Source organism: Colwellia sp. MB02u-6 (assembly GCF_014077095.1).
Taxonomy (GTDB): Bacteria; Pseudomonadota; Gammaproteobacteria; order Enterobacterales; family Alteromonadaceae; genus Cognaticolwellia.
Window position 1 is genome coordinate 173,015 of the sequence record NZ_JACGVG010000036.1, and the last position, 230,686, is coordinate 403,700.

Genomic DNA, 230,686 nt, shown 5'->3' on the forward strand with positions numbered 1-230,686 from the left:
CACCTGGCTGGATACGACGCTTAACCGCTAAATACACTTTAATAATTTTCAACACGCCTGGCGCTAAATCAGCACCTTGAGTGATTTTACGACGCTTAACTTCATACTTTTTATCAAAGTCTGCTTTAATGTTGTCGTACTGTTCAGCAATTTGTTCAAGCTCTGACTGTTGACCTTCATCAGCTAAGTTTTGAACTAACCACTTATCACGAGACATGCTGTTAAGATCAGATTCATTTAAACCTGAGCCTAGCAATAATTTTTTCGCACGTGCATAAATACCATCTTCTAAAATACTAAACTCATCACCCAAGTCTTTCTTAACTTGTTTAAGTTGCATTTCTTCGATTTCAACAGCACGAGCATCTTTATCTACACCGTCACGGGTGAAGATTTGTACATCGATGATGGTACCAGACACTGAGTTAGGTACACGTAAAGAGCTGTCTTTAACGTCAGCTGCTTTTTCACCAAAGATGGCACGTAATAGTTTTTCTTCTGGCGTTAACTGTGTTTCACCTTTAGGAGTAACTTTACCCACTAAGATGTCGCCACCATTAACTTCAGCACCAATATAAACAACACCCGCTTCATCTAGTTTAGATAATGCAGACTCGCCAACATTTGGAATATCAGCCGTTATTTCTTCGCTGCCCAGCTTAGTGTCACGAGCAATACAAGTTAGCTCTTGAATATGAATCGTAGTAAAACGATCTTCAGTAGCTACACGCTCAGATAACAACATGGAATCTTCGAAGTTGTAACCGTTCCAAGGCATGAAAGCGATACGCATGTTCTGACCAAGGGCTAATTCGCCCATGTCCGTTGAAGGACCATCAGCTAGCACATCACCACGCACTACAGGCTCAGCCATACGACAAGTTGGACGTTGGTTGATACAAGTGTTTTGGTTTGAACGGGTGTATTTAGTTAGGTTATAAATATCAATACCCGCTTCACCAGCGTGCATTTCATTTTCATTAACTTTAACAACAATACGTGAAGCGTCAACGTAAGCAACAACACCACCACGTTTAGCAACAACAGTTACACCAGAGTCAACAGCAACAATTTTCTCCATGCCGGTACCCACAAGTGGTTTATCCACTCTTAATGTCGGTACTGCTTGACGTTGCATGTTCGAACCCATCAAGGCTCTGTTCGCATCATCGTGCTCTAGGAATGGAATAAGTGACGCCGCAACAGAAACGATTTGCTGTGGAGAAACATCCATATACTGAACTTGTTCAGCAGACATCAAAGTAAATTCGTTTTTATGGCGACAAGCCACTAAGCCTGCAACTAGTTTACCCTCTGCATCAACTTCAGCAGTGGTTTGTGCAATAACGAAGTTACCTTCTTCAATAGCAGAAAGGTAATCTATGTCGTCAGTAATTAAACCATCAACAATTTTACGGTAAGGTGTTTCCAAGAAGCCAAAATCGTTAGTACGTGCATAACACGATAACGAGTTGATCAAACCAATGTTTGGACCTTCCGGTGTTTCAATTGGACAAACACGACCGTAGTGAGTTGGATGTACATCACGGACTTCAAAACCAGCACGTTCACGTGTCAAACCACCTGGCCCTAAAGCAGAAATACGACGCTTATGCGTCACTTCTGATAACGGGTTGTTTTGATCCATAAATTGTGACAATTGTGATGAACCAAAAAATTCTTTAACGGCAGCAGAAATCGGCTTAGCGTTAATTAGATCTTGTGGCATGATCGCATCTAAGTCGCCAAGACTTAAACGTTCACGAACAGCACGTTCAACACGTACTAAACCAACACGGAATTGGTTTTCTGCCATTTCACCTACAGAGCGAATACGACGGTTACCTAAGTGATCAATATCATCAACTTCACCTTTACCGTCACGTATGCCGATTAAGGTTTTCATCACTGAAATGATATCTTCTTTAGATAGCACACCGGTACCAATATCATCAGCATTGCCAACACGACGGTTGAACTTCATACGACCTACTGTTGACAGATCATAACGCTCTAATGCAAAAAATAGGTTATTAAATAGCGTATCAGCTGCGTCTTTTGTTGGCGGCTCGCCTGGACGCATCATACGATAAATTTCCACTAACGCTTCTAAGCGGTTAGTAGAATTGTCGACACGTAGTGTGTCTGACATATATGAACCAACATCAAATTCGTTCATATATAAAGTAGAAAGTACTTTATGGCCAGCTTGGCTTAACTCAGCTAGCATTTCTAGCGTGATTTCAGCATTCGCTTCAGCAATGACTTCACCCGTAGATTTGTCAATGTAAGCTTTAGACAGCACTTTGCCAACGATGTATTCAGCAGGTACTTCTAATTTTTCAAGCTTAGCTTTTTCTAGAGATTTAATATGACGAGCAGTGATACGTCGGCCTTGCTCAACTAAAATATCACCTTTAGGTAATTTTATGTCGAAAGTAGCCGTTTCACCACGTAAGCGTTCTGGAATTAAATCCATTACTAACTTATCGCCTTTAATAGAAAATTCTGTTGTATCGTAGAAGATATCTAAAATTTCTTCCGTTGAGTACTCTAAAGCACGCAAAATTATCGACGCAGGTAATTTACGACGACGGTCAATACGAACAAATAAGTTATCTTTTGGATCAAATTCGAAATCTAACCATGAACCACGGTAAGGTATAACACGAGCGTTATATAACACTTTACCTGATGAATGCGTTTTTCCTTTATCGTGATCGAAAAACACACCTGGAGAACGGTGTAATTGTGAAACAATAACACGCTCTGTACCATTGATGACAAACGTACCGTTGTCAGTCATTAATGGTATTTCACCCATGTATACTTCTTGTTCTTTGATATCTTTTACTGTGCCTGCCGCCGCTTCTTTATCATAAACGACTAAACGTAATTTAACGCGTAATGGCGCAGAGTAGGTGATACCGCGGATTTGACATTCTTTAACATCAAATAACGGCTCGCCCAAACGATAGCTTACAAATTGTAATTCTGAGCTACCAGAATAAGCTTTAATTGGAAAAATAGAATGAAATGCAGCCTCTAGGCCTGTTTCACCTGTTGGATCAATATCAATAAACTTACGGAAAGATTCGAGTTGGATTGATAACAAGAATGGATAATCCATTACTTGAACACTTTTACCAAAGTCCTTACGAATACGTTTCTTTTCAGAGTAAGAGTAAACCATGGGGTTCCTCAGCTTGCTGGTTATGGCCGAATCTGTCTTAAAAAAGACAGGATATAGCAGTGATACTTTTTTTATCGAGCATCAAATAATGCGCTATTTTGGTTCAAAAAAAAACCACTTTCTTTAGCGCAAAAAGGCCGGTGACGTTTAAATCACCAGCCATTGCCTTTTCAGGCAAATAATCTGTTTAAAAACAGACTATTTGATCTCAACAGAAGCACCTGCTTCTTCAAGAGTTTTCTTAAGCGCTTCAGCTTCAGCTTTATCAACGCCTTCTTTAATTGCTTTTGGAGCTGATTCAACTAAGTCTTTAGCTTCTTTTAAGCCAAGACCTGTAGCGCCACGAACTGCTTTGATTACAGCAACTTTCTTCTCGCCGAAGCTAGTCATAACTACATCAAATTCAGTTTGTTCTTCAACAGCTTCAGCAGGTCCAGCAGCGGCAACAGCAGCTGATGCAGATACGCCAAATTTTTCTTCCATTGCTTCAATAAGTGCAACAACGTCCATTACTGACATTTCAGCAACTGCGTTTAGGATATCGTCTTTAGAAATAGACATTTTAAATTTCCTGTTCAATTAACAACCTGTTGGCTGTTATAAATAACTATAAATACAAAAAGTGCAAATTGTGCTCTTAAATTTAAGAGGTAAACAATTATTAAGCAGCTTCTTGTTCTTTCTGATCGCGTACTGCAGCAATCGTGCGGACCAATTTGCCTGCAGATGCTTCTTTCATTGCGCTCATTAAACGGGCAATTGCTTCGTCGTAAGTTGGTAGCTTAGCTAACATATTTACGTCTACTGCATTGCCTTCAAATGCGGCGGCTTTTAATTCAAACGATGGATTTTTCTTCGCAAAGTCTGTAAATAAACGCGCTGCTGCACCTGGATGCTCGTTTGAGAATGCAATTAACGATGGACCAACCAATGTGTCAGCAACACATTCAAAGTCAGTACCTTGTAAAGCACGACGTGCTAACGTGTTACGGATAACTTTCATCCATACACCGTTTACACGAGCTTCTTTACGTAAAGTCGTTATTGCTTCAACTGAAACACCGCGAGAATCCGCGATTACAGCTGATTGAGCGCCATTAGCAGCTTCTTGAACTTCAGCAACTATTGCTTTTTTGTTATCAAGATTGATAGCCATTGGCTTTACTCCTGGTTCACCGGCAATAAGAAACCGGTATTTACTATCCCTAAGCAAACTAAGATTCGCTTAGGCCGTTACGGCGAGGACCAGAATTAGGAAATACTGGGTAATCACCATCTACGTAGGAAAAATTAAGCTTTCAACGAAGAATCGTCTCGGCTCCTACGGTCTTTGACGGGGTTGTCTAAAGTTAATCAACGCTCATTTACGCTAATTTAAGCAGACAACACCTACCAAAATTTAAGGGGCGAAATTATAGTCTACAATTTAACCCCTGTAAAGCATCGATTATCGACACTTTATTGAAAACTATAGTGTCAAGCTAGCTTGGTTGACGGCAACGCCGGCACCCATAGTAGTTGAAACAGAAATTTTCTTAATGTACTGGCCTTTAGCATTAGCTGGTTTTGCTTTTTTAAGCGCTTCCAGTAATGACTCAAGGTTTTCCTGCAATTTAGCATCGTCGAAATCAGCCTTACCAATGGTAGTATGGATGATACCGTTTTTGTCATTGCGGTAGCGGACTTGACCCGCTTTTGCGTTCTTTATTGCAGTAACAACATCAGGTGTAACTGTGCCAACTTTCGGGTTAGGCATCAGGCCACGTGGACCTAAAATCTGACCTAGTTGACCAACAACACGCATAGCATCTGGTGAAGCAATTACAACGTCAAAGTCCATTACACCGGCTTTAACTTGCTCTGCTAAATCTTCCATACCTACGATGTCAGCACCGGCTTCTCTCGCTTTATCAGCGTTAGCGCCTTGAGTAAATACAGCAACACGAACGTCACGGCCTGTACCATTTGGTAGTACAGTCGCGCCACGTACGTTTTGATCTGATTTACGAGCATCGATGCCAAGGTTTACGGCAACATCTACGCTTTCACGAAATTTAGCAGTAGCTAATTCTTTTAATAAAGAAAGTGCTTCAGCGATGTCATATTCTTTTAATACGTCTACTTTTTCACGGATAAGACGAGTGCGTTTTGATAATTTAGTCATAATTAATCCTCTACCACTAAACCCATTGAACGAGCAGAGCCCGCAATGGTACGCACTGCAGCTTCCAAAGAACCAGCAGTAAGATCGGCTTCTTTCATCTTAACAATTTCTTCAAGTTGTGCTGTAGTAACAGTACCAACTTTATCAGTGTTAGGACGACCTGAACCACTCTTAACACCAGCAGCTTTTAGAAGTAAATAAGCAGCGGGTGGAGTTTTTGTTTCAAATGTAAAAGAACGGTCAGCATAAACAGTAATAACTACTGGTACTGGAGCGCCTTTTTCCAAAGAATCAGTTTTTGCGTTAAACGCTTTACAAAATTCCATGATGTTGACACCGTGTTGACCTAGTGCAGGACCAACTGGCGGTGACGGATTTGCTGCACCAGCAGCAACTTGTAGCTTAATTAAAGCTGTGACTTTTTTAGCCATGGTTTTAATACCTTTAGTATGGGTTCAAACGCTGATGATTAAAAACAGCTCCCCGTTAACAAAAAATCGATTTTTTCTTCATCAGATAAAATCGGCAGCAGATTATATATTATTACAAGGTGGTAGTGCAAGCCAAGATGCTTTATTTGTATAAAAAAAGACCACGGAGCGCTATCAGTAAGGGAATGGCGGGATCTACTCATTCATTTCCATTATTTCCTCCCTGTAACAACATAGTAAAATAATTCACAGGAAGAAAAAAAGAGGACTGCAGGAGAAGCAATAGATCAGAGGATATAAAAAAGCCAGAGTGAGACTCTGGCTTTTTAGGGAATATTTATTGCTAGCCTTTTTCGACTTGCCCAAATTCCAAATCAACAGGTGTTGAACGACCAAAAATAAGCACAGATACTTTAATGCGATTTTTCTCGTAATCAAGTTCTTCAACAACACCATTAAAGTCAGCAAATGGACCGTCAATAACGCGTACCACTTCACCTGGTTCAAACAATGTTTTAGGTTTAGGTTTGTCAGTGTCCTCAAGGCGTTGTAAAATTCGATCAGCCTCTTTTTGTGAAATAGGTGCTGGTCTTTCTTTAGTGCCACCAATAAAACCTAACACACGCGGCACACTTTTAACTAAATGCCATGATTCATCGTCTAATTCCATATGAACTAAGACATAGCCTGGAAAAAATTTACGTGAACTTTTACGCTTTTGCCCGGCGCGCATCTCAATAACTTCTTCAGTTGGCACAAGTATATCGCCAAACTTTTCTTCTAAACCATGAATACCAATATGCTCAAGCAATGTTTTTTGCACACGGCCTTCATAGCCAGAGAAAGCTTGAACTACATACCAACGTAATTTAGGATTGTTATTTTTTTCAGGCGTATCTGTAATTGTAATTTCTTCAGTCATGACGGTACCTTAACCTACTTTTAATCCAGTAATTAATCCAACTACCCAGAACAGAACTGAATCTAGACCCCAAAGCAATAAAGACATAATTAATGTTGCTACTAATACTATACCCGTTGTTTGCACGGCTTCTTGACGTGTTGGCCAAACCACTTTGCGTACTTCAGTACGAGACTCTTTAGCAAATGCTACAGCTGTACTGCCTTTAACTGTTTGCATAGCAATAAGCCCTGCAATAACAATAGCAGCAACTACCGCTATAGCGCGCACGAGAATTGATTGTTCAGCAAAAATGTAATTACCAACAACAGCACCAGCTAAAAGTAAAACAATTACGCCCCACTTTAAAAAATCAAATGAACCACTTGGTTCAGCTTCAGTATTTGCATTCATATCTACTACCCGTAATTACATGTCTAATCTAAGACAAAGCACCCCGATACAATCGAAGTTAAAATCTAAAGCCCCTATTATTTTATTAATAAGCACTTTACTCAAAAATGGCAGGGGTAGAGAGATTCGAACTCCCAACCGTCGGTTTTGGAGACCGCTGTTCTACCAATTGGAACTATACCCCTTCAATCTGTACTTACACTTACCGAGTGATTCTTAGTTGTTTGGGAATTAAGAGAGACTCTAGAAGTGAGGCGCTATTATACTAATCAAAATATTTTACTCAAGGACTATTTTCGAGTTTTAACTAGATGCTGCATCAGCCTTGCTTTTTCACCCTGCTTATTAGCTTTTATAAATAGTATTGGCACTCAACAATGTGCAAAAAAGACGCCTAAGCGTCTTTTTTTATTGTGTTAATGTTTTCTAAAATTAAGCAATAATTCGTTAAGATAAGAGCGATACCACACCAGCAACTACTGACCTATTTCCACTTTACTATAGCTCAGCTGCAAAAAAAAAGACGCCTAAGCGTCTTTTTTTATTGTGTTAATGTCTTCTAAAATTAAGCGATAATTTTAGATACAACACCAGCACCAACTGTACGACCACCTTCACGGATAGCGAAGCGTAAACCTTCGTCCATCGCAACTGGGTTGATAAGCTCTACAACAAACTTCAAGTTGTCGCCTGGCATTACCATTTCAACACCTTCAGGAAGCTCTACTGCACCAGTAATATCCGTTGTACGGAAGTAAAACTGTGGACGGTAGCCTTTAAAGAATGGCGTATGACGACCACCTTCATCTTTGCTTAGTACATAAACTTCTGACTCAAACTTAGTATGAGGTAAGATTGAACCAGGCTTACATAGTACTTGACCACGTTCAACGTCTTCACGCTTAAGACCACGAAGAAGAACACCACAGTTCTCGCCAGCACGACCTTCGTCAAGTAACTTGCGGAACATTTCAACACCAGTACAAGTAGATGTTTGTGTGTCACGAATACCAACAACTTCAACTGCGTCGCCGATTTTAACAATACCGCGTTCAACACGACCTGTTACAACCGTACCACGACCTGAGATTGAGAATACATCTTCGATAGGCATGATGAATGCTCCATCAATTGCACGCTCTGGCTCTGGAATGTAGTTATCTAATGCATCAGCAAGTTCGATTACTTTCGCTTCCCATTTCTCGTCGCCTTGAAGAGCGCCAAGTGCTGAACCTTGAATTACCGGTAAATCATCACCTGGGAAGTCATATTCAGAAAGAAGTTCACGAACTTCCATTTCTACTAATTCTAATAATTCATCATCATCAACAACATCACATTTGTTCATGAATACTATGATGAAAGGTACACCAACTTGACGTGATAACAAGATGTGCTCACGTGTTTGTGGCATAGGACCATCTGTAGCAGCAACTACTAAGATAGCGCCATCCATTTGTGCAGCACCAGTGATCATGTTTTTGATGTAATCGGCGTGACCAGGACAATCTACGTGCGCGTAGTGACGTGCAGCTGTATCATACTCAATGTGAGAAGTATTAATCGTAATACCACGTTCACGTTCTTCAGGAGCGTTATCGATTTGTGCGAAGTCTTTAACTTCACCGCCGTGAACTTTAGTTAATACCGCAGAGATAGCGGCTGTTAAAGTTGTTTTACCGTGATCGACGTGACCGATAGTACCAACGTTAACATGCGGTTTTAAACGTTCAAATTTTGCTTTAGCCATCTTAAAGTACCTCTGGGTAGATTAAATCTATTAATTTCTTAGTCAACATTGATTAATCTATAGAAGGCCTAAAGAAGTGGTGCTGATAGGCAGATTCGAACTGCCGACCTCACCCTTACCAAGGGTGCGCTCTACCAACTGAGCCATATCAGCATTTCTCTATAAAGACTGGAGCGGGTGGCGGGAATCGAACCCGCTTCATCAGCTTGGAAGGCTGAGGTAATAGCCAGTATACGACACCCGCTAAATTCTATCAGATTATCTCTGTTAAAATGGTGGAGGGAGGTGGATTCGAACCACCGAAGGCTGAGCCGTCAGATTTACAGTCTGATCCCTTTGGCCACTCGGGAACCCCTCCAAATTTTAATATCACATTACAAGTAATGTATTAATGGTGCCGACTGCCGGAGTCGAACTGGCGACCTACTGATTACAAGTCAGTTGCTCTACCAACTGAGCTAAGTCGGCACTACATTAAGTGGTGCGAATTCTAGAGTAATGTTTTCGTGCTTGCAACAGCAAAATGCAAATAATAAGCATGTTTTTATGCGTTTGATGGTTTTTTACCCACAATCACAAATTTTCAACTATAAACACTGACCTTAGCGCGCTTGAAAACAACTTAAACCAAGAAAAACTAACTTAGGTTCAAGTTGACAGTACTCAGCCATTAGCTTTGCAATCTGTTCTCCATTGCCACCCGTTATCAGTACCTTGTCGAGTGTCAACAAATTATTTGCTTGAATAATAGCTTCTTTAATCGCCCCTATGGTCATCGCCCAACTACCATGGTTCAAGCAATTTGAGCTGTCCTGACCAAAGGATATACTTGCAGTAACTTTAGGTGTGGCGATAATTTTAGTGGTGCGGATTAATAAACTATCAAATAAGGTTTGTACACCCGGCATGATCCAACCACCAAAATGCTGACCATTCGCCGCTAACAGATCAACAGTTGTTGCAGTGCCGGCATCGATAATAAGTAAGTTTTTTTGTGGATAAAGCTGTTTCGCCCCTATCATAGCCAGCCAACGATCAACGCCTAGGCTTTCTGGCTGCTGATACGACGAGGATATTCCAAACGCGCTTGCTGAACTCTGTACTTGTACAAAAGCGATATTATAGTCTGTTACCCACTTGTCGATCGCATCATGCACTAGGTTACCATGCACGTTAGCAAGAATAACTTCGCTCACCTGTGAAAATTTACCTTGCGATAACTGTGCTTGAAAAGTGTGATAGTTAAGATAAACAATGTCAGAAAGTGGTGCAGAAACACCAGATGCTTGAAAAACATATTTTACTTGGGTATTACCAACATCAATTAACAGCCTCATAACCCAGCCCTTAGACTAACTTCACCACCATACACCGGACTTACTTGGCCATTTACCTCCAACATCAATGCCCCTTGGCCGTTAATACCCCGACAAATACCTCGGGTAACTTTCTCACCAGTAATTAAAGCAACAGGTTTGTTAATGTAGAAATCTTGTGCATGCCACTGAGTCACCATAGTATTGATGCCCGTTTCGCTGTGAACTTTTAAACGCCTATGTAAGGCTGCAATGATGTTGGCCGCTAACATGTTTCGATCAATATCAACACCTATAGCACTCGACAAATCAATCCATGGTTGATCAACTAATACAGCACTCTTGACGGGCATTTTAATATTGAGGCCAATACCAATAACACAATGACATGGCTCCATCGCTTGACCTTCGAGATCAATTAAAATGCCGGCAAGTTTAACGCCATTGAAATAAATATCATTTGGCCACTTCAATTCAACATCCACTTGATAAAGTGCTTTTATTGCATCACTCACCGCCAATGCCGCCACAACACTTAACCCCATGGCTGCTGACATACCTTGCTCTAAATACCAATACATTGACAAGTAAATGTGTGAGCCAAAAGGTGAAATCCATTGTCGCCCCCTTCGTCCTCGACCAGCACTTTGATATTCAGCAATACACACTTGCCCGATAACATTTTGGTTTGGCAAACGGCGCATCAAATAACTATTCGTTGAGTCGATTAAGTTATGAACTTCTACCTTGGCACTAGTATTTTGCTCAGCCAATTTTGCAACGATGAGACTTTCGTTGAGCAGTTCAATGGGTTCAGCTAATCGATAGCCTTTGCCGGTGACACTAAAAATATCAAAGCCCATTTCTTGTAATGCACTAATATGCTTTGAAATAGCCGCGCGACTGACGCCGAGCTCTTCGCCTATAGCTTGCCCCGACAAAAACTCACCTTTAACCAATTTTTTAATCAACTGCTCACGAATTGCTTTCATTGTTGGCACCCTGTATTGATATGACTTAGCTCACCATCAGCGCCGATAAATCTAACTTCTGGTATCAATTGAAGATTAAATTTGGCCATGATTTTTTCCTGAATATAGACTGATAAAGCGACAATATGCTCACCCTGCTTACTGTCATAGTTAATAACCACTAAAGCTTGGTTTTCATGCACACCCACACCCCCATCACGAAAACCTTTAAGACCTGCTTGCTCAATCAGCCAACCTGCGGCTAACTTTATTTCACCACTTTGTTGTCGATAATAAGGCATCTTTGGATACTGCTGCTGTAAAGCATGAAAAAAATCTTCACTGACCAGTGGATTTTTAAAAAAGCTGCCCGCATTAGGTAGTCGTTTAGGCTCAGGTAATTTTGCCTGACGTAACTGGATAACTTTTGCCATAATAGCCTGTGGAGTCACGGGGGCGATAATAGTGTTTAAGCCCTGATAACTGTCGACTGGCTGCCAAGCTTTTGGCAATGAAAAATGCACCTGGGTAATAATACCTTTGCCGTTTAATGCCTGTTTAAAAATACTGTTACGATAGCCAAATTGACACGCGGCGTTACTATAATCTATCAACTTTTTCTGAGCAAAATCAAACCAAGTAACACGTTCAATAAAGTCGCTCACTTCAACACCGTAAGCACCAATATTTTGTACCGGCGCGGCACCGACACTGCCGGGGATAAGGGCCAAATTTTCTAAACCGTATATAGCGCGATTAATGCAAAACAAAACCAAGTTATGCCAATTTTCACCACAAGCGGCACTTACCTGAAAATATTCATCGTGTTCAGTGACATCAATGCCCATTAAGCTGGGTTTGATAATGATTGGTGCTTTCGCTTGGCAGAATAAGGTGTTTGTGCCCTCTCCCAGAATATAAGACCTGAGCGCTTTATCCGTGTTTATTTCAAACAGTTCTTTAACAGTAGACGGGAACAGTATCTCAGCGGTAACGGCTGGTACATTTAAGCTATTTAATGCTTGTAAAGGGAAGTTAGCGCGTGTTTTCATAACAGTGACTATAATAAATTTGCCTTATTGTACGCAAAAATAGCCTTCGCATAAACAGTGCTAACCATAGTTATACTGATAGGGCTAATTTATTCAATCGGTTGCTATAAACTGAAATTGGGATAAGTGCTCGATAAACGGCTGAGAATTTGTTGTCGGCATTGCAGTGCTGGTGACGAAGTGTTAGTAATTAATTGGGTGTTTTACCGCGTTAAATCAGCTATTGCTTGATAAAAACACCCCTGAAGTATTATATGGCTTTAGTAAAGGCTTTAGATTTCCGTTGAATATTATATAGCTGTTGCTTACCTTCCGGTAACTTATCAATCGCCTGTTCGCTATAACCTTGCTCAATAAACCAGTGTGCGCTGACCGTAGTGAGTACGAAAATTGATGCCAGGTTTTGTCTTTTCGCCGCCTGCTCTAGTGCTTGAATAAGACGAATACCTCGATTGCCACCACGATAATCTGGGTGAATAACTAAGCAGGCTATTTCACCTGTTCTTGCTTCTGGGTAAGGATAAAGAGCCGCACAAGCGATGATAACATCTTCCTTTTTAATCACCGTAAAGCGGTCAATTTCAATTTCAAGCAACTCGCGGGAGCGTTTAACCAGCACACCCTCTTCTTCTAGTGGCGCGATTAATTCTACTATGCCACCAACATCATCAATACTGGCAGCTGACAATTGCTCTTGATAGTCTTTGGCAATCAAGGTGCCTGCACCGTCACGGGTAAATAGCTCTTGTAATAACGCGCTATCACTGGTGTAACTGACACTATGACAACGCTCTACCCCTTGTTTGCCACATTGTATAATTGCTTGTAACAGTAATTGCTGAACATGATCTTCTTGCTCTGCAAGTAAACTACTAACGGTCGCTACCCCACAACTTCGAATTAAGGCCCCCTGCTTATCGAGTAACCCTGATTGTTCAGTTAACGTGATAAGTTTGTCAGCTTTTAACGCTATCGCGGTTTTTGAGGCCACATCTTCTAACGCTAAATTAAACACTTCACCCGTTGATGAATAACCCACCGGCGATAACAAAACTATTGAGCCAAAATTTAATTGGGTATTAATACCTTCAGCGTCAATTCGACGCACCAAGCCAGTATACTTAAAGTCAATTCCGTCACGCACACCAATAGGCTTAGCAATAACAAAATTACCGGTACTGACCCGAATTTGCGCACCATGCATAGGTGAGTTAACTAAGCCCATGGTTAACAAGGCTTCAATATGAATACGCAACGAACCGGTGGCGTCTTTTACCGCTGTCAAGGTCTCGGCGTCAGTAACACGTATATTACCTTCAATTTGTTGCACTAGGTCACGAGCAATGAGTCGTTCTTCGATTTGCACGCGCGCACCATGCACCAAAACCAACTTAACGCCCAAACTTCTTAACAAAGCTATATCATGAATGATATTGGCAAAGTTTGGGTGTTGTATCGCCTCACCACCAAACATCAAGACAAAGGTTTTACCACGGTGGGCATTTATATAGGGCGCTGCATTTCTAAACCACTTTACATTATCTTCATTACTATTCATGGCATCTGATCACTAATATCTATCACTTATCTTAATACGTATATATAACTTATGAATAATTTATATATACCCGCTCAACTTGAAGGTATAAATTTGTGCAAGTCGAGAACGGGTATAAACATTAAAGTAGCTAAACTTTTTCAGCACAACGATTAACAATATATTCCATGGCAACTTCATCTTCAGGGTTTTTATGTGGGCTTTGCTCACTGTCTTCTATGATGTTGTCTGCTAAAGAATGTTTATCAATTAAATTAAACCCTAACTGTTCGAAATAGCTTGGAATATAAGTCAGCACAATAATTTTTTGTAGTTGTATTTGATGAGCAAATTCTAATAAATATTGTACCAGTGCTTGCCCTTGACCTTGACCTTGGGCAGTTTTATCAATCACTAAGCTACGAATCTCAGCAAGACCTGTTTGGTAGATATACAGTGATGCACAGCCGACTACCGCGCCGTCAACTTCAACAACAACAAAATTTTGTACCGCATGAATAATATTGTCGCGACTGCGAGGCAGTATTTCACCACGCTCGGCCCAGTAATTAACCAAGGCTGAGATACTGTCAATATCCGACATTCTTGCTCTGCGCACCGCCATAGCTGCTGCACGCTGGGCATTTAAACGTTGTTTTACTTGTTTTAAGGTTAAGTTGATTTGCGTTTTACTTGGCGCACCTAAGACTTGGGTATTTAAGGTATCTTGGTTATCCGCTAAAATATTGCCTGACTGAACTTCTGCTAAGGCTTTGTCGACTTGCTGACGAGAAGTGCCGCCGATAGCGTCGCGCTTATCTAAACAAGATTCAATCGATAAATGTTGGTAGACATCTTGTTCGATCCTGTCGCTAAATTTTTGCAGTTGTGCAATTGAAAAATCTTCTAACGCGTGTCCAGCATCAATAGCGGCCAATACAACTTCACCAACAATGTGATGCGCTTCTCGAAAGGGAATATCTTTGCTAACAAGGTAGTCAGCAAGCTCGGTTGAATTGGCATAACCTTGCTGAGCCGCCGCTAAAGTACGCGCACGATTGACTGTTAAACCTTCAGCAATTAATACGGCCATCTGCATGCATTCTTGCCAAGTATCAAGCGCATCAAATAAGCCCTCTTTATCTTCTTGCATGTCTTTATTGTAAGCCAGTGGTAAAGCTTTCATGGTCATCATCATACCCGTGAGTGAACCCATCACTCGCCCAGCTTTGCCGCGCAGTAATTCACAAGCGTCTGGGTTTTTCTTTTGTGGCATTAATGACGAACCTGAGCTAACTAAATCGCTCATTTCAACAAAGCCGGCTTCACCTGAATTGTAAAAAACCAAGTCTTCTGCAAAACGAGATAAATGCATCATACTAATACTGGCGGTTGATAATAATTCAATCACATGATCACGGTCTGAAACTGCATCTAAGCTATTCAGTGTGGCACTACGAAAGCCAAGATTATGGGCCAGTTTTTCACGATCAATCGGATAAGCGGTACCAGCTAAGGCCCCAGAGCCTAGAGGTGAAGTGTCAGCGCGATACAAGGCGTCTTTTAGGCGACCAATATCACGGTTAAACATTTCAACATAAGCCAAACACCAATGGCCAAAGGTGATCGGTTGTGCGCGTTGCAAATGGGTGTAGCCTGGCAATACTGTATTACGCTCACGTTCAGCCAGGTCTAATACTGCCTGCTGTAAATTCACTAAGGCATAAAGTAGATCATTGCCAGTTTCTTTACACCACAGTTTTAAATCAGTGGCTACTTGGTCATTTCGACTTCGACCCGTATGTAACTTTTTGCCTAAATCACCAGTTTTTTCTATGAGGTTAATTTCCACCCAACTGTGAATATCTTCCGCGTCAGACGCTAAAATTTGTTTTGGATTTTCTTCAACTGAAGCTTTTAATGCTAATAATGCCGCTTTTAATTCTTCAAACTCAGCTTGGCTTAAGACATTAACCGTAGTTAATGCTTCAGCCCAGGCAATAGAACCAACAATGTCTTGCACTGCCAAACGATAATCAACAGGTAAAGAGTCATTAAACTTTTTAAACTGCACACTGGCTTGCTCTTTAAACCGTCCACCCCATAATGCCATTTCTAAATTCCTCTACCTTTATTTTTTTGCAGTAATTACTGAGTCTGCTTGTTTAAGTGCGGTAATTCTACTGGATAAGCTAAACAAACGAATAAAACCTTCCGCATGTTTTTGGTCATAAACATCATCAGCGCCAAAAGTGGCAAACGCTTCTGAATATAAGCTGTTTGGTGAACGACGCTGAGTCACTTGTGCCATACCTTTATAAAGCTTGACGACGACATCACCAGTAACTTTTTCAGCAAAAGAAGCGGCAGAGGCAAGTTGTGCTTTTGCAAGTGGTGTAAACCAACGACCGTCATAAATGACGTGTGAGAACTCATGACCAACAGATTCACGATACTTTAACGACTCTTTGTCTAGTATTAATGATTCCAGCCCTTTATAAGCTGCCATTAAAACGGTACCGCCGGGTGTTTCATAACAACCACGAGACTTCATACCAACTAAACGGTTTTCGACAATGTCGATACGGCCAACACCATGTGCAGCGGCTTTTTCGTTTAAATACATTAATGACTGATAAGCCGACATTGGCTCGCCATCGACGGCAACTAACTCACCTTTATCAAAGCTGAGCATTACCTTGCCGGCTTCGTTCGGTGCGTCCATAGGGTCAACTGTCATGGTCCACACTTCTTTTGAAGGCTCACACCAAGGGTCTTCTAACTCGCCACCTTCATGCGATATATGCCAAGCATTAGCGTCACGACTATAAATTTTAGTTAATGAAGCCGAACAAGGGATATTACGCTCAGCTAAATAATCTAATAAGTCTTCACGTGAAACCATATCCCACTCACGCCAAGGGGCAATGACGGTTAGCTGTGGTGCTAAAGCAGCAAAACAAGCTTCGAAGCGCACTTGGTCGTTACCTTTACCCGTGCAACCATGACAAACCGCATCAGCACCCACTTTTAAGGCAATTTCAATATGTGCTTTGGCGATTACTGGACGCGCCATTGAGGTACCTAATAAATACTGGCCTTCATAAACCGCACCAGTTTTAATAATGGGGTAAATATAGTCTTTAACATATTCTTCTTTTAAGTCAACCACATAGCATTCTGAAGCACCTGATGCGATAGCCTTTTCTTTAATGCCGACAAGCTCTTCTTCACCCTGGCCTACATCAGCACAAAATGCCACCACTTCACAACCTTGATAATTCTCTTTTAACCACGGGATAATAGCTGAGGTATCTAAACCACCTGAATAGGCCAACACTACTTTTTTAATATCTTTTTTTGCTGCTAAAGCCATGATTTATTCCTTAATAATATTTTATCATCAAGCTAGCCAACAACGAGTCATTGGCTAGCTTGAAATGTTTTTAAATTTAATTTACTTCATCTGCTTAGTAGAACAGAGATCAATCTGCTAATAAAGTCACTAACACCGCGTTTTGTGCCCACATGCGATTTTCAGCCGACTGGAAAGCCACTGACATTTCGCTATCAAACAGCTCAGTGGTAATTTCTTCTTCAAGATGCGCGGGTTGGCAATGCATAACAATACTTGCCCCTGCCTTTGCCATCACTTGATGGTTCACTTGATACGGTTTAAAGGTCGCTAAAACATCAGCAACATTGGTATTATCACCCATAGATATCCAGGTGTCAGTGTAAATAGCATCTTGTTGACCTAATTCAGCTATATCATGGGTTAAAGATAATTTAGTCCCTGATGCTGCACTAAAGCTCATGGCTTTATTATACATTTGTCCATCAGGGCCATGCCCTACTGGGCAAACTAACGTAAAATCAACCCCTACGATTGCTGCCATTAGCATTAATGAATTAGACACATTGTTTGCATCACCAATGTAAGCCAGTTTGATTTTACTCAGATCAGAAAAATTTTCTGCTAAAGTAACAAAGTCAGCTAATGCTTGGCATGGATGATACAGGTCACACAGTGCATTAATCACAGGTACACTGCCATGCTGGGCCAGTTGCTCTATTGAGTTGTTGCTAAAAACTCGTGCAACAATAGCATCGGCATAGCAAGAAAGGTTCTTAGCATAGTCGCTAACTCGCTCACGTTCACCTAATTTACCGTTTTGTTGGCCTAAATACAGGGCATGACCCCCTAATTTATTAATGCCAATATCAAAACTAACATGGGTTCTTAGCGAGGGTTTTTCAAAAATCATGGCAACTGACTTACCGTCCAAGGCCTGAGAGTAATTTTCAGGTTGCTGTTTTATATCACGTGCCAAGGTAATTAAGTCGAGTATTTGTGCTTTATTTAACTGATCATCAGCTAAGAAGTGCTGTAAATTCATCAATCTTTAATCCTGTGCGAAACCGGTTAACAACTTGTCTTATGACAATTAAAATGGCTTATATGAAACTAACAACCATTAGGCTGTATACGGGTGCCAATACTGACGCCGTTGAGCAAATCGACAATTTGCTCAGGTGATTGCCAACTAGCAACCGCGATACTTCGTCGTAACTGATTCGCGGCTCGCAATGCTGCGTTTACTTTAGCAGTCATGCCTCCGGCAATAACGCCACTGGTAATAAGTTGTTCTGCTTGCTGAGCATTGAGTGAACTTAAATACTCGCCCGTTGCCCCTTTAACACCGTTAACATCGGTCAACAGCAATAATTCAGCATTAAGCAACTGACATATCACTACCGCGGCATCATCAGCATTAACATTGACTAACTCACCATTCTCTAAAGCACCAATGGATGAAACAATAGGTAAAAATTTTGCTTTTAATAGCGTATCTAATAACGCGCTACTATAAGGTTTAGGTACACCCACTTGGCCTAATGCTAGAGGGCTTAATTGGCACCGCACCATCTGACCGTCGGTAAGTGACAAACCAACAGCGGGTAGTTTTAAACTCGCCGCACTGGCCACAATAGCTTTATTAACATTGCCAGCTAGCGCACCACTAATAATCGGCATTTGCTCTTTGGGTGTCACTCGTAAACCATGTTTTTTTTCAGTAACAAAACCTGCTTGAGCAAGCATTTCATCCACCACACAGCCACCACCGTGAACAATAACTACAGGTTGATCTTTTAAACTGGCAATCACAGTTAACAATGAAGCTAAGGCTGAGATATTGCCTTGATTATAACCATCTAAAATAGCGCCGCCAATTTTGATCACAACAGGCTTCTTCATCAGTAATTCCCTGCAGTTAATAGGCTATATTCACTCGCTAAGCCCAAGCTAATATTGGCACATTGTATGGCTTGTGACGCCGCCCCTTTTAACAAATTGTCAATAGCGCAGCTCACCACCACCACCTGTTTTTCTTCATCAACTAACCAATGAACATCAGCAAATGGGCTATAGGCCACATGGTCTATTTTAGGCCAGGTGTTTACTATTCTCACCAATGGCGTGTCTTGGTAGGCTTTTGTAAAGGCACTGTCAACTTGTTGACTAGTAACCCCAGCTTTTAACTGTAAGGTCACTGTCACTAATAATCCACGTTTGTAAGGGGCTAAATGTGGATTAAAAATCACCTCAACGTTAGCTTCTTGACTAATTTCTGGCTGATGCCTGTGCTGCAAAATATTGTACGGGGTTAAGCTCACTTCACAAAAACTGGTCGCTAATGACGCTTTGCGACCGGCCCCCGTGACGCCACTAATACCATTAACCACAATTAATGAATTCTCTTGATGAAGATCATTGCTGGTGATGGGCTTTAACGCTAATAAACTAGCGGTTGGGTAACACCCTGGCACAGCAATTAAATTGCTGGTAGCAATCTCGGCGGCTTGCCATTCGGCTAAACCATATTGAGCCTGTTGTAGTGCGTTTAACGCTTGATGTTCAAAACCATAATGCACGGGATATTGCTTAGCGTCTTTTAAACGAAAACCACCCGATAAATCGAACACTTTAACATCTTGATCAATAAAGGCTTGGGCCCATTGCGCACTAAACTCATGGGGTGTGGCAAAAAATACCGCATCAACCTTGTGTTTAGAAGCACTAATATGTTGCTCAAACCATTGTGGAGAAAAAGGCTCTAGCGGCAAATCACATATACCTTGCCAACGAGCATGTAATTGTGAAAAATTTTGACCACTAGAGGTACCATTTTCAGACACCAATAAATGTTGAATTGATATTTTATTATGCTGTGTTAACAAGCCAATTAATTCAGCCCCTACATATCCACTTGCACCAATAACTACGACGTTCATTTACTTACCATTTTTTTACCATTAGAAACTAAAACTCACGGTACTATTTACGTGTAAATTTTGCAATTCTATTCAACTTTAAGCAATTATTCTCTCGCTTTATGACCAAAAACATATCATTATCTAGAGAATCAAGACTGACCAAAATTAATATTTGACACTAGTGCCGTGGCTTAGTTGAATACATTATAAACATTTTCATAGTGTGGTTAAATTAGGCTCTTTACATTAAGTTGCTAAAATACCACCATATAAATAGTTATGCAACAAATTGGCATAATTACCCAGCAAATAATTTTAGGTGCTTAAATATCATGAAAAAGCTCAATAAAAAACTCCCCAACTTTACCCAGGCCATTAGCCAATTAATAGCACAACCTAGTATTAGTTCTTCGCAGGCGAGCTGGGATCAAAGTAATGAAGGGGTAATAAATTTACTGTCAGCTTGGTTTGAAACCTTAGGCTTTACTGTCACTATTCAAGCAGTTCCTAACGCTAAGGGTAAGTTTAATATGCTGGCTAAATTAGGCACAGGTACAGGGGGTTTATTACTTGCAGGCCACAGCGATACTGTACCTTTTGATGAAAATAGCTGGTTATCCGATCCGTTAAAAATCACCGATAACGATAATAAACTTTTTGGCCTTGGTAGCTGCGACATGAAAGGTTTTTTTGCCTTTATTTTGCAAGTTTGCCAACATATTGACCTTAAAACATTAAACAAGCCATTATACGTTTTAGCCACTGCCGACGAAGAAACCACTATGGCTGGCGCGCGATTTTTTGCTAACAGTGGAATAATAAAGCCTGACGTTGCCATTATAGGTGAGCCAACAAATTTAGTGCCTGTGGTAATGCACAAAGGCCATATGTCTCATAAGATTAGCATTAAAGGTCAGGCTGGACATTCAAGTAAGCCTGCAAGCGGCGTTAATGCCATTGAAATAATGCATCAAGTGATGAGTGAATTATTCAAACTCAGAGAAAAGCTCAGCCTAAGCTATCAAAATGAAGCTTTTGATGTTCAAACACCTACGATGAATTTAGGGGCTATTAGAGGTGGAGACAATGCGAATCGGATTTGTGGGCATTGTGAGCTTGATATTGATATGCGCTCTTTACCCGGTATGAAAGATGAAGAGCTAGTGGCTTGGTTAGCAAAGGCCTTACAACCCATTGCGGAAAAGTATCCTGGCCGACTCAGCATAGATGAGCTTGATCCTAGTTCACCGAGTTTTCAGCAAACCCCTGAAAGTGAATTAGTACTTACAGCTGAAAAACTTTCTGGTCATCGTTGTTGTGCGGTAAATTACGCAACAGAAGCGCCATTTATTCAACAATTGGGTTGCCAAACTATTGTTATGGGCCCCGGCTCGATTGATCAGGCACATCAACCTAATGAGTATTTAGCCCATAGTGAAATTACAAAAACTGAGCTAGTACTAACTAAACTCATTCATCATTATTGTTTTTAAGTTTTAATGTTTTTAGTACGCCAAAAAGAAATCAGTTGGCCAAATAAAATTAAGCTTACCCACTAATGTAGACCCTATTATGCTTAACGGGCCCGACTCCAGAGCTTTTGGTTACCTATGTTGAAAAAGTATTCTCCTGGTTGCCAACAACGCGGTAATAAATCGAGTTCCTTACGTTCAAGGTAGTTTGATGACAACAAAGGTAGAATTTCATCCAATCTTGCTTTGCTTATATTCGAGCACTTTTGTGCTGTTTCTACAAAGTATAAATTATTGCTTTTTTTTACTACCAAGTCATGACCGTGGCCAATGAAGGTCAATTGTCTTGATGCTATACGGCATTTAGGTTCATTCGATTTTTCAGGGTAGAGCTGAGTGACTATCGCATATTCATAGCGCACGTCCTGGTCAACATCATTCGGGATGTAAATCACCCCAAACCCTTGTGGAAAATCACCAGTAATTTGATATAAGGCATCAACAACCTGGCGACTGCAACGACCTCGAACAGCGTTCTTATATAAGGCTTGGTACACTCTCGGTAATAATTTGTAGTTGTAGTTGTTTTTGGTTGATAAGACAATACCGGTATATATTTGGGGTATTTTTAATATGTTGCCCACACCTAACTTCGGCTGGAAACTACTCATTATCAGCTGCTTAACAAAGCGCAAGATATTAGTTTGTGTACTATCAAAGGCCTCTCTTTCAGCTACAGAGTCTCCTAAATAATTTACCATACCAATACCATGGAGAAGATATTTTATCGTTTCACGATAATTAATCTCCAATAAGGCTTTCCGCTCTTCAAGCTCTAAGATACGAAAACAGTCTAGCTTGCCATCAATACCTTGTATAATCTTCTGTGCATTAGGATGATAATGGCCAATATCTTGTAATATAGCGGCCATTAACACAGGTATTTTCACAAGATCTGTAAATTGACGCAAGGCCTCTGCACTGCCACTGAGTAACTCATTAAAATCAAAAGCTACTAGTGCCACTAATTCTTGCGCTAAAGGGTCTTTGGATGAAAGTTTTTTTAAACAAATTTGATCTAGTAATCTTAAAGCCAATACAGCTTTATACAAAGGTTTACTACGCTCATTTTCAACTGCCACTTTACTGCCTTCGGTTGGCAATAATAATTGTATAGTGCCTAATAGCTCTGCTGATTTTCGCTTAGTTACAGCCAAACTTTCACCTTCACAAAGTTCGAGGATATCTCGACAAATACCCTGCAAATGTTGGGCACGTACATTACGCTCTGCGCTTAACACTTTTAAGCTTTCTTGGTGCTCACGTTCCAGCTTTAAAAGTCTCTTGTTACTCTTATCACTATCAATTTGTAATAACTTAGCCATTTCATTGTTAAGGCTCTTAATTTTGCCTTGTGATAGAAACTCTAGATCGTAAAATGCTATGGCCCTTTCCAAGACAGAATCTTTTAAAGGACTAGTGCCATAAATTTTAGTTAATAAAATTTTGACCTTAGTAGTAAACTTAGTATCGCCTGAGAAATTTTTCAACATGAGTTCCATTCATATAAGTAGTAGCCATTAAAATGATAGTACCGGAGTCCTAGCGCTTAATTAGCTAGCTTAGAGTAAAAAAGTGTATAAGTAACAAGCTATATTTTATGACTTTTATACTGAGGTTATATCGCTATTGTGCTCACTACATAGTCAATATATGCATGCGATTAATGACAGGCTAAAAAAATAAAACTGTTCAACCCAGACTTGTTTCAACCCATGCTTGATCGCTGAATCAGGTTAGTCAACAATCGATAATTATGCTTAACATTGAACAAATTAATTAAAATGTCAATACTAAAGTACGAGCTGAGATGGAGCCTGATAAAATACGCTTATATTAGCAGCACTTGATCGACACTGTGCATTAGAACATACTAACTAAACTTTACACTAATATACAAATTTGCCGCATTGGCAATTAAGGTTAATGATGGCCTCAAGTAACTTCAAAGAAACCCTCAAAAGTGTTGGCGCAGCATTTTTTGGTGTGCAAAGTGATAAAAATAGAGAACGCGATTTTACTCAGGGAAAGTTTAGTCATTTCATTATTGCGGGTTTAATTGCTGTGGTGCTATTTATAGCGGCCTTAGTTACCATTGTAAGTTTCGTTTTACCTAGCTAATATTTTTAGTACAACACCATTAGATTCAACTTAAGCCTTAAGTAACGCCATAAGTCCCACAAAACTCAATGGTGCTAATTCAATATTACAACAAAATGGTATTATCTCATCACTTGCTGACTATGGGTTATCCACTTTTATCAAAATGGTATAAGTTATTGATAGTTGTGTTGACATTATTTAATAAAGCGCAAGTAACTCAAACACTTTATTACGTGTATTACCTTTTTGACTAATCGTTCGTGACACTTCTATTGAGTGATGTTTTTTCGCATGCTGATATATTTTTCGTGTCCAGATAGTATCGTGATTACTGATCAATACTGATATTTTACGATTTTTGGTGACTTCTTCTACCGCATTGGCTAAATCAGCTTGTTCATCTAGCCCAAAACCGTTGCCTGAATAACTGGTAAAGCTCGCTGTTTTACTTAACGGCACGTAAGGAGGATCGCAATAAATAACATCACCTGATTTCGCATGAGCGAAGGTTTGTCGATAACCGTCACAAATAAAGACCGCTTTTGCCGCTTTTTCAGCAAAATAGTGCAACTCAGCTTCGGGAAAGTAAGGGCGTTTATATTGCCCAAAAGGTACATTATAACCACCAGATTTATTGTATCGACATAAGCCATTATAGCCATGTCGATTCATGTAGAGAAACACTAGCGATCTAAAATAAGGATCTGAGCTGGCGTTAAAGTCTTTTCGCAGTTGATAGTAACTTTCTGCCTGATTATTTTCAGGTGAAAAAAATCGACGAGCATCGGCGATAAATTTATCAGGTGTTCGCTGCACAATACGATATAGGTTGATGAGATCTTGATTAATATCATTGAGTAAATATTCATCATAATCACTATTTAGAAACACTGAGCCGGCGCCAACAAAAGGTTCAATCAGACGATTTCCTTTTGGTAACATAGAATTTATGACATCGGTAAGCGCGTATTTACCACCCGCCCATTTTAAAAAAGCTCGATGTTTTTTCTTCATAGCACCTACAAATCCAAAAATTTAGCAACAGATACTTAGCATCTGAAAAGTAAGCGTGGATTGTATCCTGAATTCACCTTTATTGGGAGAGTAGAAATGCATTGATTTCGTTATTAATAACCGTAACTGGCTTTATCCAGGGTTGCCGTGCTAATAACGATTTTGGTAGACTTGCTAAGGCAGATTGTGCTGTTGATTTTTCTGTATAGGCAGCGCTGGTGATAACCACTGACGGTTTATTATTTAATAAACGCTGATAAACTTGATAGTCAATCCTTGTTAAATCCTCAAGTAATGATTTTGGTAATTTTAAACCGCTATAGGCAGCTAATTGAATAACATAGCCAACGTGATTACTGTAATAGGCATTGTTAACGCTGACTTGATTAACTAGCTTGTTCTGCGCAATTACCACTGGTAATTTGCGCCGACTCGCTACCGGTTTAAGTACTACAGCATGGGTTGTTGCACTATTCATACTTTCTGCTGTAATCGCTGACATAACCTCAACAGGTGATGCCGCTAACCTTAGCTCTTTTTTTGGCAATACTGACGATGGATTCATTAACGACGAGTAAATTTCTTTAGGTCTAGCAGCAAGTTTAGTGCTTTCGATTTTAGTTTGAGTTGCTGGCCCAGCAACCTCAGCATTATCCTCACGATTAATCGCTAACACCATGGTTTGTGGTTTCGCTAATACTTCGCTTAGTGATATTTCTGCTTGTTTATTAGCAATAATTAATTTTGCAAAATTAAAGCTATCTAATTGCAATAAATTAATAACCAAGACGGCAAGGCCTAATAAAAAAAATAATGTACTAATTAACCCTTTATTTTGCTTAATGAAATGCCATTTTGGCTGAGTATTTTTAAATATTGCTGATGTGGTTAACAGAAGTTGGCCCGATTGTGCCGATAATAATGTCAGTTTATTGTCAAATAAACTTTTATTATTCGCCACAGTTTTACCCGCTTGTACCGAGCCAAACATTACAATGTTAACCACCAAATTGGCTTTTTTAGCGATAGCGGCCAGTTGTGATAGCTCATGAAATATCTGTAATGATAAATGCTGAGCACTGTCGAGCACAATACTAATGCCCTGCTGTGATTTTTTGGCTAAATTAATCACACTAACTGCTAATGATATTTCTGGATCAAATAACTCACCTGTATATAACTGCTCGATTATACGACAACGAATTTGAATATTATTAAACTGTGCAGCAAGTGAGATATAGGCAGCATTATGCTGCTCGGGTAAACTGGCTAAAAACTGGCTAGCACTAGGCGCGCTTTGTTCGACGCTTTCGTCGATAACTAAAATAGCTTGTTTTGAAAAACGTAGAATATAGTCTATGCGGGCATAGGCACTAATTTTAGTGACACCGGTGTTATCATTAGATAGGCCAATATTTTTCATTAACGCTGACATGCTTCACCTATTCTGAATAAAATTACAGAATTTGTTGAAGGTGTTCCTCACTAACATCGTCATTAATTTCAGATTGGCCAATAGCCGTTGGAAGAATAAAACGTAGCTTTCCAGCTAAGTTCTTTTTATCACGACGCATATGACAAATAAATTCATCAAAACCCATATTTTCTGGCGCAATTAACGGTAAATCAAAAGCAGACAGCAAAGTTTCAATACGACGAAGATCTGACACTTCAAGCAAATTCATTGTTACTGATAACTTAGCAGCAAGTACCATGCCAGTAGCAACAGCTTCACCATGCAACCAATTACCATAACCTTGGTCAGCTTCAATGGCGTGTCCAAAGGTATGTCCTAAGTTTAATAAAGCACGCACACCGGTTTCTGTTTCATCTTCAGCAACAATATTCGCTTTGCATTGACAGCAACGCTCGATCATCTGCATTAAAATCCTATTTTCACCGGCCTTTATTGCATCAGTATGCTGTTCAAGCCAAGTAAAAAAATCACTATCACCTAATATACCGTACTTAATAACTTCAGCCATACCGGCATTAAATTCTCTAATCGGTAAAGTTGTTAGGCTTGCCAGATCAATAAATACCGCTTTAGGTTGATAGAACGCACCTATCATATTTTTACCTAGAGGGTGATTAACGGCAGTTTTTCCACCAACTGAAGAGTCAACTTGAGACAACACCGTGGTAGGGATTTGAATAAAATCAATACCCCGCTGATAACATGCGGCGGCAAAACCTGTGATATCACCGATAACTCCACCACCTAGCGCGATTAAGGTCGTGTCTCTGCCGTGATTACCCGCTAGCAGATGTGACATTATCCGTTCAAAATTCGCTAAGCTTTTCTGAGCTTCACCATCAGGTAATATCACTTCATCAAGGTCAAAATCCCTGAGGCTATGTTTCATTTGCTCAATATAGAGGGGTGCAACGATATTATTACTGACAATGCAAACACGCTTACTGCGGATGTGACTAGACAGCAGTTCACTATTTGCTAATAGTCCGCTGTCTATATAGATTGGATAACTGCGCTTACCGAGTTTAACCTGAAGTGTGGTCATAATTATGTCGTTTAAAAGTCCAAGCGTTCGACTATTTTACTTGCAACAACTTTGGCACTTTGGTCATCCGTCTGCACGATAACATCGGCAATTTCTTCATATAACGGATTACGTTCTATCGCTAAGTTTTCAAGTACTGTTCTAGGTTCTTCATCAGTTTGTAGTAGCGGACGACGTCGGTCTCTTTGAGTGCGAGCGACTTGCTTGTCTATCGTTGTTTCAAGATAAACTACAATGCCGCGTGCTGATAAGTGATTACGTACTTGAGCGCTGATCACAGATCCACCACCCGTAGCCAAAACAATTCCTTGTTTTTCACTTAAGTCTTCAATAACTGACTCTTCTCTTAGTCGAAAACCTTCTTCGCCTTCAAGATCAAAAACCCACGCGATATCTGCACCAGTACGACGTTCGATCTCTTGATCTGAATCAAAAAACTCTAGATGTAGCTTATCCGCTAATTCTCTACCAATGGTGCTTTTGCCTGCGCCCATTGGGCCTACAAGGAAAATATTACGTTTTTCTGCCATTAGATTAATTAATACTCGTTTATTTATTACGTGAACAGGTAAGAGAGAACCTCTCTCGAAAATTTCAAGGGCGCAATTATCGCAATTGTTGGGTACAAATTGCAAGCATGTAAGATGAAAACACCAACTTACATGCAAATTAACTTAAAATCTTTCGGTAACTATCCGTGGTGTAACGAATATTAACAGTTCTTTTTTCTCATTAAAGTTACTGCTATTCCTAAACATCCAACCAAAATAGGGAATATCACCCAAAACAGGTACTTTTGACACTGAACTAATAATTTGTTGTTGATAAATTCCACCCAATACGATGGTTTCACCATTATTAACTAAAACTTGCGTACCTATTCTTTGTGTGTCGATAGCAGGTGCCGTGCCATTTGAAAGATCAGATACCGTATCTTGGGTCACCACCAAGTCCAGAATAATTCTATCATCAGGGGTAATGTGCGGTGTTACAGTTAAACTTAATACCGCTTTTTTAAATTGTGTTGATGTAGCGCCACTCGACGCGGCTTCTTGGTATGGAATTTCCACACCTTGCTCGATATACGCTTCTTTTTGGTTTGCCGTAGTAATGCGCGGACTCGCAATTATTTCGCCTTTATTTTCTTTTTCCATCGCACTTAATTCAAGATCAAGGATGGTACCATCGGCCAAGCGCGCAACCTGAAAGGCGATACTGCCCGCTGGGTTTGCGACAGGCAAGTTGACATTCAATCTGTCATTTAAATTTGGTACAGTGCTACTGCCCGCACCAGCTAAAGAGCCTGAGACTGAAGACTCACCATCAGAGTCTGTTACGCCCCAGCGAATACCCAACTCTTCATTAATATTATCTTTTACCGTCACCATACGAGATTCAATGATAACTTGGCGAACAGGGATATCTAATGCCAAGACCATACGTTTAATATCTTCAATACTTTTAGCCGTATCACGGAGCAATAAAGTATTGGTTCTTTCATCAACACTAACACTGCCGCGCGTAGATAAAATGCTGTTATCTTGATTTTTAATTAATGCCGCAAATTCAGCGGCTTTGGCGTAGTTAACTTGCACGTATTCAGAATATAATGGTGCGAGTTCTTGCACTTGTTGCTGGGCCTGCAAGTCACGTGCTTCTCGAGCAGCTAGTTCATCACTAGGCGCCACCATCAGAATATTGCCTTGCATACGCTTGTCTAAGCCTTTGACCTTTAAAATAATATCAAGCGCTTGATCCCAAGGTACACCGTCTAGTCTTAAGGTAATGTTGCCAACAACAGTGTCACTGGTCACTAAATTAAAGCCATTATAATCAGCAATAATTTGCAAGACAGTGCGTACCGAAATATCTTGGAAATTTAACGAGATTGCCCTACCACTAAAATTTTCTTCTTTACCTAGGTAACCGTCTTCTTTCACTGTAGCCTTTATTGTTAATGAAAAAACATCATTAAACTGTTGATGCTTATATTCAAACGGTCCTTCAATATCGACCACTAAACGGGCATTACGTCCCTCTTTAAAGGTTTCAATCCCGTTTACCAAAGTGCCAAAGTCAGTAACATCTAATTTATAAATATAGTCTTCAAGAATTTCAGTATTATGAAATTCGATATAAAGTTTGCCTAATTTATCGCTGACATCAACAGCGACCTTACTGTCGATAAGCTTAACCAACAGTTGTGCTTCATTTTGCTGACCACGTTTAAAGTCAATATTGTCGATCTGATTTATAAAGCCATGTCCTAGCGGAATTAACTGTGTTACCACTTTATTTACCTGACCGGTATTTAAGGTTAGGGCAAAAGTATTATCTTTTTGGCTAACCTCGAAAATAGATAATTGCTGCAAATTAACATCAGCAACAACTTTACCAGCCAGTTTTCGCACCGTAATATTTTTTACCCCAGCATGTCCAATAAGCGTAGTCGCTATCGCAGGGGTAAATTGCTCTGCATCAAAAGTTATTCTCACCTGTGCTGGTGTCATTGTCGTCGTTACTGTTGGCGGCGCAACAATTTTATCTGATAGTTCAAATATCAATTCAATTTCATTACTTTGAATAGTGTTATAAGTGATCCCTGTTAGTTCGTTTGCCCACGAAGAAGTTGATAACACGCATAAATAGGCGGCCAAAATTAATTTTATTTTTTTACAATGAGTCATAAGATTATCATTTTTTATTTTATTAAATAGCAACATTACTTCCTTTGCCCCTCTGCACTTGCCTGTGTCATGGTAACGACAGTCTCACGCTCCACCCAGCAACCTGCGCCATCTGGGATTAACTCTAATACTTTTACATGATCTTGGCTTACTGTGGTAATTCGCCCATAATATAAGCCAACATAACTACCCACAGCAACCCGGTGTAAGGTGTCGTCAGACGCCTCGAGTAGTGCCCAAGTAACACCTAATTCACCTAAGGTGCCACGCATCACTAAATCACTTAATGAAAACTTCTCCAAAGGCTGTTTTCTTCGACGTGGATCTGGACTTAAACAACCTGAAATTTGTTGGATTTTTTCTTGGATAGCTTCAGGTTTTGGCACGTCAAACGGACTGCGGAGTACATTTGCAGCGTAGTCAAAGTGACCAAAAACTTTCATTTTAGGCATCGGCTCTATTGTACTAGTAGTGCTCGCTTGCACATCGGCAATGTGTTGTTGCAAATCGTCCGTATTGCTATAACAGCCGGTCAATAAAACAGCACTCAATATCATGACTTTTTTCATTATTCGTCTGCCTCCCGATAACGGTAGGTTTTAGCTTGTAACTTTAAGGTTAGATATCCTGAAGCTTGGTTTTGCAAATTAATGTCAAAATTATGCAGGGTAACTATGCGCGGTAAGCCAGCAATTCGACTGACAAATTGACCAAACTCATGATAAGAGCCCAACACTTCAATATCGATGGGTAGTTCGACATAGATTTCTTGTTCTATTTCCGGCTGCCAATTTAATTTAACAAAATCCAGTCCGGTCGTAGTACCGACGAAGGTAATGTCATCTAGCAGGCCTGGGGTTTCATGGCTTTCTGGTAAACTTTTTAGTTGTTTGGCAAACATCGCTTCAGCTTCAATCATTTGTTCTTCAAATATTTCTAAATTAGCTGCTACATGATATTTAGCTTGGTATTTTTGCTTAAGGGTAAGCTCTTGTGCTGTCACACGTTCAAGTTGTTTAATTTGATCGCTGATCATTAACACATAACCCAAACTTAAGACTAAAACCACTAAAAACATTGATAAAACTATTTTGGCGGCTTTTGGCCATTGTCCAATATTATCAAGCTCTAAGCCTTCAAATTGCTCAATAAATTCCGATGAATCAAAATTCATTATGGTGCTCCTTGCTGGCTCGATTCGTTCGAATTAATCAAACCTTTAATTCGAACGCGCATTTTAAAATCACTTAATAATTTACTTTTTGCATCGTTGGAAGTGATAGATTCAAGTATCGCGTCTTCAAATAAATCAGAACGCTCAATTTCCCTGATCATGTTGGCTAGATGATTATTAGACTCACTTTTACCGATAATATTTAAGCTATTATCCTGTTTTTCTAAACCTGTAAGATAAATGCCATTGGGGACTACTTTTGCTATTTCGTCTAACACTTGGGTCACAACATTGCGACTACGTTGCAGTTGTTCAACAACACTGGTGCGTTTTTTAAGCTCTTTTTTCTTTTCATTAAGCGACTTTATTTTTGCAATGCGTAAATCCAGTAGTTGAATTTCATTTTGTAAAAATTGATTACGAGCATTTTGCCCATCAATATGCATTTGATAAAACTGATTCACTGAAAATACGATGAGCAATGCCACTGCGGAAACTAGGGTTAACATCGTAAAATATTCTCGTTGCCGAGCTTTTTCAGTTTCTTCACGCCATGGTAGTAGGTTTATATATGCCACGGGGAAAAACTCCTTAATGCTAATCCAGCTGCCACCATATAGCGCGGTCCTGTTTTAACTAACACTTCTCGATTAATAGTGCTCGAAATTTCCATACCGGCAAATGGGTCAGCTATGACGGTATGAATACCCAATTCTTCTGACAATAGTTGCTTAACGCCTTCCATTAAAGCACTACCACCTGAGATAACCAGGTAATCAATTTTTTCTTTACCACTGGTGGTAAGAAACATTTGAATTGCACGGCGAATTTGCTGCACTAATATGGTGTGAAAAGGCGCTAAAACTTCAAAGGTGTAGTTGGGTGGCAGATCATCACTTAATTTCGCTAACTCTGCTTCTTCAAAGGACTTATTATAATAGGAAACAATCGAACGAGTATATTGTTCACCGCCAAACAGTTGATCACGACTGTAAATATGAGTACCTGATTCAGTGACCGAAAACAGGGTCATTGTCGCGCCCAAATCTACGGTAGCAATAATTTTATCAGCTGCATCGTCAGGTAATTGCCTTAAAATTAAATCATAGGCGCGACTGATAGCGTAAGACTCAACATCAATAACTTTAGTTTCAAAGCCACCGGCTTCTAATGCGGCAACTCTTGCTTCAACAGACTCTGTTCGCGCTGCGCTAAGTAAAACATTCATTTTACTTGGATCTGATTCATTAATATCGAGCGATTCAAAGTCTAGGCTGACTTCATCAAGGGGGTAAGGAATTAAACTATCAGCTTCAATTTCTATTTGGCTAGCCAATTCTTGCTCAGTTAAGGCTACATCCATGTAAATTATTTTTGTGATAACCGTTTGTCCAGATACTGCAGATGCGGCTTGTCGTACAGACGACGAAATTTTTTTTCGTATTTTTGCTATCACTTTTCCAACAGCATCAATGTCTTGAATTTCTCTATCAACAATTGCCCCTCTTGGCATCGGCTCAATAGCGACCGTTTCTAAAACATATCCGTTATCATTTTGGTTCAGTAAAACAGCTTTGACAGAGTGAGAACCAATGTCAATTCCAACCATTAAAGCGGGCTTTTTTTTCCATAAACGACTTAGCATAGAATCCTTCTAGAACATTTAATTTTTATAATATTAGATAAAAAATTAGCATAAACTCATTTATCACATGTCTTTACAGGATATACTAGTACTATATTTCTCATTTTATAAATTTTATCGAGCTTTTTTTTGTGTTTTCTATAAGAAATCTGTTAAAAACCGGTGCTATATTGGTCTTTATTGGCATGCTGGCACTAGCCGGAATTTACTTGTCGATGCGTTCAAATTTACCCAGTGTTGCGTCACTGAAAGATTTGCAATGGCAAACGCCAATGCAAATTTTTAGCGCTGACGGCAAACTTATTTCCCAGTTTGGTGAAAAGAAACGTATTCCCCTTACCTTAGAAGAAATGCCACAACAGTTAATCAATGCAATTTTAGCTACCGAAGACGACCGCTTTTATCTTCATTTTGGCGTTGATCCTATCGGTATGGCTCGAGCTATCCTAGGTCAACTCACCGGACAAAATAAAGGTGGTGCAAGTACCATCACTATGCAGGTTGCACGAAACTTTTTTCTCAGCCGTGAACAAACCTATGTCCGAAAAATTCGCGAAATATTTATTTCTTTCCATATTGAAAGCCTGTTAACAAAAGATGAAATTCTTACACTCTACATGAATAAGATTTCCTTAGGCCATCGCTCTTTCGGCTTTGGTGCCGCCGCACAGGTCTATTATGGTAAAGAAACTAAAGAACTGACTTTAGCGCAGATTGCAGTATTAGCCGGTTTACCAAAAGCGCCCTCAACCATGAACCCTATTAGCCGACCTGATCGAGCAATGCAGCGCCGAACCGTAGTATTACAACGCATGTATAGTACTGGCTATATTAGTGCTGAAGAAATGTCAGACGCCAATAAGGCACCCATTACCGCCATTAAACATGGTGCAGAAATTGAATTAAGCGCGCCTTATATTGCCGAGATGGCCCATCAAGAAATGATCGACCGTTTTGGTAAAGAAACCGCTTACACCGGTGGTTATAAAGTATTTACTACCGTCACCTCAACTTTGCAACATGCCGCCCAACAAGCGGTGGTTAACAATATTTTAGCTTATGACCAACGCCATGGTTATCGCGGCCCTATTAGCACCTTACGCCCCCTTGATAGCAAAGCTCAAGCTATTAGCACAGATGACTCAAAAAAAATTACAAGTGCGCCAATAAGTGATGCAGAAGTTATACAAGCACTTGCCTCGATGTCGAGCTATCACTCACTGGTACCCGCGGTTGTTACGACAACATTTGATCGTGCTGCACAAGTGAAATTACGAGATGGCTCTGAGGTAGACATTGATTGGCATGGTCTATCGTGGGCGCGAGCTTATATCAATGATGATAAGCAAGCACCGCCACCAACCACAGCCAGTGATATATTGACACTAGGTGATATTATTATGGTTTCGGCAACAGAATCTGGCTACCGCTTAAGCCAATTACCCGATGTCAGTTCAGCACTTATCTCGCTAGCAACGGATAATGGTGCGATAAAAGCGGCCGTGGGTGGTTTTAGTTTTGAGCATAGCCAATTCAACCGTGTTACCCAGGCAAAAAGACAAGTGGGCTCTAACATTAAGCCTTTTATATACTCAGCAGCATTAGACAGCGGCTATACTTTGGCATCGATAGTTAATGACGCACCCATTAACCAGTGGGATAGGAGCTCAGGCGTAGTCTGGCGCCCTAAAAACTCACCACCGGTTTATAACGGCGAAATTCGACTTCGTTTAGCATTAGCACAATCTAAAAACGTTATCGCTGTGCGCTTGCTTCGAGATGTTGGCTTAAATAAAATTATTCCCTATTTAGCCTCTTTTGGTTTTGATCCTGACGATTTACCGCGTAACGAGTCTTTAGCACTTGGGTCAGCGTCTTTGACACCCTTGGAAGTGGCTACCGGCTTTGCCACATTTGCCAATGGCGGATTTTTAATTCAACCCTACTTAATTGAACGCATTGAAGACTCCTTTGGTAAGGTATTATTTCAAGCCAACCCAGCTATTGCCTGTGATCGTTGCGAAGAGACTATAGCCGCAGAAATTGAGATTTTTGACAACGACGCTGACATCACTAACATCATTGAAGATGAGCCATTGACTGTTGCTGAAGGTCATAAAATAGCCGCGAAAAATATCAATAAAGCCAAGCGTGTCATTAGTGCTCAAAATGCCTTTTTAATGACCGAAGCACTTCACTCGGCAATTTGGGGTGCTGACTGGAATGTAAAACCTTTTTGGCAAGGCACCGGCTTTCGTGCACGGGTACTGAAACGTAGAGATATTGTGGGCAAAACAGGTACTACCAATCAAGCAAAAGATGCTTGGTTCTCTGGCTACAGTCGCAGATTAGTCACAACATCCTGGATAGGTTTTGACAACCCCAGTAGTAAGCTTGGCCAAACAACCTACAATAGCAACTTAGGTAAAGAGCAAACGACAGGTAAAGAGTTCGGTGCTAAGTCAGCTCAACCCGTTTGGATCGACTTTATGAAAGTGGCACTTGCAGAACTTCCTATTGAGCATTTTGAACAACCCGAAGCGCTAATGTCAGTGCGAATAGACAAAGTGTCAGGAAAGTTAACCACCAAAACAGACAAATCAAGTCGCTTTGAGTATTTTGAATTAGGCACAGCACCGACTGAATATATTAGCAAAGACATTAGCAGTCAGATCCTCGATGGTGGTTCGGATAAAGTCAGTGAAGAAGGAATATTTGATTAAACGTAACTTATGTTGAGCTTTTGAACTGTCTATTACAGCACTATGTTTTCTTACAAAAATATCAATAATCCCCATTAAAAGTTTCGTTAGGAAAGTATGTGGATAAAAATTTTGTTTTTTCAGCCCTTTTTTAGAACAAATTTAAAACATTTTTAAATTTTATATTACTTTTACACCCCCCCTTAAGTGATATATTCCTGACCAATCAGTCAACAAAACTATATTCATAACTAATTGTTTTTATTGAGTACAAATGAAAATTATACGGTATTCATCCATCACTTTTTAATTGATTTTTTTTCATCATAAACATCTTTGCTTAAAAAACAATGAAAGTTACTATGAAAACTTTCACAACGAAAGAAAAAAAACTTTCGTTTTGTTCATTGATCGCCTAAAATTGGTCTCCAAACTCGGAACACCGAAACTAATTATTTAAAATCGTCATACCTTTAGGAGCGAATTCGCAATGGCAGCTTTAGAAAACTCAATCGATTTATCTTCATACGGCATCAGTAATGTTGCTGAGATAGTTTACAATCCATCTTATGAGTTACTCTTTGCTGAGGAAACAAGGTCCGATCTCAGTGGTTTTGATAAAGGTGTGGTTACCGAACTCGGCGCTGTTTCAGTTGATACCGGTATTTTTACGGGTCGCTCACCTAAAGATAAATATATTGTTCGTGATGATACAACCCGTGATACCGTTTGGTGGTCAGATCAAGGTAAAAATGACAACAAACCAATGTCTCAAGAGACTTGGACTAGCCTCAAAAGTCTAGTCACCGAACAGTTATCCGGCAAACGTTTATTTGTTGTTGATACCTTTTGTGGTGCAGATGATGACACCCGTTTAAAAGTTCGTTTTATTACTGAGGTGGCTTGGCAAGCACATTTTGTTAAAAACATGTTCATTCGTCCCACTGATGCAGAGTTAGAATATTACGAACCTGACTTCATTGTTATGAATGGCGCAAAAACCACCAATCCAAATTGGCAAGCACAAGGCTTAAATTCAGAAAATTTTGTTGCCTTTAACTTAACTGAAAAAGTTCAACTTATTGGTGGTACTTGGTACGGCGGTGAAATGAAAAAAGGTATGTTCTCAATGATGAACTACTTTTTACCGCTAAAAGGCATAGCTTCAATGCATTGTAGTGCTAACGTTGGTGAAGATGGTGACACGGCTATTTTCTTCGGCCTTTCTGGTACCGGTAAAACCACATTATCAACTGATCCTAAACGCCAACTGATTGGTGATGACGAACATGGCTGGGATGAAAATGGTGTCTTTAATTTTGAAGGTGGTTGCTATGCAAAAACCATCAACTTAAGCAAAGACAATGAACCTGACATTTATAATGCTATTCGTCGTGACGCTTTGCTAGAAAACGTTACGGTTGACGGAAAAGGTACGATTGATTTTGACGATAATTCAAAAACTGAAAACACCCGTGTTTCTTACCCAATTCATCATATTGATAATATCGTCAAACCTGTCTCTCGGGCGGGTCACGCGAAAAAAGTTATTTTCTTAACTGCTGATGCTTTTGGTGTTTTACCTCCAGTGGCTAAATTAACCCCTGCGCAAACAGAATATTACTTCTTGTCGGGTTTCACAGCAAAACTTGCTGGTACTGAACGTGGTATAACAGAGCCAACACCAACGTTTTCAAGTTGTTTTGGCGCCGCATTTTTAAGTCTACACCCAACACAATACGCTGAAGTACTACGTAATCGTATGCAAGCGGTTGGTGCTGAAGCCTATTTGGTCAACACAGGTTGGAATGGCACGGGCAAACGTATTTCAATTAAAGATACTCGCGCTATTATAGATGCAATTCTTGATGGCTCAATTGATAATGCAGAAACACACGTTTTACCCTTATTTAATTTAGATATTCCAACCAGCATTGACGGGGTTGATGATAGTATTTTAGACCCACGTAATACTTATGCTGAGCCAGCACAATGGCAAGATAAAGCGATAAGTTTAGCGACTCGCTTTGTGAACAATTTTGATAAGTTTACTGATACTGACAACGGTAAATCGTTAGTAGCAGCCGGTCCTAAAGTATAATTAAATCAATACTGCGCTAAGCTAAAAATAAATTAAAAAGCCGTCGTAACTACGACGGCTTTTTAATTCCTGCTGTTGTGCTAATGCAATCAATACCATTAAGCATTACAACATGTGATCAGCCGTGGCTAATAGGTAAGCAAACTTTCGCGGTTAAACCCCCTGTTACTCGATTAGACAATTCCACTCGGCCACCATGGGTATCGACAATACGTTTAATAATAGCTAAACCTAGGCCACTGCCGCCTGTTCCTCTTGCTTCATCACCTTGCGTAAAGGGCTGAAATAAGCGCTCGACATCCACTTCAGCAATACCTGGCCCTTCATCAGAAACACAAAAACAAACCTCCTGTGTAGCTTTATCGAATGAGCTAGTTACTATAGTCTTGCCCTCAGAGTAGCGTAGAGCATTTTGAATTAAGTTTGCCAATACCCGCTTCATAGCAACATAACGCAGTGGAACTTTAGGTAGCGCCTCAGCATTAATAATAATTTCTCGCTCTAGAATACTTTCAGACTCCACCACTTCGTTAATCAAGAGATTAATATCACTCAACTCAACTTTGTCTTTACTATCATGGCGAATATAATCAATGAACTGATCTATGATGGTGTTCATATCTTGAATATCACCTTCAATACCAGCTTTTAGAAATTCATCTTCAGCAATCATTTCAGTGGCTAAACGAATGCGAGTTAAAGGTGTGCGTAAATCATGAGATATACCTGCCATCAATAAGTTTCGGTCATCTTCTAGTTGCTTAATACCCTTAGACATATGATTAAAAGCTCGAGTTACCGCAACAATTTCAGTGGTACCTATTTCAGTTAATGGCTTAGGAAAGTCGCCGCGACCGACATCATGAGCCGCATGTTCTAATGCAGCTAACGGACGATTAAGTTGCCGCACAAATAACCACCCACCCATCACACTCAAAATACCTAACATCATTAACACAAAAGTAAGTGGTGAAAAGTTTTCTTCTCTTAAACCATTAATTGGAATTTTAACCCAGTATTCAGGGGCTTGGGGTGGACGAATCCAAAATAGATATTCATCACCTTGAGAAATTCTTACTTCGGCTCGACCGCCTAATAGGCTAGACATTTCATTAGAACGAAAGGCGTAATATACTGCCTCTTGTAGACCTAATTTCATCGCAGCAGCTTCACGATAAACACCAATACCAGTTTCTCGCTGAAACGCCTCCCCCATAGCGGGACTTATTGCTTCATCAGCAATATCGATAAATACAACACGCACCTGCTTTGCCAGCAGCTGATTAACCAGTTGTGTATTGGGTTGAATAATATATATCGACATCGATATAAATGACACGACTTGATTTATGAACAGCAACACACCAATTAAGAGTACCGTTTGACCAAAGGCACTGCGCAGCAATATTTTCATAGACTTCTACTAGGTTAGTGTTGTTTTCAGTATATTATAACGAATTTATACCACAGATCTTCCTTCGGGAACAAATACATATCCTATACCCCAGACGGTTTGAATATAACGCGGTTTTGCTGGGTCTTCTTCTAACATACGACGCAAGCGGGATACTTGCACATCAATGCTTCGCTCTAAAGCAGAATAGTCTCTACCACGGGCTAAGTTCATTAACTTATCACGTGACAATGGCTCTCTAGGATGGGTGATCAACGCCTTTAATACTGCAAATTCTCCACTGGTTAATGGCATATCAATATCACCTTTAAGCATTTCGCGAGTAGCGAGGTTAAGTTTATAGTCACCAAAGGCAATAACATTTTCTTCTTGTGAAGGTGCACCGGGAACTTCTTGAACTCGGCGGCGTAACACCGCTTTAATGCGGGCTGATAATTCACGTGGATTAAAAGGTTTTGGCATATAATCATCAGCGCCGATCTCCAAGCCAATAATACGGTCTATTTCATCACCTTTGGCTGTTAGCATAACAATAGGGATATCATTACAGTTTTGGCGTAAGCGGCGACAAATAGATAAGCCATCTTCGCCTGGCAGCATTAAGTCGAGTACTAACAGATGAAAATTTTCACGCTCGAGCAATCTATTCATTTGCTCTGAGTTTGCCACACTGCGAACGACAAACCCCTGTTCAACTAAATACCGTTCTAGTAAGGCACGTAAACGCATATCATCATCAACTACCAAAATTTTCGGTGTTTCATATCCCATTATACTGATTCCATTTTTTGTTTTAATAAAGGTTAGCTATAAATCATCTTAGTTGAAATATAAAAACCTGTTCTGTCACAACTTTGTAGCCTCTGTCACAACACATGTTGCAATATAGTTTATTTTAAGTGTTAATAATGTAAATTTACTATTTAAATAAACAATTGACCATAATACTTCCTATTGAGGCAAAGCGAGTAGTGACTTAATGAGTGAGTGAATTGCCCTGTTACTGAGTGACATACTTAAGGCCCAGATATCATTAATTGAATTACTTACTTTAGCTAGTTATTGTGGGAGAATACGCAAATGAAAATTTGGCTCCATTTTCACAAAGTACCGCTTCGTGTTTTACGCATTAGTAAAAGGCGTAATATCGTCCAGCTTAAGCGCAATATGGTTAAAATCAAAATAGCTTTAGCTCAAGAGAAAGTAGAAACAAGAGCAATGCTAAGCACTTATAAGCGCTACAGCAAGCGTGATGCAAGTGCTGAAGAAATGCGCATTGCCAACCAACAATTTATTGATATTTTAAAAGGCCTTGGCGTTGGTGTTGTCGCTATTCTACCCTTTGCCCCTATTACTATACCTCTGATGATAAAAATTGGCCGCTGGGTCGGAGTCGAAATACTACCCAGCTCATTTGTTGATGGTAAAAAACCACCGCGATAAGCCTATTCGCCCCCTCACTAGCGCAAATAGTGAATCGCTTGATCAGTCACACATTGAGTAAAGCTTTTTTGTCGCTCTCTCCTTGAAAGCGTAGCGATAGTTTCAGTGACTACCGCCATTTTCTGCTGCTTTTCTGCTAAAGGTAAGTGACTAAATTGCTCATAAAAACAGGCCTTCAAACCATAATTTAATGCTGTATCTGACTTAGGTGACTCGCCCGCTAAACAAATGATAAGTTGTTCAGCTAAAGTATTTTTATCTAATTGGGTAATTAAGGCTTTAATCGTTAAACTTTCAGCTTTTTTCTTTTGCTGCTGGCAGCTATAAAGCATATCTGCCACCGCAACAATAGGAATAAGTGCCTGATGTTGCGCGCCAAAACGTGCCTTTAACCATTGATTCATCTCAAGTGTTTGGCTCTGCGCTGCTTGCAGCGGTGTACTCACCAGCAAGCTAATAAATAAGAAAGCTTTAATTTTATGATTTAACAGTTTGATTTTCATAAGGTATTCCATAACTTATCGACTTCACTCGACTATTGAAAACGTATCAATGTCGCCATTTCGCAGCCCATTAAATAATAGCGAAACTTTTCTAATCTGGCTTAACGTGGTTAACTAGCTAAAATAAATGCTAATTAGGTGAACTATACCGTGAGACCAAATTTTAAAACATGCTTTTTTTTCATTACATTACTAACGTTTTCTAGCCCACTATGGGCATTTGGTGATGTTAATATCAGTGCTAATTCAAATACTAACCTAAGTACTGACCTAAGTACTACTGAGTTATTAGATCAGCAGCTTAATAACGCGAAAGGCAAGGTTGTTTACGTTGATTTTTGGGCCTCATGGTGCATTCCTTGTCGAAAATCATTCCCGTGGATGAATAACTTAGCCGCACAGTATCAAACACAAGGCTTAATCATTCTCAGCATTAATCTAGATCACAGCCAAGTATTAGCTGATAAGTTTTTAGCGCAAATACCGGCTAATTTCCCAGTTATTTATGACCCTAAAGGCAGTATTGCAAAAAAGTATCAATTAAAGGGTATGCCCAGCAGTTTCATTATTAACCGACAAGGTCAAATAGTCAGCGCACACGTAGGCTTTAGTGAAGAAAAAAAATCAGCATATGAACAAGAAATTAAAGCGCTATTAACTAGCCTAGATTAGTTGAATTTATTATTAACCACTTAACGAAGAGGAATCCGTTTGCTATAGCTCAACAGATCATAAGCCACTATTTGTTTTATTTTCTTAATAGCCTAGCCTAATGCAAACTAAATCTTAGCAATATAACCACAGAAAAAATTAATCTATTCAATAGCTTTTAAGCAATATTAACTGCTTTAACAAAGCAAAAAGCGAGCTCAGTAGCTCGCTTTTAAAACTAGGGTCGCAGTAACTTAAAAGCTGTACTTATAACCTAAGGTTAAACTGCGTGGTTTACCTGCCATAATCGAGCCATGTGTACGTGTCGCGATATATTGTTTATCAAGTAAATTATCAATATTTAAGGTGATCTCTTGGTTATCAGCAAGATTATAATGAGCCACCATATCAACAACAGTGTGGCTGTCAATGGACTGATCGGCAGCAATTGCCCCCTGACCTGCAGTAGTGCGCATTTCATCAACATAACGTACTAAAATATCACTACGCCATTGTTCACCAACCAAGCCAACAGTAAATTGCAGCTGATTTTCAGGTACGTAAGGTAATTCGTCACCCGTTAGGACATTGCCCCAAGTATCTAAACCTGATTGAAAAGCGTTTCGAAACTCTGTTGTCGTAAAGGTATAAGTTAAATCAATCGGAATGCTCAATGTACCTGCAGCAAATTGATAACCAGTTTTAACTTCTAAACCTGAAACTTTTACTGCACCAGCATTATATTGATTGCCAATATTTTCTTCATCACAACCTTGGCTCGCGGTACAGTTACCATGCATATTTTCGTAATCAGAATAAAAGAACAAGGCTTCGCCACTGAATGCTTGCTGGTTGTAACGAAAGCCTAATTCATAGTTAATGCTTTTTTCATTTTCTGTTTTATCATTGCCAGGGGCTGGTGGCGCAAAGCCTTTTTGTATACCACCAATAATAATTAAATCATTATTAACACGGTAAGTTACGGCTAACGAAGGCAACAACACCTGAGTATCGTTGCTAACATCTTTAGTTAAAGGTACATTTCTATCGATAACCCCTTTCGCCCAGTCTTTACGTGAGATGGTCATATCTTCATAACGTAAGCCAGCATTAATAATGAAGTCACCCACGCTATATTCATCATGGACAAATAAGGCTATTGCCTCTGCGGAATCAATACGATTAGAATCTGTACCCTGGATACCGGCATTAATTAAGCTCATTTCATAACTAGTGTCCAGTGTGTAGTTATCAACCCATTGAAAGCGATCCATTTCATCTTCGTGGTAGCGAGCACCAAATTTGACTTGGTGCGCGCCAAAGTCAGCATTTAACACGGTTTGAATGCCTTTTGATTGATAGGCACGGCTGTTGGCTTTGACATCAACACTAATTTTATCACTGCCAAAGGTACCATTATCAAAGGCAGCAGCATCGTCAATAGCACCGTCACTTAAGCTTTTACCGTTGACTTTGCTGGTTTTATACCAGTTACGGCTAAACTCATTATAATAAGCTGAGGTACCTAAGGTTAAGCGATCAGACAACTTAATATGGTGGTTAATTTGCCACTGTTTATGCTCAGTAGCCATATTATCAAGTTGCGATGCAGAATAACGAGAATAAGGATTAGTTTTAAAATCAGCGTCCGTTAAACCCATATAGGTTTCATCTGAATTTTCATCTGAATATTTTAATTTAAATTCTAATTCTTGATAGTACTTCACATCAGTATCACTGTTGATCATCATTTTTGCCATGATGTCATTTTTTAAAAAGCCGGTATCATCGCCCGTATGATTGACTTCTTTGAAGCCATCCGCTTGATAACGAAATATTTCAACCACTGACGAAACATTTTTACCTGCGCCACCTATATAGGCATGGGCTTTAGCAAAACCGTCTTCACCGGCACTTAAATTAACCTGTCCTGCTAGCGCTTCTTTAGGGATAGTGCGAGATAGCATATTAATTACACCACCTGTAGTACGCGGACCATACATAGCGCTTGACGTACCTTTTAGCACTTCAATTTGTTGCATACGACCTGCCGTTGGAAAATAGTACGCTGCAGGTGCTGAATACGGCGCAGGAGCGGCTAAAACACCATCTTCCATGATAGTGACTTTTTCACTACGGTTTTGGCCAGTACCACGCATACCAATATTTGGACGTAAACCATAACCATCTTCTTCTAGAACATAAACACCCGGCACCGTAGTTAAGGTACGCATAATATCGGTAAAGTCGAATTTCTCTAATTCTGCCTGAGAAATCATATGAGCACTGCCAGGTACATCATTCACCGTTTGGCTACTTCCAAAAATAGTTAAATGTTCCATATCATCATCGGCAACGGCTGTATTTGAAATAGCACTAACAACAGATAAAGCGATCAACGCCGGTTGAAAAAGAGAAGAAATTCGCATAGCTAAGCCTATAAAAGAAACAATAATTTTAATTGCCCGCATTTAACCATATAGTTGAATGGGAATCAATATCATTTGTATTATTTATCATTGCTAATTGATATAGAGTACTTACGCTTTAGCTAGAACTTTCTGAGACACCGCACTATAGTAAGCCCCAGATTTTAGTATGATATGGGTAACCGTTTCAGGTAAGCTTATTATAAGCGCTAAAAAAACTAGTATAGTGCGTCGTAGGTCATTATGGCTTGATTAACATTAACCAGGCTTTAGCGTAATCAGGTAAATGCTTGTTGGCTTGATGATAATCTTGCCAACCATAATAACTATCGGTTAATAGGTCGAGTTGAAAAAGGTTATTATCAAAGGCGCCGCCTTGATCAGCCAGTAAACCTAAGCGTGATATTTCTTTATCCGCCTGCGGATAACTGACCATAAATAACTTACCTAAGCCAAGTTCTGCGACATTGCCCGCAAAAGAAACCTGTGCTTTAAGCGCTATTTTACTCTCAAGCGTTTTGCCATAGCCCATAATGCTAGGTACTTCTGCAAAATACCAATAGCGTGCTTGTTCGCGCTTACCTATGGCATAGTCATAAGCAATACCATTATTACGATGAACATTAAAATAACGCCGCATGCCATTAACATCAACCACACCCGTACCTTGTAATAACACGTCATGTAAGGCTTCTTCAGTGAGCCAAATTAACGCTTTAGCTAATTTTTTTCCTGCCAGAGTGCCCGCAATTATGTCTTGACGGGTATATTGATGACGAGTGAGCGTTAGGTCGTTATTAGCCTCGGTGAGTGTCAAACCTAATTCATCATAAGGCAGCGCATAAAGGGCTTGTGTATAGACTGGAGTTCTAACCGCACTCGCCGTTAATAGTTTAGTATAATATTTAGTGAGAAATATTTTGTCACGCGAAATAGCATTTAACATACTGGTTTTTCTAGCATGAGTGCTTTTTAAGGCAATTTTTCTGGCCGTGGCTACATCTGGCGTCCAGCGATAAAAGTCAAAATTTGTGGTTAAAAAACCTTCCTCATGCAATCGACTATCACGCTTTGCCCGTACATCTTCACGATAAGTTTGGCAGATAAATGCTAGCGTTTTTTCGACTCTAACCAGGGTGACACTGTTATCAAATACTTTACCTGCGTGCACGGCAAATTTGTCTGCTGAAAATGTTGTTAAATAGCGCTGAGTTGCCTCAGCCACATCACACAAAGCGCTGGCTTTAAAGTCGGTCATTTTGCCTAATTCAGGCGTGTTGTCGAGATTAAAAAATCTCAATGGTGTTTGAGCCGCACAATGAAAAGTGACCAGTATGAAAAGTAAACAAGATAAACCAAGGCGCATAAATAGCCAGTATTAAAAAATAATAGACCAACATGGTATGACAATCCTAAAAGTGACGCCAGCATGTGAGTTTAATAATGTTCAATAAACTTTTCTGTTGAAATTTTAGCTATTAAAAGCTAGTTTTCTATCTCGGATTTTATTTAATTTTATTAGATAGTTATGATGCATATCGCATTGAATATCGAATTGAATACCTAGTTCGGCAATTCATTAGCCAATTGGATATCTCTTACCAGGAAGATGCAAAGTAGCAGGGATACAAGGAAGATGAACTTTAAGGGGGAAGTTAACAAAATGGCATGCTGATAAAGCTTTTGGCTTTATTGCCCCCAACGATGTTATCAGCCAGGTTTTTATTCATTAAGCTGCCTTTGCTAATAAAACTAAAAGACCACAAATTAGTGACATCATTACTTTTTCAATCACCAAAGATAAAGCCGCTCAATACTGCACTTGTGATGCCACCTTCTCAGCTGAAAGACTCAAGAAAAAGCAACCAAAAAAAATCAATCAATGTTCTATTTACCTCTCGCTCATCTTTTTAGCCGCCATCATGATCACTTTTGCTTTAGGCTATTTACCATAAAAATTAATATCTATGTATATTAGGGTTAAGTTTTTTAACTTTTCTCAGTTATGCCGTCGATAAATCAAAAGCACAACGTGGTGCATCGCGCACTCAAGAAAGCACTTTGCATATGCTTGCTTTAATAGGGGGGTGGCCGGGTGCAGCGCTCGCGCAACAAATTCTTCGGCATAAATTATCAAAAAAAACCTTTAAACGTATTTTTTGGAGCACGGTCATGATTAATTTAGCGCTGTTACTCTGGCTATATTCGTCATCAGGTGTGCAATATCTTCAGTTATTTACTTAGCCAATATTTGCATCAAGAGGGTGACTGTGTTTTCGCAGCAGGTAATAGCCATTAAATTAATGGCTATTACCTGCTAAGCTAGCTTAGCGGTGCAAGCAGTGAGGTTAAAATATCATCAGTTAAACTCAATTTGCTGTCACTGACTTCTTCAGATAATAAGGCTTTTGCAAGCTCGGCTTTGTTTTGCTGTATTTTTTGAATTTTTTCTTCTATTGAATTTTCAATAATCAATTTGTAGACAAAAACGGGTTTGTCTTGGCCAATGCGGTACGCTCTGTCCGTGGCTTGGTTTTCCACCGCGGGGTTCCACCAGGGATCAAAATGAATAACGGTATCAGCTGCGGTTAAGTTTAAGCCCACACCACCCGCGCGCAAGCTAATTAAAAACACAGGCACTTCACCGCGTTGAAACTTATCAACTACCTCTTGTCTTTTAGTGGTTGAACCGGTTAATTTAACGTAGCCAATACCCGCTTCAATAAGCTCTGCCTCTATCAAAGCCAGCATGCTGGTAAACTGTGAAAAAATTAATATTCTACGGCCTTCATCAATTTGCTCTGGCAGCGTTTCCATTAAATAATCAAGCTTAGCCGATTGATTGACCTTTTTAGCACCTTCGAGTGATAATAGCTTAGGGTGGTTACATACCTGTCTTAGTTTTAATAACGCGTCTAAAACTTCTATCTGACTACGTTTTAAACCTTTATCGGCAATAATATCTTTTAAGCGACTGTCCATGGCTAAGCGAACTGATTCATAGAGTTCCGCTTGCTTACCTTCAATACGTAACTTTTGAATTATCTCAGTTTTTGGTGGTAACTCTGTGGCTATTTTATCTTTGGTTCGGCGTAAAATAAACGGTTTAATACGCTGGTTTAACAGCTGCTTACGCTCATGATCACCATGCTTTTCTATCGGGGTTCTAAAGAGCTTAGTAAATTGTCTTTGTCCTCCTAAAAAACCTGGTAGTAAAAAATTAAATTGCGCCCAAAACTCGCCTAAATGATTTTCCATAGGCGTCCCTGTTAAGCATAATTTATGCTGTGCTTTTAGCGTCATAAATGCTTGATACAACTTAGTTTTAGTGTTTTTTATATAATGCGCTTCATCAAGAATAAGGTAATAAAATTGTTGTTCACAGTAATGCTCTAAATCTTTAATAATTAACGCATAGCTGGTAATGATGATATCAACTTGATTTTCACCGCCTTCACTCTGGTCAAAACAATCAAAGTGTTGCTGACGTTTACTACCGTGTAATACTTGATATGAAAGTTGTGGAGTAAATTTTTCTATCTCATTAGCCCAGTTAAAAATAACACTGGTGGGCGCTACAATAAGTACTGGCTTATTAAGTCGACCTTGCTGTTTTTCAACTAGTAAGTGCGCTAAGGCTTGAATGGTTTTACCTAAGCCCATATCATCCGCCAGAATCCCGTTTAATTGATACTCGCGTAAAAACTGTAACCAGTTTAGTCCTTGATGCTGATAAGTTCTTAACGTAGCATTTAAACCAAGGGGCACAGGTACGGTGGTAACTTGTTGAAAGTTTTTCAGTTTATCCGCCAATGATCTTAACTTACTGGTGCCTGTTGCTATCATGCCTTGATCATCTAACATCGATAATGTTTGATGTCCTTGAAAGCGTGATAACTCCATCCTGCCATCTTTGTTTAAGGCGTTCGGCATAAACAGTTCAATAAATTGTTTTAAGATGGGCTGTACGCTTTGATAACGCAAAGCAACAAAGTCACCATTGTCTAGATCAACATAAATCGGTGAGTCGGGTGCAATAAGCTGTGTTTTTTCGCCCGCCACTTTGTCGCCATTGACTTTATCACGATCAAATAATACCGATTTAGGTAGTTGTTCAATTGCCCCCAACAAAATAGGAAACGCTGGCATTTTCTTACCATCAATGGTTAAGTTTAACCCCAAAGAGAAAAAATCATGATCATCAGTTTCAATCACTTCTGCGTCAAATATGCTGTCGGTGGAAAGTGCTTTGTAATAAAAATTATCTGCAAAGCTGATATGCCAGCCCAGATCTTTAAGTACTTGTAATTCTTGATGCAAAAAGTGATGCCAAGCATAGCGCCCTTGCATCAGCATTGAAAACTTAGGCACTTTGTCTTTATTCAAATAGTCTTCATTGGTAAAAGTGTAACGCTTAGGCTTAGGCTGAGCGTTAAATTTTAACGTCGACAGCTTATCAATTACTGTTTGTTCAAAGGATAAATCTCGGTAAAGCTTTACCCTGCTAGCGCCGTCACCGTCAGTCAAGTTAGCAGGTGAAACCGTGACACTGTCATTATGCGGATTAACTAAATTACCTTGATAAGAAAAATTAACCCGTACAAAACCTGACTGTGGATTAGCTTCTGCAGGGGTAGAAAAGTGCAAATACACTTCAGGCTTAGTTAACTCTTGGGAAAATTCTGTTTGTGGTTTTGGCAAGCGTTGTACTGCATCACCTAACGACATTGACAATTTGCTCATGACCCAAGGTAATTTATCTTCTTCGAAAATAGGTGAATTGAGTAAGTCGGCCTCAAAATCACAGCGAGTATTGGTCTTAATTTCCCCAAAACAATTTTGCTCTTCATCGTAATAACACAGCGGTTGTGCTTTGATAATAAGGATACTGCTTGATGGCTGCATAAAAACCAGCTGCAAGGTATGTAAATGGTTACCCAATGCCAACCACTGCCATTGTGCTTCTAAGGGTTCACCTAAAGTAATCGCATCGTTCAGGTCGTAATTTGTCTGCCAAAAACAGCGGTTAGTTTTTATAATACGCGCAAATAAATCAAAATATTTAATGTTATCGCCATATTGATTTGTGCGAATAAGCTCGGTTAGTACCCCAACATCTTCGTTCGTAGCATAGGCACTATTAATTAACGAACTGGCAGAATATTCACTGCCAAGGGTATGACTCCAACTACCACTATTTTTTGGTCGAGCTGATTTAATCCCTAAGGTAAAATAATCATCTTCGTTATAGCTATTAGGCTTTAAAAAGTATAGTAATGACTTTTGTTGGCTATTCGGTTGGTATCTACTGGGTTGAGCTTGAAAGCGGGTCAGCCATTTATCCACTATTTTTTCAGATGAAGCGATACTATTGTGATCGAAATGTTCATCAACAAAATACTGTGCTAGAGCCGCGCCATGTTTACAATCACGACCAATATAACAGTCACAATAACTGGTAATATCGCCCTGTTTTTCTTCAAAAACTAACCGTGTTAAATACCCTACTTGGCGAGAGCGCTCACTAAAAACTACGCCACGAATTGTTTCACCGTCAAGAGCACAGGTTTTAATACCTTTAGCCTGAAAAATTCTCGTGCCTTTTTTCCATTCATTTTTGGTAAAGTGTTGTTCTAGTAACTCAGGTGTAAACGTATTTTTAGCCATAAGGTTTTAATTATTAAGAACTCAAATAGATGGGTAAGTTGAAAAGTTAAATCATTATATCTTCTCAACAGGATAAAAGTATTAAGTATAGTAATAGAACTTTCAGGGTTAGCTGCTGATTGCGGATTACTCATGTTTCATACGAATAATACCACTGAGACTTAAAACCTTCAATGCTCCTGATGATACCAATGTGTAGTACGCCTTATGCTTACTTTGCGTAAGCCTGCATAAGATTACGCCAAGATTTGATCGATTTCACTAACTTAGCTGGGCATAAATACGCTAAAATAGGGAGCAATTATCCTAACTTTGAGCCCTTTATATTAATGACCTCTGTCACAACGCCAGCCAATTTTACAGAACTTGGCCTTATTCCACCTTTGTTAGATCGACTAACTGAACTGGAATATCAACAGCCTACGCCCATTCAAGCGCAAGCTATTCCAAGTATCTTAGCCGGACGTGACTTAATTGCCGGGGCAAATACTGGCTCAGGTAAAACAGCTACCTTTGCACTACCGCTATTACAAAAAATACAGGCGCAGCAACTTACTTTGCCACCACAGGTTGAAAAATCATTAGTTGCTAGCGGTAGAGGTAATTATGTTACTGGGCTCATTTTGGTGCCTACGCGTGAACTCGCCAAGCAAGTAGCGAATAGCATTAAATCTTATGCCGTGCATTTTAATGGCAAAATAAAAACCGTGGCGGTTTTCGGTGGTGTCTCCGTTAACACTCAAATGCTGGCATTACGTGGCGGCAGTGACATTTTGGTGGCAACACCCGGCCGCTTACTCGATTTAATTTCAAGTAATGCGATTAAGCTTGATAAGGTCAACACCTTAGTGCTTGATGAAGCCGATAGAATGTTAAGTCTCGGCTTTACTGAAGAACTTTCTGCGCTGCTAGCCTTATTGCCGAAGAAAAAACAAACCTTATTGTTTTCAGCAACCTTCCCTGAGCAAGTCAAGGCATTAACCCAAGAACTGCTTAACAACCCAATTGAAATACAATTACAAAGTAGCGACGCTAGCACCTTGGTACAGCGGGTTTTTACTGTTAACAAGGGTGAAAAAACAGCGGTATTAGCGCATTTAATTCAGCAACAGCAATGGCGACAAGCGCTAATTTTCGTCAATGCCAAACACCACTGTGAACATTTAGCTGAAAAATTGGCTAAACATGGTATTACTGCTGCGGTGTTTCATGGCGATAAAGGCCAAGGCGAACGTAGTCGAGTGCTTGATGGCTTTAAAGCCGGCGAGATTGCCGTGTTAATTGCCACTGATATTGCTGCCCGTGGCCTAGACATTGAAAAACTGCCTGTGGTGATCAATTTCAACTTACCTAGAAGTCCATCAGACTACATGCATCGTATCGGTAGAAGTGGCCGTGCTGGCGAAATAGGCTTAGCGATATCGCTTATCGATTATGAAGATTATCATCACTTTAAAGTGATCGAGAAAAAGAATAAAATTTGGCTTGAACGTGAGCAAGTCGAAGGTTTTGAGGCCGATGAAATTAGCGATGATTCAATTTTAGTCGCAGAAAAGCCGATGGCCGCACCTGAAGGCAGCGGCAAGAAAAAACGCAAGAAGAAGGCGACCGTCAATGCCGATATTTGGGCCGGATATGCTGAAAATGAATAGCTTAACGAGCATAAAGTGTAGCATCTCCTTCAAACTATTTTTCTAGTGTGCAGGTTTAATAAGGCTAAGTGGTGATAAACCTCCACGTGATTTAGCTGAATTTAAAGGCCGATATTTAACGTATCGGCCTTTTTTATTAGCTATTTATTTAAATTAGTAAAATTTTGAATAATGTTACTGGCTGCTTTTTGTCTTGAAATTAACCGATGCCAGTATCAAAAATAAGGCCTTAGATATTTTTTGCCTTATAATCTGGCTAAAAATCATCGCACATAATAGCGTATACTCTTGCTTTGAATATATTCGATTACCTTACTTATTGATTAGTTAATTAAAGAGAACTCATGTTTGCCAATATCCCCTTACCTGCTACTGACGAAATTATAGATTTAATGGCACGTTCATCTAAAGATGAAAGGCCTTTTAAAGTTGATTTAACCGTAGGCATTTATAAAGATAGCCATGACAAGGTCGTGCTAATGCAAGCAGTAAAGCAAGCCGACCAAATACTCGCCAATGCCGGACGAAATAAAAGCTATGTAGGTTCAAAAGGTGATCTTGAATATGTGCAATTACTACAAGCAATGGTTTTTGCAAACCAAACCGTAAATGGCTACGTTAATGGTATTCAAACAGCCGGTGGCAGTGGCGGCTTACGAGCCATATTAGATTTAATTAAGCTCGCCAACCCTGAGGCCAAAATTTGGGTAAGCGACCCAACCTATGCCAACCATATTCCCACCATTATAGCCGCGGGTTTGGCTTATGCGGAATACGCTTTTATTAACAAAAAAAACATGATGTTTGATGAGATTGGCATGTTCAATACGCTTGAAAAATTAGGCGAAAATGATGTTGTGCTATTGCACGGCTCTTGCCATAACCCTTCAGGATTACGCTTAACATTGCCACATTGGCAGCAAATTGCCCAGCTATCAAAATCTACCGGATTTTTACCCTTAATCGACACAGCATATCAAGGTTTTGCTGACGGATTAAATGAAGATGCTGCCGGTTTACTGACTATCGCCAATACGGTTGAACGCCTAGCACTGTGCGTGAGTTGTTCAAAAAACTTCGGTTTATACAGTGATCGAGTTGGTGCGGCTTATATTTTAAGTCCCACACAAGAAGAAGCAGACAAAGCGCAAGCTCAACTTGCTATTATGAGTAAAACCACTTATTGGGTACCACCGTCTAATGGCGCTGAAATTGTAAAAACCATTGTTAAAACCCCTGAGCTGAGAAAACTGTGGTCGGATGAACTCGCACAGATAAATATTAAAATTAAAGCCATAAGAGCAAAGCTTTGCGCTGCCTTTCGTCAACACTCAGGCGATAATTATTTTGATTATATTTTATCTCAAGAAGGCATGTTTTCTATGTTGCCAGCAACCGCAGAGCAAATGGAAATACTCAGAGAACAATATGCCATATACGGCTTGAATAACGGACGCATTAATCTGGCATCAATTCCAGAGCAACATATTGATTACCTAGTCACCAGCATTTTAGCGGTCACACGAGTTGAGCAATAACCAATAAATTGCCATATTTTACAGCACGCTTGATAGCTTAGAGAGAGTAAGTCTTTTAGCTAAAAGACTTTTACAGATCACAATATAGTTTTGGGCTATTGTCTTGTAGCCTTACTTCATTCCGTCAGCGTTAAACGGAAAATTAACCTGATGGCCACAGTTAATGCTGTCTAAGCCAGCAAAAATTAACGATAACAGGGCCAAATAAATAAGGTCCAAAACATTAACTGTACTTAATGTTTTGTCAATAAACCTTGATGCTGCTGCAAATATAGCGATAATCAGGCAAGGTTTTATATGCTGAGTTAATTAATTGCAATTATTAGAAGTAGAATGTCTAGGAAAAACACTAAGATTAGAAGGGTCAATGGCCGGATGGCAGCAAGTATTTTGGGATCAGCAATGTGTCTCACAGATTAATGCTCATGCCGACAGTGAGTCATTTACACATAAATTTACCCTACAAAATGAGCATGGTGAATTGCCTGTAGAACTCAATGGTTCACTGCAATGGCAGCCTTTTGCATTGCAATTTCAACTGTTAGTCAATAACGAGCTGTTACTCGACAATACCCTCAATGAAAAAGATATAGAGCAACGTCAAATAGTCCAAGGGGAAAAGCAAGCGATTAAATTTAGTTTAGTCGGTATGGCTGGCCTTGGCTTGAAGCTATTGAAAAGTGCCAAGGTGGTTAAAGTGCTATTTGCTGCCGGCAGTTTGGCGGCTTATAGCTGGTTATTCTCTATTGAATTTGCCATCGCACTTATTCTTTGCCTCGTTTTTCATGAATATGGTCATATTAGAGCAATGAAATACTTTGGTTTGAAAACTAAAGGCATATACCTCATCCCCTTTGTCGGCGGTTTAGCGCTGAGCGATGATAAAATTAATACCCGCTGGCAAGATATTGTTATTTCAATTATGGGGCCCTTTTTCGGTTTAATACTTTCTCTCGCCTGCTTAGTGGGTTATTGGCTAACCGATATAGAAATACTAGCCGGCTTGGCTGTATTTAATGCCCTGCTAAATTTATTTAACTTATTACCCATATTGCCGTTAGACGGTGGCCATGTTCTGAAAAGCATCGCTTTTTCAATCAACTCTAAAGTAGGTTTAGTTGCTTGTGCATTAGGCGCAGCGCTGGGTATTTATATCAGTTATTACTTTGGTTTAGCGCTGTTAGGCTTTTTACTGGCTATTGGTAGCATAGAAATATTTTTTGAATATAAACGCCGGCATTTAAGCGAGTTACTGCCCCTTAATCGCTATGCACAAATTGTCTCCGCATTATGGTATGTCGTTACCGTTGGGGGTTTATCTGCCATTATTTGGCTAGTGGGCCAAACAGGCAATGACGCATTGTCACTACCACTTAAAATATTAGGCAGTTAACATAGTCAGTTCACATAGTCTGTTCACATAGTCTGTAGTTAAGCTGAACGTGGGCTAACTTGGCTGGCAATTGATGTTAGCTTAAATCTAAGCTGACGACGCACATACAGCTTGAAAAGGAATAGTTTATGATTTCAAAAAAAGTAAGAGAGTTATTTGTCTCTTTAATGGAAGCAGGCGATGACTCACCCGTGGCTTATGATGAGGAAACTGAACAGTACTGTGGCATATTCAATAACCTAGTTGTTGATAAGTATATTGCTCTCGGCGCGATTGAACTCGTTGAAGATGTAAATGGCCACAGCACCATTTTGCTCAATAACAGAGATGACTTTTTAAGCTCATTCGCTGCTGGCATCAGAGAAGCGAAGAACGGCAGTGATCAAGCTTACGCCGACTACAACGCCAACCCATTTGCCTTTTCAGTCGGCTTTGAACATTTCCATCAAATCGCAAAGAAAAAACGTCCGCAAAGCGATTATATCTGCCATGGTTTTGAACGTGATGATAGCGGATTAGTCCATCTGCAATAATAGTCAAAAGAGTAATCACAAGAATTTAATCAAGTATAAGTGTTACCTAAATTGGCTCCACACAGCGAGTAAATTAATCGTCATTGTCTTTAAGTAGCTCTGTTAAACAAACCGTTTGTCCTGTTAGAGCCGCCACTTGTTGCTCTAACACGTTTACTCACTGAGCTAATTTATCATCACTTGCCAAGGTAATGTTTTCTGTTTTAATGATGCTCAGTTCAGCTAAGTTACCTATAACTAAGTCCCTTTGAGCTAAGTCCCCTGCATCAGATCAGAGAGTAAATCTACATAGCAGAATTATCGCTTTCCTGGCTCTGGTTCGAGTTTTTTGACTAGCCTTTGGTTGTTAAGGTTTTGTAATTGATTTAAGGCCGCTTCAACTTCACAGACACCATGAGATTCAACTAGATAGTTGGTAAGTGTTCTTGATTCTCCTGGTGTCTGTGGCCTTCTTAGGAATAACACGCAAATAACGGCTCTTTGCTGAGCTGAAACTTGTAAATTGCCAAATTCAGTATTACAAAAGCGATAAAAGTATTTATTTACTCAGTTTGAAATTTTTGACTTATCATTAACTGATTCATTTGTACCCGTTCATCAACAGCCTTTTTGCACCTTATTTTCTACCAGTGATACACAGGTTCACGGTTACTTTTTTGATTGTAACCCAGGTAATACGGCTGATAGAAAGAGGACATTGCTCTGCAAATAATGACATCATATTCAAAGCCTCTTTATTAAAACATTTATTTATATCAATTAATTATGCACTTTCACTACATAATGGTGCATAATTACTCATAAAAAAAGCATAGTTAAACTATGTCTTTATCATTTATGCAAGCCGTGTCACTGTCTTATTGATTTGAAAGCGTGATTATTTTGACATTTCTAGTCAAAACTGAGCTTATGTGATTATAATTAAAGAATATATGACGCTAAGGTCTCGCTAACACTATTTATTTTGTTAGACTAGCCGTACAAAAATAATACCAATGATAAAACGGAATTTGTAGATGGATTTGATGGCGAAAAAAAATACTCATGCGATACGCCAACTTCCTAAATTAAAATCGCTACTTAAAAAGTATCGACAGCTTAAAAGTATGCAGTCAGGTTTGTTACAGCTGTCTGAATTATCTAATTCGACAACCGATCTAGATGGGTTTTATCACGGTCTTGAGGCTGTGATTAAGACCTTACTGGCTACTGACAGTTTCAATATAGCCTTGTTAAACCCCGCTAACGAATTACAATTAACTTACTGCCATAATCCTGTAGAAAAGCTTTTATATCAAGATCTAAATTTAGCTAAAGAACGAAAAAATCTAACCGGCTTAGTTTTACAGCGCCAAGCACCCGTGCATTGTTCTGCCAAAGAAAGAATCGCACTTGCCAAAGCGGATAAAATTTTCTTGTCTGGCTCTGTTTGGATAGATTGGCTTGGTGTGCCATTAAAACGTAACGGACAAGTTATCGGTGTTATTTCTCTACAAAGTTACGATAAAAAACGCTATTTTTCTGAGCAAAACTGCCAAATTTTAGAGTTTATTGCTGAACATTTAGTCACAGCTATAGATCGCGTTCAAAGTAGAGAGTTATTAGAGTCTAGTATTCAACAGCGTACCGTTAAATTAACGCAAACCAATCAACAGTTACAGCGTGAAATTGTTGAAAGGCAATTGGCAGTTAAAACACATCAGGTACTACTTAATATTTCTGAGCTAACAACAAAATCACAAGCTATATCAGAATTTTATCAAGTGTTGCATCAAGAAATCAATAAGCTGTTACCCGCAAAAAATTTTTATATCGCATTATTATCTGAAAATAAAAGCCAATTAGAATTTCCTTACTATTGTAATGAGAAATTTGCACAGCCCGCAACAAAAAAGCTCAACGACGGCTTGTCTGAAATGGTTATAAGAAAGGGTAAACCTATTCTGTTAAGCGATAACATAATTTACACCTTAGCGGCAGAGGGTGAAGTAACACAAGATGACTTTAGCTCGCTATGTCCTGATTTCGCCTTAACACAGGCTTGGCTGGCCGCTCCTTTATCTAATCAGGGTGAGATTTTTGGGGTTATTGCTATCCAGCATTATCAAGACAAAAATGCTTATCATAGTAAAGATCTCGAACTGATGCGTTTTGTTAGTCACCATATTGCAATTGAAATTTCACGACAAAAAACCCAACAACAAGCAATAAAAAACCATGAAGTACTTGAAGAAATAGTCAATAAACGCACCCAAGAACTCCAAGTAAGCAATCTCAATTTACGTATGCAAATTGAAGAACGTCGAAAAGCAGAAGCACGTTTATATTATGATGCCCATCATGATGCATTAACACAACTACCGAATAGAACAATGTTTTCAGAACGTTTAACCTATGCTATTCGGCATTTAAAGCGCCATCCTAACCATAAGTTTGCCGTTTTATTTATTGATTTAGATCGCTTTAAAATAATCAATGACACTCTAGGACATCACGCTGGCGATCAATTCTTAATCGAAATTGCGCGCCGCTTAGACCACTGTGTGCGCGACAATGACATTTTAGCCCGGTTAGGTGGTGATGAGTTTGTGGTGTTATTAGACTCATTACGAGCAACTGAATATATTAAAGAAATTGCATCTCGTATCATTACATCAATTGCACAACCCTTTGAATTTGATGGCCATACCTTGTATTCAAATGCCAGTATCGGTATTGCTCAAAGTCGGGCTAACTATAAAGATGCCAGCGAAATATTACGCGATGCTGATGCAGCAATGTATGAAGCAAAAAATTTAGGGCGCGGTCGATACGTTTTCTTTGAGGACAGTATGCGGGAAAAAATCATTGCTAGTATGACGCTTGAACAAGAATTAAGGCGAGCTATTCAAAGTAAACAGTTTGAGTTACATTATCAGAAAATTTCAGATTTAACCTCAACTAAAACTATAGGTTTTGAGGTGTTTTTACGTTGGCAGCATCCAACCAAGGGTTTATTAACCCCAAGTGAGTTTCTTTTTATGGCAGAAGAAACTGGTATGATTTTGGATATAGAAACCTGGGTGATTGAACAAGTTTGTTTGCAATTAAAACGATGGCAACAGTCAAAAGAATATGAGCACACTTATATTGGTGTCAACCTATCAGGCCGTCACTTAATTCAAGCGGACCAATTAGCAAAATTAATAGCTTTAATTAGTGCTAATACGGCTGAGCCCGAACGACTGATTCTCGAGTTTAATGAATCTGCTTTTGCTCGACATACCGAACTAGCACTTAAAGGCTTACACAGATTGAAAGAACTTGGCGTTAAGTTAGCTTTAGATGATTATGGTGTTGGTTTATCGTCGTTTAATTTTTTACATAACTACCCGTTTGAATTTATTAAACTCGATCGCAGTTTTATCCGTACGTTAAATCACAATGATAAAAACTTATCTTTAATTAAAGCCTTGCATGAACTGGGGACAAAATTTGGCTACCAACTAGTGGCTGAAGGCATTGAATCTGAAGCCATGTTCAAGAAACTACAAACCGTAGGTTGTCAATTTGGCCAAGGCTATTATATTAGCCGGCCAGAAAAAATAGTGGACAATAATGCTAATACTAAAAGTTATCTTGATACTAACAGTAATGCGGTAGCAATCATTCAGGCCTAGTTTATCGCTCGAACAAGTTAACACTAACCCTTGTGAAAAAAGCCTTCAATACGTAAGGCAATACCAGGGGTTGTGGTGTAATTTTCTTGCTCGGGAAACTCAACAAAAGGCTCTATTTCAAAAAATAACCAATCGCGCAAGGCATTAAAGCGGTATCGATAACTTAAGGTGTACTTATCAATAAAAAAACCTCGTGCGCCGTTGCGTTCACCTTCAGCTTGGAAACTCAGCACTGATGCCGTGGTGTGATTTATTTGCTCTAGTTTATAAAAACCATGCTTCCAGCGAATACCACTAAAGGCGGCTGAGCCTCGAATACTATAATTTAGCCGAAAAAGTGATTTGCTACTTAATTGATAATCGTACTCCAGCAATAATTTAGCGCCAAAGCCATCATTAAGGTAATAATACATTGACGGTTCAACTAAAAAACCTTGCTTGGGATTGATAGTTAAACGACGTTTATGTTTTGCTCTAGCAAATAGATCTCCACCTGAAATACCCAAACGATAATTCATGAGCCGGTCATTTTTTTTATCATCTGTATAGTTTAGTGCTAAAGAAAATTTTTCTTCTTCAGTGCTCGAATTGGTGTTGACTGACTCTAGCGGTAGATTGTTTAGTTCATCATCTATTTCGTCAGATAACACCACACTAACTCTGTCTTGAAAGTGCGGCAATTTTACACGCAATCGAAAGCGAGGCTTGATTTCACTCCAGTCGCGACTTTTTGGCAACCAAGCAAAACTAATTTTTGCGGTTGTTTTTGGACTTTGTTGTTCACTATCATTTGCAATAAAAAAACTATCAAACCATTGTGCTGATTGAAAAACGGAGTCAGAAACCGTTTCATGCAATCCTTGCATCCAGTGTCCATCTTCTTGTTCAGTGGGCACTGTTACTTCTGCTGAAGCATAAGCTTGTGCTGAATTTGCAAATACAAAGTAGAATAACACTAGGCAAAAATGCCAATAATACTGATTTTTACAATACATTCTTATCAAAATTTGTTTTACCTCATTATTTATCATATCAGTTGGTGATTTTTTTTCTATAAACTTTATAATGAAATCAAATAAATTATAGGAGTTTTTTATGGGCGGTATAAGTATTTGGCAATTATTAATTATTGCGGTCATTGTCGTGTTATTGTTTGGCACAAAAAAAATACGTAATTTGGGCACTGATTTAGGATCAGCAGTGAAAGGCTTTAAAAGTGCAGTAACTGACGATACAGCAAAAAAAGAAGACGCTAGCCAAGAAGATCTAGCTAATAACGAAAGTTTAGGTGATAAAACAGCTAAAAAAAGCACTGTGGCTGAAAAAGAGAAAGACCAAGTCTAATGTTTGATATAGGTTTTTGGGAACTGCTATTAATTGCTATTATTGGTCTGGTCGTACTAGGGCCCGAGCGCTTACCCGTAGCAATTCGTTCTGTGCGTAGCTGGATAACTAGCATGCGTAATTTTAGTGAGGGCGTTAAAAATGAACTCACCGAAGAGCTGCGTATTCATGAACTGCATGCTAATTTAAAGAAAGCTGAACAAGCTGGCATGAAAGACTTATCACCAGAAGTTGCAGCGTCAGTGAAGTCACTAGAAGAAGCGGCCGCAATGGTCAATAATCCTTATCAAACAGCTGAAAAAACAACAGAGTCGTCTGAAAAAGTTGAACAGCTCAATGATAATAAAAATGAAAAGCAGAGTAAATGAGTTCAGCCGCTAAACAAAATCACACATTATTTGATCACTTATTAGAACTGAGAACACGATTATTACATGCCGTGTTAGGTGTGTTAGTTGTTTTCTGTTCGTTGATTTACTTTGCCCAAGATATTTACCAATATGTCGCAAAGCCACTTTTGGCTGTTATGCCAGAGGGGACGCAAATGATCGCGACTGATGTAGCATCTCCCTTCTTTACGCCATTTAAACTTACTATTGTCTTATCGATATTTATTGCCATGCCATACATTTTATATCAATTGTGGTCGTTTATAGCGCCGGGTTTGTATAAGCATGAAAAACGTTTAATGGCCCCCTTAATGCTGGGTAGTACCTTATTGTTTTATGGCGGTATTGCCTTTGCATACTATGTGGTGTTTCCAGTTGCTTTCGCATTCTTTTCTTCGGTAGCACCCGATGGCGTAACCATTGCGACAGACATTAGCAGCTACTTGGATTTTGTTTTAAAACTATTTTTTGCTTTTGGGGCAGCATTTGAAATCCCCATTGCCATTATATTACTGTGTTGGACTGGGGTAACAACTCCTGCTAGCTTGCGCACTAAACGCCCCTATATTGTCGTTGGTGCATTTGTCGTTGGTATGTTGTTAACACCACCAGATATTATTTCTCAAACCATGCTGGCATTACCCATGCTACTGCTATTTGAGTTAGGCATTATTATCGCCTCTGTTTATTATCGAACAGAGGAAGAAACAGAATCAAAGGAAGAACAATAATGAAAAATAATTCTATTATAACGCTTACCATTTTGACCTTGTTATCATTAGTAACAAAAGCAGAAACACTTAATGGCAGTTTAGCCCAATGTCTAAAAATTCAAGAAAATTTAGCGCGTTTAGTTTGTTTTGATGACTTAGCTGAGCAAGCTGTACCGACCGACAATGTGACCACTAAAATAGAAAAAAATGCGCCCAAAGCTAAAGCCGAAAAGGCCATGGTTCTTACATCAACAAAAGTAGCAGACTTTGGTGCTGAACATTTAACCACATACAAAGTAGCTGAAGAAGACCAACAGGTTGTGTTAACTGTTGAGCAGTTAAGTAAAGATCACTATAATAAATGGCGCTTCACCTTTACAAACGGTCAACAATGGCAGCAAACTGATAATGACTTTCTTAGGGTTGAAGTCGGCGATAGTGTCTTACTTAAAAAAGGCTTTATGAGTGCGGTTTACTTGAAGAAAAACCAACCAGATTCCAACAGAAAAATTCGTGTTAAACGCTTGAAATAACGAGTTTATAATACCTTGATTGATATTGGTGTTAACTTAACCAACACACGGTTTGACAAAGACCTTTCAGCTGTTATTGCCCGCGCTAAAGCAAAAAAAATTAATGCCTTACTGGTTACTGGCACTAATATTTTTGCAAGTAAGCAAGCGATTGAGCTTTGCCAGGATTATCCAGACTATTTATATAGTACTGCTGGTATTCATCCGCATGACGCAGACCATGCCGAAATAAATTTCCAACAACAGCTGGCTGATTTAGCGCAAAATAACTGCGTTAGAGCTATTGGTGAGTGTGGGCTAGACTTTAATCGTAATTTCTCAAGTGCCGTCAATCAAAAAAACGTTTTCACTCAGCAAGTGGCGTTAGCAGAGCAACTACAATTACCCTTATTCTTACATCAACGTGATGCCTTCGAGCCTTGGTTTGAAATTTTAAAACCTTATATTGCTCGTATTCCGGCGATGGTTTCCCACTGCTTTACCGGCAATCAAAAACAGTTACAGCAGTGCATAGATGCTGACATGTATATTGGCATTACAGGTTGGCTTTGCGATGAGCGTCGTGGTCAAGAGTTACGCGAAATTGTACCTTTTATTCCACTCGATCGACTGATGATCGAAACAGATGCGCCTTATTTAACGCCAAGAAACATTCGTCCAAAACCCAAGAGTAGCCGTAATGAACCTAGCTACTTACCTTATATTGTCACTGTTTTAGCTGAATTAATGGGTTATAGTGAACAGGAAGTTATCAAACAAACGAGCCTTAATAGTGAAAGCGTTTTCAATTTAAGTACTCGCAATGCCTAATTCAGTACTGATGTTGCTTGTCGCTATGGTGGTGAAGAATTTTACTTGATCCTGCTTGAAACAGATAAAAAGTGGGCTTTAGCTTTGGCAGAAGAAATTTGTCAACGTGTGCGCCAGTAAGATATTTTCAATCATGAAAACGTTATTCATTTAACCGTCAGTTATGGTGTGACAACGTATCAGCAAGAGCGAGGTGTGACACCTAAAATTAGCTTGATAAAGCAGATAAAGCCCTTTATAAAGCTAAGCAAGCTGGTTGAGATCAAGTACAAATAATACCCATTGAAATAATGAATCTGTTAGCTTAGTGCTTCAACAGTCATTTGATAAAAAGCAAAATATGTTAAGTATTGTTATTTATCATATATTTTTGAGCCTTTATTTAATCACTACTGAGCTTCCTATGGGCTAGCTGAAAAATCTTATAGCTAAGTTGTAAATACATTAACTCAATGGGCATAGGTATAAGTAAAATTAAATTATTATAGGAAATAAGTATGAACAACGTCTTTGGCCAATATCCCGCCCGTCGTATGCGTCGCATGCGCTCTGATGACTTTTCACGACGTTTAATGTCAGAACATCAACTGAGTGTAAATGATCTGATTTACCCTGTTTTTGTCTTAGAAGGTGAAAACCAGTGTGAAGCTATTGCCTCTATGCCGGGTGTCGAACGCAAAAGTATCGATCTGTTATTAGAAGAATGTCAGGAACTGGTAGCTCTAGGCATACCTGCGATTGCCATTTTTCCAGTAACCCCAGCTGATAAAAAATCACTATTGGCTGAAGAAGCTTATAACATTGATGGTTTGGCTCAACGCACCGTGCGAGCAGTGAAAGCAAAGTTTCCAAGCTTAGGCGTAATCACTGACGTTGCCTTAGACCCATTCACTACCCATGGGCAAGATGGCATTATCGATGATAACGGTTATGTACTGAATGACGTGACTAAGGATATTTTAGTTAAACAAGCCTTGTCTCATGCACAAGCGGGTGCTGATGTTGTTGCTCCTTCAGACATGATGGATGGTCGTATCGGCGCTATTCGTCAAGAGTTAGAACTGCACCATTTTGTTAATACGAAAATACTGGCTTATTCGGCCAAATTCGCCTCTAGCTATTATGGTCCGTTTCGTGATGCTGTAGGCTCTGCAGGTAATATCAAAGGGGGTAATAAATTTTCTTATCAAATGGATCCCGCCAATAGTAATGAAGCCTTGCATGAGGTTGCACAAGATATTCATGAAGGTGCAGATATGGTGATGGTTAAGCCAGGCATGCCATATTTAGATATTGTGCGCCGAGTAAAAGATAATTTTCAAGTGCCGACTTATGCATATCAAGTCAGTGGTGAATATGCGATGCACATGGCCGCAATTCAAAATGGCTGGTTAGCAGAAAAACCTTGTGTAATGGAAGGTTTGTTGGCATTTAAACGAGCCGGAGCAGACGGTATTCTTACCTATTTTGCTAAGCGAGTAGCGCGTTGGTTAAAAGAAGCACAAAACATGTAAACAGCTGTTGAAATACTCAAAACTGTGCTGAATTTACGTTCATTTAATAGTCGTGCTTCATAGCACGGCTTTTTTATGCTCAGAAGCCAAGCACCATTTTTTCTCCCAGACGCTAATAGTTATAATAACTAACAGTACGAGTTTAATGATTTTTCAGTCTGGCGTGGCCAAGACGCTTAATTCATTTTCAAAGTCAATGTACAAGCGATAACCTAGGCGGGCAATATGGTTATTTTCTTGCTTTAATTCATCATGAATTAGCGCGTGTTGCATTAGCCAAGCTTTCGGTAAGGACAAGAGCAAAGCTTTCTCATTGAGCCTTATGTGGTAGTTTGGTAATTTATCGTCTTTGCGGCGACGGCACAACTTTACTGCTAAGCGCAGAATAATTAATAATTTTGTCGCACTTTCAGCGTCTATCGCTGATTGTTGCTCAATAAGTGCTGGGTTGATATCACCTTTATAAAAAGTGACCAAACTAACGAGTAATTGCCGATCTGATTGACTAAAGCCCGCGAGATCTGCATGAGTAAGAATATAGGCACTGTGCTGTTGATGATATTTGTACTCAAGCAATAAGCCTATTTCATGCAAGTCCCCACTGGCCAATAATAACTCTAATGCATTACCCTCAGGTAGATTCCATGTGCTTTTCAATTGGGTAAACAGCGTGCGAACTTGCCGCTTAACACTATCGGCATGTTGTTGATCAATATGAAAACGTTCGCTTAACGCCTGAATAGTGCGCTGGCGAATATTGGTTGTGTGACTATTGGGTAACATTTCGTATAATAAGCCTTCACGTAAGGCACCACTAGAGAGTGTTAACTGTTGAATAGAAAATTGTTGAAATAAGGCAATGAGAATAGCTAAGCCACTGGCAATCACAGGACTTCTCTCTGTTGATAAACCGGGTAAATTGATATCCTTGATATGCTCAAAGGTTTGTAATTGTTTTTGAACCTGATAAAGAAAGTCTAATGAAAGCACACTGGGCTTATGTTGATAAATCAACATTTCGGCTAATGCTTGCATAGTACCTGAACCCCCTAGTACGCATTGCCAACCGATATCACAAAAACCAGCTTTTACCGTGGCAATAGTCTGTTCAGCGGCGGATATTGCATGAGCGAAGTTTTCAGCCGTAAGCGTACCATCAGGAAAATATTGTTGATTATAAGTGACACAACCCAAGTTGAGGCTATGGGCTTGTTTAACCCTAAAGCCTCGGCCAACAATAATCTCTGTACTAGCACCGCCAATATCTAAAACTAAGCGTTTATCTGCGCTATAACTGGTATGAGCTACACCAAGGTAGATGTGCTTAGCTTCAGCAATGCCACTTAACAAGGTGACTTTATGACCCAAAATCTTCTCAGCTTTGGCAATAAAATCAGCACGATTATGCGCTAACCTTAAGGTGGCGGTAGCAACAATTCGAATATTTTCTTTGGGGATATCTTGCAGGCGCTCGGCAAAAAAACTTAAACATTCTAAGCCTTTTGCCATGGCTTGCTCAGACAATATGTTTTCTGCACTCAGGCCAGCAGCAAGGCGCACTTTACGCTTTACTTTATCAACAACCTGCACACTATCGGCAAGTTGTCTAGTGAGCAACATATGGAAGCTATTAGAGCCTAAATCGACCACGGCATACAGAGGTGATAAAGTCCCCATTGAAGTGGTCGTCATTAATTAGCTGTTCCTTTGAGGCCTAGTACCTGGATTGCGGCTTCGATTTTGGCCACCATTGTGAGGCTTATGACGACGCGGGCGTGGTTTAGGTCTTGGTAAGTCGGTCAATAGCGCATCATGATGATATTTACTGACAGGTAATGAATGCTCAATGTAGCTTTCAATTGCCGGTAAATTAAAAACATATTGCTCACATGCTAAGCTAATGGCATGGCCAGTAGCACCAGCTCGACCTGTACGACCAATACGATGTACATAATCTTCACAGTCATCAGGTAAGTCGAAATTGAATACATGAGTCACGGCTTCAATATGTAAACCACGTGCCGCTACATCGGTAGCGACTAAAACATCGAGTTGCCCCGCAGTAAATTGCTCTAAAATTTTCAGACGTTTCTTTTGAATAACGTCACCGGTAAGCATACCAACACGAATATTATCCGCTTCAAGGTGGGCATATATTTTTTCACAAACATGTTTAGTGTTGGCAAAAATAATCGCTTTATCTGGCCAATCTTCTTCAATCAATGTTTGTAGTAAAGACATTTTATCTTCGTTAGAAGGATAAAATAGCTCTTCAGAAATACGAACATTGGTTTTCTGGTCGGGTTCTACTTCAACACTGTCAGGATCGTTCATGTGTTCAAAAGCTAATTCTTTAACCCGAAAAGATAAGGTAGCAGAAAATAGCATACTTAAACGCTCATTCGCTGCCGGCATTTTTCCAAACATATAACGAATATCTTTAATAAAGCCTAAATCGAACATACGATCAGCTTCATCAAGTACCACAACTTCGATATTACCAAGGTTATAAATACCTTGTTTTAAGTAATCAAGTAAGCGACCACAAGTGCCGATCAAAATATCTACACCTTGTTCAAGTTCTTGGCGTTGACTTTCGTAACCTTCACCACCATATACAATACCAAGACGTAACCCGGTACTTTTTGCCATTTCAATGGCATCGCGATGAATTTGAATAGCAAGCTCACGTGTTGGCGCCATAATTAAGGCACGCGGTTGATTGTGGCTAACATCTTTTTTCTGTAATAAATGATGAAATGTTGCAGCTAAAAAGGCAATAGTTTTACCTTCACCAGTTTGCGCTTGACCGGCAATATCTTTGCCCGTCATGAGTATAGGAAGAGACTTTGCTTGAATTGCAGTACAATATTCAAAGCCCATTGATTCGAGGCCGTTTACCACGGTAGGCTCGAGCTTAAGTTCGGAGAACTTTATTTCTGTTAAGTGTGTTTTTTTCATACCGCTAGCTTAACAGGTTACGCTATTAATAAAAATTAGATTCACATAAAAGCCTTAATAAATTGATAGCATTAGTTGATTTTGAAATAAAACGTCGATAACTGTTATATATCAATGTTGGTAATTGATGGTGATGAAGGTATAATCTTAAACAATTGGCGATAGGCCACCTTTAATGGAGATATAAATGAGCGATAAAATTGTTCAGTTAACAGATGATAGTTTTGACACTGATGTAATCAATGCATCTGGTTTAGTCCTAGTTGATTTTTGGGCTGAATGGTGTGGACCATGTAAAATGATCGCGCCGTTGTTAAATGACGTTGCTGAAGAATATGCTGGTAAATTAACTATCGGTAAATTAAACATTGATCAAAATTCTAACACTCCACCTAAATACGGCATTCGTGGTATTCCTACGCTGTTGCTATTTAAAGATGGCGTTGTCGCTGACACTAAAGTTGGTGCGTTATCAAAAACTCAATTAAAAGAGTTTATTGATAAGAATTTATAAAAAAAGGCCCGAATAATCGGGCCTTTTTGTTTTTTAGCTAAAGATCAACTAAGTGATCCTTTACGGCTTTGCTTTTTAATGCTAAATTTAGATTTCGAACAAAAGAACATCTCAAAACCATACTCAAACATCCTAAATCGCCAAACGGCGCAGCATAACAACCTAAATAGTCTAAGAACCCACCACTATGAATCTTAATGAACTTAAAGAAAAGTCGATCAGCGAACTAATTCAGCTCGCAGAATCAATGAAATTGGAGCATTTGGCTCGTAATCGCAAGCAAGACATTATTTTTGCCATTTTAAAAGCCCATGCTAAAAGTGGTGAAGATATTTTTGGTAGTGGTGTTTTAGAAATTCTACAAGATGGCTTTGGATTTTTGCGATCAGCAGATTCTTCTTATTTAGCCGGTCCTGATGATATATATGTATCACCAAGCCAAATACGCCGATTTAGCATGCGTACCGGTGATACTATTAACGGTAAAATTCGCCCACCAAAAGATGGCGAACGTTATTTTGCGCTATTAAAAGTTAATGAAGTTAACTTTGATCGACCTGAAAATTCTCGTAATAAAATTCTTTTTGAAAACCTAACACCTATTCATCCAACCAATCGTATGACGATGGAACGTGGTAACGGTTCGACTGAAGATATTACCGCACGTGTGTTAGATTTAGCTTCACCAATTGGTAAAGGACAACGTGGTTTGATCGTTGCACCACCGAAAGCGGGTAAAACTTTATTACTACAAAATATTGCCCAAAGCATTGCCCATAATCACCCCGATGCTGAATTAATGGTATTACTTATTGATGAACGGCCGGAAGAAGTAACAGAAATGCAACGCTTAGTTAAAGGTGAAGTTATTGCTTCTACCTTTGATGAGCCAGCGAGTCGTCATGTTCAAGTAGCAGAAATGGTTATTGAAAAGGCAAAACGTTTAGTTGAACATAAAAAAGATGTGGTTATTTTACTCGATTCAATTACTCGATTAGCACGTGCGTACAATACGGTTATTCCATCATCAGGTAAAATATTAACTGGTGGTGTTGATGCCAATGCCTTACATCGTCCAAAACGCTTTTTTGGTGCAGCGCGTAATATTGAAGAAGGTGGTAGCTTAACTATCATAGCAACAGCCCTTGTTGATACTGGCTCTAAAATGGATGAAGTTATCTACGAAGAGTTTAAAGGCACAGGTAATATGGAATTACACTTATCACGCAAAATTGCAGAAAAACGTGTTTTCCCAGCCATTCATTTTAACCGCAGTGGCACACGTCGTGAAGAGTTATTAACTAAGCCTGATGAATTACAAAAAATGTGGATATTACGTAAAATCGTCCATGAAATGGGTGAAATTGACGCGATGGAATTCATGATTGATAAACTGGCGATGACAAAAACTAATAATGAGTTTTTTGATTCGATGAAGCGCCAGTAATACCAAGATAAAAATTGTTTAATAATGCCAGCAAATGCTGGCATTATTATATCAGCAATAAAATTACCTTCTTATAGTAATTGAACAATAATGGCTGCTGCTAAGTGGGTCTAAACATGTGATATCCATTTTACTTTCAATCACCCTCGCACGCTAATCCTCAATAATGTGCTCCTGCTTTCTTTTTTTATTTTACCTCGACATATAAGAATGTATACCTGTAGGAAAGTGATGTGCTTAGATGGATATAAAGCAGCTTTAATATTGCAATGACAATCGAAGTTGAAAAAATCATTAACATCATATTACTATCAATTAGGGGTTTTATCTTTCAACAGTTATAATACTGACAAATTTTTGGTTAAATTCTAATATCGTCTTTTGAAAGATTTCATCAATCAATTGGAGAAAGTAGCCTAACTAAAACCTCTTAGTCAGACAATTTCAAAACAGTATTTAGTTAGTCTAATTGCTGTAACTCATACACTAATAATACTGTAGCAAAACAACAAGCAGGCAGTAACAAGGTACAAGATAAATGAAAGTGATTACATGTCAGGTAGCGTCGTTAACACCATTAACAGAGCATGTTTATAAGGCGCTTTTAAAACCAAGTCAGCCTGTTGATTTTTCTGCCGGACAATATTTAAATTTTGTAATGAGTGACAATGATAAACGCCCTTTTTCAATTGCTAGTGCCCCGGGTGCACAATTAATTGAATTACAAATTGGTGCTTTTGGCTCAGACAGTTATCCAATGCAAGTTATTGAGCACATTAAAGCCAACACTGAAGTTACCATCGAAATGCCGCTGGGTAATGCGCAATTACGCGAAGAAAGTACACGCCCATTATTACTTATTGCCGGTGGTACAGGATTTTCATACATAAAATCTATGTTTGAATATTTAGCATTACAGCATTCTGAACGTGAAGTTATCGTTTACTGGGGCTTACGTGACCCAAGTGCGTGTTATGAGCTAGAGCAAACAGCAGCCATAATTAATAAGTTACCCAATGGTAAATTTACCCCCGTAATTGAAGCGCCAAATGATGATTGGCAAGGTCGCACAGGCATGGTACATAAAGTGGTGATGGCAGAAGTTAACAACTTAGTCGATTATGACATTTACTTAGCTGGCCGTTTTGAAATGGTCGCTGCCGTGCGTGAAGACTTTGTTAAGCAAGGCGCATTAATTGAACATATGTATGCTGATGCCTTTGCATTTATTTAATAACAATTTTATTAAATAATTGGCCACCTTTAGTGGTTAAAATAGCCTAGGGCTATTTTGTTGAACACATGGACGTGAATACTTAGGTTTAATCTAACACAATAAATATTACCCTTAAATTATTGCTATCAATACCCGATAGGTACAGAAATTGAAATCCAATCACTATCCATGGATTCATAGTTAAGCTCCAAAGGGGAGGCTGAACGATTAATGAATAATTGGTTTTATTTATAGTGAGAAAAATAACTAAGAAAGATCTACAGCCAATTTTTTCGAATAATTCAATTTCAGTTGTTACAAATTAAACAAAGCTAAAAATTAATAATAAGCTTCTTTCGCATTGGCTAAGTAAGTATTTGCCAAAACTACAAAGTCTTCCATTGGGCCATTTAAATTGCTTGCGGCAATAAATAAGTGCGCGCCAAGTGCATGATGTAATACTTCACTATGATGCAAAAAAGCGGCTAATGGCCCTTTAATGATGCTACCATCTTTTAAAACGTAAGGTTCAAAATTTAAAATGCCCTGCTCAAAGGTTAGCAATTGATGCTTAATACAATAGTGAATCAAGGGCTTTTGTTCGTGGATCATGCGGTTGGCTAAACGCAGAGAGATATTGTCTGCTATGCTATCTATCGAACTTAATTTTATGCCAACGTAATTTAATTCTTCGCGGTTGATGCCGACTGTATTGCTCACGCAATGTAGGTTGCGGATCTGTTGCCAATTAAGTTGCCAACGACCATGACGATGATGAAAAGTTAAGGTTTCAGCTGTCAGGATCAAACTGTATGTGGGTTCAGCTAACTTTAGTAAACCGATAAATATCGTCACTAAGCAAGCGAGGACCATAAACATTAGAGGAAAGCGAGCTTGCTGCCAATAATAGCTGCATAGCCAAGCCATAATAAATAAAGCTATAAACCCGGTTAAGGTGATAAATAAACCATGATGACGGGCGACAGCTTTAATTTTCATTACATTATTATTTTTTTTCATAGGTTTTATAATGGTAATTAATCTTATTTAAAATTTGTGTATAATTTTTTGATTCGTATATACTCTACGCGTTTTGGCTGTGAAGCAATAATTTTGTAGTAATTTAACTTAATAAACGAAGTAAAAGGTAAACTAATATGACAAAGACTAAAGTAAAAAAACACCAAGGAAATCATGGTGGTTGTGAGTTAGGCCGTGGGGTTATTAAAGATAATTTTTTAGCGGCTATTGTTACGTCAAGATTGTATAAACAGCAAATAGTTAGCGCTAAAAAAGGTAAGGGTGCTTATCAAAGAACACAAAAACATAAAGGACAAGAGTCCTATTTAATAGCGGTTTAGGCCCTTAGGTTGTAACCATTATTAAATAGGGCTTTTAAGCTTTATACATTTACCTACTGCTGATCGGTGCGTGTTAGCCGAGAGTAATTATGTGTGAACTTTTCTCAGGACTTGATTCGCCTTTTCAAGTTGACCTTGGTGCTCAAGAACTTGTGAAAAAGCCAGTAAATCGACTTTATCATAGTGCTTGTCTTCCAAGTTAACTAAGCTGTTAAATGCCTTTTCTGCTAACAACCATTGCTGTGACACCTTGGCAAGGTGGGCAACCAATGACAACCAAAGAGCATTTTTTGGCGCACTGTATAAGTGTTTTTGTGCTACTGCCAATAGCTCATCAGCTTGAGTAATAGGTAATGTTCTGACCGCTTTTAGCAGATTGATTGCCGCCCCTTTCTTTATTATTGGCAATAATAATTTTGCTAAAGGTGTATTCACTTGGTTTTCTGCTAAGACCTGACAATAAGCAATCACGACTGTTTCTGATTGCTTCACTTTCTTCGGCAGTTGCTGATAATAAGCCATCAAAGCATTATGATCATGTTGTTTAATTTGGCTATTAAAAGCGCCGTAAAATGCTTGCTGTTGCCATTGCATTATAGTTTTCAGACTAATCGACTTTTGTTTTTCCGCGGTAGTTAACTGCTTAATAACATAGTCAAAACGCTGTTCAATTAAGCTTAACTCTATTTCTAACGATAACAGCCGTGCGTCATGCCCAATATGCTTATGGTATTGATCAATCACAGTACGTGCTTGTGGGTAATTATGCTGACCGATCAGTAATTTTATTTTAATTAATACCGCTTCTAACCCTGCGTCTTTTAAGCTGCTAGTGGTTTGTTCTAGCAAAGATAAATAGTGGTCGGTGTTTGGTTTTAACGCTTGTTTTTGCGCAGCATCTGCGGCAACAAGGTAAGCGATTTGTTCAAAAGATGATGCCTTAGCTGATGATTTAGCTAATAAGTGCTCTGCTTGTTTATAGTCACCTAACACATAGGCTGCAATGCCTTTATTAAAATCTATCAGCGCACGTCGACGACTAGCAAAAGCAATTTTATTCCAAGCGGCAAAGCTAAAATTTAGCCCACCACGGAAAAATTTAAGGCTAAGCAGTAAGGTCATAAAAATCAGCGTTAGCATGATAACGCCAGCAACCACAGTTGATTCTATCACCGTTCCACCAAAAGATATTTGCATATAACCAGGGTCACTAATGAGTGTTGGAGCAACCGCGACTAATGAGATGATGAAAACGATAAGTATAATTATTTTTATCATGACGCGCCCTCTTGCTGATCAACAGCAACTGGCTCAGTGACGGTTTCTTTTGATGCTTTAGCCGCACTAGGCTTTACTTTCGAAGGTATCACAAGCTGCTTTTTCTTAGCTAATAACTGTCTAACTGCTGCTAGAGAATCTAATCTATTCGGGTATTCAGCGCTAATAACTTCGTTTTGTAACTTTAGAATAATATTTGAGAAGCTCTGGTTACCAATATCGGTCATGTCAAAATAATCTTTCAGCCAATTATTAATTTCATGTAGCGCTTGTTGATAAACTTCTTGATTCATTTTACTGGCCGCCCATATGGCAGTTTGTAACTTCAAGTTTAAATTTTCACGTAAGTTTTGTGTAAATTCGGGAGACATTAATGGCTTCAAATCTGCTGATTTTTTACTAATAGTAAGAAATTTAGCCGTGATACTGTGCCATGTTTTAGCAAGATTTTCCCGCCAATCACTAGCATTGTCGCTTAATTCAACATCGATTTCTTGGTCATTATTTGCTGAAACATGAGTCTTTGCTAATGGTAATTGCTGAGTTTGTTGAGCCAGTGTCATCAGTTTTAAAATAGTGTTATCTGTTGTTAGTGTCGGTAGCAATGCTAGTTTGGCAATATCCTGCTGAATAATTTGACGCAAGGCGAAAAACTGGGGGTCATTTAATTGTTTAATGCGTAAGTCGGCGTCATTAAGTAAACTAATAGCGGCACTGGTTTCTTTTTCTAACCACAAGCTTCTTGACGCTACTCGAATCAGGTATTCCGCTTCTTGTAACAACCAATCACTAGGTTGGTTGTTACCTAAACTTGCCACTTGCTGCTGTAATTGTGCAAGCGTTTCACTGTAACTTTTTGTAAAATCATCAACTTGTTCAAGGTTTTTACGCAGCGTGTTTAGCTCGGTAGTATTGGCTTGTTTACTTTGTGAAAATTGCTGAGCAATACGCTGTTTATTGTCTAACAGTTGTTGGGAAATTTGCTGCTGATTTTCGACTAATTGGCGTTTTACAAGCTTATTAAGTTGCAAGCTATATTGAGCTTTTTGTTGTTCACTCCAATAATAGTGACCCGCACTGGCAGCAATAGCTAATAATGCAATAATTAACGCTACCACTGCTGTTTTTGAAATTTTCTGTGTACTTTGCTGAGTATGGCTGGATGTGCTTTTTTCTGCCAGCGTTGCCGTACCGGCAGTGGTCGACTTGCTTGATGTGCTAGATGTGCTAGATGCGGTTTTTTTCACAGGTGCTGTGCTCTTATCATGGTTTTTATTTAATGATGGCTGAGTCTCGCTGGTGCCTTGTGCAGCAGTGGCCTTTGTTTTAGCTTTAATTATCTTTGGAGCTTTATCTGGAGATTTTTCTGGATTATCGGCCCTTGCCGGTTTATTCAAAGACGCAGATAAGTCGGCTTGATGCTCATCGTGGTTGTCAACCGCTGCAGTATTATTATCGGCTTTGCTTTGCTCGGGTGGTTTTTTATCGCTCATGAACTGATCCCATCTTACATGTTGGCGCTACGCACATTAAATATATTAGGCTAATATGCTGTTATATTACTTGGTATGACTTAATTTCAGCTCATAGGCTAGTGCATTAATAATAGCAGTGGTATTGGCACCATTGGCATTTATTATTCGGCTAATACCCTTTGTTTTGGCTTTGAGCGCAATTCTATTACTTGCCACAATCCATAGACATTGCTCTTGCCAATAATTGTCTGAGTTATCAATTAAGTTTACTATGAATTCTAGCAAAGCGTTACTCGTGATTAAGATACAATTTATCTGCTGCTGATGCCATGTTTTGATGACTTCTGGCGAGCAATTTCGCCAAACACGCCGATAACTTTCAAAATAATGTACCAAGGCGCCACGCTGTCGCAAATCTTCTGCAATAAGTTCTCGACCACCATCGCCACGGACAATGAGCACGTCTTTTGCTTGCACGTTTTGTAATGACTGCAAAACCAACAGACCCTCGCTATCATGCTTTGCAGGGACTAAAGCGCTTATGCCTAAGATTTTTAATGCTTGCTCAGTGGCAGCACCAACCGCAATAACCTCTTTTGTCGACCATAAGGATATTGGCATCAGTTTATTAGCAAACTCTACTGCTGCGACGCTAATAAATATGACCAGTGGCCGAGTTAGTTGACTTTGTAATGCTTGTAATTGCTCAAGGCTGGCACCATCTTGATAATCAAAGCACGGCTGACAATAACTTTGATAACCCTGTTTTTGCAGGCAATCTTGTAGATCGCGCCCAGCTTTTTCAGGGCGCGTGATTAATATTTTAAGCTTATGCTTGGTCATACACCTGACGAAGAATTTTGCCAGCACCTTTAGCCAATAATTGCTCAGCTAGCTGGTTCCCTAATTGCGCGGCTTGGTTAATGTGGCCACGAATTTCACTGGTTAATATTTCACTGCCATCAACCGAGCCGACTAACCCGCGTAAATATATCTCTTGATTTTTAAGCACAGCATAACTGCCAATGGGTACCTGACAACCGCCTTCAAGCGCGCGATTCATCGCACGTTCTGCCACTACGCGCAGGCGCGTTTCTTCACAGCCTAGTGGTGCTAACAGTGCTTTAATGGTGAGATCGTCAATGCGACATTCGATACCCACTGCACCTTGGCCATTCGCCGGTAACATTACTTCTGGCGCAATATATTCTCGAATACGTTCCGGCATTTTCAAACGAATAAGCCCTGCTGCAGCTAAAATAATGGCGTCATACTCACCATTGTCAAGCTTTTTAAGCCGAGTATTGACGTTACCACGTAGGTCACGAATAGTTAAGTCGGGTCGCAGGGCTTTAATTTGACATTGACGACGTAAACTTGATGTACCGACAATCGCACCTTGGGGTAAGTCGCCCAAGCTATCGATAGTGTTAGAAACAAAAGCGTCGCGCGGGTCTTCGCGCGGACAAATAATCTCTAGCCCCAAGCCTTCTGGAAAATCAACCGGTACATCTTTCATTGAATGCACGGCAATATCAGCACGGTCTTCTAATATAGCCACTTCAAGTTCTTTAACAAATAAGCCTTTTCCGCCAACCTTGGCGAGTGGCGTATCAAGAATAATGTCACCTTTGGTGGTCATGGGCACTAATTCAACCTGGATATCCGGATGAAAATACTCAAGTTTTGCCTTAACATATTCTGCTTGCCATAACGCCAGCGCGCTTTTACGGGTTGCAATACGTACGGTTTGTTGGGTCATTTCAGTTACCTTATTCAATATTTATTGCTCAGTAATGACAATAGTTTCTTCTGCTTGTTTGCTGACCGCGTTAGACATAAACTGCCATAGCTCTCCGCCGCCACGCTTATCAAACCACTGATCATTTTCAAAGTGAAAATGATGGCCATTAAATTTCGTTGCTACCCAAATTTCATGTAAGGGTGCTTGCTTGTTGATAATGATTTTACTGGCATTTTTAAAGGTGAGGGTTAACATCCCGCCAACACCTTCATAATCGATATCACAACCACAATTTTCGATGGCTTCTTCTATCGCTAATAAGATGTTTTCTGCGGCTAAGTTATACTGACTATCATTCATTGACTGTTCCTTTTTACCTGGGCTTTCAGATTGTTTAATCTTTGCTTGGTATTTGTTGGTCATGGCATTATAAAACGTCTATCATGGGAAAAAAATCGAATAAATCAATTATGCGTAAAGAAATTGCAATTACTTTCTTCTGTTTGCTTAGTTTAGTCACTATAACAGGCTGCGGCATTAAAGGCCCTTTATACCAAACTCCTGAGCAACAGCAAGAGAACTTACCAAAAACAAGCCCAGAAATTGATAAAAGCAGTAATAAAAGCAATTTAGAACCATAGGAATAACGGCATTGGACTTTTTTAATCGTAAAGAACATTCATTATACGCTGAACACTGTTCGGTTGCTGAGTTAGCAAAGCAATACGGAACACCACTTTATATCTACTCTCGAGCAACTATTGAGCGTCATTGGCATGCTTTTGACCAAGCGGCTGGAGAGCGCCCACATCTGGTTTGTTATGCTGTTAAAGCCAATAGTAATATTGCGGTTTTAAATGTCATGGCGCGGTTAGGGTCCGGCTTTGATATCGTTTCAAAAGGCGAGTTGATGCGAGTGATTAAAGCCGGTGGCGATCCAAAAAAGGTCGTATTTTCAGGTGTTGGTAAAACCTCAGAAGAAATAGCTTACGCGCTAAATTTGGGTATTTACTGTTTTAATGTCGAATCTGCCGCAGAGTTAGACCGTATCCAAGCTGTTGCGCTAGAGTTAAACAAAATGGCGCCCATTTCATTACGGGTTAATCCTGATGTTGATGCTGGCACACACCCTTATATTTCAACTGGTTTAAAAGAGAATAAGTTCGGTATTAGTATTGAGCAAGCACCTAAGTTTTATCAATACGCCACCACCTTGTCTCATATTAATATTCAAGGGGTTGATTGCCATATTGGTTCACAACTGACAGAAATTGCCCCGTTTTTAGACGCACTCGATCGGGTATTAAAGTTAGTTGACGCATTAGCTGAACAAGGTATTACATTGTCTCACATCGATGTCGGTGGTGGTTTAGGTGTTTGTTACGACGATGAGCAGCCGCCTCACCCTAAAGAATATGCCAAAGCAATTGCAGAAAAGTTAGCTGGTCGTGATCTAACGCTTATCTATGAACCGGGCCGAGCCATCATGGCTAATGCCGGTATTTTGGTGACCGAAGTAGAATATATCAAAATCAGTGAAGAGCGTAATTTTGCTATTGTTGATGCGGCAATGAATGATTTGATCAGACCGGCATTATATCAAGCATGGCAGGCGATTATTCCAGTTGAACAACGTGATGATGTGACCAGTGCACAATACGACGTGGTTGGCCCAATATGTGAAACCGGTGATTTTCTGGGTAAGGATCGAGCACTGGCGATAAGTGCGGGCGACTTACTAGCGATACGCAGTGCTGGTGCCTATGGTTTTACCATGAGTTCAAATTACAATAGTCGGCCACGTGCTGCAGAAGTGATGGTGGATGGCAGCGCCAGTTATTTAGTCAGAAAACGCGAAACCTTAAGCCAATTGTGGCTAGGTGAAAGCTTGTTACCTTTATAGTGTGAGATTGGATGTAAATGTTAATCAATTTTTCTAAAATGCACGGTTTAGGTAACGATTTTATCGTCATCGATAATGTCACCCAAAATGTTTTTTTATCGAATGAGCAAATTAAACAACTGGCCGATCGAAATTTTGGTATTGGCTTTGATCAAGTGCTCATTGTTGAACCTCCTTATGATCCAGATTTAGATTTTCATTATCGAATCTTTAATGCCGATGGCAGTGAAGTTGGGCAATGTGGCAATGGCGCACGTTGTTTTGCGAAATTTGTCCGCTTAAAAGGTTTAACGAATAAACATAAAATAAAGGTGTCAACGCAATCAGGTAAAATGACCTTGTTTATTGAGCGTGACGGCAATGTGTCAGTCAATATGCCGGTACCACAATTTGAACCAGCGAAAATTCCCTTTACCGCGCAAAAAGCAGAAGGCACTTATATTCTGCGAAGCGACGACGAAACTGTGCTTTGTGGTGTTGTATCAATGGGTAACCCGCACTGCGTTTTAACGGTAGATAATGTCAAAGAAGCACCAGTAGACCTATTGGGCAGAGCTTTGTCATTGCATGAACGTTTTCCTCAACAAGCGAATATTAGCTTTATGCAAGTGGTGTCAGCTGAATATATTAAACTGCGGGTTTATGAACGTGGCGCTGCTGAAACACTCGCTTGTGGTAGTGGCGCATGTGCTGCTGTTGTTGTTGGTCAAATGCAAAAGAAACTTAATCGACAAGTCTTGGTTGATTTACCTGGGGGGCAACTGAAGATTTTTTGGAAAGGCCCAGGTAATTTGGTCAAAATGACAGGTCCCGCTGTGCATGTCTTCGATGGGCAAATAAATCTATGAATAAAGATAAAAATAAAGTGATACAAGCGAGTGAACAGACCCTAAAATCAGCTGCTGAAATACAGTTAACCGATGAATTAATTGTCAGCTATCTGCAACAACATCCTGAGTTTTTTAATCGTCAAGCCGAGTTTGTGACCAGCTTAAGGTTGCCAGATCATCAACGTGGCGCTATTTCCTTAGTTGAGCGTCAATTATTACAACAACGCGAAAAAATTCATAATTTGGAAGAAGAAATCACCCAACTCATGGTGATCGCAAACCAAAATGAACAATTATTTGCCTTATACAGCGATCTGTATTTACGTTTACTCGATTGCACAACCGCAGCAGAATTACTTGATTGTTTGCATCAGGCGACCACTAAGTTGTTATCGTTTGACGCCTTTAAAGTATGGTTAATAAAGCCAATCTCGGTCAATCACAGTGCTTTAATTACTGATGATTGTGCAGAAATAATGGCTAGCCGATTAAGTAAAGATGAATACTATTTTGGCCGCTTACAACAAAGTGAACAAGAATTGATTTTTGCTCAAGCAAGCACTGGGTCAGTGGTTTTAGTACGACTGACACACCACCAAGAAGATATCGGTTTTTTAGCCATTAGTAGCCGAGATGCTGAGCATTTTGATCCGCGTATGGATACCTTATTGCTAAACCAATTTAAAAAATTGGTGGCAAAACTTTTACATCAGCACCTCTATTAGGTAGAAACATTGTGAGATTTTATCGCCGATTACACCCCTTTCATGCGATTAGCTTTGATTTAGACGACACCTTATATAGCAATAAACCGATTATGGTGGCAACCGATCAAAAGATGGTCACTTATTTAAAAAAAAGCTTGAGTGGTTATGGCATTGATAGCCACTCATATCGTTTTGATTTTAGCTTTTGGTGGCCTTTTCGCCAGCAGGTTATTGCACAATCACCAGAACTACAGCATGACGTGGGCTTATTGCGGGAAAAAATTTATTACCTAGGCGCACTGTCGCTTGGCTTAACAAGTACAGAGGCCAATATTTTTGCTGCTACCGCTTTAGCTTATTTTGTTGAACAACGTAGTAACTTTACTTTACCGCAACAGACCCATGATTTTCTGAGTTTTCTTCAGCGCAAGATGCCGTTAGTGGCGATTTCTAACGGTAATGTTGATACCCAAAAAATAGGTATCGCAAAGTACTTTACTGAACACTTTCATGCATCGATTGACAACAAATTAAAACCTGACCGCGATATGTTTGATAAAACCTGTACGGCTTTGCAACTTCGCCCTAAACAACTACTCCATGTCGGCGATTGTGGTAAAAATGATGTTTTTGGTGCTATTAATGCTGGCTGTCAAACCGCCTGGTTAAACCCATATAAAGTTGGTAAACCACTAAAAATCCTTCCAACTCTTGCGCTTGACAACATTGAGCAGCTCGCCAAAATATTGACATAAATTATTGTATTTATTACTTTTAACTAGTAACTTTCAAGTAATACTGTAAAAAGCTAGCCTGAAGATGAATTAATGCCAAGTAGATCACTTTATTAGTTAGCTTGGCATAAGGATAGCGTTATCAAAATAGTGCTGAACTTGCTATGATAGGGTTATATTTTCGCTTTTTGATTTTACCTCGCTATGGATGTTTCTGAATTACTTGAATCGTTGAACGATAAACAACGAGATGTTGTTGCCGCACCACTACAAAATATGCTGGTGCTTGCCGGTGCCGGTAGCGGTAAAACCCGGGTTTTAGTGCAACGTATTGCTTGGTTAATGAAAGTTGAACACGCATCTCCTCATAGTATTTTAGCGGTGACTTTTACCAATAAAGCGGCGGCTGAAATGCGAGCCCGTGTTGAACAAACCGTTGATGGTAATGTACAAGGCATGTGGGTTGGTACTTTTCATGGCTTAGCGCATCGTTTATTGCGTATGCATTTTCAAGAAGCGAAATTGCCACAAAGTTTTCAAGTGCTTGACTCAGACGATCAGCTACGCATGATTAAACGCATTGTGCGCTCGTTAGAGCTTGATGAAAAACGCTGGCCTCCAAAACAATTTCTTTGGTATATCAATGGTAAAAAAGATGAAGGCTTACGCCCGCAACATATTGATAGCCAACATGACGTAACTGAAGAACTTTTTGTTAAAGTTTATCGGGTTTATCAAGACACTTGTGACCGTGCAGGCTTAGTCGACTTCGCTGAATTATTACTTCGCGCCCATGAGCTTTGGTTAAATAATCCAGAGTTATTACAGCATTATCAACAGCGCTTTGCTCATGTCTTAGTTGATGAGTTTCAAGACACTAACGCAATTCAATATGCTTGGTTAAACTTGTTAGGCCAGAAAAGTGGCAAGGTCATGATTGTTGGTGACGACGACCAATCTATATATGGCTGGCGTGGCGCAAAAATTGAAAATATCCAACGTTTTTTGCAAGACTTTGATGGCGCAAAAACGATTAAACTTGAGCAGAATTATCGCTCATCTGCCAATATTTTAAAGGCCGCTAATCAGCTAATTGACAACAATAATAATCGTCTGGGTAAAGATTTATGGACCGAAGATGATGCCGGTGAAAAAATATCTATTTATACTGCATTCAATGAAATAGATGAAGCACGTTTTATTGCCGGACGCATTGCTGATTGGCAAAAAGATGATGGTTCACTTGATGATGTTGCGATTTTATATCGCAGTAATGCGCAGTCACGTTTAATGGAAGAAGCCTTAATTCAAGCGCAATTACCTTACCGCATATATGGTGGATTACGATTTTTTGAACGTCAAGAGATTAAAGATGCGCTGGCTTACTTAAGGTTATTAAATAATCGTGATGACGATGCCGCCTTTGAACGGGTCATTAATACCCCAACCCGTGGCATTGGTAATCAAACCTTAAGTTTAGTGCGTGATGGCGCAAGAAACTTAGAATGTACCTTGTGGCAAGCATGCCAACATATGGTGCAAAATAAGGAACTCAAAGGCCGAAGTGCTAAGGTTATTCAACAGTTTATCAATGTTATTGATCAGCTAGAAGACGACTCAAACAAGTTAAATCTTGACCAGCAAGCCAACTATGTTATTCAACATTCGGGCTTAAAGGCGATGTATCAAGCCGAAAAAGGTGAGCGTGCTGAAGCTCGTATTGAAAACTTAAATGAGCTAGTTAACGCTTGTCAAACTTTTGAGGTTGACCCTGAGCTTGAAGAAGAACAAAGCCCACTGACCGCTTTTTTAACCCATGCAGCGCTAGAATCTGGTCAGTCACAAGCCGATGATCATGAGCCTGCGGTACAGTTAATGACCATGCACTCAGCTAAAGGCTTAGAGTTTCCACTGGTTTTTATTGCGGGTTTAGAAGAAGGTATGTTTCCTTCGCAGCAGTCTGTTGAAGACCATGGTCGCTTAGAAGAAGAGCGACGTTTGTGCTATGTTGGTATGACCAGGGCGATGAAAAAGTTATATTTATGCCATGCAGAAAGCCGTCGATTGTATGGTCAAGAAAAAAATCACAAGCCGAGTCGCTTTTTGAGAGAACTACCTGACGATTGTACTGAGGCTATTCGTCTACAAAATCAAGTGAAGAAACCCGTCACAACAGGGAAATTTTCATCAGCCCTGACCTTAGAAACATTTGGCAATTCTGGCTTTAAACTTGGCCAAAATGTTCGTCATAAAAAGTTTGGTGATGGTGTGGTATTAAACTACGAAGGTAGTGGTCCGCAAAGCCGTATCCAAGTTAACTTTGCTGACGTGGGTTGTAAGTGGCTTGTTGTTGCTTATGCGAACTTAGAAACACTGTAAATTCACAAGACAGTACACTGTCTAACCGTTGCAACGAGTTTAACATCAGTTGCAACGGCCTAACTCTAGAGCGGCTATTAACCCGGTTTAAAACACAATGGCAGATAAGAATTTCTAATCTATCACTCTCTGCACTATTTTTTTCTCATTATGTTGTGGCTGGTTTTATAGCCTGTCTTCTAGCTTTTACTGAATCAAAACTAAAGATGGCTAATGCGGTCCAGATGCAGGCGAAAGTAATTAATTTAGCAAAATATAATGGCTCTTGGTAATAAAACGTTGCCAAAATAAACATGATGCTTGGGCCGATATATTGAAAAAAGCCTAAAGCAGTTAAGGTCATACGTTTTGTTGCAGCAGAAAAGCATAACAAGGGGGCGGTAGTGACAATGCCAGTACAAACCAAGAGCATATTTAATGACATATCGTTGTCTAACATATTAGTTGTACTTGTTTTTAAAAACACTAACCAATAAATCAAAGCTATTGGTAACATCATCAGTGACTCGATCAGTAAGCCGACAAATGAGTCTAAAGGCATGGTTTTACGTAATAAGCCATAAGTACCAAAGGTGGCAGCCAGTGCTAATGAAATCATCGGTAGTGACCCAACCATAAAGAGTTGAATCATCACACCTATAAAGGCAAGTCCAACGGCAAATAGCTGCCAAGGTCGCAAGCGTTCACCTAGAAATATAACCCCTAACGCGACACTGAAAAGTGGATTAATGTAATAGCCTAGGCTGGCATCAAGTAAATGGCCATTGTTAACCGCCCAAATAAACATAAACCAATTCACGGCAAGCAGTGTCGCTGAAATGGTTAATCGCATGACTATTTTGGGCTGAGTAATGGTGGCAATAAAGTTATGCGATCTTTTGGTCAGTAGCACAACTAAGATTAATAAAACGGTCGACCAAACCACGCGATGTACTAAAATTTCATCCGCGTTAATATGGTCTATTAATTTAAAATATAGTGGGGCGATACCCCACATAGTATAGGCACTAACGGCACTAATAATCCCGCCACGTAAGGCAGTTTTTTCAGATATTGGCATGGAATAAATTATGAATTAAAGTTGCTGAGATAATGACCATAATAGCATTGTTGGGTTAAACAACCCATGTTAATAATAGTGAGGGCTGTTATTACCCTACCAATAAGTGCCAGTGCTGAAGGCAATATGGTCACCTTTCTCGTTATGCATCTCCATGCGGGCGGCTGCCACCTTACTACCACTACGAATAATTTTTGCTGTCGCAATACATTTTCGCCACATCCAAGTCTTAAAAGTCAGTCCGTAAATCAATAGTGCTCAAACGACTTAAGCTTTGTGCAATTATTTCAGGTGATAATTCAGCTAACTGAGTGAGGATATTTGCTGCAGCAACAAGGCCGCTGGCAAGATCAAGCGCTGAAGCCGTAACGCCGCCATGCAGTATTTTTTGTTCTGGATTACCAATTAATTTGTCGCCCCAGACAAGACTAACAACCGAATCTTGACTATTAAGTTGGATGATTTCTAAGCTCAGTAGCTTGTTAAATGCCATGGCTTAGTTCCAATATTGAGCAAGCTGCATAAACGTCTCTTCATGTGTCATAAACTTTACTTTTGGCCCAATCAGATAAAAGAATAACAATAATTATGCAGATATTGAAAATAAATCTCCGCACAAAGCTGTTACTGCGTTAAAATGTCAGTCGATTTTACCCAATGAAGATTGTCTGTTGCAAGCCACTTCCCCTACAACATTAACTGAAGCTCTTAAACATCATTTTGGTTATCAGAGCTTTCGTGCTGGCCAAGAAGACATTATTAATTATGCACTTCAGGGACGTGACAGCTTAGTATTGATGCCCACCGGTGGTGGAAAATCAATGTGCTATCAGCTGCCAGCAACCTTAATGCCGGGTGTCACTATTGTTGTTTCACCCTTAATTGCATTAATGAAAGATCAAGTTGACGGCCTAGTTAACCAAGGAATATCAGCAGCTTATGTCAATTCATCACTCGACACTGAGACCATTAACGATATATTTCGACGTCTAGGTCAAGGTGAAATAAAGCTACTTTATGTTGCTCCTGAACGGCTGAAAAATTATTATTTTATTCAAGGTTTATCGCAACTCAACATCAGTTTATTTGCGATTGATGAAGCTCATTGTATATCGCAATGGGGGCATGATTTTCGCCCCGCGTACACACAATTGCATCTGCTAAAGCAAAATTTTCCGTATGTCCCTGTGATGGCGTTAACCGCAACAGCGGATGTGACAACACGCCGAGATATTTTACAACAATTGGCTTTGCATGAACCCTACATTCACCTTGATAGTTTTGACCGACCTAATATTCGTTTTACCTTGGCAGATAAATATCAAGGTGAGCAACAAGTCATGGGTTATATCAACAAGCGTAAAGACGAATGTGGCATCATTTATTGTAATAGCCGTTGGCAAGTTGAAAAACTAGCAAAAAATTTAGCACAAATGGGCATTAATTGTGCGGCTTATCATGCCGGATTAGAGTCTGAAATTCGTAATATTATTCAAGATAAATTTGCCAAAGATGATATTCAGATAGTAATAGCAACAGTGGCTTTTGGGCTTGGCATTAATAAATCCAACGTCCGTTTTGTTATTCACTATGAGCCGCCAAAAACACTAGAGTCATACTATCAAGAAATAGGCCGTGCTGGGCGTGATGGCTTACCCGCAGAGGCGCTTTTTCTTTATGATGAAAAAGACGTTGAACGTATTAGCAAACGTATTGCCGAAGGTGAAAATGAACAACGCGTTAACGTTGAATTACAACGTTTTCAAGCCATGCGAGGTTTTATTGATGCGCAAACCTGTCGGCGTAGAGTCGTATTAAACTACTTTGCCGAGTTTACTGAAAAAAGTTGCGGTAACTGTGATATTTGTTTGGATCCACCGAGTCAATTTGACGCGACAAAAGCAGCGCAAATGGTGCTTTCTTGTGTCTATAGAATTGAAGGAAAGGGTGATGTTGAGCATGTTGTTGCAATTTTACGGGCTGAACTTAATGATAAAATCATTACCTTGGGTCATGACAAAGTATCAACTTTTGGTATTGGCAGCGACAAAACACCCAGCTATTGGTTTTCAATCGTCCGGCAATTGATTCATTTAGGCTATTTACAACAAGATATCGCTGCTCAGTCGAACTTATGTCTCACACAAGCGTCTGGTGCGGTTTTAAAAGGACAACAGCCGCTGTTGTTGGCCACTCCTCGTTTACAAAAAGCGAGCTATTGGCAAGGCAATAAACGCGATAAAGTCTACGATAGAGCGTTATTTGCTAAGCTAAGATTATTGCGTAAAGAAATAGCTAGTCTTGAAGACATAGCGCCATTTATTGTCTTTAACGATGCCACATTAGCGGAATTGGCCAGAGTAAAACCTTTAACTTCAAGGCAGATGCTTAATGTCAGTGGTATTGGTGACACTAAACTTGCACGCTATGGTGAACCGTTTCTCTCTTTGATTAAACAGCACAAAAACTAAAGCCTAAGCGGGAACAAGTAAACAAAAAAAGCGCCTAATAGCGCTTTTTTAACCTAAAAAATTAAGGTTATTTAAGACTTGAGTAGTATGCTGAAATGTTAGCAATATCGTCGTCAGATAATCCCATCGCCATTGGGCCCATTACTGCGTTTTTACGTTGGCCTGATCTAAAGTTTTTCAATTGCTGAGCTAGATAAGCTTCTTTTTGGCCAGCAAGGTTCGGATACATTGGGATAGCGGAAATACCCGCAGCACCATGACAAGCTGAACACATGGCAGTTTTTGCTTTGCCGGCAGCTGCGTCACCAGCGAATGCAGGTGAAGCCATCATAACAGTAGCAGCAATAGCTAAAGTAAATTTTTTCATAAATATTATCTCTCTTTGGTCAATAATTTTTAAAGGATCCTCAATTGATTATATGTAAAAAGTATACTGTTGTCGTGGCTTTTTTTGCGATCGTATCAGGATGAAAATTTATCTAATATTTTGTGGCGCTAATACAAGTTTTAAGCAACTGATTACGATTAACTTAACTGAACTTAAACTAAGAAGAAAATGGTATGCAGATAAAAAATAATATAGAAATCATCAATGTTGAGGAAATAAATCCAAGCACATTACACCTTAGTTTTAATCTTGAATGGACCATGGATGATAAGACAGCAGTTATTGATCATATTTTACTAAGTGTATCAGCAAAAGTGTTAGAGGTTTTACAAGGTGCAGACCTGTATTGTTTAAGAATAAAGTATAGTGACTATGAGTTTTTACTAAACTTTGAAGAGTACAGTCATGCATGTTGGATCGAGTGTATTACAGCGCAAGACCACACTGGACTGCAGGAAATTAAGCTGCTGTTGTCATCAGGATCTTAGTAGACTTTCAGTTGATATTATTTAATCACAGTATGATATTAATTTAAGAATATAGGGTTGAAAAGTAATGGAAAAAATCCTCATCAGTAGCTGCTTTTTAGGCAATAAAGTCAGATATGATGGTGGTGATAATTTATTAACTCATACCACGCTAATACGTTGGAAAGAAGATCGGCGCTTGGTGGTTATTTGTCCGGAGTTAGCTGGCGGATTAACAACACCAAGAGCGCCAGCAGAAATTCAAATGATTGGCGAAAAAATAATCGTGAAAACTATTATGGGTCATGATGTCAGCCATGCTTTTGAACAAGGCGCTAATCAGGCGCTATTGCTCTGCCAAAAACATAATATTCGTTATGCACTATTAAAAGAATCTAGCCCATCATGTGGCAGTTCCAGTATTTACAATGGCCAATTCAATCAACAGAAGATACCAGGGCAAGGTATCACCACCACTATCTTAAGAGCAAACGGCATAAAAGTATTTTCAGAGAAAAACCTCGCCGAACTCATTAGCAAGTTAACACTGAGTTAACTATTGGCGATACTAATGAAATTAGTTTGGCGATTAGCATGATGTTTAATCAGTGTACGAGTCTGGCCGATGATATTATAAGCACTTGTGGCGACATTATAATCACTGCCCCCCATGCTGAGAGTTATTTGTGGCAAACGAGTACCTGATTTACTACTAATAAATCTTAACTTTTCTATACTTTGTCGAATTTTTCAGCAATTTCGCCAGCCATGCTGCGTTCAACACCTGGCAGTAGAATCAAAAACTCATCCCAGCCGATCTTATCGGAAAGCCAACTTCATCGACGTAACGGCTAATTTTATTCGCTATTTTTGTCAGTAACACGTCACTGATCAGTGGCCCCAAACTTTCATTCATCTGATAGAAGTGATCGATATTAATCACTATCGCCACAACCTGCTGATCTGGATCAGCAGAGAACCAAAGTTCTAAATGCTTCACCATAGCTTTACGATTATATAATTTAGTTAAAGGGTCTAAATAAATTTCTTTTTTTACGTCTGCTAATTCTGAGTGCAATACCTCAGTAAACTGTTTTGATACCAGTAATTGCTCAACAATTTTTCTTGTTCTAGTTTGAACTTTTGAGTTGTTTGGCAGATTTTTTTAATCGCAATAAATATTTCGTCTTTATCAGTCGAGTTTAAACGCGCCATATTTTCATCTAATTGAGTCACTAGTGGTTTTGTGCAAGAGAAAGACTGTTTACTATTGGCTTGTAAATCGATTAATACTTCATCAAGATCGTCAATTAACTCTCCTCGAAAGGCACTTTTCACTAAAAAATATTGGCTATATATCTGTTCTAAAAAGAAGTTATCAAGCTTTTTAACCACAGCTAATTGTTTTTCAATGGCAGTATTAAGTGCTTTTGAATGTTTGTTGAGGTAGCCGTAACTCACCGCGTAATTAATTGGCGTCGCTGCTATATGCCATAACTGTAATTGCTTGATGGCGGCGTGCATTTTTTTCGGCTGTGACTATAGAATCATGGTACTTCATTATTAAAACCTTTGACCTACGGCATTCACTAATAATAACTGGTAAGCTACTCTGTAATAATTTCAGTAAGAATACTACAATAAAAAGTATTAAAAACAACAATGAAGCTAATTATACTGGTTTATTGTTCACTTAACTCTCATGGTAATAAAACCCTAATATGGTCTTTGTTCTATCTTAGCCATCTATCGTGTTTTTTTAATATAATATTTTTTACACACATGTGCTTAATCAGCAACAATAATCTGTGTAACTCAGTCTTTATCAACTGACATAAACAGCTATTTTAAGATCTTGTCGCTAGCAGTGAAAGCTTGTGTATAAGCACAACGAGAAAATCATCATGTCAGAGAAAAATTTTCTTTATAAATACTTATCTTTTGTTATGGTATTTAGTTATTGAGTTTCCTGTGTAAATTAATCTTTGAGATCTTGTCATGAAAGTATTTTCAATCACCCTATTTTTAATTTTTTTTGTTATGGCATGTCAATCGCCAAAGCTTCAAGTGGGCTTAGTGAACCATAATCTTGCAGAGATCATTAAAGACTATCAGCTCTTTAATGATCTGCAAAGCCCATTTAATCAAGATATTGCTGGAAAAACCAACCGCCAATTACCTGATTTATCACCCGACACCCTTAAGCAGCAGCATCAAACGTTACGTGTTATTTATCAACGTTTAACGATGGTTACCGTTCAAGATCTGCAGCAAGATGAGATCATTAATCATGCGGTGTTGTCCTATACCGTGAAAAATCAATTGGATAGTTATACTAACAAAGAGCATTACATGCCGCTAACGGCGGAGTCAGGCTTTCATGTTTGGATCAGCCGTATAAAGAGCCAAGTAAGTTTTAAAACTGAACAAGATTATCGTGACTACCTCACTCGACTAGGCGCTTTAGCAAAATATTTTTCTCAGCAAATGTACTGGATGGATAAAGGCATTGAAGCGGGTATCACCCAGCCTAAAATAGTCTTACAAGGTTTTGAAGAATCGATTCAAGCTTTTATCAAAACAGATGCGACATTAAGCAGCTATTATCAGCCATTTTTAACGCTGCCAGCGTATTTCCCCCCAGCACTTAAATTGGAACTACAAGCACAAGCCGCCAACATTATTTTAACTAGTGTTATGCCAAGCTATCAAAAATACTATGATTATATGGTGAAACGTTACCAACCCAATGCAAGAGAAAATATTGCCGCTAGCTCTTTACCTAACGGCGAAAATTATTATCTAAATAGGTTACAGCATTACACTACTTTGCCGCTTTCAGTTGATGAGGTACATAACACAGGTTTAGCCGAGGTGAAGCGGATCAGAGGCGAGATGGACAATATTATTCAGCAATTAAACTTTACCGGCAGCTTTGCTGATTTTGTCCATTTTTTGCGTACCGATAAACAATTTTATGCCACAAGCCCAGAAGACTTGTTAAAAGAAGCTTCATTTATAGCGAAAAAAATGGATGCTCAATTACCTAAATTATTTAAAACCTTACCGCGCACACCTTACGGCGTTATTGAGGTGCCTGCTAACATTGCCCCTAAATACACCACGGGACGATACTCTGGACCATCACGAGATAATCAGGCCGGTAACTATTGGGTCAACACTTATCGGTTAGATCGTCGACCCTTATATGTTTTAGAGGCGTTAACCTTACATGAAGCGGTGCCAGGTCATCATTTACAAGGTTCCATTGCCCGAGAAATGCAAAATGTACCTAAATTTAGAAATAATACTTATATCTCAGCGTTTGGCGAAGGTTGGGGGCTTTATTCTGAGTATTTAGGCTTAGAAGTGGGCTTTTATAAAAGTCCTTATAGTAACTTTGGCCGATTAACTTATGAAATGTGGCGTGCTTGTCGACTGGTGGTTGATACGGGCATGCATGCGAAAGGTTGGAGTCGCGAGCGAGCGATGAACTATTTAGCTAATAATACGGCATTATCGCTGCACAACGTTCAAACTGAAATTGACCGCTATATCTCTTGGCCGGGACAAGCCTTGTCTTATAAAATGGGCGAATTAACCATTAAAAAACTTCGTAAAATGGCTGAGCAAGCCTTAGGCCAACACTTTGATTTGAGAGAGTTTCATGATCAAGTTTTGAAAAATGGCTCAATGCCATTATCAATGTTAGAAAACGTAATGATGGAGTATATTGCAAACAAAAAGGCTAAGCAGGAAGAGCCATCAAGCGTAAATTAAACCGCAACAAAGGATCACATAGCAGACACAGTTTCTAGAGATTATGATGACGAGGTGATAGCTTAAGCTAAGCTATGCTTGTATTTACAAGTGGCGGTTTCAGCACTTTTATTCGTCATTTTTTGTCTTGGATTTTTACTGGCTTTGTGCTTATTTTGAGCTTTATAACGTCAAGTGCGATTATAGCTAAGGTACTTTATTTATTATTCAGACAAGCTACGTGGATTTTTATATGCGCCAATATTATGCCTATTTCATTAAGTGATTAGCCAAGCAAATAAAGCGACAGGCCGAGTATAAAATTGCTACAAAACTAGTCTTGCATTGGAACTATTACATGGTATAAATTTTATACCTCAAAAGATAAACAGTCTCTCCCCCAGAATAGGAAACCAACGTTCAATGAAACGAATGCTGTTGGGTATTTTAATAAATTTTTGCCTTTTGCTTACGGCTCAAGCGAACTCAATAAGCAGCGATAAAAACTATCGTCAATTGCTTGATGCTTATTATCTTCAAGATAAAGAGTTACTGATGTCTCAAGCTGTTGTTGACGTTGCGCAAGCCGTAGTAAACAATCCTAATAAATACAGTCGTCATCGGCTTGCCAAGGCATTTTCCTTGTTGTCAGATGTTGCCTTTAATCGTGGTAACTTGTCAGTGGCATTGCAATTTGCCCAAGATGGTAGGGCAATAGAGCAGGCTGATGTCGATTTACATTTAGACTTATTATTGAAAATTTCCCGCGGTTATTATGCTCAAGGTCAATATATTCAGTTAAGAGAAACCTCACAAACAGCGGTATGGTTGTCTGATCAAGCCAATAATATGAATTATCATTTGCAGGCACTGGCTTATTCAGTGGTGGCTTATGCTTTAAATGATGACTACGCTTTGGCCGTAAAAGAGTTAACTAAAGTTGAAAGTCTACTGAGCCAAAACCAGCAAAGTGTTGACCAGATCACTCTCTTAGAAATTATTGCTGAAGCGCATTTTTATTTATCAGAATACGACAACGCGGTAGAGTTGCTTAATCACGTATTACAATTACGTACAGATATGTCAAGAACAGCGGGTATTGCCCACAGCTATCATTTAGTCGCGAATGCCTATTACCAATTACAGCAATATGATGACGCTTATAACGCTTTTTGGCAGTCGCTACAATTTGCCAAGCAGTATAAATTGCCTATTCGCGTCGCCTATGCAGAACTTGGTTTAGGACAAGTCTTATATCAACAGCAGCAGTTTACGTTGTCAAAAGTACGCTTGCTTAATGCCCACGCAGTTTTTAATCAGCATAACTTAGTACGGTTTAAGTTATCTGCGAAAATTGCTTTAGTAAGGGTGCTCTACGCTGTAGATAAGCCTACAGAAGCTGATACTATGCTGCTCTCTGCCCAGTCTTTAGCCGAAAATGTCGTGCTGTCGCCACAACAAATAGTTTTGTTTTTATTGCTCACAGACTACTACAGCAAACAAAAGCTATTTGAGCAGGCAATCGAGGCACAAAAGCATTATCTCACCCTGTATCAAGCATTGTATTCCAATGTCAGTGTAAAAAATTCATTAGCGGCTATCACTACATCGGCCAGTCATAAAGCCAAAAAATTGGCCTTGAATTTAGCGGAACAAAGCCAACTGAGTTTAGCGTTTAGTGAGAAGTATAATCGCCAACAATTGTGGATTATATTACTTGCTAGCATGCTAAGTTGTAGCTTACTTTTTATCATTTATTGCTTTTTTCAAGCGCATCATAAACGCCTTAATCATCACTACGATGAAATAGAGTTGCCCCAAAACCATTTAACACAAGCGGTGCAAACTAAACGTTGGTATCAACAGCAATATAAAATGGCAAGAAAGTATCAATATAATATTTCAGTCGCCTATTTAAAGGTTGAAAACTGGCAAGAGCTCAATTTTCGTTTTAACCATAAAGTGTTAGCTGATGTTAGCCAAGTACTGGCCACCATTATTAGCGAAAATCTTGATGCCGAAGACTATGCGGGTGTTATTAGTGATGGGGAGTACTTGTTTTTGTGTCCACATCAAACGCCAGAGCAAGTACTGATTAAATTTACCCGCATAAAGCAGGCAATAAAAACCCGGTTTTTTGCTAACTTAGGCAATTATTCTGTCAACGTTATTTTTTCGATTGCAGCACCTAGTATTCAGGATATTGATCCCTATGTTTTTCTTTCTCGATTGAGTGAGTGTTCTGATATTAAGGAATAGCTGAGTAGGAATCATACTTTCTAGCGATGGAAGTTAATTTAATAAATGGTATGAGCAGATCATTACACATTTATTTTTAATCACCACAAAAAAGCTACTCTTAGGAGCTATTATTTGGATAACTGTTTGAACTAAGCTCTAATGACAATACTGGGCAAGGCCCTAACTTCGCCATCATCAGAAATCGTTGCGGCATTATCATCACATAACAAAATAGCGATATTGCCAGATTTACTATGACGAATAAAAGATAGGTCATATCCAAGTTGTGCCAGCGAAAATTTATCCCACAAGTTTGATTTTCGTGGCGTATATTGACGTCTTTATAGTAATAATTCTCGTTCAAAAACTGTGTGTACAACAGCCTACTTTTTACATTGTTACGATACATTTCACAATATAATATTATAAATATCATGTATCTAGTGATAACAACATAGCCTAGATCTTATCAATATTAATAGTTAAGTTGTTACTACTTGCTAACCATTTTATTCATGGGCTGAGATGATTTATTACTTATATTGTTTCAAAAGATTTAGTACGTTATGTTTAAAGCTATAGCAGGTTATAATGTTCTTAATTGGTCACAATTAATTAGAGTTATATTTTTATGAGTCAGGTATTGAAAGATCTTTCTGCGTTGTTAAAACTAGAAGTAATAGAGCAAGGTATTTATCGTGGTGAAAGCCAAGATTTAGGCTTTAAAGCCTTATTTGGTGGCCAAGTGATGGGGCAAGCATTGTCAGCAGCACAAGAGACTGTGGCAGTAACTCATAATGTGCACTCATTCCATTCCTATTTTTTAAGACCGGGCGATGCCACTAAACCTGTAGTTTACCAAGTAGAAAATATTCGTGATGGCCGCAGCTTTAATACTCGACGTGTCAACGCTATTCAAAATGGTCAGGCTATTTTTTACATGACCGCTTCATTTCAACAGCATGAGCAGGGTTTTGACCACCAAGATGTTATGCCATTGGTGCCTGGTCCTGAAGAGTTAAATTCATATACAGATTTTATTTTCGACCATCAAGCGTCTATTCCAGAAGAAATTCGTGGTAAATTTTTATCTGAAAAACCGATCGAAACAAGACCCGTGGAGCAGTATAACTGGCTAAAACCAGAAAGAACTGACGCTAAGTGTCATATGTGGATAAAGTCTAATGGTAACTTACCTGATGATCTTCGTATCCATACCTATTTATTAGCTTATTCTTCGGACTTTTCTTTTTTGCCAACGGCTTTATTTCCACATGGAGTAAGCTACTGGCAGCCAAATTTTCAACTGGCCACAATAGATCACTCCATGTGGTTTCATCGCCCATTTCGTATAGATGAATGGCTACTTTACTGTATTGATAGCCCGTCAGCGAGCAGTGGCCGTGGCCTAGTAAGAGGACAAATATTTAACCGTGCAGGTTTATTAGTTGCCTCTACTATGCAAGAAGGCGTTATGCGTCAGCGTTAGCCTTGGCATTTTGCCAGTCGTAGCCACTGGGGTGTTGAAACACTCTTAAATGAAAAAGTGGTGCGGCAGCATATAGATGGTCGAATATATCGGCTTGTATCGCTTCATAGTTAACCCAATCTTGGTCACTACTGAAAAAGTATAACTCCAGCGGCAAGCCAACCTCTGTTGCTTGTAGTTGCCTGACCATACAGGTCATCTCATGATGAACCTTTTGATGTTGCTTTAAATAGGCGTTGATATAGGCTCTAAAGGTGCCAATATTGGTTAACTGTCGAGTGTTTATTATGGCTGCAGTATTGGCATTACCTGTGACTTCTTGCGTTGCTTGTTGGCAAATTTCAGTTTGCTTGTCAGTAAGGTAGCCCGCAATTAGTTGTACTGACTTTAACGTTTCAAGCTGTTCTGAGTTATAAAATTTAATACTGCTAAGATCAATAACGATAGCGCGTTTAATTCTTCTACCACCTGAATTTAGCATACCGCGCCAGTTTTTAAATGAGTCGCTAGTTAACGCATAAGTAGGCACTGTTGTTACGGTATTATCAAAGTTCTTCACTTTTACTGTGTTTAACCCTATCTCAATAACATCGCCATCAGCGCCATATTTGGGTAACTCAATCCAATCGCCCGGGGCAACCATTTTGTTAGCCGAAATTTGAATACTCGCCACTAAACCTTTAATCGTATCTTGAAATACTAAAATTAACACCGCAGTTAAGGCACCTAGACCACTGAGTAAGTAGAGTGGTGAACGGTCTAATAGTAGCGAAGTTGCCAGTATTGTTGCCACTAAATACACCACAAGTTTAATCACTTGCAAGGTTGAATTTAATGGTAAGTAGCGTTCGCTAGCTTTTTGTTGATAAAGACTATTGATCACATTGAGTAATGCACTAATGCTGCGCGCAACCTGAAAGCAAATGCCGACTTTTGCAAATACCATGAGAAAAACAGCAAGCAAAGACTCTGCCTCTAAAAAAAATGGCGTAAGTAATAACAATAAGACAAAAGGCACCAGCAGGGAGATACGTGAAAATACTTGATGATCAAATAAGTGGTCATCCCAAGTATTTTTTGATGTGCTAATTAATTTATGAATAAGCACAAGCACATAGTTTTTCGCAATATAAAAACTAATACTACAGAATAATAAAATTAACAAACAACCAATAACAAGGCTACCTAAGGTTATGTATGGCGCATGAACACCTTGTTCAGTTAACCATGAGGTGATTATTACCTGCATTACATATCCTTCTTAGCTTGTGCTTCAAGTTGAAGAATTTTTTTGTCTTTATCAAGCCAAAGTTGGTTAACCCACTGCTGAAATTTAATTTTATAAGCCCGATCATTAACATAATCCCCCTTAAGTGACTCATCGATATCTTGAGTTTCAATGGCGATATTTACCTGTTTAATTTTTCCTGACAAAAAGTCAAAAAATTTAGGTGTGCCATCAGGATAGTAAATAGTGACGTTAACCACTTTACTCAGATTACCCTTCATTGCTTGAAGGACAAAACCAATGCCGCCAGCTTTTGGTTTTAATAGTCGTTGAAAAGGCGAGTTCTGTTGCTGATGTTTTTCTGCTGTAAAGCGCGTACCTTCTATAAAATTCATCACACTAACCGGTTTGTATTTAAATTTTTCACAAGCCTTTTTTGTTGTGTCGATATCCTTACCTATGAGGTGAGGGTTTCTTTTTAAAAAATGTTGGCTATAACGTTTCATAAAAGGAAAATCGAGCGCCCACCAAGCCAAGCCAAGCAAAGGGACATAAATTAACTCTTTCTTTAAAAAAAACTTTAAGAAGGGTATTTTACCGTGTAACACTCGTTGTAATACTAGGATATCAATCCAGCTCTGATGGTTACTAATCACCAGGTACCAGTCTTTCATTTTTAACTTTTCTAAACCCGTGACCTTTATTTTTGTTTTGGTGAATACTTTTTGAATAAAGGTATTGCAGAGCACCCAATTGCTCGCCAACTGATCCAGTAAATAACTAAAGAATTTTTGCCATTGACTCAACGGCACTAGTGCCTTTAGTAGCGAGCATATAAGTATGGGTATAAGCCAAAGAATAGTGTTGGCAATATAAAAAATAACAGAGATACAGCCAATAACTGGGCCAGGTAAAAAATGTAACATATAAAAAACCAAAACTTTCAAGATGATAATTACTGCTTATAATCTTAATGGGTTTTAGTCTTATTTTCAGTAAAAATCGTTAAAAACTTGTCTGATGGGCAATGAAAAACTTAGGCTGACTTTATTTGTAGTACCGCTTAAATGGTAATGAAAGCTAAAAAAATGCTATTTGTCATTAGTTCTGCAAAGTAAGGCTGACGCTAATTTCAATAGACATTGGGGTTAGCATAGAACAAACGAGTTGGCTAAAAACGCATCATAAATTTATTACTACGGGTTTTTGCCGAGTAAATTATGATTTTAACATAGCAAAATAATGGTTTAAGCGAGCTAATGCTATAAAGCACAAGAAAACAGCAGATATAGATATAAATGAATTGCATAACAACTACTTTTCAAGGCAAGCTAAGCAAATAAAAAATAGAGGGATTATCATGAAGTTTAAACGTGTGGTGATAAAAGTTGGCAGTGCTTTGGTGGCTCCAGATGCCAGTGGCTGTAGCGGTAAGTATATCCTTGGTATTGCTCGCTTTATTACCCAATGCCAGCAAGCAGGTAAAGAAGTTATTTTGGTTTCATCTGGCAGTGTTGCCGCGGGCAGAAATTTGATTGTGCACGGCTCTTCCAACCCCTCAATTCCTACTAAACAGGCAATGGCTGCTGTTGGACAAATGAAAATGATGGCGAATTGGCAACGTTTTTTTGATGTGCCATGCAGTCAGCTCTTGATAACTCATGGCGATTTAAAAGATCGCCATCGTTATATTAATATAAAAAATACTTTAAGAGTATTACTAGCCAATGGCGTTATTCCTATTGTTAACGAAAATGATACTGTAGCCACAGAAGAACTAAAAGTGGGTGATAATGATAACTTAGCGGCATTAGTTGCCTTGGTCAGTGAAGCGGACAGTTTATTTATTTTAAGTGATGTTGATGGCGTTTTCGAAGCAGATCCCCGCTTAAATCCACAAGCCAAATTAATTCCTGTTATCGCCAAAATCGATCAGACAGTTTATGCCATGGCTGGCGCCACCAACAATCCTTTGGCTACTGGCGGCATGAAAACAAAAATTCAAGCGGCAGAAAAAGCGGTAGAAAATGGTATTGACACTTATATCTTAAACGGCAGTCGTGGCGAAGTATTTGAACAAATCTTACGTGGTGACAACCCAGGTACGCACTTTATCGCTCAGCAAGGGGCAACACGGGCCCGTAAACATTGGTTGAAGCACACCTTAAAAAGTAATGGCAAGGTGTTATTAGACCCTGGCGCTGTTAGTGCGTTAACCAAGCAAGGAGCGTCTTTGTTACCATCAGGGCTAGCTGAGGTTAGCGGCGATTTTCAAGCCGGCGACTGTATTGATATACATGATGCTAAAAATGGCCAACAGATCGCCAAAGGTATCAGCCAATATAATGCTCGAGATTTACAGCGAATTAAAGGTAGCCAAAGTGAAAAAATTGCCGTTCTGCTTGGTTGTTGTCCAAGTAAGGTAGTTATTCACCGTGACGATATGGTGCTGTTAAGCTCAGAACAATAGGATATTTTAGGTGAGATAAAAATAAGGGTCAAAAGACCCTTATTTAATAGCTATTTTAACGGCTAATGCATATTACTCAGCAATATACGAACAGCAATAGTCGGTTAATTCACTTACTTTAACATCAAAGGATGCATTGGCAGGCACATTAAAGGCTTGATTGGCGCTAATAGTTTGCCAAGTGTTACTGCCTGGCAATAGTACACTAAGCGTACCTTGTTGAATTTCCATTAATTCTTTTTCTGCGGTCGCAAAAGTATATTCACCGGGCATCATAATACCTAAGGTTTTAATCGAGCCATCAGCAAAAGTCACTTTTCTGCTCGTCACTTGGCCATCAAAATAAATACTGGCCACTGATGAAATACTGACGTTATTGAATTGTGTCATTAATCTTCCCTTTTATTCTTACTAAAACAGCACGTTCGCGCTGGATAAAAAAAACGGTATTGCCAAATGTGCCAACACCGCTGGTAATAAACACCTTAACTATTCGCTTCAACTATGCTTTTCATATCAGTCATGTAGCCGCGTAATTCTTTACCAATAGCTTCTACACCATGGCTACGAATAGCTTCATTAACTTCGATTAGACGCGCGTTATCAACACCATTAGAGCTGGATTTTAAGCCTTCACCCAATTCTTCTAAGGTTAATTTACTCGCAAAGCCTTCCAATAAAGGTACAGCAGCGTGCGAGAATAGGTAGTTACCGTACTCTGCTGTATCAGAAATAACCACGTTCATTTCGTATAACATGTTGCGGGCGATAGTGTTGGCAATTAACGGCGTTTCATGTAGCGACTCGTAGTATGCAGAAGCATTGATAATACCTGAGTCAACCATAGCATCAAAGGCTAATTCAACACCCGCTTTTACCATAGCGACCACAAAAATACCTTTGTCGTAATATTCTTGCTCAGAAATTTCAGTATCACATGTTGGTGCTTTTTCGAAAGACGTTTCAGCAGTCTCTTCACGCCATTTTAATAAGTTAGCATCACCGTTGTCCCAGTCTGTCATCATACCGGCAGAAAAACGACCTTCGATGATGTCATCCATATGCTTTTGAAATAAAGGACGTAAAATCTCTTTTAATTCTAACGACATATCAAAGGCTTTAATTTTAGCTGGGTTAGATAGACGGTCCATCATGTTAGTAATGCCGCCATATTTTAAGCCTTCAGTAACCCCTTCGATGCCGTATTGTAATAATTTACGTGCATAACCTGCCTCAACACCTTGCGACAATAATTGCTTGTGACCCAAGATGGCGGCTGTTTGTAACATGCCACAAAGGATAGTTTGTTCGCCCATCAGATCTGATTTAACTTCTGCGATGAATGAAGAGGCTAAAACACCGGCGCGATCGCCACCTGTTGCTGAAGCATAGGCTTTTGCAATAGCCCAACCATTGCCTTGAGGATCGTTCTCAGGATGAACAGCGATAAGTGTTGGCACACCAAAACCACGTTTGTATTCTTCGCGCACTTCAGTACCCGGACATTTAGGGGCAACCATCACCACAGTAATATCAGAGCGAATCTGCATGCCTTCTTCAACAATGTTGAAACCATGAGAGTAAGCTAAAGAAGCACCTTCTTTCATCAGTGGCATAACGGCACTAACCGCTGATGTATGTTGCTTATCTGGCGTAAGATTTAACACTAAATCGGCTTGTGGAATTAATTCTTGATAGGTTCCTACCGTAAAACCATTGTCGCTTGCCCACTGATAAGATTGACGTTTCTCTGCAATGGCAGCATCACGTAAGGCATAAGAGATGTTTAAACCTGAGTCGCGCATATTCAGGCCTTGGTTAAGGCCTTGAGCGCCACAACCAACAATAACAATATTCCAATCTTTAATGAAATTACAACCATCACTAAACTCTTCACGATTCATGAAGCGACATTTGCCTAACTGTGCTAGTTTTTCGCGTAAACTCAATGTATTGAAATAGTTAGCCATTTTGCTCTCCTGTACTTGGTTATTGACCAAGAAAATTAGTTAAGTGGTCAATTTGTTGACCTTAGCGCTATCATAGCGAAAATATATCGTTGCTTAAAATGATATATTTGCATTGCAGTGTTGCAACATTTGCAATAGAGTTTCTCAGTACTATTTACCTTTAAGGATTTTTGTGGAATTAAAGTCATTACCGATGTTTGTTGATTTAGCAAGATCATTACATTTTGGTAAAACCGCTGAACTTCATCACGTCAGCCCTTCAACATTAAGCCGAGTAGTCCAGCGCTTAGAACTAGAACTAGGCAGTGCATTATTACACCGAGATAACCGCACTGTGGTGTTAAGTGAGGCAGGGAAGCAGTTTTTACAATTTGCTGAGCAACAACTTGAGCAGTGGCAGTTACTACAGCTTTCACTGAATCAAAAACAAGCAGAATTACAAGGCAAGTTGCATATTTATTGTTCTGTAACCGCAGCTTATAGTCACTTACCGCCATTACTTGAACGTTTTCGACAACAGCACCCGTTGGTTGAAATCATGTTAACAACGGGTGACGCCGCAGACGCATTAGAGCAGGTTGAAAAGCAAGCGGTTGATTTTGCCATTGCCGCTAAACCTGAGCAGCTGTCACGCATTTTTACTTTTCACCATCTGGCAAAAATACCCTTATCTGTAATTGCGCCCACGATGGTGTGTCAAGTTCAGCAGCAAATTCAGCAAGACTTTGTTTGGTCTGACATACCAATTATTTTGCCAGAGCATGGCCCCGCACGAAAACGTTTTGAATATTGGTTTCGTAAGAAACAACAAGGTAAAGCCTATATTTACGCCACGGTTTCGGGTCATGAAGCCTTGGTCAGTATGGTGGCTTTAGGTTGTGGTGTCGGTATTGTGCCAAGAGTGGTCGTAGAAAATAGCCCGGTTAAAGACCGAGTGCAATATTTAGCCGATGTCGGTGAAATTGAGCCCTTTGACCTGGGTATTTGCTGTTTAAACCAGAGCAAGGAAAAGCCACTGATTCAGGCATTTTTTGAGGCGATAAAGTAAAATCATCACATAAAAGTAAACTCAGTGATTGTATTATTACTTTTGATCTCGTGAGACAAATTTTATAAGGAAATAATAACAATGTTCAAGTTGAGATATTTATGCCTAAGATTTTTATGCTTAAGTTTTTTATGTTTTTTTTCACTTCTGTCTTTCTCTGGGGTCACCGAATGGATCGATTTTAAGTTAGTTGATGGCCATGTCAAAATTCCAGTAATCGTATCCGGTATTGACGGTTACGCCATACTTGACACCGGAGCACAAGTTAATAGTATTAATAGTGCCTTTATGCAAAAAAATGGCCTTGAATTTAGCACAGGAAGAAAAGTTAAGGTCCAGGGCGTTTATGACACTAAAACCAGAAAAACTTATAATAACGTGCCGGTTAATTTACTGGGCGCTGGTTTTTTCAGCAAGTTTGTTGTGCAACTTGATTACCCCAAGAAAAAAATACGGCTAATTAACCATGACGCAATTAACCTGCAAAAACTCGCCAATGTTAAAATGCAATTTGACAAATATTCACGACAACCTATTGTCAATGTGCGACTTAATAATGAGAATACTGTCTGGTTAGTACTAGATACCGGTAATTCTGGAGGGCTAATGTTGAAAAGAACAACAGTCCAGCATTTTGATTGGTTGAGTAAATTTGAGATAAAAGATGGTATCTCTAATGGCGTCAATGCTTCAGGTATTCATCAAGTATTTCGCCTGCCAGTCATCAAAATTGGCCCCTATGAATTAGAAAATGTACTCACTAATGTGCCTGGTAAAAACCAATCAGCTAACCTTTCCTCTCAAGGTCGTCAGCTTGGCAGTCGTATGAAGGGGAAAAATATTAAAGGCTTACTTGGTTATGATGTGCTTAAACATTTCATTGTTACCCTTGATTACCAAGGAGGCCATATGCACATCGTTGCACCTTAAAGATTAAAAGCTCCATTCTTATAGTGCAATAGCGTCGGTTAAATGGCGTAATATTCTATCCATAGCGCGATACGATAAGGCTTCGATTAAGTGTTTGCGTTCGATAAGCTCGAGCGCTTCCATATCGGCCAGTGTTCTAGCAATTTTTAGTATTTTATGATGTGCTCTGGTCGATAGATTGAGCTTTTCAATCGCTAATTCTAAAAATTCATTATCATCAGGGACCAGTTGGCAGAAGCTTCTAACTTCAGCACTACTGAGTTGTGCGTTTGCCTTACCTTGGCGTAAAATTTGTTTTTGGTGGCAAATGCTGACCCGTTTTTGAATAGTGCTGCTCGACTCACCCTTGCCATCATCGTTAGCCCACATGCCTCGTGGTAACCTAGTGACTTCAATTTGAATATCAATACGATCTAAAAATGGTCCAGAAAGGCGATTGAGGTAACGTAAAACCTGCTCTGGTGTACTGCGCTTGTCGTTGTAAAATCCGGTTGGGCTTGGGTTCATAGCAGCAACGAGTTGAAACTGTGCGGGGAAAGTTTGTTTGACCAATACACGTGAAATGGTGACTTCGCCAGATTCCATCGGCTCGCGTAAAACGTCGAGTACTTTGCGCTCAAATTCAGGTAATTCGTCGAGAAAGAGTACGCCGTTATGGGCTAATGAAATTTCACCTGGCTGCGGATAACTGCCGCCACCAACGAGGGCAGCTGAAGATGCTGTATGATGTGGCGCACGAAACGGTCGTGTCAACCACGATTCAGGACTAATATTTTCATGGCAAATCGATTGAATAGCGGCACTGGATAACGCTTCCTGCTCGGTCATAGGAGGTAAAATGCCAGGCAATCGACTGGCGAGCATGGTTTTCCCTGTACCAGGAGGCCCAATAAATAATAGGTTATGACGACCACTGGCGGCAATTTCTAGCGCTCGCTTAGCCAATGGTTGACCAACAACGTCGGCAATATCATGCACACTCTTGGTTATATAGGTTTTTAGCATTCTTGTTTGAACAAGTGGCAAGCTTTGTTGTTTTAGAAAATGTGGAAAGAGTTGCTTTAAATGTGACAGGCTTAATATTTTTACTTGTTGTACCCAACTCGCTTGTTCGGCGTTTACCGTCGGTATTACCAGTGTTCGGCCACTTTTTTTGCAAGCCATTGCCATAGGTATTTCACCAATAATAGCGCGAAGCTCACCCGACAAGGCTAATTCACCAGCAAATTCATATTGGTTTAAATCGGCTTCAGGAAGCTGAGCAGCGGCGGCAAGAATGCCTATGGCAATGGGCAGATCGAAGCGACCGCCCTCTTTGGGCAGATCGGCTGGCGCTAAATTTACCGTAATGCGCTTAGCAGGAAATTCATAACCGCAATTAATAATGGCGCTACGCACACGGTCTTTGGCTTCTCTAACCGATGTTTCAGGTAAGCCAACAATGTTAAATGCTGGTAAGCCATTTGCTAAATGCACTTCTACCGTGACTAAGGGCGACTCAAGTCCAACACGAGCTCGACTGAAAACACAGGCTAAAGCCATAAAAATCCATTTTATTTTAACAATTACTTTTCGCAAGTGTAGCTAAATAATGTCGTTTTCGCGAAAAATAAAGCCACTAATAACGCAGAGACAAAATGACAGTTATAACTAAGAAGATAGTTTTAACTAAAAAGCTATAACAAAAACACTTGCGCTTGTTATTCGAGCTATGGTACTAATTTAAATAGGCTAGACATTACTAGCAGTTAAATTAACTGAAAGAAAATACAGATTAATATGAAACAATATAGTTCAATGATTATTAACGTCCTCATCGTGGTGATTCTTAAATCGCCGCGGGGGTAATTGTTGAGCTAAAGAAAATAAAAAATCTTAAAATAACAAACCCCCCGCTTCGCAAGGACCGGGGGGTTTGTCGTTATTAAAACGCGCGTAGCGCATAAACATTATTAACTTTTGGGAGCATACTTGTACATCACAACATAGTTTCAGGGTATTATGAAAATATACAACCCATGAATAAAATGTGAGTGCATAGTAAAACAAAGACATGACCAATGAAAAGAAATTAACCGGCGCAGGCTTATTATTTAACGTGCTAGAGCAGCATGGCGTTGAGCATGTTTTTGGCTACCCGGGTGGCGCAATAATGCCAATCTACGATGCGCTTTACGATAGTAAAGTGGAGCACTTTTTGTGTCGACATGAGCAAGGTGCGGCATTTTCTGCCGTAGGTTACGCCAGAGCGTCCGGTAAAGTCGGTGTCTGCTTTGCCACATCAGGTCCAGGCGCGACTAACTTGATCACCGGCCTGGCTGATGCCTTAGCAGATTCAATTCCTATTGTTGCCATTACTGGGCAGGTAGCCACGGCTGCTATGGGCTCTGATGCCTTTCAAGAAATTGATATTTTTGGTTTATCACTTGCCTGTACTAAACACTCTTTTCAAGTTACCGATATTAATGATTTAGAAAAAGTGCTACACCAAGCCTTTGCTATTGCGCTAGAAGGCAGACAAGGGCCAGTATTAGTTGATATTCCTAAAGATATTCAAATCACAGAAGTTAACCGCTGTTTAGATAAATTAGTCAACTTAGAAAACAAAGTGAAATTACCGCCCGCCAACGTGGGTAGTGCTATCGCCTTATTAAATCAAGCCAAGCAACCTATTCTCTATGTCGGCGGTGGGGTCGGCATGGCCAATGCTATCGACGAGTTACGAGATTTTGCTACAACAACAGGTTTGCCGAGCGTTTCCACCCTCAAAGGTTTAGGCGCCATTGACCCTGAAGATGAAAATTACCTTGGCATGTTGGGTATGCATGGTACTAAGGCGGCGAATATCGCGGTACAAGAATGTGATTTGTTGATTGCCGTAGGGGCACGTTTTGATGATCGCGTTACGGGTAAATTAAATGAATTTGCGCCACATGCGAAAGTGATTCATTTTGATATTGATACCTCAGAAATTAATAAGCGAAGAATTGCTGATGCATCAATATTAGGCGACTTAAAGGTTAATTTACCTGCGCTAGCTATTCCATTAGCCATCAAACCTTGGCAAGCCGTCTGTCACGAGATGAATAACAACTTTGCTTGGGATTATAACCATCCAGGAGAGTTAATTTTTGCGCCTGCCGTGTTAAAAGAAATTAGTGATAAAATGCCAAAAAATAGCTGTGTAACAACCGATGTTGGACAGCATCAAATGTGGGCAGCACAGCACATGGTGTTTGATGACCCAAGTAACTTTTTAACCAGTGCCGGTATGGGAACCATGGGCTTTGGTATACCCGCAGCAGTGGGCGCACAAGTGAGTCGGCCAACAGACTGTATTATTGCCGTTTCCGGTGACGGCTCTTTTATGATGAATGTGCAGGAGTTGTCAACGATTAAGCGTTTTCAATTGCCTGTTAAAATTGTACTTATTGATAATGCCAAGTTAGGCATGGTGCGCCAATGGCAAGACCTATTTTTCAATGGTCGATTAAGTGAAACCGATTTAGCTGATAACCCTGACTTTATTATGCTAGCCAATGCCTTTGATATTAAAGCAAAAATGATCACCAAAAAGTCACAAGTAAGCGCTGCCATCGAAGAAATGCTTGAGCATGACGGGCCTTACTTGTTACAAGTTAAAATTGATGCACAAGAAAATGTCTGGCCACTGGTACCGCCGAACACTGCTAACGATAAAATGATGGAGAGTACCTAAATGAATAATTATCAATTAATGATAACAGCGGATGATAAGCAGGTGGTACTTGAGCGCATTTTACAAGTGACTCGCTATCGCGGTTTTTTAATCAATGGTATAAACGCAAAAGTTAACACGGGTACTAACATAGGCACCATTGAGTTATTGGTCAGAAGCGAACGTCCGATTGAACTTTTGGTGGATCAAATTAATAAACTGATCGACATCAAAGAAGTCAAGATAGACAATCACGCATCATAGCAGCGCATATCGCTTGCTTAAAACTGATCACCACAGCTAATAAGTATCAAATTTAGGAATAAAAATGGCAAAAGTTAACGCAGAATTAATTTGGTTTAATGGAGAACTTATGCCGTGGCAAAATGCTACGGTGCATGTCATGAGCCATGCTTTACATTACGGCTCATCAGTCTTTGAAGGTATTCGTGCTTATAATACTCACAAAGGTACTTGTATTTTTCGCTTAGAAGAGCATATCGACCGTTTATTTGATTCAGCCAAAATTTATCGCATGAACATCCCCTTCACGAAAGCAGAAATCATTCAAGCGTGCAAAGATGCCGTCGTAAAAAACAATTTGAAATCAGCCTACTTAAGACCCTTAGCCTTTTTAGGTGATATTGGTATGGGTCTTCGCCCACCGATTGACGCCTTAGCTGATGTTATGATTGCCGCCTTTAGCTGGGAAGCCTACTTAGGTGCTGATGCCATTGAAAATGGTGTTGAAGTGGGCGTGTCAAGTTGGAACAGACTTGCTCCTAATACTATGCCAACCGCAGCAAAAGCCGGCGGTAACTATTTGTCTTCACAGCTAATTTCTACTGAAGCCGCTCGTCATGGCTATGCCGAAGGTGTGGCTTTAGATGTTAATAACATGGTCAGTGAAGGCGCAGGTCAAAATTTATTTTTAATTCGCAAAGGGGTTATTTATACCCCGCCAGGTACCGCCTCTATTTTACAAGGTTTGACCCGTGACACCGTATTTGTCCTTGCCAAGCAGTTAGGCTATGAAGTGCGTGAAGAATCAATATCTCGTGAATCTTTATACCTCGCTGATGAATTTTTCATGTGTGGCACCGCAACTGAAGTGGTTCCTGTAAAGTCAGTCGATGGTTTACCTGTGGGTAATGGTGCGCGTGGCCCTATTACTAAAGCACTACAAGAAGCATTTTTTGGTATTTTTGATGGTAGTACCAAAGTGCCTGAAGGTTGGTTAGACAAGGTAGAATAAAGCTTAATTTTCAAAGCTAAATAAACTCAATCTGTATTTAGCACTCGCTGATTTCACCCCCTACCCTCCATGTTAGGCGGGCTTTCGTAGTGTGGCGATATGCCGATATTAACTTGATATAAATCAATTAAGTGTTCAGCGTTTTTCGCTTGATAAACGCTGAACAACTCCAAAAAATAATAGTTATGTTAAAAGCTCATTGTCGAGTGATTTTTTAACATAATTTTTAACATTTATCGCGCTTATTAATAGCCATATATATACAGGAACTAAGGTCATGCCAAAATTAAGATCAGCAACTTCTACTCAAGGCCGAAATATGGCTGGAGCTCTTGCGCTTTGGCGCGCTACAGGGATGACAGATGGTGATTTCGGTAAACCTATTATTGCGGTTGTGAACTCTTTTACCCAATTTGTACCCGGCCATGTGCATTTGAAAGATATGGGTGATAGCGGCATGCTTTATAGCTTGCCATCACGCGATTTAATTGCCGATTCAGTGGACTACATGATCAACGCCCACTGTGCTGATGCCATGATCCAAGGCGCGGTGCGTAATCGTGAATTACTGGATGGGAATTTTAATGGTGACAACAATGAATGATGCTGAACAAGTAGCATTAGTAAAAGCCCAGGCTATACAAGGCCAAGGTTTAAACTATTTACGCAAGATATTACTTGCGCCGGTTTATGATGTGGCGATTGAATCACCGCTAACGCCATTAACTAAGTTATCAGCACGTTTAGGTAATGAAATTTTTCTTAAACGAGAAGATCAACAACCGGTACACTCTTTTAAATTGCGTGGTGCTTATAACAAATTAGTCAACTTGTCTGAGCAGCAATGCTTAGATGGGGTTATTGCTGCATCTGCAGGTAATCACGCACAAGGCTTAGCATTAGCGGCGAATAAATTAGGTGTTAAAGCAACCATTGTCATGCCTATTACCACACCTGATATCAAGGTGGATAATGTACGGCGTTTTGGTGCCGATGTGCGCTTAGTGGGTAAGAACTTTAATGAGGCGCAACAAGCCGCGATAGCCTATGCCCAAGCCGAAAATAAAACTGTAGTACCGCCATTTGATGATGTTGACATTATTGCTGGCCAAGGTACGGTGGCAAAAGAGTTATTACAACAACACCCTCGCATGGATGTGGTGTTTATTCCTGTCGGTGGTGGTGGCTTATTAGCAGGCATGTCAGTTTACCTAAAACAATTACAACCTCATATTAAAATAATTGGTGTTGAAGCCGAAGATTCTGCCTGTTTAAAAGCAGCATTTGCCGCCGGAAAACCGGTTGATTTGGACCAAGTTGGCTTATTTGCTGATGGTGTAGCCGTTAAGCGCATTGGTGAGCATACCTTTGATTTAATTAAGCATTACTGTGACGATGTCATAACAGTGACTACCGATGAAATTTGTGCGTCGATAAAAGATATTTTTGAACAAACGCGAGTCATTGCAGAACCCGCCGGCGCATTATCCTTAGCGGGATTACAAAAATATTGTCACACTAGTCAAGGTAACGAGTCTTTGATCGCGATTCTGTCTGGCGCCAATATGAACTTTCATACCTTGCGATATATCTCAGAACGTTGTGAATTAAGTGAGCAAAAAGAAGCCGTATTTGCGGTCAAAATTCCAGAAGAAAAAGGGAGTTTTAGAAACTTTTGTAAAGCACTTGCTGGACGAGTGATCACTGAATTTAATTACCGTTATGCCGACAACGCTGAGCTAACAAGCCAAACGCAACGTGCCAATATTTTTGTTGGTGTGCGCCTAAGTGGTGAGGCTACTGACCGAAAAAATTTAACCCAAAGCTTGCAGCAACAAGATTATGAATTAGCTGACTTTACGGAAAATGAATTGGCTAAGCTGCATGTGAGATACATGATTGGCGGTAAAAATGAATTGTCAGCACAAGAACGTATTTTTCGCTTTCAATTTCCTGAATATCCGGGCGCGTTAGAGAAGTTTCTCGATACTTTGGGTGAGCATTACAACATTACCTTGTTCCATTATCGTAACCACGGTGCAGCTTTTGGCCAAGTGTTAGCCGGATTTGAAGTACAAAAAACACAGGAAACTGATTTTTTTGCGCACTTAAAAGCGCTAGATTATGAGTGGCAAGAAGAAACGGACAACCAGGCTTATCAAGCCTTTCTCACCTGATTTTTTGTTGGGGTTATTTTTATACAAAAAGCAGCGTAAAGCTGCTTTTTTTTTATAAATTTTTCACACAGATTTAAAGATAAAAATTTTAATAAAAAAGGAAGTTTTATGTCAAGCATTCAAGCCAATGTGCCTGAGTCAATTGTCTCTCCAAGCCCAACAATTAAAAGCTTAGCACCAATTGCCATCAGCGAACGTATTGACGCAATGGACATTCTCAGAGGATTAGCACTGATTGGTATTCTCTTGATGAACATTGAGTGGTTTAACCGTGCCATTAACAGTTTAGGTAGCCAAGACACACGTTTAACCGGTCTAGATCATGCAGTTGGTTGGCTCATTCGTTGTTTTGTTGAAGGTAAGTTTTATATGTTATTTGCTTTATTATTCGGCATGGGATTTGCGGTGATGTTGATTAGAGCAAAAGCAGCTAAGCGACCGATTGGCGCTTGGTTTTCGCGCCGTATGCTAATTTTAATGATCTTTGGTTTTCTACATATGGTGTTTTTATGGGGTGGTGATATTCTTCATGATTACGCTTTTGCCGGTTTGTTACTGTTGGGTTGGCTGACCTTACTTAAAAAGCCACTATTTAAGCCCTATGATAATCCAACATCATTTTTAACATTAGCGCTGGTGTGGCTATCGGTGCCTATTTTACTTGCTGTAATAACTGGCATTGGCTTTGGGTTAAGCCATAGTACTGAAGATTTGACAGCTCAATGGCATGAACAAATAAAAGTAGCTGAACGTGTTGAAGCGATAGATTTAACCCAGGCAACATCAGCTCAACAACACAGTGAAGCACTAACAACAACGAACGCATTAATAGCAGCAAGAACAATACCTGATATCAAGAGAGATATTAATTCATCAAACTTACCTTCAGATCCAAGCTCAAACCTAGGCCTAGCTACAGCCTCAGCGCCAGTAAAACCGACAACCGCTATCACTGACAGCGTTAAAGCCGCACTTGAACTTTCTCCTCAAGCATTAAGAGAACTAAAGGCTCAAGCCATAGTCGCTCAGCAAAGAGAAATGCAGGCAGCTGTGCTAGAAGAAAATAAGGTTTTTACTGAAGGTAACTATTGGCAGGCGACAGAGTTTCGTCTTAATTTTGCCTTCTTTATGCTGACCTTTACCCTACCCTTTGCTTTTACCATGCTACTGCCAATATTTATTTTAGGTTATTGGTTAGTGTCTAGCTCGATAATGAAACATTATCAAGAGCACGCTCTCGCTTTCAAAATTATGGCCTATCTCGGTCTTGGGTTAGGAACCGTATTAGAAGTGGCTGGCTTGTTAGTTGCACAACATCCGGTGGCGAACCAAGTGATGTTATTACAAGTGGTAGGTGAAAAATTATTTTTTATTGGTCAGTTTGTCATGACGGCAGGCTACTTTGGCTTGATCATGGCTTTATTAACTGCTCAGAAATGGCGCAAGCGTTTAGCCATATTCATTCCCATGGGGAGAATGGCATTAACTAATTACATTATGCACTCAGTGATTTTAAGTAGCATATTTTATGGTTACGCAGGCGGCTATTTTGGTGAAATATCCAGGGCACCACAAATGCTAATTGCTTTCGCTATTGTTGTGCTGCAATTGTGGTTTTCACGCTGGTGGTTAAATCAGTACGCCTTTGGGCCATTAGAATGGCTATGGCGCTGTTTATCTTATAAAAAAATACAAACTATGCGCCTATAATAAATGTACTATTTTTTGTCAGGCCTGTTATTAATTTAAGGCGGTAAACACGGTACTATTTTTCAGCCAATTTTATTTCTAATGCAGTAACTTTAGCTTCAAGATCGGTCAATTTAGCGCGGGTTTTAATTAACACTTGGGTTTGCACATCGAATTCTTCACGAGTGACTACGTCAAGTTGTGACAGTTTACGCTGCAAAACCATTTTAGTGCGATCTTCCATGTCATTAGCAAAGTCTTTTAACCCGTCAGGCATTGAATCAGTGACTTGTTTGGCGAGTTCTTCTATTTTTTTAGCACTAATCATGAGAAAGTTCTTTTTTGGTAAATAATGCAGTTATTGTAAGCGCTTTTCATCATAATATCTGCATTAAAGCTGCTAAAAAATTACCTAACTAGAGAGAAAGTTGATGTTGTCTTGTTATAAAAACAGGTAAAATCGACAGCCGACTATCTTATTCATCAATTGAGTTAAAGCCCAGCAATGAAATTAAACCCAGGTCAAAATGAAGCAAAAAAATATGTTGAAGGTCCATGCTTAGTATTAGCGGGCGCAGGCAGTGGTAAAACTGGGGTTATTTGTCAGAAAATTGCGTACTTAATTCAAAATTGTGGTTATAAAGCTAAACATATTGCGGCGGTAACCTTTACCAATAAAGCGGCGCGTGAAATGAAAGAGCGGGTGGTTAAGATGATGGATAAGTCACTAACCCGTGGCTTAACTGTTTCTACCTTCCACTCATTGGGCTTAGACATTGTTCGTAAAGAATTAAAAACCTTAGGTTACAAGCCCGGCTTTACCTTGTTTGATGATCAAGACAGTCTGGCATTATTAAAGGAGCTTACCCAAGAGCAACTTGAGGGCGATAAAGATTTATTAAATAAATTACAGACAATGATTTCCCATTGGAAAAATGAATTGTTACTGCCAGACGCCGCTATGAAACAAGCGAGTGATGCGGATGCACAACTGTTTGCCGAATTTTATGCACTATATCAAAAGCATATGAAAGCCTATAACGCGCTAGACTTTGATGACTTGATCTTAATTCCAACACTGTTAATGAGAAATTACCCAGAAGTACGGTCGCGTTGGCAGACAAAAATTCAATATATGTTAGTGGACGAATATCAAGATACTAATGCCAGTCAATATGAATTAATCAAGCAGATCACTGGTGAGCAAGGCTTGTTGACCGTAGTGGGTGATGATGACCAATCAATATACTCATGGCGTGGCGCTAAACCGCAAAACTTAGTGCTATTAGGTAAAGACTACCCCAATCTTAAGCTAATTAAGCTTGAGCAAAACTACCGTTCCAGTGGCCGTATTTTAAAATGTGCCAATACACTGATTGCTAATAACCCTCATGTTTATGACAAAGCGCTATTTAGTGAGCTCAATTACGGCGTGGCGTTACGGGTGCTACAAACTAAAAATGAAGACCACGAGGTTGAGCGCGTGGTGGGTGAATTAATCGGCCACCGCTTTTTAAATAAGAGTAAATATAAAGATTATGCGATTTTATATCGTGGTAATCATCAGTCGCGCTTACTTGAGAAAGCGCTAATGACTAACCGTATTCCTTATAAAATTAATGGTGGCACCTCGTTTTTCTCTCGTGCTGAAATCAAAGACATGATGGCGTTTTTAAGGCTGTTAGTAAATCCAGATGATGATAATGCCTTTTTACGGATTGTGAATGTTCCACGCCGAGAGATTGGCCCAACCACGCTAGAAAAACTGGGTAGCTACGCTAATATGCGTCAAATTAGCATGTTTGCAGCTAGTTTCGAATTAGGCTTAGAGCAACATCTGGGTGGTCGCGGTCTGATCAGTGTGCAAAGATTTACCCGTTGGTTGGTCGAAACAGCCGATCATGCCGAGCGTGGCGAGAGCTCGGTGGTATTGCGCTCAATGGTGCGTGAAATTAACTATGAAGATTGGTTATACGATAGTTCACCGAGCGCAAAAGCGGCTGAAATGCGTATGAAAAACGTGACCCAGTTGTTTAGTTGGGTAACGCAAATGCTCGAAGGTGTAGAAGATGAAGAGCCTATGACCTTAGCGCAAGTTGTTACGCGCTTAACCTTGCGTGACATGATGGAGCGCAATGAGGATGAAGAAGATACTGACCAAGTTCAGCTAATGACTTTGCATGGTTCAAAAGGTCTAGAATTTCCTTATGTTTTTCTCATTGGCATGGAAGAAGGTTTATTGCCTCATCAAACCAGTATGGATGAGGGCAATGTAGAAGAAGAGCGTCGTTTAGCCTATGTCGGCATTACACGGGCCAAACGAGAGTTAATATTTACTTATGCGCGAGAACGGCGACAATATGGCGATGTTTCTCGTACAGAAGCCAGTCGGTTTTTACATGAGTTACCACAAGATGATTTAAGCTGGGAGTTAACACAAACTAAACAAAGTATAGAAAAAAAGCAATCCACAGCAAAAATGGGTGTAGCGGGCTTACGTGAGATGTTAAAAAATAAAAAATAATATAGACTGCTACTGCTGTAATTTATTTACGTGAATTTTTTATAGTAACGGTTGATAGTTAGGTCAATTTTTCAGGGATATAACGGTGAAAGTAGGATATATAAAATGACAAGTCGTTCAGCAGCAGAGAAGATGCTACTGATATTCAGTGCATTTTCGGCTCTTACCATCTCACCGTTTGTCTACTTGCGTTGGCTTGATGGCGATATGCTCATGGCGTCTATTGATGCCATAATGGTATTTTTAGCGACTGTTTTCTTCGTTTTTATTTATTACTCGAGAAAAGTTAAAACCGCACAACTTATGCTATGCGGCTTCTTGGCGGCCAGTGTAGTGACTACTATCGCGATTCGTGGACAATCAAATATATTTTGGCTATACCCATCAATGATCGCATTTTTCTATATGTTATCCGCACGATCGGCAGGCATAATATGTTTTGTCGCTATTATGCTAATTGCCATCACATTATTTCCCACTAGCAGTACGTTAGAATTTTTAACTATCAATTTTAGCTTACTTTTAACCGCTATTTTCTCTTATGTAAGTTTTGATAACTATAGTAAAATCAATAATAAATTAACCTTATTAGCCAGTATCGATCCCTTAACCTTGTCAGGTAATAGACGGGCTTTAGATATAAAACTTAAAAAAATCCTAATCCATCAAGAGAGAGCTTACTCAAACGTTTCGCTATTATTATTAGATGTAGATTACTTTAAGAAAATTAATGATAATTATGGCCATGCAAGTGGCGATAAAGTCTTGATCGAGTTGGTGGCATTAATTCAAAAACACAGTAGATCACTGGATGATTTATATCGCTATGGCGGCGAAGAGTTTATTCTTTTACCATTAAACGCAAATTTAGCTGAAGCAAAGCGGGTCGCCGAAAAATTATGTGTCTTAATAGCTCAGTCTACTTTTGTAGATGATATCGCAGTAACCATTTCAATTGGTGTCGCGAAATATCGAATGGATGAAACGGCTGAAGCTTGGATCAGTCGAGCAGATGCGGCGTTATATCTAGCAAAAGATAGTGGCCGTAATTGTGTAGTGGTAGAAACAGCACTGGCAGAGAAGGCTAGCTAGACCATAGATAGCCTAGCTAGTGTCATTAATTCGCTATTACTCTTTTATTTCTACAATAGCTTGATGATTTTTTAAGTGTAAGCCATTAAAAAATTTCAATAAGGTATCATTGTTACAGACACGAAAGTGTTTGTGCTCAGGTTTACGGAAAAAAGCACTGAGTTCATGTTTACTTAAGGTTAATTCAGCAGAGTCAAGCAAGGCAATAATATCTTCCGCTTTTAACGCGAGAGCGATTTTTACTTTGTTAAAAACAATATTGTTATTTATTGACTGATCCAACTGCGCTTGCGCACCTTCTTTTGCTCCTCGACATTCTATTATTAAGCCATCAAGAAAGCTCGCTAAGATATTATCAGCGATACGAGCAAATGCTTGTTCACCATTTTTTCGGAAAAAATGATTAATTTCTTCATCACTTTGTGGGCATGCGGCCAATTGAAAAATAGCCACTATTTTTTCATTGTTTAAGCTAAATATATAACGAATATGATGTAAAACTTCGTTGTTAGTCATGTTTTATCCTGTTGAATTAATTAGTTTTTTATTACTTAGACTGAAGACTTAACCTAAAGTACTGGGCTCTGGCCCTGTCTGTAGTCAAGCGCAAATGGTTCTTAAGTAAAGCTAATGGTCAAGCAAATAACCAACGTGGCTATAACGACCAGTTTGGTTATTTGCTTGCTGTGTTGCTGTTGTTGCAACTGTATTTGTTTCAATGTCATTAGTTGCTGACGTTGTGCTGCTCGATTAGTTTTTAAGTAATCGTAGACTAAGTCAGGTATCTCGGGCAGTTTTTCGTTCCAAAAGGGTAAGTTGTCTTTTACTTTTTTAATAACCGCTTTGATGCCCATTTGTTCTTTGACCCATTTTTCTAAAAATGGCTTGGCTGTTTGCCAAAGATCTAAAGCCGGGTAAAGTTGTCGGCCTAAGCCCTCGATATAAAGTAGGGTTTTTTGCAGTAAGACTAGCTGAGGTTGTAATTCCATATTAAAGCGACGTGCGGTATTAAAAAGATTGACTAATACCTGACCAAAAGAAATTTCAGACAAAGGTTTGTTGAAGATGGGCTCACATACTGTCCGTATGGCAAACTCAAATTCATCAACACTAGTGTCACTGGGTACCCAGCCTGAATCGACATGTAATTGTGCCACTTTGCGGTAGTCACGGTTAAAAAAAGCAACAAAGTTTTCCGCTAAATAGCGTTTATCCTCGCGGTTTAAGGTACCAACGATACCGTAATCAATGGCAATCCAAGTCGGGTCATTTGGGTTGGTTGCATCAACAAATACGTTACCTGGGTGCATGTCAGCATGAAAGAAACTGTCTCGAAATACTTGAGTGAAAAATACTTCAACACCACGTTCAGCGAGTAATTTCATGTTGACGTTTTTTGCTAGTAAGGTCTCAACTTCACCAACACCTATGCCATAAATACGTTCCATTACCATGACATTTTTTGAACAATATTCGCTGTAGACTTCAGGTACATAAAGCACCTTGTCGCTATCTCGCCCTTGGCTAAAATTGCGCTTTAATTGCATAGCATTAGCCGCTTCACGGTTTAAATCTAATTCTTCTAAAATAGTTTTTTTATATTCAGCGACAACTTCTAGAGGATGTAAACGTTTGCCATCGGGTAACCAACGAGCAACAATTTTGGCAAACAGTGACATTACGTTCAGGTCAGCTATGATGGTTGCTGTAAGGTTGGGCCGTAATACTTTTAACACTACCTCTTTCTCGCCATCTTGTTGTAACAAGGTAGCGGTGTGCACTTGGGCAATAGAGGCTGATGCTAAAGGCGTTAGATCAAAATCTTTAAATTGTTGTGCAAAAATTTCTGCGCCAATGGCTGCGATAATAATTTTTTCGGCATCTTCACCAGCAAACGCAGCGACTTTATCTTGCAATAAGGTTAATTCATTGGCGAAGTCGTCTGGCAATAAATCTTGCCGGGTTGAGAGCATTTGGCCAAACTTAACAAATACCGGGCCCAATGACTCTATCGCCATTCGAAAGCGCTGCGCCTCAGTTTTATCTTGGTGTTTGTTTTTCAGCCAAAACAATGAGCTGCGCAATATTTTTATATACCATGGCAGATACTTCTCAGGTAGTAGCTCATCAAGCCCAAACTGAAGAAAGGTTTTTACTATTTTGTATAAACGTTTACTGCTCACCACAGACCCTTATGATAATTTGCTTATGTGTTTAGTTAATTTATCAAGTCGTTGGCTTAAAGCACTAACTTGTTGTTCTACATCTTCAACATCATGATTAAAATAAGACATTTCAGCGGCTGTTATTATTAGGCGCTTCTGATGTATTAACCACTCACTGGCATCTGCTTGAATTTTTGTCCCAGCAAAGTTTAAGGTCTTTAATAACTTGCGACCCAGTTGGCCTAATTTGTAGGCAGGAATATCACCAATACGCTTGGCTAACTCACTTTGCCAATCAATATCAAGTGTTTGGGCAATGTCAGCAAAGCGCTGGGCTACTTTTAAATCACCTTGAATATCGAGTTTATCTTTTTTAATTAAATCCGTCAGTTGTTGCTCTTTTTTTAACTCAATTAAGCTGCTGATACTGGTGATTAAACAGCAATCGTTAGGTGCATCATTACTGCTCACATAAATTTTTTCATCAATAACGGTAAAGCTTAAAGGAAACGGTAATTCTGCAAGTTTAATGGTAAGTGTTTTCTCAGACAAAGGCTTTAAGGCCCGAATACCGTGCAAATTATAGCCCAAAAACTGATTGATAACGGTTTCAAGTATCGCACTTAGGGTTTGAGCAAACATGAGTTGCTGACTAATAGTTTGAGGCATAAGGCTAAAACTTATAACCTTTATGCAGTGCCACGACACCACCGGTTAAATTTTTGAAACCGGTTTGTTCAAAGCCAGCAGCATCCATCATGGTTTTTAGGGTGTCTTGATCAGGGTGCATGCGAATGGACTCGGCTAAATATTGGTAACTATCACCGTCTTTTGCCACTAACTCACCTATTTTAGGTAAGATGTTAAAAGAATAAAAATCGTAGGCCTTATTGACTAACTCATGTTCTGGTTTTGAAAACTCTAAGACTAATAAACGGCCACCCGGTTTGAGCACACGATACATAGAGCGCAATGCCATGTCTTTATCAGTAACATTGCGTAAACCAAACGCTATAGTGATAATATCGAAGGTGTTATCTTCAAACGGTAAATATTGCGCGTTGGCTTGCACGTATTCAATATTTTGTACTAAACCAAGGTCACGCAATTTATCACGCCCAACATTGAGCATTGAGCTATTGATATCGGCTAATATGACTTTACCTTCACGGCCAACAAGTTTCGAGAATTTTGCTGTTAAATCGCCGGTACCACCGGCCAAATCTAGTACTTTATTACCCGGGCGTACGCCACTAGCATCGATAGTAAAACGTTTCCATAAGCGATGAATGCCAAATGACATTAAATCATTCATCACGTCATATTGCTGAGCAACAGAATGAAACACGCTGGCAACTTTCGACTCTTTTTCATTTTTTTCGACTGTTTGAAAGCCAAAATGGGTCGTGTTTTCGTCACTAGTGTCATTATTAATCGGATGATTTTGATCGTGTGAAGACATAATGATTTCGCTGTTAACTATAATTAAGCTTAGTTTACCGCATTTTTTTAGATTAATTAACACTTGAGATCACAGTGGCGGTCATTAATATCAAGTTGATTAATTACCTGTTCATTTTTAACGATTAAAATGAAAGACTATGGCGTTATAAACTTTATAAGTCACATGAAGACTGATTAAATTTTATGCCTTAAATTTAGCCCTTTTTTTGCAGAAAAAAGTAGCACACTGAGTTAATCGAATGGCTACAAGATAAAATGGAGCTCAAAAAATCTTATCAAGAAGTGATTTTACCACTATTTTTGCTGTTCAAAGGCCATGGATAAATAGGGTCATTTACTGAAATAATCAACGCTAAGTCTTAGGCATTAGAATATTTTTCACGGTTGGCTAACCAGCGATTAATGAGCGCGTTTGCTTGCTCTGGGTATTTTTTCCATATCAGGTGAGCATCTTGTTGTACTGCTGGTATTAAGTGGGCATCACGTTGCAGGTCAGCAATTTTTAGATCCGCCAAACCGGTTTGTTTGGTGCCAAGTAATTCACCCGGCCCACGAATTTCAAGATCTTTTTGCGCGATAACAAAGCCATCGTTACTTTCTCTGAGTACTTTTAAGCGTTTGGTTGCAGTTTTAGTCAAAGGTGCTTTGTACATTAATACACAGTGAGAAGCCACTAAGCCACGACCAACACGACCGCGTAATTGATGTAGTTGTGCTAAGCCTAGACGTTCGGGATTTTCAATCACCATTAAGCTCGCATTAGGTACATCAACACCTACCTCAATCACGGTTGTTGCTACTAAGACATCAAGTTCGCCGAGCTTAAAACGCTCCATCACGGCTTGTTTTTCATTCGCTTTCATCCGGCCATGCACTAAACCAATTTTTAAGGCAGATAATTGTGCTTGCAAATACACCGCAGTATCTTCCGCGGCTTGGCATTGTAATACCTCGGACTCTTCAATTAGCGTGCACACCCAATAGGCTTGACGGTTATCCTTGGTGCAACCTTGACGAATCCGTTCAACGACATCATCTCGGCGACTGTCCGGCAAGGCTACTGTGGTAATAGGGGTTCGTCCCGGTGGTAATTCGTCAATGACTGAAGTGTCTAAATCTGCATAAGCTGTCATGGCTAAAGTACGCGGAATAGGCGTAGCTGTCATGATTAACTGATGTGGATAATGGCCTTGCCATGCGCCTTTTTCACGTAAAGATAAACGCTGGTGGACACCAAACTTATGTTGTTCATCAATAATAATCAGGGCTAGTTTGTTAAATATCACTTGCTCTTGAAACAAAGCATGAGTGCCAATCACCATTTGCATATTGCCATTTTCGATCTGCTCTAAGGCATGGCGTCTTGCTTTGGCTTTGGTTTTACCCACCAACCAGCCAACTGAAATACTCAGTGGCCCAAACCATTTTTCAAAATTAATCGCATGTTGTTCTGCCAATATTTCTGTTGGCGCCATTAAGGCCACCTGAAAACCTTGGCCAATAGCGGTTAATGCGGCTAAGGCGGCAACAAGTGTTTTGCCTGAACCAACGTCACCTTGTACTAAACGCATCATGGGCATAGGTGTTAACAGGTCAGTGCGTATTTCTGCCGTAACTTTTGCTTGTGCGCCTGTCGGTGAAAAAGGCAATGACGCTAAAAAATTTTTCTCTAGTTGTGTGTCGATAGCCAATACAACGGCGGGGTGATGATCATTGGCGGCACGTAATTTTAACATACTGAGGTTATGGGCTAATAATTCTTCTTTGATCAGCCTAAGCTGTGCTGGGTGTTTGCCGTCTTCCATCAATACCACCGAGGTCTCTGGGGGTGGCCGGTGAATTAAGACGAGTGCTTCAGCTAAGCTGTATTGTTGATGACTAATTTCAGCAGGCAATAATTCTTCTACTTTGCCGCTCTGCAAGTGATTTAATGCTTGTTCGGTTAGATTGCGTAAAGAGATTTGTCGTAAACCGTCGGTGGTTGAATACACCGGTGTTAGGGTTTCTTCAGCGGCGGTTAAGGCTTGATCTTGATCTAGGGCTTTATATTCTGGGTGTACCATTTCAAAGCCACGCATGCCACGATTAATTTCACCATAGCAGCGGATATTGAATCCAACAGCTAGGCTATTTTTTTGACTAGCCGAAAAGTGAAAAAAACGTAGGTTAATACTGCCAGTGCCATCATTGATGCTGACTAACATCATTCGGCGCTTGCCTTGTATTATCTCATTTTGGGTAACTTCGCCAATAATATTGGTGAAGAGACCGGGCATAAGATCACGCACCGCAGTTACACGTGTGCGGTCTTCATAACGCAGCGGTAAATGAAAAAGTAAATCTTGTAATGACACTAGACCAATTTTTTCCAACTTAGTGGCCATACCGGGTCCGACACCTTTTAAGCTAGTGACGGGGATTTGGGCTAAATTAGTTAATGCTTCCATTGCGCGAGGCACCGCTGGCTCCTTTGATATAAGTTTGAAATTTATTCGTTATCAATATTTTGCCAAGCAGCTTGGGTCATTTGCATTTGCTGCCACCATTGCTCTGATGCCACAATTTGTCCAGCTTCATCGATCTCTGGATAGGCTAAGCCTTTACGTTGGCAAGCGGTAGCAAAAATAGGATGGCCACCTTCAAATAATATCTGTTGACGGCGTTGTTGGCTTATTCTGGGTTGTTGATATAACCCCGCCGCTTGGCGCTGGCGTTGAGCTTCATATAATACGACTGAACAAGCAACAGAAACATTTAATGACTGCACCATGCCCACCATAGGAATAACAATGTCTTGGTCAGCCATTTCGAGTGCTTTAGCCGAGGCGCCAAACTTTTCTTGTCCAAGAATAATAGCGGTTGGCTTGGTATAGTCAATTTCACGAAAGTCGACAGCTGTAGCTGACAAGTTAGTTACCAGCACCTGCATACCTTGCTTTTTTAACTCGGTAATTGCGTCTTCGGTGTGGTTATAATTATGCACTTCTATCCAGTTTTGACTACCTGCCGCACTGCCGCCAGAGATACGCATGGTTTCATTTTTCCATACTGCATGTACATCGCTAACACCCACGGCATCTGCCGTGCGAACTACGGCAGCTAGGTTATGAGTTTTGTGCACACCTTCCATACATACGGTTAAATCAGGTTGGCGTTGATCTAACATACTGTTAATTCTTTGTAGTCTATCCGGAGTCATATACTGGTTCTAACGTTAAGTAAAATATTGGCAAGCTTTTATCAGTGTTGCTTGCCGGTAAGTAGTGTTATGGCTTAATGTTAACTGTAATTGGGTAATTCCATAATACCGTCAATTTCAATGGCAACGTCTTTTGGCAAACGCGCTACCTGTACCGCAGCTCTTGCTGGGTAAGGTTGTTGAAAATATTGGCTCATAATTTCGTTAACAGTAGCAAAGTTGGCTAAATCTTGTAAAAATATATTCACTTTTACCATGTCATTGATATTGCCGCCTGCCGCTTCGCATACTGCGACAATATTTTTAAATACCTGTTGTGTTTGCTCAGCAAAATCTTCAGAAATAATTTTCATCGTTTCAGGCACTAAAGGAATTTGACCTGATAGATAGACAGTATTATTGACTTTTACCGCTTGGCTATAAGTACCGATTGCACTGGGGGCATTTTCTGTATTAATAATTGTTTTCATAATTTTCTAAGCTTTCCTATTTGTTACGCACAACGCGTTGAACGTCGCCCATGACTTTAATTTTTCGGATAATTTTGGCAAGGTGAACCCTGTTCCGACAGGTGATTTCTATATCAATCAGGTACAGTCCGGACTCTTTCTCACCAGAATTTAGTGTGTGAACATTTGAGCCACAACGGGCAACAACATTGGTTAAGGCGGCAAGTGCACCTTTATGATTGAGAATATCGATACGTAATTTGGCAATAAAATCGCGGTCAATATCTGTATCCCATCGGACCGGGAACAAACTACCTTGTTCATGACCTTTATTATTTCTACAACCATGTTGGTGTACCATTAGGCCTTTACCAGGGCTTAAATAAGCCAGAATAGAATCACCAGGAATAGGTCTACAGCACTTACCATAACTGACCATCATACCTTCAGTGCCTTTAATCGGCATCTTATTTTTAGTCTTTGGTTGTATATCAGACTCGTCAGTAAATTCGTCTTTTAAACGTTTAGCGATACCTATACTTAATGCATTACCAAGACCTATATTGATCAATAATTCTTCAGTGGTTTTATTGCCGGTGTCTTTAACCACTTGGCACAGTTTTTCTGCGGCAATATCTGCGAGTTTTGTTGTGCCAAGAGCGTGACTTAGTAAGCGTCGACCTAAAGCAAGAGACTCAGTTTTTTCTTGTGAGCGCAAGTAAGTGCGAATTTGTAAGCGTGCTTTTGCGGTAACGACAAAGTTAAGCCAAGTCGCGTTAGGTCGGGCAGCAGAAGAGGTCACCACTTCGATAGTCTGGCCTGAATCTAAGGCTTGGCTTAATGGATAGGGTTTACGTTCGACTTTTACGCCAACGCATGAATTACCAACGTCAGTATGCACTGCATAAGCAAAATCGACCGCTGTTGCCCCCATAGGCAATTCGATAATACGGCCATCGGGAGTAAAAACATAAATTTCTTCTGGAAAAAGATCTGATTTTACATTTTCGATAAACTCAAATGAGCTACCCGCACTTTGTTGTAATTCTAATAAACTTTGCATCCAGCGACGTGCTTTCATTTGCGCTGTAGTGCCGGTGTCTTTGCCGTCTTGTTTATATAACCAGTGTGCGGCAACACCTTTATCGGCCATTTGATCCATATCGTGGGTACGAATTTGAATTTCAACAGGAATACCATGAGGGCCAATTAAAGACGTATGCAGTGATTGATAGCCGTTAGTTTTTGGGATGGCAACATAATCTTTAAAGCGTGATTCAATGGGTTTATACAAATTATGGGCGGCGCCTAAAGCGCGATAGCAGTCATCAATTTTGTCACCAACAATAATTCTAAAGGCATAAATGTCCATGACTTCATTGAACATTAATTCTTTATTTTGCATTTTTTTATAGATGGAATAAAGGTGTTTTTCTCGGCCAATAACTTGAGCTTTAATGCCATTTTCCGCTAGGCGGCTGGTCAACTCTGCTTGAATATTGTTGATAATTTCTTTACGGTTGCCACGTGCTTGTTTTACCGCTGACTTTAATGCTCGTGAGCGCATCGGATAGAGGGCTTCAAAGCCTAAAGCCTCCAGCTCATTTTTAATGTCATGAATACCCAAGCGATTGGCGATTGGCGCATAGATATCTAATGTTTCACGGGCTATTCGTCGACGTTTATCAGGTCGCAATGCCCCTAAAGTTCGCATGTTATGGGTACGATCGGCAAGTTTGATTAAAATAACACGAATATCTTGCACCATGGCCAAAACCATTTTGCGAAAGTTCTCTGCTTGCATTTCTTCTTTATTATCAAATTTGAGCTTGTCGAGTTTACTAACACCTTCAACCAGCTCTGCCACCGTATGGCCAAATAATTCGGCTAACTGGTCTTTAGTAGTCGCGGTATCTTCAATCACGTCATGTAGCAAAGCGGCCATTAAGGTTTCGTGATCTAAATGCATTTTCGCGAGATTAAGTGCAACTGCCACTGGGTGCGTTATATAGGGCTCACCACTTGAGCGCATTTGGCCATCATGTGCTTCACGCGCAACAATATAGGCCTGCTTTAGTAGGTCAATTTGTACCTTGGATAGATAACTTGATACGTGTTTTTTTAGTGGTTCAAAAAGGTACACTCAGTAATTCCTTAATGATGAGAGTGGTTCAGCTTTTAGCGATAAGTTTAGAATACGATTATTTTGCCGCTATGCCAATGTTTAAGCGCACTAGCACGAATTTTTATTATTAATTTACTTAAACCTAACAGATAATAAAAAACGCGTAAATTACTATGAGGTAATTTACGCGTTTTTTATGTCGCAACTAACGTTAAACGTAAGCGAGTATTATTGATTGCCACCAACAATGGCTGCAATCTTGTCTAATTCTTCATCATCTTGTTGTACTTGTTCATGACGATCAGACTTGTCCATTACTGCAGTGGTGACAAGACCGGCTTCGATTTCACGCAAAGCTATTACTGTTGGTTTGTCATTTTCAGGATCAACCAATGGATCTTTTCCGCCCGTAGCAATTTGACGAGCACGACGAGATGCAATTAGCACCAAATCAAAACGATTACCGACTTTTTCTACGGCATCTTCAACAGTTACGCGAGCCATTTGGTCACTCCAGCAATTAAATTTATAAAATAGTCGCGTAGTTTACTTGATCTAAGGGTAAGTAAGCAAGCGCTCTACGCTAATAATTCTGCAAATAAGCCTTGATGCTGACAAACTTGTTGACCACGCTTTAAACGCTGATTGTTCACTACTGTGGCCAGGTCCGTTAAGGCTTGCTGAAAATCATCATTGATAATAATGTAATCAAATTCTTGATAGTGTGAACATTCTGCTTTTGCTTGCGCCATACGTGCTTGAATAACCTCTTCACTGTCTTGGCCACGGCCACGCAAGCGCTCTTCTAATGCTTGTTTTGATGGTGGGCTAATAAAGATGGTGGTTACATCCGGTTTCTTTATTCTAACTTGCTGTGCACCTTGCCAGTCAATATCAAGAAAAACATCAATGCCTTGCGCAAGCTGTTGATCTATCGCTATTTCACTGGTGCCATAGAAGTTACCAAACACGGCGGCGTATTCGTAAAAGTGTTTATCCGCAATGGCACGCTTAAATTGCTCTTGGCTAACAAAGTGATAGTGTTGACCGTCGGTTTCACCGGGACGAGGATCGCGCGTTGTGTGCGAAACAGACACTTGCATGGGTCTTGCTGATGTTTGTTTAAGTAAAGCGGAAATTAAACTCGATTTACCTGCGCCACTAGGGGCAGATAGAATGAAAAGGTTGCCTTTAGTTGTCACAATTTATCCTTGCTAGCTGAGTAAATAACAGCTACTAATAGTAAGGCCAATTACTGTCATGAATTGCGCACTATTTCAATTGGCGTAGTCAGTGTTAATGATGCGCACTATAACTAAAATCTGGCGGGTTTCCCATTAATTTGTCTTGGCGATACCTAATGTTTTTTGATTGAATCAGGCAATGTCGAAAGGTGTTTACTGCTTGCTTTGATCAAGTTCGAGCAGCTTAAAAACATTTTGAGTGTCTTTTTCAACTAAATATAAGCTTTCATCAGCTTACTGTATAATTTGCTCAATGCTGGTATTTTTATAAGGAATGATTTGTATAGCGCCAATATTTACCGAAACATGGCCAACCGTGCTCACCACGCGATGTTCAATAGCCAGCAAGTTTAAGGATGTACCTTTGATGACCACAGGAAAGTAAAAATAAAACGCTTTTCCACCACAGCGAGAAATAGCACCGTTATAATGGTTTGAGCTATTTTACGTAAAACCACATCACCTTATTGGTGACCTTAATGAGCATTATATTTTTTAAAGTGGTCAACATCGATTCAGCAGTGGCTAGTTCCTGAAGCTTAATGTCTCTTGACTCTTTATTTTATATAGCGGCACACAATTCAATGTTATTACCGGCAATATCTTTTAAATAGAGTGAACGGCCCATACCTTGCGCCCCATATCTTTCTTCAAACTCACCCACCTCGACCCCCTTAGCTTGGAGATAAGATTTTAATTCGTTTTCATCAAATTTTTCTATTTGCAGGCAGAAGTGCTCAAGGTTATTGCCGGTGGCTTGTGGCGCATGACCGCCAGCTTTACCTAAGGTGGCATTTACATCAACTATATCGATAAGAGCAGAGCCGGCACGGAGTTGAGTTAAACCGATCTCGTCTGGCAATGTGCGTTCTATAACACAACCTAAGACCTCGCAGTAGAAGTTAATAAGCGCCTGATATTGTACTGTGCGTAATACGATATGATCTATTGCTTTGGGTTTAATCATCAATATATCCTTTGCTAAAACTTGCGGCACTCATTGCCTTAGACTCATGTTAGGTTTTTCATGACGCCATAATTTTTCTGGCTTAACACATTATATACTCATTCTCTTTTTTATTTTTATTTTTTAAATATGCTGATGCTGAAATTAACTTTAGCTTAGTGCCGTTGTTTGTTAAGGAGATGAGATAAATTTGAAAAGTACTTGGCAAGAAATGTTTAAAAATGCAGTTATCTTTGGGCGTTATGCTAGACGTTGGTTGCAAGTAAAATCGAAAATAACTCCACACATTATGTTAATGCATGGAGTTCTTTAATGATAACTTATAGCACTTTCGCGATTGATTGCGCTAAGTAGTCAACGTTGCGATTAGCAATGCCAGCAATACTCATACGGCTTGAACCCACCATATAAATACTGTACTCGTCTTGCAGTTGTTGTACTTGCTCAGGGGTTATGCCTAAAAAAGAAAACATGCCTTTTTGACGTGGAATAAAGCTGAAGTCGCGCGTTACGCCATTTTCAATAAGTTTATCCACTAGTAGCTGGCGATTGCCGTTAATGCGGTCACGCATTTCTTGTAGCTCACTGTGCCATTGGGCGCGTAACTCGTCTGAATGGAGAATAGTTTCTACTAATGCCGCACCATGTGCTGGCGGCATTGAATAAATACAGCGCACAACACTGAGTAATACTGAATTAGCGATATCAACACTGTGTGAGCTTTCACCAATAATAGAACAAGCGCCAATACGTTCACGATACAAACCAAAGTTTTTTGAACATGAGCTACAAACGATCATTTCTTTAACGCTATCAGCCATTAATCTTAGACCGTAAGCGTCTTCGTCTAAGCCTTCACCAAAACCTTGGTAAGCCATATCAATGAGCGGTAAAAAGCCAATATCTTTTGCCACTTCAACAATTTGTTGCCATTGCTCGTTGCTTAAGTCCATACCACTTGGGTTATGACAACAAGCATGTAGTAATACCGTATCATCAGCTTTAACTTCTTTTAATGCCGCTAGCATGCCATCAAAATCAAGGGTTTTGTTTTCATAGTCATAATAGGGATAAGTTTTAACATTTAACCCTGCGGCTTGAAATACACCAGTATGATTCGCCCATGTTGGGTTACTGACCCAAATAGTTGCACCCGCTTTACATGAATTAATAAACTCAGCCGCTACACGTAATGCCCCTGTACCACCCGGAGTAGAAATGGTGCGTGCACGATTTTCTAGCAACACTTTATGATGACCAAAAATTAATTTAGCCATTTCTTCGTTAAAAAGTGCTGAACCTGTTGGACCAATATAAACCTTGGTATCTTCAGTATCGAGGCGATGTTTTTCAGCCACTTTTACACATTTTAAAACTGCCGTGTGACCGGCTTCATTTTTGTAAACGCCAACACCTAAATCGATTTTTTTAGGATTTGAATCTTCACGATATTTAGCCAACAAGCCTAAAATAGGATCGGCAGGCAACGCTGATAAGCGACCAAACATTTTGGGTGTACCTTTTACAAGAGAGGGAGCTGAGCGGTTGAACTCCGAGCTTGGAGTTGTGGCATTAATCCCTGTTATTAAAGCGCTAGCATAACGGCTATCAGGCGAAAATTAAAGCATAAAGATTAAAAAGCTCCACCGTAAATAGCCAAAAAAAATCTTGTTGATAACGGATAGTTATCGCCGATTAATTAATAAACAAATATAGTTAGGGGCTTGAATCAATTGTGCTTACTGCAAAATTTTATTTATCTATTTATCAGCTTAGATTTAAGCGCTAGACGAGAGAAAATTTCATATAATGAAAGTTTTAGTGACTTTTTTAACTTTGTAATTAAGCTAGTTCATTAGCAACATTAACTTGTTGAAAAACTGGTGAATGCGTTTGCAAGCGACCTAAGTGATAAACTAGCAGGCTAGAGTGAAGCAGTCAGTAACAATTATGTGGTTATTGACTGCTGATGAGCAAAGCACATGCTTTAGAACTTAGTTGCCATGGCGGCAATAAAGCCAATAATACCACCAAATACGCCCCCCCAAACCACTAGCCAACCTAAGTGCTCTTGGATCATTTTTTGCACAATTTCTTTGACGAGTTGTGGCGTTAATTCATTAAGGCGCTTTTCAATAATATCGCTTACCTTATCGCGCATGCCGGCCATGATGCTAGGTTGTTCTAGCTCTTCCCGCAAAATGGTATTAAATTCTTCACTTTGGCTAATTTCAATGACCGATGCGCGCATTTTTTCAATAAAGGGCTCTCGCATAGGTTGTAGTGCCTCAGTGCCACCTACCATAGCTAACATGCCACCAAAAGAAGACTGTTCAATAACAATGACTAAATTATCAAAGGCAGGTGATAAGTCGACTTTATTAATAACGGGGGCAAGATTAATTGCCGTCGCTGGGTTGTTGTTGCCGGCTAAAAAACGGTCAATATTTTCTTCAGTAAAAAATTGCTCCATCATTAAAGCGCGAATGGAAATTTTAAAGTCTTCAAAGCGCGCGGGAATAACCCCTGAGCCGTACAAAAAAGGCACACGTTCAAACAACATGTGTATAGCAAGCCAATTGGTTATTGCACCCGACAAGGCAAATAAACCTAGGGTAAAAATAATATGGTTGCTGACAGTATAGCCAATAATAATAGCGATTAAGGCTAAAAAGTTGGTGATAAAACTTTTATTCACAAAAACTCCGTCAATGTTAAGGTCAGTTATAACTATTTGATTAATTAAGTGGGTTACTTTTCATAAGGAAAATAGCTCAATATAAAATATAAATTTTAGTAACTCGTTATGCTACTTATAAATTTTATAACACAGTCATTTTTTATTTTAACCCTTTTAAATGGGGAAATAATGAGTCCTCTGGCTATTGCTATATGATATCAATTGCCTGCTGTTGCGCCAATAATTCATTTATTTGATATTACTTTTGCTAAAGACTGGTGGTAAATTTTATGTTTTGGTTTACAATTCATGGTGAAATATTAAACAATAAATCACATGGTTAGATAACCTTAAATAAAAAATGAAAAAGGGATTTCATGAAATTTTGTAAAATGTTTTTAAGCCCGCTGATAATTTTTTACCACTTAACTTTGTTGTTAAGTCTCATAATATTAAGCACCCTAGCATTAAGTACCTCAGTAAATGCCAAACAAGAGGTTAAAGAACACATAGTAATACCCGTCGCTGGTCAACCGGCTAATAATCAAGATGAATGGCGAACAGTCGCTATTAAAAACATGGTGTTGTTAAACTTACCTTACGGTGAAGTCGTGATTGAGTTAGCGCCGCAGTTTTCGCCAAGGCATGTTGAACAATTTATGCGCTTAACCCAGGCTGGTTATTACGATGGCACCAAGTTTTATCGGGTTATTGATGGGTTTGTTGCTCAGGCTGGCCCTGAGGAAGACAGCAGCCTTGATAGCTCAATACCTTTGTTAGCACTTGAAGGCGAATGGCCAACCGATAAAGACTGGCAGTTTACCTTAGTGCAAAACAAGGATTTATTCGCCGAAAAAACTGGCTTTAAAGACGGTTTTGCACTGGCTCATAACCCTAGCGAAGGTAGTGCTTGGTTAACACATTGTCCCGGCATTATTGCCATGGCACGTGGTAACGAGGCCAATTCAGGCTCTAGTCATTTTTATATTACTAATGGTCAAGCACCAAGATATTTAGATCGTATTATGAGCATATTTGGTCGCGTTATTTATGGCATGAATCATGTGCAAGCAATAACACGCACCGCCACCATTGAAGGTGAAACTGAAGTGGCAAGTGCTGATTATACGCCCATTGTGTCGATGCAAATGATGGCAGATGTCTCACCAGCGAAACAAATTCATTTAGCGGTGAAAAATACCGAAAGTAAATTGTTTGCCACTAAATTAACCGAGCGAGTTAAACGTGACAATACTTTCTTTTTTAAAAAACCACCGGCAGTACTTGATGTCTGTCAAACGCCAGTGTTAACCCGCTTACTCGCTCAATAACGCTACCTTCATTGAATAAGACTGCAAAGTAGCTCAATAGTACGACTAATTATAGTTTTATATTAAGCCTTAGTGTTATCTTGCTTATATTGCTCTTTCGCTTTGCGGCCTTTGCGATAAAGTGCTGGTCGTAATACTCTTCGCAGTGTCGGAAAAAGATAAGACACGGTTGTTAACCAACCACTGGCTCTGGGTAACGATATTTCAGTTGCTTCACCACGAGCAATACTAACAACAGCATCGGCAACTTGTTGGGCACTACTCATAGCTTGTGAGAATACTATGTCTTCTACCTGATCTATTTCTGACATAATAAAACCGGTATCAATAGGCCCCGGTGAAACCACACCAACATAAATCCCTGTCCCTTTTAGTTCATCGGCTAACGAGTAAGTAAATGCTCGCAAGCCTGCTTTTGTTGCCGCATAAGTTGCCGCGCCCTGCAACGGCGTTCTACCGGCAAGCGAACCAACATTAATTATTGCACCGCCACCCGCTTTGCGTAAATACGGCAAGATTAAGCACGACAATTGAATGGGCGCACGTAAGTTAACATCGACCATTTTTGCCAGATCATTTGCGTGGTTTCCTTCTACCTCACCACGTTGATGAAAACCAGCATTGTTGATCAAAACATCAACCGAGCCAAAAGCCTGTGCAGCTTTTATCAACAGACTTTCATTAGCTGTGGGGTCGTTAATATCCATAGCAATATTGATGACCGATGTTATCCTTGCTAGCTCTTCAGTAATTTTATCTAATGCGGTTTGTCCACGAGCCACTAAGACTAAATTGGCCCCTAAGTGGGCAAAAGTTCTTGCCGTTGCAGCACCCACACCAGCAGATGCGCCAGTAATGATAACGGTTTTATCTATAAAATTATTATTCATCATGCTCAGTTCTCTTTTTGTCGCGACGGCATTATTGCTTAATTTTTTTGGTGGCATTGGTGATGTATGTATTTTTTTACAGACTATTGGCTAAATTTAAGCTGAAAATAGTGAAAAAATATCATCAATTTCATAAGATATCAGCATAACAACAAAGGGATTGATAATGAAAATAAAAGATTTAGCAGTGGCCATTGTAGCCAGCTTGACGCTTTCGGCTTGCATAGCCACCCAAACTAACCAAAATTCAACACCACAAAGTGCCGCCGTTGCCACCAATACCAATAAAGTATTCAGTCAAAATTATGTTTTTAAAGAATTAGACAATGGCTTACGCGTGCTGATTGTAAAAACCGATTATCCTGATCTGATTTCTGTACAAATTCCGGTTTCAGTTGGCTCTCGTGATGAAGACGAAGTGGGTAGAACTGGCTTTGCACATTTTTTCGAACACATGATGTTCAAAGGCTCAGAAAAATTCCCACAGGCGATTTATGCTGATTTATTTAAAAATGCTGGTGTTGATAATGGTGCCTACACCACCAACGATTACACCAACTATCATTTAGATTTCTCTAAAAATCACTTAGATAAAGTATTAGAGATTCAAGCAGATCATTTTAAAAACCTGACTTACACAGAAGCACAATTTAAAACCGAAGCATTAACAGTTAAAGGTGAATACTTAAAAAATAATGCCAGTCCTGTGCGTAAATTACTCGCTGCTGTGCGTAAAGAGGCCTTTGACAGCCATACTTATAAACATACTACCATGGGTTTTTTTGAAGACGTGGAAGCTATGCCTGAGCAAATTGCTTATGGCGAAAAATTCTTTAAACAGTTTTATAAGCCCGAATATGTTTCGTTAGTCATTGTTGGCGATGTCGAGCCCACAGCGACTATGGCAATGGTAGAAAAACATTGGGGTAATTGGCAAAGAGGAGATTTTGTTAATGACATTACACCAGAGCCAAAACAACTAGCAGCGAAATATATCCATGAAAAATTTGACGGTTTACCGGGCCATTGGTTATTAGTGTCGTATAAAGGGACTGATTGGCAACCAAAGAAAAAAGATCGTGCGGCATTAGATTTAATCTCTGAATTATACTTTTCCAATAACTCAGCCTTGTATCAAGAACTCGTGGTTGACAAGCAATTGGCAAGCCAAATGTTTAACTACAATCCAGCGACAAAAGATGCCGGTTTACGTCACGTTTTTATTAAAGTGAACGAAGAAAAAGATTTAGCGATTGTGCGTGATGCCATCAATCAAACCTACGCGCAAGCGCGTACTGAATTAGTCTCAATAGAAAAGCTTGATAATTTAAAATCAAACTTAAAATATAGTTTCATCAATAGCTTAGACTCTTCAGAGTCAATTGCTTCAACCCTAGCAAGCTACATGCACTTTGATCGCGACCCTGAAACGATTAATCATCTTTATAACAGCTTCGATAATATCTCTGCTGACGATATTAAGCGTATCGCTAATAAATATTTTATTGATGATAACCGGACAACGGTTACGTTATCGGCATTAGATAAAGTGACGGGATTTGAGCAAGAAGTTGCTTTAAACGCTGCGGTGACAAAACGTGAAGCGAAAAAAACGCCAGCGAGTAAAGCACAATTTGCGCTATTAGATAATACCAATGACTCACCATTGATTGATGTTAACTTTTTGTTTTATACCGGTGCCGCTGCTGATCCCGCCGATAAAAAAGGCGTTGCGGCATTAATGGCAAGCATGTTGACCCGAGGTGGCTCAAAAACACGTAGCTATAAAGCTATACAACAAGGTTTATATCCATTAGCTGGACAGTTTTCGTCTCAGATAGATAAAGAAATGATGTCGTTTACTGGCCGTGTGCATAAGGACAATGCTGAACCCTGGTATCAATTAATCAGTGATCAATTACTTAACCCAGGCTGGCGCAAAGATGACTTTAAACGTCTGAAAAAAGAGTTAATTGACGGGATTAAATCAGGACTTAAATCGTCTAATGATGAAGAGTTGGGTAAAGAAGTGCTTTATAGCGAACTTTATCAAGGTCACGCTTACGAGCATTATAATAGCGGCGACTTATCTGATTTAGCAGCGATTACCCTTGATGATGTGCAGGCTTTTTATCGCGCACAACTTACGCAGGCTAAATTGCATGTGGGTATAACGGGCGCACTGCCAAGTGGTTTAAAAAGCCAATTATTGAGTGATTTTTCGACCTTACCTGTGGGTGATGAAAAACGTTTAAGCATTGCAAAAGCGCCGGTGTTAAGAGGTCATCATGCAACCATAGTTGAAAAAAATGCGCAATCAACCGCGGTTTCATTCGGTTTTCCAATTGATACTATTCGTAATGACCAAGATTGGGTTGCGCTATGGTTAGTGCGTTCATACTTTGGTGAACACAGAAGTTCAAATAGCTACTTGTATCAACAAATACGTCAAGCACGTGGTATGAACTACGGTGATTATTCATATATCGAATATTTCCCACGTGGCATGTACCAAACTAAGCCAGATGCAAACTTAGGCCGTTCTAGTCAAATATTTCAAGTCTGGCTGCGACCATTACGTTCGAATAATGACGCCCATTTTGCGACCCGGGCCGCGTTATACGAATTAGATAAGCTAATTAAAAAGGGTATGAGCGAAAAAGACTTTCAAGCCACGCGTAATTATTTAACTAACTATGCGCCACAACTAGTAGCGAGCCAAGATCAGCAACTAGGTTATGCCCTTGATAGTGAGTTTTATCAAACCGAAGAATTTGTTAACTATGTACGTGGGCAATTTGCTAAATTATCCTTAGCCGATGTCAATCGAGTAATTAAAGAAAACTTACAAACTGATAATATTCACTATGTCTTTATTTCAGGTGACGGTGAAGACATGAAAAAACGCTTGTTGTCGGAGCAAGTTTCATCATTGAAATATAATGCTGAAAAACCAGCTGAGTTATTAGCCAGCGATAAAATTATCGAAAGCTATAAACTGAAGTTAGCCAGTAAAAATGTTGACGTGATCGCTGTTGATACGGTATTTCAATAGGGCTATGTAAGGTATAAAGCTAACTTTATACCTTCATTTTACACGCCTACTTTGCACGTTAACATCATCAGTTATTTAAATAAAACATCACGCTAGCCGTGGTGTTTTTATACTCAGACCGCTCTCAAACCTCCTCTAACTAGCAGTGTTAAGCAATATCTAACCAAGCAAGATATTGTTGCTAGTCTTTTAAAAACCATAGGTTATGGTGAATCTCGCTCCGTGGCTGATAACATGAAGGCTAATGGCCGCGCACTTAATCGCCGGGTTGAAATTCAGATCATTCCACAGCAAACATAGCCGAAACTGTAAGACCAAACCATTAGAACCAAAGTAAGATAAAATACCGCGTAACCTCGCGGTATTTTTCATTTTAAAGCCATAGCAAACTCAATATCTTAGTGCCCTTTTGACTTTATCAACAATACCTTGCTGTTCATACACTCGCTTGTTATCAAGCAGCAATTATACTCAATGGCTTCATAAGTTAGGCTAATTGGCATCACTAGCCTAACAAGGTGTTTCACGATATTATGACGGGTAAATGAGTGTTTGATTTTTTGCAACTAACCACTCTTCATCGCCAATTATTGAAACGATAGTACAAGTTATGAAAACAAAATTAATCACCCGAGCGGGTTATGTTTTATTACAACAAGAGTTAAATAAACTGTGGCGTGAAGACCGTCCTGAAACAACTCGTAAAGTATCGTGGGCGGCAAGTTTAGGTGATCGCAGTGAAAATGCTGACTATCAGTACAACAAAAAACGCCTGCGTGAGATAGACCGCCGTGTGCGCTATCTTCGCAAAATACTTGAAGAGTTAAAGATTGTGGATTACGGACCACAGCAAGAAGGTAAAGTATTTTTTGGCGCTTGGGTGAGTTTAAACAATGACGATAATGAAACGCTAAAGTTTCGTATTGTCGGCCCAGAAGAGATCTATGGCCGCAACGATTTTTCTTCAATCGACTCCCCTATTTCACGCGCTTGCTTAAAAAAAGCCGTTGATGACGAAGTGGTGGTGAAGACGCCAACAGGTGAAAAAATTTGGTACGTTAGTGATATTCAGTATGAGCAATAATAGGTACAAATAATTCACTAGCGTTACACTTACAAACTCAACTTAGGTATTAAGCGTTATTAAAATGAAAGGTTAAGTCATCAGGCTATGACAAACAGCACAAGCTAACAAATAAAAAAATATCATAATAATAGCTGCATGGTCACTCTGTAAGTATTAACGAGCTTTAGTTTTATTTAATGACAAAAAAGCCAGCATCTAGCTGGCTTTTTTTTCTATTGTTTGGCTAAAATTATTGCGCGATTTTCACACGAATTTTATTTTTTGCGATTTTGCTTTCATGTAAATTAGACAAGGCTAGTTTTGCTTCTTTTTCATCAGGCATTACAACAAAAGCAAAACCTTTTGATTTGGCCGTTTCTTGGTCTAAAACTAAGTTACATTCAGTGACAGTACCATGAGCAGAAAATAAAATACGGAGTTCCTGTTCGGTTGTCGTACGAGAAAGGTTGCGAACTAAAAGTTTCATAATTGACCATAGGTATGTGATTGCGACCATAATTATCTCATAGTTTGACCATAGACCAAGCTATTTTCTGCATTTGACTAAAATAACTTAGCCGCATAGCCTTGCTCAACGTGCACAATCTGTCTATTAAAATGCAGTAGATATATGCGCCACGGTGTGGCAAAGTTATTTTTCAGCACCTTAAGTATCTCAATAATAGCGGCTATTTCTCTAGCAAATAGGTTAATGCTCAGCTTATAAAATTAATTGCTGTAGTGACAAATGCTTACTTCTTTCGCTTAACTGCGCTAACAGCAATTCAGCTGTTGCGATAGAGTCATTGAGTGCATTATGCGCATAGTGCTCAGGTAGGTCGTACTTTTCTCGTAAGGCTAATAGTCTTAATTCAGAAGGGTCGTAGGCCAGATCTCTTTTATCGAGTCTCCTTTTAGCGACCACTAAGGTGTCTATGATGGGAAATGGTGGCGCCATACCATAGAGTTCAAGACAGGCTTGTCGCAAAAACTGTCGTTCAATACGGGCAAAGTGTACTAACATCACTTTGCCGGCAAGGCGCTTAAGTAATTGTTCTATCACCTCAGCTAAGGGCTGGCCTTGGTCTTTTTGGTCGTCAGTAATTTGATGAATAGTAACATTATTGGCCTTTAAGCTACCTTTAGCGTTAATAATTTGGTGATAACTGCTGCCCAACTTTATTTGATTATGGTTTAATTCTACGCAACCGACACTGAGTAACTGATCTTGCACGGCATCTAAACCTGTGGTTTCAAAATCTACCGCTAAAATTGGAATACAATTCAACGGAGTGTTAAGCGGTGGAAAGGGTACGCTGAGAAAATCACGTAATGGCCCTTCAGGCGCCTTTTTTAGCATACGTTTACGTTGTGCTTCGTAACCGAATAGCCAGCGAGTTAATGGATGATGGTTTAACATAATAAATGGCTATCGCTAATAGGTTGACTGACGGCTGTCTTGCAGGGTTTTGATCACTTTAAAGGCATCTTTTAAGTGTTCACGCTCGAGTTTAGATATATCTTTAGGTGACAAGTAGTTATTAGGCTGTTGTCCTTTTTGTAATTTGTTGGCTTGGTGCATCATGCGCAGCATACTTAAAAATTCATAGGCGTCAATAAGGTTTGCTGCCGATGCTTTGGTTAATGAAGGTGTTCCTGCTGCTTGCTTTAACCGCTCTATGGTATTGACCGAAGAAATCCCCTCAGATAGTGCATAAATACGGGCCAGATCAACTATTGGGGCAATGCCGTTGTGTTTTAAATCTAGTGTGGCTTTATTTTCGCCATCTTGAATTAAGACAAAATCACGGAAAAAACCTAGTGGTGGCCTTAAATTTAAAGCATTACGCGATAAGTGTGCAATAAATAGTGTGCTACTTTGGGTTTTTTTTAACATTTTCACTCGAACTTGCTCGAGTAAACTACTCTCGCCATAAACCGTGATTAAGTCAAAAAAAGTGCTGCAATGCATTAAGGCTTTTGGGTCTGGTGTGTTAATCCACTGAGCAAAATATTGTGACCATTTTTTTTGTGTTTGGCACCACTGAGGGTTTGTCGCCATGACATTGCCAGGGCAGTAAATAAAACCACAAGCGGCTAAGCCATCAGAAACAAAAGTAGCAAGATCTTTAAACCAATAGCCATGCTGTGGTTGCATCTCGTTTGAAATGATCAAGGCGTTGTCTTGATCTGAGTGAGCAAATTGCTCTTGTCTTCCTTGCGAGCCTGCGGCCAACCAAGCGTAAGGCACAGGTGGTGGGCCTAATAATTTTTCCGCCATTTCAATTAATCGAATAGTAAACGCCATGGTAATGGCACTAATACTTTTACCAACATGGTCAGCGGTAGTGCCTAGTTTTGCCATCCGAATTTGCAGTTTCGGTATCATGCTACTGATTTCGATGAGTTCGTCGACCGATTTTGCTTTATGAGTAATGCTGGTAATGTTAATGGCATTTTGCCCTTCATTATTCATTAAATCAGTGACAGTGACCATGCCTTTGAGTTGGCTATAGGCCGTGACAGGTAAATGATGAATATGCTTTTGTGTCATCATCATTAACGCGTCATAGGCGGTACTTTTAATATCAATTGTCGCCATGTCATCGGTCATGATTGCGCTAACCGGTTGCTCAATACCTAAGCCTTGCGCCACACAGCGCCGACGAATGTCTTTGTCGGTTACTATGCCGAGTAATTGATCATTCTGTACAATAACCAAACATGAAAAACCTTGTTCGGTCATTAAAATAGCCGCTTGTTGAATACTGGTGTCAGGGCTTACGGAAACAACAGGGTCATGACAAAGGTGAGCGATTGAGCTATTAAGTAATGAAGAATTTAAAATAGCGTCTTCATTAACTTGCAACATTTTTTTATTGAGGCGTTGCTCAGATGTTTGCTGAAAAAATGCCAGCACATCGGGATATTCACTGACCAGCTGGTGAAAGTTATGGTAGTTGATGCTGTAAAGCAAGGTATCTTCATCAGAGGTAACTTTAGTCTTGTCATCATTATTTAGGCAAAAAGCGGTACAAATATCACCTTCACTATATTTCCCCAATAACTCATTATTTTCAGTGACATAACTTAATGCACCTTTGCGTAATATGTAGAGGTTCGCGGCTACAATACCCTCTGGAGGTAGCGACTGCCCCCTACGCACATAACAAATACTGATCTCTTTAACGACTTGTTCAATGATATTACTAGGCAATAAATCCATCGGAGGAATCGCTTGTATAAATTCACTGATTTCGGTTAATGCTGAGTCCATGGCAATATTTCCAATAAGTATCCTTAGTGTATTTAGATGAATTGTAACCCTTAAGTCAACTATTTCACCCGTGTTCTAGACTAAAGTTTAATAGGAGAGTCGAAAAAAGATTGTTAGTGTGTAGCCTAGAGTAGGTTAAGTATTCATTTATCCACGTTTGCTTGTGCTAGCTGGTCGAATCAATAGTCAACCTTACTTTAAACAACGGGTATAAAGCGTATAAAAATCATAAAACGCTGTGCCTATTAAGCTAAACAGGTTTAATAGGAATAATCGCTAGGAGAGAATGATGGAAGGTAATGCAACATATTGGTCAGAGAATCTGCGCCTAATATTTATAAGTCTTGTTATTTGGTTCGTAGTTTCATTTGGTTTTGGTTTACTGCTTGTTGAACCATTAAATGAGATACGTCTAGGTGGGTATAAGCTAGGTTTCTGGTTTGCACAACAAGGTTCGATTTACACATTTGTCGGTTTAGTTTTTTGGTATACCAAAAAAATGAACGACCTTGATAAAAAATATAACGTGGAGGAATCATAATGGATGAGTTAAAACTTTATACCTACATTGCTGTGTTCGGTTCTTTCGCCGTTTACTTTGGTATTGCTTGGTGGGCGCGTGCGGCTTCAACCAGTGATTTCTATGTCGCTGGTGGTGGTATTACGCCAATGCAAAATGGTATGGCTATCGGTGCCGATTGGATGAGTGCTGCGTCATTCATTTCAATGGCGGGTATGATCTCATTCTTAGGTTATGGCGGTTCTGTATTCCTAATGGGTTGGACGGGTGGTTATGTATTACTAGCCATGTTGCTTGCACCTTACATGCGTAAACACGGTAAGTTTACTGTACCTGAGTTTATTTTTGATCGTTATTATTCAAAAACTGCACGTATTGTTGCGGTTGCTTGTTTAATCATCGCTTCATTAACTTACATCATCGGTCAAATGAAAGGTGTGGGTGTTGCTTTCTCTCGCTTCTTAGAAGTTGATTATGATTTAGGCCTTTACATCGGTATGTTCGTTGTTTGGGTTTATGCGGTACTCGGTGGTATGAAAGGTATTACTTACACGCAAATTGCTCAGTATTGTGTATTGATTTTTGCTTACACCATTCCAGCAGTATTTATTTCTTTACAGTTAACAGGTAATCCAATTCCACAACTAGGCTTAGGCTCTACCTTGGCAGATGGTAGTGGTGTTTACTTACTTGATAAGCTGGACATGGTAGTCACTGATCTTGGGTTTAAAGAATACACTACTGATAACATGGGTAGCTCAGTAAATATGTTCGCATATACCTTGTCACTGATGATTGGTACCGCAGGTTTACCTCACGTTATCATGCGCTTCTTCACTGTTCCTTCAGTAAAAGCAGCACGTCAATCAGCAGGTTATGCTTTAGTTTTTATCGCTTTGTTATACACAGTTGCTCCAGCAGTTGGCGCTATGGCTCGTTTGAACTTAATGAACACTATCGAACCAGCAGCCGGTCAAAATATGGAATATGCTGAGCGTCCTCAGTGGTTTAAAGACTGGGAAAAAACGGGTTTATTACAATTCGAAGATAAAAACGGCGATGGTAAAATACAATACAACGCTGATAAAACAACGAATGAAATGATTAAAGTTGACCGCGACATTATGGTATTGGCTAACCCTGCAATCGCAAACTTACCAAACTGGGTAATTGCATTAGTTGCCGCTGGTGGTTTGGCTGCCGCTTTGTCTACTGCAGCCGGTTTACTATTAGCAATATCCTCATCTATTTCCCATGATTTAATGAAAGGTATATTAACGCCCGATTTAACTGAGAAAAATGAGTTACTAGCAGGTCGAATTGTTATGACAATAGCGGTTCTGGTCGCTGGCTGGTTGGGTTTAAATCCGCCTGGCTTTGCCGCAGGAACGGTTGCACTAGCCTTTGGTTTAGCTGCATCGTCAATATTCCCAGCGCTAATGATGGGTATATTTTCTAAGAAAATGAGTGGTACCGCAGCAGTATGGGGTATGTGTTCAGGTATCGGTGTAACTATGCTTTATGTGTTCCAACACAAAGGCCTTATGTTTATTCCAGGTACATCTTTCTTAGGTGATATGGGTCCTAACTGGTTCTTTGGTATTTCACCTAATGCCTTTGGTTCAGTCGGCGCATTTGTTAACTTTGCTGTAGCATTTACGGTATTAAGATTTACAGGTCCAGCGCCAGCTCATATCCAACAATTGGTTGAGAACTTCCGTACACCACATGGCGGTGTTTCAGCAGCACATGATCACTAATAGCGTGTGATGGTATTTAATACCAATTAAATACCAATTAAATAAAGGCTCCACTTGTGGAGCCTTTAGCTTTTATTGTTAAGGATGGCTTTAAGCTAGATAACCAGCTGATGTCATAGCAATTTCATTAATTAGGTGGTCTACTTTATACGCAGGAAAAATGGCCAAATATAAGACATTTATTTTAATAACTAGTTATTCTAATTATTAAATAAATAACGCAGTAGTTGGTTATTTTAACCAGTAAAAATGATCAGGTAATTAGTGAGATTGGTATCAGATACACAGTTGTAAAATAACCTTTAAATTTGAATACTAAAGAAAATAAGGATAATCATGAATCGTCATACAAGAACAGCATTAATAGTGGCACCGTTTCTTATCTTGGGTGGCTACATTGCGTCAGATTTTTATATCGAAAATAAAGCAGATCAAGAAAGAGTATTTAATATGGTACCCTTTGGTCTTTGTGATGTGATCAATGAAAAGTGTGTTTTGAAATCAGGCACATTTGAGGTCAATATTTATGATAAAGCGGGCACCACAACATTAAATTCGACTTTTCCACTCGATAGTGCAACATTTTTTTTAGTTGATAATAACAACCAAGTCAGCGCTTACCCTTTAGGTATGATGGATAGTGCCTATTACTGGCAGAGCCCAACACCTTTACGCAATAATATTAGTAACAAGGGTGATAAGCAAAAATTACGCATTATTGCTAATATCAAAGGGGGTCAATATATTGCGGAGTTTTCTACTCAAACATTGAAGTAGCATTAAATTTTAAGTTTAATGACATCTCTGAATAAACCCATATAATCAGATGATTAATATCAGTTATAGAGAAATATTATGTTTCCAAATTGGCAATTAGCAGGCTTAAGTTTTGCTTATATAGGTTTGCTGTTTTTTATTGCCTATATTGGAGATAAATACCGTCATAAATTATTACGCAAAAGCCAGGCGATAATTTATGCATTAACCCTAGGCGTTTATTGTACGTCGTGGAGTTTTTTAGGCACTACTGGACAAGCGTCGAGTAATTTCATTTCACATTTACCGATATATTTAGGGCCTATACTACTCTTTATATTCGCTTGGCCTTTCATTCAACGCATTATTAGCGTTAGTTTAAAATTAAATCTTACTTCGATCGCTGATTTATTAGCCGCTCGCTTTGGTAAATCACATAACTTAGCCATTTTAGTGACCATAGTCGCGTTAGTGGGCACCATGCCTTATATTGCGCTGCAATTAAAAGCCATTGTTTATACTTTTCAACAGCTGCAAGCAGAGCGGAGTTTAGCTAATTGGCATTTTGGTTTAATCGTTAGTTTAGTCTTAGCCGGCTTTACCATAGTATTTGGTGTGCGTAATATCGATGTGACTGAACGTCATCCAGGTGTCATGCTCGCGATAGCCTTTGAATCTTTAGTTAAGCTGTTTGCCTTCGCGGCCGTTGGTATTTTTGTTACCTACGTACTCTTTGATTCGCCAATGGAAATTTGGCGTCGATCGTCAACTATCCTCAATCTTGAACAGCAACTGAACTTTCCCAATATTATGTCAATGTTCGCTATGCTAGTGATCACCATGGCGGCATTTTTATCATTACCACGACAATTTCAAGTCATGGTAGTTGAACTTAAAGATGAAAAAGATACTTGGCTTAGTCGTCGAATTTTTCCACTTTACTTATTAATATTTGCAATTTTTGCGGTGCCGTTAGGGCTAGCAGGACAGTTATTATTAGGTGATAGTGTTCCCTCTGATGCTTACGTATTATTTCTACCTTGGTATCATCAACAACCTTGGTTGACCTTGTTAACCTTTTTGGGTGCAATATCTGCTGCCAGTTCTATGGTAATAATTTCTTCTATTGCTTTGAGTACTATGCTCAGTAATGAAATTGTTTTTCCATGGTTATACCGAACAAATAAACACCATGAAACAGATTATGATAATTTCCGTTTACGATTATTAACTATTCGTAAGATATTAATTTTATTTGTTATTTTATTAGGTTATGGCGTGTTTTTGATGACATCGCCAGATACCTTAAGTTCTTTAGGTGAAATAGCCTTTGGTGCTTTTGCCCAATTAACGCCAGCATTAGTCGCCGCTTTTTATTGGCGTAGAGCCACTTTAACTGCGGTTTATGGCGGAATTGTGATTGGTTTTGGTGCTTGGTTAACACTCAACTTTCTGCCACAATTTGGCCTTTATCCAAATCCCTTTGAAGGCGGCTTTCTACCGGCTAATTCAATGGCGAGTCTGCTGTCATTATCAGCTAACATTATTGCCATGTGGTTACTTTCTCATGTTAGTCGTCAAAGTGTACAAGAGCGCATGCAAGTATCCTTGTTTATGGAATACAAGGCGCCAAAAGTTTTACAGTTACAACGTAATAAACAAATCAATTATCAAGAACTTGAGCTATTACTTTCACGCTTTGTTGGTGAAGAGAAATCCAGTGCTAGTTTTATACAATTTCAGTGTTCAACAGACAAAAAACAAATGAGCAATGTGACATATAACCAAAAATTATTGCAACACACTGAAAATACTTTGGCGAGTGTTATGGGGGCATCGTCTGCCCGTTTAGTATTATCATCGGCGTTGGATGGTCGTGATATTGCTTTAGACGAAGTGGCGGTATTAGTGGAAGAAGCGTCGAGCCAACGCCAACAATATAGCCAAGATTTATTACAAAGTGCGATCGAAAATGCCAGTGAAGGGATTTCCATTGTTGATAGTGAGTTAAACCTTGTTGCCTGGAACAAAAAGTATGTAGATTTATTTAACTACCCCAGCGAGCTGGTTTTTCAAGGTAGCCCTGTCAGTGATTTAATTCGCTTTAACATACGTCGAGGTTTATGTGGTGTGGGTAAGGTTGATGAACAAGTTAGTAAACGCCTAATGCATTTACGCAATGGCAGTCCGCATAGCTCTGAACGAGAAGATAGTGACGGTAGAGTCATACGTATTGAAGGTAATCCGCTACCGGGTGGTGGCTTTGTTATGCTATTTTCTGATATTACCGTCTATCGTCAAGCCGAAAGAGGTTTAATTGAAGCCAATGTGGATTTGGAAACACGGGTGCTTGAGCGAACACAAAAATTAGAGCAAACCAACGATGCTTTAGCTTTAGCCCGTGAAAAAGCCGAGCAGTCGCATATTAAAAAAAGCTTATATTTAAAAGCTTGTAGCCATGACTTAATGCAGCCATTAGAAGCTGCGCGGCTATTTACCTCAGCTTTAGCTAGCCAAGGCAATTTAACGGCAACACAACAACGACAGGTAGACAATATTGACCACTCTTTAAAAGTAGCCAATAATCTAGTGGCAGATTTAGCAGAAATCTCCCGGATTGAAAGTGGTAATATAAAACTTAATATTAGCTCTTTTTCATTGAAATCTTTATTTGATGATATTGCCAAAGAGTTTTCTGCCAGTGCTGTGGAACATCAAGTAGAGTTTCGAGTACGCTGTAACTCCATGTGGTTACGTTCAGATCGAAATTTATTACGCCGAATATTGCAAAATTTAATTGGTAACGCCTTTCGTTATGCCAGTCCAGGTAAGATATTGTTAGGGGCACGAGCGAAAGGAGATATTGTTGATATACAAGTGCTAGATAATGGTCCAGGTATTCCTGAAGAAAAACAAACCATGGTATTTGAGCAATTTACCCAGTTAGATAATCAGCAGAGTTCATCAGCAGGAGGTTTAGGCTTAGGGCTAAACATTACCCAAAGCTTAGCTAAATTATTGGGTCACCCTTTAACGCTGAGTTCACAAGTGAATATGGGTTGTAAATTTACCGTTGGAGTTGAACACACTCGAGCACAACAAGAATCAGTAGCCAAAAAACCTGTGGTTAATTTGGGTTTAAGCAATGTTACGGTAATGTGTATCGATAATGACCCTGATGTCTTAGGTGGTATGGTTGAGCTATTATCAGTATGGGGTTGCAATGTATTGGCTGCGGATTCATATCATCAAGCACTGTCAATTTTTGATGAGCACAAAAACGATATCGAAATACTGTTAGTTGACTATCAACTCGACGCTGACTTTAACGGTATCACGTTAATTAAAGAGTTAAGAAAGTTGAGTCGACACTACGTGCCTGCGGTGTTAATTACTGCAACCACAGATAGTAACCTAGAGGAAAAAGCCCTAGTAGCAGATATTGGTTTTATGCGTAAATTGATTAAACCTGCCACACTTAGAGCGATGATGAGTTCGATGTTAACGAAAAAAATGCAAGAAAAGTATGGGCACTAATAACTCATGATAACCTTACTTATTTTCAACTTGAGTGATTCAAGTTCAGGTAACTACACATTAAAAGTCTTGTAATTGCACGTCAGAAATATCAAGTTGAGCAATAACGATAACCGCTTGTGTGCGGTTACGAACATCAAGTTTACGAAATATTGCCGTGGCATGCGCTTTGATGGTCGCCTCTGAAACATTTAAATCATAGGCAATTTGTTTATTAAGCATGCCTTGGGCGAACATCATTAAAATTCTATATTGTTGTTGAGTCAGGCTAGCAACACGCTCTGCAATATTGTTATTGTCTTGCATCGGTGACGACTCACTGTAAGCATCGGGTGTCCAAACATTACCCAATAAGACTTGTTGAATGGCATTATAAATATCTTCAACGGGGGTAGATTTTGGAATAAAGCCTGAAGCGCCATAACCCATAGATTTATGTATGGTTTCGTGATCTTCATGAGCCGATACCACTACAACCGGTATTTGTGGAAAATGATTACGTACATGTATTAAGGTATTAAAGCCATGGGCACCAGGAATATGTAAATCTAGTAATAGCAGATCACTGTCGTTATTGTCACGCAGTTGCTGTTCTAACTCAGCTATAGTTTGTGCTTCCAGCCAATGTGTTTGAGTTAGTTTTAATTTTAATGTCCCTAATAATGCTTGTCTAAATAATGGATGATCGTCAGCTATTATAATTTTTTCTGGCTGAATCATATCGTTATTTCCTTTATAAAATTTATAGGATGCCAACCCTATTTTAGGTTGTTTACAATGGGTTGTTCATTAGACTTTAGTCTAGCAAAAATTTCGTTGATCTGGTCGGATTTTAGCCAAATCAATCAAATAGTGCTAAAATCGAGTATATAACAGTAGCAAAAAAAAGGAAAAGCGAATTCTAGCGCATTAAAATAAGGCGCTACAGCATCACTTATGACTTTTCTGGAATATTGGCTAATACGGCTAATAATAACTGCCAATATCGCTCAACGGTCGCTATTTGTACTTTTTCATCAGGTGAATGAGGGAATTTGATCGTTGGACCAAATGACACCATATCCCAATGTGGATAAGCGGTTTTGAATAAGCCACATTCAAGACCGGCATGAATGACCATAATTTCAGGGACTTTATTAAACAGTGTTTGATAAGTGTCACGCACAGTTTGCATTAATCCTGAACTGGTATCAGGTTTCCAACCAGGGTAAGCGCCAGAAAATTTAATACTCGCGCCAGCGAGCTCAAATACAGATTGCACCATAGTTTGTGCTGCTAAACGCCCGTCGTCATGTAAGCTACGGATCAAAGTCATCGCAACAAATTTATTACCTTTGCTGCGCATAACACCTAAGTTTAATGAGGTTTCAACAATGCCTTCAATGTCATCGCTCATCCGTAACACACCATTAGGGCAGGCGTTAAGTGCACGTAAGATAGTATTTTGGCTGGCTTGCGTCCAACATTCATCAAAGGTTTCTGGCGAAATCAATAACATCTCGATATGGGTTTCGATAGCACCTAGGGATTTGCGCACTGTTGCTAAATACTCAGCTAGCTTGACTTTTAATGGCTCAATTTTTGTACGGCTAATAACAAAGCTAGCATCGGCTTCGCGCGGAATAGCATTACGTAAACTGCCGCCATTTAATTCTGTTAAACGCAAACCTAAGGTATTGCTAGCGTCGAGTAAAAAACGCACCAATAGTTGGTTAGCGTTGGCTCGACCGGTATGAATGTCGACACCAGAGTGCCCACCTTTAAGACCCGATATTGACAAGTTAAATGATTCAACATCCGCAGGCGCACCTTCATTATTAATAGCGAAAGTGGCTGCACCATCAATGCCACCAGCGCAACCCATGTAAACTTCACCTTCTTGCTCTGAATCAGTATTGATTAACAGGTCACCGTCCAACCAACCGGCTTTAAGACCAAAAGCACCAGTCATGCCAGCTTCTTCATCAATGGTGACTAAAACCTCTAGCGGGCCGTGTACAACATTGTCACTAGCCAAAACCGCTAACGCAGATGATAAGCCAATACCGTTATCTGCACCTAGTGTCGTACCTTCAGCGGTTACCCAGTCACCATCAGCTTCGGTAATAATGTATGGCTTAATAGGGTCGATACGAAAATCATGATCAGTAGCCGCATTTTTCTGTGGCACCATATCCATATGAGCCTGTAAAATAACGCCTTTTTTATTTTCCATACCTGCCGTGGCGGATTTTTTAATAATGAGGTTGCCAATAGCGTCTTCTTTGACACTTAGCCCGAGTTCAGTTGCAAAGCTTTGAATCCACATCGATATTTTTTGCTCATATTTTGATGGGTGTGGAATACTACAAATTTTATCAAAAATTTGCCATAACTTGCTTGGTTCTAGTTGTGCTAACGTGCTCAATAGCCTTCCTTAAATTTTTACTTACTAATGACAAATAATTTCTTCTCACCATAATTTGTTTCGCAGCAATGGCCTATTTATCAGCCATTAAAAATTGCCATTGCTCATTAAAGTCGTTACTAGGTTTCTTGGTAAAGTCAGAACGAACATATTGGTTAATTTTACCTTCGGCGTAAGCCATTAAAATGTTGGCTAATGCCTGATCTGAAATGGTGAAACCTTTACCTTCACGTAGCTTACGCTCTCGCAAAACTTGCTTAAATTGTAACTGAAGTTTTTCAAAAAATTGATTCACACGAGCCCGTAGACGCTCGTTTTCCCCCATTAATGCATCACCAGCAAGAATGCGGCACATACCGGGATTACGCTCAGCAAAAATAAGTAATACATGCAAAATATGATGGCAGCGAATCAAGGCTTGTTTATGGTCAGTTAGTATCAGGTTTACCCGAGAAAAAATAGATTCTTCAATAAACTCTATTAAGCCTTCAAACATCCGTGCTTTGGATGGAAAGTGGCGATAAAGTGCGGCTTCAGATACACCGACTTCAGCTGCAAGCTTTGCCGTTGTGATCCGCTGCCCTGCGCTGGTTTCTAGCATATGAGCAAGACATTCTAAAATTTGTTGTTTACGATTAGGTTTTTGAGTTGCCGACATAAAACTGATTCTCTATTGTTATTATATTTTCAACAGTCAGACCGAACGGATGGATAAATTATGCCGATGGTTTTACTACTAAAAAATTAGCGTGATTGTATAGCGTTATTTAGCTGATGTTCAAGCCTGAAATTAACCACCCGACATTAGTTCTTTAATCGAGAACTTTGCCATGTTTGGTGAATATGTTGGACTAATTGTTTAGCCAGCTCATTTTTGTTCATTAAAGGTAAAACTTTTTTATCACTAGCGGTAAATACCGTTAACGCATTGTTGTCACTGTTAAAACCTTGGCCTGCAGCAGCGACGTTATTGGCGGCAATCATATCAAGATTTTTACGGGCTAATTTATCACGAGCATAATGTTCTACATTTTGCGTTTCAGCGGCGAAACCAATCGTAAAAGGCTTGTGCTCTAATGCAGCAACATCAGCGACAATATCAGGGTTCTTAATCAGGTTAAGCTGCATGGTATTGTGCGATTTTTTAATTTTTTCACTAGCAATATGATCAATACGGTAATCAGCCACAGCAGCACAAGCAACAAAAACATCAGCACCAGGCGCAAGCGCGATAGCCTGTTGATACATCTCTGCGGCACTAGTTACCGCTATTTTTTGGCAACCTTGTGGGGTTACTAAGCTAACAGGTCCTGAGAGGATGGTGACCTCTGCGCCAAGGCTTTGCGCTGCATTGGCAATAGCAAAACCCATTTTTCCTGAGCTGTGGTTGGAAATATAACGCACAGGGTCAATAGCTTCGCGTGTCGGCCCAGCGGTAATTAACCATTTCTGCCCAGTTAAAGGTTTTGGTTGATTTAAGTCAGTATCATGGTTCTTCATTTTTACGATTGCTTGGCAAGTTAGTTCAACTAACTCAGGCACGTCTAACATGCGGCCTAAGCCGACATCACCGCAGGCTTGTTCACCAGCACCTGGACCAAATAACCTGTAGTGCCATGACCTTAAGGTGTTAATATTTTTTTGTGTTGCTGGGTTATGCCACATTTGTTGGTTCATTGCCGGTGCAATAGCAACTGGCGCTGCGGTCGCTAAACAAAGTGTGGTGAGTAAATCATTTGCCAATCCGGCGGCAATCTTAGCAATAAGATCGGCTGTAGCTGGCGCAATTAAAATAAAGTCAGCCCATTTTGCCAGCTCGATATGGCCCATAGCCAACTCAGCTTGCGTATCTAATAAACTACTTGATACCGCATTGGCGGAAACCGCTTGTAAGGTTAATGGCGTGATAAAGGCTTGAGCGCCTTCTGTCATCACCACACGAATATCAGCACCTTGGTCTTTTAATCGACGCACTAGCTCTGGCGTTTTGTAGGCGGCAATGCCACCACTGATACCCAATAGGATTTTTTTACCCTGAAGAATCTGCATAAACTGCTAATCTTAATAACGACAATGGGCAATAAGATAGCATTATCGCACTTTTATTCAAATCACTTTGCAAGGATGCACTTATGTTAAAAGACTGGCCAGACTGTGAAAAACCACGAGAGAAGTTATTACACTTTGGCGCGAAAAGCTTAAGTGATGCCGAACTGCTGGCAATATTCTTGCGCACAGGTGTTAAAGGTTGCCATGTAGTTGACCTTGCAAGAAATTTATTAAAAAGTTTTGGTAGTATTTCGCAAATATATCAAGCGGGATTAGATGACTTTTGCCAGCATCATGGTTTAGGTGTTGCAAAATATGTCCAGTTACAGGCATGTTTAGAAATGTCGACACGCTATTTAGCGGAACAGATGCAAATGGGGCAAGCGTTAACGTCTTCACTGAGCACGCAAAACTTTTTAAAATCTGAGCTGCGCCATGAAACCCGAGAAGTATTCGCTGTGCTATTTTTAAATACTCAGCATCAAGTGATAAAGTTTGAACGCTTATTTCACGGCACTATTAATGCTGCTGCAGTGTACCCACGCATTGTGGTTGAGACCGCGCTAAAATATCAAGCGGGAGCGGTCATTCTTGCACACAATCACCCGTCGGGTATTGCTGAGCCAAGTATGGCCGATAATCAAATTACCAGTCGACTAGAACAAGCACTGGCGTTAATTGATATAAAAGTTCTTGATCATATTATTGTGGCGGGTTGTCATTGTTATTCGTATGCTGAACATGGCCGAATGATTGAATAATATGTGAGTGTTTCACCAAGCTGTGTTGAGCTCCAAAGAATACATTCCGTGACAAGCAACAAGTTGCACAGGAGGGGGTGTTGTTTTCGCCTTGCCAGATTAGCCTTGCGTAAAACAGCCATAGCACAACTACAAGCATTTGCGCTTAATACCCAATTTAATACCCAAGTAGCTATGTCAGCTATTATTGACATTTTAACTCATGCACTGGCTAAAAAAGATCAAAAAGAAAGATCACGTAAATAGTTAGCTGTTAAAATACACTAAAAATGTACCATTAACACTCTATTCGGATAATAATAACTCATAAAACACGAGAGTTATATCAATTATTCAACTTAAACCATTGAATTATATTAACTTTAAAAACTATTCACTTTAAAGTTGATTAGTACTGGCATTCATTTTTCACTTTCACTATAATATGCCACCTTTTTCAGGATCCCGAGGCGACGGTCTTGGGGAAATACAGCACGACCTGAAATTAATTTTGGAGTACTCATATGTCTAAAGTTTGCCAAGTAACAGGCAAAAAGCCAATGGTTGGAAATAACCGTTCGCACGCAAGAAACGCGACTCGTCGTCGTTTTTTACCTAACCTTCAAACTCACCGTTTTTGGGTTGAGAGTGAAAATAGTTTCGTTAAATTACGCTTAACTCCGAAAGGAATGCGTATTATCGATAAAAACGGTATTGATGCAGTATTAACTGATATCCGTGCCCGTGGCGAAAAAGTTTAAGGAATTGCAATGCGCGATAAAATTCGTTTAGTTTCTAGTGCTGGCACTGGCCATTTTTACACTACTGACAAAAACAAAAAAACTATGCCTGAAAAGATGGAGATCAAAAAGTTTGATCCTCGCATCCGTCAGCATGTTATGTACAAAGAAGCTAAAATCAAGTAATTGATACTGCTTATTTAAAAACCCGGTTTATACCGGGTTTTTTATTGCCTATAGAAAATAACTCAGTTAACTGCAGTTAACGAGCATGAACAGTTATCATTAATTTTCACAGCAAACTTACGCCTTAACATTATGCTTATTTTACTATCTGATATGCCGGTTGTTAACGACTAGATTAAGTTACTATACGGCTGACATGAAAATGCGTTAAGTCGATCTTCAGTACAGCCACAGCTAAGTTAACTGAATGATTGGAAGCAATGACAATAGCTAGCAAGCGTTTGTTATTGTCTGCGCTTAATAACTATGATTATGACCATTAAACTTTGAAAAGTAGTTTGTTGAGCAATGTTACTTAAGCTGGGATAAGGAGCAAATAAAAAAGAGCAACTAATTAATCACGTTGCTCTTTTTTTGCATGATATGAATATGTTAGCCGTTATAACTGCTGCGCTATCCAGTCCATGGTTAACTCTTCAAGCAGCGCCATAGGTAAACTACCATTTTTCAGCATTTGGTCATGAAAAGCTCTAACGTCGAACTTATCGCCTAATGCTTGTTCCGCTTTCGCCCGCAATTGACGAATTTTGATTTCACCAATTTTGTATGACAAGGCTTGCGCTGGCCAAGTAATATATCGGTCAATCTGGCCAATAACATCAGCCATACTTAAAGCGGTGTTCTTGGCTAGATAATCGATCGCTTGCTGACGGGTCCAACCTTTGGTGTGAATGCCAGTATCGACCACTAAGCGACAAGCACGCCATGCTTCATAGGTTAAGCGACCAAAGTCACTGTATGGGTTTTGGTAAAAGCCCATTTCCTTGCCTAAACGTTCAGAATATAACCCCCAACCTTCACCATAGGCGGCGTGGTATAAAGTTTTACGAAACTCGGCCATATCAACTTCTTGCGCAATAGCACTTTGAAAGTGATGACCGGGCTCTGCCTCATGAAAGGTTAATGCCTCTAAGGTATATAAAGGTTGGCTTTTTAAATTTTTAGTCTCTAAAAAGTAGGTGCCGGATGTGGTACCACTGCCATCAGAGGCAACATAGTAGGCTCCACCGTTTGGACTGGATTTAATGTCAAAAGTTGAACGGGGTAATACCGAAAACCATTTCGGTAATTGTGCCGCCATTTTACGGGTGATATAGCTGGCTTTTTCCAGCATATCCATCGCACTATCGGTGTAAAATTGCTTATCGTTACGCAAAAACGCAATAAAATCTTTAAATTCACCCTTAAAGTCCACAACTTTAATAATTTGCTGCATTTCTGTACGTATGCGACTGACTTCATCTAGACCTATTTGATGAATTTCATCAGCCGATAAATCCGTGGTAGTGTAATACTCAATTAAGTATTGGTAGTATGCTTCGCCGCCCTCAACACTGCTAATGCCAGCAGTGTTCCGACAGTGGGTCATATATTCTTGGGTGAAAAAGTCATAAAAAGCTTGGTACTCGGGTAAAACAGTCTCTTTAATCAAGGTTTTTACTTGCTGGCGATATTGCGCTTGCTCTGTTGATGAAATGACTGTTGGCATATTCAGCATGGGCGCATAAAAAACACTGTTTTTTACATCAGCGACTAAATGCTTACTGATTGATTTTTCGTAGCCTTTAAAGCTTTCACAGTAATGGGTATGACCTAAGTCAATGGCTTGTTTTAGATCAACTATATGTGCTTGGTTATAACGTGGATAATCCGCGAGACTGATTAAATAATTACTATAGTCTTGTTCGGTTAAAAATGACATGTTGGCTGGAGCGCCGGCAAAGTAACTATGAAAGCCTGAATAATAGGTTAATGGATAAAGGTGATCTTGAAATTGATAACTTTTTGCTTCCGCTTCGCGTTCATATTTAAATAAACGATAGCTGACCTGATCAGCACCTGAGAGTTTATTAACATCAATATCTTCAATACGCGTTAGCAATTCATTATTGTATTTTGACCGACGTTCGCGGCCATTTACTGACATTTCAGGTAACTTACCCTTCATGCGAAAGGCATCAGGATCTTTTCGAAAAAACACTTGTTCTTGATTTGCCCTTTGCCAATGCTCATTGAGTAACTGTCGAAACTGTTCACTGGTTTGGTTGGCAAACGTGCTGGTTGCGCTGAATAAGCCACAAAGTAATAATACTGCAGCACTTAACGGTTTTAGTTTCATACGAAGCCTTAATTTTGGGGTGATATTATTGTTATTAATGTAACGCTATATTCTAATGAGCTCAATTTTTTTGTATGATAAAGACAATTGGCAGTACTGAGGGGCATGATGATCAGATTATCAAAAACTGGCTGGAATAATGTCATTATCATTCTAGTAATGAGCTTTATTTTATTGATTAACACCACGAATAAAAAAATTTACTCGCCAGATGAAAATACTGAGGTCAATAGCGATCAAGAGGTTGCTTTAGTCGGATCGCAAAATATTATTTTAACGATCGATATAAGTAATGTAGTAACTATTGAGCGGATAGGCCGAACTTGGCGGGCAGTTCCGGCCAATATTTCCGGCCAAGCATTAGCACAAATGATGGTGTCTTGGCAGCAAAGTAGCGGTGAGACTATGGCCCAAGCCCCGATAGTTGATCGACAATTTTCGCTAGATGTTAAGCTCGACATTGCCGGCCAACCACTGCCATTACAGTTAATTTTTTATGCCACAGAGCAGCAATTATTGATCTTTAATCAAACATCAGCACAATGGCTTGTTATGCCAATAGCTATGTATGGGCAATTGTTTCCAGCAGAAATTTTTACTAACTAACCTTAGTTTCATTCACCTTAACCTTTAACCAATGTACCAGAGGTAGTAGATTTTATGAGAAAATGTGCAATTTTATCCATGGACAGTTTGGCAAATTTTGAAGCTTATGATTGTTTAATTGATCAGCCAATGCTTGCTTTAGGCTGGCAAACCGAAGTAATTTCCTGGCGTAATAGCAGCGTAAATTGGTCCGACTATGCCGCAGTTATTATTCGTAGCCCATGGGATTACCAGGATGACATGGAAAGTTTTCTCAAGGTACTGTCGGCTATTGATCAATCAAGCGCTCGGTTAGAAAACAGCTTGAATGTAGTGCAGTGGAATATTAATAAAAACTACTTAAAAAGCTTAGCCGCTGAACAAGTAACTATTGTACCGACATTATGGCCACAGGCTTTTGACCCTGACAATATGTTGGGATATTTTAACCATTTTGCTACCGAGCAAATAGTCTTAAAACCGCGAGTCAGTGCCAATGCGGATAATACATTTTGGCTAACAAAAGACACTTATCAAGATCAAGTCGCTGAGTTAAGTCAAGCGTTTGCAAAGCGAGAGTTAATGGTGCAGCCTTTTATGGCTGCTATTTGCCAAGAAGGTGAATTTTCGTTGTTTTATTTTAACGGCCAGTACAGTCACACTATATTAAAAACCCCAGCCCAAGGTGATTTTCGTGTTCAAGAAGAGCATGGTGGTGGCTTGTTATCGGTAATGCCTGAACCATCGTTATTGGTAGCAGCAAACCATACAATGCAAGCTATCAGCAAGCTCCATGGTGAACTACTCTACGCCCGTATTGACTTTGTTCGCTATCAAAACACCTTTGCCCTAATGGAAGCTGAGTTAATTGAGCCTTCACTTTATTTTAATATGGACGATGCCTCAGCACTCCGCTTTGCCAACGCTTTTGATACTCGTATGACAGCGTTCACGGCTACCGCATAAGACATAAATAGCAAAGCAATAAAAAAGAGGCCATAGCCTCTTTTTTATTTACCGGATGAACAGTCAGTTTTTTATATCAAACAAAACTAAGTTACTACATCCATCTCGGCACGGATTAACTTACTTTAAGGTTAGTAAGTGATTTACTAGCTTGACATAATCTTGTTCAAAATTATTTCTATCTAAGCCAGCCGGATCAACACGGTATTTACCATTAACAATCACAGTAGGTACTGCGGTTAAAGCACCTTTATTGGCAAAGTAGTCTTGCTGTTTCTTCATCGCATTGGCTTTGCTGACCACACTAAAGCTTTTCATTAACTTATCGAATTTTTCACCATCAGCACCGTTTAGTACGAAAACATTTCGGATATCTTTTTCTGAAGTAAATACCGCTTTTTGAATATGGATGTAATTAAACAGTGCACCAATAATTTTCTTCTCTAAACCCATTTGGTGGGCAACAACAACTGCTTTACTTAACATTTGTTGTACTTTAGGTGAGGCAGCACGCAAAAAGTCTACATGGTTCATTTCAAAGTCCGCATCTGCTGGTATGGCGGTTTTTAACGTCGCCATAAAGGGTTCAAATTTAAAACAATGTCCGCAATAAAAAGAGAAAAATTCACGTACTTCAGACTTCGCAGAAACGTCTTCATTCACTTTAGTGTAATGCTCACCTTCAGTATAATCTGCTGCGAATGAGAGTACGGGTAATAACATTAAAGCGAATAAGCTCACTAACTTCTTCATAAAATTACAATTCCTAATTATTAATAAATCAAAATCAATAGCACTATGTGTGCTTAATAACCTAGCAAACTTAGCGGTGGTTGCTGTAAGGCTGACATTTGCTCTTTAAGCATCAAAATTTGTTGTTCCCAATATTTTTCAGTATTAAACCACGGAAAGTTACGAGGAAAAGCAGGGTCTTGCCAACGTTTACATAGCCATGCCATATAATTAACTACTCGCATAGTACGCAATGATTCAATTAAAGGCAATTGATTGGTTTCAAAGCGATAAAATTCATTGTAGCCCGTTAATATGGTATCAAGTTGTAATAACTGCTGCTGGCGATCACCACTAAGCATCATCCAAATATCTTGCACTGCCGGCCCCATACGACAATCGTCAAGGTCAACAAAGTGTGGCCCAACATCAGTCCACAAAATGTTACCGGCATGACAATCACCGTGCAAACGGATCTGCGACTTAGGCTGATATTGCTGACTTGCAATGGTAATTACTTGTTCTAAAATAGTGAAAAAAGGCAAGCTTAAGCCAGCAGGAACAAAGTTAGAGCGTTCAATAATAAGCTGTGCTTGCTGGAGCATTTCTTCACTATTAAATGTTGGCCGTTCGCTAAAACTTTTTTGCGCAGCAACAGCGTGAATTCGACCTAAAAATCGGCCCATCCACTCCAGTTGGTCTAAGTTATCAACCTCAAAAATTCGGCCACCACGACAAGGAAATATAGCAAACTGATAGCCTTTGTATGAAAACAAAGACTCGCCATCAATTTTCATTGGTGCCACCAAAGGCAGCTCACTTGCATCTAATTCAAAAGAAAAATCATGCTCTTCCCTAATTTGTGCTTCTGTCCAGCGTTGTGGCCGATAAAACTTAGTCACATATTTAGTGTTAGCCATGTCATGAAATTGATAAACACGATTCTCATAACTATTTAATGCCAACAAACCACTATCAACCGTTAAACCTGTGCTTTCTAAACCGTCTAGAATTAAATCAGGTGACAACGAGGTAAAATCAAATACTGACATTAGCGTTTATTAAAGAAGCGGCTTTCGTGTTCAAGCTTAACCTCATCCGTCTCAGATACTAATTCAAGCACAAAACTTATATCTGTCATATAGTCTTCTAATTCCTTAGGGGCGACCGAAAGGCTGATCGGTAAAGTATAGACTTTAGCCGCTTTAACAAGTACCTCTTGGTCGCCGTTCCATTTAGTATTGTTAATACCCTTTACTGACAGGCGATAACGATTATCTTTTTGTGACTTATTGAGAATCTTTAGGGTGTAAACATTCTCAATATCACCATTAAAGTTCTCTTTGGCTAACTCATTTCTATCGCGAATAATTTCCATTGATACTGGCACTCTGTTAACCATTTCTAACACCAATAAGCTGGTCATCACAAATAATACGATGGCATAACCAATAAGTTTAGCACGGACAAAGTGCACTTTTTTCCCTTCTAACTCATGCTCAGTGGCATGACGAATTAAACCTTTATCGTAGCCCATGCGATCCATAACACCGTCACAGGCATCAACACAAGCACCACAATTGATACATTCATATTGTAAGCCATTACGAATATCAATACCGGTAGGGCAAACCTGAACACATAAATTACAGTCAATACAATCACCTAAACCAATATCTTTTGGTACGTCTTGTCTAGTACGTGGACCTCGGTTTTCACCACGTTTGGCATCGTAAGAAACAGTTAAGGTGTCTTTATCAAACATCGCGGATTGAAAACGGGCATACGGGCACATATGTAAACACATAATTTCTCGCATCCAGCCGGCGTTACCGTAAGTACAAAAAGCAAAAAACCAGACGGTTGCGGCTAAGGCAAACGAGGCCTTGAAAGTGAAAAAATCAACAAAAACCTCACGCATGGGGGCAAAATAACCGGCAAAGGTTAGCGCGGTTAAAACAGAAATTAAGCCCCAACAAAAGTGTTTTAGCGCTTTACGCCAAAACTTATTGATGTCCATTGCTTGGCTGTCGAGTTTTTTACGCTGGTTAGCTGTGCCTTCTATTTTTTCTTCAAACCAGATAAATATAAAGGTCCAAACCGTTTGAGGGCAAAGATAACCACACCAAACTCGCCCTAAAAAGGTGGTAATAAAGAACAACAAAAAAGCACTAAGAATTAAGAGCCAGGCCAATAGTGTGAGATCTTGTGGCCAAAGCGTGACACTCCATAGCGTAAAACGTTGTTCGCTAATATCAAACAAAATCGCTTGGTGGCCGTCATATTGTAACCAAGGTAAACCAGCAAATAGCGCTAAAAAGAAGAAATTCATTTTTTTACGTAGTTTTTGAAATACACCCTTTACTTTGCGAACATAGATTTGGTCACGAGGTTTATAGGTATCGCTTTTGGCGGGCTGATGAATTTGAACATTTTTAATCGGAATATGCTGACTAACGTTAATGTTTTTATCTTTTGATTTCAAAGCGGATCCTTTATGTCGGTAATGCCGAGTAATTATAACGGATTCGCACTCATTACCCATCAAAAAAATAGCATAATATTGCTTTGTTACTACCAAATTGATTACTCTAGCGTTATTAGCATGACATTTAGCCCAAGAAAACAATAATACTATTGGTGATTGGTTAAATAACAGTAGCAAGTTGCTGGTTATTTGTACGCACATATGATTGTAAGGCAAGATATGAAAAGACTATTGATCTTGATCGTGGCCACCGCGTTATATTTTCATTATTATCCTAATGAAAAACTAAACCGCTGGATATTTAAGCAAAAGCAAGTTGTACTGAGTTATTTTTCAGAGGTGACTGACACCAGAGTACGGTTAAAGTCTGATAAAATATATCAAGATTTATCGCGTGACTTTAGTCACTTCACTAGCCAAGAAATAGCTTACGTGGCAGAAATCACCAGTAGCCGTGAACAGGTAAAAAAGTTTAACGAGCAATACTGTAGCAGTAAAAAACAAACGCCAAAACTACAGCACGATAATTTAGCCCGGGTGTGTCGAGCCATCAGCAAATATAGCAATTTATTATAATGAGCTGCTGTAGAGCTTTTATCGACTTGGACAAATTTTCAACTGGAGGTCGAACAGCTAGCTAATATCCGTTTCATTAATTAGTGGGCTACTTTACATGCATAAAAATATATGCAAAAAACAGTCAATTATAAGGCATTTATTTAATCACTCGTTAGGCTAATAATTAAATAAATAACACCATAGTGGCTTGTTTTAACCCGTAGAAATAATCAGAAGATGAGCAATATTGTTATCATAGCCAAGGGATCAAGACGATTGTGAGCCAAGCTAATCGCCTAGTTAACCTTAAGCGAAATAATTAAGCTGAAAGCTTAGCTAATAAGATCGCAAAACTATCTGCACTGGCTTGTTCTAAAGCATGTCCTGCACCTTGGATCACCCAATGACCATTGACCATCACATCTAAAACTGGGTTACTTTGGCTTGCAAAAATAACACTGTCGAGTAAGTGAATATCGTCATGGGCAAATAAACGTAATCGCCTATCATCCAGGACCAATAAATCAGCTTGTTTACCAATAGCCAATGCGCCGGTATTACTGTTGGTGCTTTGTGCACCTCCGGCGGCGGCTTTTTGCCATAAATTAAGCCCAACAGATTTTTGCTCGCTGGTGGCTAACAGGGCACGTTGTTGCTTATTTAAACGTTGGGCATATTCAAGCCAGCGTAATTCTTCGATTGGATTAACCGAGATATGGCTGTCTGAGCCAATAGCAAAGGTGCCATTGTCTATTAAAAATTCACTGGTCGGGAATATACCATCACCTAAGTTAGCCTCTGTGGTTGGGCAAATTCCGGCTATTGCTTGGCTAGCAATAATACCTTTGCGTTCTTGTTCATCGATATGTGTGGCGTGAATTAAACACCAATGCTGGTCTAAATCTGCATTATTGAGTAACCACTGCACCGGCCGTTGACCATAATGAACTAGACAGTCTGCTACTTCTTTTTGCTGTTCTGCAATGTGAATATGAATTGGCGCTTGCGCATCAAGTGCTCTAACATGAGCCACTGCCGCTAAGAGCGAATTTTTATCAACCGCGCGTAAAGAATGTGGCGCAATACCGACATTGCAATTAGCTTGTGATTTGGCGAGCGCAAAACAATCAGTGACTAAATCATTAAACTGCTCAACTGAATTAATAAAGCGCTTTTGTCCGTCAGTCGCAGCTTGTGTGCCAAAGCCGCTGAATCTATACAGCACAGGCAATAATGTTAAGCCAATACCCGATTGCTGAGCCGCGGCAAAAATAGCTTGGGCCATAGTGGCGAGGTTTTGATGATTTTGGCCGTCAATATCATGATGAAGATAATGAAACTCAGCAACACGGGTGTAACCCATTTTCAACATTTCAATATAAAGCTGGCGCGCAATTACCTGAACATCTTCTGAGCTTAATTGCCCCAAAAATTTATACATAATATTACGCCAAGTCCAAAAACTGTCTTGACCTTCGCTGCCTTGTTCACTAAAACCGGCAAAAGCACGTTGAAAAGCATGAGAGTGACAATTGACCATACCAGGTATAACCACACCATTAGCACGTTCCGCACCTGCGATATATCCAGCGGTAATATTAGTAATCACACCTTGATCAATCGTCAACGTTTGTTCGTTAGCCCAACCATCAGCTAATAAGATTTTTTTAGCAAAAAGTTTCATCGATACATTCCCTTACTCAGTGGCGTTTTGGGTTTTAGTGTTAATGGCAGTAAAACTTATCAGCGTATTAACCAATGCAGCAAGTTTAGGTTGCACTTGCAACGCTAAGCTTTCGTTATAAGTCATGGCTTGCTCATTCATATAGGTATGCTGTGAAAGCTCTAATTGAATAGCATGAAAATTATTATTAGGTTGACCGAATGCCCGCGTAATATAACCACCTTTAAAGCGACCATTACAGACCATAGTGTAAGGTGTGTAATCTACATCCGCTAAAGCTACCATGAGTTCAGGAGCACAACTTTTTCCATCAGCATTACCAAAATTAAAATCAGGTAATTGTCCCTGAAAAAACCTTGGTACATGCGAGCGAATAGAATGTGCCTCAAGCAACACGGCTTGACCAAATTCAACTTTTATTGCTTGCATGGTTGAGCTCAAGGCCTGATGGTAAGGTTGCCAATAATCTTTAACGCGAGCCGCTATTTGTTCAGTACTCGGTGCACAGCCTGTTTGATATAAAGGTGATAAATCAAATGCTGTGGTGGGACAAAGTTCAGTATTATTCGCACCCGGGTATAAATCAACACCATCAGGATCACGATTTAAGTCAATCACATAACGGTTGTATTTAGGAATTAATATATAAGCGCCAAGCTCTTTTGCAAATGCATATAAACGCTCCATATACCAGTCAGTATCGGCAACTTTACGTCCTTTGGCGGTCATTATCTTCGCAATATCTGTGGGTATTTTTTCGCCATTGTGTGGCATGCTAATGAGTAAAGGCACAGAGCCTTTAATTAAGGTGTAACTGTTTGACATGCAAACCCCTCAAATTGTATATACAACTTTATTGCGCTTAATTTACCACTTTGCCGATAAAACAGGAAATTATTTCTATTGATAGCATCGAATTTATTTAGGCCATATGTGCTAAGTTGAGCAGTGCAAATTGACCCGTGCCGATAGTGACCGCCGCCTAATTAAATGTATTGATGCAAGCCACTAAAATTGCTTAATATCAGTGGTTACTTTTATCCATCGATTTTATTAATCGATTTTATCAATCATGAAGTGCAATATTAATCACTTTATTTAAAGTCGGACTTATTCGATAATAGCAACATAGTCAGCGACAACATTATTTTAGAAACTATAAACGGAGCCATTATGTTAGAAAACAAAGAGCAACAAAAAGTCCCTAATGTTACTTTCACATTAAGAGCCAATGACGAGTGGACAACGCGCACTAGTGACGAAATTTTTAGTGATAAAACGGTAGTGGTTTTTTCGCTGCCCGGTGCTTTTACACCGACCTGTTCATCTTCACATTTACCACGTTATAACGAATTAGCACCAAAACTGTTTAAGAATGGTGTTGACGAAATTATTTGTATGTCAGTCAATGACACCTTCGTGATGAACGCTTGGGCAGAACACCAAAATGCAGACAGCATTAGCTTTATTCCTGATGGCAACGGCGAATTTACTGATGGCATGGGCATGTTAGTTGATAAAGCCGCTGTAGGTTTTGGTAAGCGTAGCTGGCGTTATGCGATGTTAGTTAAAAATGGCGTCATTGAAAAAATGTTTATTGAGCCTGATTTACCCGGCGACCCATTTGAAGTATCTGACGCCGACACCATGTTAAATCATATTAATCCGTCAGCCTGTCAAACATCAGCGATTGTGGTTTTTAGCAAGCCGGGTTGCCCACATTGCAAAAATGCAAAAGCATTGTTAAATGAAAAAGGCTTAACATTTGAAGAGTTAGCAGTAGGCAAAGATGTTAACTTAACCATGTTTAAAGCGCTAACTCATGCAGACACCGTACCGCAAATTTTTATCGACGGACAACATATTGGTGGCAGTGAAGCATTGGCGGCTCACTTGAATTAATAGTGACGCAAGACTAAAGCTGTTGGATTTAGCTTAACGATTAAAAAACGACGCCTTAGCGTCGTTTTTTATTTTTTACTTTCGTCACCAATAGTGTCATTAATCCAGTAGGCATTAGTCTACGTCATGATAGAATAGTGTTTAAACTGTTAAGGCCAACAATATGGATCACCAACCCTACAACCCATTGCACGGAGTCACGTTAAAAATTATCGTTACTCAATTAGTTGATCATTTTGGTTTTGATTATCTCGGTAAAGAAATAAAAATTCGTTGCTTTACTGATGATCCTAGCATTAACTCAAGCTTGAAGTTTCTCAGAAAAACCCCTTGGGCCAGAGAAAAAGTTGAAGCACTTTATATTCAACATAAAACCAAACTTGATAACGAAGACGACTCGGCTTGAAATAGCATGAGCATATCGCACAAAAGTATTGAACAACATGATAATAAAATGCCAAACTGCTGAGATATAAACACCATAACGTCTAAAACATGAAAAACACCCATCACTATATTCTTACTTGGCAGTGCCCTGATACTTCAGGCGTACTGGCAAAAGTCAGCCAGAGTTTATTCGAACACGGGGCCTTTATTACTGAAACTAGCCAATACAGTGATCCCTATACCGATACATTTTTTTCACGCATTGCTTTTGATGATAGAGAACTGACCGTCAGTTTTTCAGCATTCAGTCAAGCTATTGATTTATTAGCCAAACCGTTAAATATGCATTATCAACTTAGAGAAAAAGAGAATTTTCCTAATGTCGTTATTGCCGTCTCTAAAGATGATCACTGCTTAGTGTCACTATTAACCAAATGGAAAGCGGGTGTCTTACCGGTCAATATTGTCGCTATTACCTCAAACCATCAAGATTGTCAGGCACTTGCCCAATGGCATAATGTTCCCTTTCATTACTTGCCGGTCAATAAAGATAATAAAGCACAGCAAGAGCAGGCATTATTAGCTATTTATCAGCAGTATAATGGTAACTTATTGGTGCTTGCCCGTTATATGCAAATATTATCAGACGAGCTTTGTCGTAGCTTACGTGGCCAAGCGATTAATATTCATCACTCTTTTCTGCCCAGTTTTAAAGGCGCAAAGCCTTATCATCAAGCGCATAAACGTGGCGTTAAAATTATTGGCGCTACGGCACATTATGTCACCGCAGACCTAGACGAAGGGCCGATCATTGTTCAAGAAGTAAAACCGATTAACCATGCTTTTACCATTGAGCAGATGGTGCATCTGGGCCACGACTTAGAAGCCATCGCCTTATGTAATGCCGTAAAAATGCATGCTGAGCAACGTATCTGCATCAATAAAGATAAAACCGTTATTTTAAGTTAATCGCCAGGGCAATAGCTAGTCGCTAAGGCTTACTTTCAAGCTGTTTTATTCAGTTAACTCTGCTACATTGGAGCACAAATATCTTGTTAACATTTGTGCGCCAATATGATCCAATATCAAATTTCCCCCCTTAACCCAAATAGTCATTTATTTGAGGTCTTATTGTCATTTAAAAGTACCCCAGGCCAAAGCTACACTTTATCTTTACCCGCCTGGTTACCCGGTAGTTACATGATCCGCGATTTTGCCAAAAACATTACCGAAATTTGCGCGTTTGACAGCAATGAACAAGCCATTAGCTTAAGTAAAGTTGATAAACAAACTTGGTCATTGCAGGCCAGCAATGAACAGGTGCAAGTGCGCTATCAAGTTTTCGCATTTGACTTATCCGTACGCACAGCTTACCTAGATAGCCAGCGCGGATTTTTCAATGGCAGCTCAACATTTTTGCAAGTACAAGAGCTGAGCGAGCAGGCATGTGAGCTCATCATTCATCCCTCAACGTTAGCTGAACATAGGCAATGGCAAGTGGCGACGGGTTTACCACGAGCGCAAGCCACTACAAAATACCAATTTGGTGAATATATTGCGGATAATTACCAACACTTAATCGACTGCCCAGTCGCTATTGGCGACTTTGACAGCACTGAATTTACGGTAGAAGGGGTAGTGCACCATTTAGTATTTACCAGTAAGCACTACGGCGATACTCAGCGTTTGGCTGCTGATATTAGCAAGTTATGCCAACATCACATTAGCTTATTTGGTGAAGCACCTTTTCAAGAGTATTGGTTTATCACTCATTTACAAGCGAATGGTTTTGGTGGCTTAGAACACAAAAACTCTACTATTTTACAAGCCAGTCGCTTCGACTTACCCAACCCACAACAAGCAGCAACAGTGCTAAATGAGGACTATAAAAGCTTCTTAAGTTTATGTTCACATGAATATTTTCATGCTTGGAATGTTTGTCGCATAAAACCGAAAGAATTTGTCCCTTACAACTTACAAAAAGAAAGTTATACCCAACAGTTATGGGCCTTTGAAGGGATAACATCTTACTACGATGACATTTCACTTTATCGTAGCGGCTTAATTAACTTTGAAGACTATTTAACTATATTAGCAAAAACAGCCACGCGGGTTTATCGCGGTAGTGGTGAATTAAAACAAAGCGTCACCGCTTCAAGTTTTGATGCTTGGACCAAGTTTTATCAACAAGGTCCAGATGCGGTTAATAACATTGTCAGTTATTACACCAAAGGTGCTTTAATTGCTTTATGGTTAGACTTAATTATTCGCCGAAAATCAAACAACCAGCATAGTTTAGACACCTTAATGCGAGAGTTATGGACTCACTTTGGTCGCACCAATATCGGTACCAGTGAAGCTGACTTTATCAACATTGCTAACCTGCTATGTGGTGAAGATATTTCATCAAGCTTTAAGCACTATTTATACAGCAATGAGCGTATTGACTTAACCGCTGAACTGGCAACGTATGGCGTTGAACTGCAAAAACAAAAATTCAAAAAATTAAACAGTCTCGAAACCACACCTGAAATGCATTACCACGGTTATTTAGGTGCACAATATAAAGTACAAGCGTTTGGCTTAACCATTACACAAGTACTGGAAAATTCACCAGCAGCCAAGGCGGGTTTCGCGGTTAACGATACGCTGATCGCGATAGATAAAATAAAAATGACTGAGCAATCAATACAAGCCCTATTTGATCATTTACCAGCAGGCAGAGAGCTAACCTGTGATTTTTTTCGTGATGACCAACTGCTGAGCTCAACATTGAAAGTTACTGACTCACCATTAGTGGGTATCGCCTTTAAAGTGGTTGATGACAACTTAGTAAAACGTTGGCAGCATATTTTACCAAAGGGGTGAATTAGCTTTGTAAACCCCTGTTGTAAACTAAAGCGTACGTAATTACTGACAACATTTGGCGACTAAACTCGCCAGAAAATTAGGGCGCATTATCGAGTTATGGTAAAAAATAACTCATTCGCTTAACTACTCACTTAAGTAATAATATTATGATTAATGTAAAACGTTTGCACCATGTGGCTTATCGATGTAAAGACGCAAAAGAAACCGTTGATTGGTATGAAAAACATTTGAATATGGCACTTACTGTCGCCATTGCCGAAAATGAGGTACCGTCAACAAAAGCACCCGATCCCTACATGCATATATTTTTAGACGCCGGTATGGGCAATGTGTTGGCCTTTTTTGAGATCCCCAATTCTCCTGATATGGGCCGAGATGAAAATACCCCAGAATGGGTACAACATATAGCATTAGAAGTTGAAAATGTTGACGCGTTAATTTCAGCAAAAAGCGATTTACAAGCACACGGCTTAGACGTTTTAGGCCCAGTTAATCATGGTGTATTTAAGTCTATTTATTTCTTTGATCCTAACGGCCACCGCTTAGAATTAGCCGCTAATATCGGTACCATAGAACAATATGCAGAACTTAAACGGGTAGCGGCATTAATGGTTGAAGAATGGTCACAAACTAAACAAGCGCCAACCCATGCAGCTTGGTTGCATCACCTAGACGACTAAGGCATAAAAACAGCGCTACAAGCCTCTATTAACGCAAGATTTCGTCAATAGGGGGGAGAAAAACATTGCCATTTGCCAACTTTGATAAACATTAAGCCATGTAATTCCATGTTAAAAAATAAATTACACTTCTTAACAAATAATTACAATTAAAAACAAAGACTTGCTAAGGGTTAGACTTTAGTGCAATAAATAAGCGAAAAAATAGCTTGAAGCTTTACTCAACTCACGTACAGTATGGCTGGCTACATAGATAGCACTCAACAAAATGGATAGCATTTGCACGGAAAGCAATAAGCGTTAATTAACGCAGTATATTATTTAAAATATGGATTGTTTACTAAAACTCAGGATGAGTACTGAAATATTTAGCCCAAAAGGGTATCAGGGATAGCCCCAAAAAGTGTCAGGATGACCGAAAAAAATAAAATTTAGTACAAAATAATAATAACAATAAAAATAAGATTAAAAATTATAAAGTTCACATGGATTGTAACAAAAGGCTAGGACAGCCACTTAAGAGTCGGAACTATAGATGTTGGCTTATGCTGCATTTCTTCCCAAAAGCGACGTTATTAACGTCGCTTTTTTTCTTTCTATCGCTGTTTAGCGTAGAATGACGTAAAATGAAAGCAATTGTTTATTATTTTAAGTTATTACTATGTCTCGTACTAAAAAATCACGCAAACCGGGTACCGGTTCTCTTGGCATCGTTAAAGATGACAACAAAAAATTAGTCGCACCCACACCTCGCAGAGCAAAGAAAACAAACGGTAAAGAGCCGGGTAACCGCCAAAAAGAGGCCAGCCCTGTCATGGTTAATGGCCAGAACTCTGGCAAAAACAAGGATCCCCGCATTGGTAACAAAACACCTATTGATTTAGGCAAAAAAGTAACTGCGCCGATCAAAACTAAACCAACTAAAAAAGTGCAAGACAACTCACCCATTGCAGCAATTCGTGTCGTTGAAGCCAGTGAGTCATTAGCCGAGCAATTAAGCCGTATTGAACAAGATCCTAGATTGCTTGAAATACTTGAAAAGCAAGATGATGACCTAGAACTAACAGCAGAAGATGTTAGTTATTTCAATACGTTAATGGAGCAACATGAAAAAATTAGTCAAGCATTAGGTCTTGATGATGAAGATGAAGATGAAATTGTAGCACCCAATAAAAAGTCAGACTCTGAAGATGACTTATGGGACAAGTTCGATAAAAGTGATTTATCAAAATTTTAATAGGAGTATTTAATGCTATCCAACCCTTGGGTATACCTAGCTTTATTAGCCATCGTTATTATTGGTGTATTAGCAGTCGTAGCCACTAGGCTGCTAGGCCAATTAAAACGACAAAAGCTTGAGCAAGAGCAGAAAAAAGTAGAGCAGCAACAAGCCCTACAGCAGCACGATAAAAAAATTATCTCCAGTGTTATTATTATCGTACGCGCGATGAAAGAAGAACAATGCGACATAGGAGAGGGTTGCTGGCGCTTAAGTGTATTGCTAGATTCATTAAAGTTAAGCCAAGACTTAAATGTACAATTTCCAGCCGTATTCAAGTTTTATGAAGCGATAAAACATATGCCTATTTTAGGGGCACGTAAAAAACTTGATAAACAGTCTCGTATGAGACTTGACTTAGAACGCATGAAACTTGAGGCAGAAATGGCAGAAGATATTCGCCAAGATATCGATTTACTGCACCAATACGCTAATGAACGAAATAGTGTGCTAAGCGAGTCCTCAGTTTAATTTAGCTTTTATAAAACTTAGGCTTTATCAAACTTAGCTTCAAATAATAAAACGGTTAGCTTACTACTAACCGTTAAAATTGCACCGTTAAGCTAAGATAACAATTAATCAAACCCGTGATAAATAACTCTAAGTGACAATGAAACCGTCAGCATTGATCTTGAGCAATGTTTGCGCGGCTAGCTTATCTATAATAGCGTCAAATAGATAAGCTGGAATACTGATGCAAGCAGCTCAATTTTTTGATAGCACACTCTTAAAAAAATATAACAGCAATGGCCCTCGATATACTTCATACCCAACCGCATTAGAATTTCATGATCGATTTAGCCATGAAGATTTATTGCCCATGCCAAGCAAACTGGCTTCAAAGCCATTAATATTGATTTGATCTACGGCCTACTGACATCAAACTTTAGAGACCCTTACTCGTACGCTAAACAAAGCCAATGAAACGGATGTCGACCGTATTTCATTGTTTAGTTACGCCAATATTCCCTCTCGCTTTGCCGCCCAGCGTAAACTCAAAGATGAATGGTTACCTAACGCAGATGAAAAATGGTCTTTGATGAAATTAGCCATTGAAAAGCTATGTAATTTTGGCTACGACTTCACCGGTATGTACAACTTCGCTAAGCCTGGAAATAAACTGTCAATTGCCCAAAAGTCTGGTGATCTACAGCGAAAATTTCAAGGTTATACCACCAAAGGCAGTTGTGACTTACTCGGTTTAGGGCTGTCGTCAATTAGTGCTATTGGCCACAGCTTTAGTCAAAACACCAAAGTGTTACAACAACTACAAAGCCATACAGACTCAAGCACACGCTCAGGTAAAAGGTGTCAGCTTATCTCAAGACGATATTATTCGTGGAGAAGTGATTCGCGAGTTGATGTGTAACCTTTATATCGATAAAAATAAAATTAGCCAGAAGTTTGCTAGTAATTTTGATGAATATTTTGCTAAATACTTGCCCTTGCTGCAAAGCTTTATTAATGACGGATTAATAATTATTACTATTAATGAAATTCGGGTCGAGCAAAAAGCGAGATTGCTAATACGTTATATTTGTATCAGTTTTTATGCCTATATGAAGCAAAATCTAAACCAACAGTGTTTTTCACGGGTTATTTAAGTTAGCTTTCTAGTTGGCCTAAACTAAATCGATGTTTGGCGCTAAAAAATACTAATTCTGCGCCGTGACCAGCGTTATTTTCACAGGCTAAATCTACCCATTGATAATAAACATTACGATGCACCTTCGCCTGCAAATTTTGTCTGACCGTGACATATAAACCACCCTCTTCGGTAATTTCTAGTGGATGTTCAGCATTTAAGATAAAGCTGTCGTCTAAATTGGTCGTCACTTGCATACTGGTTTTCTGTTCATCTAACCATTGCCATTGCGTTAAAATAAAGGGCGCATCAGCAACCACGATGCCAACCTTTTCGACAGGCGTGACTAAAAAATAGCGTTTATCTTCTTTTTTTAATACTGAGGCAAAGAGCTTAACCAAAGACAAACGTTTAAATACCGTGCCGTTGTAAAACCAACTACCATCTGACTTTATTTCTAAATCAATATCACCACAAAAAGGAGGATCCCATAGTTCAACTGGTGGCATTTTTTTCACATTACCCGGTTGTGAATCAGAAATTTGAGCAGAAATTTTTTCTAATGACATAATAGTTATCCTAATGACTGACTTACCTAATAGTAGCAAGTTAACAGTGAAACTTAAAATAGCCACATAAGTAAGTGTAGTTATCCGCTTATTTACCGCGTCTAAAATCATTAGACGCTAGTGTAATCTTTCGCTAATGCACTCAATAGCGATTATACTAACTGATAATTGTTTACCCGCACCATAAAATTCAACAAAAGTAAGTCGAAAGGCAATATTTTGCTTGTCATGTCACTATAAAATGCAATACAATCCTCGCGCCTTACCACTAGGCGCTTTCAGTAATATCAGTGGTGGCTATAGCTCAGTTGGTAGAGCCCCGGATTGTGATTCCGGTTGTCGAGGGTTCAAGTCCCTTTAGCCACCCCATTCTTATACCCTTCAAAAAATTATAAGTTATTTATCAGGACAATAGTATTGACGTGGCCAACCAAATTCAGTCAACCTAGTTAAGCAACCATTTCTAATTCTCTACCCACTGATTCAAAAACGTTAGGACTTTGATAATCCAGATATGAATTCTTTTGAATATTTTTTACGTTTTGTCATTTTCGATCTCCAATTAAGATTATTATCTCTTAACTAGGTAGTCGAATCCATTAGACCACGTCATATTGCCGCTTGTAACAATTCATTCAATATTAAATTCTATTTTTCAATGTCAAAGATTTTAGATAAAACATCAAATCCATAATCCCTTCCTGTGCCTACCGTGTGTGTGTGGAAAGTAACTTAAAACTATCAATAGTTGATAATAGTAATGAACTTTAGTAATTTCGTTAATATTGTTAAACAGAAATAGTGTTTACTGATTTTTTTGTGTTGCTGACTAACTCTGTAAAAGATAGTGTTAATATAATTATGATCATAAGCGGAAATTAACCACTAGTTAATCCTAATAACCGCTTCAAGCGCTTTTCCCCTTTGCTAAAAACGAATCACATTGTAAGATCAATAACTGAGACTTAATTGGAAAATTTGTCCGATTTACATCCGCTCGCCATTAGTTTTGTCATCGCCAATAAGTTTCGATACAGCTGTCTCTAAATTAACTGACTTACCAAATAAGTTGCCTTTAAAATTACTGTATATAAATTTAAGTATAAAACACCTTAATATAAACCTCTTCGATTATATTGCTTCAAAAATAAGATAAAAAAAATCCGATGACCTTACGATTACCGGATTTTTAAAACTTACTTTTTGAGTATGCTAGGCGTAGTTATCTAAACCCACACTATAACAATCGAGTCTGTTATTTTTGGCGTCTTCTTAAGAAAGCCAAAGGCAATAACAATAGGCCTAACCAGCCCATAGCGCCACCACCACTACTTTTACGTGAAACAGGCACTGTAGGTATTGCTTCATTAATCACATTAACCGTTTGTGATACAGAAACTGAATCAGTTCCATCATTCACTGTGACTGTGAATGTTAAGCTTGCGTTGCTGTCAATTGATGGAGGCGTAAATGACATCACACTTTGGTCGGTATCAGTAAGAGTGGCAGCTGGACCAGACGTTTGTTGCCAGTTGTATGACAAGGCATCGCCATTTCTGTCAGAGGCGACAGCAGTAAGCGAGCTAGTTGCTGATTCAGTTATGCTGCTGGTACCGGTGACACTGACGATTGGAAGTACATTGTCACAAATAGCAATGTTTCCTGCTACCACTTTAGAGAAAACGGGCGAAGCAATATTGCTAATAGTCACTTGGTCAATTACCCAACCAAAGTCAGCTACAGAACCATCCGAAGCGATCCTGAAACGAAGCCTTGCCGTGTTACCATTAAGGGCGGTCCCAAAGTTAACTTTTTCCATATTACCGGCAGAAGTAGCAAGATCACCATTGATGCCAGTAAATGTGCCTCTGGTACTACCTAATGCTTGAGCAGGATTGGGTTGTAGTGTTGCAGTATAACCGACATCAAATGTTCCCCCTACCGAGGTGACATCTACCCATTCACCGCCGTTAAGACTGATCTCAATTACGCCACCATCCCACGTTTCTTCTAACCAATAGAAATGCCAGAAACTCATTTCGAAGTTACCGCCATACCCTATCTCAAAAGTATCGGTCTCATAAGCGGCATCTGATTCAAAGTCATTGTTGTTTAAAAACATGGCTTGTGTGCCTAAGTCAACGCCAGGATTCAACGAAGCAAAGAAACCTATATTGTCACTGTTATCTATGCTTCTGGTACCTGCGGCGAATTCACCACCACGCAAGATGTTTTCTTTCCAGTTATCAAGTAAAGCGATAGACTCCATATCATCAGTGCTTTTTTGACTCACTGGCGGCAGCTTTTCAAAGGCCAGATTAACCAGAGCTGTTAGAGATAAATCTGTTGCTTCTTGAATATCATCACCTTCCACTGCTTCTAGAAAGCTAACCTTTAATTCCAACGTATCTGCAGTTTCGGCATTATTTAGAGTGATCATAATAGGGACACTGATGGCACTTTCAAATGGACTAACATCGGCAAACGTAACCATACCATCATTTTCTAGGGTTACATCATGATCGCTAACCACTTCAATTTTAGCGGTTACGCCTGCAAGAAGTTCGCTACCGGCATTATTAATGGTGACACTTACTGTACCTGTTTCGCCTTGATCTAATACACCGTCATCTGAGCAGTAACCTAAAGTATTGCCGCTAAATGTGGGGTTCAAACTAAAGCTACTAGCATTATAAGTAGCGAGTTGAGTTTCAAATGACTCAATCACACCTACATTATCTCTGCTGAATCTATCCGGTGAGACGGCTCCTAAACCTAATCCACGTTTGGCAAAAGCCGCCAGGGCTAGGGTGAAATCATCAGAGTCGGTGGCTAATATATTGGCTAGTATGGCGTCTCTGGCTTCAGTAAAGGTCGGTGAGATTGGCGTCATTTTATATCCAGCAACCAGGTAATTAGCCATTTTATCTTGGGCAATGGTAAAACCATGCGTATTGATTAAAGACACATACACTTCCCACAAACTGGCGGCCCAAATTTCCCCTGCTGCATGTGGTGAACCACCATTGGTTGCAGCTAAGCCAGGAGGCGTTGAACCACTTTCAATATATTGGAAGGTTAATGGATTAACTGCCATGTCGGTAGAATAAGGTGCTCTACGAATACCGGTGTCGAAGTTTTCTACATAGGTACCGGTTGGGTATGATAGGCCAAATTCTTGGTTGTCAGGGATCGCTAAATCGGACTCTAAGGCTAAGAACATTAGAGAGTGGAAGTCTCCCCAACCTTCTCCCATGTTACGTCCCTGGAAATTGTTGAGTCCATTAGCGTTACCTATAAGACGGTTCGAAATGTAATGGCCCCATTCGTGGGCTACGATGCCATTATCAAAGCTTGAGTCTTTTAATGGAAAGTTACTGAACATCTCCACTGTGACAGCCGTACCATTATCAATTAGGTCATATATGGCATTACCTTCGGCAAAGTTAAGACCGATGCTGGGGATAGTGACAGCAGCATCTGCGCCGCCCATAGGAGCGGGAGTTCCATCATCATTGTTATTAACAATGATCGCGGCTACAGCTCCGGCATTTTGTGCGTTAAATACTTTACCGGTAAAGTTACAGGCACCACGGTCAATTATGGCTATTTTTCCAGCTAAGTCAGGACCGTTTATAGTAGATTCACAACCATCATTGATTGGCGCAGTATCATCTGCCAAACGTATAACATTGCCTATTATATCACTATACTGTTGGGCACCAAAAGCGGCGAGTTGAGTTGACTCTAAAAGTCCGATGCTTGCATCAGAGGTCACTGTCCCTCCAAAATCCACCCCAAGGGTTGCGTCTTTACTGTTCCACAAAAACTGCTGCATCCTAGGGCTACCACCGTCTGCAGGGGTACTCATGTTAGCATTATTCAATCCCGAATAATCCTGTGCTTGGACTTCTAGAGGATCGCCTTCTACCCCCCCACGACCAGAGTTTGATAACTGGGCGTTGCCCGCCGCTTCATCAAAACCATAATCATAAAAGAAATCATGCATGAAGTTGGTCATGTAAAACAGGTTAACTATCGCTGATTTTCTGTTGGCAAAACTATTATCTCTTTCGCCTGAACGAAATTCATAGTCAAACGTCTGACTAGCCGTCACCTCTGCGGTAAAATCACCATTGGTAAAACCTTGGGGGGGAATGACATCGGCATAGGCAAAAACGTTATTACCTGAAGTGATTACGGCATCTTCAGTTAGCCAAGGATCTTGAGTACTGATTTTACTAAACTGAGAAATCGTTACCAATGGCATATCGACGATAGTCGTGGTATCTGGGCCAACAGTCAGTTTAGGGATAACATCACCGTGCGGGCCTTCCATTGGGTAGCCGTCTTGGTTAGCGAATACCCGGTAAGTGAACTCGTTATCGTTTGCGCTAAGAGTGTGTTTAAACAATACCTTGTTAGTCTTAGAGTCTATGACATAACTGAATAACTCACTGTCTGTACTATTTTTGTTAGCAAGGTCTATCTCAACATAATATGCACTTCTTAATCCATCGTTGGCGTCAAATATAACCTTCTTCGCTCTCGGCTGTCCGACTATTATTTTGTTACCTCTCAGGTTTGAAATGTCAAACACTTGATATTTGCCAGCGGCTTCCACTTCGGTTAGTGCGACATCTGTACTGTTTTTAGTCAGAGTGTTGATAGCCGTTTTTATGGCTTGCTCAGCATTTCCTAAGTTAGCAAACAGACTCAGGTCATGGCTGTTGGCTTTGTTTTTTGAGAAGTAGCCTGATGATGCAACTAAGTTAAGCTCTCTGTCTAGCATCACGTTCACTTCACGGTTGAATACTTCAATACCGTTTATTTTTTGTCTATATTTTGCAACTATTGCGCCTTTCTTGATATCATGCAAATTGACCATTTCAGCTGTTTCAAAAGCCCCTTTTACATTACTTACGCCGGTTAATGCCGTCATATAATGTGCGGCACTAAAGGCCACATGCTGCTCTTTAGCTATACCTGTCAGATTAGGCGTAGGTGTGTTTTTATTTGCCCATAAGAAAGTCGCTTTACCTAAGTTTTTATCGAAATGACTGCGCATTCCAGATTGGCTAGGTGCTTTGGCTAGTGCCTGTTGTTTACCAAAATCAAAACTGCTAAAGGCTGCAACACTAGATGTGTTATTTTGATTCAGCATATTTGACATTAATTTAACTTCTGTGGCATCTGCAGCAGTGGCTGCTAAAATAAGCCCAATAGAAGCAGATATAAGTGTAGGTTTAAAATAATTCATAATTTTCCTTTTTTATTTTTTATTTTTTATAAATTTTAACTAGCTATAGTTTTTATACTCAAACCTAACTCAAAAAGCAATAGATCAATGCACTAAGTTTAATACGGCGATTAACGTTTAGTGGGAAGAATTTGTCGGGCTTACGTTGCTGTGATGAATTTATTTGCACAGAAACTAGTGGGTTAGGAATGTCATATTCACCAGAGGCTGTCGTTCATTTATTGAGGCTAAAAGTGCTGTTGTTAAATGCATTGTTGAATATTACAGCCCGGCTAGTCCCCCTCAGCTATAACGGGGAACTAACACCAAAGGAGTCAGATAAAAGATAATAGTTTAAATATAAGTCTGTGCCCAAAATTAGTTGACCAATACAGTTAGAGTGTAAGTAAGCGCGTAATTAGCCCCACATACCAATCTTAACCGAGCTTAATCATAATTATCTCAGTAAACTAACATGAGGTAATTATGGATATTCAACACAAAAATAAGCACTGGCAAAACGTCTTCGAGCAGCAAAAAAGTAGCGGCTTAAGTATTATTGGTTTTTGTCGAGAAAACAAAATAAGCGGTTCAACCTTCTAAGGTTGGCGAAAACGACTCGCTAGCCAAACTACGCAAACGCAAACTCAACAAATCATTCCTTTCGTTATTAATTAGCCATCTTTTGTATAATCATCCATGATAAAACTACCATGCCAAAGGGTTACCAAGTAGATTTTGATACTATGTTAGCGCAATTGTTGAAGCTACTTTGATGCATCTTCCCCAACGAATGTATCTAGTCACTGGCTTTACCGATATGAGAAAGTCTATTAATGGCTTGAGTATTATCAATAACGTAAAAAAGGAAACTCACATCAGACTGCGCTAACAAGCTAATCAAAGACTTCTCCTTGATAAGTAATTCTGTCATTACCACGAAACAAACCAAATGTGGCCGTAGCAGTAGGGTTTGCATCAAATGATTTGGTATCAACGCCATTCCAGTTCCAGTCATACTTAAGCCATGAATAAATATCATACTCAATATTTATTGTGCCCTGATGACCTGCGCCTGGAGCCGTTAAAGTTATGGCTCGGGTTTCACCTTTCTCAAGTTGTCCTGTGGCGGTATTCACACTGGCTAAATTTTTATCTAATGTACCTGAATTAAGTATGATATTGCTCGCATTATAAAGTGTACAGCTGTCTTGTTCATTGACCACATAACGTCCACTGGCATTTAAATACTCTGTCGATAATTTTTGAGGAAAATTGGCAGTTTCGGGGCCAAAGCTATTTTCGATTAAAGCACGACCAAAGCGAAGGTTAACACTAGTTGTACTGGTAATATCTTCGGGATTAGTAATGCCAATACCATCACCATCAACAAAGTTATCTTGATCAATTAAAAAATCAATATCATTGTCTTGTGCAATAACCTCTGAATTTTCATTACGTGGATAAAAAAAGTTATCTCCACCGTTTAGCTCATAATGCAATATCCCTGCTTCTAGTGGTAAACCAAAGCTAAAGGTGCCAGCGAATAGGTTGGCGGTTAAAGGCAGAAAATTAGTGTCTTTACCTAAAATAGTAGTGTCTGTTGTAGGTCGTATAATAAAATTAGCCGCAGGAGTAAATTTGTTATAACCCGGTTCTGTATAATTTTGTACTGTGACACCTTGAACATTTTTTGCCGTTAGTTCAACAACAGGATTAGCAAGATAAGATATTGCCCCTTTTGCACTATCACTCACCATAACTTGTCCCGTATAGGCAAAAGTCGTATTTTGATTACAAACGGCAAAAAGGGCTCCTTGTTCTACCACCGTTTGTTCAAAATAATCAGGGGTAAAACGTCCTATATTAAGACTGTCGGTGGTAATGATATTACCTGAGAAGCCATAGTCGAAATCTTGCAGGTCGAGCGTTAATAAGCCCACTTCAGCATAAGAGGCACTGTGAGTAGAAGACACTCCTAAATTGAAAGAACTTAACGTAACGCTTTGATAATTCGGCGTAAGACTACTTGATATTATGCCATTACCATAGTTAAACGTACCATTAACGCCACCTGCCGTTGGACCTGTTCTCGCTAACAATAATTGAATATCATTAGGAATATAATTAGCCGTAATGTTGGCTGGTGAAGTGCCAAGAGCGTTATAGGCTGTTACGGTAAAATCAAATAGTTGTCCCGCTTTATGTTTTATAGCTGAGCTACTCGAATTGCCAATGATAGCGCTGCCACTAGCTGTTGCAGTAACAACTAATTTTTCAGGGCTCACCCAAAAATCATTACTCTCGCCAACTAGGCTAACACTACCCACATTGTATTTAGCATACAAACGAATTTTTCCAGCGTCTAAATACACTGGCATTGGGATGGTTGCTTTACTCTTAGCACCAAAATCAAGTGTTATGATTGGAGTATAAGTGGGATATTTATCAATACTTGTACCTGAAGTGCCATTGACTTTAAAATTTAAGCCCGTTGTTACGCTAGGTGCAATATTTTGTTGTGACAATTCAATATCGATATTACCCCTGAACAAGCCGGTACAAACCCCGTTCACGTTCTCTACTGCTTGCAGTTTTATTATATCTGCAAAGTTATTGCCACTTGTTTGATTGCCGATAGACGTTGTTTCAGCAGCGCCATATAAAAACCTGAAGCCTGCATCGGTAAATATCAGTTCACAACTGGTTGAGTCGCCATTTTTACATTCATACGTTTGATCTATACTTAACGTTGCTGTGCCTTTATTAATATAAGAAAAGTTAGCAACAGTACTGCCTCCAACAACAGTTACCGTTTGATCAAGTATCCCATTAATGGATAACTTCACGTCAATAGCATCAGCGTATAAAGTAGAGCACGTTGTATCCGCACAAACCTTGACCGTAAAGTTCTCGGAAGCGCAAGTCAAACCTTGGCCATCATGCTCAATTTGAAAGTGATTGAACGCAGGTGCTGCTACCGAGCAACTGGCTGACACCGGCACGACCAGTGTGGTGTCGTTAGTTACACTGTTGGTTATGGTGACTACCCCTGCACCCGATGCAGCCACACTGCCACCCACTCGTGAGTCTGTTAAAGTGATAGCGCCTGCTATGGTGGATATATTACCTCCAATAAGATTATTCGTTGACGTCACAACACCTGCGCCTGTAACGATTATATTGCCTGCAACCGTGCTTTGACTACCGACAGTAATGGCCCCTGGAACGCTTCTGATATCACCGCCTATTTGTACATTGGTTGTTATTGTGACAACACCGGCGCCGGTGGTGATGACGCTGCCACAAATCGAACTTCGATCCCCAACAGTGATGCCACCTGCGATAGTTTCAATATCACCGCCAACCGAAACATTTGTCAAAAGAGTGACAACACCTGCTTCGGTGGTAATACTGCCACCAACAATCGAACTTCCATCCCCAACAGTGATGCCACCTGCGATAGTTTCAATACCACCGCCAACTGAAACATTTGTCAAAAGAGTGACAACACCTGCTTCGGTGGTAATATCGCCACCGATAATAGAACTTCCACCAACAGTGACACCACCTGCAATAGTTTCAATACCACCACCCACTGAAACACCGGGCGAAAGAGTGACAACACCTGCTTCGGTGGTAATATCGCCACTGATAATAGAACTTCCACCAACAGTGACGCCACCTGCAATAGTGTCAATACCACCACCCACTGAAACACTGGGCGAAAGAGTGACAACACCTGCTTCGGTGGTAATATCGCCACCGACAACACTCGAATCGGCGACATTAACTGCACCGAGATCTGTGTGAATAAAACCACCCACAGTGCTGGTTGCACCTAGGGTAACAACGCCAGTAGTAGTGCTGGCTGTGATATTGCCGCCAATAGAACTTCTCGCGCCCAAATTAATGGCGGCAGTGCCAGTCACATTTGCATTTAAAATAGTATCGGCACCTAGTGTCAGCACCCCATTAGTGACAATATTTAAGTCCGAGGTGGTGCCTTGAGCATTAATCAAATTACCCGCGACCGTTGTGAATGCACCAGTGAAAGTAACGGTGACAGGTGTTGTTAGCAATCCTACTGTGATGGTGTCTCCATCGGCAAGCGTGAGCGCACCGCAAGTATAGGAAGTTGTGCTTGGTAGATCATCACGACTACAGCCGGCAGGCAATTTACCAGCTGGCAATTGACCCGCTAGGGGGAATTCGTACTCTGTCGCCGCTTGCGCTGGCACTCCAGTCAGTAATATCGACAGCAGCGCAACAAAACGTAACAGCCCACAACAGGTAACAGTGGCATTTGAAATAATGTCATAGCGGTGTATGGTTTTACTTTTTTGCATTGTTAATACCGGTTGTAAAAGTGGATTAATTGTTTTCAATGTTTAGTAATATTTCCTGCTTAAAAATAGGTAAAACTACAATATTTAGTATCGGTATTACAAAGGATTTTAATCGTTGATTATATTATCATTACAATTCCAAATATACTCTTAAAATTCAAATGTTAGGGCAAGATCATGAACTTTTATCTTTTGCAAAAAGTATGATCAAATAGACCCACATATTTCAGTCACCAATACGCTGAAATGGTCAAATAAACTTGGAGACTTCTTTAGGTATTTCTCTAAATTTTATCTAATAAGAAGGAAAAAAATAACAAGCGACTATCGCTAGTCGAATGTACGCAACTGGCGAAAATGTAACTTTCATATTTTATGTCACCCTAAAAAAATAACCTGACAGATCAAATTAAGACTTATTAATATAAGGCTGTTGATTAATTAATTTCTTATATGTATGACCTTTTGTTCAGCTTCAAGTTGTTTAACTAACTTTGCTGAGTCGCATTACAAGCATCATTTTTCTATTTAAAGCTGCATAATAATTTTCTATAACTCATGGCGTTCAGTTTTATAACGTTGACATTAAATTTTTGTTAATAGTGAGCGTTATTTTTAAGCTGCCATTCATTAACCAGTATAAATAAATCCAAGATATTGCATACTACTTCATCAGCTAACCTTAAAAAAAACGATGGTTTTGCCATCGCTTTTTTAAGATAATCCAAGTCATTAACCTAGGCTTTGAGTTAATTAAAAGTTATAAGAGGTACTAATGAACATGTTTCGGCCTACCACATCATAGATACTCGGTACTGTGCCCATATCATTACCGCCAAGTACTGTCTCAGGTTCAGTATCAAAAAGGTTTTTAACGCCGCCATTAACAGCCCATTGGTCATTAATATGGTATGAGGCAGAAATGTTATGGTAGATAATATTATCAGTGGCGAATTGCTCACCGTAATATTCACCATCCATGCCACGAATAAACTGTGCACTATAAAGTACGGTTAAATCTTCAGTGGCATAGCCAGAAATCGATAAATTAGACTTAAAGTCAGCATAACCACCAATATTGCCATCAATAGTACCGGTGTAATCTGTGTCATCTTGTTCAAATTCAATTAAGTACGTGGTATCAAAAGTAACTTTAAACAAGTCGTGGCTATAGCTGACATTCCAATCAATACCTGAAGTTTTTTGCGATCCTATATTGGTTAATTGAGCGCTTAGGTCAGATAAATCACCACCCGCCGTAATATTTACCGCTGTACATGAAGCTTGAACACCATTAAAGCAGGCATTTAATTCTTGCTGAACATCAACGCGGCTAATGGCGTTGGTAATATCAAATGCCCAGTAATCTATTGTCGTAGAAAGGTTGTCAGTTAACTCCAACACAGCACCCAAAGTAAATGACTCGCTTTCTTCAGGCTGTAAGTCTTCATCACTGGTGTAATTGACTTTAATTTGTGGATCTAGCTCATTTCCCCATGGGTCACTCAAATAGTCATAAGAGCCGCTGTCGCCGCCGTATAATTCACTTACACTCGGTGCTCTAAAACCTTTAGCGGCTACTGAACGCACCATAAAAGAATCATTCACTTGATATGTGGCACCTAGTTTCCACGTTATCTCACCACCAAAAGTAGAATACTGGTCGTAACGCGAAGTAGCTTCAAAGGTTAACTCATCAGTGACTGGCACTGAGACTTCACCGTAAACTGATTGCACAGAATAGTTACCGTCAGTAGCAAATTGCTGTGCTGCGGTACTTTCACCTTTTTGAGTCACTTCATCAGGAGTATAGTAACCACTTTCATGACGGGTTTCAAAACCCAGCGCATAACCAATATCGCTTTCAGTTACGCCGCTATAACCGGCAGCTAAAGTGAATTGCTCATTGCCGCCTTCGTTTTCCTCATTGTATATAATGCCTTCAGACACTAAGACACTTTTATCAAATGCTTCGCCACTGAACCAAGTGCTTTGGTCGTGGTAGATACTGGTTGCCATATTACCGGCATGAATCGAATTTTGAACACTGTCTTTCGAGTCATTTCGACCGTATGTTGCCGAAATATCCCACATAGCATCATTCTCTAAATAGCCTTTAAGGCCAATTGACGCGCGATAAGTATCAGTTTCTTGTGAGTAAATGCGTGGGCCAGCGTCAATCATACGACGTCGGTAATTTACTTTATCATCAATAACATGGTAATCATCGGGATCATCGATAGCTGAATTAAGTTCATCAAAAACGTCTTGAATGTTGTCAATATGTATAGAATTCAACTTATTGGTGGCTAGATCTAAGTTCCTGGCTGTGGTGCTAATTGCTGATTAGATTTACGGCTTGTATACATTAAATCAACATTGAGCTCAGTATCTGAATCTAGCGAAGCATTGTAAGCCGTAAAGAAGCTTAATAATTCATTGGGTGTTTGTGCATAACTATCAACAGTATAGTCGTATGAGGTGTCTCTTGATTTAAAACCACCTGATTCATCTGCAACTAGACCCGCTAAAGAACTTTGCGGAATAAATGACGATGCACCCGGTTCAACAAAATCACGGTCAGATTGAATGATTTCACCACGGTCAGAATACTGTAAACCTAAAACTAAATTGCCATTAGCTAGCTCTACGCCATGTAAGATATTAATACCTTTACTGGTAGCATCACCTTTATCAGTTTGGCTGCCTTCAATAGTTAACTCAGTACCAACGAAGTCTTTTTTAGTAATAATATTAACTACACCGGCAATAGCATCAGAACCATAAACAGCAGACGCACCATCTTTAAGAATTTCAATCTTTTTGATCATGGCAACAGGTATGGTATTCAAGTCTACGGCTGAATCAGCACCTGTGCCTGATGACACCATACGGCGACCATTTAATAGTACCAAAGTGCGTTGAGCACCCATACCACGCAAATTTACTGTTGCCGTGCCGCCTGAGCCGTTGTTAGTAGTAGCACCTAAACTCATGCCTGCAGCAGTAGGCTGTGCCGATAATATTTCTGCTACTGAGGTGTAACCACTTTGAGCAATAAATTCTGACGATATTACCGTTATTGGGCTGGCTGTTTCAATATCAGTACGGTTAATACGTGAGCCTGTTACCTGAATACGTTCAACACTTACCATTTGCTCTTCTGCAGCACTGACCTAACCAGCAACAACTAAAGAGCTAGTTGTACCTGCGAGTAAAGCAACGCGAATAGCATGGCTTAAAAATTTTTCTGAATACATTAAATTCTCCAAACATCGATTATAGCTTTTTTATAAAATGGTGTTTTATCACGTAAAGTAATTTTGCGACAAAAGTTCAGTAAGGTTTGTTATTTAATGTTGAAGAGTTGTCATCTAACGTTGGAGTATTGTAATTTTTATTGTGAACCTGTTATTTCATGTTAAAAATCAACCCTTAATCTAGGTTTAAATGGTTGTTTTATAATCATAATAATATGTTGTCGCTATAAATAGTTTTCTATTATCATGCTTTAAAGCCATGTAACCAAAACAGGCAGTTTATTTTGCACATAAAAAAACCGGCAGAAAGCCGGTTTAAATTATGTTTTTTTAGCACTACGCTGCCATTGCACCTTTTAACTTTGCTAAGGCATTTTTCTCTAATTGTCGAACACGCTCTGCTGATATTTCATATTTATTCGCTAACTCTTGTAAGGTGGTTTTTTCGTCATGCAACCAACGCGTACGAATAATATCTTGGCTTCGCTCGTCAAGACCAACTAAAGCATTACTTAGCCTTTTATTGGCATGCTGCTCCCAATTCGAATCTTCTACTTCAGTAGCAAGATCGGATTGTTTATCTTCTAAATATTGCGCTGGAGAATAAGTACTAGCGCTGGCATTATCATCATCATCAGTTGATAATTCGAATGCTTGGTCTTGATTACTCATCCGAGATTCCATTTCCAAAACATCTTTGGGTGTTACACCTAAGGTTTCAGCAACATTATGGACTTCATCGTGACTAAACCAACCTAAACGCTTTTTATTTTTGCGTAGGTTAAAAAATAATTTTCTTTGTGCCTTGGTAGTGGCAACTTTAACGATACGCCAATTTTTTAGCACAAACTCATGAATTTCAGCTTTGATCCAATGTACAGCAAATGAGACTAGACGCACACCCACTTCTGGATTAAAGCGTTTAACCGCTTTCATTAAGCCTATGTTACCTTCCTGAATTAAGTCAGCTTGTGGTAAACCATAGCCAGCATAACCTTTAGCAACATGGATAACAAAACGAAGGTGCGACATAATTAACTCTTGCGCCGCTTTTAAATCATTTTCAGAATATAAACGAGTTGCTAATTCACGCTCCTTTTCAGCTGTTAGCATTGGAATGCTATATGCCGATTGCACGTATGCCTCAATGCTGCCACTTTTGGGCACAGTTAACGCCATTGATTGCATTGCTTCACTCATTTAATAACTCCTCTATCTAATCTGGCCGATGATAATAACATAAACACCCAAACCACCTCAAGATGCTCATTTTAGTGATATACAAAAATAATACGGCACAGGGTGCATGAAAGATCAACATGATTTTAATCAACTAACACTAGCTTAGAAGACAGAGTGAAACAATACTCTCTGCCAGTTTTTTCATGAATAATTTGTTAAAATTTGTCACCAAGATGAAAATCAGTATAAATTACAAGGTGGTGAGTAAAAAAAGCAACTACAAACAGAGGATATTAATCTGCGGTTGGCTCAATTGCTCGGATATGCTGACGTACAGAAATGAAACTGCCTAATAAACCTAAGCCTATTGCCGTGAGTTGTAGTATCGCTAATTCGTTAAATGATAAGCCTGATAAAACGAATTGGCTTTGATACAGATCAGTTAACTGGCGTAAAGCGCCAGAAATATAGTTAGCTAAAATAGCGACACAAATACTCGCGACAAAACCACCGAGTAACCCGTACCAAATGCCAGCATATAAAAATGGCCGCTGAATAAAATCATCTGTCGCACCCACTAATTTCATCACAGCAATCGCATCTTTTTGGTTAAGTATGGCCAATCGAATGGTATTGCCAATAATTAAGACTACGGATAAACACAATAATATGGCGATACCGATAACAACATCTTCTATCAGAGCAGCTATGGCCTGTAATCGAGTTAGCCATTCCAAGTCTAGTTTACCTTGATCAACAGCACGCTCTTGTTCTAATTTAAGTAATAACTCATGGGCAGCTTGTGCCTGGCTAAAACGTTTAATTGGCGTTACCAATAAGGTTGCCGGCAATGGGTTTTCATCTAAATATTCCAATGCTTGGCCAAAACCAGAACTCACTTTAAACTCAGTTAATGCCTGTTCAGCAGAAATATAAATAACATTGGCTACTTCAGGGTAAAGCTGAATACGTTGCACTAGGTTTTGTGCAACTTTGTCTGAGGTTGATAGCTGTAAAAACAAGGTGATTTCTGAGGCAGAATTCCACTGTTCGGTCACCGTTTGGGTGTTTTTTACAAACAAATGTAAAGTGGCAGGCAAGGTTAAACTAATACCTAAAACAAGTACGGTCATCACCGAAGTAAAGGGTGTGCGCCACAAGTCACCTAAGCTTCCTATAGCTTGCTGCAAATGCCGTAAAACTCTGGCAGTAATACGTCCGGTCCAGTTTAAATGCTGACTATTATTGTGGCGAGTGTCACTAGCTGCCATTACGTTCACTTATCGTTTGTAAACCATCAACAATACCATCGGTGATCATATGACCTTGCTTTAAAGTCAGTGTGCGATACCTCATCCGGGCAATTAACCCTAGATCATGAGTCGCAATTAATACACTAATGCCCATATCATTAAACTCTTCAAATAATCGAATAATATCTAATGAAAGCTTAGGGTCTAAATTACCCGTAGGCTCATCTGCTAGTAATATCGGTGGCTTATTAACGATCGCTCGAGCAATGCCGACACGTTGCTGTTCGCCACCCGAAAGCATATTTGGAAAGCACTTTAATTTACTGGTTAAATGCACTTTATCAAGTGCCGCTTCAACACGCTTACGAGTTTCTTTGTGGCTATAGCCTTCAATAATCAAAGGCAGCGCAACATTATCAAAGACAGTGCGGTCCGGTAACAAATTATGGCTTTGAAAAATCATACCAATACCACGCCGTACGTAAGGGATTTGTGCATACTTAATGGTAGATAATTCAGTACCATTGATCTCAATACTGCCCACCGTTGGCTTTTCCATCACACTCATGAGTTTCAATAAGGTACTCTTACCAGCGCCAGAGTGACCCGTTAAAAACGCCATTTCGCCAGGAGCAATAGTGAAACTCACTTTCTTAAGTGCTAAAAATCCTCCTGGGTAGGTTTTACTAACGTTATTAAATCGGATCATATCAAGTCTTATTACTCTTATGCTTCGCGTGTGAACAAGGCATCAATAAAGTCACTGCCATTAAATGGCCTTAGATCATCAATACCTTCACCAACACCTAAGTAGCGAATGGGAATAGCATGCTTATCCGCCACAGCAAAAACAACACCACCTTTTGCAGTACCATCAAGTTTTGTTAATACTAATCCAGTTAAACCCACAGCTTCGTTAAAAAGCTTAGTTTGGCTTAAGGCATTTTGTCCGGTACCCGCATCGAGCGTTAACATCACCTCATGGGGAGCATTAACATCGAGTTTTTTCATTACTCGCACCACTTTTTTCAGCTCTTCCATCAAATGGCTTTTATTTTGTAAGCGCCCAGCCGTATCGGCTATTAACACGTCAACACCACGCGCTTTAGCGGAACTGATAGCATCAAAAATAACCGAGGCACTATCAGCACCCGTATGTTGAGCAATGACAGGCACATCATTTCGATCACCCCATACTTGTAATTGTTCAACAGCCGCAGCACGGAAGGTGTCTCCTGCTGCCAACATAACCGACTTACCTTCGGCCTGAAATTGCTTAGCTAATTTACCAATAGTGGTAGTTTTACCCACCCCGTTAACGCCAACCATTAAAATAACATAAGGGCTATTAGATGATGGAATCACTAGGGGCTGGGTAACAGGTTCAATAATTTTTTTCAGCTCAGCTTTTAATAAATCATATAAAGCTTCGGCATTTTTTAGTTGCTGACGCGATGCAGATTCTGTTAACGCTGTAATAATTTTTGTCGTGGTTTCAACACCTACATCTGCTAGCAACAAATGAGTTTCGAGTTCTTCAAATAACGCTTCATCAATTTTTTTACCGCTAAATAAACTGAAAAGCCCACCCCCTAAATTTTGGCGTGTTTTAGTTAAGCCCTGCTTTAAACGAGCAAAAAAGCCAACTTTGGGCTCTGGCTCTGGCTCTGGCTCTGCAGGTAAGTCTTCAGTAACGGCACTGTCAATTGCAAGCTCTTTTGCCGGTGTTTGCTGATTATTTTGAGCCAGTTTTTCTTCATGACTCATCGCATCAGTGGTTAAATGCTCTTCAGAGGCCGCTACTTGCTCAGTCTCGTCAATAACATTCTCAACAACTGAGGCCGCGTTTTCTTGCTGTTTTTTACCTAGACCTAACCAGGAAAACATACCTTTTTTCTTTGACATAAATGTATTTACAATATTAATTTGATGTAGAGGTTTACTACTAAAACCATCTATCTAAAACATGTTCTAACTTGAACAATTCATTAGATTAATTGCTATTCGCGGGTAAACAAGGATAAAATTGTCGATATAGTATCACCTAACCTGCCGACAAAAAACAAAAGCTGTTTAAGTTATGAACAAAGTCAAAAAACAATCAGAAAAAAGCGCCCCAAAAGGCCATATTCGTATTATTGCAGGCCAACACCGTGGTCGTAAATTACCCGTATTAATGGCTGATGGTTTGCGGCCAACTACCGATCGTGTCAAAGAAACGGTTTTTAATTGGCTCATGCCTTATATTCAAGACGCTAATTGCTTAGATTGCTTTGCAGGCTCTGGTGGGCTAGGTTTTGAAGCCATATCTCGCGGCGCAAGTTCAGCAATTTTAGTCGAGTTAAATAAATCAGCAGCTCAGCAATTAAACGATAACAAAGCCTTACTCAAAGCCAATAATATCCGAGTAATACAGCAAAATGCCTTAAATTTTTTGCACAGTAACCAACAAGCTTATTCGTTAGTGTTTATTGATCCACCTTTTAGAAAAGGCCTAGCACAAAAAGCCGCTGAGTTATTAGTCGAAAAAGGCTTAACTGATGAGGCATTGATCTATGTTGAAATGGAAGCTGACGATAACCTACAAATAATGCCAAGCCATTGGCAACTTTTAAAAGAAAAGATAGCTGGCCAAGTCATGTATCGACTCTACCAAAATAGTTCAAAGTAAGACCAGAACCTAAGCATTAGCCTTATTTACCCCAAGTTAAATTTATTTAAGTTGATTGAAATGTGCTAAAAATCGTCACCAGGCGCTTTTTTTATTCGTCACTCATACTATTGACCCGAAGATTTAGGCCACAATTTTAGATCATGAAAATCAAAACTAAAATCTGTCGCCCAAGACACTGCTTTCATACTGACATAGCTAATACTGCCATTAGGGTTTAAATTAAAGTTCACATAAGCATCAGCTTCTAAGGTGCGATCGTCCCAACGCACAATAAAAGTATTGTGCTGATAATGCCCTAAGGTGCCATGCAGTATTGGGGTATTAGCAAACTGCATAACTAAGTGATTGTTTTCTAAGCTAATAGCTATTTCACCATACCAATCATCAACATAACTTTGCGCATAACTTGCTAACGGTAAAGAAAGCGTTGAACTTTTATCGGCGGCTGCAGCCACTTTGGCTAACTGTGCTTTTTTGTTAGCATTATTTTTTTTCTGCAATCTAGCATAATGCGCAACCCAATCTTTTTTAGGCTGTTCAAGATATTCAGTCAAAATTTGTTGAGATAAGGCATTAAAAGCAAAACCTGATTGTTGATTGGTTAAAATAACCATGGCTAAATTCTCTTCTGGTACCATCACCACTTTTGACACCATGCCTAATATGCCGCCGGTATGTTGTACGACTTTTACGCCATGATAATCTTTAACAAACCAACCTAACGCATAAGCATAAAAATGCGTTTTATCTTGCTCGCTAGCTTGTGATGAAACCGGTAAAAGCGTACGTGCTTGCCACATTTCATGACTTTTCTGTTCACTAAAAAGCCTTAACGCTTTAACACCATCAACACCGTATTGTCCAAGATTAAGCTGAGCTTTAAGCCATAACGCCATATCATTAACACTGGATGCAACCGAGCCTGCTGATGAAAATCTCTCTAAGAAATTTCCACCAACAACATGCAACTCACCATCTAATAACACATGAGCGCGAGCCACATTTTGATTACTTTTAGGGATTAAAGAGAAAGTTGCGCGGGTATTATCCATGCCTAATGGCTCAAAAATACGGCTTTGAATAACCTCTTGCCAAGGTTTACCTGTGAGCTTGGCAATGATCTCACCCGCAATAACATACATTAGGTTGTCATAAGCAAATTCACTGCGAAAGCTCGACACTTGGGGTAAATATTTTAAACCTTTAATAACGTCTTGATTGCTTAACGTGGTTTCTGGCCAGATCATTAAGTCGCCAGCACCTAAGCCTAAGCCACTGTTATGCGACAATAAATCAATGATAGTAAATTCTCGCGTAACATAGGCATCGGGTAGTTGAAACGCTGGAATGATATCAATAACTTTAGTTTTCCAAGTCAATTTCCCTTCGTCTACTAAAGCCGATAACAATGCCACGGTCATGGCTTTAGTATTTGAGGCAATGCCAAATAAGGTATCGGCATTCACTTTTTCTTTACTGCCCTGCTTAAGTACACCAAAGCCTTTACTTAGCACAACTTCGTTATCTTTAATAATTGCCACAGCAATGCCGGGCACTTGAAATGCTGCCATAGCTTTACTGACTGACAACTCAATATTAGCGATCTTGCCACTGACAGTTTGATCTGCCACTTTAGCAAAGCCCAAGGGAGAACAAAGTAGTGCGCTAACCCATAACCATGCATAAGGTAATTTCATTTACCGTCCTATTTTTATTGTTGTTCCTTGTCATAACGCTAACGAAGTTGTGGTCTTTCATTCATAGTAGCATTCATCACAAAAGGATACAGACTGAACAAATGATGGCTGCAACACTAGTTTGATAACGTCATAATTTGATATGAAATTATGACGTTTAAGGAGAAGTAACAGTTAACTATTATTGATTAAACCCGCTAAACCTTTTTTAACAAAGTTAGGTAAGGCAAACGCGGCGCTGTGTAAAGCTTGGTTATAATAATGAAAATCTAGGCCACTTACTGCAACAGGTTGCTTGTCAAAGTCATGCACTGGGTGATATTTTTAATGGCAAAGTAAAGCTTCACAAACCACCAGGGTAAGTTAACTTACTAAATGAATACAAATAACTTTGTGTAAATACCGTATTGAGCACTTTTAAAAGTGCTCGCTGAATATCCATGGCCTACCATCGCATACTATGGTGAGCAAACTCATCACGTTCGGTCACCATAATTAAGCCATCCTTGAGTAACATTTTGCCATGGCCTTTAGTTTCAACCACATCAACCGTTTTAGATTCACTTTTTCCTGAAAAAAGTACTTTTTTTACTTTAAATTTTAAACCTAAAAGTCTTGAAATTTTTCTTCTACGCAAAAATCACAGTGCATGGTTTTCTCCTGCTAAATCAAGCACCGTTGCTTGCATAAATTTTTTCTGCGGTAAGATATAGTTAGCAAAACAAACGAAATAATTATTGCTTAAATGCTCGCTTACTAAGGATTTACTCACATAATTTTTTGGAATAAACTCATCGGTTAAGTTAGCAAAGTCAAAGTCATTAAAGCTCAGTAAATCAAACGACTTTGGTGCTAGTATCGCTAAAAAATCAGCCGCTATTTTTATTAAATTAATATTGGATTCAATACTTACGTAACTACTGTTAGCTTGAGGCGTAACATGAATAGTGAGATATTCTTTCCCTTTAATCGCATTAACAGAGTAACCAAAGGGATCAAAAACAAAATCATCTAAGGTAAAGTCAGCAAAGAATTTGTCTAATTGTAAAAATTGACGAATTTCCTGTGCTGTTAAACCCACTGTGGTCAGCTTTTCAGAAGCTCGATCGCTAATTTGATATGCAAGCAGTTCATAGGTTTTATCTAATTTATCGGCTTGAAAACTGTTATCCTGATGAAAAATATAGTTATGATGGCTGTCCAACTCACCAAAACGATAGGCTTTACCCATAACATATTGCCCGAGCAACTTAATGTCGTCACCAAAACTACTGGGCTGAGCATGGGAAAAATATTCATTTTTACGTTGATAAATAACCTGCTTAATTTTATCCATGCCGATGTGCTGGATAAAAAATTCGACCGAATGTACTAATCGGGTATTGCCACAGGTCAAAATTAATAACCTATCGTGCCAAACAAATAAGCTCGACTCTGATAACAAAAAAGCTTTACAGTCATCATTACGAATTGACGACAAAATTTGCGCATTACAACATTGAACAAACGCGGTCCAAAAGTCATCGGTAATATCATCAAGTAGCGAAATTTTCTTGTCTTTGACCACAATTTGAGCTTTTTTTTCTGAACCTTCAAAAAACAAAAACATATCCTCAACGTCATAACAGCAATCGCTGATGGCGTCATATTAAGTTGCCAAATTCTATAGTAAAAACAGCACACTATTTTACAAAAAAAAAGGTTACGAGCTTAACGTCAACTTAAATTGGGTTTAATTATTGGGCTTAATTAACCACTAAAAATTAAGCGTTAATGTCTATGCCTAAATTAGATAAACCTTCTTCTAGCACCATAGCTTTTGCCTGCAAACAACTGGCTTTGTTTTCGCTAGCCGTAGTTAAAAATTCAAATAGCTCATTTTGTGTGGCTATTTCCCACTGCATTAATGGATGTTCAGCAATTTGTTGCGCTGAGATCACTATCTCTTCTTCATCAGGAGTTATTTCATCAATTTGCTGAGCTAAGCTCAACTCAACATAGTAACTGACACTATTTCCTGACAATTTACTGATATTGCTCAAGCTATCACTTTCTAGGTCTTGCATGCCTTGAAATAACGACATTAATGCCATGGCACTATCTAAGGCTGGAAAAACACCCAAAAAATCAAAATCATCGGGATCCGGTACTTGCTCTTCAAGCTTAGCAATTTGGGCATCATAGTTAATTTTGCAACGGTTAGCTTTATCTAACCATTGCCAGATAAGATCAAGTTGATTTCTCAAGACCTTAAAGTCACCAAATTCAACATGTTCAGCAAACATTTGATAATTAGGTAACATGCGCTCAAGTAATGCAGCACTAAATGCCACCTGCTGCCATTGACTTAATTTGCTAAAAGGTAGGTTAATCGCCACGTAAGCTCTCATTTTCACTGCTAAAAAGTTGGTAATTAGTATATAAGGATTCCAACGAAATTAGCAGTTTATTTACTGAGTTTTGTTAACTGCTTCTATGCATAATCAAAGCGTAAGCGATACTCGGTTAATTTATCTTTAAGCGCATTAACTTGTTGTTCAAGTTTCAGGTTTAGCTCAGTATTTTCATCACCAAGATACTTTATGGTTTCGCGTGTTTTGTTATATTCCACTTCTTGTTTGTCTTTATTTTCTTGCTGTCAGCTGCTAGTACAAACGTTAAATTCAGTGTTTTAGTGGTTAGGCTTTCTTGTTGCTGTTTTTTCACTATCTGCCTTGAGAAAAAATTTCGGCTTAAAAAGCTAAATTTCACTCGAAAAAAAAGGACCAAACGGTCCTTTTCTAAGAGTAACTTACTGTGCTATTACTTTTCAGCTACAGTTTCAGCTTCAGTAGTAACAGGTGTAAATCGAATAGCATTTACTTTAGCGGTAGATTCACTCTGGTTACGTAATTGTGCGAGACGATTAATTTGACCAATTGAACCTAACATGGCGTAAATTGGCACGAATAAACCACGCTTATGGAAATCTAAAACTTTGTCGTCACTTAACTCTTGAACTTTTTTATCATTAATATTATATAAACCGACAAGTTTTTTACTTTCGCCTGAGGCAAAATTAATATTAAGTTCAAGTTCTAACAATAAGTCATTATCAAGCAATTCTTTAATGAATTTTTCGTTCATCACTTCATTATCGTATAAACGACCTAGTGAATCTTGTACACCTTGAAAAAACTCAGTGTCTTTGCCTTCAGCATCAAATAATTCATGGTCTTTATCTTCACCCACAAACTTGCTATCTAAATCAACACAAGCCGTTAATGTTTTCTCTTTTTCTGGGTCTAAACCTAAAGAAAAGGGTGCCATTGAAATGCTTTGTGGAACATAAACTGCTTGCCAAGAATCTTCTTTATAATATAAGTTTTCGTTCGCTTCTAAACCTAGCATTACCACACTACGGTAGCGCTCTGTACCTTGATCTTTAACAAGTACAATAGGATAGCTGCTTGCTGCTTGAGAATACTCAGGAGCGGTAATTGGTGCAATATGTTGATTAGATACATTTGATAAATCGCGCTTGGCAGCGATTTTAATTTTCTGATGAGTTTCTTTTTTAATCGGAGTAATGTTAGCCATGAATAAGTTCTCTTTTTACTGCGTATTTTAAGCGTTGTCGTTTTTGACACTTCTTCGTTGCTATTAGTTATGGAGACACCTAATAACGCTTTCAATGGTATAATCAAAATTAGCTGGAGTTAATTTTAATTATACTTAAACTTCTCCATAAAAATAATTAATTAAAACCATTTAAAAACAGTACTTTAATCTATGAAAATCATCAAATACCTTTGTGCTACGGCATTTATTATTAGTCCAGTTATCTGGGCTTTGCCAAAAATAACCCTCACCTTTGGCGAATCTTCTAATGGTTTTAGCCAAGTAAAAATTAAAAACGAAACCGAAAAGTCCTTAGCTTACTTTGTCGCCATTGATGGCTATAAAGCTAAATTTCGGCTACGCATGAGATTGATCTCGCGCTGGATAACCACGACAGACACAGGCTATACCTACCAAGATTTAGTACTTGGTGGCTTCATCCCAACTATAAAGCTTATCAAGCTTTATTATTTAAAACGTTTAGTTAATAGCATAACTAACAACATAATCATAAAAAAATAACTTATACATCACAGCTTGAATCATACCTTACTGACAAGCATTTAATCTGCTGATATAAGCTTTATCCTGCCTTAATTACGATTAGTAATTCGCATAAGAATTTTCTCCAAACGCCTTTTGATCAACACTTAAAAACCAAATGAGAATAATTATTCGTTGTAAGTGACTATGCTATTTTCAAAAAAAGATCTGATGTGATAATCATCAGGTTTACCACATAAAACTAAACTTCAATACCATTATGGCTGCTACTATTTCTGCCACTTTTGCCGTATCAGCTTTGAGCAAGTATAAGCATTGCCAAAACTGTAAAGCTAGCAAAAATAATCTCCTGGCAAATGCATAAGTAAAGTACGGGCAAAGTCGAACTAGGAAATTCAAATCGATGCAACAACGGGCGAGATTTTCACAACAGCTTTTTTGTCGGTTAGATATAACCGAAAGATTACATGATATAAGTTATTGGCAAGACAGCGAAAACTTATGGTTTACCTTACCTATTGCCACGGTTCTACTACTAATTTCTGTTGCCGGTATCATCTTGTTTTCTCTGCTTTATTATCACAGTTACAACAACAAAAAACGCTTGAAAAATATTGGTGAAATAGCCTAAGACAGGATGTTAAATGTATGTTAAACATTTAAAAATAATATTTTCTTTTACATAATGACTAGAATAAAAAAGGCTCCTAAATTCAATCAGGAGCCTTTATTTATCAAGCAAAAGTCAGTCAATAAACACCTTATTAAATGTTACTCAGCTAATGAGTCAAATTTTATAAGTTTACTTTTGATTTTTTTCTATTTTATAAGGCCCATTAAGTAAGCCACGCTTAGGTGAATTAAATGCCGCAGTATTTGCCATTCTTGCCACTAGTGGTGAATTGTCAGAAATTTCACCTGCTATCTGTGACACAACAGCACCTACTAATGCCCCCACTAAACCGCCACCACTATTGTTATTCGGATTGTATTGCGCACTAATAACTGAATCCCATAATATCTCACCTGTTTTAACAGAAACAAGTTTTATCTGACCTTGCACTACAGCTACCGATGATAATATTTGGAATTTTTGCCCCCAATCTTGAATATCAACATAAAGTACGGCATCAGCACCAATAATTTCATCAATTTTATCTAAGGCGATACCATTCATTTCAGCTGGCGTAGGTAAGCCATTTTCTTTTAAAAAGCTATCAATCACCGAAACAGGGAATACATAATAGCCTTTTTCTGCAAGTGGTTGAGATATTGTTGATAAATACGAGTATGGCGCGTTTACTTCAACTGAGCTATTCATAGGCGGAAGCACTAAAATAGAACGAGGTGCAGCTTGTTGTAAGGCATTGTAGTTATAGGGTTCAACTGAAGCACAACCAGATAAAATAAGGATTGATACGAGAGCAGTTTTGAAAATATTTGTCTTCATTTTTATATCCTTAGCTATTAGTTAATGAGCGCTTGATTAAACCATCAATAAATTTTGCAGATTCAGGGAATAGTTCTTTTTCTTTCGTCAATGATGCTAAAGCAAGTGCTTTGTTACCATTAGCTGCGTACATTAAACCTAGATGCGCATAGACACCAGGCGGAATTGGCTTACCTGCTGCTTGAGCTTTTTCAATATCAGTTTGTAGTTGCTCAATTTGAACACTTGGAGGCACTTCACCGGGTGTGTGATGTGTTTTATAGACTAAATTTTCATACTCTCCCCAGTAATACTGGGTATTATTTGAGACACAGCCAGAAATAAATAAAACTGCCATACAAATAGTTAATACTTTATTTTTCATACATTTCTCTTATTATTATAAAACGAAATTCAGCTCGCCGTTTTCTAAATCTCTTGTCATATTATTCACACTTTCTTTAATGGCGAAGTCCAAAACCTTGCCATTAAGTGTGGCATCATAACCAGCCTTAGAGCCAAAACCGATAACTTGTCTTTCGTTTAATTGAAATTCACCAGCACCTTGCGTTGAATAGATAATCTCTGAAGTCAACACATCAATAATATTGAGTGAAACTTTAGCGTAGGCTATTTGGCTCTTTCCTGAACCCAAGATGCCAAACAATTGCTTATCACCAATAACTTTACGACCAAATTCAGTAACGCCTCCACTTATAACGTATCGAGCACCTTTAATTTCTTGTTTAATCCCCAATAACTCAGCTTCTTTTTTTAAATTGGCTAAGTTCTCTCTATCCACAACTTTAAAGCGGTTGGTTTGTTGTAAATGGGTTTTAAGAATGGTTTTCCCTTGATTGCCCAGTTTATCTATATTTGATGAGAACAATCCCTGCATATAGTTTGAACGATTATTAAATTCACCTAATACCAGTGTTGATTTTGGACCGTTGTAAATTGTTTTATTAGTTTCTACAGGGATGATAGTGACTTTTTGGTGGCTTTCTGTAGCACAGCCAGAGATTAATGCCGCTAACATTAAAAACAAGCTAAACGACTTTATTCTGATTAATTTCATAATGACTTATTCCTTTAAAAAAGAAGCATTATGTATTAACTTTTCTCTTAAATAAAGAAAATATGAACATCATCAATATCTTGCAAGAGTATGAATGAATATTTGTCCTGATGTTTAAAGATGATTCCCCCCTAATCAGCCTTTCATTATTGGCGGTTAATCTAGCCACTATTTTTAATTTACTTTTTATTTTCATGAGAAAATCTAAAGACTGTATTCATTTTCATCTCGATTAGCTTTTTATCCTTTTGTTATGAAAATACTGGACTATGGTGCTAAATATGGCAATATTCTTAGTAGCATTATGAACTTAAATATTGTGATATAAGTAATGATAAGGTTACTAACGACACGGGCTTTAGCGACTCAATTAAAAGCAAATGCATTGAGTTGCGCCACACTCTAATGACCATGAAATGACACCTAACAGGATATTCTCTGTATCGCGACAAGCTAATAACTAATACCCTAAAAGGAACAGGAAATGACAGCCACAACATACTACCCAAAGATTAAATCGATATTAACGGTATTATTACTAAGTAGTGCCTTAGGTGCTTGTGCCACCATTGATGGTGCAGGTAAGGATCTCGAAAAAGCGGGTGAAGCCATTCAAAATGCTGCTAAAGGCTAAAATAACACTGAGTATCGCTGCTTAGCTCTTCTAGTAACGTCACTTGAAAATGCGTATTTAGCCATCATATCAAATAGAGAAAAATCATATTTCAACTGTATTTTTTGGCTATTAATGTATGCCTATCTAACTGAATTTCAATAGATAATAAAATATTTGTAATATTGGCGCTTTAAACAGTTTGCTTGTAGTTTGACATGATCACTCTAAGTAATAATGCCAAATTGGTTTATGACTTAGATATATCTCTATCACTTCACAAAAGGAAACAAAATATGAATGACGATAAAACAACATCTGGTGGAAAATGTCCTGTGATGCACGGTGGTGCTACAGAGAGTTCGATGACAAATATGACATGGTGGCCTAAGTCGCTAAACCTCGACATCCTTCATCAACATGATAATAAAACCAATCCTATGGGCACGAATTTCAATTATCGGGATACGGTTAAAGATCTCGACATTGCCGCGCTCAACAAAGATATGCACGCACTGATGACTGACAGCCAAGACTGGTGGCCCGCAGATTGGGGACATTATGGCGGTTTAATGATTCGTATGACTTGGCATGCCGCCGGTACCTATCGTATTGCTGATGGACGAGGTGGTGCCGCTACGGGTAATCAACGTTTTACCCCGATCAATTCTTGGCCCGACAACACAAATTTAGATAAAGCACGACGTCTACTTTGGCCAATCAAAAAGAAATACGGTAACCAACTTAGCTGGGCAGATTTAATTGCTTACGCCGGCACTATTGCCTATGAATCTATGGGGTTGAAAACCTTTGGTTTCGCCTTTGGTCGTGAAGACATTTGGCATCCAGAAAAAGACATCTACTGGGGTGCTGAAAAAGAGTGGCTTGCACCTAGTGGCAGCGAAAATAGCCGTTATTCTGGTGAGCGCGATTTAGAAAACCCATTGGCTGCAGTAATGATGGGATTAATCTACGTTAACCCTGAAGGTGTAGACGGCAAATCTGACCCATTAAAAACAGCTCATGATATGCGTGTTACCTTTGAACGCATGGCGATGAATGATGAAGAAACCGTGGCCTTAACTGCCGGAGGTCATACGGTGGGGAAATGTCACGGTAATGGCGATGCCTCAATACTTGGCAGAGAACCAGAAGCTGCCGATATTTCAGAGCAAGGCACAGGTTGGAACAATAAAACTAAGCGTGGTATTGGTCGCGATACCGTAACCAGTGGTATTGAAGGTGCATGGACCACTCATCCTACACAGTGGGATCATGGTTATTTCTCTATGCTACTTAACCATGATTGGGAACTAAAAAAGAGTCCAGCCGGTGCTACGCAGTGGCAACCCGTGAACATTAAAGAAACAGATAAACCGGTTGATGTTGAAGACGCTAGCATACGCCAAGACCCCATTATGACTGATGCAGATATGGCATTAAAAATGGATCCGGCTTATCTTAAAATTTCACAACGTTTTTCCAATGACCCTGAATATTTCTCTGACGTTTTTGCCCGTGCATGGTTCAAACTGACCCATCGCGATATGGGCCCAAAAGTACGATACATAGGCTCAGAAGTACCGCAAGAAGATCTTATTTGGCAAGATCCCGTACCCACAGGTATGACAGGTTATGATGTTGATGCCGTTAAGGAAAAAATAGCGGCTAGTGATTTAACTGTTAGCGAAATGGTTGCCACAGCATGGGACAGCGCTAGAACTTTCCGTGACTCTGACAAGCGCGGTGGTGCTAACGGTGCTCGCATTCGACTTGCACCACAAAATAACTGGCAAGGAAACGAGCCTACACGCTTAGCTAAAGTGCTTGCTACACTAGAAACTATTGCAAACGAAAGTGGCGTGAGTATTGCTGATGTTATTGTCCTTGCAGGTAATGTCGGTATTGAGCAGTCAGCAAAAGCGGCTGGTGTTGATATTACACTACCATTTGCCCCTGGACGTGGTGATGCAACTGACGAGATGACCGATGTTGAGTCATTCAAAGTACTTGAACCTCTGCATGACGCTTATCGTAATTGGCTCAAAGCTGACTATAGTGTTAGCGCTGAAGAGCTGATGCTTGACCGTACACAGTTAATGGGTTTAGCTGCTCATGAAATGACTGTACTGATTGGTGGCATGCGTATGCTAGGCACTAATTTCGGTGGTAGCAAGCATGGTGTATTTACCGAACGTGAAGGTGTGTTGTCGAACGACTATTTTGTTAACTTAACGAATATGGACTATAAATGGCAGCCAGTTGGCGATAATTTATATGAAATTCGCGAACGTAAAACAGATAAGGTCAAATGGACAGCCACACGCGTTGACCTTATCTTTGGCTCGAACTCAATCCTTCGTGCTTATAGTGAAGTTTATGCACAAGACGATAATAAAGAAAAATTTGTCCACGACTTTGTTGCCGCATGGACCAAAGTGATGAACGCTGACCGTTTCGATTTAGCATAATGTTTAGCTAATAATCTTGCCAATCATATCCTCGCACCTGAGTAATCGGGTGCGAGGATATTTACACTCACTTATCATTGCTCTCTGACTTAATGCAAAGAGTATTAGCCAAAAAAAAAGCCCTAAATAGGCCTTTTAGAATTTACATACTATAGACTAACAACCGTCATCTTTAGCATCTACACCCTCTTTTGTTTTTTCACAAGTATCTTTAATGGTGTTATCTGCATCTTTTTTCATTTCACCAAATTTATTGCTGACACTTTCTTTCATTGCATCTACTTTTTCGCCCACGTTTTCAATAGCCTTGCCAGCGCCTTTCTTCATTTCTTCTACTTTTTCGCCTGCATTTTCCAGAGCTTTACCCGCGTCTTTTTTCATTTCATTCACTTTTTCGCCTGCAGCATCAATGGCCTTGCTAGCATCTTCTTTCATTTCATTTACTTTATCACCCGCACCTTGAGTCATTTTACTAGCATCTTTAACTGTTTCTTCTACTTTTTTACCCACTTCTTCTGCCTCTTTATCGCTACAAGCTGTTAAGCCGAACATGGCAACAAAGATAATAAGTAAAGTTGATAGTTTTTTTATAAAAGTCATAAATTTTTCCCTAAATTTTTGGTAATTTACCACGAACTGCATTGGCGATTAATGAGATAACCAACAACACAACGAAGATAAAAAAGATAGTTTTTGCAATATCTACGGCTGTACCTGAAATACCACTAAAACCAAATATTGCCACAACAATCGCAACAACTAAAAAAGTAAGCACCCAGTTTAGCATAATAGATTCCTCCGTTTATTAAATGAAAAACCTCCACCAACTTAAGACTACATTTATACCAACAACAAGCTAATCCACGGATAACTAAGTTATTATCTTTCATTATACATTTGATTTAATAACGCTAGTTCACCGCTAAGTGAAAGTTATACAGACAAAATAGCTATAACGTTTAGCGGGAGTTAATATATTTTTGTCTTAGCTTATTGCTAAGATGACTTAATAATAGCCACATTTTTATAAAACGTACTTATTTACAGAATAAACAATATAACTTTCAGTAAAAATTAACTATCAGTAATAGTGACCATGACTTAGTACTGATTACTCTGCCATTATCCACCACCATATTTACTGGTGAACTTTATCTTTTTATTACGATTTTCAGTACAGGCTTACCTAAGTAGCTAGCTATTTTGCTGTCTGAAATAAGCGTTGCAATGGTGAAGTTTGATTAATCAATTTATAAGTTCAATAACAGTGAAGTTAAAACGAATTGTTCATTTTCTTTGCTGTTAAACATAAAAAATCCGAAATCAATTGCTTGATTTCGGATTATTAACTTACTGAAAAATTCATCTGTAAATAAAGCTATACCTAGATAATTGGCAGGTCAACTTTACCCAAGAGCATACTCAGTATAGGTAATTTAAAAGCTATAAGTTGCTTTTACGTAGTAGAAACCACCGTTAAAACCAAATGGTGATGTTTCATAGTACTTACCACCAAGAAGATTGTTTGGTGTATCAGGACCAAAATCTAATGCTTCTGCATCTTGATCAAGTAGGTTTTGAGCACCAACACTTACTTTAAAGTCATCCATTATGTGATAGCTAACTTCAAGATCAACAGTAACGGCCGCGTCTGCATCTTTGCTTAACCCGCTAGAGTCAGCATGAACACCTTGGTATTCGCCGTAGTAGTTTACACGTGTAAACATGCTAACTTCATCCCAGCTTTGTGACCAAGTAAAGGTCGCACGATGGTTAGGTAAGTCATTTTCTAAACGAGATACTTTAAAGTCACCCGTAACAGCAGAGAATCTATCAACTGTTGTTTCATTCCAGTTATAAGCAAGACCGAATGTAGTATCACCATTTAACAATGAAGTAGAGTAGTTAGCAACAAAATCAACACCTTGAGTTGTAGTATCAAAATCATTAGTAAAGAAACTTACTTGTTGAATTGAATCTACGTTTGGCACGCCATCTGCTTTTAATTTCACTTTATCTGCAGGAGTTAAATTAACTTTAGCAGACTGAGAAACACGATCAGTTACTTCAATGTTATAATAATCAAGTGTGAAATGAATACCTTCTATTTCCCAAACCGCACCTAATGAAACGCTTTCTGATTCTTCAGGTGATAATTCAGTTGCACCCAACTGCTTAGCTACAGGGTTAGACGCCGCTAATAACGCAGAATCAACTAGTATGCCGTCGTCAAGAGAAGTTTGTACGTTTGAGTAGTTAGCTTGACCAACAGTTGGAGCACGGAAGCCTGAACTTACAGAGCCACGTAACGAAAAGTCGTCTGTCACATTGTATTGTGCCGTTACTTTATAGTTAGTGGTGTTACCAAAAGTACTGTAATCTTCAAAACGTAGGGCATAGCCCATTAAGAAGTTTTCAGTGTATTGTGCTTCAACATCAAGATAAAGCGCATAGTTTTGACGAGAAAATGAACCCGCTGAAGAGGGTTTAAAGCCAGGAAACCCGTTAGATCCGATACTAAAACCTTGGTCTGTATATGGACCTGCGGTAAAAGATGCTTCGTCACCTGCACTCACTTCAAAGGTTTCTTGATGGTATTCATAACCACCAGCAATAATTAGTGGCATCTCCATGCCGACTTCAAGTTCTTTAACTAAATCAATGTTAAAGAATTTTTCAAGTTGAACGTGGCTACCTGGATTAAAGTCACGCGGTGTTTCAGGACCTAATGACGCATTTAACGTGTTGTAGATAACGTAGCTTGATTCGTTACGACCTACAGAACCACTGACGTCATAAGACAAAGTATCATCAAACTGACCACGTGTTCCCATGGTTATTGATGTATCAACGATGTTACCACCAAAGTTAGGTGTAAATCCGCCTGGTGCTAATTCATTGAATGAAAAACAATTATCATTATTTGCAACATTTTCAATGTAATCATCTTGAGTTAACACATTACCCGAAGTAACAGCTACAGGTTGACAAGTTCTATCAGCACCTTGAGTTTGCGCAAGATCGCCAATCAATAATGAAGCACCGTCGTCATTAGAGTAGACACCACCACGGTTATGAGGATTACGATAATAGAAACCACCACGAACATCACGTTCAGAGAAGTTACCAAACATATAAACTTCACGGTCGTTACCGATATCTAAACCGAAGTTACCAAAAATAGTGATGTCATCACTAACTTCTGGAGAACCCCAAACTTGAGTTAGCGCTTCAACATCTGTGTTGCCGGCATCAATAAAACCTTGAGCGTCAGGACGTTGTTCACTTCGACTTGTAGCATCAGCATTTTTATATTGAAAACTAAGGTTAGCAAAACCATCTTCAGTCAATGCCATACCAATATTACCAGAGACTTCAGTCGTATCGCCATCGCCTTCATAATATGAACCATGACGTACGTTTAATGAACCACCATCAGCATCATTTTTTAAGACGAAGTTCATTACACCTGCGATAGCATCTGAGCCGTATTGTGCTGCAGCACCGTCACGTAAAACTTCAACTTGTTTTAGAGCAGAACTTGGGATAACTGAAATATCAGGGCCTTGAGCACCGTCATTAATACCACCACCCAACAATGCAATAACAGAAGCACGATGACGGCGTTTACCATTAACAAGTATTAACGTACTGTCTGATGAAAGACCACGAAGATTAGCGGGTTTAACTAAGCTGGCAGCATCTGATATTGGGTTACTCTGTACGTTAAACGAAGGTACAGTACCTTTTAACAATTCAAGCATATCGGTATTACCCGATCTTTCTAGCTCTTCTGCGCCAATTAAATCAATAGGAACCGGTGAATTATCAACTGAACGTGGTGCACCACGAGAGCCTACAACAGCGATACGTTCAATGTTTTCTTTTTTAACTTTCTCTGCATCATTTTCAGCAGCGAATGATGGTGCAGTACCTAAAGCGATATTTACCGCTAAAGCTAAGGTAGCTATTTTAAATGTTGATGACATGTTCTCTTCCTCTAGTATCAGTATTTTATTATGTATTTTTATAGTTATAGTTGTATTTTTGTATTTTTGTATTTTTTTGTGTTTTTTTGCTCTTGGTCTTTTACACTTCCCATTTTCGTAAAATAAAGCAAATCAGTAGTTTTTGGAACAAAAAAACCATCAAGAGCGCTTCCAACCTATCCTCCCTGGATTCGCTACTAATGGTTTACCGCTTAAACTTAAGACATAGTTTTTTGTTTGCCATGCCATTAATCGTAAACATAACACAACTCATCGCAAAAGTTCACTTTATTTATGTACTAATTTTATTCGGCAAAAAACCTCTTTTTGGCGCTACTTTGCTGTAAATAAGTACAATAACTTAAGTATGTTAATTAGCTGTTGCAAATATTTATCATTCACGCTTAGCAACTGTTAACAAAAAAATATTTGGCACTCAAATATACTCACTAAACCTTATTCATCACTAAAGATCAGGTGAAATTTTACTGATGTAAAAAGTATCAACAACAAAAAAACTGTGCCAAGAGTAAGCTTATCTTAATAAATAATGAATATAGCTAGTCTCTACCTTTGAAATAAAAATCAATCATGCCAGTGTGCTGCAGTGTTAATACATGAGCGCATCCCAGGATGATTAAAGTGTTGTCGTGATGGTTCAAGACACCCACTAATGCCATACATTAAGTTAGCTGGAATCAATATTTTCAGAGCCTTATCTGGTCTGACGATGGGTACTGGCAATAGCAGAAAATACCCCCTGCACAATGCTAAAGTTTGATTATATTAACTTAATTTTTTTTCAATTAACTGCATATCGTTCGTCAAATATAACCGTATTGTTTACCTTGGAATAAATACATTAGCGATAGTTATTCATGTGTTTTTTGGTTCGCTCAATCCCAGCCAAAAAAAAGCAGCCTGATATAAAGGCTGCTTTAAAATGTTCTCATCTGCTTTTCAGTTTACAATGTTATTTAACTGCTATAAATTTTTACAACCATGACAGCAAACTATTCCACCGTCACCGACTTGGCTAAATTGCGCGGTTGGTCAACATCAGTACCTTTGATGATGGCAACATAGTAAGACAGTAATTGTAGCGGCAAGGTGTAAACGATAGGGGCAATTAAGTCATCACATACTGGAACATTAATTACTTTCATGGTGTCATCGCTGCTGAAGTTAGCGTTTGAATCAGCAAATACATACATTAAACCACCTCGAGCACGTACTTCCTCAACATTGGATTTTAACTTTTCAATTAAATCGTTTTGAGGTGCGACAACAATCACTGGCATTTCTGCGTCAATTAACGCCAATGGCCCATGTTTAAGTTCGCCGGCAGCATAGGCTTCAGCATGAATGTATGAAATTTCTTTCAGTTTTAATGCCCCCTCCATCGCGATAGGGTACTGATCACCACGCCCTAAAAATAACGCATGATGTTTATCGGCAAAATCTTCTGCTAAATCTTCAATGGAGCCCGCAAGTGCTAACACTTCTTCTAATTTACTCGGTAAGGTCATTAATGATTGAGCAATTTCGGTTTGCTTGTCTTTTGACATACCGTGATGCTGACCAATCGCTAAGGTCATCATTAATAAGCCCACCAGTTGAGTGGTAAAGGCTTTGGTTGAAGCAACCCCTATTTCAGCACCCGCTTTAGTCATAAAGGCCAAATCAGATTCACGTACTAATGACGAACCGTCAACATTACATATCGTTAAACTCGCGCGATAACCTATTTGTTTAGCTAAACGTAAGGCTGCTAAAGTATCAGCAGTTTCGCCTGATTGTGAAATAGTCACTAACAAGGCATTTTTAGGTACATGCGATTGGCGATATCTAAATTCACTGGCAATTTCAATATTACATGACACGCCAGCTAAGGCTTCTAACCAATAGCGTGCCACCATACCTGAGTGGTAGCTGGTACCACAGGCAATAATTTGCACATGTTCAATTTTTTGAAAAATATCATCAGCGCCTTCACCAAAGGTATTGATGTCTAAAACGTTACCCAGTAAGCGACCTTCCAAGGTATTACGAATGGCGGTAGGTTGCTCAAAGGTTTCTTTTAGCATGTAGTGACGATATTCACCTTTATCGCCAACGTCATGGCTAACAGCAGACTCTTTCGCTTCGCGCGTTACAGGCTTGCCATTAGTATCAAAAACGTTCACTTCAAAACGCGTAACTTCGGCAACATCACCTTCTTCTAAGAAGGAAAATTTACGCGTCACTGGTAATAGTGCCAGCATATCTGAGGCAATAAAATTTTCACCAACACCGTAGCCAATCACTAATGGGCTGCCAGAACGTGCAACCACCACACGGTCTTTGTCGCGAGTATCAAGCACAACAGTGCCATAAGCCCCGATTAATTGTTTTACGGTCGCTTGAACAGCACTTAACAAACTATTGGTCGATTTTAATTCATGATGCACCAAGTGAGCGATAACTTCTGTGTCAGTTTCAGAGGTAAAGCTATAACCTAAACCTTGTAAACGCGTGCGTAAAATCTCATGGTTTTCAATAATACCGTTGTGCACAACCGCAATGGTTTCTGACGAAATATGCGGATGTGCATTAGCTTCACTTGGCGCACCATGTGTTGCCCAACGTGTATGCGCAATACCGGTGCCACCCGCTATCGGGTTAGCATGTAACGCATCAGCAAGCTCTTGCACCTTACCTAAACGACGGGCGCGATTAAGTTGGTTATTATTATCAACAATTGCAACACCAGCAGAGTCATAACCACGATATTCTAATCGTTTTAAACCTTCTACTAAGATGTCTGCTACATCGCGCTGTGCGACAGCACCAACAATTCCACACATATTCTCTATCCTTTTTAACTTGCTATAACGAGGTTAACGCCTTGTTTGATAATTTCACTTCGTACGTTTTCAGGCATATCTGCATCTGTGATCAACGTGTGAATCTTACCCCAAGGTAATTCTAAATTAGGTATTTTGCGATTAAGTTTTTCTGAATCTAACATCACGATAACTTCACGGGATACTTCCGCCATAACTCGGCTTAAGCCTAACAGTTCATTAAACGTTGTTGTACCGCGAGATAAATCAATGCCATCGGCACCAATAAATAGCTGATCAAAATCATAAGAACGTAAAACACTTTCTGCCACTTGCCCTTGAAATGACTCGGAATGTGGGTCCCAAGTACCACCGGTCATCAATAATGTTGGTTCATTTTCTAGTGCATGTAAATCAGACGCTATAGCAAGTGAATTCGTCATCACCACTAGGCCTTGTTTTACATTTAACTCCCGCACTAAAGCTGATGTTGTGCTACCACTGTCTAAAATAATACGATTATGGTCTCTGATCAGCGATGCCGCTGTTTTTGCGATCATTATCTTTCGTTTCGAAACTTTATCTGTTTTTGGCGCGATAATTTCATGAGGTAAAGGCACTGCGCCACCATATCTGCGCAGGAGCAAACCACTATTTTCTAATACAGCCAAGTCCTTACGGATAGTAACTTCTGAGGTATCGAACATTTTTGCAAGCCTATCAACACTTACTTCACCTAGGTTGCTTAGCTCGGCAATAATGGTGTGACGACGTTGCTGAGTATTTCGTTTTGACATTGCTTTCGTTTTACTCTTAAAAGTTTCGGTTTAAAACTTAGCTATTAAAACAAAAGCTGAAAATAAAAACAATATTTATCTAAAGATCGGTCATAAATTTAGTTAACTATTGGTTAACTCTCATCTGGTTTCAACGTAAATGAGTATTTTTGATCTGATTATCCGTTGACTGTTAATTTATTGATAATAAAAATTTTCTTCGCTGGCTGAGCTATTTTATAAGTAGAGAATATGACTCAATATACAATATTAATTTAATAACTAGTTGTTTTAAATATCAAATCAATAATGTCGTTATTGGTTATTTTAACGAGTATAAATGCACGCATTATTAAACTTGTGCATTTTTCTCATGATAAATTTTAATAGACTTATAGCAAGTATATAAGCCTATTTTTTACTTGGACGTTTCCAACTGGCAATATTGCGCTGTTTACCACGAGCAACACTTAATTCATGATCATCAACATTTTTCACAATCACTGAACCAGCGCCTGTTGTTGCCATTTTACCAATAACAACAGGTGCTACTAATGAGGCATTTGAACCGATAAAAGCCCCTGTGCCAATAATCGTTTTAGCTTTATTCACACCGTCATAGTTACAAGTAATAGTACCGGCACCAATGTTAGCATTAGCGCCTATTTCAGCATCACCTAAATAACTTAAGTGACCGGCTTTTGCACCTTCTCCTAGGATTGTTTTTTTCATTTCGACAAAATTACCAACATGAGCATCACGTTTTAATTCTGTACCGGGGCGAATACGTGCAAACGGACCAACTGAGGCTAGCTCACCAATAATGGCACCTTCGATCATGGTATTAGGTTTAATCTCAGCACCTTTGCCGATAGTACAATTTTTTAAAATACAATTAGCGCCAATTGTCGCGTTATCGGCAATATCAACATTGCCTTCAAAAATACAGTTCACGTCAATCACCACTTCTTGACCCACGCTAACATGGCCACGAATATCAATACGGTTAGGATCACGTAAACTCGCGCCAGCTATCATCAAGGCTTCTGCTTTTCTTATTTGATACGCGCGTTCTAGACCGGCCAGTTGCACACGGTTGTTGGCACCTTCTACTTCAATTTCACTATTAGGGTGGGCCGTTGCAATAAGTTTACCTTCTTGATGACAAGCGGCTATAATGTCAGTTAAATAATATTCACCTTGGGCGTTATCACTTGATAAATTGGCTAGCCAGCGTTTTAAATCACCGCCATTGGCCAATAAAATACCGGTGTTAGCTTCATTCACTAACAGTTGCTCAACAGTGGCATCTTTTTGTTCAACAATGCCAACCACTGTGCCTGAGCTATCGCGCATAATACGACCATAGCCCGCTGGGTTAGCTAAATGCACGGTTAATAACGCCATGCCATTGTCAGGCTTAGCAGCAATTAAACGCTGTAATGTGCTCACTTTAGTCAAAGGTACATCACCATAAAGCACTAATACATCTTCATCGTCAGATAAAAATGGCGATGCCATATCAACAGCATGACCTGTGCCTAATTGCTCTTTTTGTTCTACAAAGGTTAAATCATCACCCGTGACTTTGGCTTTAAGCACATCGCCACCAAAACCATAAACCAAGTAAATATTTTCGCTATCAACCTGACGTGCAGCGTCAATAACATGAGAGACCATTGGCTTTTCAGCAACGGGATGAAGAACTTTTGGTAAAGCAGAGCGCATGCGAGTACCTTTACCCGCAGCTAAGATAACAACAGAGAGAGCCATAATTTGTCCGTTTATTTTATAAGATTCCATGTATCAATTTGATGAGTAAACATAAACTAATCAATTAGACATTAACGTATGCGGGCATTGTAACGCTAAATTAAATGCTTCTCTATTAAAATCATATTAACCACTTAACCCCTATGATTTCCCCCCCGCTGACAAGAAAAAACCTTAGCGGGTATATCACACCTGGCTAGCGTTTAGGTATATACTATTCCCAACAAAAACACGGTAAGCACCACACTTTTATTGAACCAGGAACCCGTATAAATGATGCCCATTGCTGAGCAAATAGCCAAAGAAATTGATGTAAAAACCAGCCAAATAAATGCGGCTATAAACTTATTAGATGAAGGTTCAACGGTTCCTTTTATTGCTCGCTATAGAAAAGAAGTTACTCAAGGGCTTGATGACAACCATTTGCGTTACTTAGCGCAGCGCTTAGTTTATTTGCGAGATTTAGCCGATCGTCGAAAAGTTATTATTACCAATATCGAACAACAAGGTAAATTAAGCCCTGCGTTAGCGGCTGAACTCAATAATGCCGACAATAAAACTCGTTTAGAAGATCTTTACTTACCTTTTAAACCGAAAAGAAGAACCAAAGGGCAAATTGCGATTGCTGCCGGTTTAGAGCCTCTAGCCAATAAAATTTATAATAATTGGCAACTTAACCCTGAACAGGAAGCACAAGCCTTTATCAATAAAGAGCAAGGTTTAATTGATGAAAATTCAGTACTTGAAGGTGCGCACTATATTCTGGTGGAGCGCTTTGCCGAAGACGCTAATTTAATTCAAAAATTACGTCATCATTTACTTAAGCAAGCACACCTTTGCAGTAAATTAATCAAAGGCAAAGATAAAGCCGCAGCAAAATATCGTGATTACTTTCAGCATTCTGAATTATTAAAGTCGGTGCCATCACACCGTATGCTTGCTATGTTACGCGGTCGTAATGAAAAGTTATTATCATTAAGTATTGATGTCGATCCCGGCCAAGAAGGCGCCTTTTCAAGTGCACAACAGCTAATCACCGAGCATTTCAATTTACGCTTAACCGGGCAAGCCGCGGCAACGTTTTTAACCAAAGTGGTACAAACAACGTGGAAAATAAAGTTAAGCCAAAGTTTAGAAACAGAATTGTTAGGTCAATTACGAGAACAAGCGGAAGTTGAAGCGATTAAGGTTTTTGCACGTAATTTAAACGACTTAATGATGGCGGCGCCAGCAGGCCCAAAAACAACGTTAGGTTTAGATCCTGGTCTTAGAACCGGCTGTAAATTAGCTATTGTTGATGCTACCGGTAAATTATTACAAACGGCAACTATATTTCCCCATGCGCCACAAAATCATTGGGATAAATCAGTACGTACTTTAGTTAATCTATGCCAACAACATAAAGTAGAATTAGTTGCGATAGGTAACGGCACTGCTTCACGTGAAAGTGACCAGCTTATCGCTGATGTTATTACTAAGTTAGCAACGAATAAGCTCACCAAAGTGATTGTGAGTGAAGCCGGCGCATCAGTCTATTCAGCATCAGAATTTGCCGCCAAAGAGTTTCCTGATTTAGATGTGTCAATTCGTGGTGCGGTATCTATTGCACGCCGCTTACAAGACCCCTTGGCAGAGCTAGTGAAAATAGATCCAAAAGCCATTGGTGTTGGTCAATATCAACATGATGTCAGCCAAAGCCAACTCAGCCAGACCTTAGACAATGTTATTGAAGATTGTGTCAACGCCGTTGGTGTTGACTTAAACAGTGCTTCTGCCGCACTGTTATCACGGGTTTCAGGTTTAAACAAAACCATGGCAAATAATGTCGTTAATTTTCGTGATGTACACGGCCGATTTAATAATCGAAATGAATTAAAAAAAGTCGCTCGCTTAGGACCAAAAGCTTTTGAACAAGCCGCAGGCTTCTTACGGATAAGCCTGGGTAATAACCCGCTAGACTATTCAGGCGTTCATCCTGAAACTTACCGCTTAGTTGAGCAAATTTTACAACAACTCGATACTGATATCAGTCAGGTAATAGGTAATAAATCTGCGCTAGAAAAAATTAATATTGACAGCTTAACTAGCGATGCTTTTGGTGCGCTAACCATTAAAGATATTATTAGCGAATTAGAGAAACCCGGTCGTGATCCTCGTCCAGAATTTAAGACCGCCACTTTTCAAGCCGGTGTTAATACTATTAACGACCTTAAAGTGGGCATGATACTCGAAGGAGTTATTTCTAACGTCGCTAATTTTGGCGCTTTTGTTGATGTGGGTGTGCATCAAGACGGTTTAGTGCATATTTCTTCACTGACCGATAAATTTGTCAGTGACCCGCATGAAATTGTCAAAGCTGGTGAAGTGGTCAAAGTTAAAGTGACGGAAGTTGACCCACAACGCAAACGCATCAGTTTAACTATGCGTTTAGATGAAACAATAGCACAAATAAAAAGTCAGCCTTCAGGACAGCCTCAAAAAGCACAAGCTAACGACAAAAGTACTAAACAACCACAACAGAGCAGAAATAAGGCAAAAACGCAGCAACCAAAAGCCTCAAATAATGCCGCTATGGGTAATGCCTTTGCTGACGCTTTTGCCAACCTAAAAAAATAACTATAACTTATTGTTAAGTTAGCAGTAATCAGCTGTCTGTTATCAGTTAAAAGCAAGCGCCATAACGATAGCAGAAACCACTAAATCAAGAGGGTCATTCATTAAGGTGGATAGTTTTACATGGAGGTAAGTCATAGAATAATGCAAAGAGTAGTTACCGAGATGGCTATGAATGGGATGCACTAATGCCGTGAAGCTATAGATGGTATGAACATCGTCATTCTGTCACATCCATGGAAACATGACATATCCTTCATCCTGAACATAAAAAAAGGGGAAGCAAAAAGCTTCCCCAAAAACAACCTCGGTTGGGAGGTTAACTAACGTAGATGTTAAACTAAAGCACGTATTTAGCTGAAATTTGTACGTAATCTGAATCAGCATTTTGATCTACAGATTCAAAGTTGCCTACTTCGACACCAAATGAAAGCTCTTTGGTGTAGCTTTTAAAGAGATTAACGCCCCAATGTCTTCTATCGGTATCAGCAACTTCTGTCGATGTTTTACCATAAAATGCAGTGCTGCGAATATCATCACTCCAAAAATGGCGATAAGCGACCATATAAGATTTTGATTCTTCTACTGTTTCGCCTACTAAATCACGTGCTGCTACTACACCAACGTAACGTCCAGTTTCACCACCGTGGATTTGAAAACGCAAGTCATCTTTACCAAACGTGTTGATTTTACCTGAAATACCGTAACCAAAAGCCGACTCCGAATTACCACCAACAGTATTTAATTGACGCGCTAAACCGGCAACAGAAACATTACCCCAGTCACCATTAAAGGTATACTTAGCAACAACGTCAGGCATAGAATCCTGACTTGAATCACCTTTATCAGATTCAGGATTTTCTAAGGCAACTTGAAAGTTACCTTGGGTATAACGTACTTGCCCTTGTCTAATAAACGCAGAGGCATTGAGCGGGCCACCAAAATCAACGCCATCAACTAAAGCACTGGTATTGACAAATGTTGACCATGTTTGACCCACTAGAATATTTTTATATTTGATAAATGCGTGACGTAATCTTGGATTTGATGAGTTTGAAACAATTTCATTACCGCCGCCGCCATGAAGATCAAACTCAATAAAGCCAGTTACATCACCATGAACATATTTAGTATTAATGCGCGTCTCTGTTGCACGAAAGCTAGTTCGAGAAATATCGCCAACGTTACCTGCACCAACCCAATAATCATTAGTGATACTGTTAATGTTACCATCAACATATCGTGCGTCTAATTTGACATAACCACCAAAAGTAATAGTATCTTTATCTGACAATTTAATTTCATAACCAGCAGTTGCGCTGCCGGCCATAGCTAAAAGACCTGTTGCTAATAAAAGCTTTTTCTTATTAAACATTTTTATTTTCCCCATGTGTTATTGATCTTAGAGCAACAAAAGATATGCTCTGGTCGTGTTTTTATCGTTTTAATTTTTGATAGCGTATTTTTAATAAAAATTAGCAACCGTTATAATTTTTATGCTGCATAATTCATTGATATATTTTGAAATTTCAATATTTTTCTAGAAACATTTTTGTTTTGAGCAATAGGTAATTGATCAACAAATTTGATGACATCAGCCTGAGCAAAGTCACCTAAACAGCCGGCAAGTTTCGCATTAATAGTGTTTGATAGTGCTGATAATTCAGTCGATGGGTTATTTAACTCAACATAGACATGAATCGCATTGCCTTTTTTTTCGTGAGGAACACCAAACACAACGACCTGTTTAACATCTGCTAATTGCTCAATAAACTCTTCTATTGTTTGGTTAGCAACACGATAACCACTGACTTTATCAGCAGCCGTAGCTTGTGAGACTAACCAGATATAATTTTGCTCGCGAGCTAATAGCGTATCTTCATTAATAAAATTTTTGTCCCTAAAATAAAACCACTCACCATTACTCGACTGCAACCAAGACAATTGTGCTTGTTGACCACTATCATTAAGCAAGTTCGGCATATTACTCTCTATTTCATCACTTTGATCGAATTTTAATCAAAACCATTTATTATGTTAGTAACAGTAAAGAGTCAGCGTGAGTTTATAAATTAGACCTAAGTCTAAAATTGACAAAAATAACCTAGACTTTAGTCTACATAAAGTAAAAATCAGCTAATTAACGGTAAGTTAGTAGTTAGCTATCGCAATCAATAATCATCTGGTCGAAAATGTCCACAGTACCGTTATCAGAAATGATAACATCTAAAAAATCCTATTTTTATAACTGATAAAGTCAAGGTTATTCATGGTTTCAAAAATAAAATCTATGTCATCAAGCACAGTTTTAGCATGCCTAGCTTTTGGTGTTAATGCTGAATCACTCAACATTGAAAAATACCAACAAGCTGAACGTCAATTGGGCAAGTACACCGAAAAATTAGTTGTTGGCACTGTAGAATATCCAAGCTGGACTGAAAACTACAAGCTGATTTATAGCAGCCAAACCCAGCATGGCAAACAATTTTTTATCTTGGATGCAATAAAAAAAGAAAAGAAATTGGCGTTCGATCATCAAAAACTTACCCGCGCCTTAGCTCGCCTTACTGAACAAGAAATAAAACCAGAAGCCTTGCCTTTTAACCGCTTTGAACTGATAAGTGAAAAAGTAATTTCGCTGACTATAGATGATAAATTATACCAATGTGATATTGAAAATTACTTGTGTCAATTGAGTGTCATTGCTATTAAAGATAGTGAGTTAGTTTCGCCTAATGGCAAACTGGCAGTTTATATTAAAGACCACAACTTATGGCTGCGTAACCTTAATGATAATAACGAAAAACAATTAACCACTGACGGAATAGCAAACTTTGGTTACGCCACCAATAATGCAGGTTGGGTTCGTAGTGACAAGCCGGTAGTAAAATGGTCACCCGATTCGAAAAAAATCACCACTTTTAAACATGACAGCCGAAACGTTGGTGAAATGGCTATAGTGTCTACCGCAGTTGGCCACCCTAAAATCGATATTTGGAAGTATCCATTACCCGGTGATAAAAACATCTTCAAAATTCACCGTGTGGTCATTGATATTGAGCAAGCGAATGTAGTGGTGCTAGATATGACTGCAGATGATCACAGATCAACCATAACAGACCATGTTGCTGGTAGCGATGGTAGTTTATTAGATGTTGATTGGTCGAGCGACAGCAGTCATTTTGCCTTTGTCTCATCAACGCGCGATCACAAAACTGCTAGCTTAAAAATAGCAGATGCTATAAGCGGTAAAGTGCGTACAGTGTTAACTGAAACTGCCGATAGCTTTTTTGAGTCAGGTGTTAGTGGCATTAGTTGGCAATACCTTGATCAAAGTAATGAGTTTATTTGGTTTTCTCAACGCTCAAATTGGGGCCATTTATATTTAGTTGATGCCGTAACGGGGGAAATTAAAAATCAAATAACCCAAGGTGATTGGACTGTTTTAGAATTACTCAATGTTGATGAAAAAACAGGGGAACTTATTTTTTCTGCTGCGGGTAAAGAAGCTGGAGACCCATACTTTCACTACCTTTATAGTATTAACAAAGATAGCTCAAATATTGCCTTATTAAGCCCTGGGCAAAAGCATCACCGTATTACTTTAAGTAACAATGCTGAATTTTTCTTAGACCGAGTCTCAACACCAAACCAAGCAGAAACTAGCTTTATTCGCAGCACTAACAGTAAATCTGGTTTTATCATCGAACAAATGGACATTACTAAGCTTACCAATACCGGTTGGCAAGCGCCTACGCCGTTTATTGTTAAAGACCGTAATAACGAGCATGACATCTATGGACTAATGTATAAGCCTAGCGATTTTGACGCAAGTAAGTCTTATCCTGTGGTCAATTATTTATACCCGGGTCCACAAGTAGGCAGTATTCGTGGTCGTCATTTTAAAACCGCTAGAGGTGATAACCAAGCAATTGCTGAACTTGGCTTTATTGTTATCGAAATTGACGCGTTAGGTACGCCTGGTCGTTCAAAAAGCTTCCATGAATTTTATTATCAAAACATGGGTGATAGTGGCATTCCAGACCAAGTGTCAGCCATTACACAACTGGCCAAAAAATATCACTGGATTGATAGCACCCGTGTTGGCATTTGGGGCCATTCAGGTGGTGGATTTGCTTCAACACGCGCCTTGTTGACTTATCCAGACTTTTATTCAGTTGCTGTTTCACAAGCCGGTAATCATGACAATAGAAACTATGCTGATGAGTGGGGTGAAAAGTATCATGGTATGTTAGTAAAAAATGAAGATGGCACCACCAACTACGACAGCCAAGCAAATCAATTAATCGTTGAAAACCTAAAAGGTAAGCTACTTATTGCCCATGGCACAACTGATACCAATGTACCACCATATAACACTCTAGTTGTCGTAGAAGCGTTAATTGCTGCCAATAAAGATTTTGATATGCTGATGTTACCAAACCGTGGTCATGGCTTTGCCAGAAAGCCGTATATGATGCGTAAACGCTGGGATTACTTTGTAGAGCATTTAATGGCATTAACACCACCAAAAGAGTTTACCTTTAGCTAGTAATTATATAAGCCCAATATAGCGGTATTAATAGCAGCCGATAGTGTAAAAATATCGGTTGTTAACTCGCGTTAATTATATTTCGTTAGCAACCCAATTGGGTTTATAAAATTGACCTAGACAATTATAAAATTTAAGCAAAAAAAAGGGCACATGGCCCTTTTTTCAATCAGCTTTATTTATTACTGGCGAATACCTTCAATATGTAAAGTCAGATCTACTTTGCCATAATCTTTTTTAAAACCAAAATCTGCCATAGCGATAGTAGCGGTGCCGCTAAAACCGGCACGATAACCACCCCAAGGATCATCACCTTCACCCACTTTAACGGCGTCAATAGTTAATGGGAGAGTAATACCGTGCATGGTAAAACTTCCTATTATGGCAAGTTTACCATCACCTTTATCTTCAACTTTGCTGCTAATAAATGTCGCTTGTGCATATTTATTAACATCTAAAAAATCATCTGAACGTACATGTTTGTCACGTTTAGTATGGTTTGAATCAAAACTTGAGGTATCTACAATTACCTCAATTTTAGCTGCAGAAACATTATCTTTGTCATAAGAGAAGTTACCTGAAAAGTCGTTAAATCGACCGGCAAGTACACTAAAGCCCAGATGACTCGCTGCAAAATTAATAGAGGCATGTGCCCCTTTAGTATCAATAACATAATCAGCGGCTAAAGCTGGTATTAGTAAACTCGAGGTTAATAGAGCGCTAACAAGTAATTTTTTTTTCATATCAGTTCCTTTAATTATTTATCTGTATTTTTAGTCATACGTCTTAATGTGACGTCTTGGTCAATAAAATGGTGTTTTAAGGCCGCTAATGCATGCAATAACGCGAGGATTATTAAGCCGTATGCTATGTAATAATGTACCACACCAGCAATATCTTCCTGGTTTTTTATCCCCAGCACCCATGGTATAACCTTAAACCAATCAAAAACAGCAATGGCTTTATCATTAGCACTGGTGATCAAGTAACCGGAAATCAAAACAGTAAATAGCGTGATATACAAAATAACTATCATTAAAGCTGAAGCTTTTTTCTCAAAAGCACTATGACTAGTTATTGCACCGGGAGAGCCGGCAATACGACGCCACAACAGTCTGAATATAGTTGCCATCAATAAAAGTATCCCAACACTTTCATGCCAATGCGGGATTAGTTGATACCATTTACTTGAGTAGTTTAACTCGACCATCCAAAACCCTGAGGCAAATAACGAAAAAACCGTTAATGCCGAGAGCCAGTGTAGTAATTTACTCAGCAGGCCATATTGTTGCTGACTGTTTTTCCACGACACTTTATTGTGAATCCTTTTCATTCTTGATGATAACTGGGCTATTTAGTTTAGCTACTCACTGACAAAAAACCTAATTATTTGGACACAAAATAATGCCTTTGATCGCAATGAGCTGACTAAGTTTTAATGTTTAAGTAATGTAAAAAACTTGAGCAAATTATTGCGCTAGATCAAAACAGTTAGCCACTAGAGGCTTAAAATGAAGCAAGGTTTAAGGAGCAATACTAATGGATAAAGAGATTCTAAGTAGTTTATTAGAGAAAAAATTTGAACTTCAACGACGTATTAATGCAATTGAAGCAGACTTTAGAAAAGGTCGTTCTCAAGACTTTTCTGAACAGACTTGCGAAAACGAAAATAATGAAGTGCTTAATGAAATTCATCACGAAGCCAAAATTGAACTAGGCTTAATTAAGCAAGCGTTAACCCGTTTTGACAATAATGAATATGGTTTTTGCAGCCAATGCGCTGAAGTTATCAATCCCGAGCGTTTAAAAATATTACCTTATATCGATACTTGTATTGATTGTGCTAAATAGGAGCAACCCTAATGATAGAGAAACACGACCTACACCATGAATTTCCAGAGTTAGAAAAAGAAATCCATCACTTAAAAATGCAAGATGTACATTTTGCCCGTTTATTTAAAGATTATCATCAGTTAGATCAAGAAATTCACCGTATAGAAGTTGGTGTTGAGCCAACATCAGATACGTATTTAGAACAACAAAAACTAGCCCGTTTACACTTAAAAGATGAGTTATATACTTTACTAAAAAAAGTAAAATTGTCAGTATAAAGTCAGTTATAGTTGAGTTGTGCTTAGGTTATAAAAAGCCACAACGCTTTAACAGGATTTTGGCTTATTAACATAACTAGCTTATACCAGCTCAACTATTAAAAGAATGCCGACATTGCATAGGCTGTTTTATCAAACATTACTGGCTGTGCCTCTTCAAATTCTAAATCAGCTTCATTTGTTGTATTCACCACTCTGGCTCTATTCTCTTTCATATTTGTTTCCTCGAAATAAGTTTTAGTAGATGTAGTAGTTTGTAAAAATTAAATTTTTCGAAAAATGTCTAGTCAGATACACAACTAATAGTTTTAGCTAATGTTTAAATTTTATACAATTATACACTTATTTGGGTTGGAATTTTTTGTTTTCAAAAAATGAGGTTGGGTTAAAAAAATCGTGGAATTAGGTGAATTAAACGGCTAAATGGAATAAGTGGAACAGGTGGGCTAGGTGTTTTTCAACAATAATAAATAATAAAAAACGACTATTTACCTGGGTAAAAGTCGCTTTTTTTTTATCACTAAAACTTAATGTTGAACGCGGAGGTTATTTTTTACTTGTTGCTTGGATAACACGTAATTGCGCAACGGCACGAGCTAGTTCAGCTGCGGCTTCTGCGTAATCAAGATCATTACCATGTTCATTCAAGTGTTTCTCTGCGCGTTCTTTAGCCTGTAGTGCAGCTTGTTCATCTAAATCAGCGCCACGTATCGCGATATCCGCTAATACAGTAACGTTATTTGGTTGAACTTCTAGCATACCGCCAGAAAGATAAATGATTTCTTCATCACCACCTTTTTTAACGATTCTTGCCATACCAGGTTTTAGTGAGGTCAGCAAAGGTGCGTGACCAGGCATAATGCCTAATTCACCTTCGCTACCTGTGATCTGTAATGATTCAATGCTACCCGAAAATAAACTTTCTTCAGCGCTAACAACATTCAGATTTACAGAAAGTAATGCCATTTGACCTCCTAATAGGTGACTAACTTATGTTAATCACCAGCCTTCATTACATGTTTTTAGCTTTTTCAGCTGCTTCTTCAATAGAACCAACCATGTAGAAAGCCTGCTCAGGTAAATCATCATACTCGCCTGCAAGTAGTCCTTTAAAGCCACTAATCGTGTCTTTAAGTGATACATACTTACCAGGAGAGCCGGTGAATACTTCAGCAACAAAAAACGGTTGAGATAAGAAACGTTGAATCTTACGTGCGCGATTCACCGATAATTTATCTTCTTCAGATAACTCATCCATACCTAAGATGGCGATGATATCTTTAAGTTCTTTGTAACGTTGTAATGTGGATTGAACACCACGAGCTGTTTCATAATGCTCAGCACCGACGACTAACGGGTCTAATTGACGCGAAGTAGAATCTAGTGGGTCAATTGCAGGGTAAATACCTTGCGAAGCAATATCACGACTCAATACAACTGTTGCATCTAAGTGAGCAAAAGTAGTAGCTGGAGAGGGATCAGTCAAGTCATCTGCTGGTACGTATACCGCTTGGATTGAAGTGATTGAACCTTTCTTCGTTGAAGTAATACGCTCTTGCAATACGCCCATTTCTTCAGCAAGTGTTGGTTGATAACCAACGGCTGATGGCATACGGCCTAGTAATGCAGAGACTTCAGTACCAGCTAAAGTGTAACGATAAATATTATCAACAAAGAATAATACGTCACGACCTTCATCACGGAATTTTTCAGCCATTGTCAAACCAGTAAAGGCAACACGTAAACGGTTTCCTGGAGGCTCGTTCATTTGACCGTAAACAAGTGATACTTTATCAAGTACATTTGAATCGTTCATTTCATGATAGAAATCGTTACCTTCACGAGTACGCTCACCTACACCAGCAAATACTGAGTAGCCGCTATGCTCGATCGCAATATTACGAATAAGTTCCATCATGTTAACGGTTTTACCAACACCAGCACCACCGAATAAACCTACTTTACCACCCTTAGCGAATGGACAAACTAAATCTATTACTTTGATACCAGTTTCAAGTAGTTCATTTGACAACGCCTGGTCAGCATAGGCTGGCGCTTGACGATGAATTGACCACTTTTCTTCTTCACCGATTGGGCCAGCTTCATCGATAGGCTCACCCAATACGTTCATAATGCGACCCAATGTACATACACCTACTGGTACTTGGATGTTATTACCTGTGTTTTCTACGTTCAGACCACGACGCAAACCATCTGATGAACCCATGGCGATAGTACGAACTACACCACCACCTAATTGCTGTTGTACTTCTAGTACTAAGCCTGAAAGGTCACCTTCAGTTACATTTAACGCGTCATATACCTGAGGTACAGCATCTTGTGGAAATTCTACATCCACAACTGCGCCAATGATTTGGACGACTTTACCTGTACTCATGTTTAATCCTCTAATCTTGTGCTCTTATTTACTAATAAAATAAACAAAGAACCTTTGCTTATACCGCTGCTGCACCAGCACAAATTTCACCCAATTCTTGAGTAATACTTGCTTGACGAGCTTTGTTGTATACCAATTGTAAATCATCAATTAAGTCACCCGCATTATCAGTTGCAGATTTCATTGCAACCATACGAGCGGCCTGTTCACAGGCGAGGTTTTCAACCACACCTTGATATACTTGAGATTCTGTATATCGCACCAATAAATGTTCAAGTATTGCTTGAGCATCAGGTTCGTATATATAATCCCAGCGATGCTTAATAGCGTCATCATCTGACTTAGGCAAAGGTAAAAGTTGATCGATTGTCGGCTTTTGCGTCATGGTATTAACAAACTTGTTATATACAATGAACAATCTGTCTATCTCACCATTATCATAGGCATTTAGCATAACCTTCACACTACCGATTAAATCGGTTAGCGATGGGCTATCACCTAATCCAGAAATTTGTGAAACAACTTTAGCACCCATATTGTTGAAAAATGACGTAGCTTTAGAACCCACTACGGCAAATTCAACTTCGGCGCCAGCTATTTGGTGTTTACCTGCATCAGCAAGTACTTGTTTAAATAAATTAATATTTAAACCACCACACAAACCACGGTCTGTTGAGACAACGATATAACCTACGCGCTTAGTTTCACGTTCAACCATATAGGGATGACGAAATTCTAAATTACCAAGCGCGATGTGACCGATCACATTTCGCATATTTTCAGCGTATGGACGAGAGGCAGCCATGCTATCTTGCGCTTTACGCATTTTGCTTGCTGCAACCATTTCCATTGCGCTGGTGATCTTCTGTGTATTTTTTACACTTCCAATCTTCGATTTTATCTCTTTACCACCGGCCATGACTATTCTCCGAAAAGGTTAACTAAATTACCAAGTTTGAGTAGCTTTGAAAGCTTCAATCGCTTTCGCTAAACCAGACTCGATATCTTTGTTATAGTCGCCTTTTTCATTGATAGTAGCCATCAACTCAGCGTGATCATTGTTTACGTATAAACGTAATGCATCTTCAAAATCAACAACTTTGTTGATGTCGATATCATTTAAAAAGCCTTTTTCTGCGGCGAATAAAGATACAGCTGTTTCAGCAATTGACAATGGGCTGTATTGCTTTTGCTTCATCAATTCAGTAACGCGTTGACCATGCTCTAATTGAGCACGTGTAGCGTCATCTAAATCTGAGGCAAATTGAGCAAACGCGGCTAATTCAGCATATTGTGCTAATGCTAAACGAATACCACCACCTAATTTCTTGATGATTTTAGTTTGAGCAGCACCACCAACACGTGACACAGAAATACCAGCGTTAACAGCAGGACGAATACCTGAGTTAAATAGGTTAGATTCTAAGAAAATCTGACCATCGGTAATTGAGATTACGTTAGTAGGTACGAATGCAGATACATCACCCGCTTGCGTTTCAATGATAGGCAAAGCAGTTAAAGAACCTGTTTTACCTTTTACAGCACCATTTGTGAAACGTTCAACGTATGCTTCATTTACACGAGCAGCGCGTTCAAGTAAACGACTGTGAAGATAGAAAACGTCACCTGGGTAAGCTTCACGGCCTGGCGGACGACGTAAAAGTAATGAAATTTGACGGTAAGCAACTGCTTGCTTAGACAAATCATCATATACGATTAGTGCATCTTCACCACGATCTCGGAAGTATTCACCCATAGTACAGCCAGAATATGCTGACAAGTACTGAAGTGCGGCGGCTTCAGAAGCGCCAGCTACAACAACGATAGTATTATCTAACGCGCCGTGTTCTTCTAATGAGCGAACTAAGTTAGCAACCGTAGAGGCTTTTTGGCCAATAGCTACGTATACACACTTAATACCTGTGTCTTTCTGATTGATAATTGCATCTAATGCGATTGCAGATTTACCAATTTGACGGTCACCAATGATAAGTTCACGTTGACCACGCCCAATTGGAATCATTGAATCGATTGATTTAATACCTGTTTGTACAGGTTGATCAACAGACTTACGATCGATTACGCCTGGTGCTACCATTTCAACTGGTGAAAAACCATCGTTTTCGATAGGTCCTTTACCGTCAATTGGCTCGCCAAGTGTATTAACAACGCGGCCTAATAAGCCACGTCCTACTGGTACTTCTAAAATACGACCAGTACATTTTACTTTAACGCCTTCAGCTAGATCCGCATAAGGACCCATAACTACCGCACCGACCGAATCACGGTCAAGGTTTAAAGCGATAGCAAAGCGACTGCCAGGAAGTTCAATCATCTCACCTTGCATTACGTCTGCAAGGCCATGAATACGAATGATACCGTCAGTTACAGAAACGATAGTACCTTCATTACGAGCTTCACTAACTACGTCAAACTGTTCAATACGACTCTTGATCAGTTCAGCGATTTCAGTGGAATTCAGTTGCATACTCTGTTCCCCGTTAGGATTGCATTATTGTTGCTAAGCGGTTCAATTTACCTCGTACTGAACCATCTATTACCATGTCACCAGCTTTTATTACTAAGCCAGAGACTACGTTTGCATCAATGTTACAATTAAGTTTTACTTTTCGAGCCAAACGCTTTTCAAGCGCAGCGCATAATGTAGTTTCTTGTTCTGCTGTTAATTCAACAGCAGACGTTACATCCACAGATACTGTTTTCTCATGTTCCGCTTTTAATTCACGAAACTGAATAACAACTTGTGGTAGCACCAATAAACGTTGATTTTCAGCCATAACTTTAATCAAATTTTGGCCATTGCTATCGAGTTGAACATCACAGACTTTCAAAAAAATGTCTTGTGCTTGTTCTACTGACGCACCACCAGAAAGATAACTCTTTATAGTAGTGTCGTCAGCAACTTGTGCAGCGAAAACTAGCATTTCTAACCAGTTTTCGACTGTATTCGCTTCGATAGCAAAATCAAACGCCGCTTTAGCGTAGGGACGAGCGATGGTTGTCAATTCAGACATAAGCTCATTTCCCTCTAAAGTTCAGCTACAAGTTTATCTAAAATGTCGCTATGTACAGCGGCATCGATTGAACGCTCAAGAATTCTCTCTGCACCAGCAACTGCTAAAATAGCAACTTGTTGACGTAGTTCTTCTTTTGCTTGATTACGTTCAGTATCAATTTCTGCATGACCTGCCGCTAAGATTTTATCTTTTTCAGCATGTGCTTTAACTGCAGCTTCTTCAATTATTTGAACTTCACGCTTTTTAGCAGCTTCTACAATACCTGCCGCTTGCGCTTTAGCTTCTTTTAATTGTGCTGTAGCTTTCTCTTGAGCAAGCTCAAGATCTTTAGCGGCACGGTCTGAAGCAGCAAGTCCATCAGCAATAGTTGCTTGACGAGCTTCGATGGCTGCCGTAATCGGTGGCCATACAAACTTCATACAAAAAATTACGAATACTACAAATGCAATTAACTCACCGATTAAGGTCATATTAATATTCATTTGTGTACCTCCTATTTAAATTCGCGGTTTTAATTAAGCTGGAACACCAACAACGAATAATAGGTATAGGCCAATAGCAACACCGATCATCGCAATAGCATCGATAAGACCCGCTACAATGAACATTTTCACTTGAAGTTGTGGTGCAAGCTCAGGTTGACGAGCAGCTGATTCTAAGAATTTGCCACCTAGAAGACCAAAACCAATCGCAGTACCTAAAGCACCAAGACCGATTAGTAGAGCAACAGCGATATATAACATATTTATCTCCGGTTATTTTAAAGTTAAAGTTAAAGTTAAGTTGAAAATTAGTGATCTTCGTGAGCTAAACTAAGATATACGATAGTTAACATCATGAAAATAAACGCTTGTAATGGGATGATTAATAAATGGAATGCAGCCCATAAAAAGTGTACTGGTAATTGGTATAAACCAATTGTCGCAATCAGTAAAAATATTAACTCCCCTGCATATAGGTTACCGAATAAACGTAACGCTAAAGATAAAGGACGAGCTAACATGGTAACCATTTCAAGAATAAAGTTTACTGGATATAAAGACCAATGACCAAAAGGTTGAGTAGTTAATTCTTTAATGAATCCGCCAACACCTTTAACTTTAATTGAATAGTAAATAATTAATATGAACACACCTATTGCTAAAGCAAAGGTCATGTTCGGATCTGTGGTAGGTACTGCTCTCATGTACACATTAGACATTTCGATACCTGATACCAAACTAATAATCCAAGGTAGTAGATCAACAGGTACCCAATCCATTGAGTTCATCAATAGAACCCAAACAAAAATAGTCAATGCTAGTGGCGCAATTAAAGGATTGTGGCCGTGAAAAGTGCTTTTAACACTATCACCAACAAATTCAACAATCATTTCAACGGCACATTGTAACTTGCCGGGAACACCGGTAGTTGCTTTAACGGCAACAGAACGAAAGATAAAAAGAAATACTAAGCCCAAAAACACCGACCAACCAAGAGTATCCCAATGAACGGTCATAAACCCTTCACCAGTCGACAAATTAGTTAAATGATGTTTGATATAATCTTGGCTGGTTAATTCAGCACTTGCAGACATATTAATGATCCCAATGATTAAAGTTTAAACAAAAATGGTGTGAGTAATGGCAACGCCACTACTAAACAAAAACTGCTGAAAAAAGCTATGGGCTCTATCGCTAAAAATTTAAAGGCTAGCGCAAACAAAACGGCCGTTAATACTATTTTCAATTTTTCGCCACTATAAAAGGCATCTAAAACCTTTTCTGACGATCTTGCTCCGGCATATTTAAACGCTTTATGAGCAAAGACAAAATTGGGGATTATACTGATTGCGCCACCACTTAATACTGAGTGTGCAAACGATAATCCCCAAATAAAATATGTTGCTAAACTGCAAAGTAAAACAATGACTATCGCGACTAATATTTGCTTAAAAGCAAATTCTCTTCCTGGCCTAGCTAACTCATTGTGAATAAATAAACTCACCAGAAACTCCTACGACATTTTTCGTAATGCTTACAGTTTTTTAAAGATAATATTTCATCTCTAAAAAGCCGTCGCAAGTATACTGAATTACAGCACTAATGCAACAAGAGAGGCTACTCATTAGTGACATTATCTACAAAATGTTCCGCTAAATGAGTAAATTACGACTAAGGTATAATCGAAGATTAAAACATTACTGATGAATTATAAAAGCAAAAGTAAAAACAGCAAATGAATAGCCATTTTTCAGTTGATCAAAAATGGCTAATTAACGGTTTTTATTATTGGAATCTAAGTCAGTAAATCTGGTCGATTTTAGCAGCTTATTTTAAGGTAGCGCTAAAAGGAATTAAAGCGTGAGACAATGCCATCTAGTTCTGATAGATCACTGTAAGATATTACTAATTTTCCTTTACCTTGTTTATTGTGATTTATCGCAACGTGTGAGCCCAACTTTTCAGATAAGTTTTGCTCTAATGCCTTTGTATTAGGATCTACTGACTTGGTGATTATTTCCTTCGCCGGTTGTTGTAATTTTTTAATTAATGCCTCTGTTTCGCGCACGTTTAACTCTTTCGCTACCACAATACGTGCCGTATTCGTTTGAATGTCATTATCTAAAGCTAATAGTGCTCTAGCATGTCCCATTTCGATATCGCCATGCTCAAGTAAGGTTTTAACTTCACTGTTAAGGTTATTTAAGCGCAATAAGTTACTTACCGCCGTTCTTGACTTGCCAACCGCATCGGCAACTTCTTGATGGGTCAATTCAAATTCAATCAGCAATCGTTCTAATGCAATAGCTTCTTCCATCGCATTTAGGTCTTCACGTTGAATATTTTCTATTAAAGCAATCGCCACGGCCGCTTCATCGGGCACATGTTTTATTAAACAAGGCACGGTATCTAATGCCGCTATTTGAGCTGCACGCCAACGACGCTCACCAGCTATAATTTCATAACTGTATTCACTAACTGGTCGGACAATAATTGGTTGGATAATACCTTGCGATTTAATGGAGTTAGCCAAATCATCTAACGCTTCTGCTGACATATCTTTGCGTGGCTGATACTTGCCAGGATGCAATTGTTCTATTGGTAAATTATGTAATTCAGCATTTTTGCTTGACGTATCTGTTTTATCACCTAAATTACTAGTTAAATCTGCTGATGGTTTTGTTAATAAGGCATCAAGACCGCGACCTAGACCTCTGCGTTTAGTTTGACTCATAATATTCCTTATTATTCTTCTGTAATGATTTGCGGTATAGAGGATTTTTTGGGTTCTGCACGACGTAATATTTCACCCGCTAAGGCAAGATAAGCTTTTGCACCTGTAGATGATTTATCATAGTACATCACTGGAGCACCAAAACTTGGTGCTTCTGCTAAACGCACATTACGCGGAATAACGGTACGATAAACTTTATCACCGAAGTGGCGCTTTAATTGCTCAGAAACATCATTTGCTAAACGGTTACGGGGGTCGTACATGGTACGTAAAATACCTTCAATATGGAGTTTACTATTAACGACTGACGTTAATTGTGAAATGGTATCCATTAAAGCGGTTAAGCCTTCTAAAGCATAATACTCACATTGCATCGGCACTAACACTGAGTCTGCAGCGGTCATAGCGTTAACCGTCAACATATTCAATGACGGTGGACAGTCAATGATAATATAGTCGTAGTCTTTACTTACTTTTGATAAAGCATTTTTCAAACGATGTTCTCGAGAATAAACCTCCATTAATCTAATTTCAGCCGCAGTTACATCACTGTTTGCGGCAATAAGATCATAAATACCCGCTGTATTTCTACAAACCACGTCTTCAAATGGACGCTCTTCGATAAGTAATTCGTAGCATGTTGCTGGAACTTCATATTTATCTATACCGCTCCCCATAGTAGCGTTACCTTGGGGATCAAGATCGACCAGTAAAACTTTACGTTTAGTTGCTGCAAGCGAAGCAGCAAGATTGACCGAGGTTGTCGTTTTACCGACACCACCTTTTTGATTTGCAACCGCGATTATTTTTCCCACAGGATCCTCAACACTTTTCTGCCCAAATTTATTATGATTTAACTAATTCAATCAAATGGCGTTCACCGTCTAATTGAGGAACGGCAATAGCATAACTATTTGTAACCGCTATATTATCTGGTAAAGCCGCGATTTCATCACTAGGATAAATACCTTTTAGTGCTAAGAATCGGCCGTGTTCAACACTGACTAAATGTTCACACCAAGTTACCATATCGTTTAACGATGAGAATGCTCGACTTAATACGCCATCAAAAGGTTGCTCCGGATGATATTGTTCAACACGTGATTTGACGGGTATGACATTATTAAGCTTTAACTGGAAAACAACTTGCCTTAAGAAGGTAATTCTTTTACCTAAACTGTCTAATAATACAAAATTACGCTCAGGATACAAGATAGCAAGCGGAATTCCTGGTAAACCTGGCCCAGTGCCTACATCAATAAATGATTGACCTTTAAGGTGCGGACCCACCATCAAGCTATCCATGATATGTTTTATCATCATATCTTTAGGATCACGCACTGAGGTCAGATTGTAGGCTTTATTCCATTTATTTAGTAATTCAACGTACTGGATAAGTAAAGAAATTTGCTCTGTTGAAACCTCAAGCGAGGTTTCCTTGATTAGAGCAACAAGTTGGTCAGATAATGTCATATGGTGAAATCTTTCGTTTATGCTGACTATTTAAGCACTTTTGCGTAATAAGCCATGTTTTTTCAGATAAACCAATAATAACGAAATTGCTGCTGGAGTAATACCAGAAATACGCGACGCTTTACCAATAGTTTCAGGTCGCGCGTCTGAGAGCTTAGCAACAACCTCATTTGATAAACCTGATATCTGACTAAAATCGTAGTCTATTGGAATTAACGTGTTTTCATGGCGCTTCTTTTTCGCTATTTCATCTAGTTGTCGGTCAATATAACCGGCATATTTTATTTGTATTTCAATTTGCTCAGCAGCTTGTTGATCTGCGAGTTTAGGTCCTAGGCCTTCAATAGCCACTAGATCGTTATATCGAACTTCTGGACGTCGAAGAAGATCCTCTAAATTATTCTCACGACTTAAAGGCGTTTTCAACAAGGTATTGACTTGATCAACCGCTGGATGATCCTTTTGTAACCAAGTTGAACGTAAACGTTGACGCTCAAGCTCAACATTTTCCATTTTTTCATTAAATCGTTGCCAACGTAGATCGTCCACTAAACCTAAAGCACGACCTTTTTCTGTTAAGCGTATATCAGCGTTATCTTCACGTAACAATAAGCGATACTCAGCGCGTGAGGTGAACATACGATAAGGTTCTTTGGTGCCTAAGGTGGCTAAGTCATCAATTAGCACGCCCATGTAAGCTTGATCTCTGGTTAATACTAGCTCTTCTTTGCCTTGTACCCTAGCCGCGGCATTGGTCGCTGCAACAAGTCCTTGAGCACCGGCTTCTTCATAACCAGTAGTGCCATTAATTTGGCCGGCAAAATAAAGGTTTTCAACAAATTTACTTTCTAGCGTTTGCTTTAAATCGCGAGGATCGAAAAAATCATATTCTATAGCGTAACCTGGACGAGTTATATGGGCGTTTTCAAAACCCTTGATCGATCTAACAAGATCCATCTGCACATCAAATGGCAAACTAGTAGAAATACCATTAGGATAAATTTCATGGGTGTTTAAGCCTTCAGGCTCGACAAATATTTGATGACTGTCTTTATCAGCAAAACGGTGTATTTTGTCTTCAATTGACGGGCAATAACGTGGTCCAACCCCTTCAATAACACCGGTATACATGGGTGAACGGTCTAAACCAGATTTGATAATATCATGGGTTTTCTGATTAGTATGGGTGATAAAACATGAAACTTGTTTTGGATGATCGTCTCCTGAGCCCATGTAAGAAAATACCGGCCTAGGATCGTCACCTGGTTGTTCTGCCATAACAGAAAAATCAAGGGTTCTTCCGTCTAAGCGCGGTGGTGTTCCTGTTTTTAAACGATCAATTCTAAAGGGCATATCACGTAATTTAGCTGCAAGGTTCACACTGGCGGGATCACCGGCTCTTCCGCCTTGGTAATTATTTAGACCAATATGAATCTGGCCGGCAAGGAAAGTACCAACTGTTAACACAACGCTTTTAGCTTTAAATTTCAATCCCATCTGGGTAGAAACACCTACGATCTTATTATTTTCTAGAATGAGATCGTCACATGGTTGTTGAAATATCGTTAAATTTTCTTGGTTTTCTAAATAATTACGAACAAAGTTTCGATATAAATTTCTATCAGCTTGTATCCGAGTAGCTCGTACAGCAGGGCCTTTGCTGGCATTCAACGTTCTAAATTGTATTGCAGCATGGTCAGCTGCAGTTGCCATGATACCACCGAGGGCGTCAATTTCTTTAACCAAATGTCCTTTGCCAATACCACCTATCGCCGGGTTGCAGGACATTTGACCAAGGGTGTCAATGTTGTGGGTTAATAATAGTGTTTTACAGCCCATGCGAGCTGCTGCAAGTGACGCTTCTGTTCCAGCATGACCGCCACCAACAACAATTACATCATAAGACTCTTGATACCACATAAATTACTGACCTTAGTTTTGCTATTTAATTTTTTAAGAGCGGTATTTTAGCGCCTTTTTCGCTTGAGGGGAATGATCTAATTTAGGAAAAGATCTAAGCTTGATCCTTAATTAATATATAAAGATCTCTTTAAAGATCTTATTATTATTACTTATTAAGGTCGCCTTTTTCTGTGGATAAGTCATTTTTTTTCATATAAAACAATATATTAATAGCTATGCATTCTTGTGATCAAGCTTTGATCAAGTCACTTATAAGCTCTGATCAAAACAGCCACTTATCCACAGGGCGATTTATTTGTATTTCTATACACTGAATAATAATAGAAAATTAATAGCTTTTACCCAGAGTTATCCACAATAATATTTTTAGGGGGGTGTAATTGTTAATAACTTATGGGTAAGTTGGTTATAAATGATCTTTATTTTCGTATAACCAACTTTGAGATCGTTCTTCTGGATCTATATCTTGACTCATATCTATTGTGATCAAAGGTATTTTTTCATCGCAACCTTTTGATAATAATAGCTTACTTATGTTCTTTGCAGCGTAGCAAAAGGTATCATAATTTGAATCACCCAGACCGATCGTTATAAATTTAACTGAGGATAGATCTTGATCGCTATTTTCAAGATCTGTCACGAATGCTTGAATATTATCGGGATAGTCACCAGCGCCATGTGTCGAGGTACAAATTAACCAAGTTTGTTTTTCGCTTGGTATTTGTGCAAAGTTAGGTTGAAAATGTAGTTCAACTTGATGACCGAGTGCGGCTAATGTTTCTTCACAGGCTTCTGCGACATACTCTGATCCGCCTAACATACTGCCAACAATGACTTGAAAAGAGCTCATTTTCTGTTCCTATTAAAGTATTTTATGTAGTTTTAAATTAAAGTTTTTATACACTATAAAGTTGTAAGTGACACAATATTACAATTGAAAAAACATTGAAACATTGAAACATTGAAATAGTTATTCTTAATCAAATACAAAATTTGCTTTGGAATAATGATGATTGGATCTATTAGTTATGTAATTATTACAACAATTATATTCTCTATCTCATTTATCAGTCATGCTTCCTCCTCAGAGAAGGTACTTGATATCATTAGTTATAACAAAGAATTAAAAACAGCTATAAAGTCATATTAAGTCAACGATTATAATGAAGCTCCACTTAAACTTGAAATATTTGCTAAAAGAGGCGATAAAACTTCACAATATATTGTTGGTACTATGTATTTAAATGCACAAGGTACAAAGCAAGATTTAACTAAAAGTTATGGGTGGCTTACTGTTGCCAACGAACAAAAAACTCAAGCATGGAAACGGCCACTAAAAATGCTGCAAGATAAATTACCTGTCGAGTATTTAGAAATATTAGCGCTAAAGGGAGAAGAATA

Annotated in this window: 201 protein-coding genes, 6 tRNA genes and 5 pseudogenes (2 of these 212 cut by a window edge); 82 read left to right on the forward strand and 130 right to left on the reverse strand. The window is 39.3% G+C overall.

Going from position 1 to position 230,686, the window contains the following annotated elements:
• From rpoB to argC, 22 genes are all read right to left on the reverse strand, one after another.
• Positions 1-3,193, reverse strand: the 5' portion of a protein-coding gene (rpoB, locus tag H4J46_RS12685; RefSeq protein ID WP_182233839.1) for a DNA-directed RNA polymerase subunit beta. 836 nt of this gene lie to the left of the window's left edge; 3,193 of the gene's 4,029 nt are visible here — the first part of the coding sequence; its start codon is at positions 3,191-3,193; its stop codon lies off the left edge, out of view.
• Between the two features lie 198 nt (positions 3,194-3,391).
• A complete protein-coding gene (gene rplL, locus H4J46_RS12690; RefSeq protein ID WP_146877795.1) occupies positions 3,392-3,754 on the reverse strand; it encodes a 50S ribosomal protein L7/L12 in 363 nt (120 codons plus the stop codon).
• A gap of 100 nt (positions 3,755-3,854) precedes the next feature.
• Positions 3,855-4,349, reverse strand: a complete 495-nt coding sequence (rplJ, locus tag H4J46_RS12695) for a 50S ribosomal protein L10 (protein WP_182233840.1) — start codon at positions 4,347-4,349, stop codon at positions 3,855-3,857.
• Positions 4,350-4,661: 312 nt separating this feature from the next.
• Entirely contained in the window at positions 4,662-5,357 is a 696-nt protein-coding gene (gene rplA / locus H4J46_RS12700; protein ID WP_182137226.1) for a 50S ribosomal protein L1, read from the reverse strand.
• 2 nt (positions 5,358-5,359) lie between these two features.
• Complete coding sequence (rplK, locus tag H4J46_RS12705) at positions 5,360-5,788, reverse strand: 50S ribosomal protein L11 (RefSeq protein WP_182137225.1); 429 nt, start codon at positions 5,786-5,788, stop codon at positions 5,360-5,362.
• Positions 5,789-6,131: 343 nt separating this feature from the next.
• Entirely contained in the window at positions 6,132-6,710 is a 579-nt protein-coding gene (gene nusG, locus H4J46_RS12710) for a transcription termination/antitermination protein NusG (RefSeq protein WP_182192308.1), read from the reverse strand.
• Positions 6,711-6,719: 9 nt separating this feature from the next.
• A complete protein-coding gene (gene secE / locus H4J46_RS12715; protein WP_182233841.1) occupies positions 6,720-7,103 on the reverse strand; it encodes a preprotein translocase subunit SecE in 384 nt (127 codons plus the stop codon).
• 108 nt (positions 7,104-7,211) lie between these two features.
• Positions 7,212-7,288 (reverse strand) — tRNA-Trp (locus H4J46_RS12720).
• 380 nt (positions 7,289-7,668) lie between these two features.
• A complete protein-coding gene (gene tuf, locus H4J46_RS12725) occupies positions 7,669-8,853 on the reverse strand; it encodes an elongation factor Tu (protein WP_182137223.1) in 1,185 nt (394 codons plus the stop codon).
• 77 nt (positions 8,854-8,930) lie between these two features.
• Positions 8,931-9,006 (reverse strand) — tRNA-Thr (locus H4J46_RS12730).
• 16 nt (positions 9,007-9,022) lie between these two features.
• Positions 9,023-9,097 (reverse strand) — tRNA-Gly (locus H4J46_RS12735).
• A 29-nt stretch (positions 9,098-9,126) separates the two neighbouring features.
• Positions 9,127-9,211 (reverse strand) — tRNA-Tyr (locus H4J46_RS12740).
• Between the two features lie 34 nt (positions 9,212-9,245).
• Positions 9,246-9,321: transfer RNA gene (locus tag H4J46_RS12745), tRNA-Thr, on the reverse strand.
• Positions 9,322-9,455: 134 nt separating this feature from the next.
• Positions 9,456-10,190 carry a type III pantothenate kinase gene (locus H4J46_RS12750; protein ID WP_182233842.1) on the reverse strand — a complete coding sequence of 245 codons (735 nt, stop codon included), beginning with the start codon at positions 10,188-10,190 and terminating at the stop codon, positions 9,456-9,458.
• A complete protein-coding gene (gene birA / locus H4J46_RS12755) occupies positions 10,187-11,161 on the reverse strand; it encodes a bifunctional biotin--[acetyl-CoA-carboxylase] ligase/biotin operon repressor BirA (RefSeq protein ID WP_182233843.1) in 975 nt (324 codons plus the stop codon). Before birA ends, H4J46_RS12750 begins: the two co-directional genes overlap by 4 nt.
• Complete coding sequence (gene murB / locus H4J46_RS12760; protein WP_182233844.1) at positions 11,158-12,192, reverse strand: UDP-N-acetylmuramate dehydrogenase; 1,035 nt, start codon at positions 12,190-12,192, stop codon at positions 11,158-11,160. Before murB ends, birA begins: the two co-directional genes overlap by 4 nt.
• A 250-nt stretch (positions 12,193-12,442) precedes the next feature.
• A complete protein-coding gene (gene argA / locus H4J46_RS12765; RefSeq protein ID WP_182233845.1) occupies positions 12,443-13,750 on the reverse strand; it encodes an amino-acid N-acetyltransferase in 1,308 nt (435 codons plus the stop codon).
• Between the two features lie 130 nt (positions 13,751-13,880).
• On the reverse strand, positions 13,881-15,842 hold the full coding sequence (gene argH / locus H4J46_RS12770) for an argininosuccinate lyase (RefSeq protein ID WP_182233846.1): 1,962 nt from the start codon (positions 15,840-15,842) through the stop codon (positions 13,881-13,883).
• Between the two features lie 18 nt (positions 15,843-15,860).
• Positions 15,861-17,105, reverse strand: coding sequence for an argininosuccinate synthase (locus H4J46_RS12775; RefSeq protein ID WP_182137214.1), 1,245 nt, complete (start codon positions 17,103-17,105; stop codon positions 15,861-15,863).
• A gap of 109 nt (positions 17,106-17,214) precedes the next feature.
• Positions 17,215-18,129, reverse strand: a complete 915-nt coding sequence (locus H4J46_RS12780; protein ID WP_182233847.1) for an ornithine carbamoyltransferase — start codon at positions 18,127-18,129, stop codon at positions 17,215-17,217.
• 68 nt (positions 18,130-18,197) lie between these two features.
• Positions 18,198-18,989 carry an acetylglutamate kinase gene (gene argB / locus H4J46_RS12785; RefSeq protein ID WP_182233848.1) on the reverse strand — a complete coding sequence of 264 codons (792 nt, stop codon included), beginning with the start codon at positions 18,987-18,989 and terminating at the stop codon, positions 18,198-18,200.
• Complete coding sequence (gene argC, locus H4J46_RS12790; RefSeq protein ID WP_182233849.1) at positions 18,989-20,026, reverse strand: N-acetyl-gamma-glutamyl-phosphate reductase; 1,038 nt, start codon at positions 20,024-20,026, stop codon at positions 18,989-18,991. Before argC ends, argB begins: the two co-directional genes overlap by 1 nt.
• A gap of 314 nt (positions 20,027-20,340) precedes the next feature.
• Between argC and argE the strand changes: the two genes are divergently transcribed.
• Positions 20,341-21,501, forward strand: a complete 1,161-nt coding sequence (argE, locus tag H4J46_RS12795) for an acetylornithine deacetylase (RefSeq protein WP_182233850.1) — start codon at positions 20,341-20,343, stop codon at positions 21,499-21,501.
• 83 nt (positions 21,502-21,584) lie between these two features.
• Here the strand turns inward: argE and H4J46_RS12800 are convergent, their stop codons facing one another.
• Complete coding sequence (locus H4J46_RS12800) at positions 21,585-23,033, reverse strand: hypothetical protein (RefSeq protein WP_182233851.1); 1,449 nt, start codon at positions 23,031-23,033, stop codon at positions 21,585-21,587.
• A gap of 436 nt (positions 23,034-23,469) precedes the next feature.
• Here H4J46_RS12800 and H4J46_RS12805 point away from each other — a divergent pair, with 436 nt between their 5' ends.
• Positions 23,470-23,661, forward strand: coding sequence for a DUF2970 domain-containing protein (locus H4J46_RS12805; protein WP_404851793.1), 192 nt, complete (start codon positions 23,470-23,472; stop codon positions 23,659-23,661).
• Between the two features lie 180 nt (positions 23,662-23,841).
• On the opposite strand, the gene H4J46_RS12810 is transcribed toward H4J46_RS12805, so the two are convergent.
• The 9 genes from H4J46_RS12810 to H4J46_RS12850 all read right to left on the reverse strand — a co-directional run bounded on the left by H4J46_RS12810 (position 23,842) and on the right by H4J46_RS12850 (position 32,685).
• A complete protein-coding gene (locus H4J46_RS12810; RefSeq protein WP_182233853.1) occupies positions 23,842-24,657 on the reverse strand; it encodes a Dam family site-specific DNA-(adenine-N6)-methyltransferase in 816 nt (271 codons plus the stop codon).
• Positions 24,658-24,736: 79 nt separating this feature from the next.
• Positions 24,737-26,092, reverse strand: a complete 1,356-nt coding sequence (locus tag H4J46_RS12815) for a hypothetical protein (RefSeq protein WP_182233854.1) — start codon at positions 26,090-26,092, stop codon at positions 24,737-24,739.
• Between the two features lie 22 nt (positions 26,093-26,114).
• Entirely contained in the window at positions 26,115-27,179 is a 1,065-nt protein-coding gene (aroB, locus tag H4J46_RS12820; RefSeq protein WP_182233855.1) for a 3-dehydroquinate synthase, read from the reverse strand.
• 11 nt (positions 27,180-27,190) lie between these two features.
• Positions 27,191-27,709 carry a shikimate kinase AroK gene (gene aroK, locus H4J46_RS12825; RefSeq protein ID WP_182137206.1) on the reverse strand — a complete coding sequence of 173 codons (519 nt, stop codon included), beginning with the start codon at positions 27,707-27,709 and terminating at the stop codon, positions 27,191-27,193.
• Positions 27,710-27,853: 144 nt separating this feature from the next.
• Entirely contained in the window at positions 27,854-29,866 is a 2,013-nt protein-coding gene (locus tag H4J46_RS12830) for a type IV pilus secretin PilQ (RefSeq protein ID WP_182233856.1), read from the reverse strand.
• Positions 29,867-29,901: 35 nt separating this feature from the next.
• Positions 29,902-30,435: a pilus assembly protein PilP gene (locus H4J46_RS12835; protein WP_182233857.1), complete on the reverse strand. Its 534-nt coding sequence runs from the start codon at positions 30,433-30,435 to the stop codon at positions 29,902-29,904.
• Positions 30,435-31,040: a type 4a pilus biogenesis protein PilO gene (locus H4J46_RS12840; protein ID WP_182233858.1), complete on the reverse strand. Its 606-nt coding sequence runs from the start codon at positions 31,038-31,040 to the stop codon at positions 30,435-30,437. The genes H4J46_RS12835 and H4J46_RS12840 overlap by 1 nt, the downstream gene beginning before the upstream one ends.
• Complete coding sequence (locus H4J46_RS12845; RefSeq protein WP_182233859.1) at positions 31,040-31,618, reverse strand: PilN domain-containing protein; 579 nt, start codon at positions 31,616-31,618, stop codon at positions 31,040-31,042. Before H4J46_RS12845 ends, H4J46_RS12840 begins: the two co-directional genes overlap by 1 nt.
• Positions 31,606-32,685 (reverse strand): pilus assembly protein PilM, encoded by a 1,080-nt coding sequence (locus H4J46_RS12850; protein ID WP_182233860.1) that lies wholly within the window; start codon positions 32,683-32,685, stop codon positions 31,606-31,608. Before H4J46_RS12850 ends, H4J46_RS12845 begins: the two co-directional genes overlap by 13 nt.
• A 131-nt stretch (positions 32,686-32,816) precedes the next feature.
• On the opposite strand from H4J46_RS12850, the gene H4J46_RS12855 reads away from it, so the two are divergent.
• A complete protein-coding gene (locus H4J46_RS12855; RefSeq protein ID WP_404851794.1) occupies positions 32,817-35,408 on the forward strand; it encodes a penicillin-binding protein 1A in 2,592 nt (863 codons plus the stop codon).
• A gap of 469 nt (positions 35,409-35,877) precedes the next feature.
• Positions 35,878-37,488, forward strand: coding sequence for a phosphoenolpyruvate carboxykinase (ATP) (gene pckA, locus H4J46_RS12860; protein ID WP_182233861.1), 1,611 nt, complete (start codon positions 35,878-35,880; stop codon positions 37,486-37,488).
• A gap of 118 nt (positions 37,489-37,606) precedes the next feature.
• Here pckA and envZ read toward each other — a convergent pair whose 3' ends face one another.
• Positions 37,607-38,902, reverse strand: coding sequence for a two-component system sensor histidine kinase EnvZ (gene envZ, locus H4J46_RS12865; RefSeq protein WP_182233862.1), 1,296 nt, complete (start codon positions 38,900-38,902; stop codon positions 37,607-37,609).
• 45 nt (positions 38,903-38,947) lie between these two features.
• Complete coding sequence (ompR, locus tag H4J46_RS12870; protein ID WP_182233863.1) at positions 38,948-39,673, reverse strand: two-component system response regulator OmpR; 726 nt, start codon at positions 39,671-39,673, stop codon at positions 38,948-38,950.
• Between the two features lie 309 nt (positions 39,674-39,982).
• Here ompR and H4J46_RS12875 point away from each other — a divergent pair, with 309 nt between their 5' ends.
• Complete coding sequence (locus H4J46_RS12875; protein ID WP_182233864.1) at positions 39,983-40,345, forward strand: hypothetical protein; 363 nt, start codon at positions 39,983-39,985, stop codon at positions 40,343-40,345.
• A 17-nt stretch (positions 40,346-40,362) separates the two neighbouring features.
• On the opposite strand, the gene H4J46_RS12880 is transcribed toward H4J46_RS12875, so the two are convergent.
• Positions 40,363-40,848 (reverse strand): hypothetical protein, encoded by a 486-nt coding sequence (locus tag H4J46_RS12880; RefSeq protein ID WP_182233865.1) that lies wholly within the window; start codon positions 40,846-40,848, stop codon positions 40,363-40,365.
• A 150-nt stretch (positions 40,849-40,998) separates the two neighbouring features.
• Here H4J46_RS12880 and H4J46_RS12885 point away from each other — a divergent pair, with 150 nt between their 5' ends.
• The gene (locus tag H4J46_RS12885) at positions 40,999-41,520 is read left to right on the forward strand and encodes a TlpA disulfide reductase family protein (RefSeq protein WP_310650242.1); all 522 of its coding nucleotides are present in this window, start codon (positions 40,999-41,001) and stop codon (positions 41,518-41,520) included.
• A gap of 233 nt (positions 41,521-41,753) precedes the next feature.
• Here H4J46_RS12885 and H4J46_RS12890 read toward each other — a convergent pair whose 3' ends face one another.
• Both H4J46_RS12890 and H4J46_RS12895 read right to left on the reverse strand, forming a co-directional pair.
• The gene (locus H4J46_RS12890; protein ID WP_182233866.1) at positions 41,754-43,928 is read right to left on the reverse strand and encodes a TonB-dependent receptor domain-containing protein; all 2,175 of its coding nucleotides are present in this window, start codon (positions 43,926-43,928) and stop codon (positions 41,754-41,756) included.
• Positions 43,929-44,169: 241 nt separating this feature from the next.
• Complete coding sequence (locus H4J46_RS12895) at positions 44,170-45,294, reverse strand: MltA domain-containing protein (protein WP_182233867.1); 1,125 nt, start codon at positions 45,292-45,294, stop codon at positions 44,170-44,172.
• A gap of 605 nt (positions 45,295-45,899) precedes the next feature.
• On the opposite strand from H4J46_RS12895, the gene H4J46_RS12905 reads away from it, so the two are divergent.
• A complete protein-coding gene (locus tag H4J46_RS12905; RefSeq protein WP_182234050.1) occupies positions 45,900-46,172 on the forward strand; it encodes a DUF1294 domain-containing protein in 273 nt (90 codons plus the stop codon).
• Between the two features lie 78 nt (positions 46,173-46,250).
• Here H4J46_RS12905 and H4J46_RS12910 read toward each other — a convergent pair whose 3' ends face one another.
• On the reverse strand, positions 46,251-49,595 hold the full coding sequence (locus tag H4J46_RS12910; protein ID WP_182233868.1) for a DEAD/DEAH box helicase: 3,345 nt from the start codon (positions 49,593-49,595) through the stop codon (positions 46,251-46,253).
• Positions 49,596-49,924: 329 nt separating this feature from the next.
• Here H4J46_RS12910 and H4J46_RS12915 point away from each other — a divergent pair, with 329 nt between their 5' ends.
• The 4 genes from H4J46_RS12915 (at position 49,925) to H4J46_RS12930 (ending at position 54,711) form a co-directional block, all read left to right on the forward strand.
• On the forward strand, positions 49,925-51,247 hold the full coding sequence (locus H4J46_RS12915; RefSeq protein WP_182233869.1) for a DEAD/DEAH box helicase: 1,323 nt from the start codon (positions 49,925-49,927) through the stop codon (positions 51,245-51,247).
• A gap of 344 nt (positions 51,248-51,591) precedes the next feature.
• A complete protein-coding gene (locus H4J46_RS12920; protein ID WP_182233870.1) occupies positions 51,592-52,785 on the forward strand; it encodes an aromatic amino acid transaminase in 1,194 nt (397 codons plus the stop codon).
• 313 nt (positions 52,786-53,098) lie between these two features.
• Positions 53,099-54,178: a site-2 protease family protein gene (locus H4J46_RS12925; protein WP_182233871.1), complete on the forward strand. Its 1,080-nt coding sequence runs from the start codon at positions 53,099-53,101 to the stop codon at positions 54,176-54,178.
• 128 nt (positions 54,179-54,306) lie between these two features.
• Positions 54,307-54,711, forward strand: a complete 405-nt coding sequence (locus H4J46_RS12930; protein WP_182233872.1) for a hypothetical protein — start codon at positions 54,307-54,309, stop codon at positions 54,709-54,711.
• Between the two features lie 297 nt (positions 54,712-55,008).
• Here H4J46_RS12930 and H4J46_RS17325 read toward each other — a convergent pair.
• Positions 55,009-55,197, reverse strand: a pseudogene (locus H4J46_RS17325) (DUF480 domain-containing protein); the annotation flags it as partial.
• Positions 55,198-55,736: 539 nt separating this feature from the next.
• Between H4J46_RS17325 and H4J46_RS12940 the strand changes: the two are divergent.
• Positions 55,737-58,370, forward strand: a complete 2,634-nt coding sequence (locus tag H4J46_RS12940) for an EAL domain-containing protein (protein ID WP_182233873.1) — start codon at positions 55,737-55,739, stop codon at positions 58,368-58,370.
• 23 nt (positions 58,371-58,393) lie between these two features.
• On the opposite strand, the gene H4J46_RS12945 is transcribed toward H4J46_RS12940, so the two are convergent.
• The gene (locus H4J46_RS12945; RefSeq protein ID WP_182233874.1) at positions 58,394-59,374 is read right to left on the reverse strand and encodes a hypothetical protein; all 981 of its coding nucleotides are present in this window, start codon (positions 59,372-59,374) and stop codon (positions 58,394-58,396) included.
• Positions 59,375-59,465: 91 nt separating this feature from the next.
• Between H4J46_RS12945 and tatA the strand changes: the two genes are divergently transcribed.
• The 7 genes and pseudogenes from tatA (at position 59,466) to hemB (ending at position 63,673) form a co-directional block, all read left to right on the forward strand.
• Positions 59,466-59,714 carry a Sec-independent protein translocase subunit TatA gene (gene tatA / locus H4J46_RS12950; RefSeq protein ID WP_182233875.1) on the forward strand — a complete coding sequence of 83 codons (249 nt, stop codon included), beginning with the start codon at positions 59,466-59,468 and terminating at the stop codon, positions 59,712-59,714.
• A complete protein-coding gene (gene tatB / locus H4J46_RS12955) occupies positions 59,714-60,082 on the forward strand; it encodes a Sec-independent protein translocase protein TatB (RefSeq protein ID WP_182233876.1) in 369 nt (122 codons plus the stop codon). The genes tatA and tatB overlap by 1 nt, the downstream gene beginning before the upstream one ends.
• Positions 60,079-60,834, forward strand: coding sequence for a twin-arginine translocase subunit TatC (tatC, locus tag H4J46_RS12960; RefSeq protein WP_182233877.1), 756 nt, complete (start codon positions 60,079-60,081; stop codon positions 60,832-60,834). The genes tatB and tatC overlap by 4 nt, the downstream gene beginning before the upstream one ends.
• Positions 60,834-61,349 carry a hypothetical protein gene (locus H4J46_RS12965; protein ID WP_182233878.1) on the forward strand — a complete coding sequence of 172 codons (516 nt, stop codon included), beginning with the start codon at positions 60,834-60,836 and terminating at the stop codon, positions 61,347-61,349. The genes tatC and H4J46_RS12965 overlap by 1 nt, the downstream gene beginning before the upstream one ends.
• A 15-nt stretch (positions 61,350-61,364) precedes the next feature.
• Positions 61,365-62,159 (forward strand): TatD family hydrolase, encoded by a 795-nt coding sequence (locus H4J46_RS12970; protein WP_182233879.1) that lies wholly within the window; start codon positions 61,365-61,367, stop codon positions 62,157-62,159.
• Between the two features lie 18 nt (positions 62,160-62,177).
• Positions 62,178-62,279, forward strand: a pseudogene (locus H4J46_RS17705) (hypothetical protein); the annotation flags it as partial.
• 377 nt (positions 62,280-62,656) lie between these two features.
• Positions 62,657-63,673, forward strand: coding sequence for a porphobilinogen synthase (gene hemB / locus H4J46_RS12980; RefSeq protein ID WP_182233880.1), 1,017 nt, complete (start codon positions 62,657-62,659; stop codon positions 63,671-63,673).
• A gap of 153 nt (positions 63,674-63,826) precedes the next feature.
• On the opposite strand, the gene H4J46_RS12985 is transcribed toward hemB, so the two are convergent.
• Both H4J46_RS12985 and rhlB read right to left on the reverse strand, forming a co-directional pair.
• Positions 63,827-65,365 carry a guanosine-5'-triphosphate,3'-diphosphate pyrophosphatase gene (locus H4J46_RS12985; protein ID WP_259365833.1) on the reverse strand — a complete coding sequence of 513 codons (1,539 nt, stop codon included), beginning with the start codon at positions 65,363-65,365 and terminating at the stop codon, positions 63,827-63,829.
• Between the two features lie 3 nt (positions 65,366-65,368).
• Positions 65,369-66,634, reverse strand: a complete 1,266-nt coding sequence (rhlB, locus tag H4J46_RS12990; RefSeq protein ID WP_182233881.1) for an ATP-dependent RNA helicase RhlB — start codon at positions 66,632-66,634, stop codon at positions 65,369-65,371.
• A gap of 187 nt (positions 66,635-66,821) precedes the next feature.
• Here rhlB and trxA point away from each other — a divergent pair, with 187 nt between their 5' ends.
• The 3 genes from trxA to fre all read left to right on the forward strand — a co-directional run bounded on the left by trxA (position 66,822) and on the right by fre (position 69,829).
• Positions 66,822-67,148 carry a thioredoxin TrxA gene (trxA, locus tag H4J46_RS12995; RefSeq protein ID WP_126670492.1) on the forward strand — a complete coding sequence of 109 codons (327 nt, stop codon included), beginning with the start codon at positions 66,822-66,824 and terminating at the stop codon, positions 67,146-67,148.
• 187 nt (positions 67,149-67,335) lie between these two features.
• Positions 67,336-68,595 (forward strand): transcription termination factor Rho, encoded by a 1,260-nt coding sequence (gene rho, locus H4J46_RS13000; RefSeq protein ID WP_182137176.1) that lies wholly within the window; start codon positions 67,336-67,338, stop codon positions 68,593-68,595.
• A 538-nt stretch (positions 68,596-69,133) separates the two neighbouring features.
• The gene (gene fre / locus H4J46_RS13005) at positions 69,134-69,829 is read left to right on the forward strand and encodes an NAD(P)H-flavin reductase (RefSeq protein WP_182233882.1); all 696 of its coding nucleotides are present in this window, start codon (positions 69,134-69,136) and stop codon (positions 69,827-69,829) included.
• Between the two features lie 321 nt (positions 69,830-70,150).
• Here fre and H4J46_RS13010 read toward each other — a convergent pair whose 3' ends face one another.
• The gene (locus H4J46_RS13010) at positions 70,151-70,831 is read right to left on the reverse strand and encodes a DUF2982 domain-containing protein (RefSeq protein ID WP_182233883.1); all 681 of its coding nucleotides are present in this window, start codon (positions 70,829-70,831) and stop codon (positions 70,151-70,153) included.
• A gap of 137 nt (positions 70,832-70,968) precedes the next feature.
• On the opposite strand from H4J46_RS13010, the gene arfA reads away from it, so the two are divergent.
• Positions 70,969-71,172 carry an alternative ribosome rescue factor ArfA gene (gene arfA, locus H4J46_RS13015; protein WP_182233884.1) on the forward strand — a complete coding sequence of 68 codons (204 nt, stop codon included), beginning with the start codon at positions 70,969-70,971 and terminating at the stop codon, positions 71,170-71,172.
• An 87-nt stretch (positions 71,173-71,259) separates the two neighbouring features.
• Here arfA and H4J46_RS13020 read toward each other — a convergent pair whose 3' ends face one another.
• The 5 genes from H4J46_RS13020 to cyaY all read right to left on the reverse strand — a co-directional run bounded on the left by H4J46_RS13020 (position 71,260) and on the right by cyaY (position 76,029).
• Entirely contained in the window at positions 71,260-72,450 is a 1,191-nt protein-coding gene (locus tag H4J46_RS13020) for a heme biosynthesis HemY N-terminal domain-containing protein (protein ID WP_182233885.1), read from the reverse strand.
• Positions 72,447-73,943: a uroporphyrinogen-III C-methyltransferase gene (locus H4J46_RS13025; RefSeq protein ID WP_182233886.1), complete on the reverse strand. Its 1,497-nt coding sequence runs from the start codon at positions 73,941-73,943 to the stop codon at positions 72,447-72,449. Before H4J46_RS13025 ends, H4J46_RS13020 begins: the two co-directional genes overlap by 4 nt.
• A 66-nt stretch (positions 73,944-74,009) precedes the next feature.
• Entirely contained in the window at positions 74,010-74,768 is a 759-nt protein-coding gene (locus H4J46_RS13030) for a uroporphyrinogen-III synthase (RefSeq protein ID WP_182233887.1), read from the reverse strand.
• Positions 74,755-75,687 carry a hydroxymethylbilane synthase gene (gene hemC, locus H4J46_RS13035; RefSeq protein WP_182233888.1) on the reverse strand — a complete coding sequence of 311 codons (933 nt, stop codon included), beginning with the start codon at positions 75,685-75,687 and terminating at the stop codon, positions 74,755-74,757. Before hemC ends, H4J46_RS13030 begins: the two co-directional genes overlap by 14 nt.
• Before the next feature lie 21 nt (positions 75,688-75,708).
• Complete coding sequence (gene cyaY, locus H4J46_RS13040) at positions 75,709-76,029, reverse strand: iron donor protein CyaY (protein WP_182233889.1); 321 nt, start codon at positions 76,027-76,029, stop codon at positions 75,709-75,711.
• Between the two features lie 83 nt (positions 76,030-76,112).
• On the opposite strand from cyaY, the gene H4J46_RS13045 reads away from it, so the two are divergent.
• The 6 genes from H4J46_RS13045 to uvrD all read left to right on the forward strand — a co-directional run bounded on the left by H4J46_RS13045 (position 76,113) and on the right by uvrD (position 82,222).
• Positions 76,113-76,310 carry an LPS translocon maturation chaperone LptM gene (locus H4J46_RS13045; protein WP_182233890.1) on the forward strand — a complete coding sequence of 66 codons (198 nt, stop codon included), beginning with the start codon at positions 76,113-76,115 and terminating at the stop codon, positions 76,308-76,310.
• 11 nt (positions 76,311-76,321) lie between these two features.
• Positions 76,322-77,572 carry a diaminopimelate decarboxylase gene (gene lysA, locus H4J46_RS13050; RefSeq protein ID WP_182233891.1) on the forward strand — a complete coding sequence of 417 codons (1,251 nt, stop codon included), beginning with the start codon at positions 76,322-76,324 and terminating at the stop codon, positions 77,570-77,572.
• Between the two features lie 17 nt (positions 77,573-77,589).
• Complete coding sequence (dapF, locus tag H4J46_RS13055) at positions 77,590-78,420, forward strand: diaminopimelate epimerase (protein WP_182233892.1); 831 nt, start codon at positions 77,590-77,592, stop codon at positions 78,418-78,420.
• Complete coding sequence (locus H4J46_RS13060; protein WP_182233893.1) at positions 78,417-79,127, forward strand: DUF484 family protein; 711 nt, start codon at positions 78,417-78,419, stop codon at positions 79,125-79,127. Before dapF ends, H4J46_RS13060 begins: the two co-directional genes overlap by 4 nt.
• 11 nt (positions 79,128-79,138) lie before the next feature.
• On the forward strand, positions 79,139-79,864 hold the full coding sequence (locus tag H4J46_RS13065; RefSeq protein ID WP_182233894.1) for an HAD-IA family hydrolase: 726 nt from the start codon (positions 79,139-79,141) through the stop codon (positions 79,862-79,864).
• Between the two features lie 183 nt (positions 79,865-80,047).
• On the forward strand, positions 80,048-82,222 hold the full coding sequence (gene uvrD, locus H4J46_RS13070) for a DNA helicase II (protein WP_182233895.1): 2,175 nt from the start codon (positions 80,048-80,050) through the stop codon (positions 82,220-82,222).
• A gap of 148 nt (positions 82,223-82,370) precedes the next feature.
• On the opposite strand, the gene rarD is transcribed toward uvrD, so the two are convergent.
• From rarD to H4J46_RS13080, 3 genes are all read right to left on the reverse strand, one after another.
• Complete coding sequence (gene rarD / locus H4J46_RS13075) at positions 82,371-83,282, reverse strand: EamA family transporter RarD (protein ID WP_182233896.1); 912 nt, start codon at positions 83,280-83,282, stop codon at positions 82,371-82,373.
• Between the two features lie 96 nt (positions 83,283-83,378).
• Positions 83,379-83,504 carry a hypothetical protein gene (locus H4J46_RS17330; protein WP_259365835.1) on the reverse strand — a complete coding sequence of 42 codons (126 nt, stop codon included), beginning with the start codon at positions 83,502-83,504 and terminating at the stop codon, positions 83,379-83,381.
• A gap of 7 nt (positions 83,505-83,511) precedes the next feature.
• Entirely contained in the window at positions 83,512-83,775 is a 264-nt protein-coding gene (locus H4J46_RS13080) for a hypothetical protein (RefSeq protein WP_182233897.1), read from the reverse strand.
• A 175-nt stretch (positions 83,776-83,950) separates the two neighbouring features.
• Here H4J46_RS13080 and recQ point away from each other — a divergent pair, with 175 nt between their 5' ends.
• Positions 83,951-85,753, forward strand: a complete 1,803-nt coding sequence (gene recQ, locus H4J46_RS13085; RefSeq protein WP_404851798.1) for a DNA helicase RecQ — start codon at positions 83,951-83,953, stop codon at positions 85,751-85,753.
• A gap of 67 nt (positions 85,754-85,820) precedes the next feature.
• Here recQ and H4J46_RS13090 read toward each other — a convergent pair whose 3' ends face one another.
• Positions 85,821-86,120, reverse strand: a complete 300-nt coding sequence (locus H4J46_RS13090) for a cytochrome c (RefSeq protein ID WP_146877908.1) — start codon at positions 86,118-86,120, stop codon at positions 85,821-85,823.
• A gap of 194 nt (positions 86,121-86,314) precedes the next feature.
• Between H4J46_RS13090 and H4J46_RS13095 the strand changes: the two genes are divergently transcribed.
• On the forward strand, positions 86,315-86,629 hold the full coding sequence (locus H4J46_RS13095; RefSeq protein WP_182233899.1) for a DUF3630 family protein: 315 nt from the start codon (positions 86,315-86,317) through the stop codon (positions 86,627-86,629).
• A gap of 67 nt (positions 86,630-86,696) precedes the next feature.
• Positions 86,697-87,164, forward strand: coding sequence for a DUF523 domain-containing protein (locus H4J46_RS13100; protein ID WP_182233900.1), 468 nt, complete (start codon positions 86,697-86,699; stop codon positions 87,162-87,164).
• 240 nt (positions 87,165-87,404) lie between these two features.
• Here the strand turns inward: H4J46_RS13100 and H4J46_RS13105 are convergent, their stop codons facing one another.
• Positions 87,405-87,686, reverse strand: coding sequence for a diguanylate cyclase domain-containing protein (locus H4J46_RS13105; protein WP_182233901.1), 282 nt, complete (start codon positions 87,684-87,686; stop codon positions 87,405-87,407).
• The gene (locus H4J46_RS13110) at positions 87,671-88,132 is read right to left on the reverse strand and encodes a hypothetical protein (protein WP_182233902.1); all 462 of its coding nucleotides are present in this window, start codon (positions 88,130-88,132) and stop codon (positions 87,671-87,673) included. The genes H4J46_RS13105 and H4J46_RS13110 overlap by 16 nt, the downstream gene beginning before the upstream one ends.
• Positions 88,133-88,606: 474 nt before the next feature.
• Between H4J46_RS13110 and H4J46_RS13115 the strand changes: the two genes are divergently transcribed.
• Positions 88,607-90,388, forward strand: a complete 1,782-nt coding sequence (locus H4J46_RS13115; protein ID WP_259365836.1) for a DUF885 family protein — start codon at positions 88,607-88,609, stop codon at positions 90,386-90,388.
• Positions 90,389-90,790: 402 nt separating this feature from the next.
• Positions 90,791-92,626 (forward strand): tetratricopeptide repeat protein, encoded by a 1,836-nt coding sequence (locus tag H4J46_RS13120; protein WP_182233903.1) that lies wholly within the window; start codon positions 90,791-90,793, stop codon positions 92,624-92,626.
• Positions 92,627-92,757: 131 nt separating this feature from the next.
• Here H4J46_RS13120 and H4J46_RS13125 read toward each other — a convergent pair whose 3' ends face one another.
• A complete protein-coding gene (locus tag H4J46_RS13125; RefSeq protein ID WP_182233904.1) occupies positions 92,758-92,919 on the reverse strand; it encodes a hypothetical protein in 162 nt (53 codons plus the stop codon).
• Positions 92,920-93,239: 320 nt separating this feature from the next.
• On the opposite strand from H4J46_RS13125, the gene tesB reads away from it, so the two are divergent.
• Positions 93,240-94,097, forward strand: coding sequence for an acyl-CoA thioesterase II (gene tesB, locus H4J46_RS13130; RefSeq protein ID WP_182233905.1), 858 nt, complete (start codon positions 93,240-93,242; stop codon positions 94,095-94,097).
• Here tesB and H4J46_RS13135 read toward each other — a convergent pair.
• Both H4J46_RS13135 and H4J46_RS13140 read right to left on the reverse strand, forming a co-directional pair.
• Complete coding sequence (locus H4J46_RS13135; RefSeq protein WP_182233906.1) at positions 94,081-95,346, reverse strand: mechanosensitive ion channel family protein; 1,266 nt, start codon at positions 95,344-95,346, stop codon at positions 94,081-94,083. The genes tesB and H4J46_RS13135 overlap by 17 nt on opposite strands.
• Positions 95,346-96,251: an acyltransferase gene (locus tag H4J46_RS13140; RefSeq protein WP_182233907.1), complete on the reverse strand. Its 906-nt coding sequence runs from the start codon at positions 96,249-96,251 to the stop codon at positions 95,346-95,348. The genes H4J46_RS13135 and H4J46_RS13140 overlap by 1 nt, the downstream gene beginning before the upstream one ends.
• Before the next feature lie 434 nt (positions 96,252-96,685).
• Here H4J46_RS13140 and proB point away from each other — a divergent pair, with 434 nt between their 5' ends.
• Positions 96,686-97,795 carry a glutamate 5-kinase gene (gene proB / locus H4J46_RS13145; RefSeq protein WP_182233908.1) on the forward strand — a complete coding sequence of 370 codons (1,110 nt, stop codon included), beginning with the start codon at positions 96,686-96,688 and terminating at the stop codon, positions 97,793-97,795.
• 72 nt (positions 97,796-97,867) lie between these two features.
• Here the strand turns inward: proB and H4J46_RS13150 are convergent, their stop codons facing one another.
• On the reverse strand, positions 97,868-98,185 hold the full coding sequence (locus H4J46_RS13150; RefSeq protein ID WP_182233909.1) for a pyrimidine/purine nucleoside phosphorylase: 318 nt from the start codon (positions 98,183-98,185) through the stop codon (positions 97,868-97,870).
• Between the two features lie 95 nt (positions 98,186-98,280).
• On the reverse strand, positions 98,281-99,765 hold the full coding sequence (gene ilvC, locus H4J46_RS13155) for a ketol-acid reductoisomerase (protein WP_182233910.1): 1,485 nt from the start codon (positions 99,763-99,765) through the stop codon (positions 98,281-98,283).
• A 172-nt stretch (positions 99,766-99,937) separates the two neighbouring features.
• Here ilvC and ilvY point away from each other — a divergent pair, with 172 nt between their 5' ends.
• Together ilvY and H4J46_RS13165 are read left to right on the forward strand one after the other, a co-directional pair.
• Complete coding sequence (gene ilvY / locus H4J46_RS13160; protein WP_182233911.1) at positions 99,938-100,813, forward strand: HTH-type transcriptional activator IlvY; 876 nt, start codon at positions 99,938-99,940, stop codon at positions 100,811-100,813.
• A gap of 81 nt (positions 100,814-100,894) precedes the next feature.
• Complete coding sequence (locus H4J46_RS13165; protein ID WP_182233912.1) at positions 100,895-101,743, forward strand: aspartyl protease family protein; 849 nt, start codon at positions 100,895-100,897, stop codon at positions 101,741-101,743.
• 18 nt (positions 101,744-101,761) lie between these two features.
• Here the strand turns inward: H4J46_RS13165 and H4J46_RS13170 are convergent, their stop codons facing one another.
• A complete protein-coding gene (locus H4J46_RS13170; protein ID WP_182233913.1) occupies positions 101,762-103,285 on the reverse strand; it encodes a YifB family Mg chelatase-like AAA ATPase in 1,524 nt (507 codons plus the stop codon).
• Between the two features lie 511 nt (positions 103,286-103,796).
• Here H4J46_RS13170 and ilvG point away from each other — a divergent pair.
• From ilvG to H4J46_RS17335, 6 genes and pseudogenes are all read left to right on the forward strand, one after another.
• A complete protein-coding gene (ilvG, locus tag H4J46_RS13175; protein WP_182233914.1) occupies positions 103,797-105,461 on the forward strand; it encodes an acetolactate synthase 2 catalytic subunit in 1,665 nt (554 codons plus the stop codon).
• On the forward strand, positions 105,462-105,704 hold the full coding sequence (ilvM, locus tag H4J46_RS13180; RefSeq protein ID WP_182233915.1) for an acetolactate synthase 2 small subunit: 243 nt from the start codon (positions 105,462-105,464) through the stop codon (positions 105,702-105,704).
• A gap of 64 nt (positions 105,705-105,768) precedes the next feature.
• Positions 105,769-106,695, forward strand: coding sequence for a branched-chain amino acid transaminase (locus tag H4J46_RS13185; RefSeq protein WP_182233916.1), 927 nt, complete (start codon positions 105,769-105,771; stop codon positions 106,693-106,695).
• Positions 106,696-106,972: 277 nt separating this feature from the next.
• Positions 106,973-107,236: pseudogene (locus tag H4J46_RS13190) on the forward strand (dihydroxy-acid dehydratase); the annotation flags it as partial.
• Positions 107,237-107,291: 55 nt separating this feature from the next.
• Positions 107,292-108,872, forward strand: coding sequence for a threonine ammonia-lyase, biosynthetic (ilvA, locus tag H4J46_RS13195; protein WP_220463035.1), 1,581 nt, complete (start codon positions 107,292-107,294; stop codon positions 108,870-108,872).
• Positions 108,873-108,980: 108 nt separating this feature from the next.
• The gene (locus tag H4J46_RS17335; RefSeq protein ID WP_259365838.1) at positions 108,981-110,582 is read left to right on the forward strand and encodes a DUF418 domain-containing protein; all 1,602 of its coding nucleotides are present in this window, start codon (positions 108,981-108,983) and stop codon (positions 110,580-110,582) included.
• A gap of 55 nt (positions 110,583-110,637) precedes the next feature.
• On the opposite strand, the gene H4J46_RS13205 is transcribed toward H4J46_RS17335, so the two are convergent.
• A complete protein-coding gene (locus H4J46_RS13205; protein WP_182233918.1) occupies positions 110,638-110,889 on the reverse strand; it encodes a ubiquinone biosynthesis accessory factor UbiK in 252 nt (83 codons plus the stop codon).
• A gap of 177 nt (positions 110,890-111,066) precedes the next feature.
• On the opposite strand from H4J46_RS13205, the gene rep reads away from it, so the two are divergent.
• Together rep and H4J46_RS13215 are read left to right on the forward strand one after the other, a co-directional pair.
• A complete protein-coding gene (rep, locus tag H4J46_RS13210) occupies positions 111,067-113,085 on the forward strand; it encodes a DNA helicase Rep (RefSeq protein ID WP_182233919.1) in 2,019 nt (672 codons plus the stop codon).
• 105 nt (positions 113,086-113,190) lie between these two features.
• The gene (locus H4J46_RS13215) at positions 113,191-114,177 is read left to right on the forward strand and encodes a GGDEF domain-containing protein (protein ID WP_182233920.1); all 987 of its coding nucleotides are present in this window, start codon (positions 113,191-113,193) and stop codon (positions 114,175-114,177) included.
• Positions 114,178-114,213: 36 nt separating this feature from the next.
• Here the strand turns inward: H4J46_RS13215 and H4J46_RS13220 are convergent, their stop codons facing one another.
• The 13 genes from H4J46_RS13220 to H4J46_RS13280 all read right to left on the reverse strand — a co-directional run bounded on the left by H4J46_RS13220 (position 114,214) and on the right by H4J46_RS13280 (position 128,488).
• Complete coding sequence (locus H4J46_RS13220; RefSeq protein WP_182233921.1) at positions 114,214-114,693, reverse strand: DUF1456 family protein; 480 nt, start codon at positions 114,691-114,693, stop codon at positions 114,214-114,216.
• Positions 114,694-114,794: 101 nt separating this feature from the next.
• Positions 114,795-116,360, reverse strand: a complete 1,566-nt coding sequence (gene ubiB / locus H4J46_RS13225; RefSeq protein WP_182233922.1) for a ubiquinone biosynthesis regulatory protein kinase UbiB — start codon at positions 116,358-116,360, stop codon at positions 114,795-114,797.
• A 9-nt stretch (positions 116,361-116,369) separates the two neighbouring features.
• A complete protein-coding gene (locus H4J46_RS13230) occupies positions 116,370-117,011 on the reverse strand; it encodes an SCP2 domain-containing protein (RefSeq protein WP_182233923.1) in 642 nt (213 codons plus the stop codon).
• A 4-nt stretch (positions 117,012-117,015) separates the two neighbouring features.
• Entirely contained in the window at positions 117,016-117,804 is a 789-nt protein-coding gene (gene ubiE / locus H4J46_RS13235) for a bifunctional demethylmenaquinone methyltransferase/2-methoxy-6-polyprenyl-1,4-benzoquinol methylase UbiE (protein WP_182233924.1), read from the reverse strand.
• A gap of 361 nt (positions 117,805-118,165) precedes the next feature.
• Positions 118,166-120,253, reverse strand: coding sequence for an ATP-dependent DNA helicase RecG (gene recG, locus H4J46_RS13240; RefSeq protein ID WP_182234054.1), 2,088 nt, complete (start codon positions 120,251-120,253; stop codon positions 118,166-118,168).
• Positions 120,254-120,294: 41 nt separating this feature from the next.
• On the reverse strand, positions 120,295-121,005 hold the full coding sequence (gene trmH, locus H4J46_RS13245; RefSeq protein ID WP_182233925.1) for a tRNA (guanosine(18)-2'-O)-methyltransferase TrmH: 711 nt from the start codon (positions 121,003-121,005) through the stop codon (positions 120,295-120,297).
• 80 nt (positions 121,006-121,085) lie between these two features.
• Positions 121,086-121,475 carry a RidA family protein gene (locus H4J46_RS13250; protein WP_182236901.1) on the reverse strand — a complete coding sequence of 130 codons (390 nt, stop codon included), beginning with the start codon at positions 121,473-121,475 and terminating at the stop codon, positions 121,086-121,088.
• 16 nt (positions 121,476-121,491) lie between these two features.
• Positions 121,492-123,597, reverse strand: coding sequence for a bifunctional GTP diphosphokinase/guanosine-3',5'-bis pyrophosphate 3'-pyrophosphohydrolase (spoT, locus tag H4J46_RS13255; protein WP_182233926.1), 2,106 nt, complete (start codon positions 123,595-123,597; stop codon positions 121,492-121,494).
• 210 nt (positions 123,598-123,807) lie between these two features.
• Positions 123,808-124,083: a DNA-directed RNA polymerase subunit omega gene (rpoZ, locus tag H4J46_RS13260; RefSeq protein WP_182233927.1), complete on the reverse strand. Its 276-nt coding sequence runs from the start codon at positions 124,081-124,083 to the stop codon at positions 123,808-123,810.
• Between the two features lie 74 nt (positions 124,084-124,157).
• On the reverse strand, positions 124,158-124,781 hold the full coding sequence (gmk, locus tag H4J46_RS13265; protein ID WP_182233928.1) for a guanylate kinase: 624 nt from the start codon (positions 124,779-124,781) through the stop codon (positions 124,158-124,160).
• Positions 124,782-125,385: 604 nt separating this feature from the next.
• Positions 125,386-125,790, reverse strand: a complete 405-nt coding sequence (locus H4J46_RS13270; RefSeq protein WP_182233929.1) for a VOC family protein — start codon at positions 125,788-125,790, stop codon at positions 125,386-125,388.
• A gap of 320 nt (positions 125,791-126,110) precedes the next feature.
• Positions 126,111-127,298: an amino acid aminotransferase gene (locus H4J46_RS13275; protein ID WP_182233930.1), complete on the reverse strand. Its 1,188-nt coding sequence runs from the start codon at positions 127,296-127,298 to the stop codon at positions 126,111-126,113.
• A gap of 479 nt (positions 127,299-127,777) precedes the next feature.
• Entirely contained in the window at positions 127,778-128,488 is a 711-nt protein-coding gene (locus tag H4J46_RS13280; protein WP_182233931.1) for a DUF445 domain-containing protein, read from the reverse strand.
• Between the two features lie 359 nt (positions 128,489-128,847).
• On the opposite strand from H4J46_RS13280, the gene H4J46_RS13285 reads away from it, so the two are divergent.
• On the forward strand, positions 128,848-129,801 hold the full coding sequence (locus H4J46_RS13285) for a peptidylprolyl isomerase (RefSeq protein WP_259365839.1): 954 nt from the start codon (positions 128,848-128,850) through the stop codon (positions 129,799-129,801).
• A 62-nt stretch (positions 129,802-129,863) separates the two neighbouring features.
• Here the strand turns inward: H4J46_RS13285 and H4J46_RS13290 are convergent, their stop codons facing one another.
• Positions 129,864-130,694, reverse strand: coding sequence for an SDR family oxidoreductase (locus H4J46_RS13290; RefSeq protein ID WP_259365840.1), 831 nt, complete (start codon positions 130,692-130,694; stop codon positions 129,864-129,866).
• 163 nt (positions 130,695-130,857) lie between these two features.
• On the opposite strand from H4J46_RS13290, the gene H4J46_RS13295 reads away from it, so the two are divergent.
• Together H4J46_RS13295 and greB are read left to right on the forward strand one after the other, a co-directional pair.
• The gene (locus H4J46_RS13295) at positions 130,858-133,746 is read left to right on the forward strand and encodes a pitrilysin family protein (RefSeq protein WP_182233932.1); all 2,889 of its coding nucleotides are present in this window, start codon (positions 130,858-130,860) and stop codon (positions 133,744-133,746) included.
• A 610-nt stretch (positions 133,747-134,356) separates the two neighbouring features.
• Positions 134,357-134,830, forward strand: a complete 474-nt coding sequence (gene greB / locus H4J46_RS13300) for a transcription elongation factor GreB (RefSeq protein ID WP_182233933.1) — start codon at positions 134,357-134,359, stop codon at positions 134,828-134,830.
• Positions 134,831-135,062: 232 nt separating this feature from the next.
• Here the strand turns inward: greB and H4J46_RS13305 are convergent, their stop codons facing one another.
• From H4J46_RS13305 to H4J46_RS13315, 3 genes are all read right to left on the reverse strand, one after another.
• Positions 135,063-135,299 carry an RNA-binding protein gene (locus tag H4J46_RS13305; RefSeq protein ID WP_182233934.1) on the reverse strand — a complete coding sequence of 79 codons (237 nt, stop codon included), beginning with the start codon at positions 135,297-135,299 and terminating at the stop codon, positions 135,063-135,065.
• Between the two features lie 234 nt (positions 135,300-135,533).
• A complete protein-coding gene (locus H4J46_RS13310) occupies positions 135,534-136,232 on the reverse strand; it encodes an exonuclease domain-containing protein (RefSeq protein ID WP_182233935.1) in 699 nt (232 codons plus the stop codon).
• A 15-nt stretch (positions 136,233-136,247) separates the two neighbouring features.
• On the reverse strand, positions 136,248-138,089 hold the full coding sequence (locus tag H4J46_RS13315) for a putative nucleotidyltransferase substrate binding domain-containing protein (RefSeq protein WP_182233936.1): 1,842 nt from the start codon (positions 138,087-138,089) through the stop codon (positions 136,248-136,250).
• Between the two features lie 289 nt (positions 138,090-138,378).
• On the opposite strand from H4J46_RS13315, the gene H4J46_RS13320 reads away from it, so the two are divergent.
• From H4J46_RS13320 to H4J46_RS13335, 4 genes are all read left to right on the forward strand, one after another.
• Positions 138,379-138,630 (forward strand): DUF4212 domain-containing protein, encoded by a 252-nt coding sequence (locus H4J46_RS13320; RefSeq protein WP_182234058.1) that lies wholly within the window; start codon positions 138,379-138,381, stop codon positions 138,628-138,630.
• Entirely contained in the window at positions 138,630-140,369 is a 1,740-nt protein-coding gene (locus H4J46_RS13325; protein ID WP_182233937.1) for a sodium:solute symporter family protein, read from the forward strand. The genes H4J46_RS13320 and H4J46_RS13325 overlap by 1 nt, the downstream gene beginning before the upstream one ends.
• 336 nt (positions 140,370-140,705) lie before the next feature.
• Positions 140,706-141,146, forward strand: coding sequence for a hypothetical protein (locus H4J46_RS13330; protein ID WP_182233938.1), 441 nt, complete (start codon positions 140,706-140,708; stop codon positions 141,144-141,146).
• 78 nt (positions 141,147-141,224) lie between these two features.
• On the forward strand, positions 141,225-144,662 hold the full coding sequence (locus tag H4J46_RS13335) for a PAS domain-containing hybrid sensor histidine kinase/response regulator (RefSeq protein ID WP_182233939.1): 3,438 nt from the start codon (positions 141,225-141,227) through the stop codon (positions 144,660-144,662).
• Between the two features lie 60 nt (positions 144,663-144,722).
• Here H4J46_RS13335 and H4J46_RS13340 read toward each other — a convergent pair whose 3' ends face one another.
• From H4J46_RS13340 to coaBC, 4 genes are all read right to left on the reverse strand, one after another.
• Positions 144,723-145,382 (reverse strand): response regulator transcription factor, encoded by a 660-nt coding sequence (locus H4J46_RS13340; RefSeq protein ID WP_182233940.1) that lies wholly within the window; start codon positions 145,380-145,382, stop codon positions 144,723-144,725.
• 214 nt (positions 145,383-145,596) lie between these two features.
• Positions 145,597-147,069, reverse strand: a complete 1,473-nt coding sequence (locus H4J46_RS13345) for an aminoacyl-histidine dipeptidase (RefSeq protein ID WP_182233941.1) — start codon at positions 147,067-147,069, stop codon at positions 145,597-145,599.
• Positions 147,070-147,142: 73 nt separating this feature from the next.
• Positions 147,143-147,727: a nucleoid occlusion factor SlmA gene (gene slmA / locus H4J46_RS13350; RefSeq protein ID WP_182233942.1), complete on the reverse strand. Its 585-nt coding sequence runs from the start codon at positions 147,725-147,727 to the stop codon at positions 147,143-147,145.
• Positions 147,728-147,873: 146 nt separating this feature from the next.
• Positions 147,874-149,118 carry a bifunctional phosphopantothenoylcysteine decarboxylase/phosphopantothenate--cysteine ligase CoaBC gene (gene coaBC, locus H4J46_RS13355; RefSeq protein WP_182233943.1) on the reverse strand — a complete coding sequence of 415 codons (1,245 nt, stop codon included), beginning with the start codon at positions 149,116-149,118 and terminating at the stop codon, positions 147,874-147,876.
• Between the two features lie 83 nt (positions 149,119-149,201).
• Between coaBC and radC the strand changes: the two genes are divergently transcribed.
• The 4 genes from radC to rpmG all read left to right on the forward strand — a co-directional run bounded on the left by radC (position 149,202) and on the right by rpmG (position 150,784).
• Positions 149,202-149,879 carry a DNA repair protein RadC gene (radC, locus tag H4J46_RS13360; protein WP_182233944.1) on the forward strand — a complete coding sequence of 226 codons (678 nt, stop codon included), beginning with the start codon at positions 149,202-149,204 and terminating at the stop codon, positions 149,877-149,879.
• A 48-nt stretch (positions 149,880-149,927) separates the two neighbouring features.
• Positions 149,928-150,125 carry a hypothetical protein gene (locus H4J46_RS13365; RefSeq protein ID WP_182233945.1) on the forward strand — a complete coding sequence of 66 codons (198 nt, stop codon included), beginning with the start codon at positions 149,928-149,930 and terminating at the stop codon, positions 150,123-150,125.
• Positions 150,126-150,382: 257 nt separating this feature from the next.
• The gene (rpmB, locus tag H4J46_RS13370; protein ID WP_146877856.1) at positions 150,383-150,619 is read left to right on the forward strand and encodes a 50S ribosomal protein L28; all 237 of its coding nucleotides are present in this window, start codon (positions 150,383-150,385) and stop codon (positions 150,617-150,619) included.
• A 9-nt stretch (positions 150,620-150,628) separates the two neighbouring features.
• The gene (gene rpmG / locus H4J46_RS13375; protein WP_070375415.1) at positions 150,629-150,784 is read left to right on the forward strand and encodes a 50S ribosomal protein L33; all 156 of its coding nucleotides are present in this window, start codon (positions 150,629-150,631) and stop codon (positions 150,782-150,784) included.
• A 439-nt stretch (positions 150,785-151,223) separates the two neighbouring features.
• On the opposite strand, the gene H4J46_RS13380 is transcribed toward rpmG, so the two are convergent.
• On the reverse strand, positions 151,224-152,963 hold the full coding sequence (locus H4J46_RS13380) for a DUF885 family protein (protein ID WP_182233946.1): 1,740 nt from the start codon (positions 152,961-152,963) through the stop codon (positions 151,224-151,226).
• A gap of 108 nt (positions 152,964-153,071) precedes the next feature.
• On the opposite strand from H4J46_RS13380, the gene H4J46_RS13385 reads away from it, so the two are divergent.
• Together H4J46_RS13385 and H4J46_RS13390 are read left to right on the forward strand one after the other, a co-directional pair.
• Complete coding sequence (locus H4J46_RS13385; RefSeq protein WP_182233947.1) at positions 153,072-153,569, forward strand: hypothetical protein; 498 nt, start codon at positions 153,072-153,074, stop codon at positions 153,567-153,569.
• A 54-nt stretch (positions 153,570-153,623) separates the two neighbouring features.
• Entirely contained in the window at positions 153,624-154,514 is an 891-nt protein-coding gene (locus tag H4J46_RS13390) for a RimK family alpha-L-glutamate ligase (RefSeq protein WP_182233948.1), read from the forward strand.
• A gap of 120 nt (positions 154,515-154,634) precedes the next feature.
• Here the strand turns inward: H4J46_RS13390 and H4J46_RS13395 are convergent, their stop codons facing one another.
• Genes H4J46_RS13395 through ccoG form a run of 3 tightly spaced genes read right to left on the reverse strand, consistent with a single transcriptional unit; the run spans position 154,635 to position 157,731 of the window.
• Complete coding sequence (locus tag H4J46_RS13395; RefSeq protein ID WP_182233949.1) at positions 154,635-155,267, reverse strand: thiol:disulfide interchange protein DsbA/DsbL; 633 nt, start codon at positions 155,265-155,267, stop codon at positions 154,635-154,637.
• A 53-nt stretch (positions 155,268-155,320) separates the two neighbouring features.
• The gene (locus tag H4J46_RS13400) at positions 155,321-156,298 is read right to left on the reverse strand and encodes a serine/threonine protein kinase (RefSeq protein WP_182233950.1); all 978 of its coding nucleotides are present in this window, start codon (positions 156,296-156,298) and stop codon (positions 155,321-155,323) included.
• Positions 156,298-157,731, reverse strand: a complete 1,434-nt coding sequence (ccoG, locus tag H4J46_RS13405; protein WP_259365842.1) for a cytochrome c oxidase accessory protein CcoG — start codon at positions 157,729-157,731, stop codon at positions 156,298-156,300. The genes H4J46_RS13400 and ccoG overlap by 1 nt, the downstream gene beginning before the upstream one ends.
• Before the next feature lie 222 nt (positions 157,732-157,953).
• Between ccoG and H4J46_RS13410 the strand changes: the two genes are divergently transcribed.
• Positions 157,954-158,310 (forward strand): hypothetical protein, encoded by a 357-nt coding sequence (locus H4J46_RS13410; protein ID WP_182233951.1) that lies wholly within the window; start codon positions 157,954-157,956, stop codon positions 158,308-158,310.
• A gap of 301 nt (positions 158,311-158,611) precedes the next feature.
• Here H4J46_RS13410 and H4J46_RS13415 read toward each other — a convergent pair whose 3' ends face one another.
• On the reverse strand, positions 158,612-159,976 hold the full coding sequence (locus tag H4J46_RS13415; protein WP_182233952.1) for a formimidoylglutamate deiminase: 1,365 nt from the start codon (positions 159,974-159,976) through the stop codon (positions 158,612-158,614).
• Between the two features lie 12 nt (positions 159,977-159,988).
• On the reverse strand, positions 159,989-160,801 hold the full coding sequence (gene hutG, locus H4J46_RS13420) for an N-formylglutamate deformylase (protein ID WP_182233953.1): 813 nt from the start codon (positions 160,799-160,801) through the stop codon (positions 159,989-159,991).
• 348 nt (positions 160,802-161,149) lie between these two features.
• Between hutG and H4J46_RS13425 the strand changes: the two genes are divergently transcribed.
• From H4J46_RS13425 to H4J46_RS17710, 10 genes are all read left to right on the forward strand, one after another.
• Entirely contained in the window at positions 161,150-161,878 is a 729-nt protein-coding gene (locus tag H4J46_RS13425; RefSeq protein WP_182233954.1) for a glutathione peroxidase, read from the forward strand.
• A 163-nt stretch (positions 161,879-162,041) separates the two neighbouring features.
• The gene (locus H4J46_RS13430) at positions 162,042-162,284 is read left to right on the forward strand and encodes a VF530 family DNA-binding protein (protein ID WP_182233955.1); all 243 of its coding nucleotides are present in this window, start codon (positions 162,042-162,044) and stop codon (positions 162,282-162,284) included.
• A gap of 89 nt (positions 162,285-162,373) precedes the next feature.
• Positions 162,374-163,234: a formyltetrahydrofolate deformylase gene (gene purU, locus H4J46_RS13435; RefSeq protein ID WP_182233956.1), complete on the forward strand. Its 861-nt coding sequence runs from the start codon at positions 162,374-162,376 to the stop codon at positions 163,232-163,234.
• A gap of 105 nt (positions 163,235-163,339) precedes the next feature.
• Positions 163,340-165,133, forward strand: coding sequence for a M61 family metallopeptidase (locus H4J46_RS13440; protein WP_182233957.1), 1,794 nt, complete (start codon positions 163,340-163,342; stop codon positions 165,131-165,133).
• Between the two features lie 149 nt (positions 165,134-165,282).
• On the forward strand, positions 165,283-165,816 hold the full coding sequence (locus H4J46_RS13445) for a VOC family protein (protein WP_182233958.1): 534 nt from the start codon (positions 165,283-165,285) through the stop codon (positions 165,814-165,816).
• Between the two features lie 661 nt (positions 165,817-166,477).
• Positions 166,478-167,053 carry a Der GTPase-activating protein YihI gene (yihI, locus tag H4J46_RS13450; RefSeq protein ID WP_182233959.1) on the forward strand — a complete coding sequence of 192 codons (576 nt, stop codon included), beginning with the start codon at positions 166,478-166,480 and terminating at the stop codon, positions 167,051-167,053.
• 12 nt (positions 167,054-167,065) lie between these two features.
• On the forward strand, positions 167,066-167,566 hold the full coding sequence (locus H4J46_RS13455) for a DUF2489 domain-containing protein (RefSeq protein ID WP_182233960.1): 501 nt from the start codon (positions 167,066-167,068) through the stop codon (positions 167,564-167,566).
• Positions 167,567-167,789: 223 nt separating this feature from the next.
• Entirely contained in the window at positions 167,790-167,957 is a 168-nt protein-coding gene (locus H4J46_RS13460) for a hypothetical protein (protein ID WP_182233961.1), read from the forward strand.
• Between the two features lie 84 nt (positions 167,958-168,041).
• On the forward strand, positions 168,042-168,464 hold the full coding sequence (locus tag H4J46_RS17340) for a hypothetical protein (protein WP_259365843.1): 423 nt from the start codon (positions 168,042-168,044) through the stop codon (positions 168,462-168,464).
• Complete coding sequence (locus H4J46_RS17710) at positions 168,457-168,699, forward strand: hypothetical protein (RefSeq protein ID WP_404851795.1); 243 nt, start codon at positions 168,457-168,459, stop codon at positions 168,697-168,699. The genes H4J46_RS17340 and H4J46_RS17710 overlap by 8 nt, the downstream gene beginning before the upstream one ends.
• Position 168,700: 1 nt before the next feature.
• On the opposite strand, the gene H4J46_RS13470 is transcribed toward H4J46_RS17710, so the two are convergent.
• Positions 168,701-169,249, reverse strand: a complete 549-nt coding sequence (locus H4J46_RS13470) for a DUF1285 domain-containing protein (protein ID WP_182233962.1) — start codon at positions 169,247-169,249, stop codon at positions 168,701-168,703.
• Positions 169,250-169,542: 293 nt separating this feature from the next.
• Between H4J46_RS13470 and H4J46_RS13475 the strand changes: the two genes are divergently transcribed.
• Positions 169,543-169,618 (forward strand) — tRNA-His (locus H4J46_RS13475).
• Between the two features lie 886 nt (positions 169,619-170,504).
• Here the strand turns inward: H4J46_RS13475 and H4J46_RS13480 are convergent.
• On the reverse strand, positions 170,505-174,509 hold the full coding sequence (locus H4J46_RS13480) for a rhombosortase-dependent M36 family metallopeptidase (protein ID WP_182233963.1): 4,005 nt from the start codon (positions 174,507-174,509) through the stop codon (positions 170,505-170,507).
• Positions 174,510-174,974: 465 nt separating this feature from the next.
• On the opposite strand from H4J46_RS13480, the gene tnpA reads away from it, so the two are divergent.
• A complete protein-coding gene (tnpA, locus tag H4J46_RS17715; RefSeq protein ID WP_404851796.1) occupies positions 174,975-175,091 on the forward strand; it encodes an IS66 family insertion sequence element accessory protein TnpA in 117 nt (38 codons plus the stop codon).
• Between the two features lie 293 nt (positions 175,092-175,384).
• Here tnpA and H4J46_RS13490 read toward each other — a convergent pair whose 3' ends face one another.
• The 6 genes and pseudogenes from H4J46_RS13490 to ftsY form a co-directional block, all read right to left on the reverse strand.
• Positions 175,385-178,837, reverse strand: a complete 3,453-nt coding sequence (locus H4J46_RS13490) for a DUF6701 domain-containing protein (protein ID WP_182233964.1) — start codon at positions 178,835-178,837, stop codon at positions 175,385-175,387.
• Between the two features lie 753 nt (positions 178,838-179,590).
• A pseudogene (locus H4J46_RS17345) lies at positions 179,591-181,992 on the reverse strand (TonB-dependent receptor plug domain-containing protein).
• A 441-nt stretch (positions 181,993-182,433) separates the two neighbouring features.
• Positions 182,434-183,297 (reverse strand): RNA polymerase sigma factor RpoH, encoded by an 864-nt coding sequence (rpoH, locus tag H4J46_RS13505; RefSeq protein ID WP_182137088.1) that lies wholly within the window; start codon positions 183,295-183,297, stop codon positions 182,434-182,436.
• Positions 183,298-183,572: 275 nt separating this feature from the next.
• The gene (gene ftsX, locus H4J46_RS13510) at positions 183,573-184,550 is read right to left on the reverse strand and encodes a permease-like cell division protein FtsX (RefSeq protein ID WP_182233966.1); all 978 of its coding nucleotides are present in this window, start codon (positions 184,548-184,550) and stop codon (positions 183,573-183,575) included.
• Positions 184,540-185,241 carry a cell division ATP-binding protein FtsE gene (gene ftsE, locus H4J46_RS13515; RefSeq protein WP_182233967.1) on the reverse strand — a complete coding sequence of 234 codons (702 nt, stop codon included), beginning with the start codon at positions 185,239-185,241 and terminating at the stop codon, positions 184,540-184,542. The genes ftsX and ftsE overlap by 11 nt, the downstream gene beginning before the upstream one ends.
• Positions 185,242-185,258: 17 nt before the next feature.
• Positions 185,259-186,437: a signal recognition particle-docking protein FtsY gene (ftsY, locus tag H4J46_RS13520; protein WP_182233968.1), complete on the reverse strand. Its 1,179-nt coding sequence runs from the start codon at positions 186,435-186,437 to the stop codon at positions 185,259-185,261.
• Between the two features lie 175 nt (positions 186,438-186,612).
• Between ftsY and rsmD the strand changes: the two genes are divergently transcribed.
• A complete protein-coding gene (gene rsmD / locus H4J46_RS13525) occupies positions 186,613-187,203 on the forward strand; it encodes a 16S rRNA (guanine(966)-N(2))-methyltransferase RsmD (RefSeq protein ID WP_182233969.1) in 591 nt (196 codons plus the stop codon).
• Between the two features lie 107 nt (positions 187,204-187,310).
• Here the strand turns inward: rsmD and H4J46_RS13530 are convergent, their stop codons facing one another.
• The 6 genes from H4J46_RS13530 to H4J46_RS13555 form a co-directional block, all read right to left on the reverse strand.
• On the reverse strand, positions 187,311-188,903 hold the full coding sequence (locus H4J46_RS13530) for a serine hydrolase (protein ID WP_182233970.1): 1,593 nt from the start codon (positions 188,901-188,903) through the stop codon (positions 187,311-187,313).
• A 445-nt stretch (positions 188,904-189,348) separates the two neighbouring features.
• Positions 189,349-189,540, reverse strand: a complete 192-nt coding sequence (locus H4J46_RS13535) for a hypothetical protein (protein ID WP_182233971.1) — start codon at positions 189,538-189,540, stop codon at positions 189,349-189,351.
• 3 nt (positions 189,541-189,543) lie between these two features.
• Positions 189,544-190,506 carry an adenosylmethionine decarboxylase gene (locus H4J46_RS13540; protein WP_182233972.1) on the reverse strand — a complete coding sequence of 321 codons (963 nt, stop codon included), beginning with the start codon at positions 190,504-190,506 and terminating at the stop codon, positions 189,544-189,546.
• Positions 190,507-190,666: 160 nt separating this feature from the next.
• Positions 190,667-191,293 carry a YjaG family protein gene (locus tag H4J46_RS13545; RefSeq protein WP_220463025.1) on the reverse strand — a complete coding sequence of 209 codons (627 nt, stop codon included), beginning with the start codon at positions 191,291-191,293 and terminating at the stop codon, positions 190,667-190,669.
• Positions 191,294-191,376: 83 nt separating this feature from the next.
• Positions 191,377-191,514, reverse strand: coding sequence for a hypothetical protein (locus H4J46_RS13550; RefSeq protein ID WP_182233973.1), 138 nt, complete (start codon positions 191,512-191,514; stop codon positions 191,377-191,379).
• 191 nt (positions 191,515-191,705) lie between these two features.
• Positions 191,706-192,482, reverse strand: a complete 777-nt coding sequence (locus H4J46_RS13555; RefSeq protein ID WP_182233974.1) for a SapC family protein — start codon at positions 192,480-192,482, stop codon at positions 191,706-191,708.
• Positions 192,483-192,674: 192 nt separating this feature from the next.
• Between H4J46_RS13555 and H4J46_RS13560 the strand changes: the two genes are divergently transcribed.
• Together H4J46_RS13560 and H4J46_RS13565 are read left to right on the forward strand one after the other, a co-directional pair.
• A complete protein-coding gene (locus H4J46_RS13560; RefSeq protein WP_182233975.1) occupies positions 192,675-193,025 on the forward strand; it encodes a hypothetical protein in 351 nt (116 codons plus the stop codon).
• Positions 193,026-193,410: 385 nt separating this feature from the next.
• On the forward strand, positions 193,411-193,638 hold the full coding sequence (locus H4J46_RS13565) for a hypothetical protein (protein ID WP_182233976.1): 228 nt from the start codon (positions 193,411-193,413) through the stop codon (positions 193,636-193,638).
• A 171-nt stretch (positions 193,639-193,809) separates the two neighbouring features.
• On the opposite strand, the gene H4J46_RS13570 is transcribed toward H4J46_RS13565, so the two are convergent.
• The 3 genes from H4J46_RS13570 to H4J46_RS13580 are packed head-to-tail and all read right to left on the reverse strand — an operon-like array spanning position 193,810 to position 195,514.
• A complete protein-coding gene (locus tag H4J46_RS13570) occupies positions 193,810-194,457 on the reverse strand; it encodes a GNA1162 family protein (protein WP_182233977.1) in 648 nt (215 codons plus the stop codon).
• A 10-nt stretch (positions 194,458-194,467) separates the two neighbouring features.
• The gene (locus H4J46_RS13575; RefSeq protein WP_182233978.1) at positions 194,468-194,821 is read right to left on the reverse strand and encodes a DUF4810 domain-containing protein; all 354 of its coding nucleotides are present in this window, start codon (positions 194,819-194,821) and stop codon (positions 194,468-194,470) included.
• A gap of 15 nt (positions 194,822-194,836) precedes the next feature.
• Complete coding sequence (locus tag H4J46_RS13580) at positions 194,837-195,514, reverse strand: CsgG/HfaB family protein (RefSeq protein ID WP_182233979.1); 678 nt, start codon at positions 195,512-195,514, stop codon at positions 194,837-194,839.
• 484 nt (positions 195,515-195,998) lie between these two features.
• On the opposite strand from H4J46_RS13580, the gene H4J46_RS13585 reads away from it, so the two are divergent.
• On the forward strand, positions 195,999-196,148 hold the full coding sequence (locus H4J46_RS13585) for an entericidin A/B family lipoprotein (RefSeq protein WP_182233980.1): 150 nt from the start codon (positions 195,999-196,001) through the stop codon (positions 196,146-196,148).
• 275 nt (positions 196,149-196,423) lie between these two features.
• Positions 196,424-198,598, forward strand: coding sequence for a catalase/peroxidase HPI (gene katG, locus H4J46_RS13590; protein ID WP_182233981.1), 2,175 nt, complete (start codon positions 196,424-196,426; stop codon positions 198,596-198,598).
• A 156-nt stretch (positions 198,599-198,754) separates the two neighbouring features.
• Here the strand turns inward: katG and H4J46_RS13595 are convergent, their stop codons facing one another.
• The 6 genes from H4J46_RS13595 to glmU form a co-directional block, all read right to left on the reverse strand.
• Complete coding sequence (locus H4J46_RS13595; protein ID WP_182233982.1) at positions 198,755-199,198, reverse strand: hypothetical protein; 444 nt, start codon at positions 199,196-199,198, stop codon at positions 198,755-198,757.
• Between the two features lie 10 nt (positions 199,199-199,208).
• Positions 199,209-199,385: a DUF1328 domain-containing protein gene (locus tag H4J46_RS13600; protein ID WP_182233983.1), complete on the reverse strand. Its 177-nt coding sequence runs from the start codon at positions 199,383-199,385 to the stop codon at positions 199,209-199,211.
• 649 nt (positions 199,386-200,034) lie between these two features.
• Positions 200,035-202,587, reverse strand: coding sequence for a TonB-dependent siderophore receptor (locus H4J46_RS13605; RefSeq protein ID WP_182233984.1), 2,553 nt, complete (start codon positions 202,585-202,587; stop codon positions 200,035-200,037).
• Between the two features lie 1,013 nt (positions 202,588-203,600).
• Complete coding sequence (gene glmS / locus H4J46_RS13610; RefSeq protein ID WP_182233985.1) at positions 203,601-205,433, reverse strand: glutamine--fructose-6-phosphate transaminase (isomerizing); 1,833 nt, start codon at positions 205,431-205,433, stop codon at positions 203,601-203,603.
• 14 nt (positions 205,434-205,447) lie between these two features.
• Positions 205,448-206,209, reverse strand: coding sequence for a DeoR/GlpR family DNA-binding transcription regulator (locus H4J46_RS13615; protein WP_182233986.1), 762 nt, complete (start codon positions 206,207-206,209; stop codon positions 205,448-205,450).
• Between the two features lie 390 nt (positions 206,210-206,599).
• Positions 206,600-207,961, reverse strand: coding sequence for a bifunctional UDP-N-acetylglucosamine diphosphorylase/glucosamine-1-phosphate N-acetyltransferase GlmU (gene glmU, locus H4J46_RS13620; protein ID WP_182233987.1), 1,362 nt, complete (start codon positions 207,959-207,961; stop codon positions 206,600-206,602).
• A gap of 273 nt (positions 207,962-208,234) precedes the next feature.
• Between glmU and H4J46_RS13625 the strand changes: the two genes are divergently transcribed.
• Complete coding sequence (locus H4J46_RS13625; protein WP_182233988.1) at positions 208,235-210,577, forward strand: Tex family protein; 2,343 nt, start codon at positions 208,235-208,237, stop codon at positions 210,575-210,577.
• A 337-nt stretch (positions 210,578-210,914) separates the two neighbouring features.
• Here the strand turns inward: H4J46_RS13625 and H4J46_RS13630 are convergent, their stop codons facing one another.
• Entirely contained in the window at positions 210,915-211,949 is a 1,035-nt protein-coding gene (locus tag H4J46_RS13630; RefSeq protein ID WP_182233989.1) for a DcaP family trimeric outer membrane transporter, read from the reverse strand.
• Positions 211,950-212,068: 119 nt separating this feature from the next.
• A complete protein-coding gene (locus tag H4J46_RS13635; RefSeq protein WP_182233990.1) occupies positions 212,069-212,557 on the reverse strand; it encodes an acyl-CoA synthetase in 489 nt (162 codons plus the stop codon).
• Between the two features lie 286 nt (positions 212,558-212,843).
• Here H4J46_RS13635 and H4J46_RS13640 point away from each other — a divergent pair, with 286 nt between their 5' ends.
• Positions 212,844-215,126: a DPP IV N-terminal domain-containing protein gene (locus H4J46_RS13640; protein ID WP_182233991.1), complete on the forward strand. Its 2,283-nt coding sequence runs from the start codon at positions 212,844-212,846 to the stop codon at positions 215,124-215,126.
• 182 nt (positions 215,127-215,308) lie between these two features.
• Here the strand turns inward: H4J46_RS13640 and H4J46_RS13645 are convergent, their stop codons facing one another.
• Together H4J46_RS13645 and H4J46_RS13650 are read right to left on the reverse strand one after the other, a co-directional pair.
• A complete protein-coding gene (locus tag H4J46_RS13645) occupies positions 215,309-215,869 on the reverse strand; it encodes a YceI family protein (protein WP_182233992.1) in 561 nt (186 codons plus the stop codon).
• 14 nt (positions 215,870-215,883) lie between these two features.
• Complete coding sequence (locus tag H4J46_RS13650; RefSeq protein WP_182233993.1) at positions 215,884-216,438, reverse strand: cytochrome b; 555 nt, start codon at positions 216,436-216,438, stop codon at positions 215,884-215,886.
• 227 nt (positions 216,439-216,665) lie between these two features.
• Between H4J46_RS13650 and H4J46_RS13655 the strand changes: the two genes are divergently transcribed.
• Positions 216,666-216,977: a TraR/DksA C4-type zinc finger protein gene (locus H4J46_RS13655; protein ID WP_182233994.1), complete on the forward strand. Its 312-nt coding sequence runs from the start codon at positions 216,666-216,668 to the stop codon at positions 216,975-216,977.
• Positions 216,978-216,988: 11 nt separating this feature from the next.
• Positions 216,989-217,237 carry a YdcH family protein gene (locus H4J46_RS13660; protein ID WP_182233995.1) on the forward strand — a complete coding sequence of 83 codons (249 nt, stop codon included), beginning with the start codon at positions 216,989-216,991 and terminating at the stop codon, positions 217,235-217,237.
• 98 nt (positions 217,238-217,335) lie between these two features.
• Here the strand turns inward: H4J46_RS13660 and traT are convergent.
• The 15 genes and pseudogenes from traT to mioC form a co-directional block, all read right to left on the reverse strand.
• Positions 217,336-217,479 (reverse strand): annotated as a pseudogene (gene traT, locus H4J46_RS13665) (complement resistance protein TraT); the annotation flags it as partial.
• A gap of 304 nt (positions 217,480-217,783) precedes the next feature.
• Positions 217,784-218,203 (reverse strand): F0F1 ATP synthase subunit epsilon, encoded by a 420-nt coding sequence (locus tag H4J46_RS13670; protein ID WP_182233997.1) that lies wholly within the window; start codon positions 218,201-218,203, stop codon positions 217,784-217,786.
• Positions 218,204-218,249: 46 nt separating this feature from the next.
• Positions 218,250-219,635, reverse strand: a complete 1,386-nt coding sequence (gene atpD / locus H4J46_RS13675) for a F0F1 ATP synthase subunit beta (protein WP_146878249.1) — start codon at positions 219,633-219,635, stop codon at positions 218,250-218,252.
• 58 nt (positions 219,636-219,693) lie between these two features.
• Positions 219,694-220,554: a F0F1 ATP synthase subunit gamma gene (gene atpG / locus H4J46_RS13680; protein WP_182233998.1), complete on the reverse strand. Its 861-nt coding sequence runs from the start codon at positions 220,552-220,554 to the stop codon at positions 219,694-219,696.
• Between the two features lie 27 nt (positions 220,555-220,581).
• Positions 220,582-222,123: a F0F1 ATP synthase subunit alpha gene (atpA, locus tag H4J46_RS13685; RefSeq protein ID WP_182233999.1), complete on the reverse strand. Its 1,542-nt coding sequence runs from the start codon at positions 222,121-222,123 to the stop codon at positions 220,582-220,584.
• Between the two features lie 13 nt (positions 222,124-222,136).
• Complete coding sequence (gene atpH / locus H4J46_RS13690; RefSeq protein WP_182234000.1) at positions 222,137-222,670, reverse strand: F0F1 ATP synthase subunit delta; 534 nt, start codon at positions 222,668-222,670, stop codon at positions 222,137-222,139.
• 14 nt (positions 222,671-222,684) lie between these two features.
• On the reverse strand, positions 222,685-223,155 hold the full coding sequence (atpF, locus tag H4J46_RS13695; protein ID WP_182234001.1) for a F0F1 ATP synthase subunit B: 471 nt from the start codon (positions 223,153-223,155) through the stop codon (positions 222,685-222,687).
• Between the two features lie 33 nt (positions 223,156-223,188).
• The gene (atpE, locus tag H4J46_RS13700) at positions 223,189-223,416 is read right to left on the reverse strand and encodes a F0F1 ATP synthase subunit C (protein WP_182192460.1); all 228 of its coding nucleotides are present in this window, start codon (positions 223,414-223,416) and stop codon (positions 223,189-223,191) included.
• 47 nt (positions 223,417-223,463) lie between these two features.
• The gene (gene atpB, locus H4J46_RS13705) at positions 223,464-224,249 is read right to left on the reverse strand and encodes a F0F1 ATP synthase subunit A (RefSeq protein ID WP_182234002.1); all 786 of its coding nucleotides are present in this window, start codon (positions 224,247-224,249) and stop codon (positions 223,464-223,466) included.
• A 17-nt stretch (positions 224,250-224,266) separates the two neighbouring features.
• On the reverse strand, positions 224,267-224,659 hold the full coding sequence (locus H4J46_RS13710; RefSeq protein ID WP_310650243.1) for an ATP synthase subunit I: 393 nt from the start codon (positions 224,657-224,659) through the stop codon (positions 224,267-224,269).
• Between the two features lie 339 nt (positions 224,660-224,998).
• On the reverse strand, positions 224,999-225,889 hold the full coding sequence (locus tag H4J46_RS13715) for a ParB/RepB/Spo0J family partition protein (protein WP_182234003.1): 891 nt from the start codon (positions 225,887-225,889) through the stop codon (positions 224,999-225,001).
• Between the two features lie 11 nt (positions 225,890-225,900).
• Positions 225,901-226,704, reverse strand: a complete 804-nt coding sequence (locus H4J46_RS13720; RefSeq protein WP_182234004.1) for a ParA family protein — start codon at positions 226,702-226,704, stop codon at positions 225,901-225,903.
• 31 nt (positions 226,705-226,735) lie between these two features.
• On the reverse strand, positions 226,736-227,362 hold the full coding sequence (gene rsmG / locus H4J46_RS13725; RefSeq protein WP_182234005.1) for a 16S rRNA (guanine(527)-N(7))-methyltransferase RsmG: 627 nt from the start codon (positions 227,360-227,362) through the stop codon (positions 226,736-226,738).
• 30 nt (positions 227,363-227,392) lie between these two features.
• Positions 227,393-229,282 (reverse strand): tRNA uridine-5-carboxymethylaminomethyl(34) synthesis enzyme MnmG, encoded by a 1,890-nt coding sequence (mnmG, locus tag H4J46_RS13730; RefSeq protein ID WP_182234006.1) that lies wholly within the window; start codon positions 229,280-229,282, stop codon positions 227,393-227,395.
• Positions 229,283-229,691: 409 nt separating this feature from the next.
• The gene (gene mioC, locus H4J46_RS13735) at positions 229,692-230,135 is read right to left on the reverse strand and encodes an FMN-binding protein MioC (RefSeq protein WP_182234007.1); all 444 of its coding nucleotides are present in this window, start codon (positions 230,133-230,135) and stop codon (positions 229,692-229,694) included.
• 384 nt (positions 230,136-230,519) lie between these two features.
• Between mioC and H4J46_RS13740 the strand changes: the two genes are divergently transcribed.
• Positions 230,520-230,686, forward strand: partial view of a hypothetical protein gene (locus H4J46_RS13740; RefSeq protein ID WP_182234008.1) — the 5' portion only. The gene runs 58 nt beyond the window's last position; the window shows 167 of its 225 coding nt (coding positions 1-167); its start codon is at positions 230,520-230,522; the stop codon falls past the right edge of the window.

What these genes read in the sequence shown, in the direction of transcription:
- rplL (WP_146877795.1), bottom strand. Translation starts at nt 3,754, where the DNA reads ATGTCTATTTCTAAAGACGATATCCTAAACGCAGTTGCTGAAATGTCA.
- rplJ (WP_182233840.1), bottom strand. Translation starts at nt 4,349, where the DNA reads ATGGCTATCAATCTTGATAACAAAAAAGCAATAGTTGCTGAAGTTCAA.
- rplA (WP_182137226.1), bottom strand. Translation starts at nt 5,357, where the DNA reads ATGACTAAATTATCAAAACGCACTCGTCTTATCCGTGAAAAAGTAGAC.
- rplK (WP_182137225.1), bottom strand. Translation starts at nt 5,788, where the DNA reads ATGGCTAAAAAAGTCACAGCTTTAATTAAGCTACAAGTTGCTGCTGGT.
- nusG (WP_182192308.1), bottom strand. Translation starts at nt 6,710, where the DNA reads ATGACTGAAGAAATTACAATTACAGATACGCCTGAAAAAAATAACAAT.
- secE (WP_182233841.1), bottom strand. Translation starts at nt 7,103, where the DNA reads ATGAATGCAAATACTGAAGCTGAACCAAGTGGTTCATTTGATTTTTTA.
- tuf (WP_182137223.1), bottom strand. Translation starts at nt 8,853, where the DNA reads ATGGCTAAAGCAAAATTTGAACGTTTAAAACCGCATGTTAACGTTGGT.
- H4J46_RS12750 (WP_182233842.1), bottom strand. Translation starts at nt 10,190, where the DNA reads ATGAGGCTGTTAATTGATGTTGGTAATACCCAAGTAAAATATGTTTTT.
- birA (WP_182233843.1), bottom strand. Translation starts at nt 11,161, where the DNA reads ATGAAAGCAATTCGTGAGCAGTTGATTAAAAAATTGGTTAAAGGTGAG.
- murB (WP_182233844.1), bottom strand. Translation starts at nt 12,192, where the DNA reads ATGAAAACACGCGCTAACTTCCCTTTACAAGCATTAAATAGCTTAAAT.
- argA (WP_182233845.1), bottom strand. Translation starts at nt 13,750, where the DNA reads ATGAATAGTAATGAAGATAATGTAAAGTGGTTTAGAAATGCAGCGCCC.
- argH (WP_182233846.1), bottom strand. Translation starts at nt 15,842, where the DNA reads ATGGCATTATGGGGTGGACGGTTTAAAGAGCAAGCCAGTGTGCAGTTT.
- H4J46_RS12775 (WP_182137214.1), bottom strand. Translation starts at nt 17,105, where the DNA reads ATGGCTTTAGCAGCAAAAAAAGATATTAAAAAAGTAGTGTTGGCCTAT.
- H4J46_RS12780 (WP_182233847.1), bottom strand. Translation starts at nt 18,129, where the DNA reads ATGAATTTACAGCACTTCTTAGCTGATGATCAGTTAAATAAAGCACAA.
- argB (WP_182233848.1), bottom strand. Translation starts at nt 18,989, where the DNA reads ATGAAGAAGCCTGTTGTGATCAAAATTGGCGGCGCTATTTTAGATGGT.
- argC (WP_182233849.1), bottom strand. Translation starts at nt 20,026, where the DNA reads ATGAACGTCGTAGTTATTGGTGCAAGTGGATATGTAGGGGCTGAATTA.
- argE (WP_182233850.1), top strand. Translation starts at nt 20,341, where the DNA reads ATGAAAAAGCTCAATAAAAAACTCCCCAACTTTACCCAGGCCATTAGC.
- H4J46_RS12800 (WP_182233851.1), bottom strand. Translation starts at nt 23,033, where the DNA reads ATGTTGAAAAATTTCTCAGGCGATACTAAGTTTACTACTAAGGTCAAA.
- H4J46_RS12805 (WP_404851793.1), top strand. Translation starts at nt 23,470, where the DNA reads ATGGCCTCAAGTAACTTCAAAGAAACCCTCAAAAGTGTTGGCGCAGCA.
- H4J46_RS12810 (WP_182233853.1), bottom strand. Translation starts at nt 24,657, where the DNA reads ATGAAGAAAAAACATCGAGCTTTTTTAAAATGGGCGGGTGGTAAATAC.
- H4J46_RS12815 (WP_182233854.1), bottom strand. Translation starts at nt 26,092, where the DNA reads ATGTCAGCGTTAATGAAAAATATTGGCCTATCTAATGATAACACCGGT.
- aroB (WP_182233855.1), bottom strand. Translation starts at nt 27,179, where the DNA reads ATGACCACACTTCAGGTTAAACTCGGTAAGCGCAGTTATCCAATCTAT.
- aroK (WP_182137206.1), bottom strand. Translation starts at nt 27,709, where the DNA reads ATGGCAGAAAAACGTAATATTTTCCTTGTAGGCCCAATGGGCGCAGGC.
- H4J46_RS12830 (WP_182233856.1), bottom strand. Translation starts at nt 29,866, where the DNA reads ATGACTCATTGTAAAAAAATAAAATTAATTTTGGCCGCCTATTTATGC.
- H4J46_RS12835 (WP_182233857.1), bottom strand. Translation starts at nt 30,435, where the DNA reads ATGAAAAAAGTCATGATATTGAGTGCTGTTTTATTGACCGGCTGTTAT.
- H4J46_RS12840 (WP_182233858.1), bottom strand. Translation starts at nt 31,040, where the DNA reads ATGAATTTTGATTCATCGGAATTTATTGAGCAATTTGAAGGCTTAGAG.
- H4J46_RS12850 (WP_182233860.1), bottom strand. Translation starts at nt 32,685, where the DNA reads ATGCTAAGTCGTTTATGGAAAAAAAAGCCCGCTTTAATGGTTGGAATT.
- pckA (WP_182233861.1), top strand. Translation starts at nt 35,878, where the DNA reads ATGGCAGCTTTAGAAAACTCAATCGATTTATCTTCATACGGCATCAGT.
- envZ (WP_182233862.1), bottom strand. Translation starts at nt 38,902, where the DNA reads ATGAAAATATTGCTGCGCAGTGCCTTTGGTCAAACGGTACTCTTAATT.
- ompR (WP_182233863.1), bottom strand. Translation starts at nt 39,673, where the DNA reads ATGGGATATGAAACACCGAAAATTTTGGTAGTTGATGATGATATGCGT.
- H4J46_RS12875 (WP_182233864.1), top strand. Translation starts at nt 39,983, where the DNA reads ATGAAAATTTGGCTCCATTTTCACAAAGTACCGCTTCGTGTTTTACGC.
- H4J46_RS12880 (WP_182233865.1), bottom strand. Translation starts at nt 40,848, where the DNA reads ATGAAAATCAAACTGTTAAATCATAAAATTAAAGCTTTCTTATTTATT.
- H4J46_RS12890 (WP_182233866.1), bottom strand. Translation starts at nt 43,928, where the DNA reads ATGCGAATTTCTTCTCTTTTTCAACCGGCGTTGATCGCTTTATCTGTT.
- H4J46_RS12895 (WP_182233867.1), bottom strand. Translation starts at nt 45,294, where the DNA reads ATGCGCCTTGGTTTATCTTGTTTACTTTTCATACTGGTCACTTTTCAT.
- H4J46_RS12910 (WP_182233868.1), bottom strand. Translation starts at nt 49,595, where the DNA reads ATGGCTAAAAATACGTTTACACCTGAGTTACTAGAACAACACTTTACC.
- H4J46_RS12915 (WP_182233869.1), top strand. Translation starts at nt 49,925, where the DNA reads ATGACCTCTGTCACAACGCCAGCCAATTTTACAGAACTTGGCCTTATT.
- H4J46_RS12920 (WP_182233870.1), top strand. Translation starts at nt 51,592, where the DNA reads ATGTTTGCCAATATCCCCTTACCTGCTACTGACGAAATTATAGATTTA.
- H4J46_RS12930 (WP_182233872.1), top strand. Translation starts at nt 54,307, where the DNA reads ATGATTTCAAAAAAAGTAAGAGAGTTATTTGTCTCTTTAATGGAAGCA.
- H4J46_RS12940 (WP_182233873.1), top strand. Translation starts at nt 55,737, where the DNA reads ATGGCGAAAAAAAATACTCATGCGATACGCCAACTTCCTAAATTAAAA.
- tatA (WP_182233875.1), top strand. Translation starts at nt 59,466, where the DNA reads ATGGGCGGTATAAGTATTTGGCAATTATTAATTATTGCGGTCATTGTC.
- tatB (WP_182233876.1), top strand. Translation starts at nt 59,714, where the DNA reads ATGTTTGATATAGGTTTTTGGGAACTGCTATTAATTGCTATTATTGGT.
- tatC (WP_182233877.1), top strand. Translation starts at nt 60,079, where the DNA reads ATGAGTTCAGCCGCTAAACAAAATCACACATTATTTGATCACTTATTA.
- H4J46_RS12965 (WP_182233878.1), top strand. Translation starts at nt 60,834, where the DNA reads ATGAAAAATAATTCTATTATAACGCTTACCATTTTGACCTTGTTATCA.
- hemB (WP_182233880.1), top strand. Translation starts at nt 62,657, where the DNA reads ATGAACAACGTCTTTGGCCAATATCCCGCCCGTCGTATGCGTCGCATG.
- H4J46_RS12985 (WP_259365833.1), bottom strand. Translation starts at nt 65,365, where the DNA reads ATGACGACCACTTCAATGGGGACTTTATCACCTCTGTATGCCGTGGTC.
- rhlB (WP_182233881.1), bottom strand. Translation starts at nt 66,634, where the DNA reads ATGAAAAAAACACACTTAACAGAAATAAAGTTCTCCGAACTTAAGCTC.
- trxA (WP_126670492.1), top strand. Translation starts at nt 66,822, where the DNA reads ATGAGCGATAAAATTGTTCAGTTAACAGATGATAGTTTTGACACTGAT.
- rho (WP_182137176.1), top strand. Translation starts at nt 67,336, where the DNA reads ATGAATCTTAATGAACTTAAAGAAAAGTCGATCAGCGAACTAATTCAG.
- fre (WP_182233882.1), top strand. Translation starts at nt 69,134, where the DNA reads ATGAAAGTGATTACATGTCAGGTAGCGTCGTTAACACCATTAACAGAG.
- H4J46_RS13010 (WP_182233883.1), bottom strand. Translation starts at nt 70,831, where the DNA reads ATGAAAAAAAATAATAATGTAATGAAAATTAAAGCTGTCGCCCGTCAT.
- arfA (WP_182233884.1), top strand. Translation starts at nt 70,969, where the DNA reads ATGACAAAGACTAAAGTAAAAAAACACCAAGGAAATCATGGTGGTTGT.
- H4J46_RS13020 (WP_182233885.1), bottom strand. Translation starts at nt 72,450, where the DNA reads ATGATAAAAATAATTATACTTATCGTTTTCATCATCTCATTAGTCGCG.
- H4J46_RS13025 (WP_182233886.1), bottom strand. Translation starts at nt 73,943, where the DNA reads ATGAGCGATAAAAAACCACCCGAGCAAAGCAAAGCCGATAATAATACT.
- H4J46_RS13030 (WP_182233887.1), bottom strand. Translation starts at nt 74,768, where the DNA reads ATGACCAAGCATAAGCTTAAAATATTAATCACGCGCCCTGAAAAAGCT.
- hemC (WP_182233888.1), bottom strand. Translation starts at nt 75,687, where the DNA reads ATGACCCAACAAACCGTACGTATTGCAACCCGTAAAAGCGCGCTGGCG.
- cyaY (WP_182233889.1), bottom strand. Translation starts at nt 76,029, where the DNA reads ATGAATGATAGTCAGTATAACTTAGCCGCAGAAAACATCTTATTAGCG.
- H4J46_RS13045 (WP_182233890.1), top strand. Translation starts at nt 76,113, where the DNA reads ATGGGAAAAAAATCGAATAAATCAATTATGCGTAAAGAAATTGCAATT.
- dapF (WP_182233892.1), top strand. Translation starts at nt 77,590, where the DNA reads ATGTTAATCAATTTTTCTAAAATGCACGGTTTAGGTAACGATTTTATC.
- H4J46_RS13060 (WP_182233893.1), top strand. Translation starts at nt 78,417, where the DNA reads ATGAATAAAGATAAAAATAAAGTGATACAAGCGAGTGAACAGACCCTA.
- uvrD (WP_182233895.1), top strand. Translation starts at nt 80,048, where the DNA reads ATGGATGTTTCTGAATTACTTGAATCGTTGAACGATAAACAACGAGAT.
- rarD (WP_182233896.1), bottom strand. Translation starts at nt 83,282, where the DNA reads ATGCCAATATCTGAAAAAACTGCCTTACGTGGCGGGATTATTAGTGCC.
- H4J46_RS17330 (WP_259365835.1), bottom strand. Translation starts at nt 83,504, where the DNA reads ATGTGGCGAAAATGTATTGCGACAGCAAAAATTATTCGTAGTGGTAGT.
- H4J46_RS13080 (WP_182233897.1), bottom strand. Translation starts at nt 83,775, where the DNA reads ATGGCATTTAACAAGCTACTGAGCTTAGAAATCATCCAACTTAATAGT.
- H4J46_RS13090 (WP_146877908.1), bottom strand. Translation starts at nt 86,120, where the DNA reads ATGAAAAAATTTACTTTAGCTATTGCTGCTACTGTTATGATGGCTTCA.
- H4J46_RS13095 (WP_182233899.1), top strand. Translation starts at nt 86,315, where the DNA reads ATGCAGATAAAAAATAATATAGAAATCATCAATGTTGAGGAAATAAAT.
- H4J46_RS13100 (WP_182233900.1), top strand. Translation starts at nt 86,697, where the DNA reads ATGGAAAAAATCCTCATCAGTAGCTGCTTTTTAGGCAATAAAGTCAGA.
- H4J46_RS13110 (WP_182233902.1), bottom strand. Translation starts at nt 88,132, where the DNA reads ATGCACGCCGCCATCAAGCAATTACAGTTATGGCATATAGCAGCGACG.
- H4J46_RS13115 (WP_259365836.1), top strand. Translation starts at nt 88,607, where the DNA reads ATGAAAGTATTTTCAATCACCCTATTTTTAATTTTTTTTGTTATGGCA.
- H4J46_RS13120 (WP_182233903.1), top strand. Translation starts at nt 90,791, where the DNA reads ATGAAACGAATGCTGTTGGGTATTTTAATAAATTTTTGCCTTTTGCTT.
- tesB (WP_182233905.1), top strand. Translation starts at nt 93,240, where the DNA reads ATGAGTCAGGTATTGAAAGATCTTTCTGCGTTGTTAAAACTAGAAGTA.
- H4J46_RS13135 (WP_182233906.1), bottom strand. Translation starts at nt 95,346, where the DNA reads ATGCAGGTAATAATCACCTCATGGTTAACTGAACAAGGTGTTCATGCG.
- H4J46_RS13140 (WP_182233907.1), bottom strand. Translation starts at nt 96,251, where the DNA reads ATGTTACATTTTTTACCTGGCCCAGTTATTGGCTGTATCTCTGTTATT.
- proB (WP_182233908.1), top strand. Translation starts at nt 96,686, where the DNA reads ATGAAGTTTAAACGTGTGGTGATAAAAGTTGGCAGTGCTTTGGTGGCT.
- H4J46_RS13150 (WP_182233909.1), bottom strand. Translation starts at nt 98,185, where the DNA reads ATGACACAATTCAATAACGTCAGTATTTCATCAGTGGCCAGTATTTAT.
- ilvC (WP_182233910.1), bottom strand. Translation starts at nt 99,765, where the DNA reads ATGGCTAACTATTTCAATACATTGAGTTTACGCGAAAAACTAGCACAG.
- H4J46_RS13165 (WP_182233912.1), top strand. Translation starts at nt 100,895, where the DNA reads ATGTTCAAGTTGAGATATTTATGCCTAAGATTTTTATGCTTAAGTTTT.
- H4J46_RS13170 (WP_182233913.1), bottom strand. Translation starts at nt 103,285, where the DNA reads ATGGCTTTAGCCTGTGTTTTCAGTCGAGCTCGTGTTGGACTTGAGTCG.
- ilvG (WP_182233914.1), top strand. Translation starts at nt 103,797, where the DNA reads ATGACCAATGAAAAGAAATTAACCGGCGCAGGCTTATTATTTAACGTG.
- ilvM (WP_182233915.1), top strand. Translation starts at nt 105,462, where the DNA reads ATGAATAATTATCAATTAATGATAACAGCGGATGATAAGCAGGTGGTA.
- H4J46_RS13185 (WP_182233916.1), top strand. Translation starts at nt 105,769, where the DNA reads ATGGCAAAAGTTAACGCAGAATTAATTTGGTTTAATGGAGAACTTATG.
- ilvA (WP_220463035.1), top strand. Translation starts at nt 107,292, where the DNA reads ATGAATGATGCTGAACAAGTAGCATTAGTAAAAGCCCAGGCTATACAA.
- H4J46_RS17335 (WP_259365838.1), top strand. Translation starts at nt 108,981, where the DNA reads ATGTCAAGCATTCAAGCCAATGTGCCTGAGTCAATTGTCTCTCCAAGC.
- H4J46_RS13205 (WP_182233918.1), bottom strand. Translation starts at nt 110,889, where the DNA reads ATGATTAGTGCTAAAAAAATAGAAGAACTCGCCAAACAAGTCACTGAT.
- rep (WP_182233919.1), top strand. Translation starts at nt 111,067, where the DNA reads ATGAAATTAAACCCAGGTCAAAATGAAGCAAAAAAATATGTTGAAGGT.
- H4J46_RS13215 (WP_182233920.1), top strand. Translation starts at nt 113,191, where the DNA reads ATGACAAGTCGTTCAGCAGCAGAGAAGATGCTACTGATATTCAGTGCA.
- H4J46_RS13220 (WP_182233921.1), bottom strand. Translation starts at nt 114,693, where the DNA reads ATGACTAACAACGAAGTTTTACATCATATTCGTTATATATTTAGCTTA.
- H4J46_RS13230 (WP_182233923.1), bottom strand. Translation starts at nt 117,011, where the DNA reads ATGCCTCAAACTATTAGTCAGCAACTCATGTTTGCTCAAACCCTAAGT.
- ubiE (WP_182233924.1), bottom strand. Translation starts at nt 117,804, where the DNA reads ATGTCTTCACACGATCAAAATCATCCGATTAATAATGACACTAGTGAC.
- recG (WP_182234054.1), bottom strand. Translation starts at nt 120,253, where the DNA reads ATGGAAGCATTAACTAATTTAGCCCAAATCCCCGTCACTAGCTTAAAA.
- trmH (WP_182233925.1), bottom strand. Translation starts at nt 121,005, where the DNA reads ATGACTCCGGATAGACTACAAAGAATTAACAGTATGTTAGATCAACGC.
- H4J46_RS13250 (WP_182236901.1), bottom strand. Translation starts at nt 121,475, where the DNA reads ATGAAAACAATTATTAATACAGAAAATGCCCCCAGTGCAATCGGTACT.
- rpoZ (WP_182233927.1), bottom strand. Translation starts at nt 124,083, where the DNA reads ATGGCTCGCGTAACTGTTGAAGATGCCGTAGAAAAAGTCGGTAATCGT.
- H4J46_RS13270 (WP_182233929.1), bottom strand. Translation starts at nt 125,790, where the DNA reads ATGATTAAACCCAAAGCAATAGATCATATCGTATTACGCACAGTACAA.
- H4J46_RS13275 (WP_182233930.1), bottom strand. Translation starts at nt 127,298, where the DNA reads ATGTTTGGTCGCTTATCAGCGTTGCCTGCCGATCCTATTTTAGGCTTG.
- H4J46_RS13285 (WP_259365839.1), top strand. Translation starts at nt 128,848, where the DNA reads ATGAAATTTTGTAAAATGTTTTTAAGCCCGCTGATAATTTTTTACCAC.
- H4J46_RS13290 (WP_259365840.1), bottom strand. Translation starts at nt 130,694, where the DNA reads ATGATGAATAATAATTTTATAGATAAAACCGTTATCATTACTGGCGCA.
- H4J46_RS13295 (WP_182233932.1), top strand. Translation starts at nt 130,858, where the DNA reads ATGAAAATAAAAGATTTAGCAGTGGCCATTGTAGCCAGCTTGACGCTT.
- greB (WP_182233933.1), top strand. Translation starts at nt 134,357, where the DNA reads ATGAAAACAAAATTAATCACCCGAGCGGGTTATGTTTTATTACAACAA.
- H4J46_RS13305 (WP_182233934.1), bottom strand. Translation starts at nt 135,299, where the DNA reads ATGAAACTTTTAGTTCGCAACCTTTCTCGTACGACAACCGAACAGGAA.
- H4J46_RS13310 (WP_182233935.1), bottom strand. Translation starts at nt 136,232, where the DNA reads ATGTTAAACCATCATCCATTAACTCGCTGGCTATTCGGTTACGAAGCA.
- H4J46_RS13315 (WP_182233936.1), bottom strand. Translation starts at nt 138,089, where the DNA reads ATGGACTCAGCATTAACCGAAATCAGTGAATTTATACAAGCGATTCCT.
- H4J46_RS13320 (WP_182234058.1), top strand. Translation starts at nt 138,379, where the DNA reads ATGGAAGGTAATGCAACATATTGGTCAGAGAATCTGCGCCTAATATTT.
- H4J46_RS13325 (WP_182233937.1), top strand. Translation starts at nt 138,630, where the DNA reads ATGGATGAGTTAAAACTTTATACCTACATTGCTGTGTTCGGTTCTTTC.
- H4J46_RS13330 (WP_182233938.1), top strand. Translation starts at nt 140,706, where the DNA reads ATGAATCGTCATACAAGAACAGCATTAATAGTGGCACCGTTTCTTATC.
- H4J46_RS13335 (WP_182233939.1), top strand. Translation starts at nt 141,225, where the DNA reads ATGTTTCCAAATTGGCAATTAGCAGGCTTAAGTTTTGCTTATATAGGT.
- H4J46_RS13340 (WP_182233940.1), bottom strand. Translation starts at nt 145,382, where the DNA reads ATGATTCAGCCAGAAAAAATTATAATAGCTGACGATCATCCATTATTT.
- slmA (WP_182233942.1), bottom strand. Translation starts at nt 147,727, where the DNA reads ATGTCGGCAACTCAAAAACCTAATCGTAAACAACAAATTTTAGAATGT.
- coaBC (WP_182233943.1), bottom strand. Translation starts at nt 149,118, where the DNA reads ATGCAGATTCTTCAGGGTAAAAAAATCCTATTGGGTATCAGTGGTGGC.
- radC (WP_182233944.1), top strand. Translation starts at nt 149,202, where the DNA reads ATGTTAAAAGACTGGCCAGACTGTGAAAAACCACGAGAGAAGTTATTA.
- rpmB (WP_146877856.1), top strand. Translation starts at nt 150,383, where the DNA reads ATGTCTAAAGTTTGCCAAGTAACAGGCAAAAAGCCAATGGTTGGAAAT.
- rpmG (WP_070375415.1), top strand. Translation starts at nt 150,629, where the DNA reads ATGCGCGATAAAATTCGTTTAGTTTCTAGTGCTGGCACTGGCCATTTT.
- H4J46_RS13380 (WP_182233946.1), bottom strand. Translation starts at nt 152,963, where the DNA reads ATGAAACTAAAACCGTTAAGTGCTGCAGTATTATTACTTTGTGGCTTA.
- H4J46_RS13385 (WP_182233947.1), top strand. Translation starts at nt 153,072, where the DNA reads ATGATCAGATTATCAAAAACTGGCTGGAATAATGTCATTATCATTCTA.
- H4J46_RS13390 (WP_182233948.1), top strand. Translation starts at nt 153,624, where the DNA reads ATGAGAAAATGTGCAATTTTATCCATGGACAGTTTGGCAAATTTTGAA.
- H4J46_RS13395 (WP_182233949.1), bottom strand. Translation starts at nt 155,267, where the DNA reads ATGAAGAAGTTAGTGAGCTTATTCGCTTTAATGTTATTACCCGTACTC.
- H4J46_RS13400 (WP_182233950.1), bottom strand. Translation starts at nt 156,298, where the DNA reads ATGTCAGTATTTGATTTTACCTCGTTGTCACCTGATTTAATTCTAGAC.
- H4J46_RS13410 (WP_182233951.1), top strand. Translation starts at nt 157,954, where the DNA reads ATGAAAAGACTATTGATCTTGATCGTGGCCACCGCGTTATATTTTCAT.
- H4J46_RS13415 (WP_182233952.1), bottom strand. Translation starts at nt 159,976, where the DNA reads ATGAAACTTTTTGCTAAAAAAATCTTATTAGCTGATGGTTGGGCTAAC.
- hutG (WP_182233953.1), bottom strand. Translation starts at nt 160,801, where the DNA reads ATGTCAAACAGTTACACCTTAATTAAAGGCTCTGTGCCTTTACTCATT.
- H4J46_RS13425 (WP_182233954.1), top strand. Translation starts at nt 161,150, where the DNA reads ATGTTAGAAAACAAAGAGCAACAAAAAGTCCCTAATGTTACTTTCACA.
- H4J46_RS13430 (WP_182233955.1), top strand. Translation starts at nt 162,042, where the DNA reads ATGGATCACCAACCCTACAACCCATTGCACGGAGTCACGTTAAAAATT.
- purU (WP_182233956.1), top strand. Translation starts at nt 162,374, where the DNA reads ATGAAAAACACCCATCACTATATTCTTACTTGGCAGTGCCCTGATACT.
- H4J46_RS13440 (WP_182233957.1), top strand. Translation starts at nt 163,340, where the DNA reads ATGATCCAATATCAAATTTCCCCCCTTAACCCAAATAGTCATTTATTT.
- H4J46_RS13445 (WP_182233958.1), top strand. Translation starts at nt 165,283, where the DNA reads ATGATTAATGTAAAACGTTTGCACCATGTGGCTTATCGATGTAAAGAC.
- yihI (WP_182233959.1), top strand. Translation starts at nt 166,478, where the DNA reads ATGTCTCGTACTAAAAAATCACGCAAACCGGGTACCGGTTCTCTTGGC.
- H4J46_RS13455 (WP_182233960.1), top strand. Translation starts at nt 167,066, where the DNA reads ATGCTATCCAACCCTTGGGTATACCTAGCTTTATTAGCCATCGTTATT.
- H4J46_RS13460 (WP_182233961.1), top strand. Translation starts at nt 167,790, where the DNA reads ATGCAAGCAGCTCAATTTTTTGATAGCACACTCTTAAAAAAATATAAC.
- H4J46_RS17710 (WP_404851795.1), top strand. Translation starts at nt 168,457, where the DNA reads ATGTGTAACCTTTATATCGATAAAAATAAAATTAGCCAGAAGTTTGCT.
- H4J46_RS13470 (WP_182233962.1), bottom strand. Translation starts at nt 169,249, where the DNA reads ATGTCATTAGAAAAAATTTCTGCTCAAATTTCTGATTCACAACCGGGT.
- H4J46_RS13480 (WP_182233963.1), bottom strand. Translation starts at nt 174,509, where the DNA reads ATGAATTATTTTAAACCTACACTTATATCTGCTTCTATTGGGCTTATT.
- tnpA (WP_404851796.1), top strand. Translation starts at nt 174,975, where the DNA reads ATGGATATTCAACACAAAAATAAGCACTGGCAAAACGTCTTCGAGCAG.
- H4J46_RS13490 (WP_182233964.1), bottom strand. Translation starts at nt 178,837, where the DNA reads ATGCAAAAAAGTAAAACCATACACCGCTATGACATTATTTCAAATGCC.
- rpoH (WP_182137088.1), bottom strand. Translation starts at nt 183,297, where the DNA reads ATGAGTGAAGCAATGCAATCAATGGCGTTAACTGTGCCCAAAAGTGGC.
- ftsX (WP_182233966.1), bottom strand. Translation starts at nt 184,550, where the DNA reads ATGGCAGCTAGTGACACTCGCCACAATAATAGTCAGCATTTAAACTGG.
- ftsE (WP_182233967.1), bottom strand. Translation starts at nt 185,241, where the DNA reads ATGATCCGATTTAATAACGTTAGTAAAACCTACCCAGGAGGATTTTTA.
- ftsY (WP_182233968.1), bottom strand. Translation starts at nt 186,437, where the DNA reads ATGTCAAAGAAAAAAGGTATGTTTTCCTGGTTAGGTCTAGGTAAAAAA.
- rsmD (WP_182233969.1), top strand. Translation starts at nt 186,613, where the DNA reads ATGAACAAAGTCAAAAAACAATCAGAAAAAAGCGCCCCAAAAGGCCAT.
- H4J46_RS13530 (WP_182233970.1), bottom strand. Translation starts at nt 188,903, where the DNA reads ATGAAATTACCTTATGCATGGTTATGGGTTAGCGCACTACTTTGTTCT.
- H4J46_RS13545 (WP_220463025.1), bottom strand. Translation starts at nt 191,293, where the DNA reads ATGAGAGCTTACGTGGCGATTAACCTACCTTTTAGCAAATTAAGTCAA.
- H4J46_RS13555 (WP_182233974.1), bottom strand. Translation starts at nt 192,482, where the DNA reads ATGGCTAACATTACTCCGATTAAAAAAGAAACTCATCAGAAAATTAAA.
- H4J46_RS13560 (WP_182233975.1), top strand. Translation starts at nt 192,675, where the DNA reads ATGAAAATCATCAAATACCTTTGTGCTACGGCATTTATTATTAGTCCA.
- H4J46_RS13565 (WP_182233976.1), top strand. Translation starts at nt 193,411, where the DNA reads ATGCAACAACGGGCGAGATTTTCACAACAGCTTTTTTGTCGGTTAGAT.
- H4J46_RS13570 (WP_182233977.1), bottom strand. Translation starts at nt 194,457, where the DNA reads ATGAAGACAAATATTTTCAAAACTGCTCTCGTATCAATCCTTATTTTA.
- H4J46_RS13575 (WP_182233978.1), bottom strand. Translation starts at nt 194,821, where the DNA reads ATGAAAAATAAAGTATTAACTATTTGTATGGCAGTTTTATTTATTTCT.
- H4J46_RS13580 (WP_182233979.1), bottom strand. Translation starts at nt 195,514, where the DNA reads ATGAAATTAATCAGAATAAAGTCGTTTAGCTTGTTTTTAATGTTAGCG.
- H4J46_RS13585 (WP_182233980.1), top strand. Translation starts at nt 195,999, where the DNA reads ATGACAGCCACAACATACTACCCAAAGATTAAATCGATATTAACGGTA.
- katG (WP_182233981.1), top strand. Translation starts at nt 196,424, where the DNA reads ATGAATGACGATAAAACAACATCTGGTGGAAAATGTCCTGTGATGCAC.
- H4J46_RS13595 (WP_182233982.1), bottom strand. Translation starts at nt 199,198, where the DNA reads ATGACTTTTATAAAAAAACTATCAACTTTACTTATTATCTTTGTTGCC.
- H4J46_RS13600 (WP_182233983.1), bottom strand. Translation starts at nt 199,385, where the DNA reads ATGCTAAACTGGGTGCTTACTTTTTTAGTTGTTGCGATTGTTGTGGCA.
- H4J46_RS13605 (WP_182233984.1), bottom strand. Translation starts at nt 202,587, where the DNA reads ATGTCATCAACATTTAAAATAGCTACCTTAGCTTTAGCGGTAAATATC.
- glmS (WP_182233985.1), bottom strand. Translation starts at nt 205,433, where the DNA reads ATGTGTGGAATTGTTGGTGCTGTCGCACAGCGCGATGTAGCAGACATC.
- H4J46_RS13615 (WP_182233986.1), bottom strand. Translation starts at nt 206,209, where the DNA reads ATGTCAAAACGAAATACTCAGCAACGTCGTCACACCATTATTGCCGAG.
- glmU (WP_182233987.1), bottom strand. Translation starts at nt 207,961, where the DNA reads ATGGCTCTCTCTGTTGTTATCTTAGCTGCGGGTAAAGGTACTCGCATG.
- H4J46_RS13625 (WP_182233988.1), top strand. Translation starts at nt 208,235, where the DNA reads ATGATGCCCATTGCTGAGCAAATAGCCAAAGAAATTGATGTAAAAACC.
- H4J46_RS13630 (WP_182233989.1), bottom strand. Translation starts at nt 211,949, where the DNA reads ATGTTTAATAAGAAAAAGCTTTTATTAGCAACAGGTCTTTTAGCTATG.
- H4J46_RS13635 (WP_182233990.1), bottom strand. Translation starts at nt 212,557, where the DNA reads ATGCCGAACTTGCTTAATGATAGTGGTCAACAAGCACAATTGTCTTGG.
- H4J46_RS13640 (WP_182233991.1), top strand. Translation starts at nt 212,844, where the DNA reads ATGGTTTCAAAAATAAAATCTATGTCATCAAGCACAGTTTTAGCATGC.
- H4J46_RS13645 (WP_182233992.1), bottom strand. Translation starts at nt 215,869, where the DNA reads ATGAAAAAAAAATTACTTGTTAGCGCTCTATTAACCTCGAGTTTACTA.
- H4J46_RS13655 (WP_182233994.1), top strand. Translation starts at nt 216,666, where the DNA reads ATGGATAAAGAGATTCTAAGTAGTTTATTAGAGAAAAAATTTGAACTT.
- H4J46_RS13660 (WP_182233995.1), top strand. Translation starts at nt 216,989, where the DNA reads ATGATAGAGAAACACGACCTACACCATGAATTTCCAGAGTTAGAAAAA.
- H4J46_RS13670 (WP_182233997.1), bottom strand. Translation starts at nt 218,203, where the DNA reads ATGGCATTACTTTCTGTAAATCTGAATGTTGTTAGCGCTGAAGAAAGT.
- atpD (WP_146878249.1), bottom strand. Translation starts at nt 219,635, where the DNA reads ATGAGTACAGGTAAAGTCGTCCAAATCATTGGCGCAGTTGTGGATGTA.
- atpG (WP_182233998.1), bottom strand. Translation starts at nt 220,554, where the DNA reads ATGGCCGGTGGTAAAGAGATAAAATCGAAGATTGGAAGTGTAAAAAAT.
- atpA (WP_182233999.1), bottom strand. Translation starts at nt 222,123, where the DNA reads ATGCAACTGAATTCCACTGAAATCGCTGAACTGATCAAGAGTCGTATT.
- atpH (WP_182234000.1), bottom strand. Translation starts at nt 222,670, where the DNA reads ATGTCTGAATTGACAACCATCGCTCGTCCCTACGCTAAAGCGGCGTTT.
- atpF (WP_182234001.1), bottom strand. Translation starts at nt 223,155, where the DNA reads ATGAATATTAATATGACCTTAATCGGTGAGTTAATTGCATTTGTAGTA.
- atpE (WP_182192460.1), bottom strand. Translation starts at nt 223,416, where the DNA reads ATGTTATATATCGCTGTTGCTCTACTAATCGGTCTTGGTGCTTTAGGT.
- atpB (WP_182234002.1), bottom strand. Translation starts at nt 224,249, where the DNA reads ATGTCTGCAAGTGCTGAATTAACCAGCCAAGATTATATCAAACATCAT.
- H4J46_RS13715 (WP_182234003.1), bottom strand. Translation starts at nt 225,889, where the DNA reads ATGAGTCAAACTAAACGCAGAGGTCTAGGTCGCGGTCTTGATGCCTTA.
- rsmG (WP_182234005.1), bottom strand. Translation starts at nt 227,362, where the DNA reads ATGACATTATCTGACCAACTTGTTGCTCTAATCAAGGAAACCTCGCTT.
- mnmG (WP_182234006.1), bottom strand. Translation starts at nt 229,282, where the DNA reads ATGTGGTATCAAGAGTCTTATGATGTAATTGTTGTTGGTGGCGGTCAT.
- mioC (WP_182234007.1), bottom strand. Translation starts at nt 230,135, where the DNA reads ATGAGCTCTTTTCAAGTCATTGTTGGCAGTATGTTAGGCGGATCAGAG.